This window comes from Nitrosospira sp. Nsp13 (assembly GCF_900101945.1).
Lineage (GTDB): Bacteria > Pseudomonadota > Gammaproteobacteria > Burkholderiales > Nitrosomonadaceae > Nitrosospira > Nitrosospira multiformis_D.
In genome coordinates this window covers 115,343-300,755 of sequence record NZ_FMVD01000003.1, presented here as the reverse complement: position 1 = coordinate 300,755, position 185,413 = coordinate 115,343, and the positions used below count along the sequence as shown (strand labels likewise).

The 185,413-nt window shown below is 52.1% G+C and carries 171 protein-coding genes, 1 tRNA gene and 1 pseudogene (1 of these 173 only partly in view); 90 read left to right on the top strand and 83 right to left on the bottom strand.

The features are described 5' to 3' along the window. Window positions 1-213: hypothetical protein (locus BLO43_RS06235; protein ID WP_217628034.1), on the top strand; the 213-nt coding region annotated here is incomplete at its 5' end. Between the two features lie 246 nt (window positions 214-459). Here BLO43_RS06235 and mltG read toward each other — a convergent pair. The 9 genes from mltG to BLO43_RS06190 form a co-directional block, all read right to left on the bottom strand. After that, complete coding sequence (gene mltG / locus BLO43_RS06230; protein ID WP_090906304.1) at window positions 460-1,458, bottom strand: endolytic transglycosylase MltG; 999 nt, start codon at window positions 1,456-1,458, stop codon at window positions 460-462. Window positions 1,459-1,473: 15 nt separating this feature from the next. Beyond that, window positions 1,474-2,721: a beta-ketoacyl-ACP synthase II gene (fabF, locus tag BLO43_RS06225; RefSeq protein WP_090906303.1), complete on the bottom strand. Its 1,248-nt coding sequence runs from the start codon at window positions 2,719-2,721 to the stop codon at window positions 1,474-1,476. 35 nt (window positions 2,722-2,756) lie between these two features. Continuing rightward, window positions 2,757-2,993 carry an acyl carrier protein gene (gene acpP / locus BLO43_RS06220; RefSeq protein WP_004177211.1) on the bottom strand — a complete coding sequence of 79 codons (237 nt, stop codon included), beginning with the start codon at window positions 2,991-2,993 and terminating at the stop codon, window positions 2,757-2,759. A gap of 147 nt (window positions 2,994-3,140) precedes the next feature. After that, window positions 3,141-3,884 (bottom strand): 3-oxoacyl-ACP reductase FabG, encoded by a 744-nt coding sequence (gene fabG / locus BLO43_RS06215; RefSeq protein ID WP_090906302.1) that lies wholly within the window; start codon window positions 3,882-3,884, stop codon window positions 3,141-3,143. Between the two features lie 56 nt (window positions 3,885-3,940). After that, a complete protein-coding gene (fabD, locus tag BLO43_RS06210) occupies window positions 3,941-4,891 on the bottom strand; it encodes an ACP S-malonyltransferase (protein WP_090906301.1) in 951 nt (316 codons plus the stop codon). A 190-nt stretch (window positions 4,892-5,081) separates the two neighbouring features. Next, window positions 5,082-6,041 (bottom strand): beta-ketoacyl-ACP synthase III, encoded by a 960-nt coding sequence (locus BLO43_RS06205; protein ID WP_090906300.1) that lies wholly within the window; start codon window positions 6,039-6,041, stop codon window positions 5,082-5,084. Further along, window positions 6,038-7,099 (bottom strand): phosphate acyltransferase PlsX, encoded by a 1,062-nt coding sequence (plsX, locus tag BLO43_RS06200; RefSeq protein WP_090906299.1) that lies wholly within the window; start codon window positions 7,097-7,099, stop codon window positions 6,038-6,040. The genes BLO43_RS06205 and plsX overlap by 4 nt, the downstream gene beginning before the upstream one ends. Before the next feature lie 65 nt (window positions 7,100-7,164). Further along, a complete protein-coding gene (gene rpmF / locus BLO43_RS06195) occupies window positions 7,165-7,344 on the bottom strand; it encodes a 50S ribosomal protein L32 (RefSeq protein WP_074631668.1) in 180 nt (59 codons plus the stop codon). Between the two features lie 27 nt (window positions 7,345-7,371). Beyond that, window positions 7,372-7,869 (bottom strand): YceD family protein, encoded by a 498-nt coding sequence (locus BLO43_RS06190; protein ID WP_090906333.1) that lies wholly within the window; start codon window positions 7,867-7,869, stop codon window positions 7,372-7,374. Window positions 7,870-8,073: 204 nt separating this feature from the next. Between BLO43_RS06190 and BLO43_RS06185 the strand changes: the two genes are divergently transcribed. Continuing rightward, a complete protein-coding gene (locus BLO43_RS06185) occupies window positions 8,074-8,670 on the top strand; it encodes a Maf family nucleotide pyrophosphatase (RefSeq protein WP_090906332.1) in 597 nt (198 codons plus the stop codon). Further along, on the top strand, window positions 8,667-9,374 hold the full coding sequence (locus BLO43_RS06180) for an SAM-dependent methyltransferase (RefSeq protein WP_090906298.1): 708 nt from the start codon (window positions 8,667-8,669) through the stop codon (window positions 9,372-9,374). Before BLO43_RS06185 ends, BLO43_RS06180 begins: the two co-directional genes overlap by 4 nt. 80 nt (window positions 9,375-9,454) lie before the next feature. Here the strand turns inward: BLO43_RS06180 and BLO43_RS06175 are convergent, their stop codons facing one another. Then, entirely contained in the window at window positions 9,455-10,405 is a 951-nt protein-coding gene (locus BLO43_RS06175) for a S49 family peptidase (protein ID WP_090906331.1), read from the bottom strand. A 226-nt stretch (window positions 10,406-10,631) separates the two neighbouring features. Further along, window positions 10,632-11,663, bottom strand: a complete 1,032-nt coding sequence (locus BLO43_RS06170; protein ID WP_090906297.1) for an RluA family pseudouridine synthase — start codon at window positions 11,661-11,663, stop codon at window positions 10,632-10,634. A gap of 412 nt (window positions 11,664-12,075) precedes the next feature. Between BLO43_RS06170 and BLO43_RS06165 the strand changes: the two genes are divergently transcribed. Next, a complete protein-coding gene (locus tag BLO43_RS06165) occupies window positions 12,076-14,877 on the top strand; it encodes an Rne/Rng family ribonuclease (protein ID WP_090906296.1) in 2,802 nt (933 codons plus the stop codon). 268 nt (window positions 14,878-15,145) lie between these two features. Here the strand turns inward: BLO43_RS06165 and BLO43_RS06160 are convergent, their stop codons facing one another. Then, on the bottom strand, window positions 15,146-15,634 hold the full coding sequence (locus BLO43_RS06160; RefSeq protein ID WP_090906295.1) for a low molecular weight protein-tyrosine-phosphatase: 489 nt from the start codon (window positions 15,632-15,634) through the stop codon (window positions 15,146-15,148). Between the two features lie 407 nt (window positions 15,635-16,041). Here BLO43_RS06160 and BLO43_RS06155 point away from each other — a divergent pair, with 407 nt between their 5' ends. From BLO43_RS06155 to BLO43_RS06130, 6 genes are all read left to right on the top strand, one after another. Beyond that, the gene (locus BLO43_RS06155) at window positions 16,042-18,783 is read left to right on the top strand and encodes an MGH1-like glycoside hydrolase domain-containing protein (RefSeq protein WP_090906294.1); all 2,742 of its coding nucleotides are present in this window, start codon (window positions 16,042-16,044) and stop codon (window positions 18,781-18,783) included. Window positions 18,784-19,170: 387 nt separating this feature from the next. Continuing rightward, the gene (locus tag BLO43_RS06150) at window positions 19,171-19,974 is read left to right on the top strand and encodes a DUF3313 family protein (RefSeq protein ID WP_139149244.1); all 804 of its coding nucleotides are present in this window, start codon (window positions 19,171-19,173) and stop codon (window positions 19,972-19,974) included. 360 nt (window positions 19,975-20,334) lie between these two features. Then, window positions 20,335-20,829 (top strand): hypothetical protein, encoded by a 495-nt coding sequence (locus tag BLO43_RS06145; protein ID WP_090906292.1) that lies wholly within the window; start codon window positions 20,335-20,337, stop codon window positions 20,827-20,829. Between the two features lie 85 nt (window positions 20,830-20,914). Next, entirely contained in the window at window positions 20,915-21,385 is a 471-nt protein-coding gene (locus BLO43_RS06140) for a glycine zipper family protein (RefSeq protein WP_175443875.1), read from the top strand. Window positions 21,386-21,557: 172 nt separating this feature from the next. Then, on the top strand, window positions 21,558-22,562 hold the full coding sequence (locus BLO43_RS06135) for a lipoprotein N-acyltransferase Lnb domain-containing protein (protein WP_090906291.1): 1,005 nt from the start codon (window positions 21,558-21,560) through the stop codon (window positions 22,560-22,562). 144 nt (window positions 22,563-22,706) lie between these two features. Then, window positions 22,707-24,020: a hypothetical protein gene (locus tag BLO43_RS06130; protein WP_217628032.1), complete on the top strand. Its 1,314-nt coding sequence runs from the start codon at window positions 22,707-22,709 to the stop codon at window positions 24,018-24,020. 142 nt (window positions 24,021-24,162) lie between these two features. On the opposite strand, the gene BLO43_RS06125 is transcribed toward BLO43_RS06130, so the two are convergent. Further along, window positions 24,163-24,693, bottom strand: coding sequence for a lipid-binding SYLF domain-containing protein (locus BLO43_RS06125; protein ID WP_217628031.1), 531 nt, complete (start codon window positions 24,691-24,693; stop codon window positions 24,163-24,165). Between the two features lie 282 nt (window positions 24,694-24,975). On the opposite strand from BLO43_RS06125, the gene BLO43_RS06120 reads away from it, so the two are divergent. Beyond that, entirely contained in the window at window positions 24,976-26,037 is a 1,062-nt protein-coding gene (locus tag BLO43_RS06120; RefSeq protein WP_090906289.1) for a hypothetical protein, read from the top strand. Between the two features lie 73 nt (window positions 26,038-26,110). Further along, window positions 26,111-26,581 carry a hypothetical protein gene (locus BLO43_RS06115; protein ID WP_090906288.1) on the top strand — a complete coding sequence of 157 codons (471 nt, stop codon included), beginning with the start codon at window positions 26,111-26,113 and terminating at the stop codon, window positions 26,579-26,581. 100 nt (window positions 26,582-26,681) lie between these two features. Here the strand turns inward: BLO43_RS06115 and BLO43_RS06110 are convergent, their stop codons facing one another. From BLO43_RS06110 to glnE, 5 genes are all read right to left on the bottom strand, one after another. Next, the gene (locus BLO43_RS06110; RefSeq protein WP_090906287.1) at window positions 26,682-27,401 is read right to left on the bottom strand and encodes a DUF3313 domain-containing protein; all 720 of its coding nucleotides are present in this window, start codon (window positions 27,399-27,401) and stop codon (window positions 26,682-26,684) included. A gap of 247 nt (window positions 27,402-27,648) precedes the next feature. Beyond that, complete coding sequence (locus BLO43_RS06105) at window positions 27,649-29,025, bottom strand: phosphomannomutase/phosphoglucomutase (RefSeq protein WP_090906286.1); 1,377 nt, start codon at window positions 29,023-29,025, stop codon at window positions 27,649-27,651. A 26-nt stretch (window positions 29,026-29,051) separates the two neighbouring features. Further along, window positions 29,052-29,258: a zinc-finger domain-containing protein gene (locus BLO43_RS06100; protein WP_090906285.1), complete on the bottom strand. Its 207-nt coding sequence runs from the start codon at window positions 29,256-29,258 to the stop codon at window positions 29,052-29,054. A 54-nt stretch (window positions 29,259-29,312) separates the two neighbouring features. Beyond that, window positions 29,313-30,233 (bottom strand): branched-chain amino acid transaminase, encoded by a 921-nt coding sequence (locus BLO43_RS06095; RefSeq protein WP_090906284.1) that lies wholly within the window; start codon window positions 30,231-30,233, stop codon window positions 29,313-29,315. A 131-nt stretch (window positions 30,234-30,364) separates the two neighbouring features. Then, a complete protein-coding gene (gene glnE / locus BLO43_RS06090) occupies window positions 30,365-33,157 on the bottom strand; it encodes a bifunctional [glutamate--ammonia ligase]-adenylyl-L-tyrosine phosphorylase/[glutamate--ammonia-ligase] adenylyltransferase (RefSeq protein WP_090906283.1) in 2,793 nt (930 codons plus the stop codon). A gap of 366 nt (window positions 33,158-33,523) precedes the next feature. Here glnE and BLO43_RS06085 point away from each other — a divergent pair, with 366 nt between their 5' ends. The 3 genes from BLO43_RS06085 to tldD all read left to right on the top strand — a co-directional run bounded on the left by BLO43_RS06085 (window position 33,524) and on the right by tldD (window position 40,253). After that, complete coding sequence (locus BLO43_RS06085) at window positions 33,524-37,324, top strand: YhdP family protein (protein ID WP_302847678.1); 3,801 nt, start codon at window positions 33,524-33,526, stop codon at window positions 37,322-37,324. Between the two features lie 567 nt (window positions 37,325-37,891). Next, a complete protein-coding gene (locus tag BLO43_RS06080) occupies window positions 37,892-38,755 on the top strand; it encodes a carbon-nitrogen hydrolase family protein (protein ID WP_074631650.1) in 864 nt (287 codons plus the stop codon). A gap of 37 nt (window positions 38,756-38,792) precedes the next feature. Continuing rightward, the gene (gene tldD / locus BLO43_RS06075) at window positions 38,793-40,253 is read left to right on the top strand and encodes a metalloprotease TldD (RefSeq protein ID WP_090906282.1); all 1,461 of its coding nucleotides are present in this window, start codon (window positions 38,793-38,795) and stop codon (window positions 40,251-40,253) included. Between the two features lie 89 nt (window positions 40,254-40,342). Here the strand turns inward: tldD and BLO43_RS06070 are convergent, their stop codons facing one another. Genes BLO43_RS06070 through BLO43_RS06055 form a run of 4 tightly spaced genes read right to left on the bottom strand, consistent with a single transcriptional unit; the run spans window position 40,343 to window position 42,102 of the window. After that, entirely contained in the window at window positions 40,343-40,765 is a 423-nt protein-coding gene (locus BLO43_RS06070) for an RDD family protein (protein WP_074631649.1), read from the bottom strand. A gap of 28 nt (window positions 40,766-40,793) precedes the next feature. Further along, entirely contained in the window at window positions 40,794-41,186 is a 393-nt protein-coding gene (locus tag BLO43_RS06065; protein ID WP_254773361.1) for a DUF3106 domain-containing protein, read from the bottom strand. Next, a complete protein-coding gene (locus tag BLO43_RS06060) occupies window positions 41,168-41,536 on the bottom strand; it encodes a DUF3619 family protein (RefSeq protein WP_090906280.1) in 369 nt (122 codons plus the stop codon). The genes BLO43_RS06065 and BLO43_RS06060 overlap by 19 nt, the downstream gene beginning before the upstream one ends. Further along, a complete protein-coding gene (locus BLO43_RS06055) occupies window positions 41,533-42,102 on the bottom strand; it encodes an RNA polymerase sigma factor (RefSeq protein WP_074634172.1) in 570 nt (189 codons plus the stop codon). The genes BLO43_RS06060 and BLO43_RS06055 overlap by 4 nt, the downstream gene beginning before the upstream one ends. A 525-nt stretch (window positions 42,103-42,627) precedes the next feature. Here BLO43_RS06055 and BLO43_RS06050 point away from each other — a divergent pair. The 6 genes from BLO43_RS06050 (at window position 42,628) to BLO43_RS06025 (ending at window position 46,425) form a co-directional block, all read left to right on the top strand. After that, the gene (locus BLO43_RS06050) at window positions 42,628-43,143 is read left to right on the top strand and encodes a TlpA family protein disulfide reductase (RefSeq protein ID WP_090906327.1); all 516 of its coding nucleotides are present in this window, start codon (window positions 42,628-42,630) and stop codon (window positions 43,141-43,143) included. A gap of 4 nt (window positions 43,144-43,147) precedes the next feature. Further along, window positions 43,148-43,795, top strand: coding sequence for an energy transducer TonB (locus BLO43_RS06045; RefSeq protein WP_090906326.1), 648 nt, complete (start codon window positions 43,148-43,150; stop codon window positions 43,793-43,795). Between the two features lie 4 nt (window positions 43,796-43,799). After that, window positions 43,800-44,552: a MotA/TolQ/ExbB proton channel family protein gene (locus BLO43_RS06040; RefSeq protein WP_090906279.1), complete on the top strand. Its 753-nt coding sequence runs from the start codon at window positions 43,800-43,802 to the stop codon at window positions 44,550-44,552. Further along, window positions 44,552-44,971 (top strand): ExbD/TolR family protein, encoded by a 420-nt coding sequence (locus tag BLO43_RS06035; RefSeq protein WP_090906278.1) that lies wholly within the window; start codon window positions 44,552-44,554, stop codon window positions 44,969-44,971. The genes BLO43_RS06040 and BLO43_RS06035 overlap by 1 nt, the downstream gene beginning before the upstream one ends. A 104-nt stretch (window positions 44,972-45,075) precedes the next feature. After that, window positions 45,076-45,597: a FecR domain-containing protein gene (locus BLO43_RS06030; protein WP_090906277.1), complete on the top strand. Its 522-nt coding sequence runs from the start codon at window positions 45,076-45,078 to the stop codon at window positions 45,595-45,597. Window positions 45,598-45,723: 126 nt separating this feature from the next. Beyond that, entirely contained in the window at window positions 45,724-46,425 is a 702-nt protein-coding gene (locus BLO43_RS06025; RefSeq protein WP_175443874.1) for a type 1 glutamine amidotransferase, read from the top strand. Window positions 46,426-46,457: 32 nt separating this feature from the next. Here the strand turns inward: BLO43_RS06025 and BLO43_RS06020 are convergent, their stop codons facing one another. From BLO43_RS06020 to BLO43_RS06000, 5 genes are all read right to left on the bottom strand, one after another. After that, window positions 46,458-46,943, bottom strand: a complete 486-nt coding sequence (locus tag BLO43_RS06020; RefSeq protein ID WP_090906276.1) for a YajQ family cyclic di-GMP-binding protein — start codon at window positions 46,941-46,943, stop codon at window positions 46,458-46,460. Window positions 46,944-47,014: 71 nt separating this feature from the next. Further along, window positions 47,015-48,256 carry an argininosuccinate synthase gene (locus tag BLO43_RS06015; RefSeq protein WP_090906275.1) on the bottom strand — a complete coding sequence of 414 codons (1,242 nt, stop codon included), beginning with the start codon at window positions 48,254-48,256 and terminating at the stop codon, window positions 47,015-47,017. A 216-nt stretch (window positions 48,257-48,472) separates the two neighbouring features. After that, on the bottom strand, window positions 48,473-49,414 hold the full coding sequence (gene argF / locus BLO43_RS06010; protein ID WP_090906274.1) for an ornithine carbamoyltransferase: 942 nt from the start codon (window positions 49,412-49,414) through the stop codon (window positions 48,473-48,475). A 91-nt stretch (window positions 49,415-49,505) separates the two neighbouring features. Beyond that, window positions 49,506-50,678 (bottom strand): aspartate aminotransferase family protein, encoded by a 1,173-nt coding sequence (locus BLO43_RS06005; protein WP_090906273.1) that lies wholly within the window; start codon window positions 50,676-50,678, stop codon window positions 49,506-49,508. A gap of 270 nt (window positions 50,679-50,948) precedes the next feature. Beyond that, window positions 50,949-52,928, bottom strand: a complete 1,980-nt coding sequence (locus BLO43_RS06000; protein WP_090906272.1) for an aminotransferase class I/II-fold pyridoxal phosphate-dependent enzyme — start codon at window positions 52,926-52,928, stop codon at window positions 50,949-50,951. A gap of 358 nt (window positions 52,929-53,286) precedes the next feature. Here BLO43_RS06000 and BLO43_RS05995 point away from each other — a divergent pair, with 358 nt between their 5' ends. Together BLO43_RS05995 and BLO43_RS05990 are read left to right on the top strand one after the other, a co-directional pair. Next, window positions 53,287-54,693, top strand: a complete 1,407-nt coding sequence (locus BLO43_RS05995; protein ID WP_090906271.1) for an NfeD family protein — start codon at window positions 53,287-53,289, stop codon at window positions 54,691-54,693. Window positions 54,694-54,804: 111 nt separating this feature from the next. Further along, window positions 54,805-55,578, top strand: a complete 774-nt coding sequence (locus BLO43_RS05990; RefSeq protein ID WP_074631635.1) for a slipin family protein — start codon at window positions 54,805-54,807, stop codon at window positions 55,576-55,578. Window positions 55,579-55,745: 167 nt separating this feature from the next. Here the strand turns inward: BLO43_RS05990 and rpsT are convergent, their stop codons facing one another. After that, window positions 55,746-56,009 (bottom strand): 30S ribosomal protein S20, encoded by a 264-nt coding sequence (gene rpsT, locus BLO43_RS05985; protein ID WP_074631634.1) that lies wholly within the window; start codon window positions 56,007-56,009, stop codon window positions 55,746-55,748. Between the two features lie 210 nt (window positions 56,010-56,219). Here rpsT and murJ point away from each other — a divergent pair, with 210 nt between their 5' ends. Continuing rightward, window positions 56,220-57,758 (top strand): murein biosynthesis integral membrane protein MurJ, encoded by a 1,539-nt coding sequence (murJ, locus tag BLO43_RS05975; RefSeq protein WP_090906269.1) that lies wholly within the window; start codon window positions 56,220-56,222, stop codon window positions 57,756-57,758. Between the two features lie 521 nt (window positions 57,759-58,279). Continuing rightward, window positions 58,280-59,167 carry an MlaA family lipoprotein gene (locus tag BLO43_RS05970; RefSeq protein WP_090906268.1) on the top strand — a complete coding sequence of 296 codons (888 nt, stop codon included), beginning with the start codon at window positions 58,280-58,282 and terminating at the stop codon, window positions 59,165-59,167. Between the two features lie 241 nt (window positions 59,168-59,408). Here BLO43_RS05970 and htpX read toward each other — a convergent pair whose 3' ends face one another. From htpX to xseA, 6 genes are all read right to left on the bottom strand, one after another. Further along, window positions 59,409-60,290 carry a protease HtpX gene (htpX, locus tag BLO43_RS05965; RefSeq protein WP_090906267.1) on the bottom strand — a complete coding sequence of 294 codons (882 nt, stop codon included), beginning with the start codon at window positions 60,288-60,290 and terminating at the stop codon, window positions 59,409-59,411. Window positions 60,291-60,377: 87 nt separating this feature from the next. Further along, window positions 60,378-60,866, bottom strand: a complete 489-nt coding sequence (locus tag BLO43_RS05960; protein ID WP_090906266.1) for a disulfide bond formation protein B — start codon at window positions 60,864-60,866, stop codon at window positions 60,378-60,380. A 469-nt stretch (window positions 60,867-61,335) separates the two neighbouring features. Then, a complete protein-coding gene (locus tag BLO43_RS05955) occupies window positions 61,336-62,010 on the bottom strand; it encodes an epoxyqueuosine reductase QueH (RefSeq protein ID WP_090906265.1) in 675 nt (224 codons plus the stop codon). Window positions 62,011-62,084: 74 nt separating this feature from the next. Continuing rightward, a complete protein-coding gene (locus tag BLO43_RS05950) occupies window positions 62,085-63,332 on the bottom strand; it encodes a THUMP domain-containing class I SAM-dependent RNA methyltransferase (protein WP_090906264.1) in 1,248 nt (415 codons plus the stop codon). Then, window positions 63,310-63,684, bottom strand: a complete 375-nt coding sequence (locus tag BLO43_RS05945) for a DUF423 domain-containing protein (RefSeq protein ID WP_074631628.1) — start codon at window positions 63,682-63,684, stop codon at window positions 63,310-63,312. Before BLO43_RS05945 ends, BLO43_RS05950 begins: the two co-directional genes overlap by 23 nt. 395 nt (window positions 63,685-64,079) lie before the next feature. Then, window positions 64,080-65,423: an exodeoxyribonuclease VII large subunit gene (gene xseA, locus BLO43_RS05940; RefSeq protein ID WP_254773359.1), complete on the bottom strand. Its 1,344-nt coding sequence runs from the start codon at window positions 65,421-65,423 to the stop codon at window positions 64,080-64,082. A gap of 381 nt (window positions 65,424-65,804) precedes the next feature. Here xseA and BLO43_RS05935 point away from each other — a divergent pair, with 381 nt between their 5' ends. The 6 genes from BLO43_RS05935 to argJ all read left to right on the top strand — a co-directional run bounded on the left by BLO43_RS05935 (window position 65,805) and on the right by argJ (window position 70,147). Further along, a complete protein-coding gene (locus BLO43_RS05935; protein WP_090906262.1) occupies window positions 65,805-66,419 on the top strand; it encodes a MotA/TolQ/ExbB proton channel family protein in 615 nt (204 codons plus the stop codon). A 36-nt stretch (window positions 66,420-66,455) separates the two neighbouring features. Then, the gene (locus BLO43_RS05930; RefSeq protein ID WP_090906261.1) at window positions 66,456-66,869 is read left to right on the top strand and encodes an ExbD/TolR family protein; all 414 of its coding nucleotides are present in this window, start codon (window positions 66,456-66,458) and stop codon (window positions 66,867-66,869) included. Between the two features lie 216 nt (window positions 66,870-67,085). Then, window positions 67,086-67,265, top strand: coding sequence for a Trm112 family protein (locus BLO43_RS05925; protein ID WP_074631624.1), 180 nt, complete (start codon window positions 67,086-67,088; stop codon window positions 67,263-67,265). A gap of 80 nt (window positions 67,266-67,345) precedes the next feature. Beyond that, window positions 67,346-68,299: an ADP-ribosylglycohydrolase family protein gene (locus BLO43_RS05920; RefSeq protein ID WP_090906260.1), complete on the top strand. Its 954-nt coding sequence runs from the start codon at window positions 67,346-67,348 to the stop codon at window positions 68,297-68,299. Window positions 68,300-68,395: 96 nt separating this feature from the next. Further along, window positions 68,396-68,623 (top strand): sulfurtransferase TusA family protein, encoded by a 228-nt coding sequence (locus BLO43_RS05915; RefSeq protein WP_074631622.1) that lies wholly within the window; start codon window positions 68,396-68,398, stop codon window positions 68,621-68,623. Between the two features lie 285 nt (window positions 68,624-68,908). Continuing rightward, window positions 68,909-70,147, top strand: a complete 1,239-nt coding sequence (gene argJ / locus BLO43_RS05910; protein WP_090906259.1) for a bifunctional glutamate N-acetyltransferase/amino-acid acetyltransferase ArgJ — start codon at window positions 68,909-68,911, stop codon at window positions 70,145-70,147. Window positions 70,148-70,327: 180 nt separating this feature from the next. Here argJ and BLO43_RS05905 read toward each other — a convergent pair whose 3' ends face one another. Continuing rightward, window positions 70,328-70,807: an EF-hand domain-containing protein gene (locus BLO43_RS05905; protein ID WP_074631620.1), complete on the bottom strand. Its 480-nt coding sequence runs from the start codon at window positions 70,805-70,807 to the stop codon at window positions 70,328-70,330. 405 nt (window positions 70,808-71,212) lie between these two features. Here BLO43_RS05905 and BLO43_RS05900 point away from each other — a divergent pair, with 405 nt between their 5' ends. Beyond that, window positions 71,213-72,091 carry an ATP-binding protein gene (locus BLO43_RS05900; RefSeq protein ID WP_090906258.1) on the top strand — a complete coding sequence of 293 codons (879 nt, stop codon included), beginning with the start codon at window positions 71,213-71,215 and terminating at the stop codon, window positions 72,089-72,091. A gap of 16 nt (window positions 72,092-72,107) precedes the next feature. Then, complete coding sequence (locus BLO43_RS05895; protein ID WP_090906257.1) at window positions 72,108-73,049, top strand: Nudix family hydrolase; 942 nt, start codon at window positions 72,108-72,110, stop codon at window positions 73,047-73,049. A 69-nt stretch (window positions 73,050-73,118) separates the two neighbouring features. Here the strand turns inward: BLO43_RS05895 and yacG are convergent, their stop codons facing one another. Next, window positions 73,119-73,307, bottom strand: coding sequence for a DNA gyrase inhibitor YacG (gene yacG, locus BLO43_RS05890; RefSeq protein ID WP_074631617.1), 189 nt, complete (start codon window positions 73,305-73,307; stop codon window positions 73,119-73,121). A 269-nt stretch (window positions 73,308-73,576) separates the two neighbouring features. Between yacG and petA the strand changes: the two genes are divergently transcribed. The 6 genes from petA (at window position 73,577) to BLO43_RS05860 (ending at window position 77,388) form a co-directional block, all read left to right on the top strand. After that, on the top strand, window positions 73,577-74,179 hold the full coding sequence (gene petA, locus BLO43_RS05885; RefSeq protein WP_074631616.1) for a ubiquinol-cytochrome c reductase iron-sulfur subunit: 603 nt from the start codon (window positions 73,577-73,579) through the stop codon (window positions 74,177-74,179). Further along, window positions 74,179-75,426, top strand: coding sequence for a cytochrome b (locus tag BLO43_RS05880; protein WP_090906256.1), 1,248 nt, complete (start codon window positions 74,179-74,181; stop codon window positions 75,424-75,426). The genes petA and BLO43_RS05880 overlap by 1 nt, the downstream gene beginning before the upstream one ends. Then, window positions 75,423-76,160 carry a cytochrome c1 gene (locus BLO43_RS05875; protein WP_090906255.1) on the top strand — a complete coding sequence of 246 codons (738 nt, stop codon included), beginning with the start codon at window positions 75,423-75,425 and terminating at the stop codon, window positions 76,158-76,160. The genes BLO43_RS05880 and BLO43_RS05875 overlap by 4 nt, the downstream gene beginning before the upstream one ends. Window positions 76,161-76,215: 55 nt before the next feature. Next, the gene (locus tag BLO43_RS05870; protein ID WP_041512608.1) at window positions 76,216-76,815 is read left to right on the top strand and encodes a glutathione S-transferase N-terminal domain-containing protein; all 600 of its coding nucleotides are present in this window, start codon (window positions 76,216-76,218) and stop codon (window positions 76,813-76,815) included. Next, window positions 76,812-77,240, top strand: a complete 429-nt coding sequence (locus BLO43_RS05865; RefSeq protein WP_090906254.1) for a ClpXP protease specificity-enhancing factor — start codon at window positions 76,812-76,814, stop codon at window positions 77,238-77,240. Before BLO43_RS05870 ends, BLO43_RS05865 begins: the two co-directional genes overlap by 4 nt. A 72-nt stretch (window positions 77,241-77,312) precedes the next feature. After that, a tRNA-Thr gene (locus tag BLO43_RS05860) sits at window positions 77,313-77,388 on the top strand. A 184-nt stretch (window positions 77,389-77,572) separates the two neighbouring features. Here the strand turns inward: BLO43_RS05860 and BLO43_RS05855 are convergent. Genes BLO43_RS05855 through BLO43_RS05840 form a run of 4 tightly spaced genes read right to left on the bottom strand, consistent with a single transcriptional unit; the run spans window position 77,573 to window position 80,970 of the window. Further along, window positions 77,573-78,139 carry an ABC-type transport auxiliary lipoprotein family protein gene (locus BLO43_RS05855; RefSeq protein ID WP_090906253.1) on the bottom strand — a complete coding sequence of 189 codons (567 nt, stop codon included), beginning with the start codon at window positions 78,137-78,139 and terminating at the stop codon, window positions 77,573-77,575. Then, complete coding sequence (locus BLO43_RS05850; protein ID WP_090906252.1) at window positions 78,136-79,062, bottom strand: MlaD family protein; 927 nt, start codon at window positions 79,060-79,062, stop codon at window positions 78,136-78,138. Before BLO43_RS05850 ends, BLO43_RS05855 begins: the two co-directional genes overlap by 4 nt. Beyond that, window positions 79,055-79,837, bottom strand: coding sequence for an ABC transporter ATP-binding protein (locus BLO43_RS05845; protein ID WP_090906251.1), 783 nt, complete (start codon window positions 79,835-79,837; stop codon window positions 79,055-79,057). Before BLO43_RS05845 ends, BLO43_RS05850 begins: the two co-directional genes overlap by 8 nt. Next, window positions 79,834-80,970, bottom strand: coding sequence for an MlaE family ABC transporter permease (locus BLO43_RS05840; RefSeq protein ID WP_254773358.1), 1,137 nt, complete (start codon window positions 80,968-80,970; stop codon window positions 79,834-79,836). Before BLO43_RS05840 ends, BLO43_RS05845 begins: the two co-directional genes overlap by 4 nt. A gap of 392 nt (window positions 80,971-81,362) precedes the next feature. Here BLO43_RS05840 and BLO43_RS05835 point away from each other — a divergent pair, with 392 nt between their 5' ends. Then, the gene (locus tag BLO43_RS05835; RefSeq protein ID WP_090906250.1) at window positions 81,363-81,683 is read left to right on the top strand and encodes a hypothetical protein; all 321 of its coding nucleotides are present in this window, start codon (window positions 81,363-81,365) and stop codon (window positions 81,681-81,683) included. 10 nt (window positions 81,684-81,693) lie between these two features. Here BLO43_RS05835 and BLO43_RS16735 read toward each other — a convergent pair whose 3' ends face one another. The 3 genes from BLO43_RS16735 to BLO43_RS05825 are packed head-to-tail and all read right to left on the bottom strand — an operon-like array spanning window position 81,694 to window position 82,947. Further along, window positions 81,694-81,867 carry a hypothetical protein gene (locus tag BLO43_RS16735; protein WP_175443873.1) on the bottom strand — a complete coding sequence of 58 codons (174 nt, stop codon included), beginning with the start codon at window positions 81,865-81,867 and terminating at the stop codon, window positions 81,694-81,696. Continuing rightward, window positions 81,833-82,732 carry a GGDEF domain-containing protein gene (locus BLO43_RS05830; RefSeq protein ID WP_090906249.1) on the bottom strand — a complete coding sequence of 300 codons (900 nt, stop codon included), beginning with the start codon at window positions 82,730-82,732 and terminating at the stop codon, window positions 81,833-81,835. The genes BLO43_RS16735 and BLO43_RS05830 overlap by 35 nt, the downstream gene beginning before the upstream one ends. Continuing rightward, window positions 82,729-82,947, bottom strand: coding sequence for a hypothetical protein (locus BLO43_RS05825; RefSeq protein ID WP_090906248.1), 219 nt, complete (start codon window positions 82,945-82,947; stop codon window positions 82,729-82,731). The genes BLO43_RS05830 and BLO43_RS05825 overlap by 4 nt, the downstream gene beginning before the upstream one ends. A gap of 686 nt (window positions 82,948-83,633) precedes the next feature. Between BLO43_RS05825 and BLO43_RS05815 the strand changes: the two genes are divergently transcribed. After that, complete coding sequence (locus tag BLO43_RS05815) at window positions 83,634-84,047, top strand: BON domain-containing protein (protein WP_090906246.1); 414 nt, start codon at window positions 83,634-83,636, stop codon at window positions 84,045-84,047. 223 nt (window positions 84,048-84,270) lie between these two features. Here the strand turns inward: BLO43_RS05815 and BLO43_RS05810 are convergent, their stop codons facing one another. After that, window positions 84,271-84,450: a hypothetical protein gene (locus BLO43_RS05810; RefSeq protein ID WP_090906245.1), complete on the bottom strand. Its 180-nt coding sequence runs from the start codon at window positions 84,448-84,450 to the stop codon at window positions 84,271-84,273. A 617-nt stretch (window positions 84,451-85,067) separates the two neighbouring features. Between BLO43_RS05810 and BLO43_RS05805 the strand changes: the two genes are divergently transcribed. Continuing rightward, a complete protein-coding gene (locus BLO43_RS05805; RefSeq protein ID WP_090906244.1) occupies window positions 85,068-85,400 on the top strand; it encodes a hypothetical protein in 333 nt (110 codons plus the stop codon). Between the two features lie 372 nt (window positions 85,401-85,772). After that, window positions 85,773-86,051 (top strand): hypothetical protein, encoded by a 279-nt coding sequence (locus BLO43_RS05800; protein WP_090906243.1) that lies wholly within the window; start codon window positions 85,773-85,775, stop codon window positions 86,049-86,051. A gap of 338 nt (window positions 86,052-86,389) precedes the next feature. Here the strand turns inward: BLO43_RS05800 and BLO43_RS05795 are convergent, their stop codons facing one another. The 3 genes from BLO43_RS05795 to ppsA all read right to left on the bottom strand — a co-directional run bounded on the left by BLO43_RS05795 (window position 86,390) and on the right by ppsA (window position 90,501). Then, window positions 86,390-86,791: a hypothetical protein gene (locus BLO43_RS05795; RefSeq protein WP_090906242.1), complete on the bottom strand. Its 402-nt coding sequence runs from the start codon at window positions 86,789-86,791 to the stop codon at window positions 86,390-86,392. Window positions 86,792-87,445: 654 nt separating this feature from the next. Then, window positions 87,446-88,060 (bottom strand): undecaprenyl diphosphate synthase family protein, encoded by a 615-nt coding sequence (locus tag BLO43_RS05790; RefSeq protein WP_074631602.1) that lies wholly within the window; start codon window positions 88,058-88,060, stop codon window positions 87,446-87,448. A gap of 29 nt (window positions 88,061-88,089) precedes the next feature. Next, the gene (gene ppsA / locus BLO43_RS05785) at window positions 88,090-90,501 is read right to left on the bottom strand and encodes a phosphoenolpyruvate synthase (protein ID WP_090906241.1); all 2,412 of its coding nucleotides are present in this window, start codon (window positions 90,499-90,501) and stop codon (window positions 88,090-88,092) included. A 108-nt stretch (window positions 90,502-90,609) separates the two neighbouring features. Between ppsA and BLO43_RS05780 the strand changes: the two genes are divergently transcribed. The 3 genes from BLO43_RS05780 to BLO43_RS05770 all read left to right on the top strand — a co-directional run bounded on the left by BLO43_RS05780 (window position 90,610) and on the right by BLO43_RS05770 (window position 94,077). Further along, window positions 90,610-91,449 (top strand): posphoenolpyruvate synthetase regulatory kinase/phosphorylase PpsR, encoded by an 840-nt coding sequence (locus tag BLO43_RS05780; protein WP_090906323.1) that lies wholly within the window; start codon window positions 90,610-90,612, stop codon window positions 91,447-91,449. 116 nt (window positions 91,450-91,565) lie between these two features. Continuing rightward, window positions 91,566-93,731, top strand: coding sequence for a hypothetical protein (locus tag BLO43_RS05775; protein ID WP_139149243.1), 2,166 nt, complete (start codon window positions 91,566-91,568; stop codon window positions 93,729-93,731). Then, entirely contained in the window at window positions 93,715-94,077 is a 363-nt protein-coding gene (locus BLO43_RS05770; protein WP_254773357.1) for a DUF1360 domain-containing protein, read from the top strand. Before BLO43_RS05775 ends, BLO43_RS05770 begins: the two co-directional genes overlap by 17 nt. Window positions 94,078-94,431: 354 nt before the next feature. On the opposite strand, the gene BLO43_RS05765 is transcribed toward BLO43_RS05770, so the two are convergent. Continuing rightward, on the bottom strand, window positions 94,432-95,334 hold the full coding sequence (locus BLO43_RS05765; RefSeq protein WP_090906239.1) for a universal stress protein: 903 nt from the start codon (window positions 95,332-95,334) through the stop codon (window positions 94,432-94,434). Between the two features lie 60 nt (window positions 95,335-95,394). Continuing rightward, complete coding sequence (locus BLO43_RS05760; protein WP_090906238.1) at window positions 95,395-96,300, bottom strand: GGDEF domain-containing protein; 906 nt, start codon at window positions 96,298-96,300, stop codon at window positions 95,395-95,397. A 500-nt stretch (window positions 96,301-96,800) separates the two neighbouring features. Between BLO43_RS05760 and BLO43_RS05755 the strand changes: the two genes are divergently transcribed. The 10 genes from BLO43_RS05755 (at window position 96,801) to BLO43_RS05710 (ending at window position 105,479) form a co-directional block, all read left to right on the top strand. Next, window positions 96,801-97,667 carry a Tim44 domain-containing protein gene (locus BLO43_RS05755; protein ID WP_090906237.1) on the top strand — a complete coding sequence of 289 codons (867 nt, stop codon included), beginning with the start codon at window positions 96,801-96,803 and terminating at the stop codon, window positions 97,665-97,667. Window positions 97,668-97,681: 14 nt separating this feature from the next. Next, window positions 97,682-98,284, top strand: coding sequence for a ubiquinone biosynthesis accessory factor UbiJ (locus BLO43_RS05750; RefSeq protein WP_090906236.1), 603 nt, complete (start codon window positions 97,682-97,684; stop codon window positions 98,282-98,284). Between the two features lie 106 nt (window positions 98,285-98,390). After that, the gene (gene ubiB / locus BLO43_RS05745) at window positions 98,391-99,905 is read left to right on the top strand and encodes a ubiquinone biosynthesis regulatory protein kinase UbiB (protein ID WP_090906235.1); all 1,515 of its coding nucleotides are present in this window, start codon (window positions 98,391-98,393) and stop codon (window positions 99,903-99,905) included. Between the two features lie 209 nt (window positions 99,906-100,114). Further along, the gene (locus tag BLO43_RS05740) at window positions 100,115-101,200 is read left to right on the top strand and encodes an ABC transporter ATP-binding protein (RefSeq protein WP_090906234.1); all 1,086 of its coding nucleotides are present in this window, start codon (window positions 100,115-100,117) and stop codon (window positions 101,198-101,200) included. Continuing rightward, window positions 101,193-102,107: an ABC transporter permease gene (locus tag BLO43_RS05735; RefSeq protein ID WP_254773356.1), complete on the top strand. Its 915-nt coding sequence runs from the start codon at window positions 101,193-101,195 to the stop codon at window positions 102,105-102,107. Before BLO43_RS05740 ends, BLO43_RS05735 begins: the two co-directional genes overlap by 8 nt. Next, window positions 102,104-102,907, top strand: a complete 804-nt coding sequence (locus BLO43_RS05730) for an ABC transporter permease (RefSeq protein WP_090906232.1) — start codon at window positions 102,104-102,106, stop codon at window positions 102,905-102,907. The genes BLO43_RS05735 and BLO43_RS05730 overlap by 4 nt, the downstream gene beginning before the upstream one ends. After that, window positions 102,907-104,025, top strand: coding sequence for an ABC transporter substrate-binding protein (locus BLO43_RS05725; protein ID WP_090906231.1), 1,119 nt, complete (start codon window positions 102,907-102,909; stop codon window positions 104,023-104,025). The genes BLO43_RS05730 and BLO43_RS05725 overlap by 1 nt, the downstream gene beginning before the upstream one ends. A 108-nt stretch (window positions 104,026-104,133) precedes the next feature. After that, window positions 104,134-104,445 (top strand): (2Fe-2S) ferredoxin domain-containing protein, encoded by a 312-nt coding sequence (locus tag BLO43_RS05720; protein ID WP_074631589.1) that lies wholly within the window; start codon window positions 104,134-104,136, stop codon window positions 104,443-104,445. Between the two features lie 30 nt (window positions 104,446-104,475). After that, window positions 104,476-105,147 (top strand): alpha/beta hydrolase, encoded by a 672-nt coding sequence (locus BLO43_RS05715; protein WP_139149246.1) that lies wholly within the window; start codon window positions 104,476-104,478, stop codon window positions 105,145-105,147. A gap of 128 nt (window positions 105,148-105,275) precedes the next feature. Then, the gene (locus BLO43_RS05710) at window positions 105,276-105,479 is read left to right on the top strand and encodes a DUF2905 domain-containing protein (protein ID WP_074634166.1); all 204 of its coding nucleotides are present in this window, start codon (window positions 105,276-105,278) and stop codon (window positions 105,477-105,479) included. 302 nt (window positions 105,480-105,781) lie between these two features. Here BLO43_RS05710 and BLO43_RS05705 read toward each other — a convergent pair whose 3' ends face one another. After that, window positions 105,782-108,922: a transglycosylase domain-containing protein gene (locus BLO43_RS05705; RefSeq protein WP_090906229.1), complete on the bottom strand. Its 3,141-nt coding sequence runs from the start codon at window positions 108,920-108,922 to the stop codon at window positions 105,782-105,784. Window positions 108,923-109,127: 205 nt separating this feature from the next. Here BLO43_RS05705 and BLO43_RS05700 point away from each other — a divergent pair, with 205 nt between their 5' ends. The 4 genes from BLO43_RS05700 (at window position 109,128) to BLO43_RS05685 (ending at window position 113,697) form a co-directional block, all read left to right on the top strand. Further along, the gene (locus BLO43_RS05700) at window positions 109,128-110,024 is read left to right on the top strand and encodes a carotenoid biosynthesis protein (RefSeq protein WP_254773355.1); all 897 of its coding nucleotides are present in this window, start codon (window positions 109,128-109,130) and stop codon (window positions 110,022-110,024) included. 184 nt (window positions 110,025-110,208) lie between these two features. Next, entirely contained in the window at window positions 110,209-110,517 is a 309-nt protein-coding gene (locus BLO43_RS05695; RefSeq protein WP_090906228.1) for a c-type cytochrome, read from the top strand. Between the two features lie 173 nt (window positions 110,518-110,690). Beyond that, window positions 110,691-111,179 carry a DUF1499 domain-containing protein gene (locus BLO43_RS05690; RefSeq protein WP_074631586.1) on the top strand — a complete coding sequence of 163 codons (489 nt, stop codon included), beginning with the start codon at window positions 110,691-110,693 and terminating at the stop codon, window positions 111,177-111,179. 112 nt (window positions 111,180-111,291) lie between these two features. Then, window positions 111,292-113,697, top strand: a complete 2,406-nt coding sequence (locus BLO43_RS05685) for a penicillin acylase family protein (RefSeq protein WP_090906227.1) — start codon at window positions 111,292-111,294, stop codon at window positions 113,695-113,697. A gap of 97 nt (window positions 113,698-113,794) precedes the next feature. Here BLO43_RS05685 and BLO43_RS05680 read toward each other — a convergent pair whose 3' ends face one another. After that, window positions 113,795-114,289 (bottom strand): macro domain-containing protein, encoded by a 495-nt coding sequence (locus BLO43_RS05680; RefSeq protein ID WP_090906226.1) that lies wholly within the window; start codon window positions 114,287-114,289, stop codon window positions 113,795-113,797. A gap of 339 nt (window positions 114,290-114,628) precedes the next feature. On the opposite strand from BLO43_RS05680, the gene BLO43_RS05675 reads away from it, so the two are divergent. Continuing rightward, window positions 114,629-115,894, top strand: a complete 1,266-nt coding sequence (locus BLO43_RS05675; RefSeq protein ID WP_090906225.1) for a PQQ-dependent sugar dehydrogenase — start codon at window positions 114,629-114,631, stop codon at window positions 115,892-115,894. Between the two features lie 160 nt (window positions 115,895-116,054). Here the strand turns inward: BLO43_RS05675 and BLO43_RS05670 are convergent, their stop codons facing one another. Further along, window positions 116,055-116,591, bottom strand: coding sequence for a dihydrofolate reductase family protein (locus BLO43_RS05670; RefSeq protein ID WP_090906224.1), 537 nt, complete (start codon window positions 116,589-116,591; stop codon window positions 116,055-116,057). A 418-nt stretch (window positions 116,592-117,009) separates the two neighbouring features. On the opposite strand from BLO43_RS05670, the gene BLO43_RS05660 reads away from it, so the two are divergent. The 3 genes from BLO43_RS05660 (at window position 117,010) to BLO43_RS05650 (ending at window position 120,390) form a co-directional block, all read left to right on the top strand. Further along, window positions 117,010-118,056: a phytoene/squalene synthase family protein gene (locus BLO43_RS05660; RefSeq protein WP_090906222.1), complete on the top strand. Its 1,047-nt coding sequence runs from the start codon at window positions 117,010-117,012 to the stop codon at window positions 118,054-118,056. A 152-nt stretch (window positions 118,057-118,208) separates the two neighbouring features. Further along, complete coding sequence (locus BLO43_RS05655; protein WP_090906221.1) at window positions 118,209-119,861, top strand: MFS transporter; 1,653 nt, start codon at window positions 118,209-118,211, stop codon at window positions 119,859-119,861. A gap of 235 nt (window positions 119,862-120,096) precedes the next feature. Continuing rightward, window positions 120,097-120,390 (top strand): hypothetical protein, encoded by a 294-nt coding sequence (locus tag BLO43_RS05650; RefSeq protein WP_090906220.1) that lies wholly within the window; start codon window positions 120,097-120,099, stop codon window positions 120,388-120,390. A 14-nt stretch (window positions 120,391-120,404) separates the two neighbouring features. On the opposite strand, the gene dinB is transcribed toward BLO43_RS05650, so the two are convergent. Both dinB and BLO43_RS05640 read right to left on the bottom strand, forming a co-directional pair. Further along, on the bottom strand, window positions 120,405-121,568 hold the full coding sequence (gene dinB / locus BLO43_RS05645; RefSeq protein WP_090906219.1) for a DNA polymerase IV: 1,164 nt from the start codon (window positions 121,566-121,568) through the stop codon (window positions 120,405-120,407). A gap of 163 nt (window positions 121,569-121,731) precedes the next feature. Continuing rightward, window positions 121,732-124,236 (bottom strand): ABC transporter permease, encoded by a 2,505-nt coding sequence (locus BLO43_RS05640; protein ID WP_090906218.1) that lies wholly within the window; start codon window positions 124,234-124,236, stop codon window positions 121,732-121,734. Window positions 124,237-124,761: 525 nt separating this feature from the next. On the opposite strand from BLO43_RS05640, the gene BLO43_RS05635 reads away from it, so the two are divergent. The 8 genes from BLO43_RS05635 to BLO43_RS05600 all read left to right on the top strand — a co-directional run bounded on the left by BLO43_RS05635 (window position 124,762) and on the right by BLO43_RS05600 (window position 135,092). Then, on the top strand, window positions 124,762-126,636 hold the full coding sequence (locus BLO43_RS05635; RefSeq protein WP_254773354.1) for a TonB-dependent receptor: 1,875 nt from the start codon (window positions 124,762-124,764) through the stop codon (window positions 126,634-126,636). A gap of 101 nt (window positions 126,637-126,737) precedes the next feature. Next, entirely contained in the window at window positions 126,738-127,910 is a 1,173-nt protein-coding gene (gene moeB / locus BLO43_RS05630; protein ID WP_090906216.1) for a molybdopterin-synthase adenylyltransferase MoeB, read from the top strand. A 192-nt stretch (window positions 127,911-128,102) separates the two neighbouring features. Continuing rightward, window positions 128,103-128,546, top strand: coding sequence for a M67 family metallopeptidase (locus BLO43_RS05625; protein WP_090906215.1), 444 nt, complete (start codon window positions 128,103-128,105; stop codon window positions 128,544-128,546). A gap of 116 nt (window positions 128,547-128,662) precedes the next feature. Continuing rightward, window positions 128,663-128,935 (top strand): MoaD family protein, encoded by a 273-nt coding sequence (locus BLO43_RS05620; protein WP_074631567.1) that lies wholly within the window; start codon window positions 128,663-128,665, stop codon window positions 128,933-128,935. Between the two features lie 39 nt (window positions 128,936-128,974). Further along, window positions 128,975-130,858 (top strand): CoA transferase, encoded by a 1,884-nt coding sequence (locus tag BLO43_RS05615; protein ID WP_090906321.1) that lies wholly within the window; start codon window positions 128,975-128,977, stop codon window positions 130,856-130,858. Further along, window positions 130,855-132,519 (top strand): class I adenylate-forming enzyme family protein, encoded by a 1,665-nt coding sequence (locus tag BLO43_RS05610; RefSeq protein ID WP_090906214.1) that lies wholly within the window; start codon window positions 130,855-130,857, stop codon window positions 132,517-132,519. Before BLO43_RS05615 ends, BLO43_RS05610 begins: the two co-directional genes overlap by 4 nt. Next, complete coding sequence (locus tag BLO43_RS05605) at window positions 132,507-133,721, top strand: acyl-CoA dehydrogenase family protein (RefSeq protein WP_254773353.1); 1,215 nt, start codon at window positions 132,507-132,509, stop codon at window positions 133,719-133,721. The genes BLO43_RS05610 and BLO43_RS05605 overlap by 13 nt, the downstream gene beginning before the upstream one ends. 129 nt (window positions 133,722-133,850) lie before the next feature. Continuing rightward, window positions 133,851-135,092, top strand: a complete 1,242-nt coding sequence (locus BLO43_RS05600) for an MFS transporter (RefSeq protein ID WP_254773352.1) — start codon at window positions 133,851-133,853, stop codon at window positions 135,090-135,092. On the opposite strand, the gene BLO43_RS05595 is transcribed toward BLO43_RS05600, so the two are convergent. Continuing rightward, window positions 135,042-135,860 (bottom strand): alpha/beta fold hydrolase, encoded by an 819-nt coding sequence (locus BLO43_RS05595; RefSeq protein WP_254773351.1) that lies wholly within the window; start codon window positions 135,858-135,860, stop codon window positions 135,042-135,044. The genes BLO43_RS05600 and BLO43_RS05595 overlap by 51 nt on opposite strands. Window positions 135,861-136,016: 156 nt before the next feature. On the opposite strand from BLO43_RS05595, the gene BLO43_RS05590 reads away from it, so the two are divergent. From BLO43_RS05590 to BLO43_RS05580, 3 genes are all read left to right on the top strand, one after another. After that, window positions 136,017-137,459 carry an alginate export family protein gene (locus tag BLO43_RS05590; RefSeq protein ID WP_254773350.1) on the top strand — a complete coding sequence of 481 codons (1,443 nt, stop codon included), beginning with the start codon at window positions 136,017-136,019 and terminating at the stop codon, window positions 137,457-137,459. A 13-nt stretch (window positions 137,460-137,472) separates the two neighbouring features. After that, window positions 137,473-138,618: a glucuronyl hydrolase gene (locus BLO43_RS05585; RefSeq protein ID WP_175443872.1), complete on the top strand. Its 1,146-nt coding sequence runs from the start codon at window positions 137,473-137,475 to the stop codon at window positions 138,616-138,618. A gap of 62 nt (window positions 138,619-138,680) precedes the next feature. Further along, window positions 138,681-139,931, top strand: coding sequence for an amidohydrolase family protein (locus tag BLO43_RS05580; RefSeq protein ID WP_090906212.1), 1,251 nt, complete (start codon window positions 138,681-138,683; stop codon window positions 139,929-139,931). Window positions 139,932-139,968: 37 nt separating this feature from the next. Here the strand turns inward: BLO43_RS05580 and BLO43_RS05575 are convergent, their stop codons facing one another. The 3 genes from BLO43_RS05575 to BLO43_RS05565 all read right to left on the bottom strand — a co-directional run bounded on the left by BLO43_RS05575 (window position 139,969) and on the right by BLO43_RS05565 (window position 145,140). Beyond that, on the bottom strand, window positions 139,969-143,067 hold the full coding sequence (locus BLO43_RS05575) for an efflux RND transporter permease subunit (protein ID WP_090906211.1): 3,099 nt from the start codon (window positions 143,065-143,067) through the stop codon (window positions 139,969-139,971). 187 nt (window positions 143,068-143,254) lie between these two features. Beyond that, a complete protein-coding gene (locus BLO43_RS05570) occupies window positions 143,255-144,493 on the bottom strand; it encodes an efflux RND transporter periplasmic adaptor subunit (protein WP_254773349.1) in 1,239 nt (412 codons plus the stop codon). Further along, window positions 144,454-145,140, bottom strand: coding sequence for an ABC transporter ATP-binding protein (locus BLO43_RS05565; protein ID WP_090906210.1), 687 nt, complete (start codon window positions 145,138-145,140; stop codon window positions 144,454-144,456). The genes BLO43_RS05570 and BLO43_RS05565 overlap by 40 nt, the downstream gene beginning before the upstream one ends. Here BLO43_RS05565 and BLO43_RS05560 point away from each other — a divergent pair. The 3 genes from BLO43_RS05560 to BLO43_RS05550 all read left to right on the top strand — a co-directional run bounded on the left by BLO43_RS05560 (window position 145,139) and on the right by BLO43_RS05550 (window position 147,509). Then, a complete protein-coding gene (locus tag BLO43_RS05560) occupies window positions 145,139-145,810 on the top strand; it encodes an arylesterase (RefSeq protein WP_090906209.1) in 672 nt (223 codons plus the stop codon). The genes BLO43_RS05565 and BLO43_RS05560 overlap by 2 nt on opposite strands. Before the next feature lie 93 nt (window positions 145,811-145,903). Beyond that, complete coding sequence (locus tag BLO43_RS05555; protein ID WP_090906208.1) at window positions 145,904-146,608, top strand: MIP/aquaporin family protein; 705 nt, start codon at window positions 145,904-145,906, stop codon at window positions 146,606-146,608. 391 nt (window positions 146,609-146,999) lie between these two features. After that, on the top strand, window positions 147,000-147,509 hold the full coding sequence (locus BLO43_RS05550; protein WP_090906207.1) for a universal stress protein: 510 nt from the start codon (window positions 147,000-147,002) through the stop codon (window positions 147,507-147,509). Window positions 147,510-147,623: 114 nt separating this feature from the next. On the opposite strand, the gene BLO43_RS05545 is transcribed toward BLO43_RS05550, so the two are convergent. Further along, entirely contained in the window at window positions 147,624-148,430 is an 807-nt protein-coding gene (locus BLO43_RS05545; protein ID WP_074631541.1) for an outer membrane protein assembly factor BamD, read from the bottom strand. Between BLO43_RS05545 and rluD the strand changes: the two genes are divergently transcribed. The 9 genes from rluD to BLO43_RS05500 all read left to right on the top strand — a co-directional run bounded on the left by rluD (window position 148,429) and on the right by BLO43_RS05500 (window position 157,837). Beyond that, a complete protein-coding gene (rluD, locus tag BLO43_RS05540; RefSeq protein ID WP_090906206.1) occupies window positions 148,429-149,466 on the top strand; it encodes a 23S rRNA pseudouridine(1911/1915/1917) synthase RluD in 1,038 nt (345 codons plus the stop codon). The genes BLO43_RS05545 and rluD overlap by 2 nt on opposite strands. Then, window positions 149,463-150,212, top strand: a complete 750-nt coding sequence (gene pgeF / locus BLO43_RS05535; protein ID WP_090906205.1) for a peptidoglycan editing factor PgeF — start codon at window positions 149,463-149,465, stop codon at window positions 150,210-150,212. Before rluD ends, pgeF begins: the two co-directional genes overlap by 4 nt. Window positions 150,213-150,438: 226 nt before the next feature. After that, window positions 150,439-151,245, top strand: a complete 807-nt coding sequence (locus tag BLO43_RS05530) for a ZIP family metal transporter (protein WP_090906204.1) — start codon at window positions 150,439-150,441, stop codon at window positions 151,243-151,245. 110 nt (window positions 151,246-151,355) lie between these two features. Next, the gene (rimO, locus tag BLO43_RS05525) at window positions 151,356-152,693 is read left to right on the top strand and encodes a 30S ribosomal protein S12 methylthiotransferase RimO (protein ID WP_090906203.1); all 1,338 of its coding nucleotides are present in this window, start codon (window positions 151,356-151,358) and stop codon (window positions 152,691-152,693) included. A gap of 144 nt (window positions 152,694-152,837) precedes the next feature. Further along, on the top strand, window positions 152,838-153,308 hold the full coding sequence (locus BLO43_RS05520) for a hypothetical protein (protein WP_254773348.1): 471 nt from the start codon (window positions 152,838-152,840) through the stop codon (window positions 153,306-153,308). 999 nt (window positions 153,309-154,307) lie between these two features. Beyond that, on the top strand, window positions 154,308-155,441 hold the full coding sequence (locus BLO43_RS05515; protein WP_175443871.1) for an MlaE family ABC transporter permease: 1,134 nt from the start codon (window positions 154,308-154,310) through the stop codon (window positions 155,439-155,441). Between the two features lie 9 nt (window positions 155,442-155,450). After that, a complete protein-coding gene (locus BLO43_RS05510; protein ID WP_090906200.1) occupies window positions 155,451-156,254 on the top strand; it encodes an ABC transporter ATP-binding protein in 804 nt (267 codons plus the stop codon). A 9-nt stretch (window positions 156,255-156,263) separates the two neighbouring features. After that, a complete protein-coding gene (locus BLO43_RS05505; RefSeq protein ID WP_090906199.1) occupies window positions 156,264-157,187 on the top strand; it encodes an MlaD family protein in 924 nt (307 codons plus the stop codon). Then, window positions 157,184-157,837 carry an ABC-type transport auxiliary lipoprotein family protein gene (locus BLO43_RS05500; RefSeq protein WP_254773347.1) on the top strand — a complete coding sequence of 218 codons (654 nt, stop codon included), beginning with the start codon at window positions 157,184-157,186 and terminating at the stop codon, window positions 157,835-157,837. Before BLO43_RS05505 ends, BLO43_RS05500 begins: the two co-directional genes overlap by 4 nt. A 13-nt stretch (window positions 157,838-157,850) precedes the next feature. Here BLO43_RS05500 and BLO43_RS05495 read toward each other — a convergent pair whose 3' ends face one another. The 16 genes and pseudogenes from BLO43_RS05495 to orn form a co-directional block, all read right to left on the bottom strand. Continuing rightward, complete coding sequence (locus tag BLO43_RS05495; RefSeq protein ID WP_090906198.1) at window positions 157,851-158,531, bottom strand: DUF4197 domain-containing protein; 681 nt, start codon at window positions 158,529-158,531, stop codon at window positions 157,851-157,853. 59 nt (window positions 158,532-158,590) lie between these two features. Continuing rightward, window positions 158,591-159,535 (bottom strand): lipoyl synthase, encoded by a 945-nt coding sequence (gene lipA / locus BLO43_RS05490; protein ID WP_090906197.1) that lies wholly within the window; start codon window positions 159,533-159,535, stop codon window positions 158,591-158,593. A 108-nt stretch (window positions 159,536-159,643) separates the two neighbouring features. Next, window positions 159,644-160,294 (bottom strand): lipoyl(octanoyl) transferase LipB, encoded by a 651-nt coding sequence (gene lipB, locus BLO43_RS05485; RefSeq protein ID WP_090906314.1) that lies wholly within the window; start codon window positions 160,292-160,294, stop codon window positions 159,644-159,646. 61 nt (window positions 160,295-160,355) lie between these two features. Beyond that, window positions 160,356-160,724 (bottom strand): YbeD family protein, encoded by a 369-nt coding sequence (locus BLO43_RS05480; protein WP_090906196.1) that lies wholly within the window; start codon window positions 160,722-160,724, stop codon window positions 160,356-160,358. A gap of 12 nt (window positions 160,725-160,736) precedes the next feature. Then, entirely contained in the window at window positions 160,737-161,609 is an 873-nt protein-coding gene (locus BLO43_RS05475) for a D-amino acid aminotransferase (protein ID WP_090906195.1), read from the bottom strand. A 42-nt stretch (window positions 161,610-161,651) separates the two neighbouring features. Then, window positions 161,652-162,803: a D-alanyl-D-alanine carboxypeptidase family protein gene (locus BLO43_RS05470; protein WP_090906194.1), complete on the bottom strand. Its 1,152-nt coding sequence runs from the start codon at window positions 162,801-162,803 to the stop codon at window positions 161,652-161,654. 70 nt (window positions 162,804-162,873) lie between these two features. Continuing rightward, window positions 162,874-163,149 carry a hypothetical protein gene (locus tag BLO43_RS05465; protein ID WP_175443870.1) on the bottom strand — a complete coding sequence of 92 codons (276 nt, stop codon included), beginning with the start codon at window positions 163,147-163,149 and terminating at the stop codon, window positions 162,874-162,876. A gap of 109 nt (window positions 163,150-163,258) precedes the next feature. Next, a complete protein-coding gene (locus tag BLO43_RS05460; protein ID WP_090906193.1) occupies window positions 163,259-164,785 on the bottom strand; it encodes a helicase HerA-like C-terminal domain-containing protein in 1,527 nt (508 codons plus the stop codon). Window positions 164,786-164,978: 193 nt separating this feature from the next. Next, the gene (locus BLO43_RS05455; protein ID WP_090906192.1) at window positions 164,979-165,902 is read right to left on the bottom strand and encodes a CobD/CbiB family protein; all 924 of its coding nucleotides are present in this window, start codon (window positions 165,900-165,902) and stop codon (window positions 164,979-164,981) included. 25 nt (window positions 165,903-165,927) lie between these two features. After that, entirely contained in the window at window positions 165,928-166,812 is an 885-nt protein-coding gene (gene sucD / locus BLO43_RS05450) for a succinate--CoA ligase subunit alpha (protein ID WP_090906191.1), read from the bottom strand. 2 nt (window positions 166,813-166,814) lie between these two features. Further along, window positions 166,815-168,044 (bottom strand): ADP-forming succinate--CoA ligase subunit beta, encoded by a 1,230-nt coding sequence (gene sucC / locus BLO43_RS05445; protein ID WP_254773345.1) that lies wholly within the window; start codon window positions 168,042-168,044, stop codon window positions 166,815-166,817. 236 nt (window positions 168,045-168,280) lie between these two features. After that, window positions 168,281-168,826 (bottom strand): hypothetical protein, encoded by a 546-nt coding sequence (locus BLO43_RS05440; protein ID WP_139149242.1) that lies wholly within the window; start codon window positions 168,824-168,826, stop codon window positions 168,281-168,283. A gap of 35 nt (window positions 168,827-168,861) precedes the next feature. Continuing rightward, window positions 168,862-170,400 (bottom strand): glycerol kinase GlpK, encoded by a 1,539-nt coding sequence (gene glpK / locus BLO43_RS05435; protein WP_090906189.1) that lies wholly within the window; start codon window positions 170,398-170,400, stop codon window positions 168,862-168,864. Between the two features lie 830 nt (window positions 170,401-171,230). After that, window positions 171,231-171,562, bottom strand: a pseudogene (locus tag BLO43_RS05425) (hypothetical protein); the annotation flags it as partial. Window positions 171,563-171,809: 247 nt separating this feature from the next. After that, window positions 171,810-174,365 (bottom strand): alpha-glucan family phosphorylase, encoded by a 2,556-nt coding sequence (glgP, locus tag BLO43_RS05420; RefSeq protein ID WP_090906187.1) that lies wholly within the window; start codon window positions 174,363-174,365, stop codon window positions 171,810-171,812. 210 nt (window positions 174,366-174,575) lie between these two features. Beyond that, window positions 174,576-175,121 (bottom strand): oligoribonuclease, encoded by a 546-nt coding sequence (orn, locus tag BLO43_RS05415; RefSeq protein WP_074631483.1) that lies wholly within the window; start codon window positions 175,119-175,121, stop codon window positions 174,576-174,578. Window positions 175,122-175,217: 96 nt separating this feature from the next. Here orn and BLO43_RS05410 point away from each other — a divergent pair, with 96 nt between their 5' ends. The 3 genes from BLO43_RS05410 to rsgA all read left to right on the top strand — a co-directional run bounded on the left by BLO43_RS05410 (window position 175,218) and on the right by rsgA (window position 177,992). Beyond that, window positions 175,218-176,474 (top strand): M48 family metallopeptidase, encoded by a 1,257-nt coding sequence (locus BLO43_RS05410; protein ID WP_090906186.1) that lies wholly within the window; start codon window positions 175,218-175,220, stop codon window positions 176,472-176,474. Between the two features lie 268 nt (window positions 176,475-176,742). Beyond that, complete coding sequence (locus tag BLO43_RS05405) at window positions 176,743-177,084, top strand: 4a-hydroxytetrahydrobiopterin dehydratase (protein WP_090906185.1); 342 nt, start codon at window positions 176,743-176,745, stop codon at window positions 177,082-177,084. 110 nt (window positions 177,085-177,194) lie between these two features. Then, complete coding sequence (gene rsgA / locus BLO43_RS05400; protein WP_254773344.1) at window positions 177,195-177,992, top strand: ribosome small subunit-dependent GTPase A; 798 nt, start codon at window positions 177,195-177,197, stop codon at window positions 177,990-177,992. 127 nt (window positions 177,993-178,119) lie between these two features. On the opposite strand, the gene BLO43_RS05395 is transcribed toward rsgA, so the two are convergent. The 8 genes from BLO43_RS05395 to BLO43_RS05355 form a co-directional block, all read right to left on the bottom strand. Then, a complete protein-coding gene (locus BLO43_RS05395) occupies window positions 178,120-178,653 on the bottom strand; it encodes a gamma-glutamylcyclotransferase (protein ID WP_175443869.1) in 534 nt (177 codons plus the stop codon). A 314-nt stretch (window positions 178,654-178,967) separates the two neighbouring features. Then, complete coding sequence (locus BLO43_RS05390; protein ID WP_090906182.1) at window positions 178,968-179,396, bottom strand: hypothetical protein; 429 nt, start codon at window positions 179,394-179,396, stop codon at window positions 178,968-178,970. Between the two features lie 128 nt (window positions 179,397-179,524). Next, the gene (locus tag BLO43_RS05385; protein ID WP_090906181.1) at window positions 179,525-179,731 is read right to left on the bottom strand and encodes a hypothetical protein; all 207 of its coding nucleotides are present in this window, start codon (window positions 179,729-179,731) and stop codon (window positions 179,525-179,527) included. A 177-nt stretch (window positions 179,732-179,908) separates the two neighbouring features. Beyond that, complete coding sequence (locus BLO43_RS05380; RefSeq protein ID WP_090906180.1) at window positions 179,909-180,334, bottom strand: universal stress protein; 426 nt, start codon at window positions 180,332-180,334, stop codon at window positions 179,909-179,911. 75 nt (window positions 180,335-180,409) lie between these two features. Continuing rightward, entirely contained in the window at window positions 180,410-181,765 is a 1,356-nt protein-coding gene (locus tag BLO43_RS05375) for a SulP family inorganic anion transporter (protein ID WP_090906179.1), read from the bottom strand. Window positions 181,766-183,260: 1,495 nt separating this feature from the next. Then, a complete protein-coding gene (locus BLO43_RS05365; RefSeq protein ID WP_254773343.1) occupies window positions 183,261-183,731 on the bottom strand; it encodes a COG3415 family protein in 471 nt (156 codons plus the stop codon). 316 nt (window positions 183,732-184,047) lie between these two features. Continuing rightward, window positions 184,048-184,365 carry a PG0541 family transporter-associated protein gene (locus BLO43_RS05360; protein ID WP_090906176.1) on the bottom strand — a complete coding sequence of 106 codons (318 nt, stop codon included), beginning with the start codon at window positions 184,363-184,365 and terminating at the stop codon, window positions 184,048-184,050. A gap of 156 nt (window positions 184,366-184,521) precedes the next feature. Next, window positions 184,522-185,413, bottom strand: the 3' portion of a protein-coding gene (locus BLO43_RS05355) for a sodium-dependent bicarbonate transport family permease (RefSeq protein WP_090906175.1). The gene runs 59 nt beyond the window's last position; only the last 892 of its 951 coding nucleotides appear in the window; the start codon falls outside the window, past its right edge; its stop codon occupies window positions 184,522-184,524.

The window sequence follows — 185,413 nt, the reverse complement described above, 5'->3', positions numbered from 1 at the left end:
AGGCAGTGTGCATTGGATGCCTCGGTGAAGAGGCGCTTTGATCTCGAGGTCGAAACATCGCTGGCGCAGCAGCAACAGCTGGATGCCACGGATGAAATTCCTTTCGATCACTACCTGAGCAACTATTTTTTCCAGGATGCCGCCGCCAGCAGCATGCTTTCGCAGAATCTACCTCAAAATATACCGGACGGTTTTCTCAAAACCCGGAATTAGCGGTTACCTTTACGATCGATTTCTTAATCTATCGTGTGATTAGGGAACAGGTATTGCAGCCAGTGGCTGTTTCCGGAAGGTATTGCGAAGGTTACCAGCTATGAAATTCCACACCTGCGCCAGATTCTTTACCCACTTAATCAAGGGCGGCAACGTAATGGATTCGCAATCGAGACGATCAAGGCCCATGATTGATTATTCTATTAATAATCCATGACTTGCGCTCTCCTGTGGGCAGGAGAAAAACTAAGGTGGCTGTCGTCTCTGATACCTTGATACGGCACGATTGTGATCCGCCAGATTATTGGAAAAATGCGATTCCCCATTCCCTTTTGCGACAAAGTAAAGGGCATTGGTTTTAGCGGGATTCAACGCTGCCTGAATCGAGGCCAGTCCCGGCATGGCAATGGGGGTGGGGGGCAAGCCACCGCGCGTGTACGTATTGTATTCCTGATCGGTCAGAAGATCTTTCTTACGCAGGTTGCCGTCAAAATTTTTTCCCAGACCATAAATAACAGTTGGATCAGTTTGCAGCAACATGCCTAATCGCAACCGGTTGATAAATACCCCTGCCACCATGGTGCGGTCGCTCTCCCTACCGGTTTCTTTTTCAACAATTGATGCCAGGATCAATGCCTGATAAGGATCTGTCAGAGGCAGATCCGCGGCGCGTTCGGCCCATGCCGTATTGAGATGGTTCTGCATTGCGTGATAAGCACGCCTCAATATGGTGATGTCGCTGCTGCCCCGCGCAAAAAAATAGGTATCGGGAAAAAATAATCCTTCCGCTGGCGTTTCGCCCGCGCCGATTAACCGCAGGATTTCCTTGTCAGCAAGATGAGTGGTGTCGTGCCGGATGGCTGGATGCGCGTCCAGGATTTGTCTAAGCTGTGAAAAAGTCCAGCCTTCTATAAATCTGATCTCACTTTGATTGATGTCGCCTTTGGTGATACGTTCCAGTAATTGCAGTGGGGAAGTGCTTGCCGCAATTTCATAGTCTCCGGCCTTGAGTGAAGATGCGAGTCCCATCACCCGCGACAACAGGACAAAAGACCAGACATCATGCAAAACGCCCGCATCGGCTAATTGCTTCGCAACGCTTCTCAAGCTGCTGCCGGGTTCGATGGAGAACTCGTAGGGAACAACAGGAAGCTGAACGGGTTTGTTGATCTGATAGGTAAACCATCCAGCAAACAGGATTGCACTGGCCAGCACAAGGAAAATGATGCGTTTTAGCGTCCGCATGCGCTACAACGATAGTTAAATCTTACGGAAGATCAGCGTACCGTTTGTGCCACCAAAGCCAAATGAATTTGACATCGCCACATCAATCTTCATTTCTCGCGCGGTATTGGGAACGTAATCCAGATCGCATACCGGATCCTGGTCGAAAATATTGATGGTGGGAGGAGAAATCTGATGATGCACCGCCAAGGCAGAGAATATGGCCTCAACCCCGCCCGCCGCACCCAACAAGTGTCCAGTCATGGATTTTGTGGAATTAACCACAAGTTTCTTCGCATGCTCGCCAAAGCAGCGCTTCACCGCAATGGTTTCCGCAATGTCACCTAGCGGAGTGGAAGTGCCATGCGCATTGATATAATCCACTCCGGCGGCTTCTATCCCTGCATTTCTGAGCGCATTGGTCATGCAACGCGCAGCGCCCTCGCCATCTTCAGAGGGAGCAGTCATGTGGTAGGCATCAGCGCTCATGCCGAAGCCGGCCAGTTCAGCATAAATCTTCGCACCCCGGCGCTTGGCATGTTCCATTTCTTCCAGCACCAGAACCCCCGCTCCCTCGCCCAGCACAAAACCATCCCGGTCTTTATCCCACGGCCGGCTGGCGGTAACGGGATCGTCGTTGCGAGTCGACAGGGCCCGCGCCGAAGCAAATCCGCCAATAGCGAGCGGTGTTACGCAGGACTCCGCACCACCCGCGACCATTACATCCACATCACCGTATTCGATCAGACGTGCCGAGTCGCCAATGCAATGAGTCGCAGTGGTACAGGCGGTGACAATCGCAAGATTCGGCCCCTTGAATCCGAACATGATGGACAGGTTACCGGCGATCATATTGATGATGGTACTGGGAATGAAGAAGGGCGAGATCTTGCGCGGACCACCCACGTGATAAGTGTCGTGAGTATTCTCTATCATCGATAAGCCTCCGATTCCGGAGCCGATATTAACGCCGATACGCTCGGCATCTAGGTTCGTACCGGCTATCTCCCCGAGACCCGCGTCCTTGACCGCCTGGATTGCCGCAGCCATGCCATAGTGGATAAAAATATCCATCCGGCGCGCATCTTTAACAGAAAGATAATTTGTGACATCGAAATCCTTGACCTCACCGGCAATCTGGGACGCAAATGCGGAAGCATCGAAACGGGTAATGCGGGTAACACCCGATTTTCCCGCGACAACATTGGTCCATGCATCCGGAACGGTGTTTCCGATAGGCGAAATAATACCCAGACCAGTGATAACTACCCTACGTTTGGACAAAGTGACTCCGAGTCGGGGTGTGCTTAAAGCAGAAATTAGTTGGAGTGAGAATTGATATAATCAATGGCCTGCTGAACGGTATTTATTTTCTCTGCCTGCTCATCGGGAATTTCGCACTTGAATTCTTCTTCCAACGCCATGACCAGCTCCACGGTATCAAGCGAGTCGGCGCCCAGATCATCCACAAAGGACGATTCGTTTTTGACATCCGCCTCATTCACTCCCAGTTGCTCGGCCACGATCTTTTTTATACGCTGCTCTACATTTTCCATCTAGATTCCTCTTCTCCGGTAAGAAAAACGCCGTCATTCTAGCAAGTTTTCGGTATTAATAAAATCAGAACACCATCAACCATAAAATGAGCAGCCAGGATGCGTCCTGATAGCGTGCACCATTCTGCATTAATTTAAGTACTGCCATTAATCCATATACATTCCACCATTTACATGAAGCGTCGCACCGGTAATGTATCCCGCGTCCGGTGAAGCGATAAATGCAACTGCTGAAGCGATTTCTTTGGGCTGTGCCAATCTGCCCAGCGGTACGTGCTGGATCAGGTCTTGGTGCTGTTTGCCGGTAAGTGCGCGTGTCATGTCGGTCTCCACGAAACCTGGCGCGATGCAATTGACGGTAATGTTGCGGCTGCCCACTTCACGCGCCAGAGATTTGCTGAAACCAAATATCCCGGCTTTGGCTGCAGCATAATTCGCCTGTCCCATATTGCCGGTAGCTCCCACTACCGACGAAATGTTGATGATGCGTCCGTACCTTGCTTTCATCATGGCTCGCAACACTGCGCGGCTCAAACGAAAAACTGATTTAAGATCAGTTTCCATGATTTCATCCCACTCTTCGTCTTTCATCCGGACGAGTATATTATCCCGGGTAATACCGGCGTTATTCACCAGTATTGAGATATCACCAAATTCCTGACGTACCGTATTAAGAACGTTTTCAATCTGGACCGCATTATTTACGTTCAGCATCATGCCGCTACCTTTGATACCCTCCTCTTTCAGGTAATGGCTGATGATCCGGGCGCCATCTTCGGTGGTGGCGGTACCAATCGTAGTGGCACCTTGCCTGCCGAGTTCAAGCGCAATCGCCTGTCCGATGCCCCGGCTGGCGCCGGTCACGAACGCTATTTGATTTTGCAGCATCATTCTCCAGTATGTTCAATACGAATCACTCTGCGCGACAAACGCCCAGCTTCTTCATCCTACATTAATACAGCCGCAGCATGCTGAAGTGCCACGCCATCCGTCAGTGCAAAACTCTGCACATTTCCATCTATCCGCTTGTTAAGTCCCGACAGCACTTTACCTGGACCGCATTCCATCACATGAAGAACACTCGCTGCGGCAAAGGAGCGAATAGTTTCTGTCCATCGTACTGGTTCGCATAATTGCCGCACCAGAATTTTCTTTATTTCAGCGGGCTCATCGTGCTGTTGCACATCTGCATTGTGCAATACCGGGATTTTTGGCCGCATGAGCGTCACCAACTCCAACTTTTGTTGCATTTTCTCGGCTGCTTCACTCATCAAAGAGCAATGTGAGGGCACACTCACTGGCAACATCAATGTTCGTTTTGCTCCATTCGACGCCGCCAGTTCCATGCCGCGTATCACCGCATTTCTATGTCCCGCGATTACGATCTGGCCAGGCGAATTAAAGTTTGCCGGCTCCAGCAATTCCCCATCAGAAGCACTGGTAACTTGCTTGCACACCGTGCGCACCAGCTCATCCTCAAGCCCCAGGATCGCAGCCATACCCCCCACACCTTCCGGGACAGCCTGCTGCATCACCTCTGCCCGAAAACGCACCAGTAACAGTGCATCGGCAAAAGCCAATGCTCCCGAGGCTACCAGTGCGGTATATTCTCCCAGGCTATGCCCCGCCACAAAAAACGGCTTCGCATCTCCCAGGCTTTCCCAAGCACGATATACCGCAACACCCGCCATTAACATCAGCGGTTGGGTGTTAACTGTTAGATTGAGCTTATCAACTGGGCCATTTTCGGCCATCATCCAGAAATCCTGCCCGAGAATATCGGATGCTTCGGCAAAGGTCTTGCGCACGATGGGAAAATCGGCATATCCATTCATCATTCCCACTGATTGAGAGCCTTGGCCAGGAAACACGCATGCAAATCTTACGGGGACTCCCATTGACGTTCCCTCGTTAATAGAGCAGATAAAAAAATTGATAATCCACTAACTACAGGCCGAAAATAAATAAGTGATGAATATTCAATTGAAAAATAAGTCAACTGCCGGATCTAGCAGTCTGTCGGACTTAAAGGAACAAGTCTGACAGGCTGCTGGTTTATTGACCACCTCATTTACAAATATCCGCGCTTTACCAACGAATCAGCACTGCCCCCCAGGTGAATCCCCCTCCTACGCCCTCCAGCAGCACATGCTGGCCGGATTGGATGCGGCCGTCACGTACGGCTGCATCCAGCGCCAGGGGAATAGAGGCTGCGGAAGTGTTACCTTGCCGGTCCAGGGTAACAACCACTTTTTCCATCGGAATCCCCAACTTCCTGGCGGTGGAGACGATAATACGGATGTTGGCCTGATGCGGAATCAACCAATCAATATCAGACACTTGCAGATTATTCTCAGCCAGCGCTTCATATACCACTTCTTCCAATACCTTTATCGCAAACTTGAAAACCGTATTACCTTCCATCGTAACGAATGGCGTGCCCTGCACCTTGCCGCCGCAGACACTCCCGGGCACCGCGAGGATTTTGCTATGGCTGCCGTCAGCATGCAGATGACTTGAAAGTATTCCAGGCTGATCACTCCGAGTCAGTATGACGGCGCCCGCGCCGTCACCGAACAGCACACAAGTGCTGCGATCAGTCCAGTCGAGTATACGCGAATAGATTTCGGTACCAACCACCAGCGCGGTGCGGCACTTTCCGGCGCGAATAAACATGTCTGCCGTGGCAAGCGCGTAGACGAAACCACTGCATACCGCCTGCACATCAAATACTGGGCAACCCCTGACCCCGAGCTTATCCTGCAAAATGCAGGCAGTGCTGGGAAAAATCACATCCGGCGTGGTAGTGGCAACAATGATCAGATCGATATCCACAGCCGTAACACCCGCCGCCTCCATTGCTTTACGGCTCGCGTTGAGCGCCAGATCACTGGCCATTTGATTGTCCGCTGCGATGTGACGCTCCGCGATACCGGTGCGAGTACGTATCCACTCATCACTGGTATCCACCATGCGCTCCAGATCATGATTTGTGAGAATTCTTTCCGGCAGATAGCTGCCTGTCCCCACAATTCTGGAATAAATCATGTCGGATGCTCCTCCGGCATGGATCTTGGATAAGAAGACAAACTTTCCGGCTGATGCGGCAACTTTGCTGCGCGTGCACTCAGATGGCGCAGCATCCCGCCGCGCACTTCATCCACTGCGCGCGCAATGGCGAAAGTGAATGCATAACTGTCCGCCGCGCCGTGGCTTTTGATAACAATGCCACGCAATCCCAGCAGGCTCGCTCCATTGTATTGGCGGTGATCCACTCGCCGTTTGAATGCCTTAATGACCGGCAAGGCGACAAGTCCCGCGAATTTCGTGAGAAAATTTCGCTTGAATTCTTCGCGCAGGTAAGTGGAAAGCATCTGTGCTACCCCTTCCGACGTTTTCAAGGCAACATTGCCGACAAAGCCATCACACACAACCACGTCGGTCGTTCCTTTATAAATGTCATTGCCTTCGATGTTCCCGTAAAAATTGAGTCCACTGTCCCTCAGCAATTCCGCAGCCTGTTTCACTACTTCATTACCTTTAATCTCTTCCTCGCCAATATTCAGCAAGCCGACGCTGGGTCTCTTTTTATTTTCAACGGAGGATACCAGGGTAGCCCCCATGATACCGAATTGAAGCAGATGCTCGGCGCTACAATCCACGTTGGCGCCCAGATCAAGCACATACGTGCGTCCCCGTATCGTAGGCAGCACCACCGCGAGCGCAGGTCGGTCAATGCCGGGAAGCATCTTCAATACAAAACGTGAAGTTGCTATCAATGCCCCCGTATTACCCGCACTCACACAAGCTTGAGCCTCACCGTTTTTCACGAGATCGAGTGCAACTCGCATCGAGGAATTTTTCTTATTGCGTAACGCCAGGGCGGGCGACTCATCCATACCCACCACCTCGCTCGCGGCGTGAATTCTAAGTCGCGGACCGGGTGCAAATTTGATGGCGCGCAATTCCGACTCAATGGCGTCGGGCAATCCCACCAGAACAATATCCGTTCCGGGATTATGATGGAGATAATCGACGACTGCGGGAACCGTCACATGAGGGCCGTGATCGCCACCCATGCAGTCTATAGCTACGGTAATATCCAATATTGACGCCTTTGAGACCGGGGATAAGCCGGAATTTCGATGTCCCCGGAACAATGGGGCGAAATTTAATCTTCCTTGGTCTTGACGACTTTCTTGCCGCGATAATAACCGTTGGGACTAATGTGATGACGCAAATGGACCTCACCGGTTTTAGAGTCCACCGTCAACGGCGAACTGGTCAAAAAATCATGTGAGCGGTGCATACCGCGCTTGGATGGAGATTTTTTGTTTTGTTGGACTGCCATGGTGTTTCTCCTTCTTAAATGTAAGTTTCAATGCAGCTTTTTCAGGTGCGCCAACGCGGAAAATGGAGTTTTTTTACCCGCTGTATCCCCGCTACCGACCGTGATGATCGCGCATTCACTCTCCCTATGACGCGGCGAAATCGGCAGACTCAGGATTATTTCATCCTCAATCAGCGCCAGAACATCCATGTCGGATCTCGCCAGAATAACATCAATCGATTCGTCTTCATCGATACGGGAAAGTTCGCTTTCATTACTTGCCAGCAATAAATCCGTCCGCACATCCAGTACGTGCTTGAGTTCCCCGAGACAACGCTGGCACTGGAGGTTTATGGATCCCTGAACAGTGATTTGCAAAACCGGTTCGCCCTTACTCAGAGTGCCGGCAACGGTATACTTCAATTCGCCGCAATTGCCAACCAGATAATCCTGCAAGCGCCCAAGCTCGGAAATCGAGATTTTACCATGATGCACGCCGGCATTACGGGCAAAATCGATGGCATCTATGATGAGATGTCCTGGCATATAAGTCTTTATAAAATCAAATTGCGCACATCCCGGCATTGCCCCGCCAGTCAGGTTGCAGGTTGCCTGCCGGCCGCGCGCTGAGCGCCTTCAGTTGGTAAGTCAACGCTTTTAGTATTAGAATCCCGAAGCTGCCCAACTGCCCATACGGCGCGCATAATATATTTTTTGCCTCCGGGTGTCAAAATCCATCTCACAGCAAACTTGAAAACACAACAAACCGCTCAACGACTTATATTGGGATCCAGCTCCATTTATCGCCATGAACTACTCAAACGCCTGCAAATTCCGTTTGAAGTATTTAGTCCGGAAATTGACGAAACCCCTCTGATAGATGAGATTCCTGAAGCCACCGCGCTTCGCCTTGCGGCTGCAAAAACGCGTGCGGTTGCGGTAACCTATCCCGATGCGCTCATTATCGGCGCCGATCAGGTAGCAGTGCTGGAAGGCATCCAGCTCGGCAAACCATTGAACCGTATCAATGCAAGCAGGCAGCTACAATTCATTCGCGGGAAAGAAGTGGTATTTCATACAGCGTTGAGTCTTTTCAATGCCCGCAACGGCAACATGCAGACACGACTTATTCCTTCCCATGTCAAGTTTCGCCAATTAAGCGACCAGCAAATCGACAACTATCTCGATAAAGAACAGCCGTATCATTGTGCGGGAAGCGCCAAGGCAGAGGGGCTGGGTATCGCATTGATCGAACGTATGGCGAGCGACGACCCCAGTGCGTTGATTGGCTTGCCGCTGATCGCACTGGTGGAAATGCTGGCAAATGAAGGTGCAAGGATAGTATGAACTCCGGTACGCTCTATCTCATTCCCGCCCCGCTTGGTGAAGGTGATATTGCCTGGATGATCCCCGCCGCCGTAAGGCAATGTATAACAGGACTTGGCCACTATGTTGTCGAGCATCCAAAAACCGCCAGACAATTTCTGAAACAGATTGGCTGTATCCTGCCGTTACAGCAAATCAGCATGCAGGTGCTAAATGAACATACCCAGCCCAAAGAACTTTTAGGCTTACTTACACCATTGCTTGCGGGAAATGATGTCGGGTTACTATCTGAAGCCGGTTGCCCCGCGGTAGCCGACCCCGGTGCAGGATTAGTGCGTCTTGCTCACCAAAATAATCTTCGGGTGGTGCCGCTGGTGGGGCCATCTTCCATATTGCTGGCACTCATGGCGTCTGGATTGAATGGCCAGCGCTTCGTGTTTCACGGCTATCTCCCGGTAGAGAAAAACCAACGTGTCAAGACAATCGTTGGGTTGGAAAGAGACTCGATAGCCCGCGATCAGACCCAGATATTCATTGAGACCCCGTATCGCAATCAGAAGCTGCTGGAATCCCTTGTTTTTGCCTGTCACGATGACACAGCTCTCTGCGTTGCTTGCAATCTCACGCTGGCAAGCGAGTATATTTCAACCAGAACAGTCAAGGAATGGAAAAATACTTTACCCGATCTTAATAACAAGCCTGCCATTTTTTTGCTACAGGGTTAACAGGTCCTAAGAACCCTTTATGGAATGTATTGCCGGAAAATTGCGGTTTTCTCAAGACTTCCCGGATAAATCGGGATTTGTTACCGTAATCCCCAACCACTTCCTGTACTGATCAGCGTGTCCGCCATCACCGCCCCAAAGCGTTTGGCGAAACGCTCGGCAAATCCTTCCCGGGCCGTGTAATCCACGATGTGTTCGGCCTTGATAATTTCGCGCGCCACATATTCGGCACTACCCATGGCATCGGCAAGTCCGAGGTCGATACTTTTCTGGCCTGTCCAGACTATGCCGCTGAATATTTCTGGCGCATCCTTCAGACGCTCTCCCCTGCCTTGCCGGACCACCCGAATAAACTGCTCATGGACATCACCCAGCATCTCTTTGGCGTATTCTTCCTGTTCGGTGTTAGGCGGTGAAAAAGGATCAAGAAAACCCTTGTTTTTTCCCGCCGTGATTAATCGCCGCTCGACGCCCAGTTTCTCCATTGCACCGGTGAAACCAAAACCATTCATCAGCACGCCGATGGAACCAACAATACTGGCTTTATCCACATAAATCTTGTCAGCCGCGGCGGCAACATAGTAACCACCGGAGGCACAAATGTCTTCAACTACGGCATAAAGTGGAATTTGAGGATATTCGGCGCGCAAGCGGCGGATTTCGTCGTTGATGTAACCCGCCTGCACTGGACTGCCGCCAGGACTGTTGATACGCAGAATCACGCCCTGCGTTTTCTTATCCTTGAACGCACTCTGTAAGCCCATGTTCACATTATCCGCGCTGCCAATGCTGTCGGACGAGATAACGCCACGCAGCTCAACCAAGGCAGTATGTTTGCCGGAGATGGACATTTCGCTGTCACCTAGCCATCCCAAACCAAAAAATAAAAGCATGAACAGATAGACAAACGTGAGTGATTTGAAAAATATGCCCCATTGCCGTGCCTTGCGCTGTTCCCGCACGGAAGAAAGCAAAAGTTTTTCAAGTACCTGCTTATCCCAGTTTTCGTTGTGATTATCTGAATCCGCCATGATTTGTTTCATCCTTCCAGTGAAATAAGCAGCAAATCCATCTAGGCATAGTTGCTGCTCATAAAAATATTACCATCTCGCTTTTCGATTTTGTAGCCCTATAAGTGTAGGGCGTGCGTCACCAAAAAATCCAAATCGCAGTATGGATGAGACGGATCAAGTATAACCGCGAATCATGGAATTCACTTTCTATTCGGTCTAACAGACTGGCGTAAGGATAATTTGGTTATCCGGTGAATCCGCCGCCACCGTCGACATCTAATCCATTCAGAAATTCCTGTAAATCTTTCGCCAGCGGCGCTTCCAGAAGCAAACTCTTACCCGTCACAGGATGCACCACTTCAACCAGGAATGCGTGCAAAAACATACGCTCCAGATTTGGTTTTGCGGCGCCTCTCGCCAGCTTCTTGTTCAAGGTGAAATCTCCATACTTGTCATCACCCGCTATAGGGAAACCGAGGTGAGCAAGATGCACCCGAATCTGATGAGTACGGCCGGTTTTTAGTTCCGCTTCCAACAGACTGAAACCCTGCCAGGATTTCTTCAGCGTAAATACCGTATGAGCCGTCATTCCCCCGATTTTATCCCGTGCACTCGTGGCAATGGCTACACGCCGTTCTCCGGCGGCCGTCACGTATTTGTTGAGGGGCAGTTTCACGCTTTGCCGTGCATTATGCCACCTGCCCTTCACCAGCGTCAGGTAACGCTTTGCTATCAATCTCGCACGGATTTGACGGTGCAGGTCCACGAGTGTCGCGCGGCTTTTGGCAAGGAGCAGAACTCCGGAAGTTTCCCTGTCCAGCCGATGAACCAATTCCAGGAATTTCCAGTCGGGGTGCTGAGCACGCAGTTGCTCTATGACACCGAAGCTCACGCCGCTGCCGCCATGCACCGCAAGTCCTGCCGGCTTGTTGATTACCAAGAGCGTTTCATCTTCATATAATACCTCGAATGGAATAAATGCGGATTTGGTGATCTTCTTTTTGGAAAGAGGGTTATCCTGCGCTATTCTCACCGGCGGAATACGCACAATGTCGCCCAGCTTGAGTGGATGGCCGGCGTCGACGCGCTTGCTGTTAAGCCGTACCTGTCCACTCTGCAATAACTGATAGATATGGCTTTTAGGCACACTTCTAAGGCGCTTCATCAGGAAATTATCTATGCGCTGGCCGTCGCTGTCCTCCCCTACGATTTCCTTGATTACAGCGCGTGGAGGAAATTCTTTGCCTAAATCCTTAATTCTACTTATACTTACCAATTCGAAGTTCCAGCCTATCCTTTATCCGGTGCGCAAAATGGCGCTGTTGATGAGATTTTGTCCGACAGAGACAAGAGCCGACTTCGAAAACCTGGTTAATGTCGCTCACCAATAAAGTAGCGATGGTAATTGATTTGCGCGCTCAAAGCACACGTAGATTTCAGTTTTCAGTTTCGTAGCGTCCGCTTGCCGGAACAGCCATAGTCGAAACCTGATTGAAACTTAATTTTCCGGTTCTGCTTGTAAGAAAGCAGGGCCCCCAGTGACAAGCCAGAGAAATAGTCATCTTTAACAAGCAGCCCGACACCATGATCAAAGTTGCCTGACTAAAAAGTTCTCGTATACGTGCGTCGGACACAGTCTCCGTCACGCGTAGGCTGTCTGCCCGTGACCAGAGCGCGGGAGGCATAAAATGAAACGCATGTTATTTAATGCGACACAGCCGGAAGAACTCCGTGTCGCCATTGTTGACGGTCAGAAGCTTATTGATCTCGACATTGAATCCGCCGGCAAGGAACAACGCAAGAGCAATATTTACAAGGCAGTCATCACCCGTCTCGAGCCCAGTCTCGAAGCCGCTTTTGTTGAGTATGGCGGCGAACGCCACGGTTTTCTTCCATTCAAGGAAATTTCCCGCTCTTACTTCAAGGACAATGCCGACCCGGCCCGGGTTCGCGTTCAGGAAGTGCTGCATGAGGGCCAGGAACTCATCGTGCAGGTGGATAAAGACGAACGCGGGACTAAAGGCGCGGCGCTCACTACCTATATCTCACTGGCGGGCCGTCATCTGGTTCTGATGCCCAACAATCCGCGCGGCGGCGGTGTATCACGCCGCATCGAAGGCGAAGATCGTGCGGAACTGCGTGACGTAATGTCGCAACTGAATGTCCCTGCGGGCATGAGCATTATCGCTCGCACGGCCGGGATAGGACGCAGTGAAGAAGAATTACAGTGGGACCTCAATTATCTATTACAGCTGTGGCGAGCTATTGAAGACGCCTCGAAGAATCAAAGCGGCGCCTTCCTGATTTATCAGGAAAGCAGCCTTGTAATCCGCGCCATCCGCGATTACTTTCATCAGGAGATCGGCGAAATCCTGATCGATACCGAAAGCATCTACGAGCAGGCCTGTCAGTTCATGAGTCATGTCATGCCCGCCAACGTAAACCGCGTTAAGCTCTATCGCGACGATGTACCGTTATTTTCACGTTTCCAGATCGAGCACCAAATTGAAACGGCCTATTCACGCCAGGTAACGCTGCCTTCGGGCGGCGCGATCGTTATCGACCATACCGAAGCACTGGTATCGGTCGACGTAAATTCCGCACGTGCCACGCGCGGTTCCGATATCGAGCAAACCGCGCTGAACACCAATCTGGAAGCTGCGGACGAAATCGCACGGCAACTGCGCCTGCGTGACTTGGGCGGACTGGTGGTGATTGATTTCATCGATATGGAAATCACGCGTAATCAGCGTGAAGTGGAAAATCGTCTGCATGAATCATTACGTTATGATCGTGCCCGCGTACAGATGGGCAAGATTTCGCGTTTCGGCCTGCTCGAGTTGTCGCGCCAGCGTTTGCGCCCTTCGCTGGGCGAGAGCAGCTACATTTCTTGTCCACGTTGCCATGGCACGGGACACATTCGCGGCACCGATTCCTCCGCATTGCATATTCTCAGGATCATCCAGGAAGAGGCGATGAAAGAGAACACCGCCGTGCTTCACGCCCAAGTACCGGTTGATGTCGCCACCTACCTGCTAAACGAAAAACGAGCGGAAATACATGCCATTGAAGCACGATTGAAGGTTAATGTCGTGTTAATCCCGAACGTTCATCTGGAAACTCCGAACTACAACATCACACGTTTGCGCCATGACGATGTGAAGCTTGGTGAAGTTCAAACCAGCTATCAGATGGTAGAAAAACCAGCACAGGAAATTGCTTTGCCGTCAGCCGCACAGGAAGCCAAACCGGCACGGCAGCAGGCGGCGGTGCGTGGCATCACGCCGTCACAGCCAGCTCCGGTACGTGAGCAAAAATCACTCCATGAGCCTCAGCAACTCTCATTTATGGATAAAATATTTGGCTGGTTCAAGCAAATGAGCGGGGAGGAAAGGAAAGTCCAGCCGGAACCGATCACGACCCAGCCGCAGCGGCCAGAGCGCGGACGCGGGCGACGCGATCGCGGCCGTGAAGGACGGGATGGTGAATACACTGAAAAACCGCCACGTGGCGGTCAACGCGCACGTGAGGAGCGTGGCAGCGAGGCCCCTGGTATTTCGAGTCCGGCCAAGGAAGCCGCGCCTCAGCGGCTCGATCGCGGCGAACCAAAACTCCAGGGCGAGCGATCCGCTCAAAAAAAGCAGCAGCGCGCACCGCGTGAAGAGAAAATCCGGACCGATGCCAAGTTACCCGCAGGGGAAGAGCGACCAGCGACCGAGGACCTCTTGCAGCAAAGCGAAGATGGCGGACGCCGCCGCCGTCGTGGCGGAAGGCAGCGTGATCGGGGCGAGCGCTCAGAGCGCCTTCCGCACGAAAACAAGCAAGCCAATGGGCGAGATCTCCACCCACAACAGGCAGCCAACCAGGCTACGCCGGAAGAAAACCTTCCATCGGCGGCAGTCGCCATTCCCGCATCTGTACAGGGGGCTTCCGCGCTTATTGCTGCTGCTTCCTCCGTGCGAACAGTGGAGATCCTCTCAGAACCGGAGACCGCATTCACTCCCGCATCGTTGCAAACGAACGAGACCATACCCATGGTAGCGGAGCCGGCGGCACTGGACGAATCATTGGCACCCGCCAATGTACCCATATTGGTTGAGCCGGAAACCGGAGCCGGCGAACAGCTACCCGTGCAGGAGCCCGTTCCGGAATCTCCGTCTGTCAATGCGCCTGCCCTCGTCACCCTGGCGCTGGAACCCATCAAGAATGAAGCTGGGATACAGGATGGAAGTCCCGCGCCAGCGCTTGAGACAACATCCGCACCAGAACTGCGAGAATCTCCACAGCATCAAGCGCCGCAAGTCACTGAATCACCGAATCTGGCGGAAAGCGGATTGATCATGATAGAGACCATTCCGGAAAAAATAAAACCCGTGGAGACCGATGCAGCAGAGGAACCCACTTTGACGGAGCCGCGGCGGAAAAGATCCACTCCCCCACCATTGGTGGAGCATAATGAACCGTTAGTACAAATCGAAACGCATAAATAAACAACCCGTCCCGAAGGGGCGGGGTACTACTCGTAATCTTGGGCCTGTTTGCAACGCCACAAATGGCGGAAAATTCGACCCGAAGAAATAAAAAAGGCGGAAATGACTTCCGCCTTTTTTATCTTACCGTGACAAATCTACGCAGAAGATAGATTTAAATTTACTTTAACCTAAGTCGACCCTGTAGCCAGCTCACGAAAAAACGCAAGTGACGCAGGTATTCTTTGCGGCGCTTGGTACTAAACTGAACAGTGGCCAACTGCCGAATTCAGGGCTCAATTATCTCTTCATTACGAATTCTATCAAGCAACCCCCTCCCCGCTTCCTCTACCAAGTTCAGAACGTGTTCAAAGCCCTGGTGTCCACCAAAATAGGGGTCGGGTACTTCTGTTACACCTTCAGAAAACTGTTTGCCATATTGCATCAGCAGCCCGAGCTTATGGCTGTATTGAGGTGGGCATTCCCGCTTGAGTATGGCAAGATTTCCCCTGTCCATCGCCAGAATATAATGAAAAACTTCGAAATCCCTCTCATGTATCTGCCGCGCACGTAATTCTCTCGCATCATAGCCACGCCGCACGGCTGCTCTTTGAGCCCTTTCATCCGGTGGCTCGCCAGTATGAAAATCATGAGTACCGGCGGAATCGATATAGATCGCTTCTTCAAAGCCGGCAGCCCTGACCTGATGTCTGAACACCGCCTCCGCGGTAGGTGAACGACAGATATTCCCCATGCAGACAAAAAGAACTTTAATCATTGTTTTTCCAATCAATACGTTATAACCACTTTCTTAATCAGGATATATCGTCAAGACAAGACCGGTGCAGTGTGGAAAACTCCATAGGAGCCGATGTTAAAGTGTACCAAAGATGAGATAGGATTTGGGTGGATCGGAACATCCGGCCGCATACCTCCAAGCAATTGTGCCGCCTATTCCTGTTTTGACCGCCCTTGCGATTCCCCTATATACATCTCTCATATTTCATCTCGATGTCTCTTTATCATTCTGTCCATTTCATGCCCATCCCCAGCTTCGGGATAGCATAAACGGAACAGTATATTTGCCCGCTACGCACGGCAATAAAACGTATTGACCGTATAAACAGCGGAGGTATACAGTAGAGATACATACTCTCTCCAAAAGAAGAAAAAGGAAGGAAACCCATGCCGGAGAAAAAAATCGTCGACGTAACGGAACAGAAGCGGTTGAATGACGCTCGCGAGGCGGGAATCCCGTGGAAGAAATGGGGACCCTACCTCAGCGAGAGGCAGTGGGGCACAGTCCGCGAGGACTACAGCGAGGACGGCAACGCGTGGGACTATTTTTCCCATGATCAGTCGCGCTCGCGCGCCTACCGTTGGGGCGAGGACGGGCTGGGGGGAATCTGCGATGAAAAACAACGGCTGTGCTTTGCCCTCGCTCTGTGGAACGAGCATGACCCTATCCTGAAGGAGCGCCTGTATGGGCTCACTAACAGCGAGGGCAACCATGGCGAGGATGTCAAGGAGTACTACTTCTACATCGACAGCACGCCCACCCACTCTTACATGAAGTATCTGTACAAGTATCCGCAGCGGGCGTTTCCCTACCGCGATCTTATCGAGAAAAACCGGAGACGGTCACGGGAAGAGTTCGAGTATGAATTACTCGATACCGGCGTGTTTGACGACAACCAGTATTTTGACGTGTTCCTGGAGTATGCCAAAAACAGCCCAGAAGACATACTCATCCGTATCACCGCTCACAATCGCGGGCAGGAAGCAGCCCGGCTCCGTCTGTTGCCGACGTTGTGGTTCCGAAACACGTGGTCTTGGGGCACAGATGATCAAAAGCTCTCACTGCGCATGGTGGCGCCAGGTACGATTCAAGCCTCCCACCATGAATTGGGCGAGTACTGGCTGTATTGCGATGGAGCGCCCGAGCTACTGTTCACGGAGAATGAGAGCAATGCGCAGCGCCTCTGGAAGCAACCTAATGCTTCTCCCTACGTCAAGGATGCATTCCACGCTTACATCATCTCGGGGCAGGACGAGGCGGTAAATCCCGCCCAGGCAGGGACCAAGGCTGCGGCCCACTATGTCTTCGACGTGCCCGGCGGCGAAAGCAAGACTGTCCGCCTGCGTCTGACGAACGCCTGCATGGACGATGCATTTGGTGGTTTCGAGCCGATATTTGACAGCCGGATCGCCGACGCCGACGAATTCTACGATCGGATTTCGCCGAACTCGTTGAACGAAGATGAGCGCCGGGTGCATCGCCAGGCGCTGGGAGGAATGTTATGGAGCAAGCAGTATTACTACTTTGACCTGGAGCAGTGGCTGAGCGAGCACAACAGTCATCCGCTGCTCGAATCCGTCCGGCACGGAGTGCGGAACACCGAATGGTTCCACATGCTCAACGCCGACGTCATCTCGATGCCGGACAAATGGGAATACCCCTGGTATGCAGCCTGGGATCTGGCCTTCCACACGCTGGCCCTGGCGCTGGTGGATTTCGATTTCGCCAAGGAACAGCTTCTGCTAATGCTGCGTAATCTCTATTTTCATCCCAACGGACAGATTCCCGCCTATGAGTGGAACTTCAGCGATGTAAATCCCCCGGTGCATGCCTGGGCTACGCTGTCTCTCTACAAGACGGGGCGCGCACTCGGCCGGCCCGATCTTCGTTTCCTGGAACGATCATTTCAGGGGTTGATGCTGAATTTCAACTGGTGGGTGAACCGGAAGGATCCCATGGGGCGCAACGTCTTCGCTGGCGGCTTTCTGGGGTTGGACAACATTGGCGTATTCGACCGGAGCGCCCAGCTTCCGACGGGCGGAACGCTGGAGCAAGCGGACGGAACGGCCTGGATGGCATTCTACTGTCAGTGTATGCTCGAAATGGCCCTTATTCTGCAGGAATACGACCCGATATACGAGGACATTGCCTACAAATTCGTCGAGCATTTTATCTGGATTTCCTATGCGATGGATCGCATCGGTGAACATCACGACGAGATGTGGGACGAGCAGGACGGCTTCTTCTATGATCTGCTGCGCCTGCCGGACGGCCAGGCGATGCGTCTAAAAGTGCGGTCGATGGTAGGACTGCTGCCGCTGTGCGCATCCACGGTATTCGGGGCGAACGTGGCGATGCAACATCCGAAGCTGACGGAGATGACGGCCTTGTTCCGGAAACGCCATCCGGAAGTGTTTTCCCACCTCGCCCCGACTGAAGAGGGTTACATCGGCTATAAAGGGCGGCGACTGGTATCGATCCTCAGCAAAAAGAAGCTTGAGCGAGTGCTCGGTTACCTGCTCGACGAGAACGAATTTCTCGGGCCGCACGGAATTCGTTCACTTTCGCGCTATCACCTGGATCATCCGTTCAGGTTCTGGGTGGGCCATCAGGAGCTTAAGGTCCAATATCTGCCAGCCGAATCGGATAGCGGAATGTTCGGCGGGAATTCCAACTGGCGGGGTCCGGTGTGGATGCCGGTCAATACGCTGATTATCCGGGCACTATTGAATTTATATAGTTTTTATGGTGACGAATTCAAGGTTCAGTGCCCGGCCGGTTCCGGCCAATACATGACGCTGTTCGAGGTCGCGCAGGAAATCTCACGTCGGCTGGCAAGCATTTTCCTGCGCGATGTCAACGGACGGCGACCGGTCTACGGCGGAACGGCCAAGTTCCAGAAAGATCCGCATTGGCGCGACCTGATTCTATTTTATGAGTACTTCCACGGTGACAACGGAGCGGGGCTTGGGGCCAGCCACCAGACGGGCTGGACCGGTCTGGTCGCCTCCCTTCTGGATCTCTTTGGTCGCCTCGACGCCGAGATCGGGCTGGAGACCGAACGCGAGGACATATTTGACCGGCTCGTGAAGGAGCAGGCGGGTGGCGAGGACGAGACCGGGAAATAAGATGAAAACCTGCGCTACCCCGGTATCCTTCCCTGCTTCAGGTCGATACTCGCGCTTATCTGTCGGACCGCGCCGCTGAGTTAGGCCGCCCCGCGCGCGGCGGCATTCTCGCCTGAAACCCGCTGGCCGGCGGCGATTTGAGGAATGGAAGCGATCTGGCCATGCAAGGACTTTATGTGGACTCACCGGCATGGGCCTATCACGTATTTGACATATGGGGGCGGAGCATAGGGCTGGCTCAGAGGATGCGGACGAGCACGATAAAAAAACCACAGGCCATTGATCCAGCTATACGATATGATGCATTTTGTCATTCCAGGCGTTACCAACCTTTTTCCCCTGTTGTTCCCAGCGTGAGTCCCTTTTTATTTTACGAGGAGAAATGCATTGAACACCTATAGTCAGAAAATACGCAACAATTCAAGAGAATGGGTATTATCGTTATGCGTTGTTGGCGCGCTGCTTTCCGGATGTGCCTCCATGGAGTCGGAGTCGAACAAGGCCAAGGACAAAGTGGTCCAACCTGCGCCTGATGCCGGTTTCATCGAACACCCCGAACGACAGAGTAAACCCACCGATCTGCCGTTTCAGAAAGTATGGATTAAGCCCGGCTTTGATAAAAGCGGCTACCATGAACTGGTTGTGGCGCCGGTAAATACCCGGTACATGCTGGAGATGGACTGGCTGCACAGCGCGGGTTCTGCCAATTGGCTCAGCGATGTCAAAAAGGATATCGAAGAACTCGCCCTTTACTTTCATGATCAGGTAGTGAAAGAGTTCAAGGAGGATCCGAAGCACCGCTTCCGGGTTATCGAGTATACCGGTCAACAAAAGCGCCCGGGGACGCTACGTCTGGAACTGGCCCTGATTGAAGTCAACCCTTCCCAGCCGGTGCTGCACGCCCTTGCCTGGGCTGGCCCCCCAGGTACCGGCACTGCCGCCGGTACGGTCAATCAACGCAGGGCCGCTTTCGAAGGCCGGTTGCGAGACCTGAACACCGACGAGATCGTGGCGACCTTCGCCGACCGCGACACGCAGGATGCCGGTCCACTCGATCTGACTCGCCTTACGTGGTACGGCCCCGCCAAAGGTATCCTGGACCGATGGGCGCAGCAGTTCGTGAAAGTCGCTAATCGCAAGCCCGGCGAAGCGGTGACCGATCCGACCGCATATACGTTGCGGCCTTTTTAGCCAGTACTCGAACAGACTCGCAAAACCGACTGATGATTGTGGGTATAGGTCCAGTCTGAAAGAATATCAGTCTATGTGAATCGGATTCCCCGGCTACGGAGAGATTTGAAATCGCGCGGACTTGGAAAGGGAGATGCATCCAGTGTCTATTGCCATGACGTACCGGTTTATCGGCCAAACTTATATCTTGCGCACATTGATCGCGCAAGTCCTCAACCATGCGCTATACTAAAATCGTTAAGTTTATGTTTGATGCTTGGGTAAAAGATGTCGCCTATCTTCCAATCCGATCGGGCGATGAAATAAAATTCTGCACAAAGTTCCACCGACCAACCTTAACTTTCTAGGGAGTAATGAATAATGAAGAAAAATTTGACGAACATGCTGCGCTCTGTTTTGTTGATTCTCGCCGCGACACTGGCGCTGCCCACATTCGCCGAAGATGACGCTGCTCCGGCAAGCAATATGGAAATTTTGCGTGACAAGGTCGTTGCGGATAAGAAATTTGTTGTTGCGAATAACATGAAGCTGACCGAGGCAGAAGCAAAAGCGTTCTGGCCTATCTACGACGCCTACCAGCAAGATCTGCACCAGATCAACGAACGCTTGGCGAAGGTAATCAATGATTACGCCCTGGCCTATAACAAGGGAGCGTTGCTAGACGATACGGCAAAGAAACTGCTTGATGAAGCAATCGCCGTCGAATTGGCGGAAGTCAAGCTGAAACAGTCGTATGCACCCAAGCTCAGCAAGGTTCTTCCTGGAGTAAAGGTGGCACGTTACTTGCAGATCGAGAACAAGATCCGGGCCATTGTTCGCTATGAACTCGCTGCCGCTATTCCATTGGTGGAGTAAGTCAAAAAGGTTCAGCATAACCGGCTTTCAGGTAAATAAATGGGATTTTTCTTAAATATACCTATACCAGAGAGAGGCAAGGAAAATGATTTTGAAATCGATCATGTCAATAGCGGTGTTGGCAGCCCTCGTCAGCGCCCCGGCCATTGCGCAGCAGGTCATCTATCCCGCAAAGGGTCAATCGGCGGCGCAACAGCAGAAGGACGAGGCCGAGTGTTACACATGGGCCAAGGGACAGACAGGCTATGATCCGGCACAGGCCACCGCGTACGCATCAGCGCCCCCACAGCAGGAGATTGGGGGCGAGCGGATAAGGGGTGCCGCTCGCGGGGCAGCTGGTGGAGCCCTGATTGGCGCGATTGCCGGTGACGCCGGCAAGGGGGCCGCGATTGGCGCTGTAGGCGGAACAATGGTGGGTGGCGCAAGGCAGCGTCGTAAGCGGGACGAGAATGAATACGCTGCAGCACAGTACCAACAGGCCGCAGGACAACAGCAACAGAATTTTCAGCGTGCCTATGGCGCCTGCTTCGAAGGCCGGGGTTATACAGTCAGGTAAACCACTCCAACCATGACGGTTCCGGATTGACGAGCTTTATCGTCAACCACAATGGCATCGTCTATGAGAGGGATTCGGTCCGAACGCAGCAAAGACCGGGCAGCAATTTCGCCAAGGCTACTCCAGCCAGGGGGTTATTCTGAGCCAAATCGCCACCATCGTTAGCTTGACAATGCTCGGCTTGCTGATGGTGGCGACCGGCGGCTGGGGCGTACTCGCCCTCACTTATTCAGGGCCGCATAGCGATATGGTGCGTAGCAGCCTGGCTGCGGCATTTGCGGTCGTATCGCTTGCGGCGTTGATTGCACTTGGCTTTCCCCGCTGGCGCTGGCTTGCCCTTGCCGCTTACTTCGTGCTGTTCGCGGTGCTGGTGGTGTGGTGGCGCGGCATCGAGCCGTCCAACAAGCGCGACTGGCAAACCGACGTGGCGGTGCTGCCCTATGCCACGATCGAAGGCGATGTGGTCACGATGCACAACATTCGCAACTTCGACTACCGCAGCGAGACCGACTACACTCCCGCCTACTACGACAAGCGCTTCGATCTGCGCAAGCTGGAAGGCATCGATCTTGTGGCCGTCTACTGGATGGGACCGGCCATCGCCCATATATTCGTAAGTTTCGCCTTTGCCGGCGGCGACCACTTGGCCGTTTCCATCGAGACGCGCAAGGAGAAAGGAGAGGACTATTCCACCATCAAGGGTTTCTTCCGGCAATATGAACTCTACTACGTGGTAGCCGACGAACGCGACGTCATACGGTTGCGCACCAACTATCGCCACAATCCACCTGAGGATGTCTATGTATACCGGCTCCAGGGCCCGATCGAGAACGGCCGGCGGGTATTTCTGGATTATGTAAAAAAGATCAACGCACTCAGGAACCATCCCGAGTTTTACAATACTCTGACGACCAACTGCACGACCAATATCTGGTTCCACTCACGGGTCAACCCGGAACATCTGCCTTTCAGCTGGAAAATCCTGGTAAGCGGCTATGTTCCAGAGCATATCTATGAAGCAGGGCGGCTCGGCACCGGCATGCCATTCACCGAGCTGCAGCGACGCGCCCACATCAATGCCCGGGCACAGGCGGCGGACAGTGCAGCGGACTTTTCGCGCCGTATCCGGATGGAGCCTGAGATGACGACTCCCGCAACACCTCCAGCCTCGCGTTGAATGGGCGCTGACCATCTGGAAAATACGGCACAACTGGAACACTGCGTTGAAGTGGGCATTTGCTTTTTTCCTCACCAAGTCGTGTCCAATCCGACTTAACGAGATTGCAACTTTAACTTTATTAATAGCTGGAATAATAAAACCATGATGACACGTGCTTACTATTTGCCCATAAAAATCCTATGGTTGATTTCCTTTCTCTTAAGCGCCATTTTCTTATCCGGTTGCGCCAGCATCAGTAAAGGCGTGACGGCAGCCATTTTAGAAAAATCCGAAAGTGTGGATACCCGTCTATGCCAGGTGTGGGGCCAACCCTTTGCAGGTATTGAACCGGGATTGGCTAAAAAACAGGGAAAAACCAAAATTCTGATGGTGCATGGGGTAGGTGATCATATTCCAGGGTTTACCACCCAATTTCTCGGAAAATTGGCCAAGGAGTTGGATTTGAACGTTCGTTCGGGAGTTCCGAAAAATATCACCATAACGACACCATTGTTCCCCGACATGAATCTTGGCAACTTGCGCATAGTGCGCCTGCTGAATGAGGAAAATGGCAAGGAAGTTATATTTTACGAGCTCACCTGGTCGGATATCACCCGAGAAGATAAAAAGCTGCTCGCCTTCGATAGTTCCGGAGAATACGATTTCCGGAGAGCTACCATGAATAGCATGCTAAAGAAATTCAGCAATGATACAGGCCCCGATCCACTTATTTATTTGGGAAAAAGTAGAGAACCTATTCAGGCGGCATTCTCGCAATCATTCTGCTGGATGGTAAAACATAATTGGGAAAACATTCCTAAGAGCGGTAAACATCCATGCCTTGGCTTGAATGATGCTACCGATACCGATGTCTATAATATGATTAATGATGACTATATCTTTATTTCACATAGCCTGGGTAGCCGTATCACGATTGATGGCATGCAGCGTATTGCTGGAATGCTGCCAAATCAGGAGAAAATCCGTTCGTTGGAAAACGTGAAAATTGGCGTGTCTGAAAAGGTGATCCAGGCACTCCGTAGTAAACGCATCCCTATTTTCATGCTATCCAATCAACTCCCGATGCTGCAATTGGGCAGAGAGCTTCCCGAAGTAACCGGACAAATAGCACAATATTGTGCACCTGAAGGTCCTAATTACAACGAACGCATGGTCAGTGAAACATCCATTATCGCCTTTAGTGATCCCAATGACCTGTTAAGTTACGGGATACCTCCGGGGTTTAGTGAAAAATATCTTGACTCCAGACTATGTCCACGCATCACTAACGTCAATATCAATGTGGCCAAAACTATCGATGCCTTCGGTATCAGCGGTCTTGCCAATCCAATGTACGCCCACGTGGGTTACGATACAGATGATCGTATTGTTGCCCTGATTGCCAAGGGAATCGGTACTCCCAATACATCGCCACTTATCAAGCAAAGGTGTGAATTTACAAAAACAGTCGAGTGAGAGGCCTTTCAAAGAAAGGAACAGGCAATGAAGACGAATGATCAAGGCCACGATACTGTTTCTGCACACTCAACAACCACCAGCTAAAGCTGGTGGTTGTTGGCTTCGTATGCGGTTCAAGCCTACTGGCGGCCATTCCTCCTTAATCCGGATAAATACGCGTGATTTTCGAACCCTGTAAACCTAAACCAGCCATTAACCCTTTTTGATCAAAAATGAATCCATAAATGCTATCTTGCAAGGTGCTTGTAGTTAAACTCCTGCCCATTCCTTCATCCACGATAACGATACTAGGACCTACCCCTACTTCAAAGCCCCCGGATTGGTCAAGATACTTGAGCGCATCATCGGTCATAAAAAATAATGCATAGCCAAATGTCTGTACGCCAGCTTGAAGACCATACGAACCGGCCACCGTGTTGTAATAGGCAACTGTCTTGCCGTTCTTACGCAATGCGCCGCCGCCTCCAAATTGTGCGCCGACGATGAAACCGGCTTTGCCAACTGTTGGAAACACCAATATGCCCTTTGCTTTCGCTGCGAGAGCTCTGGCGGCCGGAGTGGATGCGTAAAGGTCATTCAACGCCTTGTCAGCACCACGATTTATCTCCGCTTTGGTACCCGAGAGCGGACTTCCCGTAGATTGGCAACCCGTAAGGGCAAGCAGGCTCATCAGTAATACACTTGACAAAGTTCTGTTCAACATTTCTTTACCTCCTTATAATTAAACAACCATCCGGATAGTACGATGGGATTTTTCATAATCCCCCGCAATATGCAGCATAGCATATGAACTATTGGTTGCAAGGATTTACCCCCCGGATGCGTTACACCGACAGGCTTTTTATTAATTCGCAGATAGAATAATTGCTGTCCCTCCCCTGCTTCGACAACCGTTGCTTCATCGAGGCTACAAATGCTTAACAGTTTAAACCGACCTTAATAGGGAAAATCAATGGATAAGTTGGCTAATGCTCGAAAGGGATATCCGGCGCATGCTGCATTCTACCGCTCTTTTCTGGTGCCCCTGCTGTTATCATCTGTCGCGGCTTTCGCGGCTCCCCTGCCCACCGCCAAGGAGGTCATTACCGCGCTCTCACTCAAACAAGACCAGGTTGCGAAGCTCGATAGAGGCGAAATCGTTGCGCTGGAGATTAGCGAGGCAACTCAGAAAGAACTCGCAATGGGCCTAGCCATTTATCTGCCGTCACCCCCGGCGAAACTTATTGCTTATTTCAAAAGCGGCAAGTTGGCTACCATCGACCCTGATATCATTGCGCAGGGCCAAGTGCGGCTGGATCCCGTCGCCGATGATTTCAAAGGGTTTGGTTATACATTTAAGCAGAGCGATGAGGCGGGGGATCTGCTAAATGCCACGGCGGGTGACCGGTTTAATTTATCCAGTGCGGAAATTCAAGGCCTCGCATTGCTAAAGAAAAAATTAGCGGGTGCCGATAAAGCCGCCTTGGTGGCCGCAGCATCGCAACATTACCGGGAGATTTTATTGCAGCGCTGGCAAGCTTACCGTAAAGAGGGCCTGACGGGTATCGCACCCTACGCCCGCAACGGAGCTGAAGCAAGCCCGGCAAAGGAATTGCATACTGCGACCACCAGCAGCAAGCTGTTCGAAGGCTATTTCCCCGATCTGTACAAGGCTTGGCTGAATCATCCAAATAAATTGCCTTCCGGCGCCGACGAGCAATTCTATTGGCTTAACCGGAAAGTAGAGGACCGGCCTACGGCTATACTCAGCCACCGCGTCCTGCAAACCTCCGATACTGGTTCGGTAATTCTTGCCAGGCAATTCTATGTCGGGCACTCTTACAACTCCAGTCAACTAATCGTCGGCTGCCTGCCTTACCGTAATGGCTCCATCATATTTTATGGCCACCGGACTTCCACTGATCAAGTTGCCGGCATGGGCAGCAGCTTGAAACATAGCATCGGCCGCGATCAGATGAAGGGGGAAATGACCAAGAATCTGATGCGGCTGCGTTCCTCAATTCAATCTTACTAAGGCCAGCATTATGATGACTCGAAATATAGCCCTGGCGAGGAAACGCATTGCGGAACCAGGTGGGGAGAGACGTATGAATCAATTTAACAACGGGTCATTGATCCTCAGTCTATCCGCACTGGTGATCGCGGTGCTATCCGCTACCGGGATTGCAGAGGCCAACGCGACCGAGCGGCGGTCACAGGCCGCCGCACAATTTGCCAAGGGCAAAGTCGAAGGGTTTGAACTGCAACGCAAGGACTTCCGTTTCTTCGGCTTTACCGCCTGGTTGAAACGCGGCGGAGAATGGCACATCGAAGGGCCAGTCCGTCACCGTGGAATGCTCTGCGGCACCTACGAAGCCGGAATGCGTTTTGGCATCGGCAAGCCCGATTGTACAGATGTGCAGTGGGTTTCCGGGGTCCGATACGTGACCTCCCAGTACCAGTGCAACAATGCTGAGATGACCCACTCCGGCACGGAGATTGATGAGTCTCTAATAGGACCGTTTGATGCCATCACTTGTGCCGAACAGGTGATTCGCTGCACCGGCAACTGCAAATAGCAAAACCCGCATCCGCCATACGAACGGATGCGGGTTTTGCGTTCTGATCTACCAGCTGAGTTTCAGGTATATTAAATGTGCCGGCTACGACTGCAAATCGCTATTCCTTAGGTAGCTCGCACGTGGAACCGCCCCCCCGCATATCACAAAACCGCCACCGCGCCTTCTTACCCCAATAAGAATAAGCCTGCTCGACGTCTTCCCATGACTTCAATGATTTCCAGGCGTATTTGCCTCCACCGCGGCGATCAACTGCGGCGGTTAGTAATTCGCCAGTCTGGCTGTCTGTCACTTCCGCTTCAACGGATGCGCTGCCGACGAGGGCTTCCGTGCCAGTGAGTTGCTTCTTCCCTTTTGATACCAGAATAGAGCCGGGATGCAAAGAAGTAACGTTATCCAGCACCGGAATATTCTTGCCGGCTTGTGTGATCCCGATACGAACTCTCATTACCCCCGGACCGGGTTCCTGGACCATGGTGTAATCCTTGCTCAGTTGCTCATTGGCGCTTGACCAGAGGTACTTGGACAAATACTCCGCATCTTCCTTGTCAAGATCCTTGGCGCTCGATTTTTCTCCGCGATAAACCTGAACCGGCTCCAGCAGGACTTTCGTATAGGATTTGAACTTGGCCTTATCCGGCGTGAAATACACCATTGTCGCCTCGGTTTCGTTCGCTGCTGGACGAAGCTTTGAATAATCCTTCAAAAAACCGCTTGGTTCCGCCTTCCCAAACCCACCAGCCTGTTCGGAAGTGGCACATGCCGTGAGCATCACCGCACATAGACCCCCCCACATCAATCGCTGCATATTCATATTCATGAGTAGCCTCCATTAGATTGTCTACGCCGTGACTTAACCCTCACGGTGAAAATGATTCTATGCAACTTGCACGGGTAAAGCAATCTGATTATTTATCCCTGATTCTCAGTCCAGAATTCTGCGATTGAATTTTTCATCACACGGTTGGGGGAGTCGAACGGTACCGAGTCAGGCCGGTTGCAGCACTTCAGGTATAAACACATTACTAGCAATCGCATCCCCTGCCGCACCCATTGCTGGACAAAGGCTAGTACGGGAGCACCGCATCCGGTTTGGCCCGCAAAATGACTGTGCGGAAATCATCCTGGATACGTTTCAAGGCTGCCTCGTTGTCCGCCTCAAAGCGTAGTACGATCACAGGCATGGTATTGGATGAGCGAGCCAGACCAAAACCATCCTTGTATTCCACTCGCAGTCCATCGGTAGTGATGATGCGCTCCGGGTTATCGAAGCGAGCGGATTCCTGTAACTGCGCGATGACGGCGTAGTTTTCGCCTTCTTTCAATCTGATCTGCAATTCCGGCGTGCTGATCGCATCGGGGATGGCATGCAGGACAGCGTCGATGTCCTCATGGTGACTGAGCAATTCCAGCAGACGGGCGCCGGCATAGAGGCCATCGTCGAATCCATACCAGCGCTCCTTGAAAAAAATATGGCCGCTCATCTCTCCCGCCAGCAGCGCACCGGTTTCTTTCAATTTGCCCTTGATGAACGAATGTCCCGTTTTCCACATGATAGGCTTGCCGCCATGACGCTCGATCCATGGCGCCAGATTGCGGGTGCATTTCACATCGAAAATAATCTGGGCGCCGGGATTTCTGGATAACACGTCGGTGGCAAACAACATTAATTGGCGGTCAGGATAAATAATGCTGCCGTCCTTAGTGACCACGCCGATACGATCGCCGTCGCCGTCGAAGGCAAGTCCAATTTCCGCGCCGGTGGTTTTGAGCGCTTGAATCAGGTCGCGCAGGTTTTCGGGAACGGACGGATCAGGATGATGATTGGGAAATGCGCCATCCACTTCGCAAAACAGCTCGATTACCTCGCACCCCAGTCCGCGATACAACGTTGGCGCATAGGCACCGGCTACACCGTTGCCGCAATCGATGACAATTCTCATCGGGCGCGTCAGCCTGACATCGCCGATTATGCGCTGGAGATAGGTTTCGGAAATGTCATGCTTACGGTATTCGCCTTCTCCATGAATAAGATCATTGGTTTCAAGACGTGAGCGCAGGGCCTGGATGGATTCAGCGGCCAGGGTTTCACCACCCAGTACCATTTTCAAACCATTATAGTCGGGTGGATTGTGGCTGCCGGTGACCATTACACCGGAATAATCGCACAGCGTATGGGCTGCAAAGTACAGCATGGGTGTGGCGACCATCCCTACATCGACCACGTTAACACCACTTTTCTGCAAACCCCTCGCCAGCGCCAGCACAAGATCCGGTCCTGATAATCTGCCATCCCGGCCTACCGCTACCGATGTGAGTCCACGAACGCTTGCCTCGGAACCAATAGCATGCCCGACGGCTTCGACGATTTCGGCCGTCAGTGTTTTACCTACGATACCTCGAATATCATAGGCTTTAAAAATTTCGTGTGGAAGTTTATGCATGGGAGTTTCGTGAAACTACGCTCCGCTCAGTGGTGTCCCGCCACCGCACCGCCCTTGAGCGTGTAGCGTGTGCCGCAGTAGGGACACAGTGCCTCACCCGTGTTTTCTATTGGTAAAAACACGCGCGGATGCGAGTTCCATAGCAGCATTGATGGCATGGGACAATGTAGCGGCAAATCGTCCGCCGTGACTTCGATTTGGCGCTGTTTGTTATCGCTAGCTTGATTCTGCATCGACTGCTCTCTCGGATGGGTCATTGGATATTAATCGGATGTAACCAGACGTAATCAGACGTAAGTTAGCCAGGCGACATGCTTCTCGGTCTTTCCATTGACACAGTCGAAAAACATGGCTTGCAGTCTGGCGGTGATTGGGCCACGCTTACCGTTACCGATACTGCGATTATCAAGCTCGCGAATCGGCGTGACTTCAGCCGCGGTGCCGGTGAAGAATGCCTCATCAGCACAATACACTTCGTCGCGGGTGATACGCTTTTCAATCACCGGAATTCCGATTTCCGCGGCCAGCTCTATGATAGATGCACGCGTGATGCCTTCAAGACAGGAGGTCATGTCCGGCGTGTAAAGCTTGCCGTGCTTGATGATGAATATATTTTCACCGGATCCTTCCGCCACATAACCATCCACATCCAGTAGCAGGGCCTCATGATACCCGTCATTGGCGACCTCCTGATGAGCCAGGATTGAGTTAGCGTAGGTGGCAACCGACTTGGCACGGCACATATTGATGTTAACGTGATGACGCGTGAATGATGAGGTCTTGACACGGATGCCATTTTCCAGACCATCCGCCCCAAGGTAGGCGCCCCACGGCCAGGCAGCGATAGCCACATGCACGGAGAGCGTCTTGGCGGAGATGCCCATGGCCTCCGAGCCGTAAAAGGCGATCGGACGGATATAGCACGACTCCAGGTTATTCTGCTTTACCATATCGCATTGGGCTTGCATCAGCGTTGCCTTGTCATAGGGCATTTTCATCATGAAAATATGTGCTGAATTGAATAACCGGTCGGTATGTTCCTGCAGACGGAAAATTGCGGGACCTTGGGGTGTCTGATAGGCACGCACGCCTTCGAATACCCCCAAGCCATAGTGCAGCGTATGGGTAAGCACATGTGTAGTAGCATCGCGCCACGGAATTATTTTACCATCGCTCCAGATCACGCCGTCGCGGTCAGCCATTGACATGCAGAGACTCCCAAGGAAAATTTCGTATCCAGGTATTCTAACGCATTTTCATGCGAAAAAATGAAACACCCGAGGCTGCGTTAGCGCTGATTTTACGTTTATTTCCGAGCCCTATAACGAAATTACGGAGCTTAAGAATGACGCTGTGTTTTAAATACCTCTTCCCATAGACGCAATACCGCATCAACGTTATCCCTCAAATAATCCAATTCGACACGCGCAAACTGCTGTGATTGGTTACCTGCTGACGGGATACCCCCAAGACCCGAATCCCCACTTAATCTTAACCGATGCTGCACCCGCCGGAATTCCCGGTAAGCCCGAAGCGCCCTTTCCCCCGTTTCAACGTGAATAAGCCCAAGCTCGCCAGCAAGTTTCAGCAGTCCGATATTACCGATATTGTTCGTCAATTCCGGATAGTCGCAAGCATAACCCAGGACCAGATATTGCACGATGAACTCAACATCAATAATGCCACCGCAATCATGTTTGATATCGAACAATCCGCTTGAATTGGGATGGGCGTCCAGCATTTTTTGACGCATCCTCAAAACCTCACATGCAAGATTCGCCAAGTCGCGCCGCTGGGAAAGGACCGCTTTGCGGGTATGCTCGAAAATCTCTCTCACATGAGCATCTCCTGCCACGAAACGTGCTCTTGTCAAAGCCTGATGTTCCCACACCCAAGCCTGATTTCGCTGATACTGATCGAATGCGTCGAGGGAACTTACCAGCAAGCCGCTGCCACCGTTGGGACGCAGCCGCAAATCGGTTTCATACAATAACCCGGCCGATGTATAGCTGGTAAGCCAGGAATTAACACGCTGGCATAACCTGGCATAGATTTCCGGTGCATCGGGGTGCAGATCGTCATAAAGAAAAATGATATCCAGATCAGATGCATAACCCAGCTCTTTTCCACCCAGTTTGCCGTAGCCGACGATACCAAAAGCCGGAGCATCCCGATGCTTCCTTCTCAACCCTGACCAAGCCAGGCGTAACACGGTATCAAGTATCAAATCGGCCAGGTCGCTCAGGTGATCACTCAACGTTTCCAGTGGCAGCAACCCTTCCACATCCTTGGCCAGCAACTGGAATACTTCGGCATGGTGGAAATGCCGCAGAACATCCATTTGCTGCTCGAGATCGTCATGCCCGGAACCGCCAATGTCGCTTAATTGCCGAGTTAACCTCACGCTTGACCGGGACCAGTCGGGTACGCTTTGGAAGTCGGCGGGATTAAGCAGTTCGTCCAGCAAAATAGGGTGCTGGCTCAGGTACTCGCCAGCCCATTGACTTGCGCTGACAAGCTTGGCTACGCGCTCCAGTGCTTGCGGATATTCCCGTAATAGCGCGAGATAGGCGGCACGCCGGCTTATGCTTTCAAGCAACAATAACAAACGTTCCAGCGTAATGTCCGCAGTTGGGAATTTGGCAGCCACCTCGATCAGAGTGGGAACAAGCGCATCGACCTGTTTTTTACTGGTTTTGGGCAATTGACGGTAACGGGCGCTGGCACGAAACCCCTGCAAGCATCCGAGAACTCTTTCCGGGCTGGAAAATCCCATCGTAACCAATTGTGCTGTGGCAGCTTGGGCTCCAGCCCCTTCCATCACTTGTTCCTGCCACAGCCATCCGAGGGTATCAAGTTTTTGGGATTTCTGTGGCGCCGCAAATATTTGCTCAAAGTGGCCGGTTACATTGCAGCGATGACTGTCGAGTTCCCGCAAGAAATCGTCATAGCCAGGAAAACCCATTGTGACCGCTATGAGCGCCTGATCGGCGGGACTTTCCGGCAACGTCTGGGTCTGCTGGTCGTCGAGGTATTGCAAGCGATGCTCAAGATTACGCAGAAAACAATAGGCATCGGAAAGTTCTTCGGCTGCTTTGTCCGATAGTTGGCGTTTTTCCCGCAGAAGCTGCAATACCGCAAGCGTGGGACGAACGCGCAGATCGGCGTCACGCCCGCCGCGAATCAGTTGAAATACCTGTGCAATGAATTCGATCTCGCGAATACCGCCCGGGCCCAGCTTGATATTTTCATGCATTTCGCGACGGCCGACCTCCTGACGAATTTGCGAGTGGAGATCGCGCATCGATTCGTAGACACCGAAATCCAGGTATTTCCGGAATACGAACGGTCGCGTTATCTGCTCCACAAGGGCTGATCCTTGCGCGCAGGGTCCCGCGATGACCCGACCCTTGATCCAGGCGTAACGCTCCCATTCGCGTCCCTGTGTGACGAGATATTCTTCCAGCATGGCAAAACTCATTGCCAGGGGACCACTCTCGCCATAGGGGCGCAACCGCATATCCACCCGAAAAACATAACCGTCGGAAGTCATATCATTAAGACTGGCAATCAGCTTGCGGCCCAGGCGAGCGAAAAAATCATGATTGGAAATAGACCGGGTGCCACTGGTTTCGCCATCTTCCGGATAAATGAAAATCAGATCCACGTCCGATGAAACGTTTAGTTCGCCACCGCCCAGCTTGCCCATGGCGATCACCAGCATTCCCTGGGGAACTCCACTCTCGGCACTTCTGGGCTGACCGTAACGGTCAGGATCGGTCAACCACTCGTAATGGCGTCCCAGCGCGAAATCAATGGTGGTTTCCGCCAGATCGGTCATGCCCACCATGACTTCGGCAAGTTCGGCTAATCCACCCAGATCACGTACCACCAGGCGCAGCATTACCCGTTTACGCAAGCGACGCAAGATACTGTTTAGTCCTGCTTCATCATTTGCAACATCGGCGTTTGCATTCAGAAATGCTTGCATCTCTTCCCGAGAAAAAGAGTGCTTTAAATTTTGCCTGAGTTCCGTCAGCAACTCGGGCTCGCTTTCCAGCAGGCGCTGTACATAACGGCTGCATGGCAGAATAGACTCAATTATTTCTTCGGGGGGATGATCGGCATGCATGGTTTAGGATTCGGAGTTACAATAAATTTTTAAAAGGCCGGCTATTCCAGCGGCATGGCATAATTCGTCCGAATGATTGAACAAAGCATGGCGTCACTATATCTAATCGATAATTACTAACCCGGGTGCTTCATAAATCGCGTGATGATTGCGCATAGTTCTGTTTTGTATGGAGGTTTTCTGAAAGAGGAGCGTAGTTACCGTACGTCCGACTGAACGAAATCTTCATACGAAAAAAAGACCAGCGAGGACGCATGAATTTATGAAACATTCGGGCTAATCCTTTCCACGTTGAACAAACGTTTGTATCTTCCCCGCCGGATACGGAAAAAACACATTGTCTGAATATAAAACTGGGGTTATTTATTGAACCCGTCAGTAATTTTACCTCTTGCAAGAGGGAATGGCCGTCTATTCCGGTTATTCACGTGGGTACTGATTGTGGCGACGATCAGTTTCTCTTCCCTGCTATTGTTGTTACGCTACTGGCTGCTACCCGACATTGAGCATTACCGTGAGACGATTGCTTCCGTCATCAGCGAGGCTTCCGGGCAGCACATAACCTTCGGCGAAATCAGCGCGAACTGGGATGGATTTCGCCCTCATATGATGCTGCGCACCATCAAGGTGCACGATAAAGAAGGTAATGTCTCATTGTTGCTGCATCGGGTGGAAGGCACGCTTTCGTGGCGCTCATTATTGCATGGCGAACTGCGGTTGCGCGAAATCAGGATCGAACAACCCGACCTGATCATACATCGCGACTCCTCGGGAGCGATCCATGTGGCGGGCTTTGCGCTCACCAGTGAACTGACAGACGACGCAAATGGTTTTTCTGACTGGCTGCTGCGTCAGCGGCAAGTTATCATCAATAACGCCAGCATCCTCTGGCAAGACGACCTGCGCGGCGCACCCGAACTGGAATTGCTGGTCAACTTGCGCCTTGAGAACCACGGAAATCACCATCGCTTTGGCATCCGCGCCACTCCCCCCGCCGAGTCCACCGCACAAGTGGACATGCGAGGGGATTTTACCGGCGAATCGTTGAATCGCCCCGACCAGTGGCGAGGCCAACTATTCGCTCAAATCGATCATGGCGATATCGGCGCCTTGCGTGCCTGGCTACCCTTTCCACCGGAAATAAAAGTTAGTCACGGCGTTGGAGCATTGCGCATGTGGAGCCGGATAGACCGCGGAAACATAAAAAAATTGACGGTTGACATGCGCTTGCATAATGTCAAAACTCAACCGGCCGGGGATTTGCCGCAGTTGAACCTCGCCCGTTTGCAAGGAAGGGTTGGTTGGCAAACGATCAAGGATAGTACGAAAGAAGGCATGGAACTATTTGCACGCGGACTGAGTGCGTCCGTTCACGGCGAAAAAGAATTACACCCGGTAAATTTCTCATTGCGGCTGATTTCTCCGCGCGGCACCCGGGCCGGAAGCGGAAAATTAAGTATCGACAACCTGGACCTGAAAGTTTTTGGGAATCTGGTGGAATATCTGCCGATCGATCAATCACTGCGCGAGCAGATTGACAGGGTATCGCCTCGTGGAGAAATTCATTATATGCGTGCGAAATGGGAGGGTGAGTGGCCTAGACCCACCTATTTCAGCGCGAAAGGGGGATTTGCCAATCTGGGTATGAGAAAACACACACGCTTGCCCGCCTTCAGTGGTGTTACCGGCAATATCGACATTACGGAGCGAGGAGGTACGCTGAATCTTAATTCCCAACAGGTCAGACTGGAGTTGCCCGATGTATTCCCTGAACCGCTGATGCTGGATGTATTTACCGGCCAGGCAAGCTGGAATTTCTTGCCCGAGGGAGATTCCATCGCGTTCAAGTTTAACAACATCTCTTTCTCCAATTCCCATGCGGCCGGACTAGTCTATGGAGATTATCGTTTCATTCCAGGTAAGCCCGGTGTAATTGATCTCATGGGCCACCTGACCCGCGCGCATGTCGGCTATCTGCGGCACTACACGCCCGTAATGGCGAGCCCTTACTTCCGCAACTGGCTTGATAGATCCCTCGTTGCGGGAGAATTTCTGGACACACGACTGCATCTCAAGGGCGATCTGACCAACTTTCCTTTCACCCGCGGCCATGCCGGCATTTTCCGGCTGCATGCGAAAGCGTCGGAGGTGGTGCTGGATCAAATTCCGGGATGGCCACGAATCGAGAACATATCGGGAAATCTGCAGTTTCAAGGTAGCGATTTGAGATTGGACGCCTCGCAGGCAAGTACCTCCGGCGTGAAACCAAATAAAGTGAAGTTGCGCATTGCGGATGTGGCCGCACCCGATGCAATGCTGGAAAGCGAAGGTGAAGCAAATGGTCCCACGAGTGAGTTCCTGAAATTTGCCGCAAAATATGCAGTCGACAGTTACACCAATTACCTCGCCAATGATGTCAAAATTACCGGAAATGGAAAGTTATTGCTTAAACTTGATATTCCCCTATACACGGAAGGTAATATCAAGCTGGCGGGTAATTACCAATTCATTGACAACCAGATCAATCCAGGCGCACGCATACCCACTCTGGATCGGGTCAACGGGATGCTGGCTTTTTCCGGCTCCGAGATAAAGATAGAAAATATAACTGCCCAATTCCTTGGCGGGCCGGTGGTCATCAACTCCACTACCATGCCAGGTGGAGGTATGCGCCTGTCCGCTAATGGCAAGGTAAACCTCGGCAATCTATCCCAACTGTCCCGGAGCGGAACTGTGAATGCCGCACAGTTATGGCCATGGCATCTGCGCGGCAACACTGATTGGCGAGCAAACATTCATACGCACGACAAACTGGTGGATATGTTTGTCGAATCATCATTGCAAGGCGTGACGCTGGATCTACCTGAACCTTTTTCCAAAACCGCTACGAGTATGGCGCCACTTCGTTTTGAAAGAAAAGCTTCAGATAAGGGGGATCTCCTGAACTTTAGCTATGGTGGATTGGTAACAGCAAAAATCAGGCGTTCTCAAGATAAAGCGGGCAATTATCACGTAGAACGTGGCATTGTGAATTTCGGTACAGGATCCGCTTTGCTACCTGAGGAAAAGGGAATATCCGTGACCGGCGCCTTACCACGCCTGGATCTGGATCATTGGCAAAATATACTTGGACAGTTCAATGATGAAGCGACGCCGTCGCTGAATCTTGCAAATATTAATGTGCATATCGGCACACTCGACGTTCTGGGTAAGCGCCTCAACGATATTACGCTGAACGCCAGCAAGGAAGATGAATTATGGCATTCCACCGTCACAAGCAGGGAAATCAAAGGTGGCGTTAGCTGGGACTTGACAGGCAATGGCAAAATAGTAGCGCGCTTGAGGGCACTGACAATACCCGCTGACTCACCGGCCAACCCGAACCTGGTAACAGCAGTGCAGTATCGAGAAAAAAACCCGCCTGCGCTTGATGTGACCGCGGACAATTTTGTTATCGGCGAGAAACTCCTGGGCGAACTGGAATTGATAGCCGGTCAGCAGGAGCAGGGTTGGCGTATCGAGAAGCTGCACATAATCAATTCAGACGGTTCCCTGACGGCACGGGGAATATGGCAAAGCCGTGCCACTCCACCGCGTATACAGACCACCATTACACTGAATGCATCCGACATTGGCGAGCTTCTGGCGAATCTCGGCTATCCTGATCGCGTGAAACGCGGCAGCGGCAAGCTTGAAGGAGAATTGTCGTGGCAAGGCAGCCCGCAATCAATCGACTATCCCACATTGGCCGGCAGCTTTAAGATAAAAGCAAGACGTGGGCAATTTCCCAAATTTGAGCCGGGAATTGGCAGGTTGTTCGGAATGTTCGATCTGCGAGCACTCCCTCGAAGAATAACACTGGATTTTCACGACGTCTTCAGTGAAGGATTTGGTTTCGACGAGATTTCCGGCGATGTTAAAATAATTCGTGGGGTGGCAGCTACCGACGACCTCAAAATCGAAGGACCCGCGGCAAGGGTTATCATGGACGGGGAATTGAATCTGGAGGCGGAAACACAAAAGCTGCACGTGACGGTCACACCCTCACTCGGATTAGTCACTCCGGTAGTTGGCATCGTAAGCCAGGCATTGCAAAACTCGCCATCCAGGTATTACAGCGTAACCGGTACCTGGGCGGATCCGATCATGACCAGAATACCGCGGTAAGCCAAGAACAGCTCCTGCTCAATATTTTACCGAAAGGCTGTGATGAAAGCTGGATTTCAACGCTATTCACGCTGCTTATGATAATTTTTGGACCGGTCTGATGGAACCTCAATTTCCACGCATTGCCCAGCCTGGTGCTATGTTCCAGGCACATGTGCTGTGTCACCTCATCTTCTTTCATCCTCCAGGGCGAAATTGCTACCAGGGCGGATTTGAAATCCCCTTTATCATCAACACGAATTGGTAAAATGACTCATACTGCGAACCTTCAATCGCAAAATACAAGCCTCGCGTGTCAACGGTATTGCGCTTAAAGGGTTTATTAAGACATTCTTTTGAGTTACTCTGTTTCTTACGGTTGGATTCATCACAGGTGCTGCCCTCTTCAGAGGGATGGAAGCTTGGTTAAGTGCGCCTTACATGGTGCAACCGTATCTTACGCTGTGCGAGTGATGGTTCACTTGCTACCGGAATATATGACCGCAGCGATTCCGCGGTTGATCCGGCTGGCGTTCGAATAACGCGAGGACTTATTTTTGCCGCTCATGGAAATCAGGTACGTAGATAATGCTCGATAATCTAGCCATTCGTACTGCATCCGCGCCGGGAAAAGCACACGATGGTTCTATTCGCATTGCCGCCATTCAGATGGCGGCAGGGCCCAATGTATCCGGCAATCTGGAGGAGGCTGCGCGACTGCTTGATATGGCCGCCTCCCAGGGAGCAAAACTGGCGGCATTGCCGGAATACTTTTGTATTATGGGAATGCAGGATGCCGATAAAGTCGCGGCGCGCGAGCAGGATAATCATGGGCCGATACAGGAATTTCTGAGCCAGACCGCTAAACGCCTCGGTATGTGGCTGGTAGGCGGTTCCGTACCATTGGCGTCCTCCAGGCCCGACAAGGTACGGAACAGTTGCCTGGTTTATGACGATAAAGGCAAGCAAGTGGCACGTTATGACAAAATACACCTATTCGGTCTTGAACTTGGCAATGAACGCTATGCCGAGGAGGAAACTATCGAGGCGGGTTGCGGAGTGGTTGCCCTGGAGTCACCGTTCGGCCGCATCGGTCTTTCCATTTGCTATGATCTGCGCTTTCCGGAGCTTTATCGTTCAATGGGAAAGGTGGACATCATTTTTGCCCCGGCAGCTTTCACTGCAACCACCGGCAAGGCGCATTGGGAAACATTAATTCGTGCCCGCGCCATTGAAAATCTTGCCTATGTTGTTGCGCCCGCTCAGGGAGGCTATCATGTTAATGGCCGGGAAACGCACGGTGACACCATGATTGTTGATCCATGGGGAGTCGTGCTTGATCGCCTCCCTCGCGGATCCGGCGTAGTCATTGCAAATATCAATCGAGAATATCAGGCAAGCCTGCGCAATAGTCTCCCCGCATTGAAACACCGCACTCTATATCACTGCTAATCTCTCACCGATGATTTTTCCTGACCCGGGACACGCCATGATCACAGAAACCGTCACCCAGCCCAATGATCTCTTTGCCACTGCCAACAGTTGTCTTCTCGCTCCCCACGAGATCGATACAGCCGGATTACAGCAGGTGTTTGGGCAAATGCTTGCGCATCATGTCGACTACGCCGACCTGTATTTCCAGTATAGCCGCGCGGAGGGCTGGGCTTTGGAAGAAGGCATCGTCAAGTCAGGCAGTTTCAACATCGATCAGGGCGTGGGCGTACGCGCGGTGAGCGGTGATAAAACCGCGTTTGCCTACTCTGACGACATCAGTATGCCCGCGCTTGCCTCGGCGGCACAGGCTACCCGTGCCATTGCCCGGCAGGGGACGACACAATCGGTGCAGGCAGTCAGACGCAGCGTAGGACGAGAGCTTTATCTGCCTCAGGATCCAATCGCAAGCCTTAAAGATACGGACAAGGTGGCGTTGCTCGAAAAGCTTGAGGGTTATGCCCGCGCCATTGACAAGCGTGTTATCCAGGTCATGGCATCTCTTGGCGGAGAATATGAAGTGGTACTGGTAGCGCGCAGTGATGGCGTTGTGGCGGCGGATGTGCGGCCCCTGGTAAGAATCTCGTTACAAGTCATTGCCGAGGAAAATGGCAATCGCGAACAAGGCATGGCCGGTGGGGGCGGACGCTTCGACTACGCTTATTTCACTGACGACGTGCTGCGGGATTATGCGGCGAAGGCGGTGCATCAGGCCCTCATTAATCTGGCTGCAAAACCCGCTCCTGCTGGAACCATGACGGTGGTACTTGGCGCAGGCTGGCCGGGAATATTGCTGCATGAGGCCATCGGGCATGGATTGGAAGGCGACTTTAACCGCAAGGGCAGTTCGGCATTTTCCGGCCGGATCGGCGAACGCGTCGCAGCCACCGGCGTGACTGTGGTGGACGACGGCACGATTGCGCGGCGGCGTGGGTCGCTGAATATCGATGATGAGGGAAACCCCACTCAATGCACCGTGCTGATCGAGAACGGAATACTCAAGGGCTACTTGCAGGACAGCCTGAATGCGCGACTGATGAATGTGCCTGTCACAGGCAATGGGCGGCGCGAATCATTCGCCCATATCCCCATGCCACGCATGACAAATACCTATATGCTGAACGGCGACAAAAGCCCCGAGGAGATTATTGCTTCAGTGAAGCATGGTCTGTATGCGGTGAATTTCGGCGGTGGACAAGTGGATATCACAAGCGGAAAATTTGTCTTCTCCGCTGCGGAAGCCTATATGATCGAAGATGGAAAAATTTCTTATCCGGTGAAAGGCGCGACTTTGATCGGTAATGGCCCCGATGTGCTTACGCGAGTTTCAATGATAGGCAATGACATGGCGCTCGATCCTGGCGTGGGTACCTGTGGAAAGGAAGGGCAAAGTGTACCGGTAGGAGTAGGTCAGCCAACACTACGTATAGATGGCCTGACAGTAGGCGGTACCGCCTAAGGGTAACCGAAATAAGTCTCTGTGGAGCCATGCTGTCTGACACGCGTGAGATTCAAAGATAGCCTCGCTTATCAGAGGTGGCCTCGAATTCATACGCTATCCTCCAATTTTACGATTTGGGTACCTGCCAGCCTGTCATGCAGAAACTGATGATTACGGTCAAATAATGCCCAGAGTATTCCGCAACCAAAGAAAAAAATGCCGATCACCGCAAATAAATAGCGTGCAATTGCCTGCTTTAACGAAAGCTGATTACCATCAGCGCTGATAACACGAAATTTCCAGGTTTGCATGGGCAGCGTTTGCCCACCATGGGTCCAGTACCAGGAAAAATAAGTGCCTGCCACCAGCAGCAGATAAAGCTGAAATGCAGGTCTGAAAAAAATGGAACCGGTGTCGCGAAAGATAAGATGAAAAACGAAGCCGGCGATAAGCAGAATCGCGAGCAAGAGCAGCGACTCATAAATCATACTCACCAGCCGCCGCCAGAATCCAGGTGCGGAAATTTTCATTTATTACCAGAATAACGCGCTAAGCAGACTATTTGCCGCCTCGCTGATCTTCGGGAATCTGCTCATAATCTCGCCATTTCTGCTTTATTTCCTGGCGCTTGTCGGGTGGCAGCTTTTTGATTGTTTTGTACTTTTCACGCACCAGCTCACGCTGCTCAGGGGTCAGCGAATACCAATCGCGCATCTGCAACTGCGTGCGATGCTGCTCGGAAGGCGTCATTCCTGGATAGCGTTTAGCAATGCCCAGCCATTTCTTTTTTTTTGTGGCGTCCATACTATCCCACTCTTGCGCAAGCGGAGCGAGAACTTCCCGCTGCTGAGGATTCAATCCATTCCAGACAGGCTGACTGGATTCAGATAGTGCAGGAGCTGAAAGCGACATGCATAGCCAGAACGCTACCGCTAGGGGCGATCTAGCCATGCATCAAACTCGTCGTTGAGATAGGCGTTGATTGGGAGGTCATCAACTAGCAACATTATGTCAATTTCCTCGTTTTCATCGTTCTGCTGTAGCGTCTGCCAATAAATCACACTTAAAAGAACGAATATCAAAGTTACCAAGGATAGCAATTTTCTCGTTTTAACGTGCGAGTCATGTCCGCCTCGCGCGGAAACACCGTGACCGGCCGTGACGATTTCCTCGGCCATATGATAATTCTCAAGAGCGGCTCTGCGTGCCGATTGCAGCTGATTCAGCGTGCTCTGCTTGATATCATCCAGACCATGGTCCAGCAGCCGCGCAACTCTTCTCCCCAACTCCGGTTCATTCATAGATCAATTCCTTCTTTTCTTAATATAGTAGCAAGAGCATGAGTTGCACGCGAGCAATGAGTTTTCACGCTTCCTTCAGAGCATCCCATAATCGTTGCAGTTTCCGTAACATCCATTTCCTCCCAGTAACGCAGCAGGAAGGCTTCCCGTTGACGCGCCGGAAGGGTTTCAATGGCCTTCTCAATCAAACTGACAAGTTGTGCTTGCTCCAATTGCGCATGAGGATCATCAAAATCCGACTTTCCTTTTACCCGTAAAGTTTCCAGGAAGTCATAGTCTTCGTCATCCTTTTCCTGCTTAGGTGTGAAAGATGAAAAAAGTGTGGTCCACAAGGAACGGGTTTTCTGCCGCCGGTAAAAATCCCGTATGGTATTTTGCAGGATACGCTGAAACAGAAGCGGCAGCTCTTCTGTTGGCTTGGCGGCATACTTCTCAATGAGCTTCGTCATGGAGTCCTGGACAATATCCAGCGCCACATGTTCATCGCGTACCGCAAATAATGCCTGTTTATAGGCGCGTCGCTCGACTTCGGCCAGAAAATTTGAAAATTCCTGTTGAGTAGCCAGGACAATTTGCCTATAAGTAGATGAAAAAAATGGTAGAAAAACAGCATATACCGCCAATAATGTTAGCAAATTTTTTCTGGTTTCCGAAAGAATTTACTAAAGAAGAGACCGAACACTAATTAATCAGCACTGCAAACTGTTTGAATCAGCTTTGGTTGATTCCGTTCAATGATGGAAAGCATAGCTGTCCGGATATATGAAATAGAAGATCTAACCAGGGGAATTTCAGGCACAAAATTGTCATCATAATTTAACCGATTCTAACTGCGACAATTTGCCGCATTGTGATACGCAAATCTCACGCCTATCATTCCCTTTCCCGGTTTAATTGAGAACTGCCGACGAACAGACCTGTAATGTAACAAAAAAATATTCTCAATACCCTGCATGCTGCGCAATGTGCAAATTAAGTGGTAAAATATTACAAGTGCGACTGATTCTTAATTAGATTTACATTACTTAATGTTCAATATCTTCAAGTCCATAACTGTTATCTGCTCGTTGCGAGCCGGCGACTTAGGCATCATGGCCCGCACCCAGCATCGCCCCGTGATGGGGGGGCTGCTTCTCGTATTGGCACTCACCTTCATGAACGCTAGCAGTGCAGCTGAAAGCGTTCGTCCATTCACACTGGGAAGTCTTGAGAAAGTTCTTGGCGCTCGCGAAGATAAGCCTTTCATCCTCGTGTTCTGGTCGCTTGACTGTCAATATTGTCCAACTGAATTGAAGATGCTGAGTGAACTCAAGCGCAGCCACCCGGCACTGGATGTCGTTCTCATTGCCACTGATTCAGTGAGTGATACACCACAGCTTATCGCGCGAACAGAAAGCTATGGAATGAACAAGGCCGAACAGTGGGTTTTTGCGGAGGACATGCCAGAACGCTTGCGTTTTGAAATTGATCGCCGCTGGTATGGCGAAGTGCCGCGTACGTATTTTTACGATCGAAAGCATCAACGTGAAGCCAAGACTGGTCTGGTCAGCAAGAAGTTTTTTGAGGACTGGATAGCTCGCAATGCTGTGCCTGGCTCCGGGCATTGAACGCATGATAATCAAGCGTAATCCTGCTTTTTTACCCGGCCTGATGTTTGTTCTTGCCGCGCATGGTGCGTTATTGTATTTTCTGTTTAAGCAGCAGTTGATTCCCCCACCGGAGCAATTAGCGACGCTGATCGTTAATTTTATTCCGGCAACCAGGCCGAAGGAAGAGCCCAAAGCCGAGCCGCCCCCACCCAAGCCTCAACCGGTAAAGAAACCGCCGCAATCACGCCAATTGGTAGCGGAAGCGCCGGTATTGGCCCCCAGCGAGCCGGTGGCACCGCCCACTGCGCCAGAACCAGAGCCGGAGCCAGTTCCGGAACCGGTAGCCGTAGCGCCCCGTCCACAGATGGCGGCCGGCCCGGTCACGCTTTCCTCGGAGCTATCGGTCGCATGCCCGGAATTGAATGCACCTGCCTACCCATCTCTTTCACGCCGGCTTGGCGAAGAAGGAAAACTGGTGCTACGGGTCGAGCTGGATGAGATCGGTCGCATTAGTGTGGCGCAGATCATCAATAGCAGCGGTTTCAAACGTCTGGATGAGGCCGCCCTGGCTGCGGTAAAGACCTGGCGCTGTACGCCGCCCCAGCGTAATGGCCAGCCGGTAAGAGCCATTGCGCTGCAACCCTTTAACTTTGTACTGCAAGGAGATTGATCTAATGGAACAAGGACTCGGATTCTCACACTTTCTCGCCCAGGTAGATGGCGTCGGTATCAGCGTACTGGTACTACTGCTGGCACTTTCGGTGGCAAGCTGGTACCTCATACTCACCAAGAGTATTTCCAACTATCTGACGGGACGGCACGCCGACGCTTTTCTCAAGCGCTTTTGGAGCGCCAGTTCATTGCAAGAGGTAAATTCGACCTTGAAAGAAGGCTCCGACAATAATGCATTTGCCCAACTTGCGCAGCTTGCGATGAATGCCGCGGTTGACTCCGAAAAACACGGCTTGCAGAAACTGGCTGCAGCGGGCGGAGCAAGCGAGTTCATTACACGCGTACTGCGCAATGGCCTTGATCAGGAAGCGACCCGCGTCGAGAACGGTCTTACGGTGATTGCCTCGGCGGGTTCGGCAGCTCCCTATATCGGTCTATTCGGCACGGTATGGGGCATTTACCACGCGTTGGTACAAATCGGACTTTCCGGTCAGGGTACCCTGGACAAAGTAGCTGGTCCGGTGGGCGAAGCGTTAATCATGACGGCGCTGGGATTGGCTGTGGCGATTCCGGCGGTATTGGCCTACAATACATTTGTGCGGCGCAACCGGATATGGCTGGCGCGTCTTGATGCCTTCGCGCATGATTTGTTCGTATTGATCGCCGTTGGAGCCAAAACGAATAGCTCCGCAGGAGATGAGCGTCAACTGCGCGTAGTTGCCCCCATGATTACCCCCAGTGAAAGGAGGTTGTAATGGCATTTGGCAGCATGAATGGCGGTAGCCGCCAGGCACCAATGACCGAGATTAATGTCGTGCCGCTGGTGGATGTGATGCTGGTACTGTTGGTAATCTTTATCATTACCGCGCCATTGCTTACACATTCGGTTAAAGTGGATCTGCCCAAGGCATCGAGTAGTCCGAATATCACTAAACCGGAGCATATCGAATTTGGTCTTCGAGACGATGCAAGCCTCTATTGGAATGGTGAACCCGTGACGATGGATCAACTCGCACCGCGTTTCGCCGCAACGGCAAAACAAGACCCCAATGTCGAACTCCACATCCGTGCCGACAAACATGTTCACTACGAGTATGTGGCAAGGGTTATGTCTATTGCGGCGAAAGCCGGACTGGTACGAATCGGATTTGTTACCGATCCGTCGCTACAGTAGCAACCGCTAGGCATGGCTAGAATCAGAACATCGCTTGCTGGAAATTCGATCGTTGTCTGCCTGATTCCTGGCAAGCAATTTGCGACCTCGGCGGCCATGACTCTATGCCTGTCGTAATGCGGTTTCGCGGTTGGCGCCGCTTTCTGATAAATCTTTCAATTGTCGCCGCGGCCCTGTTTCTGGGCCTTGTGTCATGGCTTATCGCCAAACCCACAGCAACGCGCTTGCATGAAACCGTGCCGGGAGAACGCATGACCTTCGCTGCGACGCCCGATATCGATATCAGCCTGGATGCCGACAGCACCGTAACAATCACCAACACTGAACCTCCACGCGTCGAATTACTGCGGGGCAACGCTTATTTCGACGTCAAGGGTCATGACGTCGGCAAACTGCAGGTAAAGGTGGGTACCACCTATATAAGAGATATCGGCACGCGCTTTAGTGTCAGCAAGCGAACGGATGGCGGCAGCGTCGCCGTCGCGAGCGGACAGGTCGAGATCCAGGTGGAGACGGGAAAGTACCTGGTTGGCGCTCATGAACGAGCAGATTTCAATAATACGAGCGTTACCGGACAAAGGGTCATCGCTGAAGCAGATATCGCACCATGGCGTCCCCGCCGGTAGCAGATACGCTGCCGCACTGCCTGACGAAAAACCAGCAGCACCCTGTCGCCGTATTTCTTTCCTGGCGGTTCAACCGTCACTTTCTTTACGCATGTATCACAGCGGATAACGAACGAGCGCACTCCCATGAAACCCGTTGCCATCTTCAGGCAATTCCCCACTGAAGGTCCGGGGTATTTCACTACGTTTCTTGATTCACATTCCATTCCATGGCGGCTCGTGAAGATCGATGCCGATGAGACGCTTCCGGTGAACGCAAATCAGTTCCGTGGACTGGTATTCATGGGGGGTCCCATGAGCGTGAACGACGATCTACCTTGGATTGCACCGGTACTTGCACTCATCCGGCAAGCGGTAGCGAACGATATCCCGGTATTGGGCCACTGCCTTGGCGGGCAATTGATGTCAAAGGCACTGGGCGGCACGGTAAGCAAAAGCCCGATCAAGGAAATCGGGTGGGGCGAGGTCAGCGTCGCGGATAACGCTGTTGCCCGCGAATGGTTCGGAGAAGCATCCAGATTCGAGTCGTTCCACTGGCATGGTGAAACCTTTACGCTTCCCGACGGCGCGACTTGCCTGCTTTCCAGCCCCTATTGCAAAAATCAGGCATTCGCGTTGAATATGCACTTGGGAATGCAGTGCCATGTCGAAATGACTGAAGACATGGTAAAAGCTTGGTGCGAAATAGGTGCTGACGAAATTGCCGGCAGTTCCGGACCGGCGGTGCAATCGGCAGCGGCTATACAAACGGATCTGCTCAACCGGGTGTCAGCACTCAATCAGATCGCCCATCGCTTATACGGAAAATGGATTTCCAGCCTGATATAGCAAACTATTCTGGTGCAGAATAAACTTGTAAGTTATTCACGGAAATTCTGAAATTGCAGCGGAAATTCCGTGATCGACTTCTTTATTAGTTGTATTGCTTCTTGCAAGGTATCGCGCTTCGCGCCTGAAATACGCACTGCCTCACCCTGAATGCTGCCCTGTACCTTGAGTTTGCTGTCCTTGATAAGCCTGATAATCTTTTTTGCCAGATCGCTTTCCACCCCGGTTTTAACCGTGACTTGCTGTTTAGCTTTATTGCCGCTGACTTTTTCTACCTCCCCCTTGTCCAGGCAGCGCACGTCTACACCGCGCTTCGCGAGCTTGGACATCAGAATGTCCAGTACCTGGCTCAGCTTGAATTCATCATCAGCATAAATAGTAAGCGTATAGTCCGTCTGCTCTACACGCGCATCGGACCCCTTGAAATCAAAACGCGTGCCGACCTCCTTATTCACTTGGTCGATCGCGTTTCTGATTTCCTGTTTGTCCACTTCTGAAACAATGTCGAATGATGGCACCAACGCACTCCTTCAATTACCCATGGCAGCATGCTTGACCCCGAAGGCAAAACCAAATCGTAAGCCGCTAATTATTTTCTGCTTTTCAAATTTTCCGCAATACGCATGCGTAGCGCATTCAACTTGATGAATCCCGCCGCATCGGCCTGGTTGTAGGCGCCCTTATCTTCCTCGAAGGTGGCAATGCGCGGATCAAACAATGAGTCCGTTTTGGAGTCTCGTCCAACTACGATCACATTACCTTTGTAGAGTTTCACTCGCACCCAACCGTTTACATGGCTTTGGGATGCATCAATCATGGTTTGCACCATTCTGCGCTCCGGACTCCACCAGTAGCCGTTGTAAATCAGGGCAGCATAACGTGGCATCAACTCATCCTTCAAATGCGCCACCTCCCGGTCGAGGGTAATGGATTCAATGGCGCGATGAGCACGCAGCATTATAGTACCGCCGGGGGTCTCGTAACAGCCGCGGGATTTCATGCCGACATAGCGGTTTTCGACCAGATCCAAGCGTCCGATCCCATGCTTGCCGCCTAATTGATTGAGTTTGGCGAGCACGCGCGCGGGAGAGAGCTTTTTCCCATTCAAGGCGATGATATCGCCTTGCTTGAACTCCAGATCGAGGTATTCCGCCTCGCTGGGCGCCTTCTCTGGCGAGACGCTCCAACGCCACATCGATTCTTCCGGCTCCTGTGCAGGATCTTCCAGAATACGGCCCTCATAGGAGATATGCAGCAGATTGGCGTCCATACTGTAAGGAGAGCCACCCTTTTTCTTCATTTCCACCGGGATGCCATGCTGTTCCGCATAGTTCAGAAGCTTCTCCCGGGAGGTAAGATCCCATTCACGCCATGGCGCGATCACGCGGATATCGGGTTGGAGCGCGTAGTAGCCGAGTTCGAAGCGCACCTGGTCGTTACCCTTGCCCGTTGCACCATGCGAAACTGCGTCTGCTCCGGTTTTACGCGCAATTTCAATTTGCCGCTTGGCAATCAGCGGGCGGGCAATACTGGTACCGAGCAGGTACTCTCCCTCATACACAGTGTTGGCGCGGAACATGGGAAAAACAAAATCGCGCACGAATTCCTCGCGCAGATCGTCGATGAAAATTTCCTTCACTCCCAGCTGTTTTGCCTTTGCGCGCGCAGGCTCTACTTCCCCCCCTTGGCCGATGTCCGCGGTGAAAGTAACAATTTCACACTGGTAGGTATCTTGCAGCCATTTCAGAATCACCGAGGTATCAAGTCCGCCAGAAAAGGCTAAAACGACCTTGTTAACCTTGGGTGCACCACTATTCTTAATTTTTTTCATGCTTGACTCATGGGTAAAAATTCTCGGAATCGTTCTCAATTGCTGTACTTCAGGACTCTTGGAGTATAACTCTGCGGGCCTTGGCACTTTAATTCAACTCCGGCAAACTGCCAGGGTGTGCTTCACTATTGATTAAGCGTAAAAATACGCCTGACATAAAGATCCATTGCTTAGATCCATCGCTTTTATGAATCCGATTGATTACAAAGCATAACGCTAGAATTTGGAATTAGCAGAAGCACCGCTTAATCTTCCCAACAACAAATATTCCATTAATGCCTTTTGTGTGTGCAGGCGATTCTCAGCTTCTTCCCATACGATCGACTGCGGACCATCAATGACTTCCGCAGCCACTTCTTCGCCCCGATGTGCCGGCAGGCAATGCATGAACAAAGTTTCTTTCTTGGCACAGGACATCATTTCAGCATCCACGCGAAAATTGGCAAAGTCTTTTTTCCGCTCTTCGGTTTCGGCTTCGAAACCCATACTGGTCCAAACGTCCGTGGTGACAAGGTCGGCATCTTTTACAGCATCATGTGGATCGGCGAATTCCTCATAGTGACCGGTTCCATAAAGCCCGGCTCGTTCCGGCTCGACTTCATAACCAGGTGGGGTCGAGACGTGTACGTTGAAATCGAATACTTCCGCCGCCTGAAGCCAGGTGTTGCAAACATTGTTGGAATCCCCGATCCACGCCACGGTCTTGCCCGAAATGCTTCCACATCGTTCGATGAACGTAAAAATATCACCCATGATTTGACAGGGGTGATACTCGTCAGTCAGTCCATTGATCACCGGGACTCGCGAATGTGCGGCGAATCGCCTGATAATATCGTGCTCATAGGTACGGATCATGACAATATCCACCATGCGTGAAATGACGCGCGCCGCATCTTCCACTGGCTCGCCGCGCCCTAACTGGGTATCTCGGGTGGAGAGATAGATCGCCGCACCGCCCAGTTGGTGCATACCCGCTTCGAACGATAAGCGGGTGCGAGTCGAATGCTTGTCGAAAATCATCGCCATGGTACGATCTTCCAATGGCCAGTACCGGCGGTATTGCTTGAACTCATGCTTGATCCAGCGCGCCCGCTCGAACAGATACTCGAATTCTTCCCGGGAGAAATCATTAAACTGTAAAAAATGATTGATCTGCATAATTATTCCTGAATCATGGATGGAGACCTTCGAAGCCGGAAACATGAACTGAGGACTTCATGTTTCACTTTTTCATGATTCTGATTCTCCGTCATGCCATCAGGAATTCCTTCACCAGCGCGGACAAGGTATCCACCACTTGCTCCGCCTCGCTCCGTTGCATCACGAGCGGCGGCAACAGGCGCACCACCTTATCCGAGGTCACGTTGATCAGCAGTCCTCGTTTTAACGCTTCTTTCACAAGCTCGCCGCAAGGTTTGGAGAGTTCGATACCGATCATCAATCCCTGTCCCCGGATTTGTATGACATCAGGCAAGCCGGCCAGTTGTGCTTTAAACATACTGCGCATGAAATCACCCACTTCCATCGCATTTCTCAGCAAATCATCTTCTTCGATTACCTCAAGCGTGGTAAGTGCAGCGGCACAGACCAGGGGATTACCGCCGAAAGTAGAGGCGTGATTACCGGGCTTGAATACTTCCGCTGCGGTACCCTTCGCAAGACAAGCACCGATGGGGACACCCGAACCTAAACCTTTAGCCAGCGTTATTACATCAGGCATAATGCCGCTGTGTTGAAAGGCGAACCATTTACCGCTACGGCCGATCCCGCATTGCACCTCGTCCAGCATCAGCAGCCAGCCGTTCTGATCACATAGATGACGCAAACCTTGTAGGTAGCTTGCCTGGGGCACATTGACCCCCCCCTCGCCCTGATAGGGTTCAACCAGTATTGCGACAATATTCTTGTTGTGCACACCCACTTGCGTCACGGCTTCCAGATCATTGTAGGGTACCCGCGCGAAACCGGTGAGCAATGGCTCGAAACCAGCCTGCACCTTGCGATTACCGCTTGCGGTCAACGTTGCCATGGTGCGTCCATGAAAGGATTTTTCCATTACGATAATGGTGGGCAGATCGATATTTCGGCCATGACCATAAAGCCGTGCCAGCTTGATCGCCGCTTCGTTCGCCTCCGCGCCTGAATTGCAGAAAAAAGCGTTGTCCATACCTGACAATGCCGCCAGCCTGCTGGCCAGTTGTTCCTGTCTGCCTATATGGTAAAGATTGGAGGTATGGATAAGCGTCCCGGCCTGCTTGCAAAGCGCCGCGACAAGTTTTGGATGACAATGTCCCAGACCACATACCGCAACGCCCGCAAGCGCATCGAGATAACGCTTCCCCGTTTCGTCCCACAGCCATACGCCCTCCCCTCGGGCAAAAGTGACGGGGAGCTGCAGGTAGGTGTTCATCAAATTTGACATAAGCGCGTCTCTATAAATACAAATTTTATGGTGATACTACATCCCTGTCATTGCATATCAGTAAATATATGTGCCGCGCAAAAATTTCTTGCGTGCCCTGAGCCGGCACCCGGTTGGCAATAAACTGACTTGGATTTCCAATTTAGAAAGATGCTCATAATCCTGGAAACACCTCACCTATAAACAAACATGTTTTCCCAGCGCCAGAATGCAGCACGGCGGCATGAGCCGCCGTGAACTGTTTGTTTCTTGCACAATCTGTATCTTTACCTATTTAACCAGCTTTTTCAAGCCTTTTTCCTCAGCGGCCGTCAGCAGCCGCAAACACGGCAGGTACCCATCATAAACGATCCCATGCACTTCAACACGTTTCTGTGAACGCAACATGCTCACCAGATATTGTACGACCGCTTGCGTGATGGTTTGTCCCGGCACCAGCACGGGTATGCCGGGCGGATAAGGAGTGATCTGATCCGCGCATATTCTGCCATCCAGATTGTTGTTTACTCTTTCCTGCTCATCCAGCAGCGGCATCAGTTCACCCCCACAGTAGAATGCATCACGCGGCAGATATCTCAGATCGGTAAAACCGGGAATTTCCGGAGTCTGATAGAGCCGGCGGGGCGCGCGGCCTTCTCGCGCAATGCGCATCAGCGCATCGTAGAGCCGCGAAACCTTGCTGCGGGTGGTGCCGATGGTAAGCAGTAGCGTCAGGGTATTGAATGTGGATTTTTCCACCTGAATATTATAACGCTCGAACAATTCCCGGATTAAATCCTCCACCGTGAAGCCGCAGCGGGAAATGTCAACGGTGACCTTGGTGGAATCAAGCTGAATATTGTCATGCTTGACTTCGTCAGGCAGCAAATCAGGCAGCTCCAGTACCCGGAATACCCCAGTGGAATTGATTTGCGTACGCACTTCCTTCGCCAGCTCCAGCGTGCGGGAGAGCAGTTTGTACCCTTCCAGCATCGCCTGCTTGCGTGCCACGTCAAGGCTTGCAATCATGCTGTATTGCGGACTGGTGGATGTATGCATGTTGAAGTTCTCCCGAAACAGATGCTCTTTGAAGCCGGGGTCGTTGACATGAATCATGCTGGATTGAGAAAAAGCCGACAGTACCTTATGCGTACTCTGGGTAGCATAGTCTGCGCCCGCTTCCATTGCGGTTGGGCGAAAAGCCGGATGAAAACGGGCAAATCCGTACCAGGCTTCATCAATGATCACTTTGATTCCTTTGGCGTGCGCGGCCTCGATGATGGGCGGCAAGTCGTAACGCAGACCATCGTACGTACAACTGGTGAGTATGAGCGCCTGTGCATCCGGATGTTCTTCAATGGCGTTGAATAAAGTCTGCTTTGGCACCGGTCCATAAACACTGAATTTCTTGTTGACCGACGAGTCAAGATAAATCGGATGGGCACCGGACAACACGACACCGTGATGCACGGACTTGTGGCAATTCCGATCCAGCAACAACTTCTCGCCGGGAGCGAGCAACGTCTGGAATATCACCTTGTTCGCGGTGGAAGTACCGTTGGTGGCAAAAAAGGTACGCCGTGCCCCGAATGCCTTTGCCGCAATCTTCTGCGCCTCCGCAATCACGCCGGAGGGTTCCATCAGCGAATCAAGCATCGGTACCGACACCGACAAGTCCGCACGAAAAATATGCTCACCAATGAACTGATAGAAATCACTGGCCCAAGGACTGTCACGGAGCGAGTCACCGGAAGAATGCCCCGGCGTATGCCAGGCATCTTTTGCCATGAGCACATAACTTTTGAGCTGGTCATAAAACGGCGTGCGTGCTTTTTCCTGAAGCTGAGCATTGAGAATGCGGTACATCCCCCGATAATCACGCTCCTCACGGTAAAAGTAGCCGTCCACCGTTTCGGAAAAGAGCGCATCCACCACTTCATCCTCTTTTTCCTGTGCGATCAAGATATAGATGTCCAATTCCGGACGAAATCGGGTGATTTTCTGTACCAGCGTCAACGCCGTCATTTGCAAGTTACGCGATCCCTTTTCACCGTTTTTCAGGGTATAGAGCGTATCGTCGACTACCACCGATTGAATGTCGCCATCCTGCTCGATTGCCTGCAGTGCTTCGCGCGCGGTGGTAACACCGGCAAAAGTGATACCTAACGGATTTTCCAGGGATTTAGCCGCCGCATTCAGCCCCTTGATAAGTTCCTTTAATATCAGTTTCTCATCGTTGATGACGAGAATCCGGCTGACTGGTCTCTTCATGAAATACTGCTTTCAATATAAAAACCGCTTTATGCGCTAAAACCACATTGATTGCAAGCACAGAAAGAGATTTCAACCCAGATAATCCATCAGGACGCGAGATGATGGTGAGGCAAGGTTGCGAGGCAGTTTTGCCGGTTGGGAGAAATCCATCGCCGGGTCTATGGACGCCACGCCAGTGGCAAAAACGGCGGCGAAAATGGCCGCAAACGGACCGTCAGTATTCGCGTAGGCTCGGGGGGCTGTTTAATGGATTATCCGGGTTCAAGTCAGGCACCCTGCAGCAACATTGCTGGTGCACACTCCGCATTGTGGTGACCGAATGCAGTCAAGACTGAAACGGTCTATATTAAGAAACATGAAACCGATCATTTCTGTTTCGCATTATGTTGTGGCGATGATGCTGCTTCTTCTGCTGCCAACTCTCGTTCTGGCTGCACCGGTGATAGTACTGAAAGTACAGGGTCCGATCGCACCGGCCAGCGCTGACTTTATCGAACGCGGTTTTCAACGTGCCGCCGAAGAGAAGGCATTACTCATCGTGTTGCAACTGGATACACCCGGCGGCCTCGATGGCTCGATGCGACAGATCGTGCGCGACATTTTGGCATCACCGGTCCCCGTAGCGGTTTTTGTGGCACCGGGCGGAGCACGGGCAGCCAGTGCCGGGACCTACATTCTTTATGCCAGCCACATTGCCGCGATGGCTCCAGGCACCAATTTAGGGGCGGCCACACCCGTTCAGATCGGTGGTTTGCCGGAATCGCCCGAGCCTTCAACCGGGCCCAAAACCAAGCCGAAGCCATCACAGGGCTCACCCGCGGCACAGCCGGACGAGAGCCACGATCAGAATGCAAAAGATGACAGCGTGCCGCCGCAAGATAAGATGTCGCGCAAAATGATCCATGACGCCGCCGCATACATCCGTGGGCTTGCGCAAATGCGCGGGCGCAATGCGGAATGGGCGGAGCGAGCTGTGCGCGAAGCGGTAAGCCTGTCAGCGACTGAAGCGCTGGATCTCAAAGTCATCGATTATGTTGCTACTGACGTGGCGGATCTATTGAAACAGGTAAATGGCAGACAATTCACCATACTGGGTCAGAATCTCACCCTGGACACGGTTCCGGCCACGGTGGAAATCGTCGAACCCGATTGGCGGACGCAATTACTGGCGGTAATCACCAATCCCAGCGTGGCATATATACTGATGCTTATCGGCATATACGGACTTTTCTTCGAATTTTCCAATCCCGGGTTTGTATTACCCGGTGTGGCAGGCGCTATCTGCCTGCTGCTTGCCATGTACGCATTTCAGCTGCTGCCGGTGAATTATGCCGGCCTTGCCTTGATCCTGCTAGGTATCGCATTCATAACAGCGGAAGTCTATCTATCAGGCTTTGGCGCATTTGGCATGGGCGGCATTATTGCTTTTGTCGTCGGCTCACTGATGCTGATTGACACCGATATGCCGGGCTACGGCATTTCCTGGCCCGTGATTGCCGGAATCACGCTAGCCAGCGGATTATTCCTGATCTCCGTCATCGGCATGGCGCTGAAGTCGCGGCGTAGCCCCATTGTCAGTGGCCGTGAAGAATTGATCGGCGCCGTGGGAGAGATGCTGGAAGATATCTCGGGAGAGGGTATGGCGCGCATTCATGGCGAAATATGGAATGTACGTTGCGCCCAACCTCTAATCCAGGGACAGAAGGTGCGTGTAACAGGAATGGACGGTCTGGTTTTACAGGTCACTTCAGCGGAGAAATAATCCTCAGTCTGACAAAAGGCGAGGTGGAGCGAAAAGCCTTTGTGGATCAAATCTCTAAACTGAAGAATGAGCAGTCAACTGTTGGATTCAGGATAATCAAAGGAGGCATTCATGTTCGCCAACTTCGGATTTGGTACCCTTGTCATTATTCTCATCGTGCTGTTTACGGCATTTCGCATCTTGCGGGAATATGAACGAGGCGTCGTATTCATGCTTGGCCGCTTCCACAAGGTAAAAGGTCCGGGCTTGATCCTGATAATTCCCGGCATTCAGAAAATGGTACGAGTCGACCTGCGCACTGTCGTAATGGATGTACCCAGCCAGGACGTGATCTCGCGGGACAATGTCTCGGTGAAAGTCAGTGCGGTGGTGTACTTTCGCGTAGTCGATCCGCAAAGAGCCATCATTCAGGTGGAGAATTTCCTTGCCGCCACCAGTCAGTTCGCGCAAACAACTCTGCGCTCCGTGCTGGGCAAGCACGAGCTCGATGAGATGCTGGCGGAACGCGAGAAACTCAACATGGACATCCAGAAGGCGCTTGATATTCAGACCGACGCCTGGGGCATCAAGGTCTCCAACGTCGAGATCAAGCATGTGGATATCGACGAATCCATGATACGCGCCATTGCCCGCCAGGCGGAAGCGGAGCGCGAGCGGCGCGCCAAGGTCATTCATGCCGAAGGTGAATTGCAGGCATCGGACAAATTGATGCAAGCGGCACAAGTTCTTTCTCAGCAAACCGGCGCGATGCAACTGCGCTATCTACAGACCCTCACCAACATCGCTACGGACAAATCCAATACCATCATTTTTCCAATACCGATGGATTTGGTATCGGCACTGACGGATTCCCTCAACCGTAATCCCAAGAAGACCTCTGAATAAATCCTCTGCGGCGTGCCACTGACAAGCCAAGGATATATTCGATGACCCCCAGGTTTTCCGAAAATAGCGGCACTGGCAATGCACAAACGAAGGGTAAACGAAAAGAACGGAGAGAGCGAAGAAGTCCGGTGAATTCTGGACTTCTTTTCTTGAATGCGATTAACCGATCAGGCCATCGCCTTGATAGCGGCAGACAAGCGACTCTTGTGACGAGCAGCCTTATTTTTGTGGATGATTCCCTTATCGGCAATCGAATCGATGGTGCCAATGGACGCCGCGAACGCAGCTTGTGCGACAGTTTTGTCGGTGGTCCCAACAGCCTTCCTCACATGCTTGATCGCGGTGCGCAATTGGGAACGCAGACTGGTGTTGTGGTCACGTTGCTTAACATTTTGTCTCGCACGTTTTCTCGCTTGTGCACTATTGGCCATGTAAATTCCTCGAAATTGACGATTGCTTAAAATCTTTGAATATTACGGATATTTTCACCATATTGCAAGGAAAAACCGCGCGGCCCACCCTCGTCAATTGAACTGGCGGCGCGAAAATCCAGCGAAAATCCATCTGAATCCGCGGTTGTTCCGAAGCAAAATCAGTGATACGCGGCCACAACAGAAGCATTCAGGTTAACATACTCCCCCATGAATCTGCTCAAAACCCTTGCCACCGTTAGCGGGATGACGCTGATATCCCGTATTTTGGGGTTTATACGCGATGTACTGATCGCGCGTATTTTCGGTGCCGGAATCGCGACTGATGCATTCTTCGTTGCCTTTCGCATTCCCAACCTGCTGCGCCGCCTGTTCGCAGAGGGTGCGTTTTCGCAGGCATTCGTGCCCATACTTGCAGAATACAAAAATCGCCGCACCCCGGAAGAAACACGTGAATTAATCGATCATGTCACAACACTGCTGTCGATTACGTTATTCCTGGTTACATTGATAGGTATCATCGCCGCACCCCTCATCATATACGTAAGCGCGCCGGGATTCGCGGCCAGCCCGCAGAAATTCGAGCTGACAGTCGAGCTGCTGCAAATTACCTTTCCCTACATCCTGTTCATCTCATTGGTCGCCCTGGCAGGAGGGGTACTCAATACTCACGGCAAATTTTCGGTACCGGCACTCACCCCGGCATTGTTGAACCTGTCGTTCATCGGCTGCGCTTTGTGGCTTGCGCCATTCATGGATCCACCGGTACTTGCGCTCGCCTGGGCAGTATTCATCGGAGGCATGCTGCAGCTCGCCTTCCAGGCACCATTTCTAATGCGTCTCAAGCTGATGCCGCGTCTGCGGCTGAAATCCCCTGATACCGGTGCATGGCGCGTACTTAAGCAAATGGGTCCTGCGGTGTTTGGCGTCTCCATCGGACAGTTGAGCTTGCTCATCAACACAATATTTGCCTCATTCCTTATTACGGGCAGCGTATCGTGGCTCTACTACGCCGACCGGTTGATGGAATTCCCGGCCGGCCTGCTGGGTGTCGCGCTGGGAACAATACTGCTGCCCTCATTGTCCCGCCACTACGCCGACAATAGCACTGAAGAATATTCGCGCCTGCTGGACTGGGGCCTGCGCCTGACCATGCTGTTAACGCTACCTGCAGCGCTGGCGCTGGCGCTGCTCGCCACTCCGCTTATCACCACGCTATTTTATCACGGCGAGTTTTCCGTCAATGATGTGTGGATGACGCGTAATGCGCTGGTGGCTTACAGCTTGGGACTGTTGGGACTCATCCTGGTAAAGGTGCTCGCTCCCGGATTCTACGCACGGCAAAATATCAAAACACCCGTGAAAATCGCCATCATCACGCTTATCGCAACCCAGTTAATGAATCTCGCATTTATCATGCCATTGCGCCATACGGGGCTGGCGCTATCCATTGGTCTGGGTGCGTGCCTCAATGCCGGGTTGCTCTACTACAAACTGCGTAGCCAACAGATTTATCAACCCCAACCGGGATGGGCAATTTTTCTGGCCAAGATATTGATGGCGCTCACAGCGATGGGTGGCGTATTGTGGTTTGCCTCGGGTAGCGACGCGTCATGGTTGCTGGCCCCCGCCCTGGAGCGCGCTGCCCGGTTGGCATGGGTAGTAATATCCGGCGCTCTAAGTTACTTCGCTATGTTATGGCTGCTCGGTTTCCGTCTCAAGAATTTCACGCGACGCGACTCAATATAAGCCGAAGCCGAAGTTGAAACAAAAGCCGGAATAAAATCCGCGTGCCCATGCCCGCCGATACCTGCAATCATTCATCACCGCAGTGCAATTTCCTTCCCCTAATTGTGCATCTCAGCCGTAAAGACAGCATGTTCAAATTACCGTTTCCTCTCCAAAGCTAACGCCTCTAATTCCTTTCACAGAACCCACATTAAGAATCACAATAATAAATAATATATACTGTTAAATTATAAACTTATAGAATCTATTAAATATTTGTCATTGGCATCCAGAATCATGGTAAGAACTCTTTTTAAAATCGCATTTTACTGGCGATGGTACGCAAAAATGGAAGTTGCACCACACATTAGAAAAAAATTCATTTTTAACCTGAATTAGCCATATAATGGCGACGCTTACTTTGTGCTAGCTGCACATAATTATATATTTTAAACATGGCCCACCTCGTCAGATCTTCCACCTTATCATTATTCCTTCTGGGATTTCTTCTTAGCGGTTGCGCCACAACCAATAAGAGCGCAATGACTAGCGAGAGCGTTTCGGCTAATAGCGCTGCCGCCACGAATGCTTCGGCTGACTCTGGCGCCGCCGCTACGAGCGTGCCGACTGATACGAGCGCTAGCACCAGTACTTCGGCTGACACAAGCACAAGCGCTTCAGCCGAGAAGAGTGCCGCAACCAATAGTGAAAAAAGCGCGCCGGAATCAGTAAGCGGTCCCGTATTCAAAAATGGCGCGCCGACCGCCTATCCGAAATATACTGAAAAGAAAGACCCGTGGGAACCCGTGAATCGCAAGATATTCGGGTTTAATGAGTCGGTTGACGATTATGTGTTCAAACCGGTGGCGAAGGGCTACAAGTGGTTGGTGCCTGATCCGATTGAAACGGCGGTGGGAAATATTTTCTCCAATTTGAATGATGTCCCGGTAACAGTTAATAATCTGCTACAGCTCAAATTCAGTAATGCACTGACGAGTACAACGCGCTTTCTCGTCAACAGCACCCTTGGCCTTGCGGGCATAGTTGACGTGGCTAGCGATATTGGCCTGGAAAAGCGCGACGAAGACTTCGGACAAACCATGGGCTATCATGGTGTCGGGAGTGGACCTTATCTGGTGTTGCCCTTTCTTGGTCCCAGCACGACTCGAGACGCTGGCGGCCGTGTGCTTGACTTGGCTACCGATCCGGTTTTTATAGGCAGCTTCTTTGTAGCACCTTTTATCGGTCCCATAGTTGGCGGAACCCGGGCCACCGATACACGCGCCGGATTGCTTAAATCCGAGAAAACGCTGGATGAAGCCGCATTGGATAAATATGAGTTCGTACGTGATGCCTACCTCCAGCGGCGCCGCAGTTTAGTGCATGACGGCAATCCGCCCAAGAGCAAAGAAGATATCGAAGAAGATTGAGCGATCCTGAATATTCAGGATCGCAGTGTCCCACTCCGGGTAAAGAAGTCCGCGCGCTTTACAAAACAGAGCGCGACGCGGGAGCGGACTCTTACTCGGGGGAGGAAATACCTCCCTCCCCCGCTAACCTGTGTATGCTCAAATCAAACTTATTTTTTGAATTGAGTCTTGTCTCAAAAAAATGGCGGGATTTATAATGCTTTCCGCCGTTTATCCCAAGAATATAAGTTAAACCCCTAAATCAGGACATTGCACGTAATGCTGCGATACGTGCTTCGAGTGGCGGGTGCGACATGAACAGGCCCTTGAGGCCACCCTCTCCTCCGGAAATGCCGAATGCCGCCAACCTCTCCGGCAGCTGCGATGGTTCATGCCGTTGTTTAAGGCGTTCCAATGCGGCAATCATTTTGTTCCTGCCAGCCAGTTGCGCACCGCCCGCATCGGCACGAAACTCGCGCTGGCGGCTGAACCACATGACTATCATGCTGGCAAGTATTCCCAACACCATTTGGGCCACTAAAGTGGTGATCAGAAAAGCCGGACCGTGGCCCCGCTCGGTTTTAAACACAACCCGATCCACAAGGTGGCCGACCACTCTCGATAGAAAAATCACGAAGGTATTGACTACACCCTGAATCAGCGCAAGTGTTACCATATCGCCGTTTGCGACATGGCTTATTTCATGCGCAAGTACCCCTTCGATTTCATCTTTCTGCATGCTATGTAGCAGACCGGTGCTAACAGCCACCAGCGCATCATTGCGGTTCATGCCGGTAGCAAAGGCATTCACGTCGGGCGCATCATAAATCGCCACTTCCGGCATGCCAATTCCCGCACGATCGGCTTGGCGCTTGACAGTTTCCACTAGCCAGCGTTCGGTTGGATCGGAAGGCTGCTCAATCACCACCGCGCCAGTCATACGCTTTGCACTCCACTTGGACATGGCAAGGGAAATCAGCGACCCGCCAAATCCAATCACTCCTGCCATGATAAGCAGAGAATTGAAATCTATGCCGCTACCCTCCGCATCCAAAATGCGGTCCACGCCTAACAGACGCAGAGTAATACTCAGCACCAACAGAATCGCCAGATTAGTAATTACAAATAAGAAAATTCGTTTCATAAAGGTAGATTCCGTTATCCGTATAAGAGACAGATGGTAAATGGGGCTGCGCATTCAGTTTTCAAGTGTGAGACTGCTCTCTACGACCTATTGCGACCGGCAAAAAAAGATATAAACCGCCAAGCCACCAAAGATCAAGAAAAAAATCGCCGACCAATCCGGAAGATTGAGCGATGCGAATTTCCAGATCGCATCTGCGCAGTCTCCGTTTGCTTCGAACATGGTGGGCCACCATCGCGCAATGGGCAGAGCATTCAAGAACTTTTCTTCCGGGCTGATACCGCATTCGAATGCCTCGGGGTAGCGCACTAGCCACGCTTGACGCAGCGCAACCACTGCCCCGGCGAATGCGAAAACCACCATCGCACCACTGTATATCCGGCGGACCATTACCTGGGGATTATGGAGAAACGCCAATAGTGCAGTTAAACCCACTAACCAATAGGCCACACGCTGCACGACGCACAATGGGCACGGCAAAAGGTTTTTTATCAGCTGAAGATAAAGGGCGTAGCCGATCAGGCTGGCACAGCTTAGAAATATCAATAAAAAAAACGCTCTTATTCCCGGCTTCATCGACTAATTATCCTAAATCCGGTAGTTGGACGGGGTGAAGTGCGCGGTTTTTGGGGTACAGGGCAAGGCCCCGTAGCAGGCTCGCCCAAAAGGTGAGAATCAAATAACAAAGAAATTCTTTATGAATCATCATTCTAGAGTGATAAATGAGCGATCAACTACCACATTTAGGATTATATGGCTGTTAAGATCTAGCGGCCTGCCGGGCTTAGCAGAAGGTTGGAATTTCCCTTGATGCCTGGCCGCTGATAGCGCGAATTAGATTCGGTAAATCCAAAGATCGTGACCATCTACGTCTGGTAGCGGGCAATCAGGGTGAAGACAGTCTGCCTCGTTTTTAGCGAGCGTTCCACCATTGCCTTGGCCATAATTATTCTTACAGAAGTTCGGGCCAAATGGCTAAACGGATGGGGCATGCCGTTCCAGGACGCCGGTGAATACAGCCTGACGTGGGACATATTGCAGCCTGCTACTTTGACGGCTCTTTCTCCGCAGCTGGAGAGCCATAGAATTGGGTGCCAAGCTCAATCAAGGCGCGGCCCTGACCTCGCCGGTGCCGATTGGTATCCCGCAAGGAATAAACACAGCCGCAATATTCTTGCTGGTAAAACTCTTCGCGCTTGCTGATTTCAATCATGCGTGCCGAGCCGCCGCCTTTTCTCCAATTGAAATCCCAATAGGTGAGTCCATCATAACGTCCCGCCGCACGGCGACCGCAATCATTGATCTGCTCCATGTTCTTCCAGCGCGAGATACCGAGTGAGCTCGTCATCACAGGAAAGCCATTCTCGAACGCGTACAACGCCGTACGCTCGAAGCGCATGTCGAAGCACATGGTGCATCGAATGCCGCGTTCGGGTTCCCATTCCAACCCTTTGGCGCGGGCAAACCAGTTTTCCTTATCATAGTCGGCGTCGATGAATTCGATCCCATGCTTATCCGCAAATCGGACATTCTCATCTTTTCGCAGAAGGTATTCCCGCTCGGGATGTATGTTCGGGTTGTAGAAGAAAATCGTGTAGTCGATATTGGAGGCCAGCATGGCTTCCATGACCTCTCCCGAACAAGGCGCGCAGCACGAATGCAGCAACACCTTCTTGTGGCCGCCCGGAGGAATAAGGTTTGGTCGTTTCATTTCATTCATGGCAACAGGCTATCAGACTTGCGCGTAATTTTCCACCGACAGACACGCACGATTCTTCAAGTCCGACAGGCTGCTTAGTCTATCTGGTGTGTAGTATCCGTTTCTCGAACCCTCCGCATTCCACCCGCAACCATTTTATATTCCAGCAAACGGCATTCCAGGGCGCCGTTGAACAGAGGCGTGCGACGTGAGGCGGTCAAGCGTATACATTTTGGCAGAAGCGGATCAGCGGTAAAAATATAAGCGTTCCAGCCACTGAATTTTTTCTTCAACACATCTCCCAGTTTCGGATAAAACTCCAGAAGCCTTTCCGACTCACCCAGGCGAACCCCGTAGGGAGGATTGGTGACAAGAAAACCCATCGGTGCGGGTGCTGAGATTTCCAGCACATTCGCCTGCTTCAGGGTGACAATCTCGGAAAATCCCGCAGCGGATAAATTTGCACGAGCATCCGCCAACACGTCACCATACAAATCGCTGCCGAATAAGGGCTGGTTGACTACCGGTTTTTGCCGCGCCGTGGCGGCATCCTTAAGCTGAACCCAGAGTTTTTCATCAAATTTCTTCAGCTTCTCGAAAGCAAAACTGCGCCCCGCTCCAGGGGCGATATTTAATGAAATTTGCGCTGCTTCCAACAGAAAGGTACCGCTGCCACACATCGGGTCGAGCAATGGAACGCCTGGCTGCCAACCCGTCAGATTCAAAATTCCGGCAGCCAGATTCTCCCTTATGGGAGCGTCTCCGGAAGTTTTTCTTAGACCGCGCTTGAATAATGCATCGCCGGAGGTGTCCAGATATAAAGAAAACTTCCGAGCATCAAGAAAGCCGTGAATGCGTATATCCGGCCGCACCGTATCCACGCTGGGACGGCCACCGGTAATCTCGCGAAATTTGTCGCAGACCGCATCCTTGATTTTTAGAGTGACAAAATCGAGACTGCGCAGCGGGCACTTGATCGCAGCCACATTAACCCGGATAGTAAGCGCGGGAGCAAACCATTCATTCCACGGCAAGGCGCGAGCGATCCTATATACGTCAGTTTCACTCGCATAGGGCTGGCTTGCAACCTGCCAAAGAACACGGCTGGCAATGCGGCTTTCCAGATTAGCCCGGTAGCAGATTCGCCAGTCGCCCTGAAACTGTACCCCGCCATCGTGTCCTCGCACAGAAGACGCACCGAGTTGTTCCAGTTCGGTGACGAGTACGGACTCCAGTCCGCGCGGGCAAGGAGCGAAAAAATAATGAAGCGTCACTGCTGCAATGGCATTACCGGTACCACCAGGACTACGACAGCATGGCTCATTTTTCAGACCATACGCCATAAGCGAGCATCGCCCATGCACTCAGAAACGCAACACCGCCAAGCGGCGTTATCGCGCCGAGTCCACGTATCCCCGTCAAACTCAGCACATACAGACTGACTGAAAACAGAATGATTCCCGCGACCATCGACCAGCCCGAGAACACGATCAGTCTGGATTTCGGAAAATGCAGCAATATCAGACCCACCGCGAGCAGGCCCAGCGCATGATAAAAATGATACTGTACTCCCGTTTGATATACCGCGAGCATGTCAGTGGAAAGTCTCTGTTTAAGACCATGCGCGCCGAAAGCGCCGAGAGCTACGCACAAAAATGCATTGATAGCGCCGAGCATGAGGAAGGTTCTTGGCATTGGAGATAATTTTCCTGGCAAAAAAGGCTAAACAAAATAAAGTAGCCGGGGAATCGTATAGATTAATACTGAAAAGTAGTACCTGGCGTACTGAGGGTTGATGCGGGGTATCAGGCATATCTCAAGTCTGCATTACCGCACCCTAAATGTCCACAATGATCGCGAATTTTTTATAATCACATTGATGCCCGCGTTGGGGCGCGTCGGATACGCCATACTAGGGCCTGTTAACACGTATTTTGCACCCGCGTTTTTCTGTGCGCAACCCGAAGGGACGGGACGGATTTCATCCGGCCCTTCGTTACTCGCCGCTTACGGAGGCCTGCTCCGCCGCGCGGCTCATGCCTCGTGCTGGACGCCGTCGCGGGTGCAAAATACGTGTTAACAGGCCCTATCTACTCACCTTTCTCCGACACGTTTGCCTTGCTCCACCCTTTGGCAAATTTCATCCGTATGACATCGCCGACGTCTATCTGGCTACTATCTCTCAGTATTGTGCCATCAGCGGTATACGCGATACTGTAGCCGCGTTCCAATACCGAGGCCGGATGAAGATGCTCAAGGTTGGCCTGCTGACGCCGTAAACCCGTTATGAGCATCTCGATGCGGCTGGCTCCCGCCCGATTCAACCGAAGGCCTAGTTCCTGCTGCCGTTCGATCAGCCGGGAGATATCAGGCCGGATAACGGCAATGCGCCGATCAAGGTCGCGTAAGCACCAATACCTGATCTCGGCGTTCCGTTGCCACGAACCAGCCAGCCGTTCGCGCAAACGCTGAAGATGTGCCAGCTGGTTATCAATCCGCTCTCCAGGATGCACCAACCGGCCTGCGAGCAAATCGGTATTCTGCATGCGGCTTTCAATCCCGCGCCGCATATCCCGCTGTACGCGGCCATACAGAATTTTCGCACGATGCAGCAATTCTTCCCGATCCGGGCAGACGAGCTGGGATGCGCCGGTTGGCGTAGGTGCGCGAATGTCGGCAACAAAATCAGCAATGGTAAAGTCGGTCTCGTGACCCACGCCACTGATGATGGGAAGCGGACAAGCAGCAATCGCCCGTGCCACAATCTCCTCATTAAACGCCCACAGATCCTCGATACTGCCACCGCCTCGACATATAATCAGTACGTCGCACTCAGCGCGGCTTGCAGCCTTCTGAATAGCCGCCGCTATTTTTATGGCCGCACCGGCACCCTGCACCGGCGTGGGATATACGATCACCGGCAGCGAAGGCATGCGCCGCCGCAATGTGACCAGAACATCATGCAATGCCGCAGCGACTGGAGAAGTAATGATGCCAATCTGTTTGGGGAATACCGGCAGTGGTTTTTTCCGCTCAGGCTCAAATAGCCCTTCTTTCCCCAATCGAGTCCTGAGTTGCTCAAAAGCCTCGAACAACGTACCTAATCCCACCCGCCGGATGGTCTCGATATTCAGCTGAAAATCTCCGCGCGCTTGATACAACGTCACCAGCGCACGTACCTCCACCTGCATGCCATCCCTGGGCTCCCAGCCGAGATACTGATTTTTGTCCCGGAACATGACGCAACGTACTTGAGCGCTTGAATCTTTGAGGGAAAAATACCAGTGACCCGAACCGTAGCATTTGATATTCGAGATCTCGCCACTCACCCATAACAATGGAAATGCCTGCTCAAGCAAGTCCTTGGCACCACGGTTTAATTCACTCACACTCACGACGGTGCGAGCAATCTCCATTCCCATAAGAAAATTCATCTTGACATTCTACAGTAATCCACATTTGTAACAAAAATTGCGTAATTGCCCTGGGCAAACCCGCATGGATCCTATCTATAAGGATAACTATCTGTTTTTAAAACGATTAAATAGAAGTTCAAAAATTAACCTACCCAAAAAATATTGTTATGGAAGGCCGACTTAATGCCCTTATCTGCAAATTATCCACAAACTTATCCACAGCAATTGTGGACAAGAAAATAACTCTTCTTATCCTCTTATCCTTGCCGAAATTACATGAGCAAGATACATTATCCTAAATCCGGTAATTGAACGAGCGGTGGGAGCATGCAGCTTTTGCGGCTGGATTTGAGATTATGGCTCTGATTTTACGCACCGGATTACTAAGGAGACTGTCGCGTGTTCGCTTTGATTCAAGCTGCCGGCTGGCCAATCTGGCCGATTATCCTGGCTTCCGTCGTTGCCGTCGGTATTATTGGTGAGCGCATTTGGACCTTGCGCCTGAGCGTGGTAACGCCGAGAGACCTCCTGCCAAAGGTAGTGCACGAATACCGAGAAAGCGGCGTCAGCGAAGATATGCTTACCCGTCTCCGGAATCACTCTCCCCTCGGACAGATTTTTGCGGCGGGTTTGAGAAATGACCAGAGTACGCGCGAAATCATGAAAGAATCCATCGAAGAGGCGGGGCGTTCAGTGGCGCATGACCTTGACCGTTATCTCACCACGCTGGGAACCATCGCTTCCCTGAGCCCGCTGATGGGTCTGTTCGGAACCCTGGTCGGCATGATCGAGATTTTCGGTGTGAACACGCCTTCTACCGGAAGCGGCAATCCGGCACAACTCGCTCATGGTATTTCCGTGGCGCTTTATAATGCGGCATTTGGGATCCTGGTGGCTATTCCCAGCATGATTTTTTATCGTCATTTCCGTGCCAAAGTCGACGCGCTGGTGGTGGAAATGGAATTGCAGGCACTCAAGCTGGTGGAAATCATACACGGCGAGCGGCGTGACTAATCAATTATCGTCAGTTGTCACGACACTGCTAATCCCATGAATTTCCAGCGCGGCAGACAAAAAGAAGAGCCTGAAATTAATCTGGTGCCAATGATCGACGTATTATTGGTCATTCTAATTTTCCTGATGATTACCACGACTTACTCGAAATTCTCCGAACTTGAAATCAATCTGCCCCAGGCGACATCCGGCAAGCCTGCTGACCGCCCTAATGTCATAGACGTCTCGATTAGCGCTGCCGGAAGTTATATGGTCAATCGTACACCCGTTAAACATCCCAGCGCTGAAGGACTCAGCAGTGAATTGCGCGCCGCAGCGGGGAATCGCCCTGATCCGGTAATCGTCATTAATGCGGATGCGCACGCCACACATCAGTCGGTTATAGCGGTTATGGAGGCTGCACGCCTCGCGGGATACGGTCACATTACTTTCACGACAGAAAACCCCTGATAACATTCCCGCGGTCATAGAAACGGACGTTAAAATGTATGACTTTTGCGAATAAGAAATTGGGATTATCCTGAATCCGGCAGTTGGACAGGGTGAAGCGTACAATTTTGGTGCAGCATAAGGCACAACTACCGGATTCAGGGTTATGTAACTGGCTGAACGTGAAGGCTGATCCCGCCTGGTTAAAAAAATCTTATAAAATTGAGGTAATAACTTATGGACGCAAAATTGCTTGATATTCTGGTATGTCCATTATGCAAAGGACCACTGCTCTACAGAAAATCGGAGAATGAACTGATCTGCAAAGCGGATCGGCTGGTTTTTCCCATTAGGGACGGTATCCCGGTGATGCTGGAAGACGAGGCACGAAGGCTGTCTCCCGAAGAAGAAGTTTAGCGTTCGCCTGATAATTGAAAAAAGGATCCAGGTAATTCTTTCCGCAGAACCTATACGCAGAATTTAAGACCCCCAATACGATGAAGAATCCAAATACCACCGCTATCCTTGGCGCCCTCGTGGCTGATTCCGCCGCGCTTGGCCTTCACTGGCTCTACGATCCAGCGCGCATTGCGGAAATTGAAGCTGCCAGGGGGTTAGTGTTTCTGCACCCTGATGCTGACAATTATGCGGGTTCTAAAGGGTACTTCGCCCATGGCGGCAAATCTCCCGGAGACTCAACCAGCTACGGCGAGACATGCTTGTTGATGCTGAAGCATCTGGCAAAACATGGAAAATTCAATCGTGTCGGGTATCAAACCGAATATCGCGCACACTTTGGGCCCGGCGGTGCATTCGTGGGTTATATCGACTCCCCTACCCGTCAGACTTTACGCACCCTGTTATCAACGGAGCCCCCAGAATTTCCGGCGGCGTCCGGTGCCGATGATGATCAGCTTCCCGCCCTGGCAGTGCTCCCGGCGCTGGTCGCGGCTCACATCGGGACGCTGGATGGACTGCTTGGACAGATCGAGGAAGCCGTGCGCGTAACCAATAATAATGAACTGGCGGTCGCCGCGGCGCGGTGCTCGGCAGCGGCCTTGTTTGAAGTGCTGCAGGGTACTCCGATTGGCCAGGCATTGGCGAATGCCCTGCCATTTGCTGGGGATACCCTCACTCCCCTGCTTGAAGAGGTGCTCGCTCTGCCCACGCTGGATTGCGTTGCGGTTGCACAGCACTTTGGCATGTCTTGCCATGTCGCGGAAGGCCTGCCGGTAATTTTCCATATTGCGCAACACGCGTCCAGCTATCGTGATGCAGTCGAGTCCAACATTCGCGCCGGCGGCGATAGTTGCGGGCGCTCAATCGTGCTTGGTGCCTTGGTTGCGGCACATGCGGCGACACAGAATAGCTCCGGATCCCCTATTCCACTCTCATGGCTGGCACGATACGGAAAGTTTGCCGCGGCTGCCGATGCGTTTGCGGCACTCTGAAACTCGCGCATTCCCCTCTGAGATCACTTTATCGTATTTCGGGCATAATAAACCGGATAGCATGGGCCAGCCGTTAATGAGTCGAGGAAGAGACGCATGAATTGCGACAGTGAACTGGATGTGCGCGGGCTGAACTGCCCCTTACCCATTCTGCGAACAAAAAAATCCCTGGCGGAAATGACTACCGGGCAAGTACTAAAAATCCTGGCAACCGATCCTGGTGCGGTGATTGATTTCCAGGTCTTCGCTGATCAGACAGGTAATGAACTTCTATCCTTCTCGGAAACGGCCGGAGAATTCATGTTTTATTTTAAAAAAAAATAGACATACTAGGGCCTGTTAACACTTATTTCGCACCCGCGTTGCTACACCCCGAAGGGACGGGACGGATTTCATCCAGCCCTTCGTTACTCGCCGCTTACGGAGGCCTGCTCCGCCGCGCAGCTCATGCCTCGTGCTGGACGAAATCCGTCACCGTCGCGGGTGTGAAATAAGTGTTAACAGGCCTTAGCGGTTAATATACATAGCAGTATCGCAACATAACGTATTTCTTTGAATCCTGTACTTTGAATCCTTGAATCTATTTATTACCTCACCAGCCACATCATTATGCCTGTTAATTTCATACCCTCGCTCCCCGAACAACTGCTTCCGATAAAAGGCGTATCTCTCGGCATTACAGAAGCTGGAATCCGGAAAACCGGCCGTAAGGATTTGCTCGTGATCACACTGAATGAGGGTACAAACGTCGTCGGCCTATTTACGCAGAACGCTTTTTGCGCCGCGCCGGTAGTCATTGCTAAAGAGCATCTTTCGAATCCGGATTCCAGATCTTCGATCCGCGCATTGGTCATCAATACCGGTAATGCCAATGCAGGCACGGGTAAGGAGGGGATTGCACACGCCCGCGCCACTTGTGCCGAGCTCGCCCGATTGCTGGGCTGTGGCAGTCATCAGGTGTTGCCCTTTTCCACCGGGGTGATCATGGAGCCCCTGCCGCTGGAAAAAATTGTCGCGGGCTTGCCCGCGGCGATAGCCGACCTCAAGCCGGACAACTGGTTCGCTGCCTCCCAGGCAATCATGACAACCGATATCGTCTCCAAGGCGGTCTCGAAGCAGATTTCACTCGACGGCACGACCGTGACTGTTACCGGCATTGCGAAAGGCTCCGGGATGATCCACCCCAACATGGCAACAATGTTGAGTTATATAGCCACCGACGCGGCCTTGACTCAACCGCTGCTGGAGGAAATCGTGCGGCATGCAGCGGATAAGTCATTTAACCGCATCACCGTGGATGGCGATACTTCCACTAATGACGCTTTCATTCTGATTGGTACAGGTCATGCCGGCAATCCGGCAATCACGGATAAAGCAAGCTCCGGATTCACCGCACTACAGGATGCGGTAACAGAAGTTGCGGCGCAGCTTGCGCAAGCAATCGTACGTGATGGGGAGGGCGCCACCAAGTTCATCACCGTACGAATTGAAGGCGGTAAGACACCAGACGAATGCAACCAGGCTGCATACGCCATTGCTCGCTCACCGCTCGTTAAAACCGCTTTCTTCGCATCCGATCCCAATCTGGGCCGAATACTCGCGGCTATTGGTTACGCGGGTATAGATGGGCTTGACGTGAACAGGTTGCAACTCTATCTGGATGACGTATTGGTCGCAGAGAATGGCGGCAGGGCATCCGGCTACCGGGAACAGGACGGACAGCGAGTAATGAAACAATCTGAAATCACCGTGCGGGTTGTGCTTGATAGAGGCTCGGCGTCTACCACGATATGGACCTGTGATCTGTCTTATGATTATGTAAAGATCAATGCGGATTATCGAAGTTAGCCCATACACCCGTGCAATAGGCAATAATCAGCGAGGCAAGGCAGGCCTCAAAGCTAACCGTATAAAAGACGATAGTTGCGCGCCCTGACAAAGCGCACAACTATCCTTCCTTTCAACGACCCGCGCTTTCAAATCCTATCACCGATGCTGGCCGGATAAAGTGGTCAACATCGGGTATTCCTATTCGCCCATGGGTTTCATGTGCTGCAGGTTTTTCCCACCCCAGCCTGCTGCGTATTCACCCGCCAGCGGAGCTTGACCGGGATTTCCGTATCCCTGACCAGACCCTTGCGAATGACTACGCTTATATTTCATTCTCATTTTATCCGCTTCGTCCTTGTCGATATATCCGTCTCCATTGGCATCCATTTTTTCAAACATTAACTGACTATGGCGGGCATGCTCTTCCTTACTGACTCGGCCATCTTTATCGGTATCCGCCATGGACATTCCACATCGGCCTTCACCCGATTTCTTTTCACCATATCCTTCCTTTTTACTTCCCTCATGATACTCCGCCACCATGTAGCCTTTACCTATGGATTGCACGGCAAAAGGACTCTCTCCCGCGGAGGCGATGGGCGCAGCGCTAAGCGCAGCAGCAATGGCGGTTCCAAGGGCGAGAGAAGTAATTGATTTTTTGCTGGGCATCTTATTCATGGTATTTTCTCCTGGTTGTCGTACTTGGTTTTTGATAGCAAGCTTTCAAAAAGGCACGCGCTTGCCGCTGGTGGTAACTCATTAGGAAGATCTGTTTTTAAAGACCTGCGCATGAGCGATCTGTTACGCTTCGGAAAACCGATACCCTTGCGGATACTGCTGTAACACACTAAATTGTCGCGTTTCCCAGGGTACCGTTCCGTACGATAGCGCACATAAGGGAGATGCTCAAGTGCAAACCCTACGATCGCATGGCAGTGCCGTCATCAGGAGCCCTGCCCTTGAAGAGATTTGGCAATTACCTGCCGAATAAACTGTATGATCAGGAATCGCGGGCGTCAGGTAAGTCGATGATAAATGACTATTCCTGGCTGATTATTATTCACATATCCACTATTGGCGCATATGAATAACCAGGACACCCTATACAGTCGCGCCGAAACGTTGCTCTCCCGTCTGGAAGGGTTGCTATCCGCTGAACAGCCTGACCCCGGCTGGGACTCCGCTGTTGCGTTCCGTTGGCAAAAATATGGCCGCACCGGGTTCATAAAGCCTGTCGCCCACCCCCATCGCATTTCGCTCGATGCATTGCGAGGTGTCGAGCGGCAAAAAGAACTTCTAGACCGAAACACCCATCAGTTCGTGAAGGGCTATCCCGCCAATAACGTACTGCTTACAGGCGCACGTGGTACAGGCAAGTCGTCGCTGGTGAAAGCGATGCTTAACAAGTACGCCACCGCCGGATTACGTTTAATCGAGGTGGAAAAGCATGATCTCACCGGCTTGCACGATATCGTCGAAAAGATATACCGGCGTCCGGAGCGCTTCATCCTGTATTGTGACGATCTGTCGTTCGAATCCGATGAGCCCGGCTACAAGGCATTGAAGGTGGTGCTGGATGGTTCCATCGCTACCGCCTCAGAGAATGTGCTGGTCTACGCCACTTCCAATCGCCGTCATCTGATGCCGGAATCCATGCGGGACAATCTGGATACCCGGCATATCGAGGGAGAAATCCATCCAAGTGAATCGGTCGAGGAGAAAATTTCGCTGTCGGAACGCTTCGGTCTATGGCTGTCATTCTATCCTTTCGATCAAGATCAATACCTTGACATTGCCGGCCAGTGGCTCGCCTATTTCGGTATCGAGGAAGTGACTCCTCCCATACGCGAAGCGGCGTTGCAATGGGCGCTGGGACGGGGCTCCCGAAGTGGACGCGTCGCCTGGCAGTTCGCGCGTGATTGGGCAGGGAAACAGAAAGCGGGATTCGGCGGGGAGCGGTAAGAAAATTCCTTTCACCATGTTTCATCCTTCTGATATTGTCAAAGTCGCCGCCGCGGTCATTACCCGGCCTGATGGCAGCTTCCTTCTCGCTCGCAGGCCTGCAGGCAAGCCCTATGCCGGTTACTGGGAATTCCCGGGCGGCAAAGTGAAGCCTGACGAATCGCTGTTGCATGCACTCAGGCGTGAACTGCTGGAAGAACTGGGCATACATGTCGAACATGCCTATCCCTGGATCACCCGCACGTTTACCTATCCCCATGCTGCCGTGTGCCTGCATTTTTATCGCGTGGTGCAATGGCATGGTGAACCCTATCCTCAAGAAAATCAGGAGTTGTCGTGGCAGTTTGCGAACAATGTCGCAGTTGAACCCATGCTGCCGGCCAATGCGCCGGTATTGCGAGCACTCGATTTGCCGCCGGTTTATGCAATTACCAACGCAATGGAATTGGGAATAAAACTTTCATTAACGCGGATAGAACATGCGTTACAAGCAGACTTGCGACTAGTGCAGGTCCGTGAAAAGGGAATGATGAAAGAAGCGTTGCATGTTTTTGCTGGTGAAGTGGTTAAGCTGGCTCATCGTTACGGCGCTAAGGTGTTAATAAACGAGGACATTCGCTTGTTCCGCGAAGTTGGTGCGGATGGAGTCCATTTCCCGTCATCACAATTGATGAATCTTACGGAGCTGCCCGGCATCGACTTGTGTGGGGCATCCTGTCACAATGCGGAGGAGCTTTTTCAAGCCGAGCGATTAGGTATGAGTTTTGTAGTACTTGCGCCCGTGCTGCCAACATTGAGCCATCCTGAATCGAAAACGTTGGGATGGCAAAAGTTTGCCACGCTTGTCCGGGGATGCTCACTTCCAGTATATGCGTTGGGCGGCTTGCGCCAGGAGGATTTAACCACGGCATGGGAACATGGCGGCCACGGCATCGCCATGATGCGAGCTATTGTGTAGACATTATTTTTTAGTGAATGGAGCTGTATTAACAGTTTGCAGTTTGCCAACCCAACTTAAGCCAGATCTCTATTTCTCATCCTTCTTTAATGTCTCACCTTCTTGTTTCTCCGATTCCGGAATACGATAGGATTCGGTGGCCCACTGTCCCAGATCGATCATCTTGCAGCGCTCCGAGCAAAATGGGCGGTAACGATTGGCGGAATTCCAGATAATAATCTTACCGCACTGGGGGCAATTGACGACGGGTTGCTTCATATAAAACATCCGGGCTAATTGGAGAAATATTATAGATTAAAATGAGAAATCGCGACATTTCCCCTGCACGGATAACCTGGGGTAAGTATAAGACCGAAGAAAAGATAACGTATCCGGCGCTGGATGACCCAAGGTTCTTACGATTTCCGCCATGCAATCAATATGTTTTCTTATCAATATTTATTTTCCAATACATACTATGCTAAAATGGTTAAGTTTTTTACAGGTTTTTTTTAAAGATTACGAACCGGAAAACGGGACTGCAAAATATGGCAGACATTGAAAAAAAACAGGAAATGAGTAGCCGCCGGCGTTTTCTCATCGCCGTAACTTCGGTAGGGGGCGCGATCGCAACCGCCGCCGTCGCAACACCCTTCGTGATGGCCATGATGCCCAGTGAACGCGCCAAGGCAGCCGGGGCGCCGGTTGAGGTTGATATCAGCAAAATTGAACCGGGCATGCTATTGATGGTGGAATGGCGTGGCAAGGTTGTGTGGATATTGGACCGCACCCCCGAGATGCTGGCCACCCTGAAGAAACTTGACAATCAGGTTACCGACCCCAAATCGGAAAAACCCCAGCAGCCTGCTTACGCCCAGAATGAAACGCGCTCCATCAAGCCGGCAATTCTGGTGGTGGAAGGTGTCTGCACCCACCTGGGATGTTCTCCCGTTTATCGCAAGGACATCGCGCCCGCGGATCTTGGAGCCGACTGGCTGGGTGGTTTTTTCTGTCCCTGCCATGGGTCCAAATTCGACCTGGCGGGCCGCGTCTACAAAAGTGTTCCCGCGCCAACCAATCTGCTTGTTCCTCCTCATATGTATTTGAGCGACAACCTCTTGTTAATCGGATCTGATAAGGAGTCCGCATAATGAGCAAGCGACTGGATTCAATGAGGGAATGGCTGGATGCGCGCTTTCCTTTAACCGAGACCTGGAAGTACCATCTCGCCGAGTATTACGCACCGAAGAATTTCAATTTCTGGTACTACTTCGGCTCACTTGCCTTCCTTGTGCTGGTGAACCAGCTTCTCACCGGCATTTTTCTCACCATGAACTACAAGCCGGACGCCAGCATGGCATTCGCCTCGGTCGAATACATCATGCGAGACGTCGATTTCGGCTGGCTGATCCGCTACATGCACTCCACCGGCGCATCCATGTTCTTCGTGGTGGTCTACCTGCATATGTTTCGCGGAATGATGTATGGTTCCTACCGGAAGCCGCGCGAGCTCCTCTGGCTGATCGGCATGGGCATCTTCTTTATCCTGATGATGCTGGCGTTTACGGGATACATTTTGCCGTGGGGCCAGATGTCCTACTGGGGCGCCCAGGTGATCATAAGCATGATTGGCGCAATCCCGGTGATCGGACAAACCCTCTCCAACTGGATCCTGGGCGATTTCATGCTGTCGGACGCCGCACTTAACCGTTTCTTCGCCTATCATGTGGTGACCCTGCCAGTCGTGCTCGTGACGCTGGTATTTGTCCATGTCGTCGCATTGCATGAAGTTGGCTCAAATAATCCGGACGGCATTGAAATCAAGGCAAACAAGGATCCGGTAACCCATATTCCGGTGGATGGCATCCCCTTCCACCCGTATTACACGGTGAAGGACATTTTCGGGGTGGTTGGGTTTTTAATCGTGTTCTGCGGCATCATATTTTTTGCACCGGAGATGGGCGGTTATTTCCTTGAGTATAATAATTTCGTTCCCGCCAATACGCTGCAAACCCCCGATCATATCGCCCCGGTATGGTATTTCACTCCATACTATTCCATGCTGCGGGCGGTTACCGTCAACTTTCTCTGGGTAGACGCAAAACTCTGGGGTATCGTGCTGATGGGCGCTTCGGTCGCGATCTTTGCCCTGTTGCCTTGGCTGGACCGCAGCCCCGTAAAATCGATTCGTTATAAGGGGCCTTATTTCAAGATCGCCCTCACGCTTTTCGTCATTAGCGTTTTTGTGCTCGGCTGGCTCGGCACGAAATCACCCACGCCTCTCTATACGCTGCTGGCACAAATATTCACGGTAATCTACTTCGCCTTCTTCATTCTTATGCCGTGGTACAGCAAGATAGACAAAACCAAGCCTGAGCCGACAAGAGTGAAAGAATGAGAAAAATAACCCATATTTTATTTATTTTTTGCCTGGCTCCCCTTGTCGCATTTGCCAGCGGTTCCGAAATGAAACTGGATAAGGCGCCCATTCATCCCACGGATAAGCTTTCCTTGCAACGCGGCGCACAGGCTTATGTCAATTATTGCCTGGCTTGCCACAGCACCGAATACATGCGCTACAACCGGCTCAGGGACCTGGATCTCAGCGAAACTCAGATCAGCGATAATCTGATATTTACCGGGCAAAAAGTAGGTGAACTCATGACGGTTGCCATGAGGAAAAAGGAAGCTAAACAGTGGTTCGGCTCACCTCCACCCGATCTGTCGGTGATTGCCCGCTCTCGTGGCGCAGACTGGCTCTATACCTATCTTCGCAAATTTTACCGTGATGAATCGACGGTGACCGGTTGGAATAACCTGTTATTCGATAAGGTTGCCATGCCCCATGCACTCTATCAATTACAAGGAATACAGTCTATTGCGGTTAAAACCGTCGATGACGGCCACGGCGGAAAGCATGAAGTCAAGGAATTGAAACTGGACGCACGCGGTACGCTTTCAAAAACCGAATATGATATGTATATCGCTGATCTGGTGAACTATTTGGTTTACGTGGGGGAACCTGCAGCCACAAAACGGGTACAATTGGGGATTATCATCATGCTCTTCCTGTTTGCCATGCTGGGGCTGACCTACGCCCTGAAACTGGAATACTGGAAGGATATCCACTAATTATCCCAATTTCGCCGAAGGTGTTTAGTTCAATTATGCTGGGAAGTAACAATTTATGATGACGCTGTACTCAGCCACCACCTGCCCATTCAGCCATCGCTGCCGTATCGTGCTGTATGAAAAAGGAATGGATTTTCAGATTATCGATGTCGATCTTCACAATAAGCCGGAAGATCTGGCGGTAATGACGCCCTATAGCCGGGTGCCGGTACTAGTGGAGCGCGATCTCATTTTGTATGAATCCAATATCATCAACGAATACATTGATGACCGCTTTCCACATCCGCAGCTCATGCCCGCGGATCCGGTAATGCGTGCCCGTGCACGGCTGTTTCTGCATCGCTTCGAGCAGGAACTTTTTTGCCATATCGACTCCGTCGAGAGCAGCAATCAGAAAACATCAGATAAGGCGCGCACGACGATCCGCGATAATCTGACGGTGATTGCACCGGTATTCGTCAAACAGAAATATATGCTGGGAGATGAATTTTCCATGCTCGATGTAGCGATTGCGCCACTTCTTTGGCGGCTCGATCACTATGGCATTCAGCTGCCCAAGCAAGCTGCGCCGCTATTGAAGTTTGCCGAACGTTTGTTCAGCAGACCGGCGTTCATTGACGCGCTCACCGCTTCCGAGAAAGCAATGCGCAAATGAAAGAGCTTTCCACCAAACCCTATCTGATTCGCGCCATTTACGAATGGTGTTCCGAAAGCGGTTATACCCCCTATCTATCGGTAAAGGTGGACGGCCAGACTCGTGTACCCAACGAATTTGTGAGGAACGGTGAGATCATACTCAACATCAGTTTTGATGCGGCGCATCATCTTACGCTAGGCAACGATGTAATCCAGTTTTCCGCCCGCTTTAGCGGCTTATCGCACGAGATCTCAATACCGGTGGATGCGGTTCAGGGAATTTTTGCCAAGGAAACCACACAGGGTATTCTTTTCCCACCGGAGGAGGATGCAGATACGGCACAACCTGCAAATGACATTGAGAATCTGGATAAACCGCCGTCATCCCCGCAAATTTCGCCCACCCTTACGGGTAAAAAACGGCGTTTCCAGATCGTCAAATAATTTCCGATTGTTTTTGCAGCGCCCCTTCACAAGTTTGCTCCCTCGCTTCCCAGTCTCTATAATGACACCCGCGCCGGCATAGCTCAGTTGGTAGAGCAGCTGATTTGTAATCAGAAGGTCCCGAGTTCGACTCTTGGTGTCGGCACCAATAAAAGCTTATAAATTATAAGCTACAAACAAATTACAACGCAGGGTAGACAGCAATTGAGCTTCAGGAGGCCCTGGCAGATTCAACGCCTCCCATCACGGCATAGCTGCACATGCATGGGGTCAGCCGTTGGAACTGGCCCGCTCCTTTTTTTGCAACAGCGCCCTCTATTACACAAGTCGGGTCAAGGCGGCAGTGCAGTGCTCTCCGCATCGGGCAAAGTCTCCAGCCAGGCTTGAATGTCAGTTTTAGCCTGCTCGGTCAATGTGACGAAGCCCGCGATTGCCCCGGCCGCATCCGGTGAAACAGTGTTTTGTGATAGATTAAACGAGCGATTGGCGATCAGCCGATAGTCTTTCGCTGCGAAGACGCTAACCATCAGGCTCATGACAACGCGCGCCTGATTCGAGGTTTCAAATTGTTGTTCGAACTGTGTCAGATTTATCTGTACCGTGAACGGCCGTTTACCGTTTATGGCCAAGCGACGTTCCAATAAAGCCGGGAACGGCGCTTCCCAGCGATCCAGATTGTAATAGCGGATGGCGGTTGCGTCTTTGTAAAGCAAGCGGTAGCGTATCCGCTCATCCCACAGCCAGACTGGCGCATCGAGCGTAACCGCGGCATCTTGCGCGGTAGATATTGCAATCGGCCCTAGATCGTGACTTACCGGCAACCCGTGGTTGGCACCGGTGCTGCAAGCGGAAACCGTTGCCATCAATGTTATCGCTATCAAGCCAGGTGATCGTTTCATTGTGATGCCTTGAAACCAGGCTCGCCGGGTCCTGGTGACAAGGGTTCGGCCCCCAGCAGAAACGCTTGCGGATCGGTTTCAAGCATTGTCGCCACGCGATCGAAACGGTGTATGGTGGCCTGCATCTGCAGCATGAGGGTGTTGGCTCTCGGCATGGTTGTTTGCAGCAGTTGCTGACCTACGGAAGCGCCAGTTTGCATCAGGTCGCCCGATTGCCTGGAAAGCACTGTCAGTTCTTGCCGTATTTGTTGACTTAACTGCTTGAATTCACCGGTCAGTTCATTCACCTCGGACAGCGCGTGCCGCGCGTCCGCCGTTAATGCTGGTACTTGGGTCAAGGCTTTGTCGGCGCTGTTCTGCAATGCGCTGAACTGGCTCGTGGCGGCTTCGATATTGGTCAGAATCTGTTTCATTTGCTGGATATTATTTTTGTCCAGGAGTTGATTCAGCCTGAGCACGAGTTCATGGGTTTCTTTGACCGTATCCTCACCAGCAACCGACAATCGATCAATAAGGGAGGGCTTGATCGGAATGCGGGTGTCCGGAGAGCCGCCGCTCGGCAGCGGTTCAGGATTATCGCCGCTATCTTTGAGGGCAATTTGCGTCAATCCGGTCACGCCCTGATACTCCAATGTCGCATAAACGCCGCGGTTTAATCGCACCGTGTTATCCACTTCTATTGGTACGACGATCATGCTGGGATTATTCGTATCAAAACGCACGGCGCTGACCTTGCCGACGTCGATGCCACGGTAATAAACGGTGGAACCGGTCTTGAGACCGGTCACCGAGTCGCGGGTCGTGGCCACATAGGTTTGCGTTTGACGCTGGTCATCGCCGAGCCAGTTGACAATGACGACAATACTGATGATTAGCGTTGCCATGAACAATCCGGTCGCTAAAGCATAGCTGTCTTTACCCATGACCTGTCTCCAGTGAACTGAATATCCGTTGTGCGCGGTTGTTATGAAAGAATTCCTGCACAAAAGGATGATCGCAGGCGAGCACCTTATTCAGCGTGTCGAACGCGACCAGCCGATGTTCTGCCAATACTCCTATTTTGAGGCATAAATCCCGCAAAATATCCAAGTCGTGCGTGATCATGACCACTGTGAAATCAAGCTCTTGATGCAGTTGCCGCAACAGGGTTACGAAAGCTTCACCAGCCAGGGGATCGAGTCCTGAAGTCGGTTCGTCCAATAATAATAATTCCGGCTCCAGAATCAGGGCTCGGGCCAAGGCAGCACGTTTGACCATACCGCCGGACAATTCGGACGGTTTGAGCATGGCGTCACGGGCATTCAGTCCTACCATCGCCAGCTTCATGTACACCATTTGCGAGACCAGTTCCTCGTCGTCGATATCCAGTTCCCGCAGTGGAAATGCGATATTGTCAAAAATGTTCAAGGCGCTGAACAACGCTCCGTTCTGAAACAATACGCCAGTATGATTGCGCCGCTCCCTGCATTCGATAGCGCAGGCTTCCTGGACCGGCTCGCCCAGTACTTTCAGGCTACCCCGGCTGGGTGTCTCCAGACCAATTATCTCGCGCAGCAAGGTGGTTTTACCGCTGCCGGATGCACCCACCAGTCCGAGTATCTCGCCGTTTTCAAGACGAAAACTGATATCCTGATGAATCAATTTTTCACCGAAATAAGTCCAAATGTGCTCAAGCTCCACGGCGCAAGATTTTTTCACGGAAACCCCACATTTTTGAAAAGAATGGAGAATATGGAATCCATCACAATCACCACAGTGATTGTTGTTACTACGGCATGTGTGGTTTCATCTCCCAGACTTTCGGTGTTTGGCTTGATCACAAAGCCGTAATGACAGGCGATCATGGCGATCATCATTCCGAACGTAACCCCCTTGGCTAGACCGATATAAAAATTAGCGATAGGCACCGCCTTGGGCAGATGATCGAGAAATTGCTGGTAACCGATATCCAGCGTCAGTTGCGCCGAGACCATGCCGCCGATCAAGGCCATCACATCGGTCCAGACGATCAGCAACGGCAAGGCTATGGCCAATGCGATCACTTTCGGCACAACCAGCCGCAATGAATGAGAAATACCCAACGCCGCCAAAGCGTCGAGCTCCTGAGTAACGCGCATGATGCCGATTTCGGCGGTCATGGCCGAACCGGATCGGCCGGCGACCAAAATAGCCGTAAGCATCGGCCCCAGTTCCCGTATGATGCTGAGCCCGAGCAGGTCGATGATGTAAATTTCCGCGCCGAACCGTTGCAGTTGCAATGAAGACAGATAACTCATCGAGACTCCGACCAGGAGGCCGACCAACGCAGTGACGCCCAGGGCGCTGACACCGGCCTTATAAATCGTTAACGAGATTTCCTTATAGGGTATGGCGCGGGGATGCCGAAACAAATAAACAAAATCAGCAGTCAACCTGCCGAACAAGGTCAGCCAGGCACGCATGTGTTGATAAAATCCCTGAAGCGGCACCTCCCCATAGCGCAACACCTTGGCAAAATCGAGCAGCGTGGAGTGGGGCGCCGGAATTTTACGGTCACGGCAATATTTGAATAAGTGCCGCTGTTCCGGGCGCATGATCAGATCCGCCGGCAGTTTTTCGCCCCAGGCCTGCCAGAGCAAAAAAGCCGCCGCACTGTCCAACCGTTCGATCCGGCTGATATCCCATTGTTTATCCATGTCACCGGCAAGTTTTTTAATGGACTGGCGAAGTGCCAGGTCTGTCGCTAGTGTGCGCAGACTCCATAGCCCAACCAGCACAATCAGCTTGCCACCGGATCCCTCCGGGAATGTCACCATAGGCTTTTCAGTGTCGATCATCGCCTTGTCAATCATAAAGAATGCGCTCCCTTAGCTTCCCCTGGTTACGGCAAAGTTGGTTAGTCTAGATGCCGTAAAATATCCCGGGTCTCTCTTTCGAGGAGGTCGAAGTTTTCGACTGATTATCTTTGGATGATCCCACCGTTACTTCATTCAGAATTTAACGATCTGAATTCCAGTCCTTTTTCTATTTGTAGAGTAGAAACTGAAAATTACAAGGTTACAAAGGCGCGACAAAATGGAACAATAAGTTAACGATTTTATATTATTGATAAAGTACGCTATCAACAATAGGATAGGGAGAACAGATGTATAATCAGAAGCTTACAAATCATTAGCATACTTTAGTTTCCCTTTCGCCAACAAAGGAGCATCGTAGCGAAGCCATACGGCGGTACACGGATTTCGTGGCAGATGGTAAAAATCAACCGGGGCTGTGGGAGAAATTGAAGAACCAGATTTTTGTGGGTTCTGATGAATTTGTGGCGAGCCTGCAGTACGCTCTCGATGCGAATGCTTCTCATCAGAAAATCCCCACCGCCCAGCAACGGCCGCCACCGAAGCCGTTAACCCAAATCGCCGAGGCACATGGACGAGACGAGGCGATCTTCGACGCATACACCAGCAGTGGTTACAGTATGAAGGAGATCGGGGATCATTTCAGATCGCGTTACTCCCGGGTGAGTCGCATTGTGAAAGCGCAACGACTGGCAAGAAACAAGACTTGACCCCACCGTTTCACCGTCTTGCCGACCCCATCGTCTTGCCCGGTACCCCCACCTCGCTCAAACCACGCTGAACACCCTTGAGGGGGTGCGCCGTGAGATGGCCGGTATAGCTCGAAATAGCACGCACCAGCAAGCGGGTCTTGCTACTTTCATGTGGCATCGGGGCGAAGTGTGAATTTAGCACGAATACTTTCATCAAAAAAGACTGGGCCGGTGCTTGCTTCTTTGGCCCGATACATTGCAGCATCGGCATTGGCTACCAGATCTTCCCCGGAAGTTCCATTTTCCGGATACACGGCAATGCCAATGCTTGAAGCAACGGTAAGGACCGAATCATCAATCACCACTGCTGAAGAGATCAGGGTAGATACCTTGTGGGCGATACGTTGAATATTCTGGGTACCCTGGGGATTTACCAACAAATAAAGAAACTCATCGCCGCCGTACCGGCAAATCGTATCTTCACTACGAGCTTCGATATCCAATCGTTGGGCTACGGTCTTCAACACCCGGTCACCTACAGCATGTCCGTAGATATCGTTAATTGGCTTGAAGCGATCCAGATCAATAAACATGACTGCCAAGTCCCAATCATGCCGTTTGGCAAGAGCAAGGGCTTGTTCAAGCCGGTCATGAAAAAGCTCTCGATTGGGGATGTTTGTTACGAAATCCGTCAAACTCCGTTTCTTGATTTCTTTCACTACCTCATGCGCAATTGACCAAACATCCTGGAGATCGGGTAAGGCGTCCTTGTTCCCTGGCAGCGTCTGCAGGGCGTTTACCAGTTCCCGATTGAGATGACCATGATCACTGATTTCCTGGGTGAGCGCAGTATTGACTGCGTGGAGTTGGCCCATGCATTCCCGAATCCTGTCTTCAACAGATTCATTTTGTGCCAAGGCTTTCTCTATCTCGTAAAATGTGTAACCCTTCTTTATTCCCTCCCTCATCCATTCATTGACGCTGGAAAGCCCGGTAATACAACTTTTCAGCATTGCGCGCACAGATTGGTTTTTTTTCAGCGCAACTTCCAATAAAGGAGGCCTCATACACTCTGGCGGTGGCGAGCAACGATACCCGCAAACAGACCAAGACCGCCTGTGGCTGCGAGATTATCTGAATTCTCGTATTTTTCCGCACCTATGGGAGCTCCGCCCACCGAAACGCTTATCAAAGCCGCCATGCTGGCGGATGACGCCACAGCAGCAGCACCAAAGACAACAGCCGCGGTCACCGCGTAAAACCTGATCACTTTATTCAACATCAAGAAACCCCTTGTATACATCATTCTGAATGTTGTATATGTCATACAACCGCACCTGTTATCATCTGCTTCATATGATCTAAAGCAAATCGCATGCCAGAGCATAAACAAGAATATATTCATATACCTATCTTCCGTAGATGACTGTGCTCATTTAATATGTAAACACCATCGTCATGTACTTAAGTACAAGGGGACTCTTGAAATCATGCAGATGGAATTGAACGTTCGCTTTTACAGGGAGTGAAATGAAAATTGGTTACGCGCGGGTAAGTATCCAAGAACAGGATTTGACTTTACAACCTGATGCCTTAGTTACAGAAGGACGCAAGAAATATCCAGGAAGAGGCATCAGGTGCGCAACGCGATAGGCCAGAGCTGAAAGCGACCCTTGCTTAGATGCACAAAGGCGATACACTGGTGGTATATGGAAACTGATTGCCCTGCCCCGGTCTATGAAGCAGCTTTTGGGGCATTCAAAGGTCTGGAGATTCAGCCATCAAAGAGTCTGTATTTGTTTTTAAAATCCGATCCTTTCCTGCGGTCCAATAGTCCGCGCAATCAACTGGGTAAACTATTATTCCCGGCGTTTGTTTCTGAGGACGTAGTAATGTTCTTCGTTTGATCTGGTAATCAATTGAAGATTTATTTTTGACGATATAAATAAAATTAAAAAGGGAACCAAAATGAAAGTAATAGAGAATTTCACCTTGATCGGTATTTCGATGCTAATCATTGCTGGGCTTGCCGCATGCGACAAGCCGGGGCCAGCAGAAACCGCAGGTAAAAAAATAGACCAGACGGCTAGTGAAGCCAGCAAGAAAATAAGTGAAACGGCCGATAAAGTCGGTAAAAAACTGGAGGAGCAGGGCGAAAAAGCGAGTGTGACTATTGATGATACCGAGATTACAACCAGGGTCAAAGCAGCCATTTTTGCCGAGCCCGGTCTCAAAACGCTGCAAATCAGTGTTGATACCATAAAAGGCGTTGTGACATTAAGCGGATCGGTCGATTCGTCGCCCAGCAGCGATAGGGCTAAAGCACTGGCTGGTGCGGTGGCAGGAGTGAAAGAAGTTAAAAACCAACTGGTGATAAAATAAACCAGGAAATTGAGTGATCGCCTAACACCTTACGAAGCGGATCCTAGAGGCCCTCGTTTTTGGTGCAGCGCTACGCAAAGCCAGTAATGATACGGAAGCGGCTCAGTCGAGAGTAGCCATGAAGCTGGTAAGCGCCCCACAATGTCGCTCACAGCATCGTAGGCCAATTTTCTGGCCCGGAAGCTATAGGAATGCGGGCGGTTCTGTATATGGATATAGAAATTTAATGCCGTTTGGCTAATAGCTGCTTAATTTGGTCCAAATCCTGTTGGATCTGTTCTACCGATGCAACCAGATAGATCAGGCCAAGGTAAAGATTATATTTTTCCGGCTGACTTTGCTCATTGCCAAATGAATTGAGATTTTCAACAAACATTCTTTTTGCATCCGAGGCTGCTGACATGTTGAGCTCCTTAAAATGGTTGATAGGCCTCACTGTTAATATTAGAAGGATCGCACGGATCAGCGAGCATCACAACAGGGCAATGAATGCCCCGCAGTGACACCTGTCATATAGCCGCGTACTTGACTCAATCCCCTGCCTTCCAACCGCTTTCTTGAATGCTCATGGCATCCATCCGCAAGGGATTTTGTCATTTTAGAAGGGGAATGCTAAGATTGGCACAGGCATGTTTCCGATTTCCTCAATGGAGACAGTGTAGACGAGGAGTATTAAACCTGACGGCGCAAATGATCCGGCATCAGGCTCCACTTAAATTAGAATTTGATCGATCAATGATAGGACTATGAAAATGGATGACTCATCGCTGCCGCCCAATGTTATTCCCTTATTCCGTTCTTTTCCTTCCAGAGACTTGAATTCTAAGCGGGAATATAAACGAAGGGGACCGGAAAGGCGGCAATATAGTAGAAGACGGCCTGATCCCAATAATCAGCAAGGCCCCGGTGAGAGAGAGCTACCCGACCGGCGCAGCCATGGCCGGCGCCATTGAATAGATTGATCCCAGCCGAGGTATTGAGAGTGCATCGTGCTCGTAGCCTCTTTAGGAGATATTGGCCATGAAACATGCGAAAGCATCAAATAAGGAAGTTATTGAACCCACTCAGCAAGTCTCAGGCCCCTCACTTGAGGAACTTCAACGGTCTCATTACATCGTTGAGGCTCTTATGGCAACGCTGCCTTCCCACACTAAAAAAGAGCTTGTTGATCTTCTGCAAACGCTTGCCAAGGGTGGCGAATCTCAAATAGCCATTACTTCGGCTCACCAAAGGGCTCTGCAGATTGTGTCCGATATTTGCAAACCCAATGCCGCTAATGCTAATAAACCCGAGGACGAGACAAATAGGGAGGAAACGGGAGAGAGACGGCAGCGTGACAGACGGAAGAAATAAGAATGCAGCACATCACCCGTAAGTAAAATTCAATCGATACGCGTTGGCAGTTCAGGGTTACCAATTTCTCACGTACCGCTTCTCCGATTCGCTCCCCCGCAGGCCACAGTGACTTTTTAATGTCCCGGCTTGCTCCTTGCCCATCAGTCAGATAGGCGTACTTCAGTCCAATAGTAAAACCTGGCAATGCGGTTAACATGCGAGAGAATGATTTCTCCCGCTGATTGACTATTTTTCGTCTCTTGAACACGAGCGGAACGACGAATCTGGCGTTTCTCATTGATGCTCGCTTGGAGCAGGGATAGGCGGAGAGAATCCATGGACGGGCGTAATCGGTACGCAATTGGATTTACCTCATAACAGGCAAATATTATGGCTGAGATGTCAACGTTCGACCAGACATATGAACTGGCGGATATGCTGATGGAGAAAGCGACAAAAGAGCAGCTTGCGGAATGCGCGCGACTGCTTGCCTTGAATCTTGCGCACCATCAGATAAACCATGGGGAAGTGCCGGTAGATCAAACACTGGCATTATTGCGTGTATTCGAGCCCGACAAGGAGCATCTGGATTTGCTCATTGACGGCATGGTGAACCTGATAGGCGTGCTATTGAACGTCTGTGGAGGATCGGGACAAACAAAGCATTGAGCTGGATTTTAGGAAAAGAATCGCATACTCCACCCATCCAGCTGCCAGATTCAGGTTGAATCAACGCCCGTCGCGCGAGTGGCACAATTTCCGGTCAAAAAAAGCCCGGGACGGAATTCACCGTGGCCGGGCTCGGTGATCACTACCAGAGGAGATAGCGATCCAGGATGTTTACAAAAGGGGGAATGTAAACACCTGGAATGATCTTATCAGACCAACATGCAGGATTTATGACAGCGCCCCAATCAACACATTAAATCTAGTTTTTCTTTATTTTTTATGAATATACCAGCAAACGGGCATAAAACCCAAAGCAGCTACAACCCATTCTGGTGTCATTACAAAACTATGACAAGGCCAATAATGAGGCCAAAAATCACTCTTGCCAGCATATTATCTTTTAACCAGTTGTCGACATTTTTTATGAAAACAGAACGATTCTTTTCCATGAGTTTCGGGTCGAACACCTTGGTCGGCCATCCGGTTTCAAGCTGGGGATTTTCATCGGGTTTTCCGAATCTCCTTACCAGAGAACCGGATAAGCGCTCTGCAACCCAACCAGATCCATATAACGATGCCGCAATAAGCAGGCAGTAAGGAAGTGCGACGAAAAATTTTATGGACTTATCGTGGTATTTTTCCATTAAAGGGAAGCCATAGTCATTTAATGAAATACCGATTAACCATAGGATGGGGAGAAACAGACAAACCATCAAAACATGAAAAAGCAATTGCTTCATAGTATCTCTCCTTTAATCCAACATGAGATAAGCACCTGATAGTTGCCTGAAGAACAGCCTAATAGGGCGGACGAGCTCATGAATTACTTTCCCTGCTTTATGAAATGTATAGAATAATTCTTGCTCTATGTATATTTCATGATGAACAGACTGCCACACCATATGTCAAGAAGATGTCACAGAGATGTGATTAATTTGTGAAATCTTGAATTTAGTGCTTAGGGATAATGACAAAAAATGCAGCCGTAAAGCAATCGATGCTAACCATATTAAAATCATTATCTTACGTATAAGAACGGCACCTCATGAAATCGCCGCAGCAACAAAGCCGGGACATGGAAGTTGTGCTGTGGCCGGACCTGAATAGTGTGATCGGGCAATCGTGCTGAAAGCGAATTATCCGATTAATGGATCAGAAAAAAGACATTCTGTTCACTGATCTTCACCCTAAATCCAGCAGTTGGATGGGTTGGTGCTGCTGTGGGGGGTCAGGGCAAGGGCGTAACGATACGGAATGGTGCAACACCGCGAGGATGGAGAGTGCCTTCCACAGGAAGGTGTGACCCGCAACGGGACCGGATTTAAGTTTGCTACAGGATGGCGCATGTTTCATTCGGGATGCGGGTAGCAGGCGCCGTTGAATGGTCGATTGAATCACCCGCCAAATGACCGGTCCTGCCTCTTGAACCAGGATAGCGCGTGCTCGAAATGCTGGGGATCAAAATCCGGCCAATATTCATCTCGAACATAAAAATCCGCATACACCGATTGCACCGGAAGAAAACCGCTCAGGCGGCGCCCGCCTCCCCATCGCACTATGAGATCCAGGCGTGAAACTTCGTTTGAACGCAAGCTCCCATTCTTAAGACCACCCAGGTCCCATTCCCAGCCATAGTTAATGAGGAGATTCACCTTCATCCCGGTGCCTTGGCGCTGCCTGAACACGTCTAGGACCTTGGGAAATTGTGCCGAGGTTTCATCACCAACGACCAGCAGCGCCGCGCCGCGCCGCGCAATCTCAAAAGCAAATGCCACGGATGCATCGGTAAATGCAAGCTTCTGAGCGGAAGGCCGCTTGGTATTATCCTGCGTAAAACAATAAATAGAAGCCTCAGGGATCCCGCGTTCTTTACATATTTCGTACAATGACAATCCCGGATCGATGCCATGAACATACCCCTGCTCTTTAGGCAAACCCTGGTCCAGGGCCCAACGGCGATTTCCGTCAGGAATGAAACCAATATGACGCGGGGTGCTATTTCTTGCCATGGTGGTCCTCAATAGACGTGATCTGGGAGTTACACGGCTTCGCTCTGAGGCAATACCGATTTTTTTGCTTCTTCCGCCAAATACAGCCAAGTTTCCACCACTGTATCAGGATTAAGTGAGAGGCTCTCAATACCTTCCTTCATAAGCCATTGTGCCAGATCAGGGTGATCAGATGGCCCCTGACCACAAATCCCGATATATTTACCCGCTTTAAGGCACGCCTGTATGGCCAGACGCAACAAGGTTTTCACCGCCGGGTCGCGTTCGTCGAAGGATTCGGCCACCAGACTGGAATCGCGATCCAACCCCAGAGTAAGTTGGGTAAGATCGTTGGATCCGATGGAAAAACCATCGAAGTACTCCAGGAATTGATTCGCCAGCAGCGCATTGGACGGAATCTCGCACATCATGATCAGGCGTAGCCCGTTCTCGCCCCGTTTCAGGCCATTTGCCGCCAACAACTCGACCACGCGCCTGGCCTCGGTCACCGTTCGCACAAACGGGATCATGACTTCCACATTGGTGAGCCCCATTTTGTCGCGCACTTCTTTCAATGCCCGGCATTCCAGTTCGAAGCAGTCACGGAAATTTTCCGCTATATAACGCGAAGCGCCGCGAAAGCCCAGCATCGGGTTTTCCTCCTTGGGTTCATATTGCTGCCCGCCAATGAGACTGGAGTACTCATTGGACTTGAAATCCGACAAGCGCACGATCACCGGTTTGGGAAAAAATGCGGCGCCCAGCGTAGCGATACCCTCGGTCAGCTTCTCCACGTAGAAACTGACCGGATCACGATAACCCGTGCACTGGTTTTCCACTTCCTTTTTCAAATCCGGCGGGACATCGGGATAATCCAGTACCGCTCTGGGATGTACCCCGATCATGCGTGCGATGATGAACTCCAATCGCGCCAGCCCTACGCCATCGTTGGGTATGCGCTGAAAATCGAACGCCAGCTCCGGGTTACCCACATTCATGGTAATCTTGACTGGAGGCTTTGGCATCTGCTCCAGCGCGAGATCAATCACTTCGGTTTCCAGCACACCGCGGTAAATATTGCCGGTATCGCCTTCCGTGCAGGATACTGTAACCATTTGATTCTCAGACAATACGCTGGTCGCGTCACCACAGCCCACCACTGCCGGAATACCCAGTTCACGCGCAACGATTGCGGCATGGCAGGTGCGGCCGCCGCGATTGGTGACGATGGCGGCGGCGCGTTTCATTACCGGCTCCCAGTCGGGATCGGTCATGTCGGTTACTAATACGTCGCCGGTTTGCACCCGCGACATTTCTCTGGCATTCAAGATCAGACGCACTGGCCCGATGCCTATTTTCTGACCAATTGCACGCCCCGATATCAATACTTCCGATTTGCCTTTCAAGCGATAGCGCCGCAATATCTCCCCGCCTGCCCGGGCCTGCACCGTCTCGGGCCGCGCTTGCAGGATATAGAGCTTACCGTTGATGCCGTCCTTGCCCCATTCTATATCCATCGGTCTTTGATAATGCCGCTCAATGACGAGTGCGTGGCGCGCCAACTCCTCCACATCCGTATCGGTGATGGAAAACCGCTTGCGCTCTGCTTCATCCACATCCAGTGTTTCCACCGGACTGCCGGTTTCGTGACTTGCGGCAAATTGCATCTTGATGAGTTTGGAACCGAGATTCCGCCGCAGGATCGCGGGTTTTCCCTGCTCCAGTGCAGGCTTGTAAACATAGAATTCGTCGGGATTAACCGCACCCTGCACTACGGTTTCGCCTAGACCATAGGCAGCTGTAATAAGTACTACCTGATCAAAACCCGATTCGGTGTCCAGTGTAAACATTACGCCGGACGCGCCGATGTCGCTGCGCACCATCCGTTGCACGCCGGCGGATAGCGCTACTTCGGAATGGGCAAATCCGTGGTGGACGCGATAGGAAATGGCACGATCATTGTAGAGCGAAGCGAATACGTTTTTGACCGCTTGCAGTAATTTATCCAGTCCTTGTATATTGAGATAAGTTTCCTGCTGTCCCGCGAAGGAAGCATCGGCCAAATCTTCGGCGGTTGCGGAGGAACGCACCGCCACGGAGATGTCGCCTGTCTCCGCTTCCCGCAGCATTTTCTCGTAGGCAATGGATATTTCCTGCTCCAGCCGCGCCGGTAATGGCGTCTCCACTATCCATGCACGAATTTGCGCGCCGGCCGCCGCCAACGCCTCGACATCTCCGGTGTCCAGGGTTGCAAGGGTATTTTCGATACGCTGCGCGAGACCGCGGTGAGCAAGAAAATCGCGATAAGCACCCGCTGTCGTGGCAAAACCGGTGGGAACCCGAACTCCCGCACGAGACAATTGGTTGATCATCTCCCCCAGCGATGCATTCTTGCCACCAACGCTGCTCACATCGGTGAGGCGTAGTTCGTCGAACCAGACTACATATCGTGAATCGTTCATTTCCACCCCCGTTCGCACATTTGCGGCAGCATCGTGCCCGGCTGGATTGTGTTACATGTCAAAACGCGATATTTTGATCACAGTTACATTATTGGCGCATTACAACAAATGTCAACTATAGTGAGGCCCCCCCGGCGCAGCGCATTCTTCCTCTCCGACCGTACCGGCATCACCATCGAGATGCTGGGGCACAGCCTGTTAAGGCAATTTGAAAACCTGTCTTTTACTGAAATCACCCTGCCCTACCTGGATACTACAGAAAAAGCTGAAACCATTGTGGCGCAGATCAATGATTGCGCCGTCCTGGACGGTATGCGACCCCTGATATTCAGTACGTTTGTGAATCCCGAGATTCGAGCCATTCTCGACTCCGCCAACGCCCTCCACCTGGATTGCTTTAATATTTTCATTAGTCCGCTGGAAACCGAGCTGGGCATACACTCGTCGCATACCGTGGGGCGTTCCCATCGGGTGGATGACGGCATGGATTACGGTCAGCGTATCGAGGCGATAAGGTATACCCTGGAACACGACGATGGCGTCTCACACAGAAATTGGCAACAGGCAGGCATTATTCTGATAGGGGTCTCCCGCAGCGGAAAGACCCCTACCTGTCTTTATCTTGCATTGCAATATGGTATCTGTGCCGCCAATTATCCCCTTACTCCCGAGGATTTTCGCTACCGGCAGCTACCGGCGGAGCTCAGGAATCTGCGTGATAAGCTGTTTGGCTTTACCACCGACCCCGTACGGCTACACCAGATACGCAATGAACGTAAACCAGGCAGCGAGTACGCGTCTCTCAAGAATTGCGAATATGAAGTGCGGGAAGCTGAAGCGCTGATGCGCCAGGAAGGAATTCCCTACCTTGATGCAACCAGTAAATCCATCGAGGAACTGGCAACGGCTGTGCTGCATGAGGCGAAATTAAAGCGCAAAATTTACTAATGCGAAATATCGATGGTGTGTGGGTAGGCTGCCATTCATCTTGACATACGCGGATCTTGGTCTAGATTGAAAACGTAGCGGAAATTAAATTTTCTAATTACGGGGAGAGATGGATCATGGCTATACCTATGCAGGGTGCGTGGACCGTATCGGTCAAATCGAAGAACGCCGCATTTGCACAACGCTTCGTCATTGCCGGGGCAGATTCCGGAAATGGTACCTATGCTGGTGACGTGATCACACCCGCTGTTCTCGTTACTGGAGACAATTGGCACATCCAGATTCAAAATAATCCTGGAGGGGGATTCATCGATTCAGCGGACCAAATCAAGTTCCCGACAGCCTCCGGCGGACAATATCAGTTCGATATCGAAAGCAACGATACTGGTGGCGATGAGGACTTCAATGACCTGATCCTCACGTGCTCCACTCCTATTACCGCAACCGACTTTGTCGTCTACGGCAGCGCAACATCCTACAGCGGACTTTGCTTCTTCCCATGCAGGCGCGACTGGCTCATCATCGACTCCTGGGCCGCTCTAGGTCGCGCACTAACCTACCCGCCAATACGCAAGGCAATCGAGACTCTGTATCCCGAGCGGGTACGGGTCAAACCGATTCCACAGCCCGATCCGCCGCCATTCGTTCCAATGATGATTCCGCTGGACGAAAACAGGTTGATTCCGCCAAGGCGAGTACAGGTCATACGTCTGCCCGGTGAAAACGCGAACCGTGCGCGCGCCAGACCTACGGAAGCGGCGAGGCAGCCATTCCGTGTACGGACAGCGGCTATTACGGATGTCACGGCAGGCGCTACCCTCGCAATCGATCGTGTCGCTATCGGTTCCATACTCGACAGAGTCATTCCGATTTGCACCACTCAAACGCTCGCTGGATTTCCCATCAGCTTTGAAGAGTACGACCGTACGGGTACCGAACTGGGCGGGGGCGCATACTCTGGCACCGGCAATAGAGAAAATCTCGGTCAGACCGTTACAGATCGGAATGGCAACTATGTTTTTCGCTTCTCGCGATCAATCGCCGAGTTCATTGAAGAAAGCAGCATTGATGTCGGCACCGGCGAAGACGAAGTCGTGCAGTCAATGCCGGATCTCATTGCAAAAGTCCTGGATGCCATGGCGCCCGGGGGTGTTGCCTTCGAAAGCGCACCCTACTGGAATGTGCCGGTATTTAAACGCGTCGACCTTTGTTTCCCAAAGCCGGCACGAATGGGATGCCAGGGAGGCCGCAATATCCAGTCCTTGGGCGCCATCCGCCTGGGAATCTCGGATACGGTTTTCGATGGCGATGGACGCATCACCTGCACCGACATGTCACTATCTGACGTGCCACAAGCCCGCTGTGCCGCATGGGCTGGCAAGGTTCGTCTCTTCGGCTGCTTCATCGGCAGTGGAACAGCGGTCACGCAGTACACGATTCGCCACCGGCGTAAGGTGGGGATGGGATTCGGCGCATGGGAGTTCTATCAGGAGGGTATGTTCCTGCAGAAAATTGGTTTTCTGCAGCCACAACAAATCGGGCCATTCGATCGCAATCTCGAAGTCGTGAATGGTGGGGGCATGATCGCGGCAAAAGCCTATGACAACATTGAACAGAACCTGGCTTGGGCAGCCTCAGACTGGTTTCTAAAGGCGGTAATCAACACTGCCGGCGGCTCGCCAGCCTACGCACCCTCTCCCGGTACCGTCCAGTTCCAGATACAAGGATACGATGCCGCGGGAAATTTTGTCGTGGGCGCCACCGATACAGTTACGATGTATATTGATAATACGATACCCGACCTTGATCTGCCTTCCGTACAGATGGGAGCACAAACGGGAGGAGACTGTGCGTTGTTCAGCCTCACTGGTGAACCCGATCCCGCAAAGCTCACCGTACTCTTCAAGGCGGTTCAGAACCGGGGATTCCTTGGCTCTTACAGCCTGACTGTGCGTAAAGGCAACATTGGCGGATTCCCTATCAAGAGCACAACGGGACCGGCAGGTGAGGCAAGTGGCGCCCTCTCTGGCACTTACACTCACGGAAGCGCTGTCAATTGCGGTCAATTGTTCGGAACGCGGCCACCGGACGAGCCGCTGGCTGATGCTGCCGATTATGTAACGGCATATATCATTCCGGACAGCGGCAATTGGCTTTCACCGGACCAGCCATTCTGCACGTTCTCCGTAAATGTTGGCGCAACGATGCGCCGAACCAACGGGTACAATTCGGCTGAAGATTCGTTCGGACCGGTACAGTACTTGCTTGGCATCCAGCAGTGAGGTGCGTTTCTACTGGTTGATTGTCGGGATACTGGCGGTCTGGAGAATTACGCACCTGCTCGCCGCTGAGGATGGCCCTTGGCAGTCGCTAGCCGAATTTCGGCGGCGAGCGAATAATGGATTCTTCGCTGAACTGTTCGATTGTTTTTACTGTTTGAGTCTGTGGGTCGCGGCGCCAGTGGCCTGGCTGATTGGCGAAGACTGGAAGGAATGGGTATTACTGTGGTTTGCACTTTCCGGTGCCGCCATTCTTCTGGAGCGAGCGACAACCAGGTCCAATGAAGTCCCGTTTGCGACCTACACCGAGGACCCGGAGGACGACGATGGGATGCTGCGGAAGAAATAGGTCTGCGCCACAGATCAAGAGAACAGAGGGGAGTATTCCCTCACGTATCATGCACACGCCCCAAACACCAAGCGCGCAATATTTTGAGTATGTCGGGAAGACAGGCCTCACCGCATTTGGCCCAATAACCGGTCGGCGTTACCGCTTCGCGTACGCTGGAATGCAGCTGCCCGTGGACGAACGTGATGCTGCGTCACTGATGGGGGTGCCCAACCTGCGCAAGACCAAGCCCCCAACAACCCCTAATGGGGGATAAGAGACTTCTGAACAGGAGCGTGTTGCCAGCAAACTCGAAGACTTATTCAAAGGTTCCGTAGTCACAAGAAATTGCGCATGCGTTTACCCGCGCTCGTCTTACGGGCTGACCACCAGTACGTCGCATGACGTTTCGTAGAGAACATGCTTGGTAACGGACCCGAATAGCGCTTCGTCCAGCTCCGTTTCTCCGCGCTTGCCGATGACAATCAGATCGATACCGAGAGATCGTGCCTTGTCCCGAATCACGTCAGGCGGAGAACCGTACTCGACAATGGAAGTCACGCGGGTATCGCCAGGTGCGCAGTCGACAATAATATTCTCCATGGCACAACGATCACGGTAAAGAACATCGGTGCGATAGAGCGCGATCGTTTCCGCTTTCAAACCACTTTGCTGCATTTTCCGTTCAAGCGGGGTCTCAACCGCATGCAGCACGTGAATTGAAACCTCTATCGGTGCAATTCCGGCGGGGATAACTTTCAGCGCCATCTGTAGCGCCAGCCGTGAAGGGTACGAGAAGTCCACCGGCACCAGTACGCGATGATACGGATCCCCGGCCTCCTGTTTTACGATCAGCAACGGATGATGACCCTTCCCGAGAGTTTTTGATGCGGTAGTACCCAAAAAGAATTCCTGAAGAAAACTTTCGCCTTGATCGCCGATCACGACCAGATCGGCCTGGTGGGATTCAGCGTAGTGATTGATCTCAATATGGGCTCTCCCGATCGCAACATGATGCTTGACGTCCAATCCCTCGCTGGCAAGTGTTTCAGCCTTCTTTTGCAGTATTACCTTGGCTTGATTGTAGAGTCTCTGTTCCGTTTCCAGTGGAGTGTCCGTCATTAAATGCTTGAAGGCTTCAAGCGGAAACGACGGAAGAACGTGCAGTAAATACAATACCGCCTTGTGTCCGGCTGCCAGCTTCGCGGCGCGGCGCACCGCCTGATCGGCCCGGGAAGAAAAATCCGTGGCGACGACAATGCGTTGAATATTTTCCACAGTACAGGTTCCTCACAATAAGGCCTGACGCACTCTTGTGGCGTCAGCAGCCAGCCGGACTTAAGGAATCGAAGCGAAAAAGATACAACCGGCTTTTTTCTCTTTCGCCCGATACATGGCGGCGTCGGCATTCGCCACCAGTTCCTGGCCCGTACTTGCATCACCAGGATACACCGCAACACCGATGCTGGGTGCAACGGTCAGCGTCAGATCATCGATAAACAGAGCTTGCGAAATTCGATCGAACACGTTATGCGCAACCCTTTGAATATTTGCGATACTCCGAGGGTTGACCAATAGATAAAGAAACTCATCACCGCCATAACGACAGACGGTATCTTCACTACGAACCTGTTCGTACAATCGCTGTGCCACAACCTGTAAGACCCTGTCACCGATGGCATGACCATGCGTATCGTTAATTTGCTTAAAACCATCCAGATCAATAAACATCACTGCCAATATCCAGTCGCACCGCCTGGCAAGGGCAATCGCCTGGTCTAGGCGATCGTTGAATAGCTCACGATTGGGAATTCCTGTAGCAAAATCGCGCAATGTACGTTGTTTTGCCTCCTCCACCACCTCATGCGCAATCGCCAGCACATTCTGTGAATCGGATAAAACATTTTGTGTAGTGGACAGCTCTTGCAGCGTTTCGATCAATTCTCGATTGAGCTTATTGCGGTCATCAATTTCCTGTGCCAGAACATTATTGACTTCATTCAGCTCACCTGCGCACTCATGCACCCTATCTTCCACGCTCTCGCTTCGTGCAAGCGCCTTTTCCGTCTGATGCAATGTAATGCCAGCCGCCATCTCCTTCTTTATCGTTTCGTTAACGGTGGAAAGCTCATTAGCACACTTCTCCACCTTATCCTTCACTTCCAGGCTTTTTTCAAGTGCCTTTACCAGCAACGGAGAGCTATCCACCGTCGACATCCGCGATGAGCCGTGATCTGAGGTCATATTGAATCAATATATATTATGGGGATGCGATCTGCTTTTACCAGGTTAAAATCATTAGCGGCTCGCCGGATTTAAAGTAACCCCCAGAAAGGGGTCGCCCGGCCCCGACGTTCGCTCAAAATATTGACGGCCATAAAGTCTGGTGTCGTAAAAAGCAACGGCAATCATGGCATTATCAAATAAACCTCCACATACTATCAGCGTTCTTCAGGATTACAACTGATTACACAATATATGCGGAAGTAAGAAAACTCTCATAATACGAAATCATCAAGGATTGCTTTCTCCGGCGGCGATTATGGTAAGTATTCCCTTCAATCGGCAAGTCTAACCGGCGAATAAGACGATACCATTTCCATTGGCTTGGTATGTCAGCCAGATGTGTGCATGTTACAAATTCCCCGCGCGCCAGATATCGATTATTTTCATAATACAGTCTCCCGTTCGAATGAATCGATAGTGCTATACTCTCCGCTTCAACCCTATTTCAGGAGACCTTCATGAAGAAAATATTGACCCTGCTCACCTTGGCCATTCTTAGCTTCGGATTGGCCACCTTTGATGCTGAAGCAAAACGCTTTGGGGGGGGTAAAAGCATTGGCAAGCAACGTGAAGCTGTTAGTCCGCAAGCCGCACCCAAGCCCGGACAAGCGCCTTCTGCCGCGCCCGCCGCGGCCGCAGGTGGCAGTAAATGGATGGGGCCCCTGGCGGGTTTAGCCGCGGGCGGATTGCTGGCAGCGCTTTTCATGGGTGGCGCATTCGAAGGTATCAACATGATGGATGTACTGATGCTGGCCGCGCTGATGGCCGCGGTATTCTTTGTCGTGCGCATGATGCGCAGGTCGCGGCAAGAACAGTCTACGCGTCCGATGCAGTATTCGGGTATGGAAGCAAATACCGGAAACACCCATGTTCCCCCGACGACCCCGGCGCCAGCAGCATCTACAGCAAGTACGACGGCCACGCCTGCACAAAGTGGCACAGCGAATATTCCTGCTGATTTTCAGGTGGAGCCGTTTCTGCGCAATGCCAAAACTTCGTTCATTCGCCTGCAAGCGGCCAATGATGCGCGCGACGTGAGTGATATCCGGGAATACACCACTCCCGAAATGTTCGCTGAAATAAGCATGCAGATCAACGAGCGCAACGATGCACCCCAAAGAACCGAGGTGATGACTATTAACGCGGATTTACTTGAAGTCGTTACCGAAAAAGACCTGGCTATCGCCAGTGTCCGCTTCAATGGACAGCTACGCGAAGCCCCCGGCGGATCACCGGAAGCGTTTGATGAAATCTGGCACGTGCAGAAAAACCTTAAGGACCCTGAATCCGTCTGGCTGCTGGCGGGAATTCAACAGGTTTCCTAGATTTTAGTGTGGTCATGTTGGCATCCGTCGCGATAGCCCCGCTCAACCACCTGCTGCGTGGGGAAAGTTGGGCGCGCAAACGGTTACAACCCTGTGCGGGCAAGACTGCGCGTTTTCGCCTTCCGCCTTTCCTTAACCTCGCCCTGACGGTGCAGGCCAGCGGCGAGGTATCCACCGCGTCGAGCGGCGTCCCGGACGACGCTGTCTTCACCCTGACTCCCCGTTTATTGCCACGCCTGCTTGCCCATGAGGAGGACGCCTACCGTGAAATCCGGATTTCCGGCGATAGTGCATTTGCCGAAGAAATTCTCCATATCGGAAAAAACCTGCATTGGGACGTAGAGCAGGATTTAAGCGGGGTAGTGGGTGATATCGTCGCACATCGCGTGGTGCAGGCCGGCGACCGTCTGATGCATTGGCATACGGAAACCATTCGCAACCTGTCTCAGACGCTGGTGGAATATCTGACGGAAGAGCAGCCGCTATTGGCCAAACCCATTGATATGCACGGGCTTGTTCAGGAAATAAATGCATTGCGGGACGATGCAGCACAATTGGAAGAGCGGGTAATAGCCTTGGCGGCCGACAGGCCGCAGGGTAACAAAACATCTTTATAAACCTGAGAAGATTATTAAGGAACCACTTCTTGAAGCGCGTTGCGGCAAACGCAGGTCGCTTACTCAGAGGTTTCCAACTACGGATGAACTGGCGTTTTCGGAATAAATGCGTTTCTTTCGTCTTCTCAAAATACTCGCGGTAGCATTTCGTTTCGGCCTTGATGAATTTTTTCTCGGCCATGAGCGGCTGCGTTTCTTGCGACCTGTTGTCAAGCTGGCCACCTTCTGGCGACGGCTGGATAGGGCTCGTGGTGAACGCCTCCGTCTGGCGCTGGAAGCGCTGGGGCCTATTTTTGTCAAGTTCGGCCAAATGCTTTCCACCCGCCGTGACCTTCTGCCACAAGATATCGCCGACGAACTGGCCAAATTGCAGGATCAGGTTCCGCCGTTTCCTTCCAGCCTCGCCCTTGCGACACTGGAACAGATCTATGGGAAACCTGTCAACGAGGTCTTCCTGCTATTCGACGCGGAGCCGGTAGCCAGCGCATCAATCGCCCAAGTCCATCTGGCGGTGCTGCAAGATGGCACAGAAGTCGCGGTGAAGGTGCTGCGCCCCGGCATTGCCCCAATAATTGCTCATGATGTGGCATTGATGGAGACCGGCGCCTGGCTGGTTGAAGCGCTGTGGCCTGACGGCAAACGATTGAAACCGCGCGAAGTGGTGAACGAATTTTCCCGGCATTTGGGAGACGAACTCGATCTCATGCGCGAAGCCTCCAACTGCAGTCAGTTGCGGCGCAATTTTCTTGATTCCCCCCTGCTTTTGGTTCCGGAAGTTTATTGGGACTACTGCTATTCCGGTGTCATGGTGATGCAGCGCGTAAAAGGCACGCCGATTAGCCACGTAACGACATTGCGCGAGCAGGGGGTGGATATCCCGAGACTCGCCCGCGTCGGCGTGGAAATCTTTTTTACCCAGGTATTCCGTGACGGCTATTTCCATGCCGATATGCATCCCGGTAATATTTTTGTTGGCAGTGACAGCCGTTACATTGCGGTGGATTTCGGCATAATGGGGACGCTTACTGACGAGGACAAGAATTATCTGGCGCAGAACTTTCTGGCGTTCTTTCGCCGTGATTACAAGCGCGTCGCGGAAGCGCACGTCGAGGCGGGATGGGCACCGAAAAATACCCGTGTTGATGATTTTGAAACTGCGATCCGTGCCGTTTGCGAACCTATTTTTGACAAACCGCTAAAGGAAATTTCCTTTAGCCGCGTATTGTTGCGTCTGTTTCAGACATCGCGCCAGTTCAACGTCGAAATCCAGCCGCAACTGGTAATGTTACAAAAGACCCTATTGAATATCGAAGGATTGGGGCGCGATCTCGACCCCGACCTTGATCTGTGGACAACCGCAAAACCATTCCTGGAAAACTGGATGTCTGAACAACTCGGCTGGCGCGGACTCACTCGCCGTTTGGGCAAGGAGGCATCAAGCTGGGCGGTAATGCTGCCGCAGTTTCCCCGTCTGCTTCATCATTCCTTAAGCGAAATCCGCACAAAGGAGCTGGAACAAAAAATGAGTGAATTTGTAGTGGAAAAAAAACGTCAGAATCGCTTGCTTTCCATTCTTGTGATGTTGTTGGCGGTAGTAATGCTGTGGCAGATGTTGCAATAAGGTTATAAGTCTCCGAGCCATCGGTTCTCCCCCATAAAAGGAGACAAAAACCCGGCAAATCTGATCGTCCCGCCGCGGGGCTGGTTCCGCCCCGCTCCACATTAGCTCCACGAAGCACTCTATGAGTGTCATGTATATGCGGCGGCAATACCAGACGCGGCGATCTGAAAGAATTTTGGTAAAATCCCCGATTTTTCATTGGCACGACTATGTCGCTCCTGGAAATCCGTAATGTAACCCGGCGCTTTGGCAGCTACACCGCGGTCGATAATGTCAGCATTAGCGTTGAGACAGGTGAGTTCTTCACGCTGCTGGGGCCATCGGGTTGCGGCAAAACCACGCTCTTGCGAATGATCGCCGGATTCGATCTTCCCGATTCCGGTCAAATTCTTCTGGACGGCAAGGATATGGTGGGCACGCCGCCGGAAAAACGTCCCGTCCATACCGTATTCCAAACCTATGCGTTGTTTCCGCATATGACGGTAGCCGAGAATATCGCATTCCCGCTCAAGATGGCGAGGAAAACGCCACAAGAAATAAAAACCAGGGTTGGAGACGCGCTGGATAACGTGCGTTTACCGGATTTCGGCAACCGTTTTCCACACGAATTGTCGGGCGGTCAAAAACAGCGCGTGGCATTTGCCAGAGGACTGGTCAATCGCCCCCGGCTACTGCTGCTGGACGAACCGCTGGGCGCGCTGGATGCGAAGTTGCGCGAGGAGATGCAGATCGAACTCATCAACCTTCAGAAGGAAGTAGGCGTTACCTTCGTTTTCGTTACCCATGCCCAGAATGAAGCCCTGGCGCTGTCACATCGCATTGCGGTGATGAATCACGGCAATGTTGAACAGATTGACGAACCCTCCAAAATCTACGGTTTCCCAAGAAACCGTTTCGTGGCGGATTTCATCGGCAAGATCAGCATGATGAACGCAAAGATCGTGGAGGCCGCACCTTCGCACCTGAAGCTTGATATAGGGGAATTGGGCGAAGTGATCACTGCCGGGAAGGAAGGTGTAAAAGTGGGCGATAACGGCGTGATGGCAATTCGTCCCGAACAGGTTCGAATTTCCCATCCTTCGGAAGAGCCTCGGTTGAAGAACCATTTTATCGGCAAAGTACATGATTTTCTGTATATCGGAGATGTCACGACCTATATCGTGGAACTCTCCAATGGCGCTTATATCGAGGCGTTGCTGCCCAACTCATCACCGGGACGCGCTACATTTTTCGAAGTCGGGGATGAAGTCGGCGTCTCGTGGCGCCACGATGCGGGTATTTTCCTCAATGACTAAGGAAACTCCGAGAGAGAACCGTGCCGCCAGATTCCTGGTGAGTGGTCCGCCACTATTGTTCCTGGTGGTTTTCTTTGTCGCGCCGAGCCTGATCATGATTCTCACCTCATTCCGCTTTCCGGGTGAGTTTGGGGGCCTGGCACCCATTGCCGCGCCCGTGGGAAAAACTCCCGGCGAATATGGATTCACACCGGAGGCTTACCAGTTCTTTTTCAGCGACGTTCTGTATGCCAGAATTTTCCTCAAATCCTTCGGCGTTGCGCTAGCCACCACTTTGATTTGCCTCATCATGGCCTATCCGCTGGCATTGCTGATCGCACGCAGTGAAAAACGCTTCCGCAATCTGATGGTCCTGCTGGTGGTACTTCCGTTTGCCAGCAACTTCCTCATTCGCATTTATGCCTGGGTAATCATTCTCGGACCGGAATCCGCACTCAGCCATTTCGTCAACGCCATCCTCGACGCATTCGGCATCGGGCCGGTGACATTGTTATTCTCGCCGTTCGCGGTATTGGTAGGCATGGTTTATGTGCACCTGCCGTTCATGATATTGCCGCTTTACACCAATCTGGAGAAGCACGATCCCTCCCTACTGGATGCGGCGCAAGATCTTGGCGCCACCGGGTGGCAACGCTTCTGGCGCGTCACCTGGCCCCTATCCCTGCCGGGTGTATTTTCAGGCTCCGCGCTGGTATTCATTCCGGTGCTGGGCATGTTCGCAGTGCCCGATATACTGGGTGGTACGGGCGATATTCTCATCGGCAACCTGATCAAGGATCAATTCCTCGGTACCCGCGACTGGCCTTTCGGTTCGGCGCTTTCAATCATGCTGACACTGGCGGTCCTATCCATCGCCGGGCTGGCGACATGGTTCGCGCGCTCCGCCACCGGACAGCGCGTAGCATGAGCCGCGGCAGTATCTGGCTGTGGTTCGTAGCGGTGCTGATCTACGCCTTTCTGTATATTCCGCTCGCGATCGTGGTGATGTATTCGTTCAACGATTCCAGGCTGAATGCCGAGTGGGTAGGCTTTACACTGTCCTGGTACCAGGCGCTGTTCAACAACACGGAAATGCTCACCGCCGCGCGCAATTCGCTCATCATCGCGCTCAGCGCGAGTTTTAGCGCCACCGTGCTTGGCACGATGGCCGGCCTGGCGATACATCGATACAAACTCAAGGTTCTGCCGATATTGGTATTCACGCCGGTGGCAATGCCTGAGATCCTGCTGGGTGTGTCGTTATTACTATTCTTTTTGCAAGTCCTGAACATGACGCTCGGCATGGTTTCCATCATCATCGCGCACACCACGTTTTGTATCGGCTTCGTCGCCATTATCGTACGGGCGCGGCTTCAGGGCATGGATGAAAGCATCTTTGAGGCGGCACGCGATCTCGGTGCATCCCGATGGGAGACTTTCCGCCTTGTTACCTTGCCGCTTATCATGCCGGCGGTGGTGGCGGGTGCCTTGATGTCGTTCACCCTGTCCATTGATGACTTCGTCATTACCTTCTTTACCAAAGGTGTCGGCGAACCGATACTCCCCATCCAGATCTATACCATGATAAAGGTCGCGGTGACGCCGGAAGTGAATGCCATTTCCACGTTGCTGATGCTACTCACGCTGGTCATGATCATCATCGCGGCCAGGCTGGAATCGCGCACTTCATCGGGCGAAGTCAAAATGCCGCCCGAAATAGTAAAATAATGAGTTCACGGCGTTTGCTCACTTTACCGCTGATATCATTTTTATTGCTCGCGTGGCTGATTCCATTCGTTACGGGCTGTACAAGACAGGATCAGAATACGGCCAGCACGGCCGAAAATATTCTTCACCTATTCAATTGGAATAACTATATCGCGCCGCGAACAATCGAGCGCTTCCAGGAACTCTGCCATTGCAAGCTTGCGCAGGACTATTATTCCGACAACGAGGAAATGCTGGCGAAGCTGGCGGCCGGCGCGACTGGCTATGATCTTATCGTCCCCACCGGCAACGCGATGGATACGCTTATTCGGCAGGGCGCACTCAAGCCGCTGGATAAATCGTTACTGCCCAATCTCAAAAACATCAATTCCGCATACCTCGATACCGCTTTCGATCCCGGCAACAAGTATTCCGTTCCTTATGCCTATACGCTTACCCTGCTCGGCTTCAATCAGGAAAAAATAAAGGAGCTCGGTTTACCTACCGATACCTGGGCAATCATTTTTGAGCCGAAATACCTGGAAAAAATCAAGGGTCGCGTAACCGTACTCGATAGTCAGCGAGAATTGATGGCGGCGGCACTAAAGTATTTGGGCTATTCGGTTAACGATACCGATGAGGGGCACTGGAAGCAGGCAGCGGAACTGATCGTGCGTGCGAAGCCTTACTGGGCAGCTTTCAGCAACACCAGCTATGTCAAGGAGTTGGCGGTAGGCAATCTGTGGGTGGCACACGGATATTCTAATGACATGTTTCAGGCGGCACTTGATGCCACAAAAACGAAGCGCGAATTCACGATCAGCTACGCAAGCCCAAAGGAGGGCGCGGTGCTGGCACTCGACAGCATGGTGCTGCATCGAAGCGGGAATCGTCCCGATCTCGCTCATCAATTCATTAATTTCATGCTGGACGGAAGAAACTCCGCCGAGCTGACCAATCTCATCGGATCCGGCAATCCCAACACGGATGCGATGCAATATATCCGGCCTGAAATTGCCAACAACGAAGCGATATTTCCAGACACTGCATTGCTCAGCCGGCTGGAAATGCTTCGTGACCTTGACCGCAAGCAACGCCGCCTGCTAAGCCGGTTATGGACCGAAATAAAATTGAGATAGCCGGCGGCCTGCCCAGTCACAACCACACTTCGCCGATATAGCATCCACCATGGAAATACTCATCCGTTCCGGTATAATCTTTAGCCATCCACTTCTAAAATATTTTTTATGAGCTACTATCAGCGGCACGTATTTTTCTGCGTCAATCAGCGCGAAGCGGGAGCAGCGTGCTGTAATAATCATGGCGCTCAAGTCATGCGCGATTACGCCAAGGATCGTGTCAAGGCGCTCAGGCTCGACAGCAAGAACAGAAGGGTGCGGATCAACAATGCGGGATGTCTTGATCGTTGCAATGAGGGGCCGGTTATTGTGGTCTATCCGGAAGATGTCTGGTATACGTATGTGGATAAGGAAGACATCGATGAAATCATTGAGGAACATCTGAAAAATGGCCGGGTGGTCGAACGGCTGAGAATCTGACACAGGCGAATTATAGGGCTGCGCTCATTGCTGGATTCACGTCCCAAAAAGTTTTTTATTGATGGTCCTGCGGGAAAGCTGGAAACGGTTCTGGCCGAGCCGGATATTGATCATCCACGCGGTATAGCCGTCATTGCGCACCCTCACCCGCTGTATGGCGGAACGATGAACAACAAGGTTGTTTATACCCTCTTCAAGACTTTGCTCGAACTGGGATTCATCGCGGTCAAATTCAATTTTCGCGGTGTGGAACAAAGCGAAGGTAATCGTTACTCAGGTAACGACAATGGGACGGGCGAGATCGAAGACGTGCTTGCGGTGGTTGAAACCACCGGAAATCAATTTTCTTCCGCCTTCAATGAGTCTCCGCCATTGATGCTGGTTGGATTTTCCTTCGGCGGGGCAATTCAGGCGTATGCCGCGCAACGGCTCAGGCCGCAAAAATTGATCATGGTAGCGCCATCGGTGGAACGATTGAACGTTCCACCCATCGCTCATCCCGGCGCCAGACAGGACATGGAACCTATCACGGATATCCTTATCATTCACGGTGATCAGGACGACGTGGTTCCTCTCAAGACTGTCCTGGCCTGGGCAGCCCCTCAGGAATTGCCGGTGGTTGTCGTTCCTGGCGCCGAACATTTTTTTCATGACCGGCTGCACATTCTCAAACGTATCGTTCAAGATTCATGCCGGCCCTGACTGTCATCAATCTGGAGGGTTTGCAAGGGAGATAATTGGAGGCTCACGGCGCAAAACCAGCTAAACGTTGTGAAGAACAGAATTATGTTTCGCTACGCCAGGCAAACCCAATCCCCGCCGCATCGTTTATGCAACGCCTACTCATCTTGCTCGGGATACTGCTGGTGTTTATGGGCCTCGCATGGCCGTGGCTGTCGAAACTGCCTTTCGGACGGCTGCCGGGAGACATTATTATCGAACGGGAGAATTTCAGGCTTTACTTTCCTCTGACCACGGGCCTGCTGGTATCCCTTTTCCTGTCACTGTTGCTGTGGTGGTGGTCCCGGAAATAACCGCCCTTTTGAAAGGAAAGAATAATTGGATCTTTATGAATCTATGCTGTTTTGGTTCGTCAAGGAATTTCTAAAGGCCGTTTTAGGTCTTGGATTTATTCTAGGATTAATCGTTTTCTTACGATGGATCAGCAGTGATGATTGAACTTTAATCCGGCAGTGGGACGGGGTAAAGTGCGCGATTTTTGGGTACCGGGTAGGGCGGACCGTCGCGGAATGCAACCGTGCGGGGCGGAGCGATTCCTTCCGCAGGAAGGTGCGATTAAACCATTTTGCGAGTCTCGCAATATTCCAGAGGTTCCTTAACTCGAGTTCATCTCGGACTTTCTCTTATTCATTTCAGGCTTTCTTTTGTTCATTTCAGACTTTTTTTTCACTTTAGGCAATTCGCGTTTGATCGGTTTTTTTTCCAAAATTTGTTCAGGCAGCGGCTGAGCCTTATCGGTGAGTGGTTTCAGGACGGGCAAGAGATGCTTCACGACTTGCGTGGAAAGCGCCGACGTGAATTTATAATCCGCGGCATCCGCACCCGGCACAAATGCGGTCATCGTTCCGAAAAAACGATCGCCGATGAAGAACACAAAAGTGGCAGAACGGTTTACTGCACGGGATTCCTTGACGACACCCGGAGACGAGAAGGTAATGTAACGGTGATCTCCCGTCCCTGTCTTTCCCCCGATCAGAATTTCATTGCCGTCCTCCTCCACATTACCATCTTCTTCCACCATGGCGCGGGCGAGTCGCGAAGCAGTTCCCGACGCCACTACATCGGTTAACACGCCACGCACCGCCGCTGCCAATTCGGGGGAGAATATCCTTTCACCCTGGACGGGTGTCGGCTCGACGATGGTTTCAAAAGGTGTACCTGCGCCAAAGTGCAGGCGTTCGATCAGCACCGCTGGAACCCGCACTCCGTCATTGAGAATGATGCCCATCAGTCCGGCAAGTGCGGCCGGGTGGTCCGCCGAACTCCCGATAGCGGTGGCGAGCGACGGCACCAGTGAATCGAAAGGATAGCCGAGCCGCTTCCAGCTGCGATGAATTTCAAGAAATGCTTCAATCTCCAGAAGTCCGCGAATTCGGCTATCCTGCGAGTTCTTGTATTTCGTCGTGAACAGCCAGCGGTAGACAGCTACCCGCTCATCAGTGCTGGCCTTGATCACATCCGCATATTGCGCGCCCGGATGAGTGGTCAAATAGCGTACCAGCCATAGCTCCAAGGGATGGACGGTGACAATATAGCCCTGATCGGCCAGTGAGTATTTGCCGGGGCCGTAGCTCTCATAAAGATCTTGAAGGAAATCCGGGGTCAGGCGTTTAAAAACGGACCGATACGGCCGCATAAACTTCTCGAATTCCGCAAATGTCGAATCGGGATAAAGGTAACGGTATGCGGCTGCCAAACGGCGCGGCGTGTGCCGGAAGCTGGCAAAGAAAACGCTACGAATCATATCCGGTGTCGCCGCTTTATCCTTATATTTAGAATAAAACCGGTTAATAAACTGCTTACCTTCCTTGTCCGCGAATCGTCTGAGATACCCTTCCCGGTCAGGGTCCCCGGCGTCCTTTAGTATCTTGGCGGACGAACCCGCAATGTGGAACATATAGTGGCGCACGATATCCCGCATCAGACGGATGTATACGAGATTGACTGACTTCAGCGTTGCCTCGCGGACGCTCAGAAACTTGCGATTGTCTTCACGCGTGAAATTGTGAAATACATGCGCACCGCCACCCGTAAAAAAACGTTCGTCAGGATTGGCCGAATAGTTGCGCTCCAGAGCGGCATCCAGCATGGTTGCCAGACTCTTGTCCGGGCTCTGCAGTAGATAACCGATCGCCCAGCGGCTAAGCATATCGCTTGGATCCACCTCTTGTTTAAGTAAAGATTTCTTGTCCAACGCCGCATATTTTCCATGCAGTGCTTCGACAATTTCAAGGTAAGTTACCAACGTTCTTAATTTCGCGGTGGAACCCAAATCAAGCTTGGTCCCTTTGTTGATATCCAGGGGTTGATCGAAATTATCAGCCTGAATCCGGAATTTCGCTCCTTCCGGAGTCAACTCCGAGAGCGTGAAGCTGTAGACAATCTTGCCCGGATCCTCCGTATCCAGCATACGGGATCCGTAAAGTCCCGCCGCTTTTGCATATTCCGGGTCTTTTAGCCGGCGCAGCATATCAGTGGTTTTCTGTTGGAGATCTTGGTCAAGAGTGCTTTGCACCGATAAATCCAGCCGGTCCAAATCATACATGCGCTTTAATCCGAGCAGGGACGCGAGACGTATGCGCACCGCATTAACGGCTTTTTGAGCAGAGAAGTTCCTGATTTCTTCAGGTGCCGCGGTATTGCGGAAGCGTAACGGGATTTCCAGCGCGGCATCCCTGAGGCTGGGAGGAATCACGCCAGCCTGGGCAAGCACCCGCAGATGACTGTTAGTAAGTTCTTCGAGCGACTTGCGTCCAGCGAGAAGATAATAGGAAGGTCTACGCTGCGCGATGATCAGACTTAGTACATGCTTGTAGAAGCGCGCCGGCTCGATAAGTGCATCACCTTCGACGAATTGGGAACCGAGGATATGATTGGTTTCATCAAAATCCAGGCCGTACCATACCCATAGACCATCTCCCAGTCCGTTCGCTTCGCCGAAACCTGCGGCACCGGCGAGGGGGACCGTATTGAGATAATCCACTACGATACGCTTACGGGCGGGTAACGTTTCCTCCCCGTCCAGGTAAGCGCGCACGGAGGCGGACGCGACCTGCTGAAGTTTGTCTTGCGGCGTAATCGTCATTCCGTTGGGAGAATGGCGGTATTTCTCGATCTGTGTTGCCAGCGTGCTGCCCCCTACGACGCCGTGTTCGGGACGGAAGACCTGGATTATCTTGTCCAGTATTGCTCTGCCTAGCCGATCCCATTCGATAGCGGGATTCTTTCTTGGGCGAGTGGGATCCAGCAACTCGCGATTCTCGATGAATAACAGGCTGTTCGTCACCAACGATGGAACCGCTTCGAAGTTTTCGTAAGCACGACTGGGGAATGTGGCGCGATACAATGGTTGCCCCCCGCCGGCGGAAATTTCCAGGCCAGCCTGGGTTTTCTCGTGATAAGGGACAAACAAGCCCTGCGCAACAAGTTCCTTCATGCGTGCGGAAGCTCGTGCCTGCGCCTGCACATGAAAACCGTGTATGACGAGATTATGAAGCAGCTCCGGCAATCGGCTATAGCCCAGACGTATATCATAGGGTCCTGACTGCGGAAAATGGGAATCCTCGCTCGGTCCGCTTTTTACTTCCCAGCTCAGCTCATCGGCCAACTTTCCGAGACGGTGTGCCTGGTATGTGGAAGTTTCCGCTTCCCAGTAGAGAAGGAAAGCGGCAATAGTCAGCGCGACGAGAAGCAGGATCAGGACAACAAGGGCAAGAAACTTGAGCGCACGCCTCACGATGGAGTTATCAAAACTGTATTTTGATCTCTATAGGTTATTGAAGATCCGGATATGGATTCAGTTCTACGCTACATTGCATGATTGATTGAGTAAGCGAGATATACGGCAGATTCATTGATATCGTTGATTTCTCTGCATTCGATACCATAAATGCCCGATAATCTCATACATTGCAGCAGTAATACGCTGCAACAAGGGAATTTTGAATCGCATAATAAACAATATGGATGGGAGTCTGCAACGGCATCTCGGAATTGTGAGCCTGACTCCCCGAACCGATGGAACCTTGATGGAATTCTTGAGCCTCCTCCTTAAAACAATTATTCTCCGCCCTTATGTATTCGCATTTCTCGCGGCATTCCTATTCTCTGCACCCCGCCTGATCGGCTGGCGGAGAACTTGGTATTTCTTCGTAATCACATGGATTGTGGCACTTCTGTGCGAGTTCTCTTCCACCCGCACCGGTATCCCGTTTGGCTGGTACCACTATACCGGTTCGACCGTCGGACAGGAATTGTATATCACGGATATTCCATTTATGGATTCTCTCTCATTTCCCTTCCTTCTTTATGCGAGTTACTGCATGGCTCTGGCTTTTCTCCTGCCCGCCTTCAGCAAACGGAACACAGGGCGGGGCGGCATAATCGGAATGCAGTTCCCTCTCGCTACAAGAACGGGCTGGCCTGTTGTGCTCCTGACCATTCTTTTTTTCGTCTTCATCGACATCATCATTGATCCGGTCGCGCTTCGCGGGGAGCGCTGGTTTCTCGGTCAGATTTATTACTACCCTGAACCGGGCACACACTTTGGTGTACCCGTGGAAAATTATCTTGGCTGGGCTGTTGTCGGCTTCCTCTCGCTTTGCGCCTATCTTCCTTTAGATCGCAAGCTCCTTCAGACCGGTCTCTCCATTGACCGGTCGGTGACCGGGCATGTACTTCTGGGTTGCGGTCTCTATTATGGCGTATTGATCTTCAATCTCGCTGTCACATTCTGGATTGGTGAATCACTTCTCGGCATGACGGGACTGCTCATTTATCTTCCGCTGACTTTGCTGCTGGCCCTTCGGCTCCTCGGTCACTCGGGAAGTTCCGAATAATTCCAGTCTGAGGAAATTCTACTCGCACAGGCAACACACCATATTTCATAGTCGCGCTCAAAACTGGCGCCGGGCAATACAGTACCTGAACTATCAGGCTAACGAGATATAATCAGGATAATACTTATCCATGAAAAGTAATTCCAGAATCCCCACCCTCAGACAATAAATTGGAGAATAAAAAATGAAGAAAGTAACCTTGCTGTTAGCGGTTTCTGCATTGGCAAGTTTGGTTGGTTGCTCGAAGACCGATAGTTACACGCCACCCGAGAGTGCAAGCGGGGAAGATATATTCTACGCAAACTGCACCAAATGCCACAAGCCGGAAGCAGCCGGCAATGTGATGACATTGACTGCCGCCGTGGCGAACAAGGATGCCATTATCCAGAAAATACATAAAGGAAGCATGTCCATGCCCGCATTCCCCAATATCAAGGGTGAGCCAGCGCAACGCTTGGCGGAATTTATACTCTCAAACAGCAAAACCAAGTAGGCTACCGAGTGGAAAGCCATTATCCTAAATGGAAGAATACATAGAATGATAGCATGACCGCATCCGCGGGCAGCCTGCCGGATTTGAAGAATCGAAGCAAAAAATTAAAAACCCCGCGGAGCTGCTAAACACATCGTCTGCTCTATTACTTCAGTTTGCGGCGGGATCTCGCTATGGTTATTATTAAGTGGCTGCTTATTATCATTGCCCTCGTGATCATCACGGGAGTCCTCGCGGGTCAACTCGGGCTGCTGAAGGGCACGCCGCCCACTGATCTGGGCGTGCATGAGGGAAGACTTAAGCCTCCCTCAAAAACCCCAAACAGTGTCTCAAGTCAGGCATCGCTCTACCCGGACCATCCTCAGCGTGCGTATGCCAGCATCGCGCCACTATCAATGAAGGATGATGGCGCCGCCACGCTGACCCGCATCGCCAGCATCATCAAGACGATGAACGGCGCGCAAATAGTCAAAATGGACCCCGATTATCTTTACGCACAATTTACTACCCGGATCATGAAGTATGTGGATGACGCCGAGTTTTGGTTTGACCCGGCTGCGGGCGTGATTCAAGTACGCTCGTCCTCGCGCCTGGGAAGCAGCGATTTAGGCGTAAACCGCGAACGTATCGAGTTCATCCGCCAGAAACTAGAATCTTCCTGAGTTTGCTTGATCAGCATCAGCCTCGGTTGGCCGCAAGCCTGGTTCCCGGAAACCGGATGCGCCAAGCCAGGCTGGCACCGGCACAACCATTTCCAACTTCTACGCTTCCTATATGACCGCCGCGCTGCGCCAGATCTCCCGGCTCCTGCCTGGACTACTGATACTGACATTGCTGCTGGTAGGCACCGCATGGCTGGTGCTACGCGGCAGCCTGCCTCAATACGACGGAACAGTGGACATGACGGCGCTGACCGCGCCCGTAACCGTCGAGCGAGATGCGCTTGGCAGCGTGACACTACGCGCGCAGGATCGTCACGATCTGGTTCGGGCACTCGGTTATGTCCATGCGCAGGAGCGCTTTTTCGAAATGGATCTGATGCGGCGCAAGGCAGCCGGAGAACTGGCCGAATTGTTCGGGCCTGTCGCGTTGCCGGCGGACCGCAAAGCACGGATGCATCGCATGCGCGCACGTGCGTCGGCAATACTGGAAGGGTTACCAGCCATACAGCGCGAATTGCTCGATGTCTATCGCGATGGCGTAAATGAGGGTCTCGATGCCCTGATGGTGCGGCCATTTCCGTATCTACTGACGCGTGCACGCCCGCTCGCATGGCGCAGCGAGGACAGCATACTGGTTGTCAAGGCAATGTACTTCATGCTGAGTGGTGGCGATAATCGTCGCGAGCTCGCGTTCTCCACCATGCGCGCAGCTCTCCCGGAAGCCGCCTATCGGTTTCTTACCGCCGGTGGCGGCGCATGGGATGCGCCGCTCATCGGCACGGCGCTTGAGTGGCCACGGCTTCCCTCCGCTGACGAGCTGGATCTGCACAAGCTTGACCCTGGCCTCATGCACGACGATGAGTACAGCGACGACTTTCTTCCCGGCAGTAACAGCTTTGCGGTCGCTGGCTCATTGGCTGCTGGTGCCGCACTGATCGCCAATGACATGCATCTGGTTCTTCGTGTACCGAATATCTGGTTCCGGGCGCGCCTGATCTATCCGAACACGCACCAAACCGGGCTCATGAACGATATCATCGGTGCCAGTCTGCCCGGTACACCCGCCATCGTCGTCGGCTCAAATCGCAAGATCGCCTGGAGCTTTACCAACAGTTATGGTGATTACGCCGATTGGGTTCGCGTTATCCATCATCCGGAGGATGCTTCCCGTTATCGCAGCGCGACGGGATGGAGTTCCGTTACCATTCACCGCGAAATCCTGCGTGCACGGGGCGGGGATGATGAGACGCTGGATGTGTACGAGACGGAATGGGGTCCTGTCCTGGCTACCGACCATGACGGTACGCCGCTCGCGCTGGCGTGGGCCGCGCACCGATCTGGCGCGGTAAATATGGAGCTTACTCTTTTGGAGCAAGCGAAAACCGTGAATGAGGCAATCACGATTGCGCAGAATGCGGGCATTCCGGCCCAGAACTTTATCGTCGGCGATCGGGATGGCAAAATTGCCTGGACCATCGCAGGCCGGATTCCCGCGCGGACCAGCGGCTATGATCCAACACTTCCCGCGGACTGGAGCAAACCGGATACCGGATGGAATGGCTGGCTCATGCCCACACAGTACCCGCTGATTGTCGATCCACCGGAGCGGCGTCTTTGGACCGCCAATGCACGTACCGTCGACGGTTTGCTGCTCGACCGGCTCGGCGATGGCGGCTACGACCTTGGCGCGCGCGCAATGCAAATTCGCGACGGCTTGCGCGAACATGGCCACTTCTCGCCAGCCAGCATGCTGGCGATTCAGCTTGATGATCGCGCATTATTCCTCACGCGCTGGAAAAAATTTCTCGAGCTCACCTTGAATCGAATGGAACCAGCGCCCTGGCACACCGAAATGCAGCAGGCGCTCCTCGATTGGAACGGACATGCTTCTACGGATTCCGTGGCTTATCGCTTGGTGCGCGCATTCCGCCAGGAAGTCATCGACAGTGTGCTCAGCGGCTTTGCCGCTGCCATCCGGCGCAACGACCCGAACTTTGTGCTGCCAAAGCTGAATCAGGCCGAATATGTGGTGTGGACATTGATCGAGCATCGTCCACAGCACTTGTTGCCGCCGGTTTACGCTGGCTGGGATGACTTGCTCGTCAGCTGTGCCAAACGCGTAGCCATACGCATGCAAAGTCTGCCGGGTGGCATCGCCGAACGCCGCTGGGGCGAGCGTAACACCGCGCGCATCCGGCATCCGCTTAGCAGCATTCTGCCGGAATTTGTCGCAAACTGGCTGGACATGCGGAAAGACGCTCTACCTGGTGACATCCATATGCCACGCGTGCAAACGCCGGATTTCGGTGCTTCACAGCGTTTCGCGGTCGCACCAGGCGATGAAGAGCACGGCTATTTCGAAATGCCCGGCGGACAGAGCGGCCACCCGCTCTCGCCATACTATGGTAGCGGTCATGCCGATTGGGTTGCCGGCAAACCAACGCCATTTCTGCCGGGTCCACCCCGGCAGACCCTGCGACTTCATCCCGTCACACATCGTGCCACCAATACGCCATGATGATTAAGATCCAAGCAAAAGCCAGTTTGGCATGATGAACCACACTATTGGGCAAGAAACCAATATCATCGATTTCCCATTGCTCCATTACAGAGGCTCACCCCGGTCTCGGCTCGATGGCCTGGACTCCCTTCTCGTAATGAGTATAGATATAGATGGGCAACGCCAACTCACCAAGATGATGCGCAACCAGCGGCCGCACCACATCCCAATCCAGTCCACCTGCGCCGGTGGCAAGACGCGGTAACGCCAGGCTGGTGAATTTGTCATTCTCCAATAGATAACGCAATTCACGCAGTGCCTCATTGACATACTTGGTTGTGGCACGCCCTGATCCGCTACCTGGACCATGCAGCGCTTCGTGAGTAAGCAAATTGACAATGCGTTTACTCATCGCACCGGACCACACCCACGCATTACCAGATTTCGGCTGTGCAGTGTGGCAGTAATGCCGGAAATCCTTGACCATGGCCGGCCATTGCTCACCCAGGCTCAAGGCCAATCCGTGATTGAAATGATCATCAGGAGCAACCCCATGAGCGATGACCTGAGCATGACTCAACAGAATATCGCCCCTTACTTCATGAATCATGCGGCCTCCAGTAATGGGGACAATTAAAAATTAAGTATAGCAACTTAATTTTTATTTGCTGGCGCACCGAATTTGTAAAAAGATAAAACGAAATGCGCAATAACCTGCGGTACTAAAACAGTATTCTGCGCACGCACCCTGATGCTTGCTCATAAGAATTACAAGCTTGACCAATAAATTGACGAACGTAATTTTTCATATTTGGATTGACAAGCAGCTTTGAGTTTTCTATATAAAAAGAGATACTATTTTTAGTGAGATCCCATCGTCTATTGGAAGTTTGGTGAGAATACCGTGCCAGTATTACTTCGCCATGGGTTCTGATTCCGAGGAGCTATCATGATTAAAATATTCTCCGCCCTATTCGCTACAGTATTTGCCGGTGTCGCATTTGCACAAACGGTTCCCGCCCTGCAAACCCGGATTGTCGCGACAGGCCTTGACCAGCCGTTGTTCGCGACTGCGCCCGAGGGAGATTCACGCCTGTTCATTGTCGAGAAAGGCGGTTTGATCAAGATCCTTGAGAACGGGACGGTGCTGCCAACGCCTTTTCTCGACTTATCCGGCTCGGTCGATACCAGGGGCGAGCGCGGTCTGCTTGGCATGACGTTCGATCCGAACTTCGGGGATAATCGGCGCTTCTATGTCAACTATATCGACAAGACCACTCTCAATACGGTGGTTGCCACCTATCAAGCCAGCATCGCACAGCCTAATGTAGCGGATGCCGCCAGCTCGCAGACTGTGATCACCATTGCGCAGACCGGATTCAGCAACCACAAGGCGGGCTGGATTGGTTTTCGCCCCGGCGAGGCTGGCAATCTTTATATCGGCACCGGAGATGGCGGATCTCGTGACGATCCCAATAATCGCGCGCAAAACCTCAAGGATAATCTTGGCAAAATGCTGCGTGTCGACGTAGCGGCAGACCGCTTCCCCAATGACACCACACAATATGGCTACGCGATTCCCGACGGCAATCTGGCGAATGGCAACCCCGGAATCAACCCTGAAATCTATGCTTACGGACTGCGTAATCCATACCGCGACAGCTTCGACCGGGAAACAGGCACTCTCTATATCGCGGATGCCGGGCAGGATAATCGAGAAGAAATCAACATCGGCAGCGCTGGTGCCAACTATGGCTGGCGCGTGTTCGAGGGAACCCGGTTGAATTTTCCCAACGATATACAACCTTCAAATCACACACCACCAATCTTCGAATATGATCATAATGGTTTAGGCGCTTCAATCACCGGCGGCTATGTATACCGCGGATCGCTGATCGATGGCCTGCAAGGTACTTACTTCTTCGCCGACTTTGTTACCGACCACGTGATGTCTTTCCGTTTCATCGGCTCCGGCATTACGGAACTCACTGACCGAACCGCCGAACTGCTGTCTCCAACCGGCATTTCCGGACGAGTTTCTTCATTCGGCGAAGATGGCTTTGGTAATTTGTATCTGGTGAGCCTTAACGGCCAGATTGGAATGATTACCGCCATACCGGAGCCGGAAAGTTACGCGATGATGCTGGCGGGAATGATTCTGATAGCGCTATGGGTCAGACGTAGAGAGAATATGCCGGGATTAATATTATCTTGATATGCTTGCATCACGACGCGTGATGCCCAAATGCTGTCAGTCAACGCTAGATCACCACGCCTAAATACAGCACCATGAAGCTTAAAGCGATGTCCAGGAAGTCGCCCACCTGGCGGTGAAGCATGTCACAGTCTCCGGTAGTTTTACGACAATTTTCGGCTCACTCGAAACGGTCAAAGCGGTAGTGAAGACGTACGCATCCTCTATCCATTTGTTGCGCACTAATCAGCTTTGGACTATCGCGATGACCTGTAGCGGGAAACAGCGGGCGTCCACCGCCCAACAACTCGGGAATGAGGTAGATTTCGATCTCATCCAGGGCGCCTTTTTCCAGAAATGTCATTTGCAATTGCCCGCCTCCGAGCATCCATACGTCACCATCTTCCAATGCACGTAACTCGGCGATGAGAGCGTCGACGTCGCTGCGCACCTCGAGTTCCCCTTTCGGGCGATCGATGGGGCTTGAAGTAACAACCAAAACCCTTTGGTCTCCATAATTCCATGGAGCCGGATCGTTGGCGATAAAATCGTAGGTGCCGCGCCCCATAACAACCGTACGGATACGCTTGATAAACAATTTGTAGTCATGTTCTCCCAAATCCATATCGTTGTATTGGAAGAGCCAGTCCAGGTTGTTATCGTCGGTCGCAATGACGCCGTCAAGGCTTGAGGCAATATAGCCGAGAATTCTCGCCATTCGTTCCAATCTCCTATTGATTTATAAATGAATATACGTTTACAAATTATCCATGGCAAGATCCAAAAGCATATCTGACGAGGCTCTCCTTGACGCCGTGCTGGATCAAACCAAATGTTGCCCATCAGTCCGTCCAATCTGACCCTCGCCTAGGCTGGCTTGAATCATTTTGCGGAGGATCTTTCGATGAGTTACGCTACGCTCCACCCATCCTACGCGAGCAGCATAAACGATGAATCTGCCCTGATTTTACTTGGGCTCCAAGTTATCGTTTTAATTGCGGCTTCATTAACGCCACCCGCTCAAAATCTGAAGTTTCTCTTCCTAAATACCAACCTTGAAGAACGCAATATCTTGACGTTCAGGTTCGGCACCATGTAATGTTCGGCCCTGATTGAACGTCTTGGAATTCCTATCTTTGAGCACCGATCCCGCTACACACGAGCTTCTGCATGACATTCTCAAGCAGGTCTCCCGGTCGTTTTACCTCACGCTTAACGTGTTGCCGGCAGGGGTGCGCGATCAGATGGGACTGTCGTATCTGTTTGCACGCGCGGCCGATACCATCGCCGATACGGATCTTATCGACCGTGGGCAACGCCTGAAATACCTGAATCAGTTTCGTGCGCAATTTCAAACTCATGAGATTGACTGGAAGGCCATCCGGGAGATTCAAGCCGCACTTATTCCTCATCAGAAAGACTCCGCTGAAAGCATCCTTCTCCAGCGGCTGGAGGACTGTTTGAAATTGTATGAAACATACTCCGCTGGAGATCGGGAGCGCATTCAATGGCTGATGGAGGTCCTGCCCAATGGAATGGAAATGGATCTGACCCGGTTTCCCGGTGAATCAGCCGGGCAGCTTACTGCATTATCCACGCTGGACGAGCTGGATCAGTACACTTACTATGTCGCGGGTTGTGTCGGAGAATTCTGGACCAGGATGGTCTGTGCGCATAGCCCGGAAATGGCCTGGTGGGATGTCACGAAAATGTCCACCATGGGTGTGAGATTTGGAAAAGGGTTGCAACTTACCAATATTGTAAAGGACATCGCCCGCGACCTGCATAATGGCCGCTGCTATGTGCCGGAGCCGCTCCTGCAAGAAGCCGGATTGCGGCCTGCTGATTTGCTGGATGAAGACAATCTGCCGAAATTCAGGCCCGTTTTGAATCGGCTCATCCAGCTTGCCATGGCACATCTGGATGAGGGTTGGCGGTACACCCTGGCTATTCCTCGATCCGAGATTCGCCAGCGATTAGCCTGCATGTGGCCAATTTTATTGGCTGGCGAGACGTTGAAACGCGTCTTGGTTGCTCCTGATTTACTCAACCCCGCCGTCAATGTGAAGGCGCCCCGCGGCACTGTGTATCGTGTAATGGCAATAACAATACTTACCTGCGCCAATGAATACGTAGCGACCGCCTACTGGAACCGTCTCAAAGGTATCTTGTCTGAGCCGTAGACCCGCGGGCGCGTCGGCGCAACCTAACCCGGTAATTTTTCCGGAGAATTCACGAGAGCCCAGGCGGGGCAAAGCACTCAATCCGAAGATAATGCCGGCAAAGCAGCGTTAGGACGCAGCATCCGGGTAACAATCATTAAAAAAATATTCTTATGACAACCCCACCCCCCTCCATTGGATTCATTGCTGCTGTGGGCCGCTGGCTCGATGCCAATATTTTCGCATTGGGACGGGAAATGCGTTTGTCGTATCTGCCGCCGCTCATGGTCTATGCCGCCGCCGGCATTTCCGGCCTGACAGGGATCGTGGGCACATTTTACGTCAAGGAGCGACTGGGTCTTTCCGCCGAGTTTCTGGCGGCACTCGGGTTCTGGATGATGCTGCCGTGGGCGTTGAAAATGCCGCTCGGCCATCTGGTCGACCTGGTATGGCGCTGGAAGGGGCTGCTCGTATATCTGGGTGCAGGCCTCATTACGGTAAGCCTGCTGATCATGATCGGGCTGCTTAGCCACACGGACGCAATGCGCGCCATAGCCACGGTGGAAGCCTGGTACGTTACCGCAGCATTGCTCGCACCCATCGGCTATGTGCTGCAGGACGTGGTTGCGGATGCCATGACAGTCGAAGCGGTGCCGCGTACGGACGAATATGGGCAACCGCTGGCGCTGGATAATCGCAAGTCCATGCATGTCACCATGCAAACCCTGGGACGTGTTGCCATTATCAGCGGCGGAGTGCTGGTTTCGGTAATGAATGTCTTCCTGTTGCAGGGTGTCGGTGAGCTGCCCGAAGCGGAGAAGGCGGCCACTTATCTGTCCGTCTATGAGCTCGCCCTGATAATCCCCCTGGTTTCGGTTTTCGGGGTTTTATTCGCTACCTGGCTACGGCGGCGTGATATGGCGCGGTTTGCGGCATTAGGGCATAGCCGCGAAGAATGCGAGGCATTGCTTGGTGTCGACAGCGAGCCACCTCCAGTCAACTGGTGGATTCTCGGCGGCGGACTGGCCTTTACCGCGGTCTCCCTAAGCGTTGGTCTCAATCGCGTTGCCGGCGGGGAAGAAATCGTCTTCTGCGTTTCCATGGCAATCGTGCTATTTCTGATGTGGCGGCTAACCGGAGAACTCGAACCCCAGGCACGCAACGTGCTGGTGGGTACCGCGATTTTGATATTTGTATTCCGCGCCATGCCGGGGCCGGGCGCTGGTTCGACATGGTGGATGATCGACGACTTGGGTTTCGATCAACAGTTTCTTGCCGCATTGTCGCTGATTGGCGCGACGCTGACGCTCGCTGGAATGTTCATTTTTCGCCGCTTCATGGCTGAGCGCTCGATTGCCTATATCATAGGCGCACTTACCATCGCCGGAACCTTCCTGTCATTACCGGTAATCGGCATGTATTTCGGCTTGCATGAGTGGACCGCTTCCCTTACCGGCGGCGTCGTGGACGCCCGGTTTATCGCCGTTATCGATACCGCGCTGGAGTCGCCTCTAGGCCAGATCGCCATGATCCCGATGCTGGCATGGATCGCCAACTCGGCGCCGGAAAAGCTCAAGGCGACCTTTTTTGCGGTAATGGCCTCATTCACCAATCTTGCTCTGTCCGCTTCGCAGCTTGCAACCAAGTACATGAATCAAATCTTTGTGGTCGCCCGCGAGGTGAAGGACCCTGTCACCGCCGAGATCACGGTACCCGCTGATTACAGTGAACTGGGTCTGCTCCTGATCACCGTAACCGCCATTGGCTTTGCACTGCCGCTACTGGCTATTTTACTCGTCAAACGCACACGCTTTCGTAACGCCTGAATCGGTTATCCCGATTAAAAATGCAGACGTGGTATCAAGAATCAGCTCTCCGAATTCCCCATCACTTGACAACGTTTCACCCGGAGTACATCATTCGACAGGGTGAGGGATTGAGCTTCCAGGAAAGAAAATATTAGCTCGATCGGATTTCCCGCCCATCCGACACTTGGCTCGAACAAAGCCATTGAATTTCCTGTTCTTCAAATCAAGCCCTCCTTCCGGGGAGCGGAAAGAAATGCAACCAATCTCGCGACAAAGAGGCGGTGTAACGCTGTTTACACTGTTGCTGATCATTTTTGCGGCATCCATGGCATATTGGCTCTGGCGCGCCCATGCCCAGGTATCCTTGGAGATCGAGCTTGCCTGCCGCCTGCCCGCCGCAGAGGCCTGCGTTTCGGCCAAGGCTCGCTATATGAACAGCTTCTATGCCGCATGGCTTGCACAGATGTTTCCATGGATTCTTCCTTTCGTACCAGCCTTCATTTACGTATTCTTTTTCCGCTGGCTGCGCAAAGACCGGAAGCCTTGAGGGCTCGCTGCTTCCTATTGCTTTTCGATGGATGCGGTCAGCGGCAGCTCTCTTTGGCGGGATATGCCGGCACTCTGCGCAGCGCCCCCTGAAGATAGCGCGCTGGCTCGCACGCCCAACAACCGCAACTTCCGATTCAGCGGCACGCGCCGCAGGCATTCCTCGGCCGCCCGGCGAATGATAACGGGATCGGCGGTAGGAAGGGATAGCGTCAGGTCGCGGGTTACGGTGCGAAAGTCGGCATACCGCAGCTTGATACCGATGGTACGGCCGAGGTAACCCTTACGCTGCAGGTCATGTGCCACACCGGTGCATAGCGCCGTGAAAATTTCCGTGAGAATGGAACGATCCCGGCGGGCATGGAGGTCCCGTTCGAAAGTGGTCTCCCGGCTGATCGACTTGGGCTCCGCATGCGTGATCACCGGACGGTCATCAATCCCGTGAGAAACGTCATGCAGCCAGCGAGCATAGGCAGGGCTGAAGTGCATCTGCAGAAATGAGGGCTCTGCTCCCGCCAGCTCGGCAATGGTGGTGATGCCAAGCGCCGCGAGCTTCGCGGTCGCCTTGGGGCCGATACCATTGATTTTCTTGACCGGTAAGGGCCAGATCCGGCTGGGAATATCCGGCAGGCCCAGAATGGTGAGACCATCCGGTTTTTCAAGATCCGAAGCGATTTTCGATAACAGTTTGTTGGGCGTCACGCCGATGGAACAAGAGAGTCCAGTGGCTTCATATACCGCCTGTTTGATGCGCCGGGCAAGCGTCATCGTATCGCTTGGCAGCTCGCTCAGATCGATGTAGATCTCGTCAATGCCATGATCTTCGATCCGGGGAGTGATCCCGGCTACGGCGGATTTAAAAAGCCGTGAATAATGGCGATAGGCGTGAAAGTCTGCGGGCAGCAGGATCGCATCCGGTGCCAGTTTCGCAGCTTTCATGAGCCCCATGCCGGAGAAGATGCCGAAAACGCGGGCCTCGTAAGTGGCTGTAGTCACTACGCCGCGTCCGGCGTAATCGCGCAGCCGTGCGAAAAGCCGGTTACCATTCTTGAGGAGCGCCGGTTGCCGATCACTCTGTCCACCAATCACGACAGGGGATCCACGTAACTCGGGGTAGCGCAGCAATTCAACCGACGCGTAGAAAGCATCCATATCAAGATGAGCTATGCGCCGAACCATTTACCCATCCATTGGCTCAAAATGTAAGCAATGAATTCCCGTGATGTTTAAACCAAATCCGGTAATTAACCGCTTATGTTTCAGTTTAGCAATGATCCACAAAGATCATGCTACTTGACTTCCACCTTTGTAGAGAGTTCGCTACAGGGCGGATTCAGGTTAATCAAACTTTCCGTAGTGTCATGAGTGGTGGAGTTGAAAGCGCGGAGCGAGTCCCCATCAGCCCCGCCACGGTGACGCCTATCATTCCCGAAAGCAAGCCGGTCAGCCATATCGATGGGTCGAAAGTGTAGGTCAGATTCAACGCATATTCACCGATGACATAACCCAGCGCACTGGCCCCTGCCGCGGCGAAAAGTCCGGCCAGCCCGCCGAGTATGGCAAATTCGGCGGCCCAGGCGCGTGCCAATTGGCTACGCTTGGCCCCCAACGTACGAAATATGGCGGCCTCGTGAATGCGTTCGTCCTGGGTGGAAGCAATCGCGGCATACAGTACCGCCAGTCCCGCCAGCAGCGTGAACAGGAAAACAAATTCGACCGCTTTGGTCACTTGTTCAATCACCTTGTGGACCTGACTGATAATAGTCGCCACATCGATCACAAGCAGATTGGGAAAGGCTTTGATCAGCTTGTTTGTCACTTCCATACGCTCCGGCGGCAGATGAAAGCTGGTGATGTAGGTCGCCGGATATTTTTCCAATACACCGGGCGGTGTAACCACGAAAAAATTAACGTGAAACGTATCCCAGTCCACCTTTCTCAGGCTGGTGATCGTGGCGGAAAACGTGCTGCCCGCCACGTCGTATGTCAATGTGTCGCCGAGACCGACACCGACCGTTTTTGCGATGCTCTCCTCCAGGGACATCATCGCCTTTCCCTTATCTCCCTTTTTCCACCACTGGCCCTCGATAATCTGGTTATCGCTCTGCATTTCCTCTGCCCACGAAAGATTGAACTCGCGCTCAACCAGCCGTCTGGCGCGGATGTCGGCATAATCCCCGGCCGCTATGGTCTTGCCGTTGATCGCTGTCAGGCGCCCGCGAACCATGGGAAAAACCGGCGGCCGCTTGAGACCATGCTGGTCAAAGAATGCGGCCAGCGGCTCCAGTTGATCGTCCTGGATATTTACCAGAAAATGATCGGGTGCGTCCGGGGGCAGGCTGGTGCGCCAGTTTTGCAGCAAATCATCTCGAATCAGTGTCAGCGCCAGCAACGCCATCAATCCCAATCCCAGCGCCACTGCCTGCACCACGCTGGCGGTGGCGCGCCGCCGGATACTTGCCAATCCATAGCGCAGCGCACCGCCTGTTTGACCCCGCATATGCGCCAAGGCTTTTACCAGCAAGAATCCCAGGGAACCGAAAACCGCTATTGCCGCGGCGAATCCGCCCATGACGGAAGCACCCAGACGCACGTCGCCAGCTTTCCACATGAATAGTGCCGCTAGCGCTATCAGCCCCAATGCGTAACCCGTCAGACTATGAGTGTTTGTCATCCCGATATCCCGGCGCAATACGCGCAATGCGGACACGCTGCGCAAATTGAGTAGAGGCGGCAGTGCAAAGCCAAGCAATAACACCATGCCGGTCAGCAATCCGTGCACGCCAGGCCACACGCTGGGATAGGGCAATTCCGCCTTCACCAGCCCCGAGAGCCAAAAAGTCAACGCTTCCTGTGCGAAAAAACCGAGTAGACAGCCGGCCCCGCTGGCGATCAATCCCAGTGCGGCGAAATGCCACAGATAGAGGCGTAGCATTGCCGCCTGGCTGGCACCCAGACAACGCATCACGGCACAACCATCGAGATGACGCTGCGTAAAACGGCGCACGGCAAGCGACGCTGCCGCCGCCGCCAGCACCACGCTTGCGAGGGCGGCCAAACTGAGAAATTTCTCCGCCCGCTCCAACGCCGACTTGATTTCAGGGCGGGCATCGCGGATGCCTTCGATTCTTTCTCCCAGTGTCAAATGCGACTGAGCCCAACTCCGAAAATTTTCCACCACGCCATCTTCTCCCGAAACCAGAAGACGATAGCCAACCCGGCTCCCCTGCTGCACCAACCCGGTCGCAGGCAGATCAACCTTGTTGATCAATACACGCGGCCGCAAATTAATGAAACCAATCGAATAGTCCGGCTCCTGCGTTATCAACGCAGTCACAGTTAAGTGTGCTGCGCCCAGCTCAATCGTGTCGCCACGATTGAGCCCAAGACGAATCATGAGCTTCTCATCTACCCATGCCGATCCGGGTGCGGGAATTGCATTGGCGATATGCGTAGGCCGAGGAGATGACACATCGCTGAAATCTTCACTGATGCGCAATTCGCCTCGCAGGGGATAGCCGGCGGTAACCGCCTTGATCTCGGTCAGCAGACTGGTCTCCCCCTTCGCGGCCATGCTGGGGAATTTAATCGCGGTGGAAACAGCCAGTCCGCGCCGTTTCGCTTCATCCGCATAATGCGGGGACAGGGGATGGTCGGCAAAAATTATCAGATCCGCGCCAAGCAGCTGATTGCCTTGGCGGGAAAGCGCCAGTTGCACCCGGTCGGCGAAAAATCCCACCGTGGTCATACCACCCACGGCGATTACCAGTGCAAAGGCCAGCACGCGCAATTCGCCTGCGCGCCAGTCACGGCGAAGCATTCGGAAGGAAAGCTTAATGATGTTCATAAGGGCATTCTATAGATACAAATGCCAGTCCGATACGGGTTACTCAAAAATTCCACCATTTATATATTCATCATATATACGCTTTACTATTTCTTTGAACCTTTCCTTATTTAACGAACCTCTGAATTCATTGCCGATTTTTCAGACTTAGTTGTCAACTAAGTTGCCAAAAAAACACTCCGCGGAGAATTTTTACGGGGAGTATCAAACTTAAATCAGCGTGGCTACTATCATTAAATAGGTGCGGCAATATGACACATGCGACAACTTGCCGCGTGTGACAATATGCCACATTCCTAATTTTATCGATTTCCATTATATTTTCCGCCAGCAGTCATACGAGCGCTTGCAATAAGCTCACAAGCTTTCGTCATAAGATTAGAGAAAATAATATGCCACTGGCACGATCTGGCTTTGTCTTCACTGACACCGGCCACTCAAATGAAAATAAGGAAAATGAAAAGAAAAAAAACCGCAGTCACCGTAATATCCACCGTCGTAATAATGATCTTCTCAGGATTTTCAATGGCACAGAGTACAACTCCAGTTCCGGGCACTACACTATCTCCGGTTGTCGTGACGGCTAATCCGATTATTGATCGAGTTCGCATCGACCCGTTTTCGAGCACATCTGCAGTGGTCAGCGAAAGCCAGTTACGCGACCAGAATGCATTCGATCTGGCCACGGCACTGCGCCGCACCCCCGGGGTGCAAATATCACGCTATAACCCGGTGGGCGGTTTTGGCGGCGATCAGGGCGGCGCCGTCTATATTCGCGGAATGGGCGTAAGCCGTCCAGGCAGTGAAATCAAGACTTACATTGATGGCATCCCGTTTTACATGGGAGTATGGAATCATCCATTGCTCGACCTGTTACCGGTCAATGGCATGCAGTCCATCACTGTCTACAAAAGTCCGCAGCCGCAAATCAACGGTAACAACTTTGCCTCGATCAACCTGGAAACCAAACGCGCAATCGAGGATGGTATTCAGGCCAACGGAAGAATATCCGGGGGCTACTTTAGCACCTTCATCGAGCAGGTGGATCTGGTCGGCCGCCGGGGTAACGTGGATTTCATGCTGGCACAGGGTCATGCCCAGTCGAATGGTCACCGGCCCAATGCAAGCGGCGAATTGAATAATGTAATGGGACGCATTGGTTTGCGGCTGAATGCCAATTGGTCGATTGGCACGAGCTTTCTTTATGTCAACAACCAGGCACGCGATCCGGGTGACAATCGTCTCCCAGTACCTGCTGTGGCGCCACAATACAATACCCAGGCAGGAATGGTCTCTGTTTTTGCATCGCATCGTCATGGCAACTGGCGTGGCGACCTTCGTGTTTACCACAACAGAGGAGAAGGCAACTGGTTGCACCAACCCGGACTGGAAGGGAATCAGTTCAATAATTTCCAGATGACTGGCGTTCGCTGGAAAGAAGAGTTCTCCTTATGGAAAGGTGGGGCTATTATTGCCGGACTGGATAGCGACTGGGTCTCGGGTGATTCGCGATTCAATCGCGTGGCGCCAGCACCGCAGGGCAGCTTTAATTCGCCGACTTTTCGCGTTACTTCGCCCTACATTGCACTGAGCCAAACGATCGATCTAGGCAAAGGCTGGTCACTCGTGCCGGCAATCGGCATGCGCGTTTATGACCATAGCGAATTTCGAACCAGAACCTCGCCACACGCCGGCCTGTCTCTGATATCCGAGAGGATTACGGTATTTGGTAATGTGTCGCGCGGTATCAATTATCCGGGTTTGGATGCGCCGATTCTCTCCTCCCTGATTCCTCCGCTGGGACAAAGTTGGAAGCAACTCTCCGCGGAAGAGCTCAATCACGCCGAGGTCGGCGTGAAGTTGACTCCCATGGAATCAACGCAGATCGACATCAGCCTGTTTATCGATCAGGTGAAAAATCGCTATATCTTTGGCTTCCCACCCAATGTTCCGCCCCCTCCCCAGTTTTTGAATCTCGGTACCTATGTAATGCGCGGCGCCGAAATTGCAATCAGACAAAATATCACGCCGAATTGGACCATATTTGGCGGCCTGACCCTGCTCGACCCCAGCATCGACAATTTGCCCTATACACCCAAGCGGGCGGTCACAGCGGGTATAAACGGGCAGATGGGGCCCATCCGCCTGACAGTCGATACTCAGTATCAGTCCAGTATTTTGGCGCTGAGCCGCCCGCGCACGGCGGGAGCCATCAACACCGAGGAAGTCGATTCATTTGTAATCATGAATGCGCGTGTATCTCACCGGGTGCCGATGCTGGGTAAAAGAGGTGAAATTTTCGTGGCCATGGAAAATCTTTTGGATGCCAACTATGCCTATCGCCCAGGGTATCCCATGCCGGGACGCTGGGGTCAAATCGGCTTATCCGCGAGCTTCTGAATACGAAGGCACGGTTATAAAGCAAGGCGTGGGTAATGGATCTCTGTTGAGACCGGTGAGTATTGATGACGAGTTTTATGTTTTAAACATGGAGGTTTTTGATGCAGTTGCTACCACTAGTACACCCTTCTGAAGACTTGACCAACGATGAAATTTCTCGGTACAGCCGTCATCTGTTGATTCCCGACGTTGGTCTGGAAGGACAACAACGTTTCAAGAACAGCAGAGTCCTGGTGATAGGCGCCGGGGGTCTGGGGTCCCCGGTGCTCCTGTATCTCGCGGCAGCCGGAGTGGGGACTTTGGGAATCATTGACTTCGATATTGTCGATGAATCCAATCTGCAAAGACAGATCATTCACGGACAATCGGATATTGGCAGATTCAAATCCAGGAGCGCGAAAGACTCGGTCAACGAGTTAAATCCCTATGTTCACGTCCAGCTTCATAACGAACGCCTCGAAGCAACCAATGCCGTAGAAATAATCTCGGGTTATGACCTGATTGTGGACGGAACGGATAATTTCTCCACGCGCTATCTTGTCAATGATGCCTGTGTGCTTGCGGAAAAGCCCTATGTCTGGGGATCCATCTTCCGATTCGAAGGGCAGGCTTCCGTCTTTTGGGAAAATGCGCCGGGTGGAGGTGGTCTGAACTATCGTGATCTGTACCCCGAACCGCCGCCATCCGAAATGGCGCCCTCATGCGCGGAGGGCGGAGTATTAGGCATCCTCTGTGCTTCGATCGGAGCAATCATGGCAACAGAGGCTATTAAGTTAATTACCGGGCTGGGTGATACCCTGCTTGGCCGGCTTGCTGTCTATGATGCGCTGGATATGACCTATCGATTTATTCCGATACGGCGGGCGCCCGTAAGAACTCCCATAACCGGATTGATCGATTATCAGGAATTTTGCGGACAAAAGCGGGCGGTAACTGATAGTAAAACGGATGTTCCGGTAATCAGCGCATTGGAGCTAAAAAAAATGCGGGAAAGCGGCACAGACTTGCAGTTGATCGATGTGCGCGGAATCGAAGAATGGAACATTGTTCATATCAAAGGCGCCAATCATATCCCCAAAAACAAAATAATGTCCGAGGATGTCTTATCCCAATTCAATAAAGAGGATTTCATTGTACTTCATTGCAAGATGGGCATTCGTTCCAAGGATGTTCTCTTTGAGATGCGCAAGCAAGGCTTTACAAACGTTAAAAGCCTGGATGGCGGGATTTTAGCGTGGATTAGAGATGTGGATCGGTCTCTACCTCGTTATTAGTCGAGACGTGTAAGCAAATCACCGTTTCTATTTTTTCATCGTAACCGTTTACTCTGCCACCGCGGACCTGCTCTACCCGGCGCGTTGACCGGTTACCCATCATTCACCAGATTTTGAAAAATTGCTTTTTTTGGCAGGACAGAGATTCTTTGTCGTTTCGATCAACATACTTATATCAGGAGTTGAAAAAATATGCTGACCATACACGCTAAGCTTGTTGAGGCAATGATTGCTCAAGCACGCAAAGATCATCCCATCGAGACCTGTGGCGTCATCGCCGGCCTCGAAGGATCCAATCTTCCATTACGTCTGATCCCCATGCGGAATGTGGCCCGCTCAGAGACTTTCTTTGAGTTCGACCCGCAGCAGCAGCTGCAGGTCTGGAGAACGATGGAGGCGCGAGGTGAAGAGCCGATCGTCATCTATCACTCGCACACCGGTACGCAAGCCTATCCGAGCCGTACCGACGTCAAGCATGCGACCGAGCCCCGCTCCCATTACGTCATTATTCCAACAGACGCCAGGCATGGAGAAGAGATTCGCAGTTTCCGCATCGCGGACGGGATGGTTACCGAAGAGCGGGTGAGAATACTGGAGTCATACAAAACAGAATGGGAATTGGCAATGGTGGCTTAAGAAACCCGGATTCCATAGCGAGCTTTGACGTTAACCAAAGTCAAATCTTTATCAGCCTTACTATCTTATCCACGATTTCGGGTTTCTCTCAAGAATGAATTTCCAAAGGAATAAATATGCCAATCACCGTGAATATCCCAACCATACTCAGACCGCTCACCAACAATCACAAGCGTATCGAAATTTCCGGTTTCAATGTTCTTGAAGTCATCGAACAGATGGAACAGCAGTATCCGGGCGTCAAGGAAAAACTGATCACCGAAGGAAAAGCGCACCGCTTTATCAATATATACGTGAATGATGATGACATTCGTTTCGGTAACGGTCTTTCTACAAGCCTGCGAGATGGCGATTCGTTAACCATTCTGCCTGCCGTCGCCGGAGGATAAACGGAATCCAACCCTTTTTCATATATAAGAAATATGAGCATGAATCGAACATTAACGGGTTGTGTGATAGCGGGCGCATTAAAAAACCCGGCGCCTGATTTTACCGCCATCGCATCTTCGCTGATTTACCAGTCTACCGCACTGGGCATGGAAATCGCTCCAAACGAGAATTCGGTGGACAATGCCGTACTCTCGTTTGAATTCAAGACTCCTCATACCACGCCTGTCATATGCGGCGTGACGAGATGGGATGACACCTCCAGGCAAGCTTCTGTGACTGAAAATATCATGCAGGCGGCTTGCGGGCTTATGTCGGTGCATGGGCGAGCCAGCGGCAAGTCTCGGCCCCTGGGGTTGAATTATATTTCAACCCTGACTGCCGTATTGGCACTCCAGGGAGGAGTGGCTGCCTCGATAGGTCAGCTACGAGGCCTTTCGGTGTCCAATAGCAGTGTTTCGATGGCATCCGCAGCCCTGTTGAGCGTGGGGCAGTATATAGCGGGGGCCACCGCTTCAGAATCTCCCGAAACGCTATTGCCGGACCAGATTTCACATCCTGCCTGCCTTCCTTTTGTTTCCTTGGATGGTGTCATCTTTGAACTCGAAACACTTGACGTCGGACCATGGCAAAAATTCTGGACCGAGATCGGTGTGAGTTCAACAGTGGCCGGCAAGGGATGGATGGCCTTTTTGCTGAGATATGCCAAAGCTGTATCTCCTCTGCCTGAGGAATTGGTTAGCGCAATATCGAAATTTTCTTACTCCCATATTGCACAAATATGTATCCGCACTGGCATGGCTATTTGTCCGGTGCGCTCGATCGACGATAGGGCCAAAGACAATGACAGTAAATACGTATGGCTTCAGGGTCCGTGGGAATTCGTTTTCGAGACAAACCTCAACGGCAGGGCGTCAAGTCGTGTCACCAATGACTTACCGTTGAGTGGACTTACCATCATCGAATCCTGCCGGCGGATTCAAGGCCCCCTTGCGGGACACCTGCTCGCACTTCTGGGTGCGACGGTTATCAGGATAGAACCACCGGGTGGTGACCCTCTGCGAGGTATGCCACCGATGGCCAAAGGCTGCTCTGCACGATTCGATGCGCTCAATCGCCTTAAAACCATTCGGGAAGTGGACATCAAATCTCCAGCCGGGCAAGCGGAAATCAAGGAGTTGGCGCGCCATGCCGATGTATTCCTGCATAACTGGGCACCCGGTAAAGCGGTGCTGTTAAATCTCGACCATGATGATTTGGCTACAATCAATCCTTCCCTGATTTATGCCTATGCCGCCGGTTGGGCGACAGACAGCGCCGCACATTCCCCTTCAAGCCCAATGCCCGGCACGGACTTTATGGCTCAAGCCTACTCCGGCATCGCCAAAAGAGTCGCTGAGGCTTCCGGCACGCTTGGCGGATCGTTATTTACGGTACTTGATGTACTAGGAGGCGTTGTCGCGGCACAGGGAATCACTATCGCACTGCTCAATCGATGTATGAATAATGCAGGCGGGAAAGTCACCTCATCGCTGATGAGCGCGTCAACACTTTTGTGTGTGGATGATTTTCAGAACTTATACAGTTTGCCGGGCACCGGTGCCATCCCCAAAAGCATTATCGACAATGTCTATGACACCAAGCAGGGGAAAATTGCGATCGAGTGCTGTGACCTGGGGGCACTGGTGCGATTAGCCGAAGTGCTGGAAGTCGCCATCGATGTCGAAGATGACCTTGAGCAATACCTGAGTGACCTGTTCCTATCAAGAACGGCGTATGAGTGGGCTGATATCTTTGAACAGGCACGCGTACCTTCAGCCGTTGTTATTGAAGATCTCGCTGACTTGCAGACCACAGCGCATCTGCAACCAGGCTTAAGTCCTGGCTCTTATACAAGAGTTAATTCTCCCTGGAGTTTCAAATGAATCATTCCGGCGTCATAGATATGGTTCCCGCTGAAATTCGCAAGCAGTGGGCCAAAAATGGAATTTATCCTGATAAATCCGTATATGAATTGTTTTGCGAGCATGTGCGGCAGCACCCTGACAGTCCGGCAGTCATGTCCCTTGATCAAACCATCACTTACATAGAACTATTGGACAAGATTCATCGCCTGGCCAGTAGCCTCAAAGCGCTGGGAATTGTTTCCGGAGACGTTGTGGCATACCAGCTCCCTAACAGTTGGCGTAGCTGCGTAATCGATCTCGCGGCGGCCGCATTGGGCGCGATTGTGGCGCCTTTTCCCCCAGGGCGCGGCCGTCTTGATATCCAGTCCTTGCTGAGACGGTGTGACGCGCGTTTAATTGTTGTCGAGCAGGAATACGCCGGAACCGATCTATGTAAGATGATTGAAACAATACGGCCGACTGTGCTGTCACTCCGTATTCTCGTTGTTGATGGAAGAAGCCGAAAAGGCTGGCACACAATGGATGACCTGTTTCAAGCCGAGCCAGTTGAATTAAGTCAATTACCGGAAGTCTCTCCCGAATCACCCGTTCGCCTCCTGATCTCGTCCGGAACCGAATCCGAGCCGAAATGGGTTGCCTATTCGCATAATGCGCTGGCTGGTGGACGGGGACGCTTTCTGCAACGAATACATCCTGACGGAGGTACTTTCAGGGGACTTTATTTAATGCCGCTTGGCACGGCATTTGGCTCAACCGCGACATTCGGCATTTTGTCCTGGCTCGGCGGATCGGTTATTGTTCTGCCGCAATTCGATGTCGCGGCTGCCATTCAGGCCATCGCGGAGCTGAAACCTACCTATATCTTTGGCGTCCCCACCATGTTTCAACGCATCGCCGCGGACCCGGCATTATCTAAAATCGATACCTCCAGTCTGATGGCTATTATCAGTGGCGGAGCGAAAATCGATGAAGCCTCAATCCGCCGATGTACCGATGCATTCAGATGCGGGTTTATCAGCTTATACGGATCGGCGGACGGTGTTAACTGCCACACTACCCTTGATGATGATTTGGAGACTGTTTTTCGTAAAGCGGGCCGGCCTAATCCGGACGTCTGCTCCATCCGCATAGTCGATGACCAGAAGCAGGAGGTACCGCAAGGTTGCATCGGTGAAATTACCGCCAGAGGCCCGATAAGCCCGATGCAATATGTCAATGCTCCAGACCTGGATGCGCTATACCGAGATGAGGAAGGCTGGGTTTATACCGGAGACCTTGGTCTTATTGATAATGACGGATATCTGGTGCTGTCCGGTCGAAAAAAAGACATCATTATTCGTGGCGGGGTCAATATCAGTCCCGCCCAAATCGAGAATATCGCAGTCTCTCATCCAGCCGTTGTCAGCGCCGCCTGTGTACCGGTTGCCGATCCGGATCTGGGGCATCGCGTTTGTCTCTGCCTGGTATTACGCGACGAGGTCGAGCGCCCATCGCTCTCCCAATTCGCCCGCTACCTGCGTGAACAGGGTCTGGAAACCAACAAGCTTCCGGAATATTTACGCTACTACCGGCAACTGCCACTCAGTCCGGCGGGAAAGATCGATAAAAAGCAGTTAACCGCGGAAATCGAATTTGTCCAGCGCATGACTGAACCCGGCTTTGCTCAATGGGCACATTGATGCCGGAAATACACGAAAAATCGGCACACACGGAACTAGCCAGAGTACTTGCGAGCGAAGTGAGAAAGTTTGTCGATGAAATGATCATTCCAAACGAATCGCGGTTGGCTCAAGAGGGAAATGCATCATTTCGCCTGCAATCGGAATTGGCCGAGAAAGCCCGCTATGCCGGACTATGGGGTTTGTTTTATCCACTCTCCCACGGTGGAAGAATAGCGTCTCTGGAAGACTATCTGATCGTCGCTGAACAGGAGGGGCACTCGGAATTCTCCCCGGCCATCCTTGGCAGCCACTCTGCACTCGATGCGCATATGCTGCTGAAATTTGGTACCGATGAAATCCGCCAGAATTTCCTGCAACCCATGGTGGCCGGGAAAGCCATTCCAAGCTACGGCATGACGGAGCCGGAGCATGGCGGATCGTTTCCCGCTCTGATAACGACCTCCGCATATCTGTCGAATGGCAACTGGACTATCAATGGCAGAAAATGGTTTGTCGGCAATACGGACCGGGCGACTTTTGTCACTGTCCTGGCGCGCACGGCCGAAGAAAACATAGCACCCGGCAAGGCCCTTTCCATGATTGTCGTTCCGGCTGATTCGCCTGGATTCAGGGTTGAGCGTCAGATTACCGTGATGGACCGCTCCCTGGGTCAGGGCGAGATCTCTTTTAGTGAGGTGCGGGTCCCTTCGCATAATCTGCTGGGTACCCGCGGCAGCGGTATTGATTTAATGAGCTGGCGGCTCGGAATGGGCCGCTTGCTTCGCTCAATGAACTGGGTGGGATTGGCGCAACGATGTTTCGATTTAATGGGCGCCCGAATTAATTCTGATCGTGGCAGATCCGCCCGGCTGCCAGAGAAGCAGCTGGTGCGCCAACATGTTGCCAAGGCGTACCAGGCTATTGCAAGTGCGCGTGCACTCATCCGGGTAGCCGCAAGGGGTGTCGATGCCCGGCGTTCAAATGATATCGAGATCAATATCGCAAAAATAGCTGCATCACAAGCTTTATGCATCGCCTCGGACTCCGCGATACAACTATATGGCGCCGAAGGCATCAGCGATCTTACTCCGCTTTCCGGTATCTACAGAATAGCGCGCACGTCGCGCATCCTTGACGGTTCGGATGAGTCGCTTATCAGTTCGGTGGGCCGCCGGCTCATCAATTTCTATAAAGAAGAGGACGTCTATTACTTTGACTGATTCAATTCTTGCGAGCTTTCCGAATATTTCCCGTGACTTGCCTGGATACAGTGTACTGGCGGTGTGCTTTTACTCGCTTGCATCATGGTACCGGCGCCAGTACCTGCTCATCGGCGGAGGGTACGGACAATGCCGATAATGACCGTTACCACCCGGCACACAGTGATTGTAGACATCGGGTTCCGGATTGTCCTGGTATTTGCCATGGCCTTGCCTATGCTGATCTTATATGCCATCAGCACCCTTGGGCCGCTCCTTGGCCGCGACTTACGCTTTGAACCCGCACTACTGGGTTACCTGGTAATGAGTTCATTTGGCCTGGCGGCCATCTTATCACTCTGGGCGGGTGCTATCGTGGATCGCATGGGTTCACGTTATGCGTTGATGGTGCTTTTCTCTGCCATCGCATTGGCTTTCACCCTGATGGCAACAGTAAAAGATTTTTATGGATTAGTGGCGGCGACTGCTATCTGCGGTATCGCCCAGGCACTCGCGAACCCTGTCACAAATTTGCTGATCGCGCAGCAGGTTCCGCCTGATAAGAAAGCAAAAGTCGTGGGGCTCAAGCAATCCGGTGTTCAGGTAGCGGCCCTCTTCGCCGGCCTGGTACTCCCCGGTATCGCATTTCAATATGGCTGGCGTGCCGCATTGGGCATGATTGTTCCGGTCGCGCTGTTATTCGCAATCTCGACGCCTTTGTTCACTCCCGGGAAGCGCGGCGGAACAGTTAAGGGTTTCATGTTCTCGCTGCCAAATTCGCTCCTGCTGCGGTTGATGGGCATTCAGTTTTGCGTCGGGATATCGCTCTCTGCCTTCGTCACATTCCTGCCCAGCTTTGCCATCCGGCAAGGCATGCCGTTATCCCTGGCCGGCACCTTGATTGCGGTTTTTGGCGTGATGGGAATCATCTCCAGGATAGTGTTGACGCCTATAGGAGCGAAACTCAAGGACGAATCGCTGCTTCTGCTCATACTGATAACGATTGCAGCTTGCACGATAGCAGTGACGATGCTAGCGAGTCCGGAAACCCACTGGCGGCTATGGATCGGCGCGATTGGCATGGGACTTACCGCGGTAGGCACCAATGCAATAGCAATGAGCATGTTGATACGAGATCCGGCTTTTGGTCCGGTGACTGCCGCATCCGGCTTTGTTTCGGTTGCCTTCTTCGGCGGCTTCGCGCTGGGCCCGCCGCTGTATGGCGCCTTGTCCAGCTATTCCGAAGGGTTGCTGGGCTGGAGTACGCTGATTGGTGTGCTTCTATGCGCCTGCATCATGTCGTTGGCGTTGGCCTCCACGCGCCGGAGCAAGACACAGGCATCAACCATGATGGTCTGCGCCGCTCAGCGTACGAAGGCTGCGGACATTTAAAAACTTTACAACTTCATGAGCGAATAAATCGGGAGCGGTTCTCATCGCACTATGCTGCTGTCCCGGGAGGATCTTGATCGCACTGCAAGCCAGAGCTTGATGAAGCGTTTCGGCAATAAGATGGCGACGTGAGGGACTTTCGCCACCGAGCAGGAGCAAAACAGGAATTCGCAGGGCATGAAACCGGAAAGGTTCGAAGACGTAGCGGTCAATACTCTGCAATTCGCGGTGAATCGTGTGAGCTGCGGCGATTCGTTCTGGCCAGTGCAATCCAGCCTGCATGGCAGCAATCTCATGGGATGGTGTTTTGACGATGTCTCGAAAAAAGAGCAGCAGTGCTCCCTCTCGATTTCCCGCATCCAGCAACGTTTGCATGGATCTGTCAAGTTCCGCCGACCAACCGCTCCCAGCCAGCGAAATGGATGGCTCATAGAGGACAAGTCCGCCGATGTTTGAAGTCAGGTTTGCAGCTTCCAGGGCACAGAGCCCTCCGAAGGAATGTCCGAGGAGATGCACGGTACCCCCTATGGCATCAATGACCGCGGCGATATCTTCGCACTCGCGTTCGAGTGCATAACGGTTGGCGTCGCCGCTGTGGCCACGTCCCCGCCGATCGATGGTCCACACATTGAAGTGGCGTTCAAGTGTGGCCAATACCGGTGCCCATGCGAAGTGATCGCCAGAGGTGCCGTGCACAAGTAACAAGGGCTCCCCTGCGCCGCCATGCCAGCATGCGATGGGTACTCCATCCTTGGAAATCAATTCCATGATTTTTCTGATTGTGAATTTTTTTGACTGTGGATTTTTTAAACGAGAAACAAAATTGAGCAAGCGGAAGAATTTAAGCCCGTGCCTGTAAATAAACAAGTCAATCCACACAGTATGCGGCTAAAACTGTTAATTCCATGGATTGTTATGGGGTCCATGTTACAAATCAGCAGCGCATTGGGTGCTGAAGAACCCAAATCCCTGGGTCAGATCAATCCCTCCCTGCGCATCGCCGGCGAATTTTATGGCAGCTACGAGACATGGAACTATTTTCGGCCCAGCCCAGCAATGAATAATAACAATTCATATGATTTATGGGCACTGCGCGCCAGGCTCGGGGCGTTGCTCACGACTTCATACGTTGATGGCTATGCACAAGCCCAATACGTTGGTTTATATGGGTTGCCCAATGATGCGGTTGCGTCACCCGGTGGCCCTTTAGGGCTGGGTGCCGCTTATTTCCTGGCAAATCAGTCCACTAATGCCAGCAATATTTTTCTGAAACAAGCTTATCTGAATTTCAAGTTCAATTCACTGGGCCTGCCCGGGACATTCTTGAAGATTGGCCGATTCGAGTTTATGGATGGCATGGAATACAGATCTGGCAATGACAAGTTCGATGGACTCAAAAGGACACGTGTCGCGCAACGCCTCGTGGCGTCGAATATTGTCCATGTGGGGCGAAGCTTCGATGGCTTTAACGCTGTTTATGACCGGCCGGCTTTCAATATCACGGCAAGTGGCATGCGCCCAACCCAGGGTGGATTTACCGTCCAGGGGCAAGATGAAATTAGCGACATCAATCTGTTTTATGGGGCGCTCACCAGCAAGAAGGATACGCTGCTGCCGGGAACCGAGGGTCGACTCTTCTATATCAATTACGATGACAAGCGTAACACTCAAGTGGTGGACAACCGCCCCGCTGCTGATCGACCGAGGCTTGATAGCCAGAACCTGAATATTCATACCATAGGCGCTCACCTGTTGACCTTTCATCAACTGAACTCGGGCAGTGTCGACGCTTTATTGTGGGGAGCTTATCAGTTTGGCGATTGGACCAGCCAGGACCATCAGGCTTGGGCTATCGCTGCCGAGGCCGGTTACCAATGGACCAACCTTGACTTTAAGCCATGGTTGCGTGCCCATTATTTTCTAAGCTCGGGCGATGATGATGCAAGCGATGGCAAGCACAAAACTTTCTTTTCGGTGCTTCCCAATGGGCGCGGCTATGCCAAGTTCCCATTCTACAACCTGATGAATATGCAAGATGCGTTCATCCAGATGACCGTCTCACCCACTCCACAGACCCGGGTAACCATTGACTTGCATCATCTGTCACTCAACAACTCGGCCGATCTGTTCTACGGTGGGTTGGGACCGACGTCGAGCTCGGGAGCATTCGGCTATTCGGGAAAGCCTTCAAGCGGCAAAAGCGACGTGGGTCAATTGGTGGATATCAGTTTCACGCATACGCTTACCAAGGAACTGTCATGGAGATTCTATTATGGGCACGCCTTCGGCGGCAGCGTCACCCGGAATATTCATAACGGAAAGAAAGATGCCGACATGGTCTACGTAGATTTCAACTTTATTTTCTGAAAAAGGATGACTCATGCACCTGTTGGAAAGGAAGTTCTGGAACACTGACGAACAGCTGTTGAGCCAGGAAGAGATGACGAATGCGCTTGCGTTGATGATTCATCGCATGGAGGTCATTGATTCCCGTTGTGCAGATGGTTTTCCTCTCTATTCACCAGGAACTGCAGATCAATGGGTCATCTCGCCGGGAGGTTCCTGGGTGGGAGGATTCTGGAGCGGATGGTGGTGGCTGCGATCACGGATAACGGGATCAGCACTGGATCTACGCAAGGCCTCAGATATCTGTCAGCGTTTATCCTCGAAAATTAACGTCGACACAATTAACCGCAGCCTGATTTTTTGGCACGGCGCATCCCTTGGCGATGTCTGGTTTGGTAATAGCGCTGCACGCGAGCTCACGAAAGAATCCATTGCCGCAATTGCGGGTTCCTATGACCCGGAAATTAATTGTATTCCCCTTGGCACCGGAATGGGTGGCGGAAAGGAAGGGAATCAACGAATCACGATAGACACTCTTGCCGCCCTGATCCAACTTCTCAACCGCAGTGAACATAGCGTTTATCATCAAATCTCACGTTGTCATGCGGATACCCTGTTGACTGCATGCCGTAACGATGACGGCGCATTTCACCCAGGCGCCTACTTTAGCCACGGGAGTTTTCGAGCCGCTGATCACGCCGGCAGGTGGTCTCGCGGCCAAGCCTGGGCCATGTTGGGATTAAGCCGGGCGGCAGCACAATGGGGGGAACCTTACTTGACCCATACCCATTCCGCTTGCGAATATTGGAGGCGTTCACGTCCGGAGCCCTTGCCGCCGGATCGACTGAGCCATCCATCACGACTTTGCGACCCCTCGTCCTCCGTAATCGCGTCGCTGGCAATGCTCTCCCTCGCGGACCTGATGCCTGATGGAGAACAATGGCGTGCTCATGCCCATCAACAAGTTACTGCGATCATTCGCAGCCAATACTTTACCGGGCTTCACGGAAATAGCCATCATCAGAAAAATGGAGACCGGGTGGCTTCGGGAATATTCTGGGGTTGCTGCTACAAAACCAGTCAGGGAAAGAACGAACTGATTGAGTCGGCCTGGGGCAGTTATTTTCTCATGGCGACGCTATGCGTTCTCGTTGATGTCATCCAGCCACGCCATTGTTAATAATATCTGTTACGCAATGATTGCTAAATTCCAAAACATCTATAAATGAAGGATATGAAATAATGAACTGTATACCTCTCGGATTGATCAACCGGCTCACCTCCTGCTTATGTTTGATTCCGGCAATTTTTACTTCCTCCTTGGTAATCGCTCAGGAAACCGGGCACGGATCTATTCTCCTGCATGCCGCGCGGGTTTTCGACGGCAACAGCATCAGAACGGATACTTCTGTGTTGGTGATAAACGGGCAAGTGGCTCAAATCGGGACGCGCGAATCATTCAAGTCCAGTAATGCCAAAATCATTGATCTGGGTGACGCAACCATACTACCCGGTTTTATCGAATTACATGCTCATCTTTCATTCCAGAATGTTCCGGCTGATACCGTTCTGAAACATGGCGTTACGACGATTCGGGATGTGGGTGGACCGGTGCACAAACCATATGGCGGAGACGGAAGCTTGCGTGTACTCACCTCTGGACCGATTATTACCGCACCGAATGGTTATCCCATTCCGATGCTGGGAAAAACAAACATCGCAACGGCCGTTTCCACCGAGAAAGAAGCGCGGGAAACTGTCCGTAATCTTATAAGTGGTGGTGCGGTCGTAATCAAGGTCGCGCTGGAACCCGGCGGCGAGGCGGGCGCCCCCTGGTCATCCGGCCATGGTCATGGTCATCATGATCAACGGAGTGTAGAACATGCGCACGCTCATCCCAAGCCTGCCCATAACGCTTTGAAGCAAGCATGGCCACTATTGTCGGAAAATGTCGTAAAAGCGATTGTGGATGAAGCACATAGAAATAATCGTAAGGTGACAGCGCATATTGCCGAAGCAACAGGTGCGCGCATTGCCATCAACGCGGGTATCGACGAATGGGCTCACGTGCCTTGTGACATTATTCCTGAATCGTTATTAAAAAAGGCGGTAGAGCAGAATGTAAAAATAGTTACTACCCTGGATACCTTGTCCAAATGTTCGGGCGTTGCCCACAATGCCGGCATTTGGGCAGCGCTGGGCGGCGAATTTTTATACGGGGCTGAAATTGCGCATCCGGACATTCCTAGGGGAATCGATGCGCAGGAGTTGATTTACATGAGGCAAATGGCAAAAATGGGACTGATCGATGTGCTGCGCGCGGCGACATCGAAAGCGGGACAGCATCTGAATTTTCCGCTGCTGGGTACCTTACAGCCTGGCGCACCTGCCGATATTATTGCGGTGAGAGGCGACCCCGCTCATAATCTGAAAATTCTGGAATACCCCGATCTTGTTATCTCGGGGGGTAAAATCGTAATAAATAATTTTTAAGATTAATTGTTGGTTCGCCATTGGCATACAAGTCATCTTATGGCAATTCTTGCCGCGGCCAGGATTCCCGATCCGTCTCGAATTTGAGCGGCCCCTTGCCGGAAAAGCGATCCAGATAAAGATAGATCACCGGTGTAATGAAAAGCGTAATGATCTGTGAGAACAATAGCCCCCCGACCACGGCGAGACCCAGCGGTTGGCGCAACTCGGCACCTGCACCCAGTCCAAGCGCGATCGGAAGCGCCCCCATCAGCGCCGCCAGGGTGGTCATCATGATGGGGCGGAAACGCAGCAGACAGGCTGTCCGGATCGCTTCGCGCTGCGGCATGCCGGCATTGCGCTGCGCGTCGAGCGCGAAATCGATCATCATGATGGCATTCTTCTTGACAATACCGATCAGCATCAGGATACCGATCATGGCGATGATGGATAGCTCCATATTGAATAACCACAGCGTCGCCAACGCACCCACCGCCGCGGAAGGCAGCCCGGAAAGAATCGTGAGAGGATGGATGTAGCTCTCATACAGCACGCCAAGCAGCACGTAGATTACCAGCAATGCAGCAACAATCAATACCACCTGGCTCGCTTGTGAAGACTGGAACGCCGCGGCATCGCCCGCATAGTTGGTCAGAACACTCACCGGCATATTCAGTTCGCGCTTGAACTGGTCGATACGGGCCGAGGCATCCCCCAGCGCCGCGCCGGGAGCAAGGTTGAAGGAGATGGTCAAGGCCTCCAGTTGCCCCGCATGATTGATCGCGACCGGTCCTACCTCGCGTTTGACCGATGCAACACTCGATAACGGAACCAGCACACCATTTTTGGCGCGTAAATAGATTTTGTTGAAAGCACTTTCGTCAGCACGATCTTCGGCGGTGACCTGCAAGATAACCTGATATTTGTCGGTTGAGGTAAAGATCGTGGAAACCTGGCGCTCGCCGAAGGCGCTATAAAGTGCGGAACGAATATCGGCCATTTGCACACCTAACAGGTTGACTTTATCGCGATCGATATCGAGTACTGCTTGCAGCCCTTTTAGTTGAGAGTCGCTGGTAACATCCCGAAAGATGGCATCTTCACGCATACGTGACATGAGGCTATCCGCCGCAGTACGCAACTCGCCGGCACGTACGCTACGCATGACATATTGATAGCGGCTCTTGCTGGTGCGGCCGCCAAGCCTGAGATTCTGAATGGGGTTTATGAAGACATTCACGCCAGGAATGGTACTCACGTCCCGACGCAGGTTCTCAATGATTTTATCAAGGGACGCTCGCTCTCCACGCGGCTTGAGGGTCATGAATAGCCGGCCGCTATTGCTATCGGTAGCGTTGACAATTAATGTATCTACCGCGGGATTGGCACGAATGACGTCGCCGGTACGCTGCAATAGCTCAGACATGGCGGGAAACGAAATATCCTCCACAGCCTCCACTGTGATCAGGGCCTGACCGATATCCTCGGTAGGGAAAAAACCTTTGGGCAGCACCATGAACAACAGGCCCGTCGCAACGAAGGTGCCGACGGCAATACCCAACACCACCCGGTGATGATGGAGCGCCAAATCAAGCATGCGTTCATAGACGCCCAGTAGTTTAATAAACCCGCGCTCGAACCATTCGGTCCATCTCAGGCTGCGTCCTTCGCTTTCATGCCCGGTAATATAGCGGCTGGTCATTACCGGAACCAGCGTGAGCGATACGACAGCGGACATCAGGACGGCGATCCCCACGACGGCGGCAAACTCATGAAAAAGCAGCCCGATCACACCGGGCATGAAAAAAATCGGAATGAAAACGGCAACCAGGGAGAGGGAAATCGAGATAATGGTAAAACTTACTTCCCTGGATCCCTGCAAGGCGGCCTGCAGAGGCGACATGCCCTTCTCGATGTGGCGTACGATATTCTCCAGCATCACGATGGCATCATCCACTACCAACCCGACCGCGAGCGTGATGGCGAGCAATGAAATGTTGTCCAGGCTGTAATCAAAAACGCGCATCAGCGCCACCGTTCCCAATAGCGAAATCGGCAATGACAGCGCCGGAATCAGCGTGGCGGAGGCCTTGCGCAGGAACAGGAAAATCACCAGCAAGACGAGGATAATGGTTATCCCCAGCGTGACCTGCACATCGTGGATGGATTCACGGATCGAAACCGAACGGTCGCTGGTCAGTGTGAGCTGAACCGAGGACGGCATCTGCGCGACCAGTTCCGGAATGACCGCCTTGATGGCATCAACCGTGGCAACGGTATTTGCGCCTGGCTGGCGCTGCACCGACAGCGTGATGGCTCGTTCGCCGTTGACCCAGCTCGCGGTCTTAACAGATTCCACGCTGTCTTCAACTTCCGCCACCTCCGACAGCCGTACTGGATTGCCGCTGGGGGAGGTGGCGATTATCAGTTTCGCAAATTCGGCGGCATTGTTGAGCTGGCGATTGGCTTCGATGGTGAGGCTCTGACGCGGACCTTCGAGCGTGCCAATGGGAGAGTTGGCATTTGCGGTGCGCAGGGCGTCAGCGACGTCGTCAAGCGTCAAATCACGAACCGCAAGCGCTTCCGCGTTCACACGCACACGCACAGCATATTTCTTCTGGCCATTGATCTGTACCTGTGCCACGCCGGTAATTGTCGATAGCGTTGGCGAGATAAGATCTTCGGCGAAACTGTTCAGATCCGATAGCGACATCGAGGGCGACGTCAGGGCAAGATGAATAATGGGAGCATCGGCGGGGTTGATCTTGCGGTAGGATGGAGGCGCGGTCATTTCGATTGGCAACGATCGCTGGGCACGCAACAATGCCGCCTGCACATCAATGGAAGCACTGTCGATATCACGATCCTGGTCGAACTCCAGTGTTATCGTGGTATTGCTCAGCGTGCTGGTCGAACTGATGACCGAGAGGCCGGAGATGGTGGAAAATTGCCGCTCGAGTTGGGTCGCCACCGATGAGGCCATCGTCTCGGGACTTGCACCCGGAAGCACCGCGCTTACCGTGATGGTGGGCGAATCGTAACTTGGCAGCGCGGCAATCGGTAAGCCGCCGTAGGCAATGATCCCGGCAATGACGGCAGAAGCCGATAGCAGTATCGTCATTACCGGACGGCGAATACACAGTTCGGAGAGATTCATCCTAAATCCGGTGGTTGAACAGGGTGAAGTGTGCGATTTTTGGGGTGCGGGGCAAGGCGCAACGATGCGGAATGCGACCGCATAGGGCGGAGTCGCACCTTCCGCAGGAAGGTGCGACTCCGAAGTGGGATGAGCGGTCAACTATCGAATTCAGGTGCAATTGCCGATCCGTTGATTGACTCATCACCTAGCTGCCAACTCCAGCCTCACCACTACGGGGCTTGACCTCTGTTACCACGCTGCCCGGCCTGAGATTCTGCGCCCCTTCAACCACCACACGCGTACCCGGCGCGACGCCTTCTCCCTCTATTACGGCAAGCCCGTCCTGAATCAAACGTACCTCAATGGTTAGAGAGTTCGCTTTGCCATCTTCTCCAATTACGTAAACAAATTTCCTATCCGGACCATTCTGCACTGCCTGCACGGGAACCGTAAGGGCGCCAGCCAGTGTGCGCGGCGTCAGCGTTACGGGAACAAACATGCCCGGCCACAGATGCCTGTCCGCGTTGGGAAATTCCGCTTTGAGACCAATGGTGCCACTCGCCGTATCTACCATGTTATCGACAAATATCAACCGGCCCTGGCGTGTTTGCTTTCCGGCCGCATCCAGCACTACATTAACGGGTACTTCACCTTTGGCAAGCGCTTGTTGCAAAGAGACAAACTCGCGCTCCGGCAAGGTAAAACTGACATTGATCGGATCGATCTGTGTGATGCTTACCAAGGCATCATTCGGTTGTACCAGGCTGCCCTGATACACTGGAATGGCACCTGTGCGCCCGGCAATAGGCGCGGTGATTTCGCTGAAACCGCGAGTGACGCGATTTGCCTGCACCGTCGCTTGATCCACCGAAAGTAGGGCGCGGAGCCCGTCTACCTGGCTCTCCGCCACCTCGAGCGCAGCCTGCGAAATAAAGTTTTGCCGAAACAATTCGCGCTGGCGCTCGAGATTACGCTCGGCATTCGTCAAATCAACCCGGGATTTGGCCAATTGTCCTTCAGTCCGGCTGAGATTGGCGTCCTCGGTGCGCGCGTCAAGCGTGAACATCTTCTCGCCCTTTTGCACAAATTGCCCTTCCTTGATGTGCACGGCTCTAATCATGGCGCTAAGCTGTGGCCGCACCGCCACCATCTGCTGTGCGGTCACCGTACCATTGGCCGTCAACCTGACCGCCATATTACTTCGGGTAGCCAAGGCGGTGGCGACATGAATCGCGCTATTGCCCCTGTCACGCTTACTCTTCACATCCGCCGCACCACTCTGGTTGCGCCAGATCCAGGTAGCGGCAATCAACGCAACGAACAAAATCCCGGCCATTGTGACCCATGCACGCCGCCTGGTACCCGGCACCGGTTTTGTTTGGGACTTGCCTTCCATCGAGCCGGTCAATTTATAACCCTTCCCCCAGCCAACCGTATCCGCCATGCGCAGCGACTGGAAATAGCTTCGTCATGCGTAACCAGAACCAATGTCGTTCCCCGTTCGCGGTTCAGTTCAAACATGAGTTCTATGATTTGTGCACCTGTGGCGGAATCCAGATTGCCGGTAGGTTCATCAGCCAGCAATAATTGCGGCTGCGTGACAAATGCGCGTGCAATGGCAACGCGCTGTTGCTCACCCCCGGACAATTGCCTGGGATAATGCTTTAGACGCATTCCCAACCCAACGCGTTCAAGCAATTCCAGTGCGGCAGTGCTTGCATTGTTTGCACCGGCGAGTTCCAGCGGTAACATTACGTTTTCAACCGCGGTTAACGCGGGCAGCAACTGAAATGACTGGAATACAAAACCCAGCATGCGTCCGCGCAGTGCCGCCCGCGCATCTTCATCCAGCAAAAAAATATCTTCTCCATCAAGATGAACCTTGCCGCTTGAGGGAGTATCTAATCCTGCCAGCAATCCCAGCAACGTCGATTTACCCGAACCCGACGCGCCCACCACGGCAACGGAATCGCCCGCATTTACTTTAAGGTTAATGTCCTCCAGAATGGTGAGCTGATCGTCGCCAGTGCTGACTCGTTTGGTCAAGGCGATTGCCTGCACAATAGGCTTTTCAACAAGGTTATCTGTCATGAAATATTTCCTGATTATCCTCTATACGCTATTTACTTTTATCTCCACCAACTCGGGCGCCACAGCCGTGCCCGGAGCCGCGTCCACCCCAGCGGACACTACCATTATGGTGTTCGGCGACAGCTTGTCTGCCGGCTACGGCCTGCCGCAGGAAGCTGGATGGGTCAGTCTGCTGAAAAAACGGCTTCAAACGCAATCGCAGATTCACCTGATCAACAACAGCATCAGTGGCGAAACCGCGATGGGTGGACGCAATCGTATCGAACAGGCGCTAAAAACCCATCGCCCGGACATCGTCATTCTCGAACTCGGCGGCAATGACGGATTGCGCGGCGCATCCATCGATTCCATTCGTGACAACCTTGAAGCCATTATTGAAGCCTGCCAGAGAAATAACGCTACGGTGCTGTTGGCGGGGATGCAACTACCGCCCAATTATGGTATAGCATACACACAAAAATTTCAGGATATTTACACGCAGCTGACAAAACGCCACCGGCTCAAACTGGTACCCTTTCTGTTGGATGGTTTTGGCGACAAGCGTGAATTCTTTCAGGCGGATGGAATACATCCGAATGGGCACGCACAACAAAAAATCATGGAAAATGTGTGGAAAGTATTACGAACAATGCTTAAATCACAGCCGACCATTGCTGATGGACGCCCCTGAAACTTTACATTGACCCGGTGTGCTGTTGAGCTATACTAATAATGTGAGTATGGTTTTTATCCCTGATCCCAATTTAGCGCTTCACTTAAAAAGATGACACCTTTTTTCGGCGAATTGATAGGTACCTGCCTGCTGGTTGTACTTGGGAACGGTGTGGTAGCCAATGTCGTATTGAGTAAAACAAAGGGCAATAATAGCGGCTGGATTGCCATTACTTTGGGATGGGGAGTTGCTGTATTCGTCGGCGTGTATGCGGTGTCCACTGTAAGCGGTGCACATATCAACCCGGCCGCATCCATTGCTTTGGCTGCCGCGGGTAAATTCGCGTGGGGCGACGTACCCACTTATATCGCCGGACAAATGCTGGGTGCGATGATCGGTGCGCTGATCGTATGGGTGACCTATCGTCAACATTTTGAACAAACGCAAGATGCAAACGCAAAACTTTCCGCATTTTGTACCGGACCCGCGATAAGAAGTCCTTTCAATAACCTTGTCTCCGAGATTGTCGGAACATTTATATTGATTTTTGGCATTTTGCATATGGTTGCCCCGCAGAGCAGTCTTGGATCACTGGACGCCCTGCCAGCTGCTTTGCTGGTATTCGGCATCGGTTTATCACTGGGTGGGACGACGGGTTTTGCGATTAACCCGGCTCGTGACCTGGGGCCGCGCATTATGCATGCCATTCTGCCAATACCCAATAAAAGGGACAGCGATTGGAGCTACGCGTACATTCCAGTGATCGGCCCCATAGTTGGAGGCCTTCTTGCTGTTTCTATTTTTAAATTGTTGTGATCAAGTTTCTTGCGAGAGTCAAAAAAGGGAATAGAATTGCTCGATGTGGATTATGTTAACACTTTGACCCATCTGAATTTTTATCCACCTTTTTAATCTCTCCATTCGCGCAAGAGTTAAATCCCCGGTACCTTGATATTGCCGGAATTGTCTCTGCCGTTACCGGTACCCAGGCGGCCAGCATGCCTGCTGGCTTGCATTAGTGATGCGAATGCAGCCTCTCTTCACCATGATATGACCCGATTGGCGTCGCCATTGAATACCCATGATTCAGAGCCTAGTGAGATATTGAAATGGTAAATTCACATCTGGCAGAATCAGGGACACGCTTAAAATAGCATGTCCGGATATTGGAAAAACAATCTGGCATCAGTAAACACACAGGAAAACCATGGATAGCTATCAGCATATCTTACTGGCGGTGGACCTTTCCGCACATGGCGATTATGTGATCCAAAAAGCACAGCATCTCGCAAACATTTTTCATGCGAAACTGAGCATTATTCATGTACTGGATAATATTCCGATGCCGGATACGGCCTATGGCACAATTATTCCGCTGTACAGAGATTCATCATACGAATTGCTGGAAGCGGAGAAATCTAGGTTGATGCAACTCGGTGACCAGCTGAATGTCGACCCTGGCTGCCGCTGGATGGTCTGGGGGGTCCCAGGGCAGGAAATCGTGCGGATTGCGGAGCGGGAGCAGGTGGATTTAATTATTGTCGGCTCGCATGGGCGTCATGGCCTCGCTCTGTTGCTGGGATCAACGGCAAACAGTGTCCTGCATCATGCCACATGCGATGTCATGGCAATCCGCTTGCAGGACGAAACCACACACAAGCAATCTGCCGGGAAAGATAGCGCACACTCCATCACATTGAATCCGAAGACTGCCTGACGCCCGCAATCTGCCAGACCTGAAGAATCGATGTGACAAGCGGTCAGATCCTTGTTATGCCGCTTACGATAATTTGGAGAGGGTCCCGGTGGAAGTTTCAGGCCAGGACCCGCGCTACCAGAATTTCCACCAGGAATCGCCGGTCGCCGCGGTCGAGTCAGGGAAGAATCGACTGTTAGGGAAATTTTTTGTCATCACGCGCGCGGCGTCATCACGCAAATCGGTCATTCCCAGCGCATCATAGGCTTTTATCATAATGAATAGCGCCTCCTCCGTGGCCGGCGTCTGCGGGTATTCCTTAAGGGTAAATTGCGCACGATTGAGAGCGGCGACATAGCCGCCTCGTCTCATGTAATAACGCGCTACCTGCACCTCATTTAGCGCCACTACATTCACCAGATGCTTCATGCGTTGTACTGCATCGGGCGTGTATTTGCTATCGGGAAAACGGGTAACCAATTCCCTGAAATTATCGAATGACTCACGTGACGCCTTCGGGTCGCGCTCGCTCATATCCTGGCCGAGAATCTTTTCCGATACGATGCCCATCAGCCCCAGGTCATCGTTAAAATTTGCCAACCCTTTGAGATAATAAGCATAGTCCACGTTCGCATGATTCGGGTGCAGTTTGATGAAACGGTCGGCGGCGGCAATAGCCGTGGCCTGTTCGCCGTCTTTGTAATGCGCATAGCCAATCTCAAGCTGCGCCTGCTGCGCATAGCGTCCGTAGGGATAACGGGCTTCCAGCTGCTCGAATAGTTTAATTGCGGCCGAGTAATTTCCACTGGACATCTCCGATTTCGCCTCGGAATAGAACTTGCTGGCAGACCAATTCTTGGAATCGTCCGGGTTGTTCTGTTTTGGCAGCAGGCCACACGCTGATAGCAGCAATACCAGAAATAAAGCTACACTACGCGACATGGCAAATTCACCGGAAAGTAAGGACGAATATCATTATAGCGCAAAGCCCCTATTGTCTGAATCGGCTGACAGCATCACCGAATTGACCATCCCCCCGGATTACGCGGGAATGCGGCTTGACCAGGCGCTGGCGCGCCTGCTGCCCGATTGGTCCCGCAGCCGGCTACAGGGTTGGATATTGGAAAAGCGGATTAGCGTGGATGAGGGGGAAGCCATTCCCAAACAAAAATTATGGGGTGGAGAAAAGATACAGGTCAGGCAACCCCTAAGCGGTCACATCGAAACCGCTTATGCCGCCGAAGCCATCCCACTTGATATTATTTACGAAGATGATGTGCTCATGGTTATCAACAAGCCGGCCGGATTGGTTGTACACCCCGGCAGCGGCAACTGGCGAGGCACCCTGCTGAACGCGCTGCTGCACCACGCGGCGCAACTGAGCGCCGTGCCGCGTGCGGGCATCGTACACCGGCTGGATAAAGAAACCAGCGGGCTGCTGGTGGTGGCGAAAACCCTGGAAGCACAAACCAGTCTGGTGCGGCAATTGCAAAAACATACCGTGAAACGTGATTACCTGGCGTTGGTGCTCGGCCACGTTTCCGTCGAAGGGTGGATTGACGCACCGGTGGGACGGCACCCGGTACAGCGTACAAAAATGACCGTTACCGCGAGCGGCAAGGAGGCACGTACCCACTATCGGGTGGTGGAAAAATTCGATGGCTGCACCCTGCTTCAGTGCAGCCTGGAAACCGGCCGCACGCATCAGATTCGTGTGCACATGCACTCCATTGGTCATCCGCTGGTGGGCGATCCGGTTTATGGCGGCAAGCCGAAAAAAATCTCGCGAGAAACGGGACAACTGATTGCCGGTTTTCCAAGACAAGCGTTGCATGCACAAAAACTGGAGTTATCCCATCCGCAACACAGCAGAAGAATGATGTGGGAGGCGGCATTACCCGAGGATATGAACCGATTGCTGCTGATGCTGCGACAACATCGCGAACGTAATTCCACGCTCGTCAATTCACCTGCATGAACGACTGGATCGTTCCGGACTGGCCCGCACCCGGCAATGTCAAGGCGCTGTTTACCACGCGAAATGGTGGAGTCAGCAGTGGACCTTACGCCAGTTTTAACCTGGGAGATCATGTTGGCGACGATCCTGCAGCGGTCGAACAAAACCGCTCTCTACTGTGTCAAATTTTGCCGGGCGAACCCCGGTGGCTGAAACAGATACACGGCACGACGTCTGTCAGGATCGACGATTATGATTGTTCCGCCCCCTGCGATGGTGACGCCGCGTTCAGCCGATGCGCCGGCAACATCTGTGCGGTGCTTGTCGCCGATTGCCTGCCTATACTATTGTGCAACCATGCGGGCACCCTGGCCGGCGTGATCCATGCGGGCTGGCGGGGAATGGTGGGAGGAGTTATCGAACGCACGCTATCGGAGATAAGCCGGGCAGACGGGATAGACCTCCGGATCATGGCATGGCTCGGGCCTGCAATCGGCCCTCGCCATTTTGAGGTGGGTGAGGAAGTGCGCCAGGCATTTATCGAGCATGACAGGGAATCCGCTATCGCTTTCCGGCCCCACCACGCTCACAACGGCAAATGGTTCGCCGATCTTTTTCTGCTGGCGCGACAGCGATTGACGGAAGCCGGCGTCACCGAAGTTTACGGCGGAGGCGAATGCACCTTCAGCAACCCGGGGAAATTCTTTTCCTATCGCCGGGACGGCAGTACCGGACGAATGGCAGGATTGATCTGGCTGGATAGGTGAATATGCGGCGAAGCCCTGCCACCATTGCCCCTTTTGCTTCGGTTTTACATCCTGCAAAAGCGTATAATCCCGCATTTTCCGAAAATCATCTTTAAGCCTGAATCCAGCGGTAGACCGCTCATTTTTCAGCTCGTTTCCAGTTAAGCGCCATGACCCGTAATGATGTACTGCATCACTCCACCTTCACTTTCTTGGTGAATTCGCTACAACTGCCGGATTTAGATTAATGTCTGTTCTCACGTGGATCATCATCACGACTCTGTTTGGCGGCGCATTAAGCGTATTGTTCGCTGCCGCGTTGACACTCAATACCCGCGTCTCGTGGGTACAAATGCTGGTTTCATACGCGATAGGGGCGCTGCTGGGAGCCGCATTTCTCAACGCGTTGCCGGAAGCGCTCGAATTATCAAAAGATCCCGCCCAAATGACCGGCACGGTGCTGTTTGGCATCCTGCTATTCTTCATTCTGGAAAAACTGGTGTTGTGGCGCCACTGTCACCTGGAAGAATGCGAGGTACATGATCCACTGCACGGGACCGCCGATATCGTGGCCGCACCTGCGAACGATCACGATCATGGTCGCAGCGGCATGTTGATCATGCTGGGCGACACGTTTCACAATTTTGTCGATGGCATACTCATTGCGGCGGCGTTCATGGCCGACATACAACTGGGTATTGTCACCTCTATCGCCATTATTGCGCATGAGATTCCGCAGGAAGCCGGTGACTTTCTGATTCTGCTCAATTCCGGTTATACTCGCCGGCAGGCGCTGCTTTTTAACCTGTTATCCAGCTTTGCCACGCTGATCGGCGCCATGTTGACCTACTTCATGTTGCAAGACATGAATCATCTTCTCCCATCGCTGCTGGGATTGGCCGCGGCCAGTATGATCTATGTGGCAATGTCCGATTTGATTCCCGGCCTGCACAAACGCCCTGAAATCGATGCGACCATACAGCAGGTTGCACTTATCACACTGGGCATCAGTTCCATCTGGCTGGCCGGCAGCCTTTTCTCTCATCATGCCTGAACCATTGAATCGCCAGATCAGTCAACCGGTCGAATCAGTCGAGGCTCTCATAGGCTGAGTAGGCCCTGTTCCGATACTTTATTTCTTCCATAGCCAATATTTCAGTAGCCATGTCCTCTCCCAAACCCTTATCACCCAAAGTCGGTTTTGTCTCGCTCGGTTGCCCCAAGGCGCTGGTCGATTCCGAGCAGATTCTTACCCAGTTGCGTGCCGAAGGCTATGATATCTCCTCCACCTACGAGGACGCGGACCTGGTAGTCATCAACACCTGCGGTTTCATCGACAGCGCGGTGGAGGAATCACTGGATGCCATTGGCGAAGCGCTGGCGGAGAACGGCAAGGTTATCGTCACCGGGTGCCTCGGCGCCAAAGGCGGCGGCGAAGTGGTCAAACAAGCGCATCCACAGGTGCTGGCGGTCACCGGCCCGCATGCGTTGCCGGAGGTCATGGCGGCGGTACACATGCATCTGCCGCAGCCGCATGACCCTTATACCAGCCTGATCCCTCCGCAGGGGATACGTCTCACCCCCAGGCATTATGCCTATGTCAAGATCTCCGAAGGCTGCAATCATCGTTGCACTTTCTGCATTATCCCCTCCATGCGCGGTGATCTGGTCAGCCGTCCCGTTAATCAGGTCATGCAGGAGGCGGAGAATCTGGTTAACGCCGGTGTCAAGGAGTTGCTCATCATTTCTCAGGACACGAGCGCCTATGGCGTTGACGTGAAATATCGCACTGGCTTCTGGCAAGGCAGGCCGCTCAAAACCCGCATGACCGAGCTGGTACGTGCCCTGGGGGAATTCGGCGTGTGGGTGCGATTGCACTACGTCTATCCCTATCCTCATGTCGATGAAGTGATTCCACTGATGGCCGAAGGGAAAATCCTGCCCTATCTCGACGTGCCGTTTCAGCACGCCAGCCCGCGCATCCTGAAGGCGATGAAACGCCCCGCCAGTTCCGAAAACAATCTGGCACGCATCAGACAATGGCGGGAGGTTTGCCCGGATATTACGCTGCGCAGTACTTTCATTGTTGGTTTTCCCGGCGAAACGGAAGCGGAGTTTGAAGAACTTCTGGAATTCCTGCAGGAAGCGCAACTGAACCGCGTCGGCTGCTTCGCCTACTCGCCAGTGCAGGGTGCCGCTGCAAACGCGCTGCCCGATCACATCCCCGAAGAGGTAAAGGAAGAACGCCGCGCCCGCTTCATGGCGGTGCAGGAAGAAATCAGTGCCACGCTGCTTACCCGAAAAATCGGCAAACACATGACCGTGCTGGTGGACGAAATACAGAAAAACAAAGCCATCGCTCGTAGCAGCGCCGACGCACCTGAAATCGATGGCGTGGTTTACATCGGTAACGCAAAAACGATGAAACCCGGCGAGTTTATCGAGGTCGAAATTACCAGCTCTGATGCGCATGATTTATGGGCCAAGGGGATGGTTGCATAATACAGCCAGCGTAGCGCCGCATGAGTTTCCTAAACACCGGAAGCAATGGTATGCCATTGCACTCCAAAGCATGTACAGCGAATCAAGGGACTATGACTTGAATATCGAGCAAAAAAATTAAATCAATTCATGCGGGAGATTAATTTGAAAAAGATTCTTGCTATTGCGCTGGGCTTAATTGCCACGACGACGGTGGCGGCAAACGAGGTCGATAAACGCCAGATACTGCCATTTAATGAAATGCAACGCGATCATGTGCTTACCGAAATGCGAGCCCTGCTAACCGGAACGCAGAATATTCTGGATGCACTTCTAAGGGAAGATATGATAGCGGTCGCGCGTTACGCGAGACCACTAGGCATGGGGATGACGCACAAAGCCGAAGACCATCTCAAGGCGATACTACCGAAGGAGTTCATGCAGCTTGGCATGTCGGTACATAAGGATTTCGACCAGATCGCCATGGATGCTGAATCCTTGAAAGATCCCAAGCATACGCTACGGCAATTGAGCGAATCCATGAAAAAGTGCAATGCCTGTCACGCCGGCTATCAGATTCGCGTCAAGGAGCAATCCGCTCAACCGGGAATGCATTCTTCCCATCATCAGCATTGACATTAGCATTACCAACACAAAATACCAGCAGGTATTTGACGCAACGGGGGGAGAGGGCGGAACGGCTGCCGGTGAGTTTGTGTCAGCAACTACTCAGCAGGCATAATTTTAGCCGAATATTTCATAAATCCACGCGTCCTCACTGGTCTTTTGTTTCGTAGGGAAATTTTATGAAAGAGTGGCGTAGTTATTCATACCATACACCCGACTAAACAAAATTTCCCTACGAAACAAAACCCCGCTCAATCATCACACGAATTTATGAAATACCTGGGTTAAGACGATACAAAAAAATAATCAGGGTCAGGGTAACATTTCATATCTTAAAAATATTACCCCGATCCTGATTTTGCCATTATTATTATTATTCTTCCTGCATTATTATTATTGTTGCCTCTTCCGTACCCCCTGTTTCTTTTCCCTGAGCTAAACTAAAAAAATCGGGTCAGGATTACCGCTCCCTTACGATCAATTTTCTCCATGGTCAGTCGCGTTGAAACTTTATACAATTGCTCTACTAGTCTACAAGCAAATCTTATGCCAGGTATTAATAACTAATATATAACAGCTATCTACCTATATGCTTGGAAATGAGAAAGACGGGGGTGTAAGAAGTTTCGACACTCGCGCGGGACAGCATTATGCTGGAGTCCGCAGGATGAACGTTACGAATAAAAAGGCGATGGGGCTGACGCGGTCAACTCATGTATAAAATTGTAACGGAATTTGATAGGCTGAATTGTGGTCAAAGGGGATGTGGCGCGTGCTCTACTTCTTGATATCAGCGCTTAAGGCACTCAAACGCTTGATCCCAAAACCTTGAATGAGTTCTACTAAGAAAATGACCTGGATTGCGATTTGATGCTCATGGAATACCCAGGCCCTATTCGGGCGAGTAAAGCCACCTTTGCCAAAAGGGTGGGTAGAAAATGGGTGAGAGTGGCTATGAAGCCCAAATGCCGTATTATGGTTCGTTAATACTGATCGGGTTCAAGCATAATGCCGGAGAATCAAGGTGATTCATTAATGGTATTGCATCGTGTCACCGGCGAGGATGGCGCACTCCGGTTAGTACTTGCCGGTAACTACACGCTGGCTAACCTTGGGCAACGGTTGCATACGCTGCCCGCCGAATTGGTTGCGTATGCGGCCGACACCGAATTACGGTGGGATTTGACCGGAATCGAGCAAATGGACGACGCCGGAGCGGTGCTGCTGTGGCGAGCTTGGGGCTCGCGCCGTCCATCCCATTTATTGTTGCGGCCGGAGCACGAGAGGTTATTTAACCGCATGAAGGAGGCGCCGGCCCCGTCCGCACCCGTTCCACGTGATTTGCTGTGGCCCATCACAAATCTCGGGAAGGCATTTTTTTTGCTGTGGGAACATTTGACCGGTCTCGTTATGCTGATTGGTCAAATGCTGCTGGATGTAATATATCTGGCCGGTCACCCCGCCCATATTCCGTGGCGTGAGATTTCGGCAAATCTATACCGTACCGGCGCACAGGCGCTGGGTATCACCGCGCTGGTGGGATTTCTCATTGGGATCGTGCTGAGCTTCCTCTCCGCCAGGCAGTTGCAGACATTTGGCGCCGACATATTCATCATCAATATCCTTGGCGTCAGCATTATTCGTGAACTCGGCCCCATGCTTGCCGCAATATTGGTGGCCGGACGGTCCGGTTCTTCCATGACCGCACAACTGGGCGTGATGAGGGTAACCGAAGAGCTGGATGCGTTGACCGTAATGGGAATACCTCACAGTCTACGGCTGATCCTGCCAAAAGTGATGGCATTAGGGATAGCGATGCCGCTGGTCGTATTGTGGACCAGCGCCGTCGCGCTGGTGGGCGGAATGGTTGTTGCAGAAATTCAACTGGGACTCAGTTATCAATTTTTCCTGAATAAACTGCAGGACGTGGTGCCGGTTGCCAACTTATGGCTGGGGCTGGGCAAGGGTGTGGTGTGCGGTATGATGATTGCGCTGGTTTCGTGCCATTTCGGCTTGAGAATCAAATCCAATACCGAGAGCCTGGGCGAAGGCACCACAAATTCAGTCGTAACGGCGATCACTGTCGTGATTATTATTGATGCGATTTTCGCCGTTGTTTTTTCCAATGTTGGATTAAAGTAAGGCGATCTAATGACGAACGGCGAGTGCCTTATTGAGGTGGAAGGATTGCATACCCGCTTCGGTGACCACGTAGTACACGAAGATATTAATCTTTGCGTATATCGCGGGGAAGTGCTCGCACTGGTAGGAGGCTCCGGCAGTGGCAAGACTACTCTGATGCGGCAAATGCTGGGTCTGGAGATGCCGACGGAAGGCATTATTCGGGTTTGTGGCGAACCCCTGCATAGCCATGACCGTGAGAAATTGCAATCCATGCGCAACCGCTGTGGAGTGTTGTTTCAAAAAGGCGCATTATTCAGCGCACTATCGGTGTTTGACAATATCGCGCTGCCGATGCGCGAGCTGCGCACAATGGACGAGAGCATGATATGCGATCTGGTCATGCTCAAACTGAAAATGGTGGATATCGCACCGGAGCATGCGAATAAGATGCCCGCTGAGCTTTCCGGGGGCATGATCAAACGCATAGCGCTGGCGCGGGCCATAGCCCTGGATCCGGACCTGCTGTTCCTGGACGAACCTACCGCCGGACTGGACCCGGAGCTTAGCGAGGGATTCGTCGAACTGATCCGGACAATGCGCACCGAGTTGACGCTCACCATTGTCATGGCGACGCATGATCTGGATACACTGGTGGCGCTTTCCGATCGCGTAGCCGTCCTGGCGGAACAGCGTATCGTGGCGCTGGGCAGTCTGCCGGAGGTTGTGGGTACAAATCATCCATTCGTTACAAACTTTTTCCGCGGTGAGCGTGGCCGGAAAGCGCTGGGATGTACCGGCGATGAGCCCAAAAACATTTGCGACGTTTTATAGGGAGTTGTTATGGAAAACCGTGCCCATGCCCTTGCGGCGGGTTTATTCGTAATTCTTCTGAGTGTGGCCATCGCAGTGGCTACGATGTGGTTCAGCGGAGGGACTGCCACGCGTGACAAATATCTGCTGGTATCGGAATTTCCCGTTAACGGACTTAACCCCCAGGCGGTGGTGCGTTATCGCGGAGTGAGCATCGGCAAGGTGGAGAGCATCCGTCTGGATCCGAAAACTCCGCATTTGATTTTAATTCGCATTGCTGTGGACCCAGACCTGGAGCTAACCAAAAATGTATACGCGCAGCTTGGCTACCAGGGCTTGACGGGGCTTGCATTTGTGCAATTGAATGACGACGGCAAACAAGCTGAACGATTGCAGACCGACTCGGACAATCCCGCTCAGATTCCCTTTCGCCCCTCCGCACTGGATAGCATAGCCGAGTCAGGGCAACTCCTGCTCAGTAATGCAAATGGATTGATGGAGCGTCTGAATCTGCTGCTTAGCGATCAAAACCAGACCCGGTTTTCACACATACTGGAGAATACCGAGGGTGTAACCGGCCGTTTGCGCGGCGCCGTCAGCCAACTGGAACCTGGTCTCAAGTCCCTGCCTGGCCTGGCAGCCGACGCAAGTTCGGTACTGAAACACACCGATCAGTTGATAATCGATCTTAACCAGATCACGGCAAAGATCAATCAGCAGGGAGGACCTGTCGACAGTCTGTCTCATACGGCAGGAGAACTGACCGACACCATGCATAAACTGCGTGAAGCTACTGAAGGCATCACGCGAAATTCCCGCAGCGTGGATCGCGTTCTACTGCAACTGGAAGAGCAACCCCGAAGTTTGCTGTTCGGCAGATCGCCACCGCCGCCGGGTCCGGGAGAGGATGGCTTTGTATCACCCCAGGCATCACCTCAGGGAATTTCCAAATGACGATATTTTTATTTCCGGTTCTTGCAGTTCTGCTGCTTGCGGGATGCGCGACTCCCCGAGCTCAGGTACCCACGGCGGTATATGACTTCGGCTTGGAACAGCCATTCATTGCATCCGGTGCCACCGATAAATCATCCAACCCGCCACACCTATTCACGAGCCTGCTGGTGGCGGCGACCTCTCCCGCGTGGCTGGATAACCCTACGATCCAGTATCGGCTGGTATATCACGATCCTGCACGATCATATACCTATGCAAACAGTCGCTGGGCGGCGGCACCCGCGACTTTGCTCACGCAGCGGGTCAAGGGTTACATTGCCGGTGTCAGTAATGAGAGGGTGGTAAGCGCCGGTGATGGCGTGCGGGCAGACTATATATTGCGCCTTGAACTGGAAGAATTCACCCAGATATTCGATACGCCCCATCAAAGCCGCGCTGTAATCAGATTGCGTGCCAGCCTTATCGAGCGTAGTACTCGTTCATTACTGGCACAGCGCAGCTTCAGTACGGAGCAGGCGGCGCCCACGGCCAACGCCGCAGGTGCGGTGCGCGGCCTGACCGAAGCGAGCGACAAACTGATCGAAAATCTGATTAGCTGGCTTGCCGAGAAATTACCGGAGGAGGCGAAAGAACTGGCGGAGAATCCTTGACCTTGACGATTTTTTATTTCAATGATCCAAATACTTTCTGCAGAACCTTGTTATCCTGACCCATCGGTTCATTACGAATGAGGCGTTCCTCTTCCGCCATCATCAGATATAGCCCATCCAGCGTTTTTTGTGTAACGTAGCCTTCGATGTTTGCATATTTTTCCGCTATCAGGCCAAATTTCCCGCCTTTTCGGGCGAAATCATTATATTTCTTGGCCAGATCCACTTGGTTTGTGGCGTTTTTCACAATAGGCAGGAATTCTTGAGCGAGTTCCTCCGAAGCAGTGGCGCGAAAATACCGGGTGGCCGCATCGTCACCTCCGGTAAGAATTTTCCTGGCATTCTCCACCGGCAGCTTTTCCACTGTATCCAACATCAGTGTCCTGGCTTCAGCCGCTGCCACTTCTGCTACGCGATTCATGGTGACGATCAAACCATCAACATGCTTGCTCGCGCCTAAAGTTCGCATAACCCCTTCCACTTTTTGTAGCGTGCCGGGTAAGGGAATTTTGACTTTGGGATTATCAAGAAATCCGTTTGCGACGCCTAATCTGTCTACCGCTGCATTGACACCTTGAGTAAGCGCCTGCTTCAAGCCATCAGCCGCATCGTCATCGGATAGCGCTTCAATTCCGGTGGCGAAGGCAGGCATGGAAACCAGAAACCAGGCAAAAATGACGGTAATGGTGCGCATGGTGCAACTCCTGTTGGACGCTTGGCTGATTAAGTGAACCGCCATCCTTGAATGAATCGCTATGCTACGCCCGCTTCATGCGCCTGCTGATCGGCATGATAACTCGAGCGCACCATTGGACCACAGGCAGCGTTGCTATAACCCATCTCGATCGCCGCACGCTCGAATTCCTTGAATCCTTCCGGCGGCACATAGCGCAAAACAGGTAAATGTCCAATGCTGGGTTGCAGGTATTGGCCAATGGTGAGCATCTCGACATCATGTTTGCGCAAATCGCGCATCACTTCAAGAATTTCCTCGTCAGTCTCTCCCAAGCCCAGCATTAACCCGGATTTAGTGGGAATTTCCGGGAAACGTGCCTTGAAGTCTTTCAGCAATTTGAGCGAATGCGCGTAATCAGCGCCGGGGCGGCACTGTTTGTAGAGGCGCGGCACTGTTTCGAGATTATGATTCAACACGTCAGGCGGGCAGGCGAATAATTTATTCAGTGCGACTTCCAGCCGTCCACGGAAATCCGGTACAAGAATTTCTATTTTTGTCCGCGGCGAGTGGGTGCGGACTTCACGTATGCAGTCCACGAAATGCTGCGCACCGCCATCACGCAGATCATCGCGGTCCACGCTGGTTATGACGACGTATTTTAACTTCATGGCTGCAATGGATTGCGCCAAATGCAAGGGTTCCTCGGCATCCGGTGGCGAGGGCTTGCCATGTGCCACATCGCAGAAAGGACAACGGCGTGTGCAAAGATCGCCCAATATCATGAAGGTGGCGGTACCTTTGCCAAAGCACTCGCCGATATTGGGACAGGAGGCTTCTTCGCACACGGTGTGCAGCTTCTGCTCCCGCAAAATTCTTTTGACTTCGTGGAATTCCTGACTATTGGACGAGCGTACCCGGATCCATGACGGTTTACGCAGCAACTCACTGTGTAATTGTGGTGCAATTTTGATGGGATTCCGTGCGGTTTTAGCCGCACCTTTCTGGCGGGTTTCAATTGTCATGGCAAAATAATCTCATTCCTCAATAACGATACATTTAAATGATTATTTGTGTTGCAATATATGCTGTACCAATACTTTCCATTTGTACTGCATCGGACTTTCCATTTTTCAAATCCTGAAAAGTCTCATTTGCAATTTACCGGCAAGTTCTCCGCTCAACGTTTCCAGTCCGGCTGCCACCCCAAGATCTCTGGTCTGCGTTACCTGCAAGCCCGAATAGCCGCAAGGATTAATTGCGGCAAACGGACTCAAATCCATGTCCACATTGAGAGCCAGACCATGGTAGCAATAGCCGTTCTTTATTTTCAATCCCAACGCCGCAATTTTTGCACCGTCTACATATACCCCTGGGGCATCCACACGGCCTTCGGCACCGATGCAATAATCTCGCAGCAAGTCTACCACGGCACCCTCCATTCTTCTGACCAGCTCGCGTACGCCGAGTTTAAGGCGGCGCATGTCAAGCAGCAGATACGCGACAATTTGACCGGGACCGTGATACGTAATCTGTCCGCCGCGATCTGTCCGGATCACGGTAATACCGTTGTTATGGAGCAGATGCTCCGGCTTGCCCGCAATGCCCTGGGTGTAAACCGGCGTATGCTGCAACAGCCAGATCTCATCAGGCGTATTCTCCGTGCGAGATGCTGTAAAGTCTTTCATCGCCTGCCAGGTGGAAAGATAGTCCGCCAAGCCGGAGTATCGTTGAACCTTCAATTCCGATCCCTGGCTTAATTCCACTGGCCTGATTCCAGGCATAAGATATCCATGCTCCAAAAGCATATCCGGAAAATTACTCAGAGTCCAAATCTCAGGATGCTCAAAGCGCCATGACCACCATGGGGTGAGCGCACAATTCTTGATATAACGCATCCAGTTGCTCACGGGAAATGGCGCGGACTGTGCAGGTTAGACTCAGATACGTATTCTTTCTGCTGAACTTGACCTCCAGGCTTGCCTCATCGAAATCCGGGGCGTGGCGCTTCACAATCATCAGCACCGCTCGGGTAAAATCTTGCCCGCCATGCTCCACCGGAATAGCGGTAATGGAATCATCCGCAGAAGGCAGGATGGCATCGCTTTTCTGGTAAACGGCCGGCTTAACCGGTAAACCATCCACGCGCCCCATGATCTTGATGGGAAAATCACAGGGGTATTCGATTAAGGAGGGCTGCACTGAAGTCTCCATAGACTGAGAATACTAATGGTTTCCTTCGAATGTTGAAGTACCGCCCCGCATTACGGTGCTCTTGTAATTCTGATAGAGCTGGTGCAGCAGGGCGAACATCGCTCCCGGTCTACCGTCGCCCACTGATTTTCCGTCGAGACGAGTAATGGGCATGATCTCCTTGGTTGAGGATGTCAACAGGATTTCCTGGGCAGTACGCACCTCGTACTCGGACACCTCCCTCACTTCGTGCGGGATCTCATTGGCGAACGCAAGTTCAAGTACCACGTCATAAGTAATGCCAGGCAGCATCAAATGATTTTTTGGCGGAGCCAACAGTATTCCATCTTTTATCACAAAAATATTGCTCGCCGCGCCCTCAGTCATAAAGCCTTCCCGCAGCAGCACTGTTTCTATCGCGCCTACATCAACTGCCATCTGTCGTAATAACACATTGGGCAATAAGGAAATTGCCTTGATATCGCAGCGGAGCCATCGGTTGTCGCTGGCTGTTATGGCGGCAACGCCGGTAGCGAGCCACTCTGCCGGCGGCGCCAGCAGCGGATTACTCATGATGAATACCGTAGGCATAACACCCTTCGGAAAAGCATGATCGCGCTTGGCCACACCACGAGTAACGTGCAAGTATAGAGACTGATCATCGCTCTCGTTGCCAGCGATGATTCGTTCCAGCAAATGACTCCATTCCTTGTTGGAATGTGGATTTGACAGGCGAATGCCATCGAGGCTGTGCTGCAAGCGATGCAGGTGCTCAGCCAGACGAAAGGGCTTGCGGGAATATACAGGGATCACTTCGTACACGCCGTCACCAAAAATGAAACCCCTGTCCAGCACGGGAACACGGGCTTCCTCGATAGGCATAAAATCACCGTTGAGATAAATCATGACGATCCTTGTATATAAAATCGGTAAGGGGGCGCATACAGTCTAATTAAATAACAACTGCATACTATCCCAGGTACGGCCAAAAAAATTTGCCGCACTCACAGTCTCCAATGCTACCAAAGGATGTTCTGCCATAGGCCTGTCATTGAGCGTGAATTTCACCACCCCCACTTTTTGTCCCGCACTGATGGGAGCAATCAAAGGCTGCTTGTATTCCATCCTGGCTTTCAGTTTATCGGCCTGGCCCTTGGGGAGCGAAAAATAAACGTCATAGCCAAACCCGGTCTTCAGCTTGTTCTGCGAACCCTTCCATAGCGGAATGGTAGTCACCTCGCGTTCTTTGTGATACAGATGCACGGTATCGTAGAACTGGAAACCGTGATTCAACAGGCGCTGACTTTCCATGGTACGCGTATTATCGGAGGCGGTTCCCATCACCACGGAAATCAACCTCCGATCGCCGCGTTTTGCGGAAGTAATCAGGCAATAGCCGGCGGCGTCAGTATGGCCCGTCTTGATACCGTCCACATTGGGATCAAGCCACAACAGACGATTGCGATTGGGCTGCGTGATCTTGTTATACGTATACTCCCGCAACGAATAAAGCGGGTAGTATTCCGGAAAATTACGGATCATGGCCGCCGCCAGCAAAGCAAGATCTTCAGCAGTAGTGTAGTGATCAGGATGCGGCAGCCCGGTGGAATTGGCGAAGCGTGTGTTCTTCATGCCCAAACGTACCGCCTCCTTATTCATCAGTTGCACGAAAGCGCTCTCTGAACCGGCGATAGCTTCCGCCAGCGCTATGCAGGCGTCATTACCTGACTGCACAATCATGCCGCGCATTAATTCGTCAACCGTTACCGGCCTGTTGGGCTCAATGAACATGCGCGAACCTTGCGCGCGCCAGGCACGGTCGGACACCGTCACGGCTTGCGTCAACGTGATACGCTTCTGCTGCAGGGCTGAAAAGACGACGTGCGCCGTCATCAATTTGGTGAGCGACGCGGGTTCCACGCGCTCACGCACATTCAGGCTGGCTAAAGTCTGCCCGCTCTGAAAATCGGTGAGAATGTAGGATTTGGCGGCTACCGATAAAGGAGGTTGCGGCACCACATCATACTTGGTTTGCTGGGCGGCTACCGGGAACACTGGGAGCGCTACAAAGCACAGCAATAACGAGAATAAGCGTTTCATGGCAAACTGCAAAAAACGTTATTATATCCCAGCCACGTGGAACACGTACCGACTGCAACAGCTATCTGCGTTACTGTTTGCCGCGGCACACGCTCAATCCGTCATTCCAACCCATTCGATACTGGGTGTCGGTGGAGAAGCGGCGTGCGTCCTTGAATCCGTAGGGAGTTTTCTTGGCGGTTTCGCAGCCATCAATATAGCCATCCTTGAAGGCGGGTGAGTAGCCTGTAAGATTATAGGCGGGCCGTGTGCTTGGCGGCGGAGGTCCTGAAGGACGCTGACCCTGCCCTGTCGTTGCACAGCCCGTAATGATCATAACCAAAAAGATCGCCGTAATTAAACGCATCACTATCTCCCCCGCTTCCTGGAATTCGCCTGCGGCTCACCACGGTAAACTAACGGTCAGCCCATCAATCAAGGTTGTTCCGCGAAACAAATACCGCCGGTTGAAACTGTCAGCGCCTGCGTCCCCCTCCGAAGATGCCTCCTAAAACGCCCCGGAAGATCTCGCGGCCAACCTGCGAGCCGATTGAGCGCGCCGCGCTTTTGGCAGCCGCATCGAAAATCCCCGGGTGTTGACCGCCCCGCGGTCCGGTTTTGCCGAGAAGCATACCACCCAGCATGTCCATCATGCCGCCGCCCTGCTCAGTCTGAGTCTGTGTTCCACTACTTGCCTGTGGCGCTGCCTTACCCTCATCTTTAGTGGTTGCGGTGCGGCTTTTGATTATTTCATAAGCCGATTCGCGATCCACTATCTGTTCATAATGTCCAAAAATAATAGACGATTTGATAATGGCCGCACGTTCCGCATCGGTGAGCGGGCCTATTCGCGAAGCTGGTGGATAAATGAATGCCCGCTCAACAATACAAGGGCGGCCCTTCTCGTCCAATAACGACACAAGTGCCTCGCCAACCGAGAGTTCCGTAATGGCCTTCTCGGTGTCGAAATCAGGATTGGCGCGCATGGTTTGCGCCGCCGACCTGACTGCTTTCTGGTCGCGCGGCGTAAACGCGCGCAAGGCATGTTGTACACGATTGCCAAGCTGACCCAAAACACTCTCGGGCACATCAAGCGGATTCTGTGTCACAAAATACACCCCGACCCCTTTGGAGCGTATCAATCGCACTACCTGCTCGATTTTCTCCAGCAGTGGGCGGGGTGCTTCGTTGAATAACAGATGGGCTTCATCAAAGAAGAATACCAGTTTAGGCTTCTCAGGATCGCCAATTTCCGGCAGGTGCTCGAATAGTTCGGACAATATCCATAGTAAGAACGTCGAGTACAATTTAGGCGAATTCATGAGCTTATCGGCGGCGAGAATATTGATCATTCCCCGGCCCTGGCTGTCAGTTTGCATCAAATCGTTGATGTCGAGCATCGATTCACCGAAAAACTGACCGCCTCCCTGTTGGTCGATCTCAAGCAGCGAGCGCTGAATCGCACCTATCGAGGCAGCAGAGATATTGCCATATTCAACGGTAAAATTTTTCGCGTTCTCACCGATGAACTGCAACATCGCACGAAGATCTTTCATGTCAAGCAGCAAGAGGCCGTTATCGTCCGCGATCTTGAATACGAGCGCCAGCACACCTTGCTGTGTATCGTTCAGATTGAATAGCCGCCCGAGTAGCAGCGGTCCCATATCGGATATTGTTGCGCGTACCGGATGTCCGGATTTGCCATATATATCCCAGAACGTGGCTGGACACGCCGTCCACCGCGGTTCATCGAGTTTGAGTTGCGCCAGCCGCTCCTCCATTTTTGGGGAACTCTTGCCCGGTGCGGCGAGGCCCGACAGGTCGCCCTTGATATCAGCCATAAATACCGGCACACCGATGGAGGAGAATTGTTCAGCCAATACCTGTAGCGTAACGGTCTTGCCGGTACCGGTCGCGCCGGTGATAAGTCCATGTCGATTGGCGAAACCAGGCAGCAACGCGATTGGATGACCGGAAGTTGCGATCAGTAGTGGTTCTGGCATAAATACCCCGTAGATCGTAGGTGGTTTAATGAAGCTTCACGATTGCATCAGCATGCCTGATTTGGCCTGACTTAGCGAATTCACCATAAAGAGGCTACGATGCAAAAAGTCCTTGTTGATCATAGCACCAAGCTGAAAAATGAAGGAAAAATAAGCGGTCAACTGCCAGATTCAGATTCAATATTTACTTTCCTTACCCAGCCCAACTCGCAATCTCCAGCAGCAAGAGCAGCAGAAGCCACAGCACCAGCGTACGCCAGATCAAGCCGACGGTACTTTGCAGAAAATCCATGTCAGCTTCTTCGCCCACGCCTAATTCCGGGCGGTGGTACTGCCCGGCGTGCTCCTGCAGCGAATCTCCCAGGCGAACTCCGAGCGCACCGGCGCCACTGGCGAGAATAATGCCTTCGGCTTGGTCAATCCACGAAGCGGCTTGTGCGCGCCAGCAATAAACCGCATCCTCAAAATTGCCGGCAATGGCGAAACTCACGGCGGTTGACCTTGCCGGTATCCAGTCTATAACCTCGAACGCCTTGGTCGCAAAATGTCCAAATGTGTCCGGTGCTTGCTCCGCCCGGCTGCCCCAACGCTCACTCAATAATTCCGCGAGACGATACAGCACCGGACCCAGTGGCCCTGGCAGAACAACAAAGCAGACAATGATAGCGAATACATAACGATGCGCATGAATCAGCCCCAATTCAATCGTGTTCCGCGCGATTTCCTGGCTATCGAGTTCATCCGCCGGTACGCCGCGCCATCCCCTCAACAACCTGCGGGCCAGAAGTAGATCCCCATTCCTGAGCGCATCTTTGATCTCAGTGAATAAATCACCAAATTGACGAAATCCGATGGTGAGATAAAGTATTACCACATTCCATGCCAACGCCAGTAGCGGGCTGAGGTTATACAAGAGATAATAGATCCATCCCGTGAGTATCAGTAACGGAACCACCGCGACGATCCAGGCGGCAACGCCATGACGGCGCGCCCCGGTATTGAAGTAGCGCTCCAGCGCGTCAGCATAGGAGAGAAACAGTAAGACGATGCGGTTTCGATCTCCGCTGGGACGCCATTGCTCCAGCAGAAGAGCAAAAATTAGCGAAGATAAGGTCATTGCGAAAGGGCCATGATTGTCTTTGTCAACCCGATTTCAGCACCGATTTCAGCAGCTTGCCCATTTCCGCCGGATTGCGTGTCGTCCTAATCCCGCACGCTTCCATTACGGCAAGCTTTTCCTGCGCCGTACCCCTGCCGCCGGAGATAACTGCTCCCGCGTGTCCCATGCGCCTGCCTGGTGGCGCGGTTACGCCTGCGATGAAACCCACCACTGGCTTCTTCATATTGTCCTTGACCCAACGGGCGCAATCCTCCTCATCGGAACCACCGATTTCACCCACCATTAAAACCGCGTCCGTTTCATCATCGTCGTTGAATAGCTTCATGACATCCAGATGCTTCAATCCGTTCACGGGGTCGCCGCCAATGCCAATACAAGTGGATTGTCCCAGTCCCTGCTCCATCAATTGCGCCACTGCTTCATATGTCAGGGTGCCGGAGCGCGACACCACGCCGATACGTCCCTTCTTGTGAATATAGCCAGGCATGATACCAATCTTGATTTCGTCGGGCGTGATAATGCCGGGACAATTAGGGCCGATCAGCCGGGTTTTTCGCTCCCGCATGTTGTGGCAGGTGCGCAGCATGTCGCGAACCGGGATGCCCTCGGTAATACAGACAACCAGATCCAGTTCTGCATCCACTGCCTCGTCAATCGCGGCAGCGGCAAATGGCGGTGGCACATAGATCACCGAGACCGTCGCCCCGGTCGCCTGCTTCGCTTCTCTCACGGTGGCATAAACCGGGATACCTTCGAAATCCTCACCCGCCTTCTTCGGATTTACCCCGGCAACAAAACAATTCTTTCCATTGGCGTAGTCGCGGCACATGCGGGTATGAAATTGCCCGGTCTTGCCGGTAATGCCCTGCGTCATTACCCGGGTGTTCCGGTTAATCAGGATCGCCATAACTATACTCCCCCTTTCGCCGGTGCCGATACCCTGGTTGATGCCTCGGTCAATTGGGTCGTCTCTGATACCAAACCGGCCGCTCTCACGGCCTTCTCCGCAGCATCCGCCATATTACCCGCCGAAATGATCGGCAGGCCGGATTCGGCGAGAATCCTTTTGCCCAGATCCGCATTGGTGCCTTCAAGGCGCACCACCAGCGGAACATTCAGCTTCACTTCCCGCGCCGCGGCAACCACACCCTCGGCGATCACATCACATTTCATGATGCCACCAAATATATTGACCAGTATGGCCTTCAATTGCGGGTTACGCAGCATCAACTTGAACGCCTCTGTCACCTTCTCGGCGGTGGCGCCCCCGCCCACATCGAGAAAGTTGGCAGGGCTTCCGCCATAGAGTTTGATGATATCCATGGTTGCCATCGCCAGGCCCGCGCCATTCACCAGGCAGCCGATATTGCCATCCAGCGAAATATAGGAGAGATCATATTTAGACGCCTCGATCTCCGCCGGGTCTTCCTCGTCAAGATCACGCAAGGCGGCAATCTCAGGATGACGGAACAGTGCGTTGTCGTCAAAGTTCATTTTTGCATCGAGCGCAACGACATGATTATCAGCGGTGAGTATCAGCGGATTGATTTCGACCAGGGACGCATCGGTGCTGTCAAATGCCTGGTATAAACCCTGCAAAAGGGTGCGCGCTTCCGCAGCGGCGGATTCCGGAAAACCGATCTTGCGTACGATGTCGTCAGCATCATACGCACTGAGCCCAGTCATGGGGTCGATAAACACCTTGTGAATTTTTTCAGGCGTCCTGGTGGCGACTTCCTCGATATCCATACCACCTTCCGAACTCGCCATCAGACAAACGCGCCGGCTGCCCCGATCCACCACCAGGCCGACGTAAAGCTCGTTTCTGATCTCGGCGCCCCGCTCGATAAAAAGCCGTCGCACAACCTGACCCTGAGGGCCGGTCTGATGCGTAACAAGCGTCATTCCCAGTATTTTCCCGGCAAATTGCTTCACTTCATCGAGTGACTTTGCCACTTTCACGCCACCCCCCTTGCCGCGCCCACCGGCATGGATTTGCGCCTTGACCGCCCACACGTCGCCACCCAGCTTTCTGGCGGCATCCATCGCCTCCTCTACGCTGAAACAGGCAATCCCTTCGGGTGTGGCAATGCCGAACTCACGCAAAATCTTTTTAGCCTGATATTCGTGGATTTTCATGGTCCCTCCGGCGATTCGGAAAATGAAGTATAGCGTAATAACTTTACAGCGTTACCGACAGAAGAAATGGTTTCCCAGTTAACCGCATGGGTTCTTGAACGGATGGCACTGAAAGTTGGGACAGCTGGCGTGATATTCGAGTTTATCCACCCATGGTCACTAGGGCCTGTTAACACTTATAGCACACGCGCCCAGCTCGGACACATCGCGTGCGGAATAACAACAGAATCGTTGGCTTACTGGCTATCGCCTTCATTCATGAGTTTAAAGTCAATAGGCGTGCAATCACCTACCATCACGCTGCTTTTATATATTGACGGGCCACCTTTGCTGACAAGTATAGAAAACCTGGCTGCCCCGCTGTTTTCTTTAAAAAACGAATAGATTTGAGACTCTCCGGAGTCATGATAATGAATCAGAAAGGCTGCCTCTGTTTCGTTACGGCGAAGCGGAAACACCTTTGCGCCATCCTGAGTTGTCGAATGATTCCGCGCGGTGGAATCAATGAAAATAATATCGAAATCATCCTTTCCAAACTTCCGCAGGGTAAAAGCGCCTTTCGGTACAGTATCTATCTTCCAGTCGCTGTCTTCCTTAGACAACACGCCCATGTGCGCAAAATAGGCATGGCCCACGGGGTTTATGCATGTCGTTACCTGTTGAGCAAAGAGGATGGCGGGTAACATTGATAACGGGAAAAATAGTAACGCTTGAATGGTTAAAAGGGTGCGCATAAATTTAACTGGACAGACCGAGCCTTCCCCATCAAGCAGATGGTTCAAAAATAGGGATTCTAAAGCAATAATTATATTTGGCCCTATTTCTCATAACGGTTATTTTTGCGCTTTTTTGGATGCAGGGTCTTTTCTTTCGGCTCCCAATTTTTCGCGCGGCCCAGCGCCTCGTTCCAGCGTCCGCGGAGTTCGGTCACGCGGGCGCGCGGCATCTTGGGTTCGAAAACTCTCTCGACCTGCCAATGCGCGGCGATCGAGGCAGTGTTTTGCCAAAAGCCGACCGCGAGTCCCGCGAAATAAGCAGCACCCAGCGCAGTCGTCTCAACCACGGCAGGGCGCACCACGGGTACACCAAGCAGGTCAGCCTGGAATTGCATCATCGGTTCGCTGCGCGACGCGCCACCGTCGACGCGCAGCTCCGTAAAGGGCTTACCGGTGTCCGCGTGCATCGCATCGATCAGATCCGCGACCTGGAAAGCAACACCTTCAAGTGCGGCGCGCGCGATATGCGCGGCACGAGTGTCACGCGTGAGGCCGATTATCAACCCGCGCGCGTAGGGGTCCCAATGAGGGGCGCCAAGTCCGGTGAAGGCCGGGACAAGAACTACGCCACCGCTATCCGGTACCGATGCCGCCAGCATGTCCGCCTCCTGCGCGGAACGCACGAGTTGCAGCCCGTCGCGCAGCCATTGCACAATCGCGCCACCGATGAAGACACCACCTTCCAGCGCAAACTCCTGTTTTTCACCGATTTTCCACGCTGCCGTGGTAAGCAGGCGCTGCTTGGACGCGACCGGCTTGGCACCGATATTCTGTAACAGGAAACAACCGGTACCGTAGGTGTTCTTCGCCAGCCCGGGCTGTACGCATAGCTGCCCGAAAAGAGCCGCCTGCTGGTCACCCGCCGCGCCCGCTACCGCGATATGTGCAAGGCCGGGCACAGCGTTGATTGCGCCATACACTTCGCTCGAGGAGCGCACCTCGGGCAGCATGCTCTCCGGGATGCGGAAAAGCTTGAGCAGATCCTTATCCCACGCGCTGGTGTGGAGGTTGAACAGCATCGTTCGCGACGCGTTGCTCACGTCGGTGACGTGCACCTTACCGCTAGTCAGTTTCCAGATGAGCCACGTTTCCACCGTGCCGCAGATGAGCTTACCCGCCTCCGCTTGAGTGCGCGCATCGGGGACATTATCGAGAATCCAGGCAATTTTTGTCGCGGAAAAGTACGGGTCGAGGATCAATCCGGTGAGTTTCTGAATCGTTCCATCGTGACCCGCGGCGCGCAACTCATCGCACATCCCGGCAGTGCGGCGGTCCTGCCAGACGATAGCATTGTACACGGGGTGGCCGGTTTCCCGATCCCACACGATGCTGGTCTCACGCTGATTGGCAATACCGGCACCAACGACGTCGCGTGGCTTAACACGCGCGCGATCTAGCGCTTCTATGGCCACAGCTATTTGTGTACGCCAAATCTCCTGAGGATCGTGTTCGACCCAGCCGGGCTGGGGAAAAATCTGACGTATTTCCTTTTGCGCGACGGCGCGGATCTGACCATCGTGATCGAAGATAATGGCGCGCACACTGGTCGTACCGGCATCGAGGGCGAGGATGTAGCGCATGCTATTGAGACTCTGACCAGATTCAGGTTACGCTGACAGACAAGTTCTGTCAGAACAACAAGGAGTGGCTTATTATGCCGCTAAAAGAGATGATCGATCCCACCCTTTTTAATCAAACCAAATAATATCCCTTTCTTTAGCCTAATATCACCCTGATCGTAACCCAGCACAACAAAAGGTTAGCTAACCTTTTTTAAATTGGCGGATTCGGTTGGACTCGAACCAACGACCAAGGAATAATGAATCCTGAGAAGTTATGAACAGTCAGTTATCCGAATAAACGTAGTTCGCGCACTTGCTGTCCACTTTACCGCGTTCGCAGTGAGTGGGGTGAATAGCCCCTACCGCCGCATCTGGACGCCTCAAAGACCACGTATAGCCCCTGATAACCTACATACATGGGTTGCGCCGAAGCTTTCCCAGCGTAGATTGGAGCAAGCCGGGATTGAATTTTTGCCGGTGCAAGCGGGTTATACGTGACAAATCGAGCATGGTCGTTTGCTAATCCCCCCAAGACGGGGAAGTCTTGGAAGGTGATTTTCCATTGATCAACTCGAATCCCCTTTCATGCATGCAGGCCAATACATAATCATCAACATAACTCAACCAAACGGCAGTCCAGGCGTCTGCGTAATTATCCTTATCGGCCTTATTCTTTGCCACAACTCGACATTCGTTTAGCGCCGTCATGTAACCTACCTTCTCTCCTCCACGAGTATATTCTCCGTAGTAAGGGGATGGAGTCGTCGAGCATCCATATAGCCCCACGAGCAACAGAACTACAACTATTCTCACCTTTTTGGCTCCTATTGAATAACAGACTGTAGTGGTCAAGTAATTTCAGACACCAGGATAGGTGGTATTGCTGCCATTTCTCGTTCGTAAGCGGCGGACGTTGAATAGCCCAGTTTTGAGTGCAATCGGACGCAACTATAAAAACCAACGATGTATTCGGTAATATCGCGTTGGCCTTCGCCGTGATTGGCATAATCACGTTGCCATACACGCTCCATTTTCAAATTCAGAAAGAAGCGTTCCATCACGGCATTGACGCTCCTAATACCTGGTATTCCAGACTGGCATATTGACTGCCGCGATCCGAATGGAGCAGCAACCCAGGCACAGGCTCGTGCGAATTCCGGCTCAAACTGGACACGCGTTCGACGGCAAACTGGACGGTAAAATAAAGATGTAGTGGTACGCGGGATAACCGTGACAACCTCGGAGATTTCTCCGGAGAGCCACAGGCCAACAACAGGTTAGCCATGCGCAAGATTACAGAAACACTCCGGCTGCATCACGAATGCGGTCGCTCCAACCGGGATATTTCCCACGCTACCGGAGCGTCGCTGACCACAGGTTGCGATTATCTTCGCCGCGCCAAGGTGGCTGGCCTAGTTCTCCCGATTTTATAGCCAAACCATCATGCCCATTTCGAAGGGGTGCGTCAGCAATGGATGAGAAGGATAAACACGCATGTAATATTCCAGTTTTCCGCATAAATCCGGGGTAAGATTCAACGTAAACTGATGCTCACCCGATTCTTCGATACCGGAAAACTCAAACTTGAAGTGCTTGAAGTCGCATAACTTGGTCTTTTTGAACTGGCGGCAAATCAGCAGTTCCACCACCACATCCTCAGGCTGCAAGCCGTTCAGCCTCACCGCGACATCGAAGTACAACGCCTCGCCAAAACTAATACGCTTGCCTGGTGTATCCAGGCGGCGTATCGATACGCCACGCCACGCCTTTCTCACAAAAGCCTTCCAGGCGGCGATTTTTTTTGCGCCGCTGAAATCTTTATCGGCGTAAAGCGCACCCTGCTTGCTGGCCGGCACATAAAAATTTTTGGCGTACTCACCCACCATGCGTGCAGCGTTGTATCGCGGCAGCAACGACATCATCGAGTTTTTGGCCATTTTCACCCACTCTGGCGAGTAACCGAATTTATCGCGGCTGTAATAAAGCGGCACTACGTGATCTTGTAGCGTTTCGTAGAAATCCCTGCTCTCTTCCTTGTCGCGTAACGATGGAGCCATATTCTCCGGCCCCGGCTTGATAGCCCAGCCATTCTTGCCGTTATAGCCTTCTCCCCACCAGCCGTCGAGGACACTCAGGTTAATCGTCCCGTTTATACCCGCTTTCATTCCCGAGGTACCGCTGGCTTCCAGAGGATATACGGGGCTGTTAAGCCACACATCCACTCCCGCCACCAGCCGGCGGGCAAGGCGGAGATCATAGCCCTCGACCAGCAGAAGCTGCCCCTCGAATTCGGGACGCTGTGCAATCTGGCTGACGCGCCGGATCAAATCCTGCCCCGGTACATCGGCAGGATGTGCTTTACCCGCAAAAATCATCAACACTGGCCGTTCTTGATGAATCACAATTCTCCGCAACCAGTCAAGATCTTCGAACAACAGCGCGGCGCGTTTATAAGTAGCGAAGCGGCGGGCAAAGCCGAGTGTCAGAATATTTGGATTAATGGGATCAGTGAATCTGAGCAAGCGATCAAGATGCGCTTCAGAGCCATGATTGCGCGAATTCTGTACGGCAAGACGGGCGCGTATGCCGTAGAGCATTTGCGATTTCAACGTTTGCCGCACGCTCCAGAACAAATGATCAGGGATAGTCTCTATACGCGACCAATATTCAGGATCGGTTATATTGGTGCGCCACTCATAGCCGAGATAGCGATCGAATAAATCAGACCATTCCTGCGCCAGAAAAGTTGGCACATGAACACCGTTCGTGATGTACGCCATCGGATTCTCTTCCGGCTCGATCTGAGCCCATAAATCTTTGCAGATACGCGCAGATACGTTGCCATGTATCTTGCTTACGCCATTGTGGAAGCGCGAACCGTGAATGGCGAGGGCTGTCATGTTGAAGTCGTTGCTGCCTGGTACACGGCCCAATGAAATAAGTTCCTCGCGAGTGATCTTCAGGTCTTGGCAGAATCCCTCAAAGTATGCCGATATCATATCATCGCCAAAATAATCATGTCCCGCCGGGACTGCGGTATGAGTGGTAAATACGGTATTTGCCGCAACCGCCTCCAGCGCACCGGCGAAATCCAGACCGTGCTGCACCAGATTACGCATGCGCTCCAGCATCATGAATGCCGCATGCCCCTCGTTGATATGCCATACCGTCGGTGTTATCCCGATATCTCGTAGTGCACGGGCACCACCAACGCCGAGTATTATTTCCTGCTCGATGCGCATGATCCTGTCGCCGCCATAGAGTTGATGAGTGATATCACGATCGCCCATTGAGTTTTCCGGCAGATCAGTATCAAGCAAATAGAGCGTAACGTGACCGATTTTAGCCCGCCAGACCTTCACCACCACCTTGCGGTGCGGCAATTCCACCTCGATGCGTACTTCTGAACCGTTCTCATGCAATACGGGTATTACCGGCAGATCCTCGAAATCCGAGTCGGTATAGGTGACCTGCTGGTTCCCATGATTATCGATAGTCTGGAAAAAATATCCTTGACGATAGAGTAACCCGACACCAATCAATGGCAAGCGCAAATCACTCGCTGCCTTGCAATGGTCGCCGGCCAGAATGCCAAGACCTCCGGAATAAATTGGAAAACTCTCGTGGAATCCAAATTCGAAACAAAAATAGGCTACTTGATCATTTGGCCGAAAACCTCCGCCGCTATCAGGGTGCGCCGGCCCCGACTGATAGGAATCATAGGCAGATATTATGCTGTTGTAATTAGCCATGAACACCGGATCTTCTGCCGCTTTCAGCAGTATCGATTCGTCCACACGCTTGAGAAAAGCCTTCGGATTATGCCCCACTGCTCCCCAGAGTCCGGGATGCAGGCGCGAAAACAGCGAGCGCGTGGAGCGATCCCAGCTGTACCAGAGGTCATTGGCAAGCTCCTCAAGGCGCGCCAGACGAAGGGGGATTTTTGGATTGACAGCAATAGTGAAAACGGTGCCGGAAGACATGCGTGATTTCCTTGAAAGAGTTGGAAAAAGGTTATCTCGATCCAGAGATCCCGTTTATCCTAAATCCGATAGTTGGATAGGGTGAAGTATGCTGTTTCTGGAGTGCAGGGCAAGGCGCAATGACACGGAATAGCCGTTCCATTCCGAGAAGTCGCAACGCAGCCATGTGCTGCAAAAACGGGGCGATCAGCTACCGGATTTAAGATTATTCTATGTTTTAATAAAATGTTCGCGATAATATTTCATCTCGGTAATGGAATCGTAAATATCCGCCAGTGCTTCATGCTTGCACTGTTTGGTCAGCCCCGCCGCGATCTCCGGCTTCCAGCGTTTTACCAATTCCTTCAGGGTGCTCACGTCGAGATTACGATAATGGAAATAGGCTTCCAGCTGCGGCATCCAGCGGGCCAGGAAACGCCGGTCCTGGCAGATCGAGTTACCACACATGGGAGAGACCCCGGGTGAAACGTGTTCTTGCAAAAAGGTGGTCATGCGTGTTTCCACCTCGGCCTCATTCAGCCTGGATGCCTTGACCTTGTCTATCAGACCGGATTTGGCATGGGTGGATTTATTCCAGCTATCCATTCCATCCAGCACCGCCTCCGGTTGCGATACCACCAGTACCGGCGCTTCAGCCAGCACATTCAATTGAGAATCAGTGACTACCAGAGCGACTTCGATGATGCGGTCATTTTCCGGGCTCAACCCGCTCATTTCCATATCTATCCAGATGAGGTTATTGCTATCTTGTGCCATAATTGAACCAACTTCCTGAATTTTCAATCTGTAATTGTGTCATATCGATGGAGCCTCGTCACCTTTCGTCAGGCGCATCAATTGGCTAATATATACATGCAAACCTTTACAGCCGTATTTCTCGTTACTCTGCTGCTCACGTTCTGTGCGCGGATGTGGCTGGCAACGCGGCATATTCATCATGTCCTCGCCCATCGTGATAGCGTGCCGGCGAATTTTTCTTCACGCATCAATCTTGAAGCGCACCAGAAGGCAGCAGACTACACCTGTGCGAAAACTCGCCTGGGTTACGTCAGCATATTGCTGGAAACAATACTTTTGCTGATATTTACCTTGGGAGGCGGACTGAATGTCCTGACCGCATTCTGGTCAGACTGGTTGAACGATCCATTGGCTCACGGCATGGCGCTCATCATCAGCGCCATGTTGCTGATGAGTCTGGCCGGAATTCCCATCAGCTATTATCGGACCTTTGTTATCGAACAACAATTCGGCTTCAACAAAATGACGCCCCGCATGTTCCTGAAGGATCTCGCCAGCCGGACTGTGCTGGGAATGCTGTTGGGCATACCCCTGCTATTTTCCGTTCTATGGTTAATGGAGAAAATGGGCACAAACTGGTGGGTATATGTCTGGCTCGCATGGATGGGCTTCAACCTGGCGGTTCTGGCTATTTACCCCACCTGGATTGCCCCCCTGTTCAATAAATTCACGCCACTGGAAGATGCTCCGCTGAAGGTGCGTATTGAGCAGTTAATGCAGAAATGCGGCTTCAAGTCCAGCGGGCTTTTCGTGATGGATGGCTCGCGTCGAAGCAATCACGGCAATGCATACTTTACCGGCTTCGGTAAAACCAAACGGATCGTTTTCTTTGATACCCTGCTCTCTCGTCTGGATGGATCCGAGATTGAAGCAGTATTGGCCCATGAATTGGGACATTTCAAGCGTCGTCACGTTATCAAACGCATCCTGTGGACGTTTGCCATGAGTCTGGTATTTTTGTGGATGCTGGGTTATTTGATGCAACAGGACTGGTTTTACCGGGGATTGGGCGTCTCCGTTTCCGCCATCCCTTCAACCGCAATGGCGCTACTTTTGTTTTTTTTGATCATGCCCGCATTTACTTTCCTATTCCAGCCGATGGCAAGCCTATACTCACGCAAACACGAGTTCGAAGCGGACGAGTATGCGGCGCACAATGCGTCCGCCAACGATCTCATACGGGCGCTGGTCAAACTCTACCAGGACAATGCCGCAACGCTTACTCCCGATCCCTTGCATTCGGCGTTTTATGATACGCATCCGCCGGCAGCAATGAGAATAGCGCGACTACAAAACCTGGCGCATAATTGATGCTCACCTGATATTTACGCAGCCCTGAAAATTCAAAATCCCCGATAACGATACTGATCAATCGGAAGCGTGGCTAAATATGCTGCCCTATTGCTGATATTTTTAGAGATATTTTCAGCATCAGCAAAGCGTCGCGATAAAACAGCGCAAGCGGGCACTCGCGATCAATGGTCGCAAATTTAAAGCTTCGGGGATTCTTTCTTTTTTAGGATGCTCTTTCTTATACCCGGATATCGGCTTGATTAATCACTAACCAGCAGGAGCGCTAATGGATACTATTGTCAATGATCTGGCCACTAAACAATGCAAGCCCTGTGAAGGCGGGATGCCGCCGCTTTCACCTGCAGAAGTTGCCATATTGAAGGAGCAGCTTGATGGGTGGGAGTTTTCCGATAAGCTTATTGCGAAGACCTACAATTTTAATAATTATTATCAGACAATGGCTTTTGTCAACGCAATTGCATGGATCTCGCATCGCGAAGACCACCATCCAGACATTGTGGTCGGTTACAATAAGTGCCACGTGGAGTACACCACACACGCCATCAATGGATTGTCCGAGAATGATTTCATTTGTGCCGCAAAAATAGACACGCTGTTCAAGATTTGAGCTCAACTCGCCGCGTCTCTACTTCATCATCAATTTCGGGACAGATAGTTGCCGCATTCGGGAGGCATTTTCTTGTTAAAACCGCGAGCCATACTTCGCTTTCCTGCGTGATGCGCGGAAAAAAAGGAGGTGCAGCGTGCGGTGATCGAGTGGAAATCAAGCTCACTACGGCAGGACAGGGTGTCATAGAAACGATTCTGCCCCGCAGCGCCTTACTGTATCGGAGCGACGTTTACCGTGAAAAGATCATCGCCGCCAATGTTACGCAGATGGTCATCGTGGTGGCAGCCGTGCCGAGCTTTAGCGAAGAACTTATCAACCGTTGTCTCGCGGCCGCCGAGAATCAACGTATTAGGGGGCTGATTGTACTCAACAAGGCGGATCTTATAGAGCCTACGCGCGCTGCCGCTGCCTCACTTTCGCTTTATCGGGAGCTCGGTTACCCGCTGTTGCAAATTAGCGCCAAGACCAGCGTTACGCCTCTTCTACCCTACCTTAAAGGCCAGCTTAGCGTTCTGGTAGGTCAATCCGGCATGGGCAAGTCCACCCTCATCAACACGCTGATTCCGGATGCGGAACGCGCCACCGCCGGTATTTCCATCGCACTTGATAGCGGGTGCCATACGACTACCCATGCCCGGCTTTTTCACCTTGATGAAGATACCCGCATTATTGATTCCCCAGGAATGCAGGAATTTGGTTTGCATCATATTGATGGGAAAGATTTGGCTTGGGAATTTATCGAATTTCGTTCCTATCTTGGACAATGTAAATTCAATAATTGCCGCCACGCCGATGAACCTGGCTGCGCGCTGGGAGAAGCAGCGCGAGAGGGGAAAATCAGCGGGCGGCGTCTTGATTTTTATCGCAAGCTGGCTATATTACCTGGTGCCATGTCGCGAGCTTAAATCTATACCTTGAAAGGCGGATTACATATTTTTTGCTATAGGCAAATAGCCGTTGCGCTTATGACCTTAAGCTCAAATGATGTGGAGCGCCGTCGCTGATTTTTGGCTTTTAATTAAAAGCCACCTGTTACGCTTCGTTAACGGCTGCCTGACGCCTACCCATGTCAAGCTGGAAGCGATGCAGCGGCAAATCACCGAATATCAATGATTCCCTCTCAGTGCGGCGCTTAGCATTTGCATCGGGTTGCGCTTCAAATGTTCGCAGCCATTCAACGTACTCAGTCGGCAAGCCATGCTCGACGGCCCCCGCTATAACGGATGCTTTATACCACTGATATGGCAGGAGAGAAGCTTCCTCGTAGCTAGCTACGTACGTTAACGCTGTATACACACCCGTCGCGGTAACGACCTGAATATTCGCTTCGCTATATCCAGTTCCGAGGCCCTCTGCCTTGTCAAGGCCCGGCTTTTCTTTTACATTTATCTTGAAAAGAACGCCATAAGCCCGATCTTTCAGATTGCCCGTTGCTTCGAGATCACATTTACCGGACCCATCGCGGCTCACCTTGTCAAACGAGAATCTTCGTCCCTGGACGAAACCAATATCTATTGCTACAGCGGACGGCGCTCTATCCGATGCATGAAGTCTCCGGGATAACATATTTGCGCCATATGCAAAATAAAGAAATGTGCTGGTTGATGTAGAAGTTTTTAACATGATTTTATATATATAAAAGGTTAAAAAAATTTAAAATGCCAAGATGCAAAAATAAAATAAATCGTCTAACATTTAACAATTAGGATAAGAATTATGCGTTTACATCGATTGAACGATTACATTATTCATCTTATGTAATGGGACTGATTATTCGGCATACTTTCCTAACATTTTTTCCTACTTTTAACTGAAAAACACCGTGTTCTACTTCGGGCAATTCATTCATCTTTCACGGCTTGCGCAACTACTTTCTGATTCTAGAGATTTGCGTCATAAGTGCTCCCCGTGTTCATTTCGGGAGAGTAGGCGCCCTCACATTCTTTGCGATTATGTTCAAATTTTTTCCATGCACTGACCCGCTCTTTCTTTTTTTGGCTATTTGCATAACGAAGAACTTTGCCATAATCGCTCCACGCCTTTCTTTGAGCTAACCGTCGTTCTTTATAGCCGCGAATATCCCAACTGGCTCTTTCTAAGTCACGCCGTGTTTCAAGCGCACTTTTAACAGACGACGACCAGATATCAACCATAGCCACCAGCGAGTTATCACGTTCGTCAATAGCGTTCTGTATGCACGAAACATCTATCTTGGGCGTGCCCTTACTTGCCGCGTCCTGCGCTAAAACCGGAAATCCAATACACATTACACCTGCGAGCAGAAGTACTTTAGTTAAACCATTTCTCATACAACTTCCAAAAAATGCAAACCCACGGGCGTGGATGAGGCAGATTTGCTATCGATCATAATTAATCTGAAAATCCTGTATTTCAAACCCGCTTTCGCCTGCCCGCCAAATCGAGATGATGCTTCCCGTTATGCAGGAACGCGACTGGTTAATTGCTTCGTGCGGCGCGCTAGGGGACTAAAAAGCTCGGGGCATACAAGCATTAGGTAAGTCCCCATAAACAGGCAAAAGTCGATAGCAAACCGGCCCATATCAAAATCCTTTGATGTCAAAACGGGAAAAGCCCACAGCAGCACAAGAATCGCAGTCAAAATTAAGGCAAAGGTCGTTTTCATGGAAAATACTCCTAAAAAATGCTGTTTAAGAAATACCGCGCTAATCATTTAACTCTAATTAACTTCACAATTACTTAACATAAAGTATACATATTTTTCACAAATTCACAACTTTTTTATGCTTTGTCCACATATTCTTCACATTTTGATTAAATTTTTTTGGGATGCCTGAATTTTTTAGTGGGGGCGGACCAATAAAATCGAAATATCAACGATATTTACCAGTTGTCCGGCCACCGAACCAATGACCAGGCGCTCCAAGCCTCGCCGACCCTTTGTTCCTACCACAAGCAGATCGGCTCCCCACTCTGTGACCGCATTGGCGATGGCTTCTGAAACGCCATTCACACCGTATTCGCCTTCCGCCGGCAATAGACGTGTTTCCGCTGCGAGTGCATTACCGGCGGTAGACTTGGCCCTCTCCAGCAGGCCTACGCCGCTTTGCTGGCCGGTGTTGCCATGGGTGTCACCATTGGAGGATTCCGCCACAGCATGAACGATGCATAGTTTGGCACCATCTGTGACAGCAATATGCAGGGCCTCCTGCAAAGCAATTTGGGACGTTTCATCATCGCCAATAGCTACCATAATCTTTTTGTACATACTGACTCCTATTATTAACTATGACAAAGTGGCGGGCGTTTAATCGCCCGCCATTGCTGCGATAAGACTATCTGGTCAGTCAGCACCGCCATTTGCGTTTGCCGAGAACTTTTCAAAATACTTTTTGACGATGACCTTGCTCGGTATTTTGCCAGCTTGCTTGAAAACCAGATAATTGACCAGACCATGCACTGCCATGGCGATCAGCAGACCTTCGAAAATACCCACTTTATAGACCAGCAACCCGCAAAGGGTAGCAAGTATCATCGCGTATTGGCCGTAATGCGCCACGTGCCACAGTCCCATGATCATTTTCCAGCCGGAGAAAATCATGATGGCCGCCAGCGAAAACTTGGGAAGAAACTCAAGATACTGGGAGTTTAGGACAAAGAAGGTGACCACGACGCCTATGACAAAGACAGAAAATTTGGTCATGGCACCAGCCAGTTTATTGGTGGTGCTTTTTGCCAGACCGTCCAAATTGGTCATGCCGCCAAAGAAGCTGGAACCCATGTTGGCTATCCAGATAGCCAACAAACTATTGTTGGTGTTGCATTTGCGTTTTAGTGGATCTATTTTTTCGATGGCGGCGTTGCTCATGACTTGCTCTATCACATCGATCACCGCCAGCATGGCCGCAAAGCCGATCACATACATCCAGGTCAATCCGCTATCGAAGTGCGGTATCGGCAAGGCCAGTGCAAGATCGACATCATCCACGTGCAACATGGACATGGGCATGAATTGCGCCAGCACTATACTTGCTCCGATCAGCAGGAAGTAAGGAATGGCGGGCTTCGTATCCTTGAATTTCGAAAACAGATACACAAACATGGCAAAACCCGCTAAGGATACCAGCGCCATTTGTATGCGTGCACCATTCCAGAACGCATCAGCCGACTCCTGCTCGGCAGGCAGCTCATAGGTAAATGTCAAAAACTTGAGGGCAATCTTCAAGCCGACCCCCGCCAACAGTCCCTCGACGAGGTAGCTTGGCACCGCCAGCAGAATATATTTTTGCCAATCATATTTCCATATCACCGCTTGCATGGCGGAGGTCAGGAAAATAACGAACGCCATGTTTTCGATACCAAAGCTGTGAACACCCATTGCCAGGACTGGCGCCAGGCCCGCGGCGACGCCAGGTGCACCAATATAGTTGCCTGGCCTGATAAAAGCATTGATCCAGCCAATAAAACAGGCGAACGCAACAGTCGCCAGGGCGACCTTGATGGGATACTCTGACATCAAGGCGATTCCGACAGACAGGGGAATGGCCATGGCTCCCGTTATGATTCCCGCCTGAATATCGCGGGCAACGTATTTGGCCTGAAACCCCGCTGATCCCACAGGGGTAACCAATTCCGGCGTGCCATCGGATTGGTGGTCATCCGATGGCACAAGCGGTTTTTCTGAAGTATATGAACTCATAATACCCATCCTTTTTTAAAAAAATTTAAATATCAAAAAGATTTACATACAAAAAATAAACCGCCACGGTAATGCTTCCCATCTTCCTTACCCTCTGCTGCCTTACAGTCAAGAAGGTTGAGCTGAAGTACATGAACTCATAAACACTGCTTGATCAGCAGCTCGTCGTTCCGGTGACTCCAAGTTTCTTCTAAAGCACACCCATGTCCAGATCCGATAGCACCTCGCGTGGCAGCTTACGCAACCGTCCTTGACATGAATTCTTGTTTAGCCATTTTTGTTATTACATTAAAAGCAACGCTAACATATCACTACATCTGTGAAGAATATGTTCTGTATTTGTCATTTATTTGTGAAGATATCTAATTATTGCAACTGGGCGATATATAAATAAGTACACTAAATAGAATTATTTATGTTTCTTTTCACAATATTATCGTTTATATACAATATATTATAATTTTTTATATAAGAGTCTTTAAATGCCTTGGTATGAGATAAGGGAATAGGATTTATTATGAGAAAACCGATATGTGAAGTTTTTTTCATCTTCGTTATCCTTGTATTATTGCGCCCGACCGGACTCGAATTTTCAGCTACACGAGTGCATCGTTTCGCTTGCCGGGCAGGGGCGGCGCTTTGGCGATCGACGTCCCTATTCTGTTCAAGTGAGAAGGCTATTGCGTTAGCGTCAGGCAGGTCTATCGGCTTTGCCGCCATGCAGGATTGGTAGTGCTCAACCATGTGGGTCGACCTGACAGAAAGAGTGTCACTGCGCTTCCTGGAATACCAACCATGCCTGGTCAATAGATTTCTTGCATGACGACCTAGCTGCGGCAGGCGTATTCGCTGTCCGAATGGGGTGGATGACTGGACGAAGGAAAGCATCGTCATCGAGGTGAGACCTCTATTTTTGGGGAACGTGGGAGCGTGTGGCGCGTGTATTGGATCGCATTACGGGGCTCCGCCCCATCCTTTGCCACGGATGATCAGGGTCGATCATAGGCTGGAATTTATCTGCCCGAGACTTGATAAATGGGCTCATGTCTGGGAGTGGTTGGCATTCATTCGCCCGCTAGGCTAGGAAAATCCCTTCTCCGGCAAGTTAAAGCGCCGGAAATTTCCATTTTAGAACGGTGCTGATTTTGGAGCGGGTCAATGCAAACCAGGATTCAACCGCGGCTATGGCTCATTCTTAGAGGCAGGACCACACCGCCCACTCGCCGGGATTTGATCCGAAATTACTTCCTGTTAGATTGGATGAAAACTGGAAGGAAGCTCAAGTCAGGCGAACCACTTGAAAGGATGATTCAGCTAGCGAGCGTATGAAAGAGAATCTGGAGGACTGGGAGACTAAGCGTTTCTTCGTGCGGAACTTCTTACCGAATCTTATACATCCTCTGAGTATTGAAGAATAGGCATTATCTTGCGACGGTAAACCTAAAACGTACACGCAATGTCACATGATCATCGCTACTTTCTCTCTTGTAGCCATCTACTTTTTTGAACCTATTCTTTTCCATGCATCCATATCCGTTTTTGGATGCTGTACAAGCTTTGACCATCCATGGCGCCTGAGTAGCTGATAAACTGTCGATGTCGACACCGACTTGCCCAGGCATCGTTCAAGTTCCATTTTCAGTTGCTGAATATGAAGGGCGCCTGTATTTTGAGACTCGATAATGAAGGGAGTAAGAAACTTCACTTCTTCATCCAGGCTCATTCGCGCATGGTTACGAAGCCCTTTTTTTGTTTTGACCTGTTCGACACCGATCTCGATACGCTGAAACCGCGTCCTTAGTTTTCCTGTCCGGCTCTTGGATAACCCAATGACGGTGGCCGTCTGTTCCAACGACAGCCCGAACTCCAACGGTAAAAGTAAGGCCTGAGCTGCGCGCAGGGCATCAACTGTTTTAGCCGCCACAATCTTTTCCTTCGCTGCCTTTACAAATTCACGTCCCGTCACAGGTCTCGCCATTGCATGCTCATATCAGATAAGTAAATAAAACCTATGGAATGAACCTTGGATAATCGTACAATGACTCCGCCTCTTCTGCGTAAACAAATGCGTCCAATCACTCGACGCTATGTCAGATAATTACACTGCATAGTCTGCGACGTATTGGCCGGATTTTGATCCCGCAGCCTTGTCATTGCCCGCCATATCCGAGAACTGTTACATTATTAAATGTAAATCGGTCTTGCCGACAAAGATCACCATCGGCTGGGCTGCCAGGAGAATGGACATGCCCAGCCAAATTTTCAGACGTAAGATAGATGAATCAGTATGAAGCAGCAGGTCCAATCACCCATTCGCAATCCGAAATCAGGCACATCCCACCAAACTCCTTTAACCTCGGGCGCAGTGTCGTAACAAGTCTCTCCGCCTGCTTTTCTTCGCAGGCGAGAATAAACATGGCATTCGTCTGCTCAAAAAAGATATCGTCAGGGCGCCGTGTACCACGCGAGCCAAGCCCACCCGCTTGCTTGATGAATGTATAACCGCGTACACCGACTTCATTCAATATATTTATCAGCTCTTCAAGCTTTTCCTCATCAATTACGATCTCCAGCCGTTTCAATGTAATCGTGGCATTCATTGTTTTCTCCTAGAAGTGAAGAGTGTCGTATAACCGCGCCACCCAGTATTGATGTAACTTGCTACCGAAACGTACTATCACCCGGACAACGTGCTTTCCTAATTCATTCCGTAATGATAGTACGTCCATCGTTTTCTGCGCGGATCAGCCGATGCTTTAAAACATTGCCTTGAAGAATTTTGCCATTTCAAAGTAGATCGGTACCCCGATGAATATATTGAACGGGAAGGTCACGCCCAGCGAAGCGCCGATCGATACCGCCGGATCCGCTTCCGGCACCGCGATACGCATGGCTGCAGGAGCCGCGATATAGGAACAACTGGCATACAGCACAGCCAGCATCATGGTACCGCCCAGGGATAAACCGAATATAGCGCCCAGGAATGCGCCGAAGAACGCAGCTGTTAATGGAAACAGTATGCCGAACCCGAGCAGGAACGGGCCTTTTGCCCTGATTGCCGATAACCGCGCTGATGCCAGCAAACCCATTTCCAGCAAGAACAGTGCCAGCACGCCCATGAACAGATCCATGAACATCTTATCCAGCGGCGAGACAAGTTTTACCATTCCAGCGTAGTAACCGACAATGACCCCGCCAACCATCAGAAAAATACTCGTGCCGGTCAGGATCTCATGCATCAGCTTGCCCCACTGGGTAGAACCCCCAGCACCGCGCCGCGCGAGGATCGTGCCGGTCACCAGCGCCGGTATCTCCATCAGCGCCATGATCAGGACCATGTAACCTTCGGACGTCTCCTTGATGCCATCCAGGAAAGCAATCCCCACGGCAAAGGTCACCGCGCTCACCGAACCGTAGTGGGCGGCAATAGCGCCGGAATCGGCCTGATTAAATTTCCCCACCTTCTTCAATATGGGATAGGCCGTCAGTGGTATCAGCGCTGCAAGCACAACCATCGACAGGGCGATTGGCAGCACTTCCATGATCTCGTACTTGGCCATCGACACCCCACCCTTGAAACCGATGGCGATCAACAGGAAGATGCTAAGGCTTTTATATAAAGCCTCAGGGATCTTGAGGTCGGACTTC

Bases quoted from the DNA above. Each gene is read 5' to 3' on its own strand.
- mltG (WP_090906304.1), bottom strand. From the start codon at position 1,458: ATGCGGACGCTAAAACGCATCATTTTCCTTGTGCTGGCCAGTGCAATC.
- acpP (WP_004177211.1), bottom strand. From the start codon at position 2,993: ATGGAAAATGTAGAGCAGCGTATAAAAAAGATCGTGGCCGAGCAACTG.
- fabG (WP_090906302.1), bottom strand. From the start codon at position 3,884: ATGATGCTGCAAAATCAAATAGCGTTCGTGACCGGCGCCAGCCGGGGC.
- fabD (WP_090906301.1), bottom strand. From the start codon at position 4,891: ATGGGAGTCCCCGTAAGATTTGCATGCGTGTTTCCTGGCCAAGGCTCT.
- BLO43_RS06205 (WP_090906300.1), bottom strand. From the start codon at position 6,041: ATGATTTATTCCAGAATTGTGGGGACAGGCAGCTATCTGCCGGAAAGA.
- rpmF (WP_074631668.1), bottom strand. From the start codon at position 7,344: ATGGCAGTCCAACAAAACAAAAAATCTCCATCCAAGCGCGGTATGCAC.
- BLO43_RS06190 (WP_090906333.1), bottom strand. From the start codon at position 7,869: ATGCCAGGACATCTCATCATAGATGCCATCGATTTTGCCCGTAATGCC.
- BLO43_RS06180 (WP_090906298.1), top strand. From the start codon at position 8,667: ATGAACTCCGGTACGCTCTATCTCATTCCCGCCCCGCTTGGTGAAGGT.
- BLO43_RS06175 (WP_090906331.1), bottom strand. From the start codon at position 10,405: ATGGCGGATTCAGATAATCACAACGAAAACTGGGATAAGCAGGTACTT.
- BLO43_RS06165 (WP_090906296.1), top strand. From the start codon at position 12,076: ATGAAACGCATGTTATTTAATGCGACACAGCCGGAAGAACTCCGTGTC.
- BLO43_RS06160 (WP_090906295.1), bottom strand. From the start codon at position 15,634: ATGATTAAAGTTCTTTTTGTCTGCATGGGGAATATCTGTCGTTCACCT.
- BLO43_RS06155 (WP_090906294.1), top strand. From the start codon at position 16,042: ATGCCGGAGAAAAAAATCGTCGACGTAACGGAACAGAAGCGGTTGAAT.
- BLO43_RS06145 (WP_090906292.1), top strand. From the start codon at position 20,335: ATGAAGAAAAATTTGACGAACATGCTGCGCTCTGTTTTGTTGATTCTC.
- BLO43_RS06140 (WP_175443875.1), top strand. From the start codon at position 20,915: ATGATTTTGAAATCGATCATGTCAATAGCGGTGTTGGCAGCCCTCGTC.
- BLO43_RS06135 (WP_090906291.1), top strand. From the start codon at position 21,558: ATGCTCGGCTTGCTGATGGTGGCGACCGGCGGCTGGGGCGTACTCGCC.
- BLO43_RS06130 (WP_217628032.1), top strand. From the start codon at position 22,707: ATGATGACACGTGCTTACTATTTGCCCATAAAAATCCTATGGTTGATT.
- BLO43_RS06125 (WP_217628031.1), bottom strand. From the start codon at position 24,693: ATGAGCCTGCTTGCCCTTACGGGTTGCCAATCTACGGGAAGTCCGCTC.
- BLO43_RS06120 (WP_090906289.1), top strand. From the start codon at position 24,976: ATGGATAAGTTGGCTAATGCTCGAAAGGGATATCCGGCGCATGCTGCA.
- BLO43_RS06115 (WP_090906288.1), top strand. From the start codon at position 26,111: ATGAATCAATTTAACAACGGGTCATTGATCCTCAGTCTATCCGCACTG.
- BLO43_RS06110 (WP_090906287.1), bottom strand. From the start codon at position 27,401: ATGAATATGAATATGCAGCGATTGATGTGGGGGGGTCTATGTGCGGTG.
- BLO43_RS06105 (WP_090906286.1), bottom strand. From the start codon at position 29,025: ATGCATAAACTTCCACACGAAATTTTTAAAGCCTATGATATTCGAGGT.
- BLO43_RS06100 (WP_090906285.1), bottom strand. From the start codon at position 29,258: ATGCAGAATCAAGCTAGCGATAACAAACAGCGCCAAATCGAAGTCACG.
- BLO43_RS06095 (WP_090906284.1), bottom strand. From the start codon at position 30,233: ATGTCAATGGCTGACCGCGACGGCGTGATCTGGAGCGATGGTAAAATA.
- glnE (WP_090906283.1), bottom strand. From the start codon at position 33,157: ATGCATGCCGATCATCCCCCCGAAGAAATAATTGAGTCTATTCTGCCA.
- BLO43_RS06080 (WP_074631650.1), top strand. From the start codon at position 37,892: ATGCTCGATAATCTAGCCATTCGTACTGCATCCGCGCCGGGAAAAGCA.
- tldD (WP_090906282.1), top strand. From the start codon at position 38,793: ATGATCACAGAAACCGTCACCCAGCCCAATGATCTCTTTGCCACTGCC.
- BLO43_RS06070 (WP_074631649.1), bottom strand. From the start codon at position 40,765: ATGAAAATTTCCGCACCTGGATTCTGGCGGCGGCTGGTGAGTATGATT.
- BLO43_RS06065 (WP_254773361.1), bottom strand. From the start codon at position 41,186: ATGGCTAGATCGCCCCTAGCGGTAGCGTTCTGGCTATGCATGTCGCTT.
- BLO43_RS06060 (WP_090906280.1), bottom strand. From the start codon at position 41,536: ATGAATGAACCGGAGTTGGGGAGAAGAGTTGCGCGGCTGCTGGACCAT.
- BLO43_RS06050 (WP_090906327.1), top strand. From the start codon at position 42,628: ATGGCCCGCACCCAGCATCGCCCCGTGATGGGGGGGCTGCTTCTCGTA.
- BLO43_RS06045 (WP_090906326.1), top strand. From the start codon at position 43,148: ATGATAATCAAGCGTAATCCTGCTTTTTTACCCGGCCTGATGTTTGTT.
- BLO43_RS06040 (WP_090906279.1), top strand. From the start codon at position 43,800: ATGGAACAAGGACTCGGATTCTCACACTTTCTCGCCCAGGTAGATGGC.
- BLO43_RS06035 (WP_090906278.1), top strand. From the start codon at position 44,552: ATGGCATTTGGCAGCATGAATGGCGGTAGCCGCCAGGCACCAATGACC.
- BLO43_RS06030 (WP_090906277.1), top strand. From the start codon at position 45,076: ATGCCTGTCGTAATGCGGTTTCGCGGTTGGCGCCGCTTTCTGATAAAT.
- BLO43_RS06025 (WP_175443874.1), top strand. From the start codon at position 45,724: ATGAAACCCGTTGCCATCTTCAGGCAATTCCCCACTGAAGGTCCGGGG.
- BLO43_RS06015 (WP_090906275.1), bottom strand. From the start codon at position 48,256: ATGAAAAAAATTAAGAATAGTGGTGCACCCAAGGTTAACAAGGTCGTT.
- argF (WP_090906274.1), bottom strand. From the start codon at position 49,414: ATGCAGATCAATCATTTTTTACAGTTTAATGATTTCTCCCGGGAAGAA.
- BLO43_RS06005 (WP_090906273.1), bottom strand. From the start codon at position 50,678: ATGTCAAATTTGATGAACACCTACCTGCAGCTCCCCGTCACTTTTGCC.
- BLO43_RS06000 (WP_090906272.1), bottom strand. From the start codon at position 52,928: ATGAAGAGACCAGTCAGCCGGATTCTCGTCATCAACGATGAGAAACTG.
- BLO43_RS05995 (WP_090906271.1), top strand. From the start codon at position 53,287: ATGAAACCGATCATTTCTGTTTCGCATTATGTTGTGGCGATGATGCTG.
- BLO43_RS05990 (WP_074631635.1), top strand. From the start codon at position 54,805: ATGTTCGCCAACTTCGGATTTGGTACCCTTGTCATTATTCTCATCGTG.
- rpsT (WP_074631634.1), bottom strand. From the start codon at position 56,009: ATGGCCAATAGTGCACAAGCGAGAAAACGTGCGAGACAAAATGTTAAG.
- murJ (WP_090906269.1), top strand. From the start codon at position 56,220: ATGAATCTGCTCAAAACCCTTGCCACCGTTAGCGGGATGACGCTGATA.
- BLO43_RS05970 (WP_090906268.1), top strand. From the start codon at position 58,280: ATGACTAGCGAGAGCGTTTCGGCTAATAGCGCTGCCGCCACGAATGCT.
- htpX (WP_090906267.1), bottom strand. From the start codon at position 60,290: ATGAAACGAATTTTCTTATTTGTAATTACTAATCTGGCGATTCTGTTG.
- BLO43_RS05960 (WP_090906266.1), bottom strand. From the start codon at position 60,866: ATGAAGCCGGGAATAAGAGCGTTTTTTTTATTGATATTTCTAAGCTGT.
- BLO43_RS05955 (WP_090906265.1), bottom strand. From the start codon at position 62,010: ATGAATGAAATGAAACGACCAAACCTTATTCCTCCGGGCGGCCACAAG.
- BLO43_RS05950 (WP_090906264.1), bottom strand. From the start codon at position 63,332: ATGGCGTATGGTCTGAAAAATGAGCCATGCTGTCGTAGTCCTGGTGGT.
- BLO43_RS05945 (WP_074631628.1), bottom strand. From the start codon at position 63,684: ATGCCAAGAACCTTCCTCATGCTCGGCGCTATCAATGCATTTTTGTGC.
- xseA (WP_254773359.1), bottom strand. From the start codon at position 65,423: ATGAATTTTCTTATGGGAATGGAGATTGCTCGCACCGTCGTGAGTGTG.
- BLO43_RS05930 (WP_090906261.1), top strand. From the start codon at position 66,456: ATGAATTTCCAGCGCGGCAGACAAAAAGAAGAGCCTGAAATTAATCTG.
- BLO43_RS05925 (WP_074631624.1), top strand. From the start codon at position 67,086: ATGGACGCAAAATTGCTTGATATTCTGGTATGTCCATTATGCAAAGGA.
- BLO43_RS05920 (WP_090906260.1), top strand. From the start codon at position 67,346: ATGAAGAATCCAAATACCACCGCTATCCTTGGCGCCCTCGTGGCTGAT.
- BLO43_RS05915 (WP_074631622.1), top strand. From the start codon at position 68,396: ATGAATTGCGACAGTGAACTGGATGTGCGCGGGCTGAACTGCCCCTTA.
- argJ (WP_090906259.1), top strand. From the start codon at position 68,909: ATGCCTGTTAATTTCATACCCTCGCTCCCCGAACAACTGCTTCCGATA.
- BLO43_RS05905 (WP_074631620.1), bottom strand. From the start codon at position 70,807: ATGAATAAGATGCCCAGCAAAAAATCAATTACTTCTCTCGCCCTTGGA.
- BLO43_RS05900 (WP_090906258.1), top strand. From the start codon at position 71,213: ATGAATAACCAGGACACCCTATACAGTCGCGCCGAAACGTTGCTCTCC.
- BLO43_RS05895 (WP_090906257.1), top strand. From the start codon at position 72,108: ATGTTTCATCCTTCTGATATTGTCAAAGTCGCCGCCGCGGTCATTACC.
- yacG (WP_074631617.1), bottom strand. From the start codon at position 73,307: ATGAAGCAACCCGTCGTCAATTGCCCCCAGTGCGGTAAGATTATTATC.
- petA (WP_074631616.1), top strand. From the start codon at position 73,577: ATGGCAGACATTGAAAAAAAACAGGAAATGAGTAGCCGCCGGCGTTTT.
- BLO43_RS05880 (WP_090906256.1), top strand. From the start codon at position 74,179: ATGAGCAAGCGACTGGATTCAATGAGGGAATGGCTGGATGCGCGCTTT.
- BLO43_RS05875 (WP_090906255.1), top strand. From the start codon at position 75,423: ATGAGAAAAATAACCCATATTTTATTTATTTTTTGCCTGGCTCCCCTT.
- BLO43_RS05870 (WP_041512608.1), top strand. From the start codon at position 76,216: ATGATGACGCTGTACTCAGCCACCACCTGCCCATTCAGCCATCGCTGC.
- BLO43_RS05865 (WP_090906254.1), top strand. From the start codon at position 76,812: ATGAAAGAGCTTTCCACCAAACCCTATCTGATTCGCGCCATTTACGAA.
- BLO43_RS05855 (WP_090906253.1), bottom strand. From the start codon at position 78,139: ATGAAACGATCACCTGGCTTGATAGCGATAACATTGATGGCAACGGTT.
- BLO43_RS05850 (WP_090906252.1), bottom strand. From the start codon at position 79,062: ATGGGTAAAGACAGCTATGCTTTAGCGACCGGATTGTTCATGGCAACG.
- BLO43_RS05840 (WP_254773358.1), bottom strand. From the start codon at position 80,970: ATGATTGACAAGGCGATGATCGACACTGAAAAGCCTATGGTGACATTC.
- BLO43_RS05830 (WP_090906249.1), bottom strand. From the start codon at position 82,732: ATGAGGCCTCCTTTATTGGAAGTTGCGCTGAAAAAAAACCAATCTGTG.
- BLO43_RS05825 (WP_090906248.1), bottom strand. From the start codon at position 82,947: ATGTTGAATAAAGTGATCAGGTTTTACGCGGTGACCGCGGCTGTTGTC.
- BLO43_RS05815 (WP_090906246.1), top strand. From the start codon at position 83,634: ATGAAAGTAATAGAGAATTTCACCTTGATCGGTATTTCGATGCTAATC.
- BLO43_RS05810 (WP_090906245.1), bottom strand. From the start codon at position 84,450: ATGTCAGCAGCCTCGGATGCAAAAAGAATGTTTGTTGAAAATCTCAAT.
- BLO43_RS05805 (WP_090906244.1), top strand. From the start codon at position 85,068: ATGAAACATGCGAAAGCATCAAATAAGGAAGTTATTGAACCCACTCAG.
- BLO43_RS05800 (WP_090906243.1), top strand. From the start codon at position 85,773: ATGGCTGAGATGTCAACGTTCGACCAGACATATGAACTGGCGGATATG.
- BLO43_RS05795 (WP_090906242.1), bottom strand. From the start codon at position 86,791: ATGAAGCAATTGCTTTTTCATGTTTTGATGGTTTGTCTGTTTCTCCCC.
- BLO43_RS05790 (WP_074631602.1), bottom strand. From the start codon at position 88,060: ATGGCAAGAAATAGCACCCCGCGTCATATTGGTTTCATTCCTGACGGA.
- ppsA (WP_090906241.1), bottom strand. From the start codon at position 90,501: ATGAACGATTCACGATATGTAGTCTGGTTCGACGAACTACGCCTCACC.
- BLO43_RS05780 (WP_090906323.1), top strand. From the start codon at position 90,610: ATGTCAACTATAGTGAGGCCCCCCCGGCGCAGCGCATTCTTCCTCTCC.
- BLO43_RS05775 (WP_139149243.1), top strand. From the start codon at position 91,566: ATGGCTATACCTATGCAGGGTGCGTGGACCGTATCGGTCAAATCGAAG.
- BLO43_RS05760 (WP_090906238.1), bottom strand. From the start codon at position 96,300: ATGACCTCAGATCACGGCTCATCGCGGATGTCGACGGTGGATAGCTCT.
- BLO43_RS05755 (WP_090906237.1), top strand. From the start codon at position 96,801: ATGAAGAAAATATTGACCCTGCTCACCTTGGCCATTCTTAGCTTCGGA.
- BLO43_RS05750 (WP_090906236.1), top strand. From the start codon at position 97,682: ATGTTGGCATCCGTCGCGATAGCCCCGCTCAACCACCTGCTGCGTGGG.
- ubiB (WP_090906235.1), top strand. From the start codon at position 98,391: ATGCGTTTCTTTCGTCTTCTCAAAATACTCGCGGTAGCATTTCGTTTC.
- BLO43_RS05740 (WP_090906234.1), top strand. From the start codon at position 100,115: ATGTCGCTCCTGGAAATCCGTAATGTAACCCGGCGCTTTGGCAGCTAC.
- BLO43_RS05735 (WP_254773356.1), top strand. From the start codon at position 101,193: ATGACTAAGGAAACTCCGAGAGAGAACCGTGCCGCCAGATTCCTGGTG.
- BLO43_RS05730 (WP_090906232.1), top strand. From the start codon at position 102,104: ATGAGCCGCGGCAGTATCTGGCTGTGGTTCGTAGCGGTGCTGATCTAC.
- BLO43_RS05725 (WP_090906231.1), top strand. From the start codon at position 102,907: ATGAGTTCACGGCGTTTGCTCACTTTACCGCTGATATCATTTTTATTG.
- BLO43_RS05720 (WP_074631589.1), top strand. From the start codon at position 104,134: ATGAGCTACTATCAGCGGCACGTATTTTTCTGCGTCAATCAGCGCGAA.
- BLO43_RS05710 (WP_074634166.1), top strand. From the start codon at position 105,276: ATGCAACGCCTACTCATCTTGCTCGGGATACTGCTGGTGTTTATGGGC.
- BLO43_RS05695 (WP_090906228.1), top strand. From the start codon at position 110,209: ATGAAGAAAGTAACCTTGCTGTTAGCGGTTTCTGCATTGGCAAGTTTG.
- BLO43_RS05690 (WP_074631586.1), top strand. From the start codon at position 110,691: ATGGTTATTATTAAGTGGCTGCTTATTATCATTGCCCTCGTGATCATC.
- BLO43_RS05685 (WP_090906227.1), top strand. From the start codon at position 111,292: ATGACCGCCGCGCTGCGCCAGATCTCCCGGCTCCTGCCTGGACTACTG.
- BLO43_RS05680 (WP_090906226.1), bottom strand. From the start codon at position 114,289: ATGATTCATGAAGTAAGGGGCGATATTCTGTTGAGTCATGCTCAGGTC.
- BLO43_RS05675 (WP_090906225.1), top strand. From the start codon at position 114,629: ATGATTAAAATATTCTCCGCCCTATTCGCTACAGTATTTGCCGGTGTC.
- BLO43_RS05670 (WP_090906224.1), bottom strand. From the start codon at position 116,591: ATGGCGAGAATTCTCGGCTATATTGCCTCAAGCCTTGACGGCGTCATT.
- BLO43_RS05655 (WP_090906221.1), top strand. From the start codon at position 118,209: ATGACAACCCCACCCCCCTCCATTGGATTCATTGCTGCTGTGGGCCGC.
- BLO43_RS05650 (WP_090906220.1), top strand. From the start codon at position 120,097: ATGCAACCAATCTCGCGACAAAGAGGCGGTGTAACGCTGTTTACACTG.
- dinB (WP_090906219.1), bottom strand. From the start codon at position 121,568: ATGGTTCGGCGCATAGCTCATCTTGATATGGATGCTTTCTACGCGTCG.
- BLO43_RS05640 (WP_090906218.1), bottom strand. From the start codon at position 124,236: ATGAACATCATTAAGCTTTCCTTCCGAATGCTTCGCCGTGACTGGCGC.
- BLO43_RS05635 (WP_254773354.1), top strand. From the start codon at position 124,762: ATGGCACAGAGTACAACTCCAGTTCCGGGCACTACACTATCTCCGGTT.
- moeB (WP_090906216.1), top strand. From the start codon at position 126,738: ATGCAGTTGCTACCACTAGTACACCCTTCTGAAGACTTGACCAACGAT.
- BLO43_RS05625 (WP_090906215.1), top strand. From the start codon at position 128,103: ATGCTGACCATACACGCTAAGCTTGTTGAGGCAATGATTGCTCAAGCA.
- BLO43_RS05620 (WP_074631567.1), top strand. From the start codon at position 128,663: ATGCCAATCACCGTGAATATCCCAACCATACTCAGACCGCTCACCAAC.
- BLO43_RS05615 (WP_090906321.1), top strand. From the start codon at position 128,975: ATGAATCGAACATTAACGGGTTGTGTGATAGCGGGCGCATTAAAAAAC.
- BLO43_RS05610 (WP_090906214.1), top strand. From the start codon at position 130,855: ATGAATCATTCCGGCGTCATAGATATGGTTCCCGCTGAAATTCGCAAG.
- BLO43_RS05605 (WP_254773353.1), top strand. From the start codon at position 132,507: ATGGGCACATTGATGCCGGAAATACACGAAAAATCGGCACACACGGAA.
- BLO43_RS05600 (WP_254773352.1), top strand. From the start codon at position 133,851: ATGCCGATAATGACCGTTACCACCCGGCACACAGTGATTGTAGACATC.
- BLO43_RS05595 (WP_254773351.1), bottom strand. From the start codon at position 135,860: ATGGAATTGATTTCCAAGGATGGAGTACCCATCGCATGCTGGCATGGC.
- BLO43_RS05590 (WP_254773350.1), top strand. From the start codon at position 136,017: ATGTTACAAATCAGCAGCGCATTGGGTGCTGAAGAACCCAAATCCCTG.
- BLO43_RS05585 (WP_175443872.1), top strand. From the start codon at position 137,473: ATGCACCTGTTGGAAAGGAAGTTCTGGAACACTGACGAACAGCTGTTG.
- BLO43_RS05580 (WP_090906212.1), top strand. From the start codon at position 138,681: ATGAACTGTATACCTCTCGGATTGATCAACCGGCTCACCTCCTGCTTA.
- BLO43_RS05575 (WP_090906211.1), bottom strand. From the start codon at position 143,067: ATGAATCTCTCCGAACTGTGTATTCGCCGTCCGGTAATGACGATACTG.
- BLO43_RS05570 (WP_254773349.1), bottom strand. From the start codon at position 144,493: ATGGCGGATACGGTTGGCTGGGGGAAGGGTTATAAATTGACCGGCTCG.
- BLO43_RS05560 (WP_090906209.1), top strand. From the start codon at position 145,139: ATGAAATATTTCCTGATTATCCTCTATACGCTATTTACTTTTATCTCC.
- BLO43_RS05565 (WP_090906210.1), bottom strand. From the start codon at position 145,140: ATGACAGATAACCTTGTTGAAAAGCCTATTGTGCAGGCAATCGCCTTG.
- BLO43_RS05555 (WP_090906208.1), top strand. From the start codon at position 145,904: ATGACACCTTTTTTCGGCGAATTGATAGGTACCTGCCTGCTGGTTGTA.
- BLO43_RS05550 (WP_090906207.1), top strand. From the start codon at position 147,000: ATGGATAGCTATCAGCATATCTTACTGGCGGTGGACCTTTCCGCACAT.
- rluD (WP_090906206.1), top strand. From the start codon at position 148,429: ATGGCAAATTCACCGGAAAGTAAGGACGAATATCATTATAGCGCAAAG.
- BLO43_RS05545 (WP_074631541.1), bottom strand. From the start codon at position 148,430: ATGTCGCGTAGTGTAGCTTTATTTCTGGTATTGCTGCTATCAGCGTGT.
- pgeF (WP_090906205.1), top strand. From the start codon at position 149,463: ATGAACGACTGGATCGTTCCGGACTGGCCCGCACCCGGCAATGTCAAG.
- BLO43_RS05530 (WP_090906204.1), top strand. From the start codon at position 150,439: ATGTCTGTTCTCACGTGGATCATCATCACGACTCTGTTTGGCGGCGCA.
- rimO (WP_090906203.1), top strand. From the start codon at position 151,356: ATGTCCTCTCCCAAACCCTTATCACCCAAAGTCGGTTTTGTCTCGCTC.
- BLO43_RS05515 (WP_175443871.1), top strand. From the start codon at position 154,308: ATGCCGGAGAATCAAGGTGATTCATTAATGGTATTGCATCGTGTCACC.
- BLO43_RS05510 (WP_090906200.1), top strand. From the start codon at position 155,451: ATGACGAACGGCGAGTGCCTTATTGAGGTGGAAGGATTGCATACCCGC.
- BLO43_RS05505 (WP_090906199.1), top strand. From the start codon at position 156,264: ATGGAAAACCGTGCCCATGCCCTTGCGGCGGGTTTATTCGTAATTCTT.
- BLO43_RS05500 (WP_254773347.1), top strand. From the start codon at position 157,184: ATGACGATATTTTTATTTCCGGTTCTTGCAGTTCTGCTGCTTGCGGGA.
- BLO43_RS05495 (WP_090906198.1), bottom strand. From the start codon at position 158,531: ATGCGCACCATTACCGTCATTTTTGCCTGGTTTCTGGTTTCCATGCCT.
- lipA (WP_090906197.1), bottom strand. From the start codon at position 159,535: ATGACAATTGAAACCCGCCAGAAAGGTGCGGCTAAAACCGCACGGAAT.
- lipB (WP_090906314.1), bottom strand. From the start codon at position 160,294: ATGCCTGGAATCAGGCCAGTGGAATTAAGCCAGGGATCGGAATTGAAG.
- BLO43_RS05480 (WP_090906196.1), bottom strand. From the start codon at position 160,724: ATGGAGACTTCAGTGCAGCCCTCCTTAATCGAATACCCCTGTGATTTT.
- BLO43_RS05475 (WP_090906195.1), bottom strand. From the start codon at position 161,609: ATGATTTATCTCAACGGTGATTTTATGCCTATCGAGGAAGCCCGTGTT.
- BLO43_RS05470 (WP_090906194.1), bottom strand. From the start codon at position 162,803: ATGAAACGCTTATTCTCGTTATTGCTGTGCTTTGTAGCGCTCCCAGTG.
- BLO43_RS05465 (WP_175443870.1), bottom strand. From the start codon at position 163,149: ATGCGTTTAATTACGGCGATCTTTTTGGTTATGATCATTACGGGCTGT.
- BLO43_RS05460 (WP_090906193.1), bottom strand. From the start codon at position 164,785: ATGCCAGAACCACTACTGATCGCAACTTCCGGTCATCCAATCGCGTTG.
- BLO43_RS05455 (WP_090906192.1), bottom strand. From the start codon at position 165,902: ATGACCTTATCTTCGCTAATTTTTGCTCTTCTGCTGGAGCAATGGCGT.
- sucD (WP_090906191.1), bottom strand. From the start codon at position 166,812: ATGGCGATCCTGATTAACCGGAACACCCGGGTAATGACGCAGGGCATT.
- sucC (WP_254773345.1), bottom strand. From the start codon at position 168,044: ATGAAAATCCACGAATATCAGGCTAAAAAGATTTTGCGTGAGTTCGGC.
- glpK (WP_090906189.1), bottom strand. From the start codon at position 170,400: ATGCGCTACATCCTCGCCCTCGATGCCGGTACGACCAGTGTGCGCGCC.
- glgP (WP_090906187.1), bottom strand. From the start codon at position 174,365: ATGTCTTCCGGCACCGTTTTCACTATTGCTGTCAATCCAAAAATCCCC.
- orn (WP_074631483.1), bottom strand. From the start codon at position 175,121: ATGGCACAAGATAGCAATAACCTCATCTGGATAGATATGGAAATGAGC.
- BLO43_RS05410 (WP_090906186.1), top strand. From the start codon at position 175,218: ATGCAAACCTTTACAGCCGTATTTCTCGTTACTCTGCTGCTCACGTTC.
- BLO43_RS05405 (WP_090906185.1), top strand. From the start codon at position 176,743: ATGGATACTATTGTCAATGATCTGGCCACTAAACAATGCAAGCCCTGT.
- rsgA (WP_254773344.1), top strand. From the start codon at position 177,195: ATGCGCGGAAAAAAAGGAGGTGCAGCGTGCGGTGATCGAGTGGAAATC.
- BLO43_RS05395 (WP_175443869.1), bottom strand. From the start codon at position 178,653: ATGTTATCCCGGAGACTTCATGCATCGGATAGAGCGCCGTCCGCTGTA.
- BLO43_RS05390 (WP_090906182.1), bottom strand. From the start codon at position 179,396: ATGAGAAATGGTTTAACTAAAGTACTTCTGCTCGCAGGTGTAATGTGT.
- BLO43_RS05385 (WP_090906181.1), bottom strand. From the start codon at position 179,731: ATGAAAACGACCTTTGCCTTAATTTTGACTGCGATTCTTGTGCTGCTG.
- BLO43_RS05380 (WP_090906180.1), bottom strand. From the start codon at position 180,334: ATGTACAAAAAGATTATGGTAGCTATTGGCGATGATGAAACGTCCCAA.
- BLO43_RS05375 (WP_090906179.1), bottom strand. From the start codon at position 181,765: ATGAGTTCATATACTTCAGAAAAACCGCTTGTGCCATCGGATGACCAC.
- BLO43_RS05360 (WP_090906176.1), bottom strand. From the start codon at position 184,365: ATGAATGCCACGATTACATTGAAACGGCTGGAGATCGTAATTGATGAG.